Annotated in this window: 172 protein-coding genes (1 of these 172 cut by a window edge); 114 read left to right on the top strand and 58 right to left on the bottom strand. The window is 69.6% G+C overall.

Annotation, left to right across the window (positions count from 1 at the left end; translation table 11 throughout):
* The 4 genes from AMA02S_RS19965 to AMA02S_RS19980 form a co-directional block, all read left to right on the top strand.
* Positions 1-1,077: non-ribosomal peptide synthetase (locus tag AMA02S_RS19965; protein ID WP_157430736.1), on the top strand; the 1,077-nt coding region annotated here is incomplete at its 5' end.
* Positions 1,074-12,779 (top strand): non-ribosomal peptide synthetase, encoded by an 11,706-nt coding sequence (locus tag AMA02S_RS19970; protein ID WP_067460885.1) that lies wholly within the window; start codon positions 1,074-1,076, stop codon positions 12,777-12,779. The genes AMA02S_RS19965 and AMA02S_RS19970, both read left to right, overlap by 4 nt.
* A 28-nt stretch (positions 12,780-12,807) precedes the next feature.
* Positions 12,808-13,767 carry an ornithine carbamoyltransferase gene (locus AMA02S_RS19975; protein WP_067460886.1) on the top strand — a complete coding sequence of 320 codons (960 nt, stop codon included), beginning with the start codon at positions 12,808-12,810 and terminating at the stop codon, positions 13,765-13,767.
* Positions 13,764-15,248 carry an MFS transporter gene (locus AMA02S_RS19980; protein WP_157430737.1) on the top strand — a complete coding sequence of 495 codons (1,485 nt, stop codon included), beginning with the start codon at positions 13,764-13,766 and terminating at the stop codon, positions 15,246-15,248. The genes AMA02S_RS19975 and AMA02S_RS19980 overlap by 4 nt, the downstream gene beginning before the upstream one ends.
* On the opposite strand, the gene AMA02S_RS19985 is transcribed toward AMA02S_RS19980, so the two are convergent.
* The 3 genes from AMA02S_RS19985 to AMA02S_RS19995 form a co-directional block, all read right to left on the bottom strand.
* On the bottom strand, positions 15,232-17,013 hold the full coding sequence (locus tag AMA02S_RS19985; protein ID WP_067460888.1) for an AfsR/SARP family transcriptional regulator: 1,782 nt from the start codon (positions 17,011-17,013) through the stop codon (positions 15,232-15,234). The two genes, AMA02S_RS19980 and AMA02S_RS19985, sit on opposite strands and share 17 nt — an antisense overlap.
* Before the next feature lie 374 nt (positions 17,014-17,387).
* On the bottom strand, positions 17,388-18,047 hold the full coding sequence (locus AMA02S_RS19990) for a response regulator transcription factor (protein ID WP_067460889.1): 660 nt from the start codon (positions 18,045-18,047) through the stop codon (positions 17,388-17,390).
* On the bottom strand, positions 18,020-19,306 hold the full coding sequence (locus AMA02S_RS19995; RefSeq protein ID WP_067460890.1) for a sensor histidine kinase: 1,287 nt from the start codon (positions 19,304-19,306) through the stop codon (positions 18,020-18,022). Before AMA02S_RS19995 ends, AMA02S_RS19990 begins: the two co-directional genes overlap by 28 nt.
* A gap of 132 nt (positions 19,307-19,438) precedes the next feature.
* Between AMA02S_RS19995 and AMA02S_RS20000 the strand changes: the two genes are divergently transcribed.
* The 5 genes from AMA02S_RS20000 to AMA02S_RS20020 all read left to right on the top strand — a co-directional run bounded on the left by AMA02S_RS20000 (position 19,439) and on the right by AMA02S_RS20020 (position 25,687).
* On the top strand, positions 19,439-20,233 hold the full coding sequence (locus AMA02S_RS20000) for an ABC transporter ATP-binding protein (RefSeq protein ID WP_067460891.1): 795 nt from the start codon (positions 19,439-19,441) through the stop codon (positions 20,231-20,233).
* Entirely contained in the window at positions 20,227-22,725 is a 2,499-nt protein-coding gene (locus tag AMA02S_RS20005) for an ABC transporter permease (RefSeq protein WP_067460892.1), read from the top strand. Before AMA02S_RS20000 ends, AMA02S_RS20005 begins: the two co-directional genes overlap by 7 nt.
* Positions 22,726-22,787: 62 nt before the next feature.
* On the top strand, positions 22,788-23,732 hold the full coding sequence (locus AMA02S_RS20010) for a TauD/TfdA family dioxygenase (RefSeq protein ID WP_067460893.1): 945 nt from the start codon (positions 22,788-22,790) through the stop codon (positions 23,730-23,732).
* 18 nt (positions 23,733-23,750) lie between these two features.
* Complete coding sequence (locus AMA02S_RS20015) at positions 23,751-24,701, top strand: TauD/TfdA family dioxygenase (protein ID WP_067460894.1); 951 nt, start codon at positions 23,751-23,753, stop codon at positions 24,699-24,701.
* Positions 24,698-25,687 (top strand): asparaginase domain-containing protein, encoded by a 990-nt coding sequence (locus tag AMA02S_RS20020; protein ID WP_084265381.1) that lies wholly within the window; start codon positions 24,698-24,700, stop codon positions 25,685-25,687. Before AMA02S_RS20015 ends, AMA02S_RS20020 begins: the two co-directional genes overlap by 4 nt.
* Before the next feature lie 43 nt (positions 25,688-25,730).
* Here AMA02S_RS20020 and AMA02S_RS20025 read toward each other — a convergent pair whose 3' ends face one another.
* Together AMA02S_RS20025 and AMA02S_RS20030 are read right to left on the bottom strand one after the other, a co-directional pair.
* Positions 25,731-26,633 (bottom strand): hypothetical protein, encoded by a 903-nt coding sequence (locus AMA02S_RS20025; protein WP_218005055.1) that lies wholly within the window; start codon positions 26,631-26,633, stop codon positions 25,731-25,733.
* 337 nt (positions 26,634-26,970) lie between these two features.
* Complete coding sequence (locus tag AMA02S_RS20030; RefSeq protein WP_369688398.1) at positions 26,971-28,008, bottom strand: LacI family DNA-binding transcriptional regulator; 1,038 nt, start codon at positions 28,006-28,008, stop codon at positions 26,971-26,973.
* A gap of 214 nt (positions 28,009-28,222) precedes the next feature.
* Between AMA02S_RS20030 and AMA02S_RS20035 the strand changes: the two genes are divergently transcribed.
* The 6 genes from AMA02S_RS20035 to AMA02S_RS20060 all read left to right on the top strand — a co-directional run bounded on the left by AMA02S_RS20035 (position 28,223) and on the right by AMA02S_RS20060 (position 33,948).
* On the top strand, positions 28,223-29,206 hold the full coding sequence (locus AMA02S_RS20035; protein ID WP_067460896.1) for an ABC transporter substrate-binding protein: 984 nt from the start codon (positions 28,223-28,225) through the stop codon (positions 29,204-29,206).
* Positions 29,203-30,063 carry an ABC transporter permease gene (locus AMA02S_RS20040; protein ID WP_084265383.1) on the top strand — a complete coding sequence of 287 codons (861 nt, stop codon included), beginning with the start codon at positions 29,203-29,205 and terminating at the stop codon, positions 30,061-30,063. Before AMA02S_RS20035 ends, AMA02S_RS20040 begins: the two co-directional genes overlap by 4 nt.
* On the top strand, positions 30,060-30,854 hold the full coding sequence (locus AMA02S_RS20045; RefSeq protein WP_067460897.1) for an ABC transporter ATP-binding protein: 795 nt from the start codon (positions 30,060-30,062) through the stop codon (positions 30,852-30,854). Before AMA02S_RS20040 ends, AMA02S_RS20045 begins: the two co-directional genes overlap by 4 nt.
* The gene (locus tag AMA02S_RS20050; protein ID WP_067460898.1) at positions 30,851-31,666 is read left to right on the top strand and encodes an ABC transporter permease; all 816 of its coding nucleotides are present in this window, start codon (positions 30,851-30,853) and stop codon (positions 31,664-31,666) included. The genes AMA02S_RS20045 and AMA02S_RS20050 overlap by 4 nt, the downstream gene beginning before the upstream one ends.
* Entirely contained in the window at positions 31,663-32,676 is a 1,014-nt protein-coding gene (locus tag AMA02S_RS20055) for an amidohydrolase family protein (RefSeq protein WP_067460899.1), read from the top strand. Before AMA02S_RS20050 ends, AMA02S_RS20055 begins: the two co-directional genes overlap by 4 nt.
* Before the next feature lie 246 nt (positions 32,677-32,922).
* Positions 32,923-33,948, top strand: coding sequence for a LacI family DNA-binding transcriptional regulator (locus AMA02S_RS20060; RefSeq protein ID WP_067460900.1), 1,026 nt, complete (start codon positions 32,923-32,925; stop codon positions 33,946-33,948).
* A gap of 2 nt (positions 33,949-33,950) precedes the next feature.
* Here the strand turns inward: AMA02S_RS20060 and AMA02S_RS20065 are convergent, their stop codons facing one another.
* The 4 genes from AMA02S_RS20065 to AMA02S_RS20080 form a co-directional block, all read right to left on the bottom strand.
* Complete coding sequence (locus tag AMA02S_RS20065; protein WP_067460901.1) at positions 33,951-34,769, bottom strand: sugar phosphate isomerase/epimerase family protein; 819 nt, start codon at positions 34,767-34,769, stop codon at positions 33,951-33,953.
* Complete coding sequence (locus AMA02S_RS20070; RefSeq protein ID WP_067460902.1) at positions 34,766-35,941, bottom strand: dihydrodipicolinate synthase family protein; 1,176 nt, start codon at positions 35,939-35,941, stop codon at positions 34,766-34,768. Before AMA02S_RS20070 ends, AMA02S_RS20065 begins: the two co-directional genes overlap by 4 nt.
* Entirely contained in the window at positions 35,938-37,098 is a 1,161-nt protein-coding gene (locus AMA02S_RS20075; protein WP_067460903.1) for a Gfo/Idh/MocA family protein, read from the bottom strand. Before AMA02S_RS20075 ends, AMA02S_RS20070 begins: the two co-directional genes overlap by 4 nt.
* Before the next feature lie 62 nt (positions 37,099-37,160).
* Positions 37,161-38,180, bottom strand: coding sequence for an amidohydrolase family protein (locus AMA02S_RS20080; protein ID WP_084265384.1), 1,020 nt, complete (start codon positions 38,178-38,180; stop codon positions 37,161-37,163).
* A 47-nt stretch (positions 38,181-38,227) separates the two neighbouring features.
* Between AMA02S_RS20080 and AMA02S_RS20085 the strand changes: the two genes are divergently transcribed.
* The 5 genes from AMA02S_RS20085 to AMA02S_RS20105 are packed head-to-tail and all read left to right on the top strand — an operon-like array spanning position 38,228 to position 43,299.
* Positions 38,228-38,998 (top strand): SDR family NAD(P)-dependent oxidoreductase, encoded by a 771-nt coding sequence (locus AMA02S_RS20085; protein ID WP_067460905.1) that lies wholly within the window; start codon positions 38,228-38,230, stop codon positions 38,996-38,998.
* Positions 38,995-40,569, top strand: a complete 1,575-nt coding sequence (locus AMA02S_RS20090; protein WP_067460906.1) for an acyl CoA:acetate/3-ketoacid CoA transferase — start codon at positions 38,995-38,997, stop codon at positions 40,567-40,569. The genes AMA02S_RS20085 and AMA02S_RS20090 overlap by 4 nt, the downstream gene beginning before the upstream one ends.
* Complete coding sequence (locus tag AMA02S_RS20095; RefSeq protein WP_067460907.1) at positions 40,566-41,339, top strand: enoyl-CoA hydratase/isomerase family protein; 774 nt, start codon at positions 40,566-40,568, stop codon at positions 41,337-41,339. The genes AMA02S_RS20090 and AMA02S_RS20095 overlap by 4 nt, the downstream gene beginning before the upstream one ends.
* 23 nt (positions 41,340-41,362) lie before the next feature.
* Positions 41,363-42,211, top strand: coding sequence for a shikimate dehydrogenase family protein (locus tag AMA02S_RS20100; RefSeq protein WP_067460908.1), 849 nt, complete (start codon positions 41,363-41,365; stop codon positions 42,209-42,211).
* Positions 42,208-43,299, top strand: coding sequence for a glycerate kinase family protein (locus AMA02S_RS20105; protein WP_067460909.1), 1,092 nt, complete (start codon positions 42,208-42,210; stop codon positions 43,297-43,299). The genes AMA02S_RS20100 and AMA02S_RS20105 overlap by 4 nt, the downstream gene beginning before the upstream one ends.
* A gap of 180 nt (positions 43,300-43,479) precedes the next feature.
* Here AMA02S_RS20105 and AMA02S_RS20110 read toward each other — a convergent pair whose 3' ends face one another.
* Positions 43,480-44,175, bottom strand: coding sequence for an arsenate reductase/protein-tyrosine-phosphatase family protein (locus AMA02S_RS20110; protein ID WP_067460910.1), 696 nt, complete (start codon positions 44,173-44,175; stop codon positions 43,480-43,482).
* Positions 44,176-44,724: 549 nt separating this feature from the next.
* Between AMA02S_RS20110 and AMA02S_RS20115 the strand changes: the two genes are divergently transcribed.
* From AMA02S_RS20115 to AMA02S_RS41990, 6 genes are all read left to right on the top strand, one after another.
* On the top strand, positions 44,725-45,579 hold the full coding sequence (locus AMA02S_RS20115; RefSeq protein WP_157430738.1) for a hypothetical protein: 855 nt from the start codon (positions 44,725-44,727) through the stop codon (positions 45,577-45,579).
* A 44-nt stretch (positions 45,580-45,623) separates the two neighbouring features.
* Positions 45,624-46,664, top strand: coding sequence for a beta-propeller fold lactonase family protein (locus AMA02S_RS20120; protein ID WP_067460912.1), 1,041 nt, complete (start codon positions 45,624-45,626; stop codon positions 46,662-46,664).
* A gap of 227 nt (positions 46,665-46,891) precedes the next feature.
* The gene (locus AMA02S_RS20125) at positions 46,892-47,674 is read left to right on the top strand and encodes an arsenate reductase/protein-tyrosine-phosphatase family protein (RefSeq protein WP_067460913.1); all 783 of its coding nucleotides are present in this window, start codon (positions 46,892-46,894) and stop codon (positions 47,672-47,674) included.
* A 2-nt stretch (positions 47,675-47,676) separates the two neighbouring features.
* Positions 47,677-48,060: a VOC family protein gene (locus AMA02S_RS20130; RefSeq protein ID WP_067460914.1), complete on the top strand. Its 384-nt coding sequence runs from the start codon at positions 47,677-47,679 to the stop codon at positions 48,058-48,060.
* Positions 48,061-48,128: 68 nt separating this feature from the next.
* The gene (gene chrA / locus AMA02S_RS20135; protein ID WP_067460915.1) at positions 48,129-49,271 is read left to right on the top strand and encodes a chromate efflux transporter; all 1,143 of its coding nucleotides are present in this window, start codon (positions 48,129-48,131) and stop codon (positions 49,269-49,271) included.
* A gap of 70 nt (positions 49,272-49,341) precedes the next feature.
* Entirely contained in the window at positions 49,342-49,482 is a 141-nt protein-coding gene (locus AMA02S_RS41990) for a hypothetical protein (protein WP_157430739.1), read from the top strand.
* Positions 49,483-49,681: 199 nt separating this feature from the next.
* Here the strand turns inward: AMA02S_RS41990 and AMA02S_RS20140 are convergent, their stop codons facing one another.
* The 3 genes from AMA02S_RS20140 to AMA02S_RS20150 are packed head-to-tail and all read right to left on the bottom strand — an operon-like array spanning position 49,682 to position 52,088.
* On the bottom strand, positions 49,682-50,455 hold the full coding sequence (locus AMA02S_RS20140; protein WP_067460916.1) for an ABC transporter permease: 774 nt from the start codon (positions 50,453-50,455) through the stop codon (positions 49,682-49,684).
* Positions 50,452-51,399 carry an ATP-binding cassette domain-containing protein gene (locus AMA02S_RS20145; RefSeq protein WP_067460917.1) on the bottom strand — a complete coding sequence of 316 codons (948 nt, stop codon included), beginning with the start codon at positions 51,397-51,399 and terminating at the stop codon, positions 50,452-50,454. The genes AMA02S_RS20140 and AMA02S_RS20145 overlap by 4 nt, the downstream gene beginning before the upstream one ends.
* A 26-nt stretch (positions 51,400-51,425) precedes the next feature.
* Positions 51,426-52,088 (bottom strand): DUF4097 family beta strand repeat-containing protein, encoded by a 663-nt coding sequence (locus AMA02S_RS20150; protein WP_067461294.1) that lies wholly within the window; start codon positions 52,086-52,088, stop codon positions 51,426-51,428.
* A gap of 257 nt (positions 52,089-52,345) precedes the next feature.
* Between AMA02S_RS20150 and AMA02S_RS20155 the strand changes: the two genes are divergently transcribed.
* Positions 52,346-53,101 (top strand): GbsR/MarR family transcriptional regulator, encoded by a 756-nt coding sequence (locus AMA02S_RS20155; protein ID WP_067460918.1) that lies wholly within the window; start codon positions 52,346-52,348, stop codon positions 53,099-53,101.
* Between the two features lie 345 nt (positions 53,102-53,446).
* Here AMA02S_RS20155 and AMA02S_RS43585 read toward each other — a convergent pair whose 3' ends face one another.
* Positions 53,447-53,965, bottom strand: coding sequence for a GlsB/YeaQ/YmgE family stress response membrane protein (locus AMA02S_RS43585; RefSeq protein WP_218005057.1), 519 nt, complete (start codon positions 53,963-53,965; stop codon positions 53,447-53,449).
* Between the two features lie 238 nt (positions 53,966-54,203).
* On the opposite strand from AMA02S_RS43585, the gene AMA02S_RS20165 reads away from it, so the two are divergent.
* Positions 54,204-55,304, top strand: a complete 1,101-nt coding sequence (locus tag AMA02S_RS20165; RefSeq protein WP_084265387.1) for an acyl-CoA desaturase — start codon at positions 54,204-54,206, stop codon at positions 55,302-55,304.
* 662 nt (positions 55,305-55,966) lie between these two features.
* On the opposite strand, the gene AMA02S_RS20170 is transcribed toward AMA02S_RS20165, so the two are convergent.
* Positions 55,967-56,416 (bottom strand): hypothetical protein, encoded by a 450-nt coding sequence (locus AMA02S_RS20170; RefSeq protein WP_067460920.1) that lies wholly within the window; start codon positions 56,414-56,416, stop codon positions 55,967-55,969.
* A gap of 7 nt (positions 56,417-56,423) precedes the next feature.
* Positions 56,424-57,029, bottom strand: coding sequence for a hypothetical protein (locus AMA02S_RS20175; protein WP_067460921.1), 606 nt, complete (start codon positions 57,027-57,029; stop codon positions 56,424-56,426).
* 695 nt (positions 57,030-57,724) lie between these two features.
* On the opposite strand from AMA02S_RS20175, the gene AMA02S_RS20180 reads away from it, so the two are divergent.
* From AMA02S_RS20180 to AMA02S_RS20225, 10 genes are all read left to right on the top strand, one after another.
* The gene (locus AMA02S_RS20180; RefSeq protein ID WP_067460922.1) at positions 57,725-58,543 is read left to right on the top strand and encodes a serine/threonine-protein kinase; all 819 of its coding nucleotides are present in this window, start codon (positions 57,725-57,727) and stop codon (positions 58,541-58,543) included.
* A 174-nt stretch (positions 58,544-58,717) separates the two neighbouring features.
* Positions 58,718-61,939 (top strand): non-ribosomal peptide synthetase, encoded by a 3,222-nt coding sequence (locus AMA02S_RS20185; protein WP_067460923.1) that lies wholly within the window; start codon positions 58,718-58,720, stop codon positions 61,937-61,939.
* Positions 61,932-62,174, top strand: coding sequence for a phosphopantetheine-binding protein (locus tag AMA02S_RS20190; RefSeq protein ID WP_084265389.1), 243 nt, complete (start codon positions 61,932-61,934; stop codon positions 62,172-62,174). Before AMA02S_RS20185 ends, AMA02S_RS20190 begins: the two co-directional genes overlap by 8 nt.
* Positions 62,175-62,193: 19 nt before the next feature.
* Positions 62,194-62,445 carry an acyl carrier protein gene (locus AMA02S_RS20195; protein ID WP_067460925.1) on the top strand — a complete coding sequence of 84 codons (252 nt, stop codon included), beginning with the start codon at positions 62,194-62,196 and terminating at the stop codon, positions 62,443-62,445.
* The gene (locus AMA02S_RS20200) at positions 62,445-63,614 is read left to right on the top strand and encodes an acyl-CoA dehydrogenase family protein (protein ID WP_067460926.1); all 1,170 of its coding nucleotides are present in this window, start codon (positions 62,445-62,447) and stop codon (positions 63,612-63,614) included. Before AMA02S_RS20195 ends, AMA02S_RS20200 begins: the two co-directional genes overlap by 1 nt.
* Complete coding sequence (locus AMA02S_RS20205; RefSeq protein WP_067460927.1) at positions 63,611-64,360, top strand: thioesterase II family protein; 750 nt, start codon at positions 63,611-63,613, stop codon at positions 64,358-64,360. The genes AMA02S_RS20200 and AMA02S_RS20205 overlap by 4 nt, the downstream gene beginning before the upstream one ends.
* An 8-nt stretch (positions 64,361-64,368) precedes the next feature.
* Complete coding sequence (locus AMA02S_RS20210) at positions 64,369-65,811, top strand: amino acid adenylation domain-containing protein (RefSeq protein WP_067460928.1); 1,443 nt, start codon at positions 64,369-64,371, stop codon at positions 65,809-65,811.
* Between the two features lie 64 nt (positions 65,812-65,875).
* Complete coding sequence (locus tag AMA02S_RS20215) at positions 65,876-69,076, top strand: non-ribosomal peptide synthetase (protein ID WP_157430740.1); 3,201 nt, start codon at positions 65,876-65,878, stop codon at positions 69,074-69,076.
* A complete protein-coding gene (locus AMA02S_RS20220) occupies positions 69,060-69,245 on the top strand; it encodes an MbtH family protein (RefSeq protein WP_067460930.1) in 186 nt (61 codons plus the stop codon). Before AMA02S_RS20215 ends, AMA02S_RS20220 begins: the two co-directional genes overlap by 17 nt.
* Positions 69,242-78,046 carry a non-ribosomal peptide synthetase gene (locus AMA02S_RS20225; protein WP_067460931.1) on the top strand — a complete coding sequence of 2,935 codons (8,805 nt, stop codon included), beginning with the start codon at positions 69,242-69,244 and terminating at the stop codon, positions 78,044-78,046. Before AMA02S_RS20220 ends, AMA02S_RS20225 begins: the two co-directional genes overlap by 4 nt.
* A gap of 234 nt (positions 78,047-78,280) precedes the next feature.
* Here the strand turns inward: AMA02S_RS20225 and cmdF are convergent, their stop codons facing one another.
* Positions 78,281-79,861: a tyrosine 2,3-aminomutase gene (cmdF, locus tag AMA02S_RS20230; protein WP_169806861.1), complete on the bottom strand. Its 1,581-nt coding sequence runs from the start codon at positions 79,859-79,861 to the stop codon at positions 78,281-78,283.
* A gap of 162 nt (positions 79,862-80,023) precedes the next feature.
* Here cmdF and AMA02S_RS20235 point away from each other — a divergent pair, with 162 nt between their 5' ends.
* From AMA02S_RS20235 to AMA02S_RS20270, 8 genes are all read left to right on the top strand, one after another.
* Positions 80,024-81,295, top strand: coding sequence for an MFS transporter (locus AMA02S_RS20235; RefSeq protein ID WP_067460933.1), 1,272 nt, complete (start codon positions 80,024-80,026; stop codon positions 81,293-81,295).
* Positions 81,296-81,364: 69 nt separating this feature from the next.
* Entirely contained in the window at positions 81,365-82,336 is a 972-nt protein-coding gene (locus tag AMA02S_RS20240; protein WP_084265391.1) for a GHMP family kinase ATP-binding protein, read from the top strand.
* A complete protein-coding gene (locus AMA02S_RS20245; protein ID WP_218005058.1) occupies positions 82,311-83,372 on the top strand; it encodes a cysteine synthase family protein in 1,062 nt (353 codons plus the stop codon). Before AMA02S_RS20240 ends, AMA02S_RS20245 begins: the two co-directional genes overlap by 26 nt.
* Positions 83,369-84,592 carry an ATP-grasp domain-containing protein gene (locus AMA02S_RS20250; protein WP_067461295.1) on the top strand — a complete coding sequence of 408 codons (1,224 nt, stop codon included), beginning with the start codon at positions 83,369-83,371 and terminating at the stop codon, positions 84,590-84,592. Before AMA02S_RS20245 ends, AMA02S_RS20250 begins: the two co-directional genes overlap by 4 nt.
* The gene (locus AMA02S_RS20255; RefSeq protein WP_067460936.1) at positions 84,589-86,106 is read left to right on the top strand and encodes a lyase family protein; all 1,518 of its coding nucleotides are present in this window, start codon (positions 84,589-84,591) and stop codon (positions 86,104-86,106) included. Before AMA02S_RS20250 ends, AMA02S_RS20255 begins: the two co-directional genes overlap by 4 nt.
* Positions 86,093-87,142, top strand: a complete 1,050-nt coding sequence (locus AMA02S_RS20260; RefSeq protein WP_067460937.1) for a GntG family PLP-dependent aldolase — start codon at positions 86,093-86,095, stop codon at positions 87,140-87,142. The genes AMA02S_RS20255 and AMA02S_RS20260 overlap by 14 nt, the downstream gene beginning before the upstream one ends.
* Positions 87,143-87,150: 8 nt before the next feature.
* Positions 87,151-88,038 (top strand): cupin-like domain-containing protein, encoded by an 888-nt coding sequence (locus AMA02S_RS20265; RefSeq protein WP_067460938.1) that lies wholly within the window; start codon positions 87,151-87,153, stop codon positions 88,036-88,038.
* A 989-nt stretch (positions 88,039-89,027) separates the two neighbouring features.
* Positions 89,028-92,225, top strand: a complete 3,198-nt coding sequence (locus tag AMA02S_RS20270) for an AfsR/SARP family transcriptional regulator (protein WP_084265393.1) — start codon at positions 89,028-89,030, stop codon at positions 92,223-92,225.
* A gap of 40 nt (positions 92,226-92,265) precedes the next feature.
* On the opposite strand, the gene AMA02S_RS20275 is transcribed toward AMA02S_RS20270, so the two are convergent.
* From AMA02S_RS20275 to AMA02S_RS20290, 4 genes are all read right to left on the bottom strand, one after another.
* On the bottom strand, positions 92,266-92,742 hold the full coding sequence (locus tag AMA02S_RS20275; protein WP_067460940.1) for a hypothetical protein: 477 nt from the start codon (positions 92,740-92,742) through the stop codon (positions 92,266-92,268).
* Positions 92,743-93,056: 314 nt separating this feature from the next.
* The gene (locus tag AMA02S_RS20280; RefSeq protein WP_067461296.1) at positions 93,057-94,064 is read right to left on the bottom strand and encodes an SMP-30/gluconolactonase/LRE family protein; all 1,008 of its coding nucleotides are present in this window, start codon (positions 94,062-94,064) and stop codon (positions 93,057-93,059) included.
* 435 nt (positions 94,065-94,499) lie between these two features.
* Positions 94,500-94,922: a VOC family protein gene (locus tag AMA02S_RS20285; RefSeq protein WP_067460941.1), complete on the bottom strand. Its 423-nt coding sequence runs from the start codon at positions 94,920-94,922 to the stop codon at positions 94,500-94,502.
* A 137-nt stretch (positions 94,923-95,059) separates the two neighbouring features.
* Entirely contained in the window at positions 95,060-95,704 is a 645-nt protein-coding gene (locus AMA02S_RS20290) for a TMEM175 family protein (RefSeq protein ID WP_067460942.1), read from the bottom strand.
* Between the two features lie 283 nt (positions 95,705-95,987).
* Here AMA02S_RS20290 and AMA02S_RS20295 point away from each other — a divergent pair, with 283 nt between their 5' ends.
* Positions 95,988-97,184 carry a cytochrome P450 gene (locus AMA02S_RS20295; protein WP_067460943.1) on the top strand — a complete coding sequence of 399 codons (1,197 nt, stop codon included), beginning with the start codon at positions 95,988-95,990 and terminating at the stop codon, positions 97,182-97,184.
* Between the two features lie 192 nt (positions 97,185-97,376).
* Here AMA02S_RS20295 and AMA02S_RS20300 read toward each other — a convergent pair whose 3' ends face one another.
* Positions 97,377-98,228 (bottom strand): lytic polysaccharide monooxygenase auxiliary activity family 9 protein, encoded by an 852-nt coding sequence (locus AMA02S_RS20300; RefSeq protein ID WP_218005060.1) that lies wholly within the window; start codon positions 98,226-98,228, stop codon positions 97,377-97,379.
* A gap of 95 nt (positions 98,229-98,323) precedes the next feature.
* Here AMA02S_RS20300 and AMA02S_RS20305 point away from each other — a divergent pair, with 95 nt between their 5' ends.
* Both AMA02S_RS20305 and AMA02S_RS20310 read left to right on the top strand, forming a co-directional pair.
* The gene (locus AMA02S_RS20305; RefSeq protein ID WP_067460945.1) at positions 98,324-98,692 is read left to right on the top strand and encodes a cupin domain-containing protein; all 369 of its coding nucleotides are present in this window, start codon (positions 98,324-98,326) and stop codon (positions 98,690-98,692) included.
* 928 nt (positions 98,693-99,620) lie between these two features.
* A complete protein-coding gene (locus AMA02S_RS20310) occupies positions 99,621-100,250 on the top strand; it encodes a S1 family peptidase (protein ID WP_067460946.1) in 630 nt (209 codons plus the stop codon).
* 338 nt (positions 100,251-100,588) lie between these two features.
* On the opposite strand, the gene AMA02S_RS42000 is transcribed toward AMA02S_RS20310, so the two are convergent.
* Positions 100,589-100,762: a hypothetical protein gene (locus tag AMA02S_RS42000; protein ID WP_157430741.1), complete on the bottom strand. Its 174-nt coding sequence runs from the start codon at positions 100,760-100,762 to the stop codon at positions 100,589-100,591.
* A 594-nt stretch (positions 100,763-101,356) separates the two neighbouring features.
* Positions 101,357-102,013 (bottom strand): GntR family transcriptional regulator, encoded by a 657-nt coding sequence (locus tag AMA02S_RS20315; RefSeq protein ID WP_067460947.1) that lies wholly within the window; start codon positions 102,011-102,013, stop codon positions 101,357-101,359.
* A gap of 1,298 nt (positions 102,014-103,311) precedes the next feature.
* On the opposite strand from AMA02S_RS20315, the gene AMA02S_RS20320 reads away from it, so the two are divergent.
* The 3 genes from AMA02S_RS20320 to AMA02S_RS20330 are packed head-to-tail and all read left to right on the top strand — an operon-like array spanning position 103,312 to position 123,702.
* Positions 103,312-104,952: a phospholipase D family protein gene (locus AMA02S_RS20320; protein ID WP_169806862.1), complete on the top strand. Its 1,641-nt coding sequence runs from the start codon at positions 103,312-103,314 to the stop codon at positions 104,950-104,952.
* Positions 104,949-114,974, top strand: coding sequence for a hypothetical protein (locus tag AMA02S_RS20325; RefSeq protein WP_157430742.1), 10,026 nt, complete (start codon positions 104,949-104,951; stop codon positions 114,972-114,974). The genes AMA02S_RS20320 and AMA02S_RS20325 overlap by 4 nt, the downstream gene beginning before the upstream one ends.
* A 55-nt stretch (positions 114,975-115,029) precedes the next feature.
* A complete protein-coding gene (locus tag AMA02S_RS20330; protein WP_067460950.1) occupies positions 115,030-123,702 on the top strand; it encodes a LamG domain-containing protein in 8,673 nt (2,890 codons plus the stop codon).
* Between the two features lie 8 nt (positions 123,703-123,710).
* Here the strand turns inward: AMA02S_RS20330 and fdxA are convergent, their stop codons facing one another.
* Both fdxA and AMA02S_RS20340 read right to left on the bottom strand, forming a co-directional pair.
* Complete coding sequence (gene fdxA, locus AMA02S_RS20335) at positions 123,711-124,052, bottom strand: ferredoxin (RefSeq protein ID WP_067460951.1); 342 nt, start codon at positions 124,050-124,052, stop codon at positions 123,711-123,713.
* 32 nt (positions 124,053-124,084) lie between these two features.
* The gene (locus AMA02S_RS20340) at positions 124,085-125,077 is read right to left on the bottom strand and encodes an NAD(P)/FAD-dependent oxidoreductase (protein WP_067460952.1); all 993 of its coding nucleotides are present in this window, start codon (positions 125,075-125,077) and stop codon (positions 124,085-124,087) included.
* A gap of 262 nt (positions 125,078-125,339) precedes the next feature.
* Between AMA02S_RS20340 and AMA02S_RS20345 the strand changes: the two genes are divergently transcribed.
* The 23 genes from AMA02S_RS20345 to AMA02S_RS20450 all read left to right on the top strand — a co-directional run bounded on the left by AMA02S_RS20345 (position 125,340) and on the right by AMA02S_RS20450 (position 147,430).
* A complete protein-coding gene (locus tag AMA02S_RS20345) occupies positions 125,340-126,542 on the top strand; it encodes an aromatic ring-hydroxylating oxygenase subunit alpha (protein WP_067460953.1) in 1,203 nt (400 codons plus the stop codon).
* A gap of 13 nt (positions 126,543-126,555) precedes the next feature.
* Positions 126,556-127,500 (top strand): DODA-type extradiol aromatic ring-opening family dioxygenase, encoded by a 945-nt coding sequence (locus AMA02S_RS20350; protein WP_067460954.1) that lies wholly within the window; start codon positions 126,556-126,558, stop codon positions 127,498-127,500.
* Between the two features lie 5 nt (positions 127,501-127,505).
* Positions 127,506-128,420: an alpha/beta fold hydrolase gene (locus AMA02S_RS20355; RefSeq protein ID WP_218005061.1), complete on the top strand. Its 915-nt coding sequence runs from the start codon at positions 127,506-127,508 to the stop codon at positions 128,418-128,420.
* Between the two features lie 34 nt (positions 128,421-128,454).
* Positions 128,455-128,628, top strand: a complete 174-nt coding sequence (locus AMA02S_RS42005; RefSeq protein WP_157430743.1) for a hypothetical protein — start codon at positions 128,455-128,457, stop codon at positions 128,626-128,628.
* A gap of 11 nt (positions 128,629-128,639) precedes the next feature.
* Positions 128,640-129,530 (top strand): alpha/beta fold hydrolase, encoded by an 891-nt coding sequence (locus AMA02S_RS20360; RefSeq protein ID WP_067460955.1) that lies wholly within the window; start codon positions 128,640-128,642, stop codon positions 129,528-129,530.
* An 82-nt stretch (positions 129,531-129,612) separates the two neighbouring features.
* A complete protein-coding gene (locus AMA02S_RS20365; protein ID WP_067460956.1) occupies positions 129,613-130,926 on the top strand; it encodes a M20 family metallopeptidase in 1,314 nt (437 codons plus the stop codon).
* 7 nt (positions 130,927-130,933) lie between these two features.
* Positions 130,934-131,707, top strand: a complete 774-nt coding sequence (locus tag AMA02S_RS20370; protein WP_067461298.1) for an IclR family transcriptional regulator — start codon at positions 130,934-130,936, stop codon at positions 131,705-131,707.
* Between the two features lie 142 nt (positions 131,708-131,849).
* Positions 131,850-132,896 carry a LuxR C-terminal-related transcriptional regulator gene (locus AMA02S_RS20375; protein ID WP_067460957.1) on the top strand — a complete coding sequence of 349 codons (1,047 nt, stop codon included), beginning with the start codon at positions 131,850-131,852 and terminating at the stop codon, positions 132,894-132,896.
* Positions 132,897-132,973: 77 nt separating this feature from the next.
* Positions 132,974-133,372, top strand: a complete 399-nt coding sequence (locus tag AMA02S_RS20380; protein ID WP_067460958.1) for a YybH family protein — start codon at positions 132,974-132,976, stop codon at positions 133,370-133,372.
* Complete coding sequence (locus tag AMA02S_RS20385; RefSeq protein WP_157430744.1) at positions 133,369-134,865, top strand: aldehyde dehydrogenase family protein; 1,497 nt, start codon at positions 133,369-133,371, stop codon at positions 134,863-134,865. Before AMA02S_RS20380 ends, AMA02S_RS20385 begins: the two co-directional genes overlap by 4 nt.
* Before the next feature lie 28 nt (positions 134,866-134,893).
* Positions 134,894-136,102, top strand: coding sequence for an acyl-CoA dehydrogenase family protein (locus AMA02S_RS20390; protein WP_067460959.1), 1,209 nt, complete (start codon positions 134,894-134,896; stop codon positions 136,100-136,102).
* 16 nt (positions 136,103-136,118) lie between these two features.
* Positions 136,119-136,607 carry a flavin reductase family protein gene (locus AMA02S_RS20395; protein ID WP_067460960.1) on the top strand — a complete coding sequence of 163 codons (489 nt, stop codon included), beginning with the start codon at positions 136,119-136,121 and terminating at the stop codon, positions 136,605-136,607.
* A gap of 304 nt (positions 136,608-136,911) precedes the next feature.
* Positions 136,912-137,958: a MaoC family dehydratase gene (locus AMA02S_RS20400; RefSeq protein WP_157430745.1), complete on the top strand. Its 1,047-nt coding sequence runs from the start codon at positions 136,912-136,914 to the stop codon at positions 137,956-137,958.
* An 84-nt stretch (positions 137,959-138,042) separates the two neighbouring features.
* Positions 138,043-138,786, top strand: a complete 744-nt coding sequence (locus AMA02S_RS20405) for a GntR family transcriptional regulator (RefSeq protein WP_067460961.1) — start codon at positions 138,043-138,045, stop codon at positions 138,784-138,786.
* A 356-nt stretch (positions 138,787-139,142) separates the two neighbouring features.
* On the top strand, positions 139,143-140,117 hold the full coding sequence (locus AMA02S_RS20410) for an ABC transporter substrate-binding protein (RefSeq protein ID WP_084265398.1): 975 nt from the start codon (positions 139,143-139,145) through the stop codon (positions 140,115-140,117).
* Between the two features lie 75 nt (positions 140,118-140,192).
* On the top strand, positions 140,193-141,146 hold the full coding sequence (locus tag AMA02S_RS20415) for an LLM class flavin-dependent oxidoreductase (protein WP_067460963.1): 954 nt from the start codon (positions 140,193-140,195) through the stop codon (positions 141,144-141,146).
* Between the two features lie 52 nt (positions 141,147-141,198).
* Positions 141,199-142,023, top strand: coding sequence for an ABC transporter ATP-binding protein (locus AMA02S_RS20420; protein ID WP_067460964.1), 825 nt, complete (start codon positions 141,199-141,201; stop codon positions 142,021-142,023).
* Complete coding sequence (locus AMA02S_RS20425; RefSeq protein ID WP_067460965.1) at positions 142,020-142,814, top strand: ABC transporter permease; 795 nt, start codon at positions 142,020-142,022, stop codon at positions 142,812-142,814. Before AMA02S_RS20420 ends, AMA02S_RS20425 begins: the two co-directional genes overlap by 4 nt.
* Positions 142,811-143,650, top strand: a complete 840-nt coding sequence (locus AMA02S_RS20430; protein ID WP_067460966.1) for an ABC transporter permease — start codon at positions 142,811-142,813, stop codon at positions 143,648-143,650. Before AMA02S_RS20425 ends, AMA02S_RS20430 begins: the two co-directional genes overlap by 4 nt.
* Before the next feature lie 120 nt (positions 143,651-143,770).
* A complete protein-coding gene (locus tag AMA02S_RS20435) occupies positions 143,771-144,745 on the top strand; it encodes an NAD-dependent epimerase/dehydratase family protein (RefSeq protein WP_067460967.1) in 975 nt (324 codons plus the stop codon).
* On the top strand, positions 144,723-145,541 hold the full coding sequence (locus tag AMA02S_RS20440) for an alpha/beta fold hydrolase (protein ID WP_067460968.1): 819 nt from the start codon (positions 144,723-144,725) through the stop codon (positions 145,539-145,541). Before AMA02S_RS20435 ends, AMA02S_RS20440 begins: the two co-directional genes overlap by 23 nt.
* Positions 145,542-145,742: 201 nt before the next feature.
* Entirely contained in the window at positions 145,743-146,438 is a 696-nt protein-coding gene (locus AMA02S_RS20445) for a GntR family transcriptional regulator (protein WP_169806864.1), read from the top strand.
* A gap of 17 nt (positions 146,439-146,455) precedes the next feature.
* Positions 146,456-147,430 (top strand): asparaginase, encoded by a 975-nt coding sequence (locus tag AMA02S_RS20450; RefSeq protein WP_218005063.1) that lies wholly within the window; start codon positions 146,456-146,458, stop codon positions 147,428-147,430.
* On the opposite strand, the gene AMA02S_RS20455 is transcribed toward AMA02S_RS20450, so the two are convergent.
* Complete coding sequence (locus AMA02S_RS20455) at positions 147,427-148,365, bottom strand: LysR family transcriptional regulator (protein ID WP_067461301.1); 939 nt, start codon at positions 148,363-148,365, stop codon at positions 147,427-147,429. The genes AMA02S_RS20450 and AMA02S_RS20455 overlap by 4 nt on opposite strands.
* A 109-nt stretch (positions 148,366-148,474) precedes the next feature.
* Between AMA02S_RS20455 and AMA02S_RS20460 the strand changes: the two genes are divergently transcribed.
* Both AMA02S_RS20460 and AMA02S_RS20465 read left to right on the top strand, forming a co-directional pair.
* Positions 148,475-149,659 (top strand): CaiB/BaiF CoA transferase family protein, encoded by a 1,185-nt coding sequence (locus AMA02S_RS20460; protein WP_067460971.1) that lies wholly within the window; start codon positions 148,475-148,477, stop codon positions 149,657-149,659.
* A 17-nt stretch (positions 149,660-149,676) separates the two neighbouring features.
* On the top strand, positions 149,677-150,843 hold the full coding sequence (locus AMA02S_RS20465; protein WP_067460972.1) for an acyl-CoA dehydrogenase family protein: 1,167 nt from the start codon (positions 149,677-149,679) through the stop codon (positions 150,841-150,843).
* Positions 150,844-150,895: 52 nt separating this feature from the next.
* On the opposite strand, the gene AMA02S_RS43275 is transcribed toward AMA02S_RS20465, so the two are convergent.
* Positions 150,896-151,543: a hypothetical protein gene (locus AMA02S_RS43275; protein WP_067460973.1), complete on the bottom strand. Its 648-nt coding sequence runs from the start codon at positions 151,541-151,543 to the stop codon at positions 150,896-150,898.
* Positions 151,544-152,047: 504 nt separating this feature from the next.
* On the opposite strand from AMA02S_RS43275, the gene AMA02S_RS20475 reads away from it, so the two are divergent.
* Both AMA02S_RS20475 and AMA02S_RS20480 read left to right on the top strand, forming a co-directional pair.
* Positions 152,048-154,891 (top strand): AfsR/SARP family transcriptional regulator, encoded by a 2,844-nt coding sequence (locus tag AMA02S_RS20475; RefSeq protein WP_067460974.1) that lies wholly within the window; start codon positions 152,048-152,050, stop codon positions 154,889-154,891.
* Positions 154,892-155,665: 774 nt separating this feature from the next.
* Positions 155,666-157,120: an aldehyde dehydrogenase family protein gene (locus tag AMA02S_RS20480; RefSeq protein WP_169806865.1), complete on the top strand. Its 1,455-nt coding sequence runs from the start codon at positions 155,666-155,668 to the stop codon at positions 157,118-157,120.
* A 1-nt stretch (position 157,121) separates the two neighbouring features.
* On the opposite strand, the gene AMA02S_RS20485 is transcribed toward AMA02S_RS20480, so the two are convergent.
* The 9 genes from AMA02S_RS20485 to AMA02S_RS20520 all read right to left on the bottom strand — a co-directional run bounded on the left by AMA02S_RS20485 (position 157,122) and on the right by AMA02S_RS20520 (position 165,976).
* Complete coding sequence (locus tag AMA02S_RS20485) at positions 157,122-158,501, bottom strand: 3-oxoacid CoA-transferase (protein WP_218005064.1); 1,380 nt, start codon at positions 158,499-158,501, stop codon at positions 157,122-157,124.
* A complete protein-coding gene (locus tag AMA02S_RS42015; RefSeq protein WP_157430746.1) occupies positions 158,498-158,662 on the bottom strand; it encodes a hypothetical protein in 165 nt (54 codons plus the stop codon). Before AMA02S_RS42015 ends, AMA02S_RS20485 begins: the two co-directional genes overlap by 4 nt.
* 78 nt (positions 158,663-158,740) lie before the next feature.
* A complete protein-coding gene (locus AMA02S_RS20490; protein ID WP_067460975.1) occupies positions 158,741-161,125 on the bottom strand; it encodes a CoA transferase in 2,385 nt (794 codons plus the stop codon).
* A gap of 3 nt (positions 161,126-161,128) precedes the next feature.
* On the bottom strand, positions 161,129-162,022 hold the full coding sequence (locus tag AMA02S_RS20495; protein WP_067460976.1) for an amidohydrolase family protein: 894 nt from the start codon (positions 162,020-162,022) through the stop codon (positions 161,129-161,131).
* A 12-nt stretch (positions 162,023-162,034) separates the two neighbouring features.
* On the bottom strand, positions 162,035-162,805 hold the full coding sequence (locus tag AMA02S_RS20500) for a DUF4286 family protein (RefSeq protein WP_067460977.1): 771 nt from the start codon (positions 162,803-162,805) through the stop codon (positions 162,035-162,037).
* Positions 162,802-163,602, bottom strand: coding sequence for an enoyl-CoA hydratase/isomerase family protein (locus AMA02S_RS20505; protein WP_067460978.1), 801 nt, complete (start codon positions 163,600-163,602; stop codon positions 162,802-162,804). Before AMA02S_RS20505 ends, AMA02S_RS20500 begins: the two co-directional genes overlap by 4 nt.
* Positions 163,599-164,027, bottom strand: a complete 429-nt coding sequence (locus AMA02S_RS20510) for a Zn-ribbon domain-containing OB-fold protein (protein WP_067460979.1) — start codon at positions 164,025-164,027, stop codon at positions 163,599-163,601. The genes AMA02S_RS20505 and AMA02S_RS20510 overlap by 4 nt, the downstream gene beginning before the upstream one ends.
* A complete protein-coding gene (locus AMA02S_RS20515) occupies positions 164,024-165,175 on the bottom strand; it encodes a thiolase family protein (RefSeq protein WP_084265402.1) in 1,152 nt (383 codons plus the stop codon). The genes AMA02S_RS20510 and AMA02S_RS20515 overlap by 4 nt, the downstream gene beginning before the upstream one ends.
* A 117-nt stretch (positions 165,176-165,292) precedes the next feature.
* Positions 165,293-165,976, bottom strand: a complete 684-nt coding sequence (locus tag AMA02S_RS20520; protein WP_067460981.1) for a GntR family transcriptional regulator — start codon at positions 165,974-165,976, stop codon at positions 165,293-165,295.
* Between the two features lie 328 nt (positions 165,977-166,304).
* Between AMA02S_RS20520 and AMA02S_RS20525 the strand changes: the two genes are divergently transcribed.
* The 4 genes from AMA02S_RS20525 to AMA02S_RS20540 all read left to right on the top strand — a co-directional run bounded on the left by AMA02S_RS20525 (position 166,305) and on the right by AMA02S_RS20540 (position 171,708).
* Positions 166,305-167,849, top strand: a complete 1,545-nt coding sequence (locus AMA02S_RS20525) for an ABC transporter substrate-binding protein (protein WP_084265403.1) — start codon at positions 166,305-166,307, stop codon at positions 167,847-167,849.
* A gap of 173 nt (positions 167,850-168,022) precedes the next feature.
* A complete protein-coding gene (locus tag AMA02S_RS20530; RefSeq protein WP_084265404.1) occupies positions 168,023-169,027 on the top strand; it encodes an ABC transporter permease in 1,005 nt (334 codons plus the stop codon).
* A 21-nt stretch (positions 169,028-169,048) separates the two neighbouring features.
* Positions 169,049-169,924, top strand: coding sequence for an ABC transporter permease (locus tag AMA02S_RS20535; RefSeq protein WP_067460983.1), 876 nt, complete (start codon positions 169,049-169,051; stop codon positions 169,922-169,924).
* Complete coding sequence (locus AMA02S_RS20540; protein ID WP_067460984.1) at positions 169,921-171,708, top strand: ABC transporter ATP-binding protein; 1,788 nt, start codon at positions 169,921-169,923, stop codon at positions 171,706-171,708. Before AMA02S_RS20535 ends, AMA02S_RS20540 begins: the two co-directional genes overlap by 4 nt.
* 125 nt (positions 171,709-171,833) lie before the next feature.
* Here the strand turns inward: AMA02S_RS20540 and AMA02S_RS20545 are convergent, their stop codons facing one another.
* The 3 genes from AMA02S_RS20545 to AMA02S_RS20555 form a co-directional block, all read right to left on the bottom strand.
* Complete coding sequence (locus AMA02S_RS20545; protein WP_067460985.1) at positions 171,834-172,400, bottom strand: GNAT family N-acetyltransferase; 567 nt, start codon at positions 172,398-172,400, stop codon at positions 171,834-171,836.
* A gap of 421 nt (positions 172,401-172,821) precedes the next feature.
* Positions 172,822-173,472, bottom strand: a complete 651-nt coding sequence (locus tag AMA02S_RS20550) for a response regulator (protein WP_067460986.1) — start codon at positions 173,470-173,472, stop codon at positions 172,822-172,824.
* Entirely contained in the window at positions 173,469-174,539 is a 1,071-nt protein-coding gene (locus tag AMA02S_RS20555; protein ID WP_067460987.1) for a sensor histidine kinase, read from the bottom strand. Before AMA02S_RS20555 ends, AMA02S_RS20550 begins: the two co-directional genes overlap by 4 nt.
* Positions 174,540-174,670: 131 nt before the next feature.
* Between AMA02S_RS20555 and AMA02S_RS20560 the strand changes: the two genes are divergently transcribed.
* Together AMA02S_RS20560 and AMA02S_RS20565 are read left to right on the top strand one after the other, a co-directional pair.
* The gene (locus AMA02S_RS20560; protein ID WP_067460988.1) at positions 174,671-175,564 is read left to right on the top strand and encodes an ATP-binding cassette domain-containing protein; all 894 of its coding nucleotides are present in this window, start codon (positions 174,671-174,673) and stop codon (positions 175,562-175,564) included.
* Positions 175,561-176,337, top strand: coding sequence for an ABC-2 transporter permease (locus tag AMA02S_RS20565; RefSeq protein ID WP_067460989.1), 777 nt, complete (start codon positions 175,561-175,563; stop codon positions 176,335-176,337). Before AMA02S_RS20560 ends, AMA02S_RS20565 begins: the two co-directional genes overlap by 4 nt.
* 95 nt (positions 176,338-176,432) lie before the next feature.
* Here the strand turns inward: AMA02S_RS20565 and AMA02S_RS20570 are convergent, their stop codons facing one another.
* Genes AMA02S_RS20570 through AMA02S_RS20595 form a run of 6 tightly spaced genes read right to left on the bottom strand, consistent with a single transcriptional unit; the run spans position 176,433 to position 182,981 of the window.
* The gene (locus AMA02S_RS20570; RefSeq protein WP_067460990.1) at positions 176,433-177,317 is read right to left on the bottom strand and encodes a carbohydrate ABC transporter permease; all 885 of its coding nucleotides are present in this window, start codon (positions 177,315-177,317) and stop codon (positions 176,433-176,435) included.
* Complete coding sequence (locus AMA02S_RS20575; RefSeq protein WP_067460991.1) at positions 177,314-178,192, bottom strand: carbohydrate ABC transporter permease; 879 nt, start codon at positions 178,190-178,192, stop codon at positions 177,314-177,316. The genes AMA02S_RS20570 and AMA02S_RS20575 overlap by 4 nt, the downstream gene beginning before the upstream one ends.
* Positions 178,189-179,463: an ABC transporter substrate-binding protein gene (locus AMA02S_RS20580; RefSeq protein WP_067460992.1), complete on the bottom strand. Its 1,275-nt coding sequence runs from the start codon at positions 179,461-179,463 to the stop codon at positions 178,189-178,191. Before AMA02S_RS20580 ends, AMA02S_RS20575 begins: the two co-directional genes overlap by 4 nt.
* Positions 179,464-179,500: 37 nt before the next feature.
* Positions 179,501-180,559, bottom strand: a complete 1,059-nt coding sequence (locus tag AMA02S_RS20585; RefSeq protein ID WP_245667676.1) for an N-acetylglucosamine kinase — start codon at positions 180,557-180,559, stop codon at positions 179,501-179,503.
* Complete coding sequence (locus AMA02S_RS20590) at positions 180,556-181,800, bottom strand: 6-phospho-beta-glucosidase (RefSeq protein WP_067460994.1); 1,245 nt, start codon at positions 181,798-181,800, stop codon at positions 180,556-180,558. Before AMA02S_RS20590 ends, AMA02S_RS20585 begins: the two co-directional genes overlap by 4 nt.
* A complete protein-coding gene (locus AMA02S_RS20595) occupies positions 181,797-182,981 on the bottom strand; it encodes an ROK family protein (RefSeq protein ID WP_067460995.1) in 1,185 nt (394 codons plus the stop codon). Before AMA02S_RS20595 ends, AMA02S_RS20590 begins: the two co-directional genes overlap by 4 nt.
* A 98-nt stretch (positions 182,982-183,079) precedes the next feature.
* Here AMA02S_RS20595 and AMA02S_RS20600 point away from each other — a divergent pair, with 98 nt between their 5' ends.
* The 19 genes from AMA02S_RS20600 to AMA02S_RS20695 all read left to right on the top strand — a co-directional run bounded on the left by AMA02S_RS20600 (position 183,080) and on the right by AMA02S_RS20695 (position 206,699).
* Complete coding sequence (locus tag AMA02S_RS20600) at positions 183,080-185,380, top strand: hypothetical protein (protein WP_067460996.1); 2,301 nt, start codon at positions 183,080-183,082, stop codon at positions 185,378-185,380.
* A 307-nt stretch (positions 185,381-185,687) separates the two neighbouring features.
* Positions 185,688-186,530, top strand: coding sequence for a polysaccharide deacetylase family protein (locus tag AMA02S_RS20610; protein ID WP_245667677.1), 843 nt, complete (start codon positions 185,688-185,690; stop codon positions 186,528-186,530).
* 248 nt (positions 186,531-186,778) lie between these two features.
* A complete protein-coding gene (locus AMA02S_RS20615) occupies positions 186,779-187,981 on the top strand; it encodes an allantoate amidohydrolase (protein WP_067460999.1) in 1,203 nt (400 codons plus the stop codon).
* An 81-nt stretch (positions 187,982-188,062) separates the two neighbouring features.
* Positions 188,063-188,932: a VOC family protein gene (locus AMA02S_RS20620; protein WP_067461000.1), complete on the top strand. Its 870-nt coding sequence runs from the start codon at positions 188,063-188,065 to the stop codon at positions 188,930-188,932.
* 36 nt (positions 188,933-188,968) lie between these two features.
* Positions 188,969-190,108, top strand: coding sequence for an NAD(P)/FAD-dependent oxidoreductase (locus AMA02S_RS20625; RefSeq protein ID WP_084265406.1), 1,140 nt, complete (start codon positions 188,969-188,971; stop codon positions 190,106-190,108).
* Positions 190,109-190,203: 95 nt separating this feature from the next.
* Positions 190,204-191,430 (top strand): ABC transporter substrate-binding protein, encoded by a 1,227-nt coding sequence (locus AMA02S_RS20630; RefSeq protein WP_067461001.1) that lies wholly within the window; start codon positions 190,204-190,206, stop codon positions 191,428-191,430.
* An 83-nt stretch (positions 191,431-191,513) separates the two neighbouring features.
* On the top strand, positions 191,514-192,374 hold the full coding sequence (locus AMA02S_RS20635) for a branched-chain amino acid ABC transporter permease (protein ID WP_067461002.1): 861 nt from the start codon (positions 191,514-191,516) through the stop codon (positions 192,372-192,374).
* Positions 192,375-192,499: 125 nt separating this feature from the next.
* Complete coding sequence (locus AMA02S_RS20640; RefSeq protein ID WP_281181903.1) at positions 192,500-194,173, top strand: branched-chain amino acid ABC transporter ATP-binding protein/permease; 1,674 nt, start codon at positions 192,500-192,502, stop codon at positions 194,171-194,173.
* A 7-nt stretch (positions 194,174-194,180) separates the two neighbouring features.
* Positions 194,181-194,870, top strand: a complete 690-nt coding sequence (locus tag AMA02S_RS20645) for an ABC transporter ATP-binding protein (protein WP_067461004.1) — start codon at positions 194,181-194,183, stop codon at positions 194,868-194,870.
* Positions 194,871-194,957: 87 nt separating this feature from the next.
* Complete coding sequence (locus AMA02S_RS20650; RefSeq protein ID WP_067461005.1) at positions 194,958-195,473, top strand: aromatic-ring-hydroxylating dioxygenase subunit beta; 516 nt, start codon at positions 194,958-194,960, stop codon at positions 195,471-195,473.
* Between the two features lie 43 nt (positions 195,474-195,516).
* Complete coding sequence (locus AMA02S_RS20655; protein ID WP_084265408.1) at positions 195,517-196,818, top strand: aromatic ring-hydroxylating dioxygenase subunit alpha; 1,302 nt, start codon at positions 195,517-195,519, stop codon at positions 196,816-196,818.
* A complete protein-coding gene (locus AMA02S_RS20660; RefSeq protein ID WP_067461006.1) occupies positions 196,815-198,260 on the top strand; it encodes an antibiotic biosynthesis monooxygenase in 1,446 nt (481 codons plus the stop codon). Before AMA02S_RS20655 ends, AMA02S_RS20660 begins: the two co-directional genes overlap by 4 nt.
* A 62-nt stretch (positions 198,261-198,322) precedes the next feature.
* On the top strand, positions 198,323-199,258 hold the full coding sequence (locus tag AMA02S_RS20665) for an alpha/beta fold hydrolase (RefSeq protein WP_067461007.1): 936 nt from the start codon (positions 198,323-198,325) through the stop codon (positions 199,256-199,258).
* Positions 199,255-200,517, top strand: coding sequence for an aromatic ring-hydroxylating dioxygenase subunit alpha (locus AMA02S_RS20670; RefSeq protein WP_067461008.1), 1,263 nt, complete (start codon positions 199,255-199,257; stop codon positions 200,515-200,517). The genes AMA02S_RS20665 and AMA02S_RS20670 overlap by 4 nt, the downstream gene beginning before the upstream one ends.
* Positions 200,518-200,590: 73 nt before the next feature.
* Positions 200,591-201,715 carry an aminotransferase class I/II-fold pyridoxal phosphate-dependent enzyme gene (locus tag AMA02S_RS20675; protein ID WP_067461009.1) on the top strand — a complete coding sequence of 375 codons (1,125 nt, stop codon included), beginning with the start codon at positions 200,591-200,593 and terminating at the stop codon, positions 201,713-201,715.
* 13 nt (positions 201,716-201,728) lie between these two features.
* A complete protein-coding gene (locus tag AMA02S_RS20680) occupies positions 201,729-202,886 on the top strand; it encodes a M24 family metallopeptidase (protein ID WP_067461010.1) in 1,158 nt (385 codons plus the stop codon).
* Positions 202,883-204,352 (top strand): aldehyde dehydrogenase family protein, encoded by a 1,470-nt coding sequence (locus AMA02S_RS20685; protein WP_169806866.1) that lies wholly within the window; start codon positions 202,883-202,885, stop codon positions 204,350-204,352. Before AMA02S_RS20680 ends, AMA02S_RS20685 begins: the two co-directional genes overlap by 4 nt.
* A gap of 110 nt (positions 204,353-204,462) precedes the next feature.
* On the top strand, positions 204,463-205,035 hold the full coding sequence (locus AMA02S_RS20690) for an amino acid synthesis family protein (RefSeq protein ID WP_067461011.1): 573 nt from the start codon (positions 204,463-204,465) through the stop codon (positions 205,033-205,035).
* A complete protein-coding gene (locus tag AMA02S_RS20695; protein ID WP_067461012.1) occupies positions 205,032-206,699 on the top strand; it encodes a phytoene desaturase family protein in 1,668 nt (555 codons plus the stop codon). The genes AMA02S_RS20690 and AMA02S_RS20695 overlap by 4 nt, the downstream gene beginning before the upstream one ends.
* Positions 206,700-206,708: 9 nt before the next feature.
* On the opposite strand, the gene AMA02S_RS20700 is transcribed toward AMA02S_RS20695, so the two are convergent.
* Both AMA02S_RS20700 and AMA02S_RS20705 read right to left on the bottom strand, forming a co-directional pair.
* Positions 206,709-207,461 carry an IclR family transcriptional regulator gene (locus tag AMA02S_RS20700; protein WP_084265411.1) on the bottom strand — a complete coding sequence of 251 codons (753 nt, stop codon included), beginning with the start codon at positions 207,459-207,461 and terminating at the stop codon, positions 206,709-206,711.
* Between the two features lie 52 nt (positions 207,462-207,513).
* Complete coding sequence (locus AMA02S_RS20705; protein WP_067461014.1) at positions 207,514-207,846, bottom strand: non-heme iron oxygenase ferredoxin subunit; 333 nt, start codon at positions 207,844-207,846, stop codon at positions 207,514-207,516.
* Positions 207,847-207,919: 73 nt separating this feature from the next.
* Here AMA02S_RS20705 and AMA02S_RS20710 point away from each other — a divergent pair, with 73 nt between their 5' ends.
* Entirely contained in the window at positions 207,920-208,681 is a 762-nt protein-coding gene (locus AMA02S_RS20710; RefSeq protein ID WP_067461015.1) for an IclR family transcriptional regulator, read from the top strand.
* 223 nt (positions 208,682-208,904) lie between these two features.
* Here AMA02S_RS20710 and AMA02S_RS20715 read toward each other — a convergent pair whose 3' ends face one another.
* From AMA02S_RS20715 to AMA02S_RS20745, 7 genes are all read right to left on the bottom strand, one after another.
* Positions 208,905-209,843: an alpha/beta hydrolase gene (locus AMA02S_RS20715; RefSeq protein ID WP_169806867.1), complete on the bottom strand. Its 939-nt coding sequence runs from the start codon at positions 209,841-209,843 to the stop codon at positions 208,905-208,907.
* 177 nt (positions 209,844-210,020) lie between these two features.
* On the bottom strand, positions 210,021-210,905 hold the full coding sequence (locus AMA02S_RS20720) for an amidohydrolase family protein (RefSeq protein WP_067461017.1): 885 nt from the start codon (positions 210,903-210,905) through the stop codon (positions 210,021-210,023).
* Between the two features lie 8 nt (positions 210,906-210,913).
* Complete coding sequence (locus AMA02S_RS20725; RefSeq protein WP_067461018.1) at positions 210,914-211,861, bottom strand: 3-hydroxyacyl-CoA dehydrogenase NAD-binding domain-containing protein; 948 nt, start codon at positions 211,859-211,861, stop codon at positions 210,914-210,916.
* Positions 211,858-213,840, bottom strand: a complete 1,983-nt coding sequence (locus AMA02S_RS20730) for an acetoacetate--CoA ligase (RefSeq protein WP_067461019.1) — start codon at positions 213,838-213,840, stop codon at positions 211,858-211,860. The genes AMA02S_RS20725 and AMA02S_RS20730 overlap by 4 nt, the downstream gene beginning before the upstream one ends.
* Positions 213,837-214,601, bottom strand: a complete 765-nt coding sequence (locus tag AMA02S_RS20735; RefSeq protein ID WP_067461020.1) for a crotonase/enoyl-CoA hydratase family protein — start codon at positions 214,599-214,601, stop codon at positions 213,837-213,839. The genes AMA02S_RS20730 and AMA02S_RS20735 overlap by 4 nt, the downstream gene beginning before the upstream one ends.
* A 185-nt stretch (positions 214,602-214,786) precedes the next feature.
* Entirely contained in the window at positions 214,787-216,151 is a 1,365-nt protein-coding gene (locus tag AMA02S_RS20740; RefSeq protein ID WP_067461021.1) for a hypothetical protein, read from the bottom strand.
* A gap of 217 nt (positions 216,152-216,368) precedes the next feature.
* Positions 216,369-217,223, bottom strand: a complete 855-nt coding sequence (locus AMA02S_RS20745; RefSeq protein WP_245667679.1) for a PaaX family transcriptional regulator — start codon at positions 217,221-217,223, stop codon at positions 216,369-216,371.
* Between the two features lie 102 nt (positions 217,224-217,325).
* Between AMA02S_RS20745 and AMA02S_RS20750 the strand changes: the two genes are divergently transcribed.
* The 5 genes from AMA02S_RS20750 to AMA02S_RS20770 are packed head-to-tail and all read left to right on the top strand — an operon-like array spanning position 217,326 to position 221,803.
* Positions 217,326-218,513 carry an ABC transporter substrate-binding protein gene (locus AMA02S_RS20750; protein ID WP_067461022.1) on the top strand — a complete coding sequence of 396 codons (1,188 nt, stop codon included), beginning with the start codon at positions 217,326-217,328 and terminating at the stop codon, positions 218,511-218,513.
* Positions 218,510-219,277, top strand: a complete 768-nt coding sequence (locus AMA02S_RS20755) for an ABC transporter ATP-binding protein (RefSeq protein ID WP_067461309.1) — start codon at positions 218,510-218,512, stop codon at positions 219,275-219,277. The genes AMA02S_RS20750 and AMA02S_RS20755 overlap by 4 nt, the downstream gene beginning before the upstream one ends.
* The gene (locus AMA02S_RS20760; protein ID WP_245667681.1) at positions 219,274-219,960 is read left to right on the top strand and encodes an ABC transporter ATP-binding protein; all 687 of its coding nucleotides are present in this window, start codon (positions 219,274-219,276) and stop codon (positions 219,958-219,960) included. Before AMA02S_RS20755 ends, AMA02S_RS20760 begins: the two co-directional genes overlap by 4 nt.
* Positions 219,957-220,820 carry a branched-chain amino acid ABC transporter permease gene (locus tag AMA02S_RS20765; protein ID WP_067461023.1) on the top strand — a complete coding sequence of 288 codons (864 nt, stop codon included), beginning with the start codon at positions 219,957-219,959 and terminating at the stop codon, positions 220,818-220,820. Before AMA02S_RS20760 ends, AMA02S_RS20765 begins: the two co-directional genes overlap by 4 nt.
* The gene (locus AMA02S_RS20770) at positions 220,817-221,803 is read left to right on the top strand and encodes a branched-chain amino acid ABC transporter permease (protein ID WP_067461024.1); all 987 of its coding nucleotides are present in this window, start codon (positions 220,817-220,819) and stop codon (positions 221,801-221,803) included. The genes AMA02S_RS20765 and AMA02S_RS20770 overlap by 4 nt, the downstream gene beginning before the upstream one ends.
* 35 nt (positions 221,804-221,838) lie before the next feature.
* On the opposite strand, the gene AMA02S_RS20775 is transcribed toward AMA02S_RS20770, so the two are convergent.
* Entirely contained in the window at positions 221,839-222,243 is a 405-nt protein-coding gene (locus AMA02S_RS20775; RefSeq protein ID WP_084265415.1) for an ArsR/SmtB family transcription factor, read from the bottom strand.
* Positions 222,244-222,326: 83 nt separating this feature from the next.
* Here AMA02S_RS20775 and AMA02S_RS20780 point away from each other — a divergent pair, with 83 nt between their 5' ends.
* Complete coding sequence (locus AMA02S_RS20780; protein WP_067461025.1) at positions 222,327-222,824, top strand: ArsI/CadI family heavy metal resistance metalloenzyme; 498 nt, start codon at positions 222,327-222,329, stop codon at positions 222,822-222,824.
* Positions 222,825-223,014: 190 nt separating this feature from the next.
* On the top strand, positions 223,015-223,401 hold the full coding sequence (locus AMA02S_RS20785; protein ID WP_084265416.1) for an ArsR/SmtB family transcription factor: 387 nt from the start codon (positions 223,015-223,017) through the stop codon (positions 223,399-223,401).
* 25 nt (positions 223,402-223,426) lie between these two features.
* Here AMA02S_RS20785 and AMA02S_RS20790 read toward each other — a convergent pair whose 3' ends face one another.
* Positions 223,427-224,176 carry an SDR family oxidoreductase gene (locus tag AMA02S_RS20790; RefSeq protein WP_067461026.1) on the bottom strand — a complete coding sequence of 250 codons (750 nt, stop codon included), beginning with the start codon at positions 224,174-224,176 and terminating at the stop codon, positions 223,427-223,429.
* Between the two features lie 92 nt (positions 224,177-224,268).
* On the opposite strand from AMA02S_RS20790, the gene AMA02S_RS20795 reads away from it, so the two are divergent.
* Positions 224,269-224,604: an ArsR/SmtB family transcription factor gene (locus tag AMA02S_RS20795; RefSeq protein WP_067461027.1), complete on the top strand. Its 336-nt coding sequence runs from the start codon at positions 224,269-224,271 to the stop codon at positions 224,602-224,604.
* 5 nt (positions 224,605-224,609) lie between these two features.
* Here the strand turns inward: AMA02S_RS20795 and AMA02S_RS20800 are convergent, their stop codons facing one another.
* Entirely contained in the window at positions 224,610-226,058 is a 1,449-nt protein-coding gene (locus AMA02S_RS20800; protein ID WP_067461028.1) for an FAD-dependent oxidoreductase, read from the bottom strand.
* A gap of 172 nt (positions 226,059-226,230) precedes the next feature.
* On the opposite strand from AMA02S_RS20800, the gene AMA02S_RS20805 reads away from it, so the two are divergent.
* Positions 226,231-230,686 carry the 5' portion of a type I polyketide synthase gene (locus tag AMA02S_RS20805; protein ID WP_218005066.1) on the top strand. It continues 2,144 nt past the right edge of the window, so the window shows 4,456 of its 6,600 coding nt (coding positions 1-4,456); it begins with the start codon at positions 226,231-226,233; its stop codon lies beyond the right edge, outside the window.

The raw sequence follows: 230,686 nt of genomic DNA on the forward strand, positions 1-230,686 counted from the left end.
TTCAGCTTCATCAAGTTGACGCCGGGTCAGTTGGATGTCGTGGTGGAGCGGTTGGTGAATGTGGGTGGGTTGGCGGATGTGTTGTTGGTGGCGGGGGAGCCGTTTACGCGGCGGACGTTGGAGCGGGTGCGGGGGTTGGGGTTCACCGGTCCGGTGGTCAATGAGTATGGGCCGACCGAGGCGACCGTAGGCACCTGCACCTTCCCGGTCCCGCAGGATGCGGGCTGGGATGTGGTGCCGATCGGGCGCCCACTACCGAACATGACCATGTATGTGCTGGACGCGGGGATGCGTCCGGTTCCGGTCGGGGTGGTCGGTGAACTGTACGTCGGTGGTGTGGGTGTGGCGCGGGGGTATGCGGGCCGCCCGGAGTTGACCGCTGACAGGTTTGTGCCCGACCCGTTCGCGGGCCAGGGGGCGCGTCTGTATCGGACAGGTGATCTGGTGCGGCGCGCACCTGACGGGAACGTGGAGTTCGTCGGCCGGGTGGATGATCAGGTCAAGATCCGTGGGTACCGGGTGGAGCCGGGTGAGGTCCGTACGGTGCTGGTCGCGCATGAGGCGGTGCGGGATGCCGCGGTGGTGGCCGATGGTGAGCGGTTGGTGGGCTACTACGTCGCCGATGACGCTCTGGATGAGCTTGCCGAGTACTGCTCGAATCGGTTGCCGGAGTACATGGTGCCGGCTGTGTTCGTCCGGTTGGAGGAGATCCCGCTCAACGCCAACGGCAAACTCGACCGCTCCGCACTCCCCGACCCGGAGGCGGATCCGGCCGGACCCGAGTTCGTGAAGCCGCGCAACGTCGTCGAGGAGCGGGTCGCGGAGCTGTGGACGGAGCTGCTGGGCGTCCAGGTGGGCGTCGAGCACAACTTCTTCCAGATCGGCGGGAACTCGATCCTGGCCATCCGGCTGATCTCCGCCCTGCAGGGCGCCTTCGAGATCGAGCTGCGGGTCCGGACGATCTTCGAACGGCCGACCGTCGCAGGCCAGGCCGCGGCGATCGAGGAGCAGGTCAGGGCGGAGATCGACGCGCTGTCGGACGCCGCGCTGGCGGTGGACACTGAGGGAGAGGCATGAGCACGGGCGAGATCGTGACGTCAAACCCCGCGGAGCTTCGGGCGGAAATGCTGCGCAGGCGGCTCCAGGGGCGGGGGCAGGGCGGCGGCCGGCAGGCGATCGCACCGGCGGACCGTTCGGGGCGGCTGCCGCTGTCGTTCGGGCAGCAGCAGATGTGGTTCCTCAACCGCCTCGACCCGGACGGCACGGAGTACCTCGTCCCGATGGTGCTGCGGCTGCGCGGCCAACTGGACGTCGCCGCCTTCGCCCGAGCCTGGAACACTGTCGTCGGACGCCATGAGGTGTTGCGCACCCGCTACGCGATGGCCGGAGACGAGCCGGTCCAGGTGATCGATCCGGCCGCGGACAGGGAAGTGCCGCTGACCGACCTCGCCTCGGTTCCCGAGGACGAACGGTGGGGCAGGGCGTTCGCGCTGGCCGAGCGGGAGGCCGCCACCGGGTTCGACCTGGAGCACGAGTGGCCGGCCCGGGTCCGGCTGGTGCGGCTTGCCGGCGATGACCACCTGCTGGTCATGGCGTTCCACCACATCGCCTGCGACGCCTGGTCGACGGGACTGCTCGCCGACGAGCTGAGCGCGGCGTACCGGGCGTTCGCCGCGGGCCTGCAACCGTCGCTCGAACCGCTCCCCGTCCAGTACGCCGACTTCGCCGCGTGGGAGCGCGACCGAATGTCGGGGCAGACCCTGGAGCGGCACCTCGGGTACTGGCGGGACCGGCTGGCGGGCCTGAACCCGCTTGAGCCGCCGACCGACCGGCCGCGCTCGGCCGTCCGCGACCGCGCGGGTGCGCTGGTGACCTTCGACTTCCCCGCCGGGCTCGCCGAAGGCGTGCGCGACATGGCGGCGCGGCACGGCGTGACCCCGTTCGTGGTGCTGCTCACCGGCTTCCAGCTCCTGCTCGCCCGCTACACCGGGACCACGGACGTCGCCGTGGGCACGGCCGTGTCCGGACGCGAGCGGCCCGAGCTACAGCGCCTCATCGGCTACGGCATCAACAGCCTCGTGCTGCGGGCCCGCTGGGACGGCGACCCGACCTTCGCCGAACTGCTGGCACACGGCCGGACGATGACGCTGGACGCCTTCGACCACCAGGACGTCCCCTTCGCCCGCCTGGTCGATGAGTTGCAGCCGGACCGCGACCTGTCCCGCACGCCGCTGTTCCAGGTCGTGTTCGACCTGGTCGAGCCGCGGGCCGCGCTGTTCGACCTGCCGGGGATCGAGGTCACGGCGGTTGAGGCGACGGCCCGCACGGCCCGCTTCGACCTGACGCTCCAGATCGAGGCCGGAGCGGACGGCGGCATGAGCGGCCGCCTGGAGTACGCGACGGCCCTGTTCGACGCGGAGACCGCGCGGCGCCTGACCGGGCACCTGGTCCGGTTGCTGGAGAACGTCGTGGCCGACCCGGACGCGCGGGCCTCGACCGTCGACCTCCTGCCGGCCGCCGAGCGCGACGGGCTGCTCGCCGCCGGTGCGGGCCCGGAGCCGGCCGTCCCGCCGCGTCCCGTCCACCAGGTGATCGCCGGATGGGCGGCCCGGACCCCGGACGCCGTCGCCGTGACGACCCGGGAATCCGAGACGTCGTTCGCGGAACTGGACGCGCGGGCCGACCTGTTCGCGCGGCGGCTGCGCAGCCTCGGCGTCGGCACCGAGACACTGGTCGGGGTCCTGCTGGACCGCGGCCCGGACATGGTGGCCTGCCTGCTCGGGATCTGGCGGGCGGGCGGTGCCTACGTGCCGCTCGACCCGTCCTACCCGGCCGACCGGCTCGGCTACATCCTCGGTGACACCGGCGCCCGGCTGGTGGTGACCGAGACGCGGCACGAATCCCTCCTGGACGGCATCCACAGCGGTGACCGCCTGCTGGTGGACCGCGGTGGCCTGGACGACGCGGTGGACGAGGCTCCGGTTCTGCCCGCGACCGACCCCGACACCCTCGCCTACGTCATCTACACCTCCGGTTCGACCGGCCGTCCCAAGGGCGTGCTGGTCCCGCACCGGGGTCTGGCCGGTTACCTCGACTGGACGATCGGCGCGTACGCCTCGGCAGGTTCCGGTGGGGCGCCGCTGTTCTCCTCGATCGCCTTCGACCTGGGCGTCCCGGACCTCTACACGCCGCTCATGGTCGGGCAGCCCGTGCACCTGCTGCCGCAGGAGTTCGAGATCACCGAACTGGGTGAGCTGCTGACGGAGCGGGCGCCCTACTCGTTCGTCAAGGTCACCCCCGGCCACCTCGCGCTGCTCACCGAGCAACTGGACGCGGAGCGGCTGGCCGGCCTGGCTGGCCTGGCGATCGCGGCGGGCGACGCCTTCACCGCCCGGCTCGCCGACCGGTGGCGCGAGCTGGCGGGACCGGACGGTACCCGGCTCGCCGCCGAGTACGGCCCGACCGAGATCACGGTCGGCAACTCCGGGCTGGAGGTCACCGGCGGCACCCGGGCGGAGCTGGTCTCGATCGGCCACCCCATCCCGGCGACGACGATGTACGTGCTGGACGCGCTGATGCAGCCGGTGCCCGCCGGGGTCGTCGGCGAAATCTACATCGGCGGCGCCGGGGTCACCCGCGGCTACGTGAACCGTCCGGACCTGACCGCCGAACGCTACGTGCCCGACCCGTTCGGGCCGCCCGGCGCGCGGCTGTACCGCACCGGCGACCTCGGCCGCGCGACGGCGGCCGGTGACGTGGAGTTCGCCGGCCGGGTGGACGACCAGGTCAAGATCCGCGGCTACCGGATCGAGCCGGGCGAGATCCGCTCGGTGCTGGCCCGCCACCCCGGCCTGCGCGACGCGGTCGTCGTCGCCGACGACGACGGCGCCGAGGGCGGCGCCCGGCTGGTGGCCTACTGCGTGCCGGCCGTCGGCGACCTGCCGTCCCACGCAGACCTGGACGCGTACTGCGGCGCGGCGCTGCCGGACTACATGGTGCCCGCCGCCTACGTGCCGATCGGCGCGATCCCGCTGACCGCCAACGGGAAGGTGGACCGGGCGGCGCTGCCCGCTCCGGACCGCGCCGCGCTCGGGTCGGGACGGGAGTTCGTGGCCCCGCGCACCCCGGCCGAGGAGCGGGTCGCCGCGATCTGGGCCGGAGCGCTCGGCGTGGACGGCGTCGGCGTGCACGACGGCTTCTTCGACCTCGGCGGCGACTCCATCCGCGCGGTCGCGCTCGCCGGCGCGATGAAGGAGGCGGGCTTCGCCGTCACGGTCCGCGACATCTTCGACCACCGAACCGTCGCCGCGCTGTGCGAGGCCCTGGACCTGTCCGGGGACGCGACGGAGAGCACCGGACCGGTGGCCGGGGTCGCGCCGTTCGAGCAGATCTCCGACGCGGACCGGGCGGTGCTCCCGGACGGTGTCGTTGACGCCTATCCACTCTCGCGCGTCCAGCTCGGCATGATCGTCGAGATGCTGTCCGGTGACGGCACGAACAAGTACCACAACGTGACGTCGTTCCGGATCCGCGACGACGCACCGTTCGACATGGACGCCTTCCGGCGGGCGGTCGCGCTGGTCGTGGAGCGGCACGAGGTGCTGCGTACCTCCTTTGACCTGGAGTCCTATTCCGAGCCGCTCCAGCTCGTCCACGCCGGCGCGCAGATGCCGCTGGGCATGGCGGACCTGCGCGGCCGGGACGAGGAGGAGCAACGGCGGGCCCTGCACGACTACACCGCCCGGAACCGCGCCGAGCTGTTCGACCTCGGTGCCCCGCCGCTGCTGCGGCTGTTCGCCTACGTCTGCGACAACGATGTCTGGTGGCTGTCGACCACCGAGTGCCACCCGATCCTGGAGGGCTGGAGCCATCACACGCTGCTGATGGAGCTGATGGACGCCTACCGGCGGCTCCGGGACGGAGCCGAGCCCGAGCCGCTGGTCCACCCACCGGTCCGGTACGCGGACTTCATCGCCGCCGAGCAGGAGGCGCTCCGGTCGGACGAGGACCGCGCCTACTGGTCGGGGATCGTCCGCGACCACGCCAAGTTCGTCTGGCCACAGGGCTGGGGTGAGGGCCCGGACGCGGACCGCGAGGGATATGTCGTCCCGGTCATGTTCTACGACCTCGTGGACGACCTGCGCGCTCTCGCCAGCCAGACCCAGGTGTCACTCAAGAGCGTCCTGCTGTCGGCGCATCTGAAGGTCCTGAGCACGCTGACCGCCGAGGAGTCGTTCTTCACCGGTCTCGTCTGCAACGCGCGTCCGGAGGTCACCGGCGCCGACCGCGTGTACGGCATGTACCTCAACACGCTGCCGCTGGCCCACGAGCGCGGCGCCCGCACCTGGCGGGACCTGCTGCGGCAGGTGTTCGCCCGCGAGGTGGAGCTGTGGCCGCACCGCCGTTTCCCGATGCCGGAGATCCAGCGGATGAGCGGTGGTGACCGGCTCGTCGAGACCAGCTTCAGCTACCAGGATTTCCACCAGGTCGACACCGAGCTGATCGACTACCTCGCCAGCATCGACGAGAGCCCGACCGAGTTCGCCTTCGCCGTCTCCGCCCGCGTCGGCTACCTCATCCTGTCCTGCAACACCCCCAACCTCACTCGTGAGAACGCCGACCGTCTGGCCTCGATGTACCGGGCGGTGCTGGAGTCGATGGCCGCCGATCCGGAGGGTGATGCGCAGGCGGTCTACCTGCCTGAGGGTGAACGTGAGTTGGTGGTGTCGGGGTGGAATCGGACGTCGGCGGTGGTGCCGTCGGTGTCGGTGCGCGAGTTGTTCGAGCAGCAGGTGTGCCGGTCGCCTGCTGCGGAGGCGGTGGTGTGGGCTGGTGGTGCGCTGTCGTTCGCGGAGTTGGATGCCCGCGCGAACCGGTTCGCGCGTCATCTCCAGGCTCAGGGTGTGGGGCCGGAGTCGGCGGTGGGTGTGCAGTTGGATCGTGGCCCGGATCTGGTTGCGGTGTTGCTGGGTGTGTGGAAGGCGGGCGCCGCCTACGTCCCCATCGACCCCTCCTATCCCGTGGATCGGGTGGCGTCGATGCTGTCCGATGCCGGTGCGGGGTTGTCGGTCACGTCGGTGGACTGGGAGGCACTGCTCGGGCTGGATGATGGGCCGCTGGATGTGGCGGTGGATCCGGAGAGCCTGGCGTATGTGATCTTCACTTCGGGTTCGACGGGGCGTCCCAAGGGTGTGCAGGTGACCCACCGGGGCCTGGTCAACCACGTGCGGTGGGCGGCCGACGAGCTGGCCTCCCGCGGTACTGGTGGCGGGGCGCTGTTTTCTTCGGTGGCGTTTGATCTGCCGGTGCCCAACCTGTGGGCTCCGCTGATCTGCGGCCAGCCCGTACGAATCTTCCCGCAAGACCTCGATCTCGCTGACCTGGGCGCCGCGTTGGTCGAGGCCGGTCCGTTCAGCTTCATCAAGTTGACGCCGGGTCAGTTGGATGTCGTGGTGGAGCGGTTGGTGAATGTGGGTGGGTTGGCGGATGTGTTGTTGGTGGCGGGGGAGCCGTTTACGCGGCGGACGTTGGAGCGGGTGCGGGGGTTGGGGTTCACCGGTCCGGTGGTCAATGAGTATGGGCCGACCGAGGCGACCGTAGGCACCTGCACCTTCCCGGTCCCGCAGGATGCGGGCTGGGATGTGGTGCCGATCGGGCGCCCACTACCGAACATGACCATGTATGTGCTGGACGCGGGGATGCGTCCGGTTCCGGTCGGGGTGGTCGGTGAACTGTACGTCGGTGGTGTGGGTGTGGCGCGGGGGTATGCGGGCCGCCCGGAGTTGACCGCTGACAGGTTTGTGCCCGACCCGTTCGCGGGCCAGGGGGCGCGTCTGTATCGGACAGGTGATCTGGTGCGGCGCGCCGCCGACGGCAACGTGGAGTTCGTCGGCCGGGTGGATGATCAGGTCAAGATCCGTGGGTACCGGGTGGAGCCGGGTGAGGTCCGTACGGTGCTGGTGGGTCATGAGGCGGTGCGGGATGCCGCGGTGGTGGCCGATGGCGAGCGCCTGGTGGGCTACTACGTCGCCGAGCAGGATGTGCCGGGTCTGAGTGAGTTCTGTGGGCAGCGGTTGCCGGAGTACATGGTGCCGGCTGTGTTCGTCCGGTTGGAGCAGATCCCGCTCAACGCCAACGGCAAACTCGACCGCTCCGCACTCCCTGACTTCGACGGCACCGAGACCGACCGCTTCACCGTCCCGCGGACGGTGACCGAGGCGCAGATCGCCGAAGTCTGGGCCCAGGTGCTCGGTCTGGAGCGCGTTGGGGTCCACGACGGATTCTTCGATATCGGCGGCCATTCCATCAGGGCGGTCGCGCTCGTGGGTGCGCTACGCGCCGCCGGGTTCGACGTCGCGGTCCGGGACGTGTTCGAGTACCGCACCGTCGCCGCGCTGTCCGAGTTCCTCACCGGGCGCCCCGCGCGGCCGGAGGTGGAGCGCGCGGTCGCGCCGTTCGAGCAGATCTCCGCGGCGGACCGGGCGGCGCTCCCGGACGGCGTCGTGGACGCCTACCCGATGTCGCAGGTGCAGCTCGGAATGCTGGTCGAGATGCTGGCCGACAACGGCCTGCACGCCTATCACAACGTTTCCTCGTTCCGGATCCGCGACGACGCTCCGCTCTCGGAGGCGTCGTTCCGGCGAGCGGTGGCGGTCATGGCGGAACGCCACGAGATGCTGCGCACCTCGTTCGACCTGGACACCTTCTCGACGCCGATGCAGCTGGTGCACGCCTCCACCGAGATCGGTGTGTCCGCGCACGATCTGCGCGGGCTGGACACGCAGGCGGAACTCCGCGAGTTCGTGGCGGCGGAGCGGGCGAGGCTGTTCGAGCTGGACGAGTCCTCGCTGTTGCGGATGGCGGTTCACCAGGAGAGCGACGAAGCCTGGTGGCTGACGGTGACCGTGTGCCATGCGATCACCGAGGGCTGGAGCCACCGGTCGATGCTGATGGAACTGCTGGACGTCTACCGGCGGATCCGGGACGGAGCCGAGCCGGAACCGGCCGAGCCTCCGTCGGTGCGGTACGCCGACTTCATCGCGGCCGAGCGTCGTTCCATCGCGTCCGATGAGGATCGTGGCTACTGGCGCGGCATTCTCGACCGGCACGCACGGCTCACCCTGCCCGAGGCATGGGCGGGCGACACGGGCGCGCCCCGCGAGAAGTATCGCGCCGGTGTCCCGCTGCGCGAGCTGGAGACCGGGCTGCGCGGCCTCGCCGCCAGGTCGCGGACCTCCCTGAAGACCGTGCTGCTCGCGGCGCATCTGAAGGTCCTGAGCATGGTGACCGGCGAGGAGTCGTTCATCACCGGCCTGGTCTGCAGCGCGCGTCCGGAGGCGCTGGGGGCCGACCGCGTGTACGGCATGTACCTCAACACGCTGCCGTTCGCCCACGAGCGCGGCGCCCGCACCTGGCGGGAACTGGTGGAGCGGACCTTCGCCCGCGAGGTGGAGGTCTGGCCGCGGCGCCGTTTCCCGATGCCGGAGATCCAGCGGCTGGCCGGCGGTAAGCGGCTCGTCGATGTGCGCTTCAGTTACCAGGACTTCCACCAGGTCGACACCGAGGTCGTTGACGTCGAGTCGAGCCAGGGCGAGGGCGCCACGGAATTCGCGCTGGCGGTCGCCGCGGTCTCCGGGTATCTCGTGCTCACGACGGACACCCATGCGCTGAGCCGGGAGAACGCCGATCGTCTCGTGGCCATGTACCGGGCGGTGCTGGAGTCGATGGCCGCCGATCCGGAGGGTGATGCGCAGGCGGTTTACCTGCCTGAGGGTGAACGTGAGTTGGTGGTGTCGGGGTGGAATCGGACGTCGGCGGTGGTGCCGTCGGTGTCGGTGCGCGAGTTGTTCGAGCAGCAGGTGTGCCGGTCGCCTGCTGTGGAGGCGGTGGTGTGGGCTGGTGGTGCGCTGTCGTTCGCGGAGTTGGATGCCCGCGCGAACCGGTTCGCGCGTCATCTCCAGGCTCAGGGTGTGGGGCCGGAGTCGGCGGTGGGTGTGCAGTTGGATCGTGGCCCGGATCTGGTTGCGGTGTTGCTGGGTGTGTGGAAGGCGGGCGCCGCCTACGTCCCCATCGACCCCTCCTATCCCGTGGATCGGGTGGCGTCGATGCTGTCCGATGCCGGTGCGGGGTTGTCGGTCACGTCGGTGGACTGGGAGGCACTGCTCGGGCTGGATGATGGGCCGCTGGATGTGGCGGTGGATCCGGAGAGCCTGGCGTATGTGATCTTCACTTCGGGTTCGACGGGGCGTCCCAAGGGTGTGCAGGTGACCCACCGGGGCCTGGTCAACCACGTGCGGTGGGCGGCCGACGAGCTGGCCTCCCGCGGTACTGGTGGCGGGGCGCTGTTTTCTTCGGTGGCGTTCGACTTGCCGGTGCCCAACCTGTGGGCTCCGCTGATCTGCGGCCAGCCCGTACGAATCTTCCCGCAAGACCTCGATCTCGCTGACCTGGGCCCCGCGCTCGCCGAGGCGGGCCCGTTCAGCTTCATCAAACTCACTCCCGGGCATCTGCGGGTCCTGGCCCAGCAGCTGAACACCGAGCAGGCCGGGCGGCTGGCCGACGTCGTGCTGGTCGCGGGCGAGGCGTTCGCCGGGGAGGCGGCGGGTGACGCCGCGGAGATCCTCGGCCCCGGCCGCCTGATCAACGAGTACGGGCCGACCGAGGCGACCGTAGGCACCTGCACCTTCCCGATCAACGGACGCGGTGAGTGGGACGTGGTGCCGATCGGGTCGCCGCTGCCGAACATGACCATGTACGTGCTGGACGCGGGGATGCGCCCGGTTCCGGTCGGGGTGGTCGGTGAACTGTACGTCGGTGGTGTGGGGGTGGCGCGCGGGTATGCGGGCCGCCCGGAGCTGACCGCTGACCGGTTTGTTCCCGACCCCTTCGCAGAGCCAGGCGCGCGTCTCTACCGCACAGGTGACCTCGTGCGCCGCGCCGCAGACGGCAACGTCGAGTTCATCGGCCGAGTCGACGACCAGGTCAAGATCCGCGGCTACCGGGTGGAGCCGGGCGAGATCCGTACCGTGCTTGCCGGCCATGACGCGGTCCAGGACGTTGCGGTGACCACGTTCCGTCCCACTCCGGACAACACGCTCTTGGTGGCCTACTACGTCGCCGCCACCACCGTGGACGGGCTGACCGAGTACTGCTCGGAACGGCTGCCGGAGTACATGGTCCCGGCCGCCTTCGTCCGGCTGGAGGAGATCCCGCTCAACGCCAACGGCAAACTCGACCGCTCCGCGCTGCCCGACCCGGACCGGTCGGCGATGGCGGCCGGGCAGGCGTTCGTCGCGCCGCGCACCAAGACCGAGCGGATCCTCGCCGACATCTGGTCCCGGGTGCTGAACGTCGCGCAGGTCGGGGTGCACGACAAGTTCCTCGACCTCGGCGGGCACTCGATCCTCATGATCCAGGTCCTGGCGGCCGCCCGCCGAGCAGGGCTCACCGTGTCGGTGTGGCGGATGTACCAGCACGAGACGCTGGAGGATCTGGCCGCTGCCATCGACCAGGACGCCCCCGCGCAAGAGCCCATGCCAGACCCCGCGCCAGAGGTGCCGCTCACCCCGCTCCAGCGGATGCTGCTGGGCCGGTCGCCGGCCCAGGGGAGCGAGCACACCCACGAGGCGCACATCGCCATGGGCCACGCGGTCGACCCGGAAATCCTCGACCGGGCCCTGCGCGCGGTGGTGGGACACCACGACGCACTCCGGCTCCGCGTGAACGCCGAGGCGGGGACGGCGCGGGTGGCGCCCGTCGAGGAGGCCATGGGCCACGCCGCGCTGAGCGCCGAAGCCGACCGGGACCGGATCGTCCTGCGCGTCGATCCGGTGCTGGCCGACGAGACGTCCGTCGCGATCCTCGCGGCCGACCTGGAGAGCGCCGTCCGGGCGCTGTCCGCGGGGAAGGCGCCGGAGTTGCCCGCCGCGGAGTCCTTCGCGGAGTGGGCACGCCGGCTGGCCGGGCTCGCCGCGGACGAGGAGATCGAGGCCCAGGCCCACCTGTGGCTCAACCGGGCGCCGGCCGCGCCGCTTCCGCTGGGCGACGCCCGGACCGACGAGCGCGGCACGGTCGAGGTCGAACTGCCGCCCGACCTCACCGCCGCGCTGCCGGGCGACGGCGCGACGCAGGTCCTGTTGGCCGCGCTCGGGCTCGTGCTCACCCGGTGGACGGGCGGCGACCGGGTGCTGATCGACCTGGAGGACGATGGCCGGTCCGGCATCGGCCGCGCCGTGGGCCTCTTCGGGCATCGCCACCCGGTACAGCTCTGGCTGCCGTCGAAACGCGAACCCGCCTCAGTGCTCAGGTCCGTCCGGGGCCAGCTCGACGCCATCCCGGACCGGGGCATCGGCTACGGACTCCTCCGCCTCGATCCCGATGACGACGTCGCCGCGGAGCTGGCCGGACTGCCCGAACCTCAGGTCGGTCTGCGCCACGTCACCGGCGCCGGCCGGCCGGTGCACGGCGCCCCGCCGTCCAAGGGGGCCCGCCCCCGTCCACTGGAGGTCGACGCGTGCGTCCGCGCCGGGCGACTGCGGGTCCGGTGGACCTACCCGGCCGGCGACCTGGACGAGGTCGCGGTCACCCGGCTCGCCGTGGAGCACCTGACCAGGGTCGCCGAACTCGTCGAACGCCCGGCGGCCACCGCCCCGGCCCCGCGCCGGCGCGCCACCACCGAGCCGATACCCGGTCTGCTGACCACCATGAAGGACGAGCATGTGCCGGGCGTCAGCATCGCGGTCCTGCGCGACGGTGAACCTGCCGAACTGCACGCGCACGGCGTCCTGGCCATGGGCGGAACGGACCCGGTCACCCCGGACACACTCTTCCAGGCCGGCTCCATCAGCAAGCACGTGACCGCCCTCGGGGCGCTGACCCTGGTCGAACAGGGCCGGCTCGACCTCGACGAGGACGTCAACCGGTACCTGACGTCCTGGCAGGTTCCGGGCTCCGAGGACGGCGCACCGCCGCCCGTCATCACCGTGCGGCATCTACTGGGCAACACCTCGGGGCTGAGCCTCGCCCCCAACAAGGGTTACCGGCGCGACGAACCCGTCCCGTCGTTGCTCGACCTGCTGTGCGGGCGGCCGCCGGTGACCACGCCGCCGGTCCGCGCGGCGGGCACGCCCGGCGCCGTGTACCGCAAGGCCAACGTCAACTGGTCGGTGCTCCAGCAGGTGATGGAGGACGTCACCGGGCTGCCCTTCACGGAGCTGATGGACACGCTGGTACTCGGCCCGCTGGGAATGGACGCCAGCAGCTACCACCAGCGCTTCCCGGAGACCTCCGGCCGGTCCGTGGCGGTCGGGCACGCGCCCGACGGCTCGCCGATCGAGGGCGGCTGGCGGGTCCGGCTCGAAGTGGCGGCGGCCGGGCTGTGGACCACCGCCGAGGACCTGACCAAGATCGCCCGGGAGATCCGCCGGGCGCACCGCGGCGAGGAGTCCGTCCTGATCGGGACGGAGCGGGCCCACCAGATGCTGGTGCCGCACCCGGGCGCCTTCTACGGTCTCGGCTCCATCGTCGACGACACCGGCGCGGACCTGGAGTTCGGCCACGGCGGCGAGCCGATCGGCTACTGGAACATGTCGATCAGCCGCGTCGGCGGCGGCACCGGCTTCGTCGCGCTCACCAACGGTGAGTCCGGCGGTGCCGTCGTGCGTCTGCTGGTGGCCACGCTCGGCCGCCGGGACGGAGACTTCGGACGGGGCCGGCTGGCCGACGAATGGCGGGCGGGACACACCGCCGCGGCCCCCGCGGATCCCGCGGACCCGGCCTGACCGGCGACGAGCAGAGGAGACAACAGCCGTGCGACACCTCATCTCGATCAACGACCTGACCGATGCCGACCTGCGCTCGATCGTCTCGCGCGGAACCCGGTTCGCCGCCCGCGAGCACACCCCTGACCGCACCCTGGCGGACCAGGTGGTGGGGATCTACTTCCGCAAGACCTCGACCCGGACCCGCACCGCGTTCTCCAGCGGCGCGCTGCGCCTCGGCGCGCAGATCGTCACGTTCGGGCCGAACGACCTGCAGACCAACACCGGCGAGACGGTGCAGGACACCGGCCGGGTCTTCGCCCGGATGCTCGACATGCTGGTCGCCCGGACTTCCGGGGATCCGGCGGAGATGCGGGCCTGGGCACACGGGCAGGACCGGATGGCCGTCGTCAACGCGATGAGCGCCGACGAGCACCCGACCCAGGCACTCGCCGACCTGGTGACGCTGTCGCGCCGGTTCGGCCGGGTCGAGGGGCTGAGAGTGCTCTACGTGGGGGAGGGCAACAACACCGCGGCGTCGCTGGCGCTGGCGCTCAGCCGCTTCGAGGGCACCCGGCTGGAGCTGCGCACCCCGCCCGGCTACGGCCTGGCCGACGCGATCCGGGAGCGCGCCGTCCGGCAGGCCGCGAGCGCCGGCGCGACGGTCGCCGAGCACCACCACATGGACGATCTGCCCGGCGACTTCGACGCCGTCTACACCACCAGGTGGGAGACGACGGGGACGACCAAGCCTGACCCGGACTGGCGGACGCTCTTCGCCGCCTTCCGCGTCACCGCCGCGCTGTGGGAGGGCAGCCCCAAGGCCGTCTTCATGCACGACCTGCCCGCGCACCGGGGCGACGAGGTCACCGCCGAGGTCCTGGACGGGCCGATGAGCATCGCCTTCGACCAGGCCGAGAACAAGATGCACAGCGCGATGGCGGCGCTGGAGTGGTGCCGGCACGGTGTGATCGGCGCCGGCTCCGCAGGCGGTTCGTCCGGGCGATGAGCACCGTGCGGCGGCTCCCGGTGATCGCCGGCCCACCGGACGGATCGCACCCGCCGGACGTCCCGCCGCCCCCGCTCCGCCGCAATCGCGACTTCCTGCTGCTGTGGAGCGGGGCGGCGGCCTCGCTGCTCGGCACCCGGGTCAGCGCGATCACCTATCCGCTGCTGGTGGTGTTCCTGACCGGTTCGGGGACGGCGGCGGGGCTGGTCGGCTTCGCCGCGCTCCTGCCCAACCTCATCGTCCAGCTGCCGGCCGGCGCCCTGGTGGATCGCTGGAACCGCAAATGGCTGATGACCGCCTGCAACGGCGGCGCCGCGCTCGCGCTGGGGAGCGTGGCGCTCGCGCTGGCGTTCGGCCGGCTGTGGCTACCGCACCTGGTCGTCGCGGCCTTCGTCGAGTCGTCGCTGACCATCTTCTACAAGCAGGCCGAACGCGGTGCGGTGCGCAACCTCGTCCCCCCGTCCCAGCTCTCGACGGCGCTGGCGCAGAACGAGGCGCGCGGCCGGGCCGCCGGGCTGCTGGGACAGCCACTCGGAACCACGATCTACGGGCTCGCGCACTGGTGGCCGACGACCTTCACCGCCCTCAGCCACCTGTTCGGGCTGTGTGGGCTGCTGTTCATCAGGAAGGACCTCCAGCGCCCGGCCCAGCGGCGTCCCAAGGGGATCCTCGGACCGATCCGGCAGGGGCTCGCCTGGGTGTGGCACCAGCGGTTCCTGCGCACCGTGATGGTGGTCATCGCCGGCAGCAACCTGCTCTTCCAGGGCATCAGCCTCGCCCTCGCGTACCTGGTCGAGCACGACAAGGACCTGACCAAGACCGCCTTCGCGGTGATCCTGGTCGCTCGTGGCGTCGGCGGCGTGCTGGGCGCCGCCACCGGGCCGCTGTGGATGCGGATGCTGACCATGCGGTCCATCGTCATCTGGGGGAACATCACGTGGGCGGTGCTGCTGCCGCTGATCGCGGTGGTGCGCGACCCGGTGGCGCTCGGCGCGATCTTCATCGTGATCTCGGTCATCGCCGGCACGTTCAACGTGGTCGGCGGGGTCTATCTCGTCCGCACCACCCCGGACCGCATGCAGGGCCGCGCCGGCAGCGTCATGGACCTGCTCGGCTCCGGGCTCAGCGCCCTCGGCCCCCTGGTGACCGGGGTCGCGCTCGACACCTGGGGGGCGCGCCCGACGGTGCTCGGGCTGGGGGCGGCCATGGTCTGCCTTGCGCTCGCCACCGCGATCAGCCCGGCGATCCGGTCCGTGCCGCACAAGGTGGGCGACATCCCGCTCGTCGAGGACGAGGACGAGGTCGACGCGGCACCGTCCGACCCGCCCGCGGGAGACGGGGACCGGGGCGGCCGTCACCGGGGCGATGCCGAAGGGGCGTCGCCGCCCGTCGCACCGGCCGGTGGCGGCCGCGGTGGCGGCCGCCACCGCAAGCGCGCCGGTCGGCGTCCCCGCTGGCGGCGGCTCAGCAGGAGGCGGTGAGTGACTCCCCGTCGGCGTCGATGATGCCGTCGAGGGTGCGGCCGGTGGCCTTCTCGCGGGCGAACAGCCGGAACAGCTCGTGGAACCGGTAGCGGAAGGATCCCGTCTTCGCGCAGGTGGTCACCTGGAGCATGCGCGCGTCGAGGAGCGTTTCCAGGATCTCTTCGCTCGCGGTCTCGGAGAGCGAGAGCGCCCGCGAGGCCGTCGGCGCGGTGAAGTCCGGAACGTCGAGCAGGCCCAGCAGCGCGAAGGTGTCGCGTGCGTGCTGGTCGAGCTCCCGGTATCCGCTCTCGATCCGGGTCCGGACGTCGAGGGAGCCGTAGCGCAGTTCGTCGAGCCGGGAGGAGGACCATTCCAGCCGCCGGACCATGGCCTCCAGCGGCCAGTGGGGCTTGGTGCAGAGCCGTGTGCCGACGACGCGCAGCGCCAGCGGCAGCCCGCCGCACAGGGCGGCGATCCGCTGCGCGGCCGCCGGCTCCGCGGCGAGTCGCTCGTCACCCACGATCCTTGTCAGTAAGGCCAGGGAGCCCTCGTGATCAAGGCTCTCCAGCCGGACGGAGTGGGCGCCGACGCGGGATGCCACGTCCCGGCGGGCGGTGAACAGGGTCCGGCAGTCCTGACCGCTGGGCAGCAGCGGGCGCAGCCGCCGCTCGCTCTCCGCGTGGTCGAGCACGACGAGCACGCGGCGGTCGGCGGTCAAGGTGCGGTACAGCCGGACGCGCTCGCCGAACTCGGCGGGGATTTCCCGGTCGGTCATCCCGAGCGCGCGCAGGAACGACAGCACCACGGTCTCCGGGGTGAGCGGAGTGCCGTCGGCCGGTGCCAGGTCGGCGTACAGCTGACCGTCCGGGAAGTGGTCCTTGGCGGCGTGGGCGGCCCGCAGCGCGAGCGCGCTCTTGCCGACGCCCGGCATCCCGGAGATCTCGATCGCGGCCGGGGCCGCGGCGTGGCGTGCGGTCAGCGCCGTGACGACCTCGGACAGCTCGGTGCCGCGGCCGGCGAAGTCGATGACGTTGGGGGGCAGCAGCCGGGGCCGCAGCGTGTGCCGTTCCACGCCGTGCACCGGTTCGGCCCCCCGGACGCGGTCGAGTTCGGGGGCGTTGGCCAGGATGGCCAGGTAGGTGTCGGTCAGCGGCGCACCCGGATCGACACCGAGCTCCTCGGCCAGCAGCCGCCGGCCCGCGTCGAAGACCGTGAGCGCGTCGGCCTGCCGGCCGGCCCGGTACAGCGCGATCATGAGCTGCGCGCGCAGCCGCTCGCGCAGTGGATGCTCGGCGACCAGGCCGGTGAGCTCGGGAATCACCTGGAGCTGCTCCCCGAGCGCCAGCTGTGCCTCCATACGCTCCTCGATGGCGGTCATCCGAGCCTCCTCCAGCCGCGGCAGTTCAGCCTCGGCGAGGAATTCACTGACGTTGGAGAGGGCTGGGCCGCGCCAGAGAGAAAGTGCCTGCCGGAAGTGTTCGCTGGCGCTGCGGAATTGCCGGTTCTTCAGATCCAGCTGCCCGGCGCGGGCCAGTCGCTGGAACATTTCATGATCAAGTACGGCGCGCCCGATGCTCATCATGTAGCCCGGGGGTTTGCGCGCGATGCTGACCTCGTCACCCAGGTACTTGCGCAGCCGGGAGACATATGTGTAGATCTGCGAGCTCGCTGTGGCGGGTGGGTTCTCGCCCCACAGCAGCCTGCTGAGCCGGTCGTCCGGCAGGATGTGGTCACGCGACAGCAGTAGCGCGGCGAGAACTGTTTTCTGCTTGGCCCCGTCCAATGAAATGGGTACGCCGTTCAGGCGAGCCTCGATTGACCCTAGAATCAAGATTTCCATGACCTGGCTTTCCCCCGTTGTGCTTGAGCTGCTGGAGTCTATATATGTAACTTTCCTTCTTTGGCGAATATGAGCAATCCATCCCCGGCTTTTTCCTTGATTATGATTGCTCTTTAGGGCGGCAGATGTCAACCAAACAAGACAACCCGGAAAGCCTCGGGTCGGCCGGTGTTCTGATGGGCGGGGTCTGCTCCGTACAGCGGATATAGGCCACGTATAGAAGCCTCATGAACAATCACTTGACTGGAAATGTGGCGGCGTGTCAGCGGCGGCCACTGCGCCGCGAGGTCTCGTGGCCACATGTGGCCAACGGGTAGCTAGCGGCGCAGATAGGTGAGTACCGCCAGCACCCGGCGATGGTCCTCCTCGGTGCGCGGCAGTTCGAGCTTGGTGAGAATGTTCCCGATGTGCTTGGCCACCGCCGCCTCACTCACTGTCAGCGCCCGGGCGATCCCGGCGTTAGTGCGTCCCTCGGCCATCAGGGCCAGTACCTCCCGTTCGCGGCCGGTCAACGGGGCCAGCGGATCGTTCCGGCGGCGCAGCAGATGCCGGACGACCTCCGGGTCGACGACCGTGCCGCCGGCGGCCACCTGCTCCAGCGCGCCGCGGAACTCGTCGATGTCACCGACCCGGTCCTTCAGCAGATAGCCGACGCCCCGGCCGCCGACCGAGTCGAAGAGGTCGGCCGCGTAGGCGTGCTGGACATACTGGCTGAGCACCAGGACCGCAAGCCCGGGGTGGGTCGAACGCAGCTCCACCGCGGCGCGCAGCCCCTCGTCGGAGAACTCGGGCGGCATCCGCACGTCCGTCAGTACCAGGTCGGGTGTGTGCTCGTTGACCGCGGAGATCAGCTCCTCCGCGTCGCCGACGGCGACCACCACCTCGTGGCCGAACCTGGCGAGCAGGCCGACCAGCCCCTCGCGCAGCAGCACGCTGTCCTCGGCGACGACTAGGCGGAGCGGTCGATCGGGGCGCACGGTACCTCCAGCCGTATGAGGGTGGGCCCGCCGGGCGGGCTGGACAGGTCGAGCGTGCCGCCGACGACGGAGATCCGGTCGACCAGTCCGGCCAGCCCGGTGCCCCGTGCCGTCGCCGCGCCGCCGACCCCGTCGTCGCCGATCTCCACCCTGACGTGGTCGCCGTGCCGGACGGCCGTCACCCAGGCGCTGGTCGCGGCGCTGTGCTTGGCCACATTGGCCAGCGCCTCGCTGACCGCGAAGTAGAGCGCGCTCTCCACCGGCTCGGGGAGGCGTCCGGGCAGGTCGAGGTCGGTCTTGACCGGGACGGGGGAGCGGCCCGCCAGATCGTCGACCGCCACGGGCAGGCCCCGGTCGATGAGCAGTTTGGGATAGATGCCGTGGATCAGCTCACGCAGCTCGTCGAGGGCGAGCCTGGCCTCGGCGTGCGCCTTGGAGACCAGCTCGCCGGTCTCCTGCCCGCTGGTGGTGCGGGCGAGCCCCAAGGTCATGGTCAGGGCGACCAGGCGCTGCTGGGCGCCGTCGTGCAGGTCGCGCTCGATCCGGCGCCGCTCGGTCTCGAAGGCGTCGACGAGCCGCACCCGCGACCGGGTCAGCTCGTCGACCCGCTCGGTCAGCTCGGGTTCGCGTGGCGCCACCAGCAGCCGGGTGAGCGCGGCGCGCGCCGCGGCGACCACCGTCACCAGATACGCCCCCACCAGCAGGGCGACGGCACCGACCGGCAGCACGGCCCAGGCCTGCCAGGTGCTGGTGAGCGTCCAGGTCTTGAGCAGCCGCATCTCGCCGTCCGGATTGGCCACCGCCATGATCGCCGGGGCCGTCAGCAGCGCCGCCGGCACCGCCAGCCCGGTCACCAGGGCCGCCAGCTCCACCGGCCACAGCACGGCCGCCGACAGCATCGCGAACGCCAGGTCCCGCCAGGTGGCCTGCTCGCGGTAGCGGGTCCGCAACCAGGGCCAGAAGCCGGGACGCTCGGGGTCGCGATGCGGACTGGGCGCGGGCTCCAGATCGACCAGCCGCAGTCGGCGTCGCTCCGCCGCCGCGACCGGCAGGCCGCACAGGCCCAGCCCGAGAAGGAGCGGTATTCCCACGAGGAAGACGCCCGTCACGATCCCCACAGTGAGCGCCACGCTCAGGAGGACCAGTTCCAGTGCGCCGGCCAGTGTCCCGGTGAGCAGGTACACCGTCGCCCGCCACGGCCAGCCGGTGACCAGGAACCCCCGCCCGGTCAGCGCCTGCCATGCCGTGCGTGATTGCATGGCACGACCGTACTAGCCAGGCACGCCTGAACCCATGGCAGCAGTTCTACCGTCGAGGTAGTACCAGTGCTACCTCGAAGTCTCGCAGCAACGCCAGTGCGCTCACCGGCGTCGGGACGGTTGGCTGGCGATATGAACGGTAAGGGGACGAACAGCGCCGCAGAGGCGATACCGGAGACCGGCCCGGAGGTGTCCGAGGCGACGGTACGCCTGGCCGCTGTGACCAGGACATATGGGTCTGGTGACGGCAAGGTGACGGCGCTCGCCGGGGTGACGCTGGAGTTCACCGGCGGCACGTTCACCGCGATCATGGGCCCGTCCGGCTCGGGCAAGTCGACGCTGTTGCAGTGCGCCGCCGGGCTCGACCGGCCCGACGAGGGACGCGTCTTCGTGGCCGGCGTCGACCTGACCGACCTCGGCGAGACACGGCTGACGCTCATGCGCCGCGACCGGATCGGCTTCGTCTTCCAGTCGTTCAACCTGATGCCCTCCCTGACCGCCGAGCAGAACGTGGGGCTGCCGCTGCACCTGGCCGGCCGCCGCCCCAAGAAGAGCGAGATCACCGAGGTGCTCCAGGACGTGGGGCTCGCCGACCGGGCCCGGCACCGGCCGAGCCAGATGTCGGGCGGCCAGCAGCAGCGCGTCGCGATAGCGCGGGCGCTGGTGACCCGGCCCGCCGTGCTGTTCGCCGACGAGCCGACCGGAGCGCTGGACAGCTCCACCTCACGCGACGTGCTGACCATGCTGCGCAGCCTCGTCGACCAGCGCGGCCAGACGATCGTCATGGTGACGCACGACCCCATCGCCGCCTCCTACGCCGACCGCGTGGTCTTCCTCGCCGACGGCCGGCTGGTCGGCCAGATGGACCGGCCGACCGCCGAGGCCGTCGCGGCCCAGATGACCCACCTGGAGTCGGCGCCGTGCTGAGGATCGCGCTGCTGACGGTCCGCGCCCGCTGGATCGCGTTCGTCGGGTCGTTCATCGCCCTCAGCCTGGGCGTCGGCCTGGTGGCCACCATGGGGCTGGCCCTCGCGGCCGCCTTCGACACCAAGACGACGTCCGCGGCCGAAGAGGGATCGGTCCGGTACGGCGCCGCGCCCGCCGTGGTCCGCGCCCCCGGCAGCCTGAGCGTGCGGATCGGAGAGAAGACCAAGACCCGCGAGCTCGAAGCGCCGCGTGGGCTGGACCCCGCTGTCGTGGCGAAGGTCACCGCGCTCGGCGGCGCCGTCAAGGACCGTGTCTTCTACGCCCAGCCGGCCGTCACCGGCGGACCCCGGGTCACGATCGGCCGACCGTGGTCGGTGGCCCAGTACGCGCCGTACCGGCTGGTCGAGGGTAGAGCCCCCGCCGCGCCCGGCGAGGCAGCCTTCCCCGTGGGTGGGCCTCGTCCGGGCGCGGCGGTTCCCGTCCTCACCGCCGGCGGCCCGGTGACGTACCGGGTCGTCGGGGTGGTCGACCCGGGCGCGGCGGAACCGGCGGTGCTGTTCACCGATGCCGCGGCCGCCCGGCTCTCCCCGCGGATCGACGCCGTGATCAGCACGGCACCGCAGGCGCGACTGCGCGACGCCGTGGACGGCTCCGCCCAGGTGCTCACCGGCGACCAGGCCCGCACGGCCGGAGCCGGACTCGGCACCGGAGGCGGCGGCAAGGACACCGAGCAGGACACGCTGAACGGCACCAAGATCATGCTGGGCACGGCGGGCGGGATCTGCGGGTTCGTGGCCGTCTTCGTCGTCGCATCGACCTTCGCCCTGGCGGTCGCCCAGCGGCGCCGGGAACTGGCGTTGCTGCGCGCGGTGGGCGCGACGCCCCGGCAGGTGCGGCGGATGCTGTTCGCCGAGGCGTTCGTCGTCGGCGTGATCGCCGCGGCGATCGGCTGCGCCCTGGGGCCGGTCTGCGCCCCCGCACTCGGCGACTGGCTGGTCGACCGGGAGCTCGCACCCTCGTCCTACACCGTGCCGGTGACGCTGTGGCCACTGGCAGCGGCCTTCACGACGGGCCTCACGGTCTCGCTGCTCGGGGTCTGGGCGGCGTCGCGGCGGGCCGGCCGGATCCGCCCGGCCGAGGCGCTGCGCGACGCCGCGCTGGAAACCCGGGCCATGACCCTCGGTCGCTGGGTACTGGGAGCCGGCGGCACGGTGACGGGTCTGTGGATGCTGGCCTCGGTGCTCGGCGACCCCGGCGGCGCGACCAACCGCAAGCAGTACATCCCCGTGACGATGTTGTTGATCGCCGGTTTCGCGATGCTCGCCCCGGTCATCGTGCCGCCGCTGGCCCGGCTGGTCGCCTGGCCGCTCGGCCTGCTGCCGGGCGCGGGGGCGATGATCGTCCGGGAGAACGCGTTGACCGCCGCCCGCAGGACGGCCTCGACCGCCGCGCCGGTGCTGGTCACCGTCGGCCTGGCGTTCTCCCTGCTCGGCGCCACCGCCAGCATCGACGGTGCGAAGCAGGGCGAGCTGCGCGACCAGCACCGGGCCGATTTCATCGTGACCCCCGCCGGCACGCCCGGGCTCAACCAGGCCGTGGTCGACCGGGTCGCGGCCGTTCCCGGGGTGCAGACCGTGGTCCGGACGCCGACCGACCTGTTCGCCCTGGAGGACGGCGAGGCCGTGGTGAAGTACCCGGCGCAGGCGGTGACGCCGCAGGCGCTCGCCGATGTCGCCGATCTGCACGTGGTGTCGGGCGACCCGACCCGGCTGGCGGACGACTCGATCATCGTCTCGCAGGAATGGAACCGTGAACCCGGCGAGCGGATCGACGTGTGGCTGGCCGACGGCACCAAGACCTCGCTGGTGGTGGCCGCGGTGCTCAAGACGGGCACGGGCGACAACAGCGTGTTCGTCACCCCGCGCAACGCAGGTCCCGCCTTGCCGGAGTCGATCGATGTGAAACTGCGTGCCGGCACCGACGGCGCCGCCGCGCTGGCCGCCCTGCGAGCGGCCACCGACCGGCTCGGCGCGCAGCCCGTCGCCATCTCCGACTGGATCGGCACGGCCAAGGCCAAGAGCGGCCGGCAGAGTCGGCTCGGCATGTACGTGGTCCTCGGTGTCGCCCTGCTCTACTGCGCCATCGCGATCGCCAACACCCTGGTGATGGCCACCGCCGACCGGAGCCGGGACCAGGCCGTCCTGCGCCTGTCCGGCGCCACCCGCCGGCAGGTCCTCGGCGTGGTGGCGGCCGAGTCCCTGCTCGTGGTCGGCATCGGTGCGGTGCTCGCCGTGCTGGTGTCGGTCTTGAGCATGGGCGGGGTGGTGGCGGGGCTTCTCAGCCTGTCCGGACGCCTGACGGTCGAGGTCCCGTGGTCCCCGGTGGGCGGGGTGGTGGCCGCCTGCGTGGTCATCGCACTGCTGGCCTCGGTGCTGCCGGCCCGCGCGGCGATGCGGATGCGCGCCGTCGAGGCGCTGGGGACCCGCGAATGACCCTCGCGGCGACCTGTGTGCGCGTACAGAAACCGTATAGACCCCTCCAGCAGAGTAGGGGCATGGACGATGAGCACGGCTGGACGCCTTTGGAGATTCGGCCCGGCGATATCGGAGCCTCGGCGGACGTCGACGGACTCCTCGCATACCTGGCCGACCGGCAGCTGATCGGTGACCTCCTGGTCAAGGAGAAGGCACTGGTCTTCCGTGATTTCGGCGTCACCCGCGACCGGCTCGAACCGGTCATGGACGGCGTCCTGCCCAACCGGCTGGCCTATGTGCACGGGAACTCGCCGCGGACCAAGGTCGGGGACAACGTCTACACCTCCACCGAGTATCCCGCCGAGATGACGATCTCGATGCACAACGAACTCTCCTACTCCGCCCGGTGGCCGTCGCGGTTGATGTTCTTCTGCGAGGTCGCCGCCGAGAGCGGCGGCGCGACCCCGGTCGTGGACGGTACGCGGTGGCTCGGCGCGCTGGACGAGGAGGTGCGGGACGCCTTCGCGGACGGAGTCCGCTACACCCAGAACCTGCACGACGGCTTCGGGCTCGGCAAGAGCTGGCAGGACACCTTCGAGACCGACGACCGCGACCGCGTGGAGACCTACCTGGCGGACATGGGCGCCACCACGTGGGAGTGGCGCTCCGACGGGGGGCTGCGGGTGAGCCAGACCCGGCCCGCCACCCTCCGGCATCCGGTGACCGGCGACGAAGTCTGGTTCAACCAGGCCGACCAGTGGCATCCGGCCGCCCTGGGCGACAAGACCGCCGCGGCGCTGGCCGCCGCCGTGCCGGAAGAGGATCTGCCGCAGTCGGTGTCCTACGCCGACGGCGGCCCCATCCCCGCCGAGCACGTCGTCCAGGTCCGCGACCGCGGGCTGGACGCGGCGGTCGATGTCGACTGGGTCGCAGGTGACGTGCTGCTCATCGACAACGTGCTGGTGGGGCATGGCCGCCGCCCCTTCACCGGGAAGCGGCGGGTGCTGGTGGCGATGACCGACTGAACAACCGACGGAGGGAACATGACGAGTGCGGCGCAGGCGGGCCGTGTGCTACCCCGTGTCATCGAGCGTGTGGATGAGGGCACAGACCTGCGGGGCCTGCTGGAGCGTGATCGCGCGGAGATCCGGCGGTGGCTCGCCGACGACGGGGCCGTGCTCCTGCGCGGGTTCGACGTGGGCGGTGTCGACGGACTCGACCGCGTGGTCCGAACCGTGTCGGGCTCGCCGCCGCTGACCTACGCGGAGCGGTCGTCCCCGCGCAGCACGATCAAGGGCCGGGTCTACACCTCGACCGACTATCCGGCGGGCGAGGAGATCTTCCTGCACAACGAGAACTCCTATCAGTCGGTCTGGCCGCGGACGCTGTACTTCTACTGCATCGAGCCGCCCACCGGGCAGGGCGCGACGCCGCTGGCGGACATCCGCGAGGTGTACTCCCGCATCGACGCGTCGGTGCGGGAGGAGTTCGAGCGCCGCCGGTGGATGGTGGTCCGCAACTTCCATGAGGACTTCGGTACGTCCTGGCGCGACACGTTCGGCACGACCGACCGGGGCGCCGTGGCCGCCTACTGCCGAGAGCGCGACATCGAGGTCGAGTGGCGCGGCACGGACGCCCTGCGCACCCGGGCCAGGCGGGACGCGGTGCACGTCCATCCGGTGTCCGGTGAACGCGTGTGGTTCAACCACGCCACGTTCTTCCACATCACCACCCGGGACGTGGACGTGGCCGAGGGGCTGCTGGAGGTCTTCGGCGAGGACGAGCTGCCGTCCAACACCTACTACGGCGATGGCGGCCGCATCCCGGACGACGTCGTGGCGCACCTGCGTGACTGCTACCGCGCGTCCTCCGTGCGATACGACTGGCAGCGCGACGACGTGCTGGTGGTCGACAACATGCTGGCGGCGCATGGTCGTGAGCCGTTCACCGGTCCCCGCAAGATCGCGGTCGCGATGGCGGAGCCCTCCGCGTGACCGGTGCCAGACGAGTGGCCGTGGTCGGCGCTCGCGGCACCATCGCCGGCGTCGCGGAGACCAGGGTGAGCTTCCAGCGGTACGAGTCCGGGCGGCTGCGCGTCGCGGAGATGGTCGACGCGCTCCGCCCGGAGCTGGACGAGGTCGCCGAGGTGACGGCGGCCGACTTCGCGGGCGACCACCACACCGTTTCCGGCCTGTGCGCCCTCACCCACACGGTGGAGCGGGCGCTGACCACCGCCGACGCGGTCGTGGTGACGACCGGTACCAACGAGCTGGGAGAGCTGGCGTACTGGCTTGACCTGACGCTGGCACGTACCAAACCGGTGGTCGTCACCGGCTCCCTGCGCCCCTGGACGGTCATCGGCTCGGACGCCCCGGTGAACCTCTACAACGCGATATTCCTGGCGGCGAGCGGCCGAACCCGGTCCTTCGGCGTGGTCGTCATGCTGAACGACGAGATCCTCGCGGCCAGGGACGCGGTCAAGAGCGACACCCAGCGCACCCATGCCTTCCAGTCCGCGGAGCTGGGCCGGCTGGGCACGATCGACGGCACCAGGATCAGGCTCCAGCGCGTCCCCGCCACGAGGGAGCACTGGACGCCGTTCGAGATCCGTCCGGGGGAGATCTCCAAGGTGGAGATCGTGCCCGGCTATCTCGATGCCGGACCCGAGACCCTGCTGGCCGCCGCCGAGGCGGGAGCCGCCGGGATCGTCCTGTCCGGGCCGCTGTCCCCGGAACAGAAGCAGGCGGCCCGGACCTTGGCTCGCAAGGGCATCACCTTCGTGGCGGCCCCGCACACCCCGAGGGGGGCGACCTACCCCCAGGAAGAAGCGGTCATAGGAACCGACCTCCCCCCGCCCAAGGCGCGCATCCTCCTGATGCTCACGCTGACCCGCGCGCAGACCCCGGCCGAAGCCAAGCAGATCTTCACCGACGAGTCCCCCTCGACCGGTTCGATCGCGATGCTCGGGGAGGTCTCGTAGCTGCCGGCGCCAGGTGATGCCGGGGTGCGCGCGCCGGTGCGGATCAGGTGGTGCAGTGCTTGTCGGTGTCGCGGCGAACGGTCGCGCCGGTGAACTCCTCGACGATCGCGATGTTCGCCGGCGCGTAGTTCGTCGCGGTGATCTTGTCGGCGTCGGGGCTGCCGATCTTGCCGGTGTAGGGCGCGGACTTCTCCAGCCAGTAGGCCGTGCGCAGGAACTGGGTCAGGACGAGCTCGCGCAGCTTCGGCTCATTCTTGATCTTGGCCCAGTAGTCGGGGTGCTTGTCCTTGGCCACGCGCAGGTAGAGCAGCAGGTAGCGGAGGTTGGTGGCCGCGATGTCACGGGCGTTGCTGGCCCCGACTCCCTTGATGAACTCCTGCACCACGGTGACCGCGGGCAGCCCGGTCAGCCCGGCGTTGAGCTCCGCCAGCACGCCCTGCAGCAGGTAGGCGCCCTGCTGGGAGTCCCGCAGGTAGATGCCGTCCATGCTGTCGCTCAGCTTGTCGGTGATCAGCGGCAGGATCTCCTTGCGGGGGAATCCGCCCTGGAGGGGCACGTTGGTCGCCTGCTGCGAGGCGTTGATCCAGGACGCGGTGTACTCGTTCCACTTGGTCCGGGACGGATCCAGGTCCCACATGTGGGTCTCCTCGTGGATCGCCACCATCATCGACTCGGCGAATCCATCGAAGCTCTTGGTGTTCACGAACTGGGTCCAGTACTTGTCGTTCGCTTGCGCGATGGCCAGTTTCTCCCCGCTGGGCCATCGCCGCTTGTACATCTCCTGCAAGGTCGGCATCCAGTTCGAGGAGCTGAAGCGCCCCTTGAGATCGTTGATGTCGGCCGCCGGGGTCGAGGGCTCGCCATAACAGAAGGGCGCAGCCGCCCGGGCGACCTTGGCGGCCTGGCCGCTCGACAGGGGGGCGGCCGCGGCCACGGGGCCGGGCACCAGCGACAGGGCAACAGTGGCGGTCAACAGGGCCGAACGGCCGGTACGTTTCACGGGGGACCTCGCTTCGGCGGGAGCCGGGCGCGCCTGGTGCGACACGGCGCGACCAATGTCTGATTTTGGGATGGTAATTTGCTTCGATCCCTGCCGCGTTCGTCGAATTTTGTGAATACGGGTCGAATGGCCTCTGAAGCCGCAGCTCAGCGCGCTGCGCCTCGCAGTGGAAAACGCTGGAAAACCGATCTCACGCGAAGATCGCCTTCACCTACCCCGGCCCGAAGTTGAAAAATAAAGACCAGGAAACCGTCCGTGCGAAGTGGCCGTCTCGCCGCGGGGGTCAGCCGGACGTGCGAGCGGCGCGGCGCGCGGTGGTCTCGCGGGGGATGAGGCGGTGGCTCAGAGTGGTGGTCTCGGCGGCGCCGGTGGCGGCCTCCGGAGGGGTGTCGATGATGTGGCGGGCGGCCATCGCGCCCATCTCGTACAGCGGGAGGCTGACCGTGGTCAGACCGACGAACCGGGCAACTCGGAGATCGTCGATGCCGGCCACGGAGATCTCGTCGGGCACGTTGATGTGCGCCTGCCGTAGCGCGTTGAGCGCGCCGACGGCGGCCTCGTCGTTGGCCGCGATGATGGCGTCGGGCAGCGGTGGGCGCGCGATGAGCCGCATGGTCGCGGCGTGGCCGGCCTCGAAGTCGAATCCGCCGGGGAACAGGTGCGCGCCCTCGGTGAGGTCGGCGTTGCTCATGCAGGCGAGGAAGCCGTCCCGGCGCTGCCGGGTGGCGACCATGTCCTCCGGTCCCTCGATGAAGGCGATCCGGCGGTGGCCGAGTGAGATGAGGTAGTCGGTGATGTCGTACGCGGCGGCCTGGGGGTCGGCGGCGATGACGGGACACCCGATGGTGCGAGCGGTGAGCGACACGGCGTGGATGCCCTGCTCCTGCGCGTGGCGGACGGCCTTGGCGAGCTCAGGTTCCTGCGGGTCGTCCACGTAGCCGCTGCCTGCGAAGATGACCCCCGCCGCGCGGTAGTCGCGCATGGTCTGCACCCGTGTGATCTCCGTGGTGGTGCGGCGATCGACGTTGCACAGCATGGTGACGTAACCGGCGCGGCTGGCGATGTCGTCCACCCCGCGGGCGATGACCGAGAAGTACGGGTTGACGATGTCGCTCACGAGGATGCCCATGAGCCGGCTGCTGCGCGAGACCAGCGCCCGGGCCAGCGCGCTGGGCGAGTAGCCCAACTGTTCGGCGACCGCGATGACCTTGGCGCGGGTCTTGGCGGAGATGGGGTGGCTGGACCCCGTGAGGACGCGCGACGCGGTGGACACGGACACACCTGCCGCTTGAGCGACTTCAGCGAGTGAGCTCACGGCCACCTTCCAAGGAGAACGTTTTCCTAATCATGGCATGGGCCTGCGACGTCGGCAACGGATCCATGCAGCTTCCGGGCGTTCGGACCTGGGGTTGGCTCTTGACATCGATGTGGTACCGATCACTACTATGCGGCGGAAGGCATACGTTTGCCTAGCCGACTACCTCGTCTTTCGATACGAATCCGAGAGAGCCGGCGCGATCTCGAAGGAGGAGGCTGTGCACGCCGGGACTCATCTGAGACGACTCGCCGCGCTCGCGACCCTCGCCGCCCTGGCCGCGTGCGGTAGCGGAGGCGCGGCCGAGACCAACAAGAATGGAACGCTCTCATTCAAGGTGGCGGTCACTGAACCGGACATCACGACCGTGCCGATCCTCGCCGCGATCGACGACCTCCGCCGGCAGGGCCACAAGATCAAGGTGGTTGAGCTCGCGGAGCCCGAACTGTCCATCGAGGGGCTGGCGAAGGGGGAGTATGCGATCTCGGCCGAGGCGACCAGCGCCGCCCTGCTCGCGGTGGAACAGGACGCCCCGATAAAGATCATCGCCGATGCCATCGGAAACCAGTGGGCGATCTACGGCAAGTCCGGCATCTCTTCCTGTGATCAGCTGAACGGGAGCCCCTTCGGGATCTTCAGCGAGGGTGCGACCGCGACCGCGATGGTCAAGGAGTGGGTGAAGACCCACTGCGGCGCCGGCAAGCGGCCCAAGTACCTGACGATCGGAGGCTCCGACGTACGCGCCCAGGCGCTCGTCGCCGGCCGGATCGCCGCGACCGCGCTGGAGGTCTCCGACGTGGTCGCCCTGGAGGCCACCGGTGCCAGGTTCGCCAAGATCGCCGACTTCGCCGAGAGCCTGCCCGATCTCCGCCCGCAGACCGTGTACGCCAACACCGGTTTCATCACCGAGCACAAGAGCGTGACGCAGGCCCTGGTGAACTCGCTGGTACGCGAGCACGCGAAGATCAACAAGGATCCGCGGTACCTGGTGGCCTTGGCGGCCAAGTACCTGCCGGACGAGGACGGCGCCGCGATGGCGAAGGTCGCCCAGCGCTACACCGCCGCGCGGCTGTTCGACGCGGCGGCGCTGACGGAGAAGAACGTCCAGGGCACCATCGACTTCTTCGTCCGGGCAGGTGTGCTCAAGCGGGGTATGACCGCGAAGGACGCGGCGGACCTGACCTTCGTCGAGGCGGCCCGATGACCGCCGCGACGACGCACGGGTCGCCGCACCGCAAGCCGGGGGCGCGAACCGGTCCTCGCCCGGCACGGCGCCCCGGCCTGCTGCGGCGCATCGCCGACCACAGCCTGCCCTACCAACTGCTCACCTTCGCCGTCCTCGCGGCGGGCTGGGAACTCTACGTCCGGCAGCGGGGCGGCCTGCTCATCCCCAGCTTCACCGAGACCGTCGAGGCGACGGTCGAACTGCTCGGCAGCGCGGAGCTGTGGCGGGCCATGTACGTCAGCAACCAGGCGTTGGCCATCGGTTTCGGAATCACCGTCGTCGCCGGCGTGCCCGCGGGCATCATGCTCGGCCGGTTCCGCACGGTGGAGCGCCTGGCCGACGTCTACCTCAACATCCTGCTGGTCACCCCGATGGCGGCGATCATCCCGCTGCTGGTGATGTCGGTGGGCTTCGGGCTGACCGCGCGGGTCATCCTCGTCACGATCTTTTCGATCGTGATGGTGGTGGTGAACGCCCGCACCGGGGTCCGGCAGGTGGACCCGTCGCTCATCGAGATGGCCCGCTCGTTCGGGGCGGACGAGCGGCGCGTCTGGACGCGGGTCCTGCTGCCCGGCGCCCTGCCGGCGATCATGACGGGCATCAGGCTGGGCCTCGGGCGCGCGGTGACCGGCATGGTCATCGTCGAGCTGCTCATGGTCTCCGACGCGCTGGGCGGCCTGATCCTGGAGTACCGCGGCCTGTTCAAGGCGCCGCTCCTCTACGGCACCATCGTGATCATCCTGGCGGAGGCGCTGCTGCTGATCTCCGTCGCACGGTGGGCCGAACGCAAGCTGACCCGATGGGCGCAGACCACCACGGCAAGGAGCGTTCGATGATCGAGATACGAGGACTGTCCAAGACGTTCATCGGTCAGGACGGCGGCACCGTCGAGGCGCTGCACGAGGTTGACCTCGACGTCCACCGCAACGAGTTCCTGACCGTGCTCGGCCCCAGCGGCTGCGGTAAGACCACGCTGCTGAAGACCATCGCGGGGCTCATCCCCTGGGACGAGGGCGACATCAGGATCGAGGGCGCACCGGTGCGCGGGCCGGGCCCCGACCGAAGCATGGTCTTCCAGAACTTCGCGCTGCTCCCGTGGGCGACCGTGCTGGAGAACGTGGCCTTCGGGCTGCGGATGCGCGGCGTCGGCCGCGCCGAGCGTGAGGAGCGTTCCCGCGCATTGATCGACACGGTGGGGTTGGCGGGCTTTGAGAGCAAGCGGCCCGGTGAGTTGTCCGGCGGCATGCAGCAACGCGTCGGGCTCGCGCGCGCCCTCGCCGTCCGCCCGCAGGTGCTCCTCATGGACGAGCCCTTCGGCGCCGTGGACGAGCAGACCCGACGCCTGCTCCAGGAAGAGTTGCTGTCCATCTGGGAGGAGCATCGGCTGACCGTCGTGTTCATCACTCACAGCATGGAGGAGGCGGTGCTCCTCGGCGACCGCGTCGTCCTGATGAGCGCCCGTCCCGGACAGATCGCCGAGATCGTTCCGGTTCCGCTGGAACGGCCGCGCTCCGGCGACGTCGGCGCAGTGGAACGTTCCGGGCAATACGTCGAGATCACGGCCTACCTGTGGGACCGGCTGCGTGACATGCACGCCGAGCACCGTCCGGCCAAGGCGGCCGGATGAGCGCGCTCGCGCAGCACCGTGGCGCCGCCGCCCGAGCACGCAGGCGCCTGTCCTGGCGGCGGTTGCCGGCGGCTCCGGTCAGCCTGGCCGCCGCCGGGGCGATCTGGGAGTCGGTGGGGCATCTGGCGGGTGCGTCGTTCTTCCCCCCGTTGAGCACCGTACTGGCGCGGCTGGTCGACATGGCGTCCAGCGGGCTGATCTTCAGCAGTCTGCGCGACAGCCTTATCAACCTGGCCCTGGGATTCGCCCTCTCCCTGATCGGGGGTCTGGTCATCGGGGTGGCCATGGGTCGCTTCCGCAAGGTCGAGGCCGCCCTCGGCGTGTACGTGTACGCGTTGCTCACCGCGCCGTCGCTGGTCTTCGCGCCCATCTTCTTCTCGCTGCTGGGCGAGGGGCGCGGCTCGATCGTCGCCGTCGTCGTCATGTACGCGATGTTCGTCATGATCATCAACACGGCGTCGGCGATCCAGGGCGTACCGGCGCACCTGGTGGAGATGGCCCGCTCCTACGGTGCCGGCGAGGGCCGGGTGCTGCTGAGCGTCATGCTGCCCGCCGCGGCGCCCATGATCATGGCAGGTGTCCGGCTCGGTGTCGGACGCGCCGTCACCGGAATGATCAACGGCGAGATGTTCATCGCCGTCGTCGGTCTGGGCCGGGTCGTGACCCAGGCGGGCGGGCGATTCGATAGCGCGAGCGTCCTGGCGGTCCTCCTGGTGATCATCGCCGTGGCCCTCAGCGCGGTGGCCCTCGTGCAGGCCGTCGACCGGAGGATCACCCGCTGGATGCCGCGGACATCGCGAGGAGACCGATGAAGATCGATGCGTACAGCCACATCCTGCCCGGACCGTACTTCGAGCGGATGCGCGAGCTCGCCGACCCGGCGGCGTTCAAACGCTGGCTGGAGTTGCCCGCGCTGCACGACCTCGACGAGCGTCTGCGGATCATGGACGAGTTCGGCGATGGCTACCAACAGGTGCTCACGCTGTCCTCGCCGCCCATCGAGCTTCTCTGCGGCCCGGCAGAGTCGGCGGCGCTGGCGCGGCTCGCCAACGACTCCATGCGCGAGCTGTGTGAACGACGTCCCGACCGCTTTCCGGCCTTCGTCGCCTCCCTGCCGATGAACGACCCGGACGCCGCGCTTGCCGAGCTCGCGTTCGCCGTCGACGAACTCGGCGCCCGCGGTGTGCAGGTCTTCACCAACGTCAACGGCCGGCCGCTGGACGATCCGGCGTTCGCCGCCGTCTTCGCCGAGATGGCCGCACGGGATCTGCCCGTCTGGATGCATCCGGCCCGCACCGCGGCGTTCGCGGACTACGCCACCGAGGACACCTCCAGATTCGAGATCTGGTGGGCGCTGGGCTGGCCGTACGAGACCAGCGCCGCCATGGCCCGCCTGGTGTTCTCCGGCCTGTTCGAGCGGCATCCCGACCTCAAGATCATCACCCATCACATGGGCGCGATGATTCCGTACCTGGAGGGCCGGATCGGGCTCGGCTGGGGCGACCAGCTCGGCAGCCGGACCTCCGGCGATGACTACGAGCGCCTACGGCACGCGCCGCGCCGGCCGCTCGACCACTTCCGGCGCTTCTACGCCGACACCTCGCTGTCCGGCTCGGCCATCGGAACCCGGTGCGGCCTGGACTTCTTCGGTGTCGACCACGTCCTGTTCGGCACCGACTGCCCCTTCGACCCCGAGGGCGGGCCCCTGTACATCCGCGAGACCATCCGCGTCCTCGACGCTCTCGACATCGCGGACGCCGCGCGCGACCAGATCTACCACCGCAACATCCGGCGCCTGATGCGGCTCTCCGGCGGACGATGACGTCCGCGGCGGGTCGTCGTTCCGGGAGTGTCCCGGCGGCGACCCGGCGCGCCCCGGCGCGCAGCAGCTCCGATCGGCCGGCGGTTCGGTCTCGACCACGGATGTCCCCCCAGTAGCAAGCGCTTTCAGGTTCAATGGTCGGTAGCCCCCGGAAGGCGAGCGGACTCGGGTCGAGGGGGTGAGTTGTAAGCGCTTACGGTTTCCGCCACGATATGACGGACCGCACCGGGGGAGGAACCGACACCCATGGCCGACCACAGTCTGGTCCGTTTGCAGGACGTCGCCGCACACGCGGGCGTCTCCATCGCGACGGCGTCACGGATGCTGAGCGATCCGAGCTACGGCGGCCGGGCCGCGCTGCGCGAGCGGGTGCTCGCCTCCGCCGCCGAGCTGGGCTACCGGGCGAACCCGCATGCCCGCGCGCTCGCGACGGCGTCCTCGACCAGTGTCGGGCTCGTCGTGCACGACGTCCGCGACAGCTACTTCGCCCTGCTGAGCGGCGGCGTCATTTCGGTGGCCGAGCGTGAGGGCCTCCTGGTCAACATGGTCTGCACCTACCGTGATCCCGCCCGCGAGCTCGAGTACGTCAAACGGCTCATCGACCAGCGGGTCAGGGCCCTCGTCCTCGCCGGCAGCGCGTTCCGGGACACCGCACACGACGCCGCCATGCGCACCGAACTGCTGGCCTACCAGGAGTCCGGTGGATCGGTCGTTTCGGTGACACGCGGGCGCGACATCGGTCACCTCGTCCAGATCGACAACATCGGCGGCATGCGACGGCTGGCCGACGCGATGGTGGAGCTCGGGCACACCTCGTTCGGCGTGATCGCCGGCCCGCTGCGGCTGCTCACCGTGCGGGACCGTCTCCAGGGCCTCAGGCAGGGTCTGAAGAAGCACGGCATCGTCCTGCGCCGAGACGACGTCGTCTACACCGACCTGTCGCGCGAGGGCGGGCTGTCCGGCGCGCAGACGCTGATGAGCCGCCGGAACCCGCCGGGATGCCTCATGGCCGTGGCCGACGTCATGGCGCTCGGCGCGCTGTCGTGGCTGCGCTCGAACGGGATCTCCGTGCCGGAGGAGGTGTCGGTGACCGGGTTCGGCGGCCTGCCCGCGGCAGTCGACGCGGTGCCCAGGCTGACGACCGTGGAGGTCCCGCTCGAGCGGGTCGGTGAGACGGCGATGGACCTCGCCCTGCGCCCCCCGTCCCCCCGCCACACGGTGGAGGTCGAGGGGGCGCCGGTGCTGCGGGAGAGCGCCGCCGCGCCTCGGTGAGCTCAGCCCAGGACGTGCCGGGCGAAGCCCGCGACGACGCCCGCGAGGACCTCGTCGGGATCCCTCGCCCACACCTCCTCGTTGAAGATCTCCACCTCGATCGGTCCGGTGTAGCCGGCGGCGTCGACCGCACGGGTGATCGAGGGAATGTCGATGGCGCCGTCGCCCGGGAGCCCGCGGCCGAACGTCGGATGCGGCTGGGGCACCAGCCAGTCGCACACCTGGTAGCCGATGATCCGCTCGCCCGCGCGGGCCAGGGAGGGATGGAGGCCGGGATCCCACCACACGTTGTAGGTGTCCACGGCGAGCCCGACATGAGCGGGTTCGAACTGCTCGACGATGTCGAGGGACTGGCCGAGGGTCACCGTGACCGACCGCTCGGCGCACATCATGGGATGCAGCGGCTCGACGGCGAGCCGGACCCCGGCCGACGCCGCGTAGGGCACCAGACCGGCGATGCCCTCGGCCACGGCCGCACGTGCGCGTGGCAGGTCGAGGTCGTCGCGCACACCGCCGCTGACCAGGTAGAGCACATCCCCACCGATCGCGGCGGTCAGGTCGACGGCGCGGCGGTTGGCCGCGTGGTCGAGGCCGCCCCCGTCGGGGTTGCGGCCGGTGAAGAACCCTGCGCGGCAGACGCTGGACACCCGCACCCCGTGATCGCGCAGCAGCGTCGCCGCCCGGTCGGCGCCGTACTCCTCGACGGGCCCGGCCCAGGCTCCGAGCCAGCCGATCCCGTGGCGTGCGAGGCCGCGCACCGTCTCCTCCAAGGTCCAGTTCTTGACCGTGATCTGGTTGATGCCGAGCCGTTCGACGCTCACGCGGCGCTCCTTCCGTCGATTCCCGCGGTCGCGAGCACGGCGAGCATGCGCGCGGTCGCGAGATCGGTGTCCTCGATGAGGCCCGCCTGGTCCGCGAGGCGGAACAGGCGGGAGAGGTGGTTGACAGAGCGGGCGCCCTGATGCCCGCCCAGCATGATGAAGTGCGGTTGGAGACCGCGCAGGTAGGCGAGGAAGACGACACCGGTCTTGTAGTGGTACGTCGGAGTCTCGAAGATCGCTCTCGACAACGGCACGGTCGGCGCCAGTACGCGGGCGAAGCCGTCCTGCTCGCCCTCGTCGAGCAGTGCCAGTGCCTCGGCCGCCAGCGGCGCGATCGCGTCGAAGACGCCGAGCAGCGCGTCGCTGTGGCCGTGCCCGTCGCCCCTGATGAGCTCGGGATAGTTGAAGTCGTCCCCGGTGAACATCGTCGTGCCGGCCGGAAGCCGGCGGCGCAGGTCGACCTCCCGTCCGGCGTCGAGCAGGGAGATCTTGACGCCGTCGACCGCCCGCGCGTTCTCCGACATCAGCCGGACGACGGTGTCCGCGGCGGCGTCCAGGTCGCCGGTGCCCCAGTAGCCGGCCAGCCGCGGGTCGAACATGTCGCCGAGCCAGTGCAGGATCGCCGGCCGGGTCAGTGAGCCGAGCACGTTCGTGTAGACGGACAGATAGTCCTCGGCGGAGCGTGCGGCGCGGCAGAGCGCCCGGCTCGCCATCAGCACGACCTGGCCGCCGGCGTCCTCGATCCACCGGCATTGGCGGAGATAGGACCGCTCGATGTCCGCGAGGGGCGCCGGACGGTCGTCCGGGAGGTCGTCGGTGCCGGCCCCGCACGCGATGGCCGCGCCACGGCCCGCCGCCTCCCGGCACGACCGCTCGATCAGCTCCCGGACCCGGCCCGGTGGCAGCCCCATGCCGCGTTGCGCGGTGTCCATCGCCTCCGCGACGCCCAGGCCGAGGTCCCACAGGTGATGCCGGAAGCTCAGCGTCGCGTCCCAGTCGATGGCCGGATTCAGCGCGGGGTCGACCGTGCCCAGCGGATCTGCCACGACGTGTGCGGCCGCGTAGGCGCGGCGTGTCCGCGGTGTGTCGCGGCGGCTCGCGAGCTTCCGCGACGACCCCCGCACCGTGTACCTCTCCAGTCCGGTGCCGGAGGGCAGCAGGATCGAGGTCACGCCGACCCGATCGTCAGTTCGGGCACGTCGATCCAGCGACGCTCGCGCGATGAGCGCAGCGCGAGTTCGGCGAGCTGGACGCCCTTGGCCCCCTCAAGCAGGTCCCAGCCGAACGGCGCGTCCTCGACCACGTGCCGCAGGAACATCTCCCACTGGACGCGGAACGCGTTCTCGAACTCTTCGTTGTCGGGGACCTCCAGCCATCCCGCCCGGAAGTCGATCGGGTTGGGGATGTCGGGGTTCCACACCGGCATCGGGGTGTTGGCCCGGGACTGGGCCCGGCACTCGCGGAGCCCGGCGATCGCGCTGCCGTGCGTGCCGTCGAGCTGCCACTCGCCGATCTCGTCGCGGTAGGGCCGGGTGGCCCAGGACGTCGTGAACTGTGCGGTGACGCCGTTCTCCAGCTCGAACAGGCCGTAGGCGGCGTCTTCGGCCGTGGATTCGTAGGGTCTGTCGTCCTCGTCCCAGCGCTTCGGGATGTGGATCGCGCTGTGGCACAGGACCGACCTGATCGGCGAGACGACGTTGTCGATCAGGTAGCGCCAGTGCGGGTACATGTCCAGGACGAGGCCCCCGCCGTCCTCGCTGCGGTAGTTCCACGACGGGCGGTTGAGGTGCTGCCAGTCGCCCTCGAAGACCCAGTAGCCGAAGTTCAGCCGGAAGCTCAGCATCGTGCCGAAGAAGCCGCCGTCGATGAGCCGCTTGAGCTTGCGGATGCCCGGCAGGAACAGCTTGTCCTGAACGACGCCGTGCTTGACGCCGGCGTCCTGGGCGAGCCTGGCGAGTTCAAGGGCCTCATCGAGCGAGACGGCCGTCGGCTTCTCGCAGAAGACGTGCTTGCCCGCGGCGATGGCCGCGCGTATCGAAGCGGCCCGCATGTTGGTCGTCTGCGCGTCGAAGTAGATCGTGTCCTCGTCGTTCGCGAGGGCCTCGTCGAGGCTGGTCGTCCAGCGTTCGATGCCGTAGCGGCGGGCGAGGGCCTCCAGCTTGGCGGGGTTGCGCCCGACGAGGACGGGATCCACGACGAGCCGGCGGCCGTCCCGCAGCGTGAGCCCGCCCTGGTCGCGGATCGCCACGATCGACCGGTCGAGGTGCTGCCGCGTCCCCATGCGTCCCGTGACGCCGTTCATGATGACGCCGATCCGGACCTGATCCATGATGTGCCTCCTTGGATTTCTGTAAGCGCTTTCTATCCAGGCCGGATGACGACTGTCAAGAATCAGCAACCGAAGAGGGTGCGCGCGGTGCCGCCGAGCACGGCGCCGCGCTCGGCGCCGGTCAGGCCGGGAGCCGCCACCACTTTCGTGACCGCCTCCGGGTCCCCGGTGGAGAAGGGGAAGTCGCTGCCGAGCAGCACGTGATCGCTCCCCGCGAAGCCGACGAGCCAGGACAGCGCCGTCGCCGAATGGGTGAGCGAGTCGTAGTAGAGGCGCCGCAGCACCGAGCTCGGAAGCACGCGGTCATCGGTCCAGTCGGCGCGGAGCCGGGCGATCGCGTCGAGCCTGCCCGCCTGGTACGGCAGGAAGCCGCCACCGTGCACCACACACAGTCGCAGGTCGGGAAAGCGGTCGAAGACGCCTGCGAGGATCAGGGCGACGACGGCCGCCGTGGACTGCGCCGGGTTGTCCACCATGTCGTCGAGCCGGCCGCCGCGCAGGCCCGCCGGGGACATCGCCCGCCACGGGTGCAGCAGCACCGCCGCACCCGTATCGCTGGCGGCCTTCCAGAGCGGATCCCAGCCCTCGTCGTCCAGCCGCGGCCCGGCTCCTCCCACCGTGAGCTCGCCGCCCGCGAAGTCCTGGCGCGCCGCGGCGCGCCTGAGCCGGGCCGCCGCCGCGGCGGGGTCGCGCCGGTCGAGCAGCGTCAGGGCGAGGAGCCGGTCGGGCCGCACGGCCACCACCGCCGCCATCGTCTCGTCCAGGGCGTGCAGGAATCTCGCGGCCGCGGCCGGGGCGAGCTCGTCCGGGCTCAGCTCCGTCCACGGCGAGATGACCTGGACGTCCACGCCGGTCCGGTCCATCTCGGCGATGCGGGAGCGCACGTCGGTGAGGGCGGTGGGCACGGGCGGCGTCAGCCGCGCACCGAACCGGACGCGCCGGTCGCCGGTGAGCGAGGGCAGGGCCGGGTCGGATCCGCCGTGCGCCAGCTCGTCGAGCAGGGCCGCCGGGACGGCATGCGCGTGGACGTCGACGACGCGACCGGTGGGGCGGCCGGGCAAGGGTCTTGAAGTGGCCATCATGCTGTGAGATGGTATCGAAAATTGAAAGCGCTTACAGGAGATGGGTCATGCCGGATCGAAATGAAGCGGGTCCGCTCCAGGACCGGGTCGTGGCCGTCACCGGTGGCGGCCGAGGGCTGGGGCGGGCCGTGGTGCTGGCCGCTGCCGCCGCCGGAGCCGATGTGGCGATCGCCTACCGCGAGAGCGAGGCCGGGGCCAAGAGCGTCGCCGAGGAGGCCCGGTCCCTCGGCGTCGAGGCGGAGGTCCACCGCTGCGACGTGACCGAACGCGATCAAGTCTTCGCGTTCGTCGCGGCGGCGGAGCGGCGGTTCGGCCGGATCGACGGGCTCGTGAACAACGCGGGCGTCATGCCCGAGTCGCCGTTCCTGGAGACGACCGCGGGGGAGTGGGACCACGTCATCGCGACCGACCTGACCGCGGCCTTCCACGCCAGCCAGGCGGTGCTGCCCGGGATGCTGGAACGCGGTTCGGGAAGCATCGTCAACATCGCGTCCCGGCTCGGCCAGACCGGCTGGCCGGGCGTCGCGCACTACGCCAGCGCCAAGGCCGGGCTGATCGCGCTCGCCAAGTCGATCGCGCGCGAGTTCGGGCCACGGGGGGTCCGGGCGAACAGCGTCGCGCCCGGTGTGACCAACACCGACATGGGTCGCACCGTGATGCGGGGCGAGGTCGGCCGCAAACGGATGTCCGAGCTGCCGCTCGGCCGGTTCGGCGAGCCCGAGGAGGTCGCAGACTGCGTGGTCTTCCTCCTTTCGGACGCCTCCGCGCTGCTCATCGGTCAGACCCTCCACCCCAACAGCGGAGGACTGATGCCATGAGCCCGGTCATCGGGACCGTCCGGGACGCCCTCGCCCTCGTTCGCGACGGGGACGCCGTCTGGGTCGCCGGATCGGGCGCCGGGCACGGCGTTCCCCAGGCGTTCATCGACGCACTGGCGGCGCAGTTCGCCGACACCGGGCATCCGCGCGACCTGACCACCGTCAGGGTCGTCGGCATCGGCGACTTCGCCGACACCGGGTTCTCGCAGCTGGCTCTGCCGGGCCTCGCGCGCCGGACGGTCGGCAGCAACATCGGCAACGAGCCACGGCTCGGCGCTCTGGTCGCCGACGGCGCGCTGGAGGCGTACTCACTCCCGCAGGGCGTGCTCTCCGCGCTGTGCCGCGACATGGCGGCCGGACGGCCCGGGCACATCACGCACGTCGGCCTCGGCACCTACGTCGATCCGCGGCAGACGGGCGGCAGGCAGAACGCGCGCACCACCGAGGACGTCGTCGAGGTGGTCGAGCTGGCCGGACGGGAGTGGCTGTTCTATCACGCGCTCCCCATCGACGTGGCCGTCCTGCGGGCCACCACGGCGGACGAGGACGGCAACCTCACGTTCGAGCATGAGCCGATCCTGGGCGATTCGCTCGCGCTGGCGATGGCCGCGCACAACAACGGCGGCACGGTCGTCGTCCAGGCCGGGCGACTGGCCGCACGGGGGTCCCTGCGTCCGGCGGACGTCCGTGTTCCCGGCGCCCTCGTCGACCTCGTCTACGTGGACGCCGGGCAGCGCCAGACCTATGCGACGGCGTACTCCCCGTACTACTCCGGTGAGCTACGGGCGCCGGCGGCGGGCGCGGCCGTGTCGCCGCTGGACGTCCGCAAGGTCATCGCGAGGCGGTCGTTCCTGGAGTTCCGTCCCGGCGACATCTGCAACCTCGGCTTCGGCATCTCGCAGCAGATCGGCGCGATCGCCGCCGAGGAGGGCGTCGAGGAGAAGCTGACGCTCACCGTCGAGCAGGGCATCTTCGGCGGGGTGCCGGCCTTCGGCGGCGACGGCGGCGCGGGCCGCAACTACCAGGCGCGGCTGGAGCAGCCCTCGATGTTCGACTTCTACGACGGCGGCGGGCTGGACATCGCCAGCCTGTCGTTCGCGCAGGTCGACCGGTTCGGAAGCGTCAACGTGCACGCCTTCGACGAGCGCCCGCGCGGGCCCGGCGGGTTCATCAACATCAGCACCCGGACGAAGCGGCTGTGCTTCGTCGGCACGTTCACCGTCGGCGGGCTCCGGGTCGCTTTCGAGGACGGGGCGCTCACCATCCTCCAGGAGGGCCGGCACCGCAAGTTCGTCGGCGCGGTGACCGAGATCAGCTTCAACGGGCGGCTGGCAGCGGAGAAGGGCCAGTCCGTCAGGTACGTCACGGAGCGCGCGGTGTTCGAGCTGACCCCCGAGGGCCTACGGCTGATCGAGGTGGCGCCCGGAATCGACGTGGACAAGGACGTGCTGGCCCACATGGACGTCGAGCCCACCGTCGACGGCCCGCTGGCGCTCATGGACCCGCGGCTGTTCGCGGCCGGGCCGATGGGGCTGGCGGCGGCCTTCGCCGCGGAGGGAGCGGCGTCATGACAGAGCTCGTGCACCTGGTGCCGGGGGCGTGCACCGAGATCGTCCTGGACAACCCACCGATGAACGTGGTCTCCCGGGAGCTGACGCGACAGCTGCGCGCGGTGCTGCGCGCGGTTGCCGGCGATCCGGGCGTCCGGGCGGTCATCGTGTACGGGGCAGGCGGCAGGGCGTTCTGCGCCGGGTCCGACATCGCCGAGTTCCGCTCGCTGCACGGACGTGTCGCCGAGGACAAACTGCTCCTGGAGCGGCTGGTCTACGGGCAGCTCGCGAGGCTGGAGCCGCCCACCATCGCCGCCATCGAGGGCCACGCCCTCGGCGGTGGGCTCGAACTGGCCTTGTGCTGCGACCTCCGGATCGCGACCCGGCGCTCCAAACTCGGGATGCCCGAGCTGAAACTCGGCGCGACGCCCGGCAGCGGCGGGACACAGCGGCTGCCGCGGGTGGTCGGGCAGGCGCGCGCCAAGGAGATGATCCTGCTCGGCGAGCCGATCGACGCCGCGACGGCGCTCGCCATCGGGCTGGTCACCCGCGTGGTCGACGACGGGGAGGCGGTCGACGCCGCCCGCCGGATGGCGGAGGCACTCGCCTCGCGCGGCCCCGTCGCGATGCGCGTCGCGAAGAGGCTCCTCGACGCATCCGCGGAGACGGCCCTGGAGGGCGGACTGGCCCGGGAGCTCGAAGGCTCCGAGGCCGTCTTCGCCACCGACGACATCCTGGAGGGCGCGGAAGCCTTCCTCGAGAAACGACCGCCCCGGTTCAGCGGCCGCTGACCACATCGGCACAGGAGAAGAACATGCGCACAGTGGCCCTCTTCGGCCGCCCCCTCCAGCGGCGGCACTCCGTCGTCATGCACAACGCGGCGTTCGAGGCCGCGGGCGTCGACGCGCGGTACGAACTGCGCGAAGTCGACGAGGCCGGGCTGGCCGAGCAGATCGCCGAGGCCCGCCGCGGCCGGTGGATGGGCTTCCAGATCACCGCGCCGTACAAGCTGCTCGTGATGGACCTGCTCGACGAGATCGAGCCCGACGCCCGCCGCATCGGCGCGGTCAACAGCGTCGCCGCCGAGCCCGACGGCCGGCTGATCGGGTTCAACACCGACGCCCTGGGGTTCATGGCCGGTGTGACGGACTGCCTCGACGGGGGCGTCGAGGGTCGGTCGGTGGTCGTCGCGGGGTCGGGCGGCGTCGGCCACGCGGCCGTCTACGGCCTGGCCGCTGCGGGCGCGGGCCGCCTCACCGTCCTGGACCTCGACGTCGCCATGCCGCGGCGGCTCGCGGACGACCTCGGCGACGCCGCGACGATCGAGGCCCTCGCCCTCGATGACCCGCGGGTCCGCGATCGGCTGGCGGAGGCCGACCTGTTCGTCAACGCCACCTCCGTGGGCATGCTCTCACCGGGGCCGGTCGTCGACGTCGAGCTCATCGATCCGTCCGCGGCGGTGTTCGACGTCGTGTACACCCCGGCCGAGACCGAGCTGGTGCGCCGGGCCCGGGCCCGCGGGATGCGGGCCGCCAACGGTGACCGGATGCTCGTCGCGCAGGCGGCCGCCGCCTGGTGCCGCTGGACGGGTCTGCCTGATCCGGCCGAGACGATGCGGCGGGCTGTCGCCCCCCTGCTCGCGGAGGGCGGTCCGCAGCGGTGACGCGGGTGGTGTTGGCCCCCGACTCGTTCAAGTCGAGCCTTTCGGCGGCACGTGCCGCCGAGGCGATGGCCGAGGGGTTCCGGCGGGTACGGCCCGGCGCGATGCTCGAGTGCCGGCCCCAGGCCGACGGCGGGGAGGGCACCATCGACGCGGTGCGGGCCGCGCGTCCGGACGCGGTCGTCCGGACGACGACGGTGGTGCTGCCGGGCGGTCCGCACGAGGCGCGCTGGCTTCTGCTGGGTGACGGCACGGCGGTGGTCGAGCTCGCCGAATGCTGCGGGCTCCCGCTCGTCGGTACGGGCGACCCGGTGGGCGCCGACAGCGCACCGCTGGGGGTCGTGCTGCGCGCGGCCCGCGGGGCGCCCGCCCGCAGGATCATCCTCGGCCTCGGCGGGTCGGCCTCCACCGACGGCGGCGCCGGCTGCCTGCGCGAGCTCGGCGTCCGGCTGTCCGGTCCGGCCGGACGCGACGTCCCGCCCGGGGCCGCGGGGCTCGCGGTGGTCGCCGGGGCCGATGCCGCGGACCTGCTGGAACCTCCACCGGGCGGGCTGCTGGTCCTCTGCGACGTCGACGTGCCGTTGTTCGGCCCGCGGGGCGCGGCGACCGTCTTCGGCCCCCAGAAGGGCGCCGCCCCGGCGCTGGTACCGGTCCTCGATGACGCACTCCGCCGCTGGGCGAACGTGGTCGGCGGTGAACCGGAGGCTCCGGGCGCCGGCGCGGCGGGCGGGATCGGGTACGGCTTGTCGGCCTTCTGGCCGGCGACGATGGTGTCGGGCGCCGAGTACCTGAGCGAGCTGAGCGGGCTGCCGGACCGCGTGGCCGGTGCGGAGCTCGTCGTCACGGGGGAGGGGCGCCACGACGAGCAGTCCTACGCGGGCAAGGTCACGGGACACGTCGTCCGCCTCGCCGAGCGCCACGGCGTGCCGGCGGCCGTGATCGCCGGGAGCGTGACGGTCCGGCGGCCGGAGGTGAGGATGGTCGGTCTCGTCGCCCTGGCCGGGTCGGAGCGGGAGGCGATGCGGAGGCCGGCGCACTATCTGCGGCTCGCGGCGGCACGGCTCGCGGCCGGCCTGCCGCACGCCGGCTGAGGGCGTCCCGTGGTGTTCGATCTCGGTCAGCGGCGACGCGCCTCTTGCCGGAAGGGCCTCGGGCATGGGGGTGCAGGAGCGTCGATCGCGGCGTCTCACATGATCGCGGGAGACGGCCATCCCAACCGCTTGAGCGCTGTCGAGTTCCGTCCGCCCGGGCCGTCAATGAGCCGCGGACGGTCATCTCGCGGCGGGTTGGCTCGGTGGTGGGCTGGTGAGGGCGGCGAGCCAGTCGATGCGCTCGGCGAGTTCCTCGAAGACCTGCTCAAAGATCTCATCGGTGTCGACCGGGCCCGGGTCGGGCACCGACCAGTGGGTCCGCCGGGGTGCCGGACCCATCTCCCGGTAGGCGTTGTCGCACACGGCGACGACCAGGTCGGCGGAGGTCAGCACGTCATCGATGTGCGCGGTGCCGCGGCTCTGCAGCCGCAGGCCGTGTCGGCGGAGGGTGCTCACCGTGCGGGGATGAAGTCGTGGCGCGGGCTGGATGCCGGCGGAGGCGACCGGGATCGGGGAACGGTCCGCCCAGATCGCGGCGGCCAGCGGCGAGCGGGCCCCGTTGCGGGTGCAGACGAACACCACTCGTGACGCTGACAGCCTCATGACCGGATGCAGGGCCCGCAGCGCGGAGGGGATGAGCCGTACGAAGGTGCGCCGACGGTCCGCGTGCGAACGCGTCCGCCCGATGAGCCCCGCCGCCTGTAGCACTCCCAGATGGTGGGCCAGCAGATTCGACGGCAGGCCGAGCGTGCGGCCGAGTTCCCCGGGAGCCAGGTCGCCGACCATCAGTGCCTCGATCATCGCCAGCCGCGCCGGGTCGCCCAGCGCGTGATGCGCCGCCGCCCGCCCCCGCAGCGAGGATAGGTCAACTTCCATTGAGTCAATGCTTGCTGATGTGTTTTCATGCGTCAAGGCCGTCGTTCGACGGCCGGCCCCCCGCCCCCTGGAGGCCTCCATGCCCGAAGGCCCGCCCCGCCGTCGACGCGTTCTGCCCCGCGCGACCTCGCCACGCTGACCTCGCGGCGACGTCGCAGCCACACCCCGGGCCTGCCATCCAGCTGACGGATGGCTTCCCGCCGTTTTGACGACTCCCACCTCCCCGCGTCCTGAAGCCCGGGGAGACCCCGCGACCGGCGCGCCCCTGACCCGGCCCGCCGCCAGGGCCGCATTGGCGACGCGCCATTTCCCTCGGTCCCGCACATAATCTCGATTTGGGCCATGAGCGCCGGTCGCAGCGCCGAGAGATTTATTTTCTCTTGCCTAATAATAGGAGGTATTACGCGTCTTTTGGAATTGGCAGTCAAGCCTCTTTCTATTTGCGTCGCCCGCGTCTACGTTCCTCTCGTCCGAGCAAAACAACCACGATTGGCGGTGTTCGCGATGACTCATATCACGCGGACGGAATGGACGGGCAGGTGGGAGGCCATGATGCGAGCCCCGACCCTGACCAAGCTGTACTGGCTGCTGCGCATCGGGGTGGCCGTGGAGTACGTAGGGCACGGGTGGGCGGGGCTGAGCCGCTCGCGGGCCTGGCTGCCCTACTACGACCTGTTCGGCATCTCCGCCGACTTCGCCCTCGACCACATGTTCTACATCACCGGTGCCATCGACATCACCGTGGGACTTCTCGTCCTTGTGTGGCCGGCCCGGATCCTGCTGCTGCACGCCACCGTGTGGGGCGTCTTCACGGCGCTGCTGCGCCCCGCCGTCGGCGAGGGCTGGTGGGAGTTCCTGGAGCGGGGTGGCAACTACGGGATGCCCCTGGCCCTGCTGATCCTCGTCGGGCTCGGCGGCTGGTCGGTGCGCGGCTGGCTCCTGCGCGCCGACGCGCCGGCCTCCGTCTCCGACAGCGCCCTCATCGGCGCGCACTGGGCCGCCCGCGGCGGGCTGGCCCTGCTCCTCATCGGCCACGGCGGCTTCGGCGCCTTCGAGGACAAGCCCTACTGGTACAAATTCTTCGACTTCTTCGGTCTCACTCGCTCCACGGTCGAATCCGGCCATCTCATGGTGACGTTCGGGATCTTCGAGATCCTGCTCGGCCTGGCCGTCCTCGTCAAACCAGGACGGGCGCTGCTGCTCTTCGTGCTGGCCTGGAAACTGGGCACCGAACTGCTGCGGCCTCTCGTCGGGCAGGAATGGTTCCAATTCGTGGAACGCGATGGTGACTACGTCCTGCCGGTCGCTCTGATCCTCATGGCGGGACTCTACGCCCGCGCCCTGCATCAGCGCAGGGTGGCAACTCCCGAGGCACCTGCCCCCAGAGGCGCTCCCACCGGGTGACATCGCCGCCCACGCGCTCTCCCTTCCCGAAAGGATGCTGCCCAATGTCGGCCCGCTACCACACCCCGAGAATCCGTCTGTCCTCGCTCGCCCTCCTCACCGGCGCCGCGCTTCTCACGGCCGGCCCTCTGACCGTCCCGGAGGCCCACGCGGACAACCTCGCCCGGCACAGCGCTGAGGCGGCCCACCCGTCCCACAAGCCCGTCGTGCTGGCCACCATCCCCGTCGGCCTCAACCCCCGCGCGGTGGCGTTCGACCCCGACTATGAGACCGCCTACGTCGCCAACGCCGGCTCCAACACCGTCTCGGTCATCGACGTGGAGACCCGGAAAGCGACCGCCACCATCAACGTCGGCACGTTCCCCTACGGCGTCGCGTTCGTGCGCCATGGCGAGTTCGTCTACATCCCCAACCGCGATTCCGACAACCTGTCGGTCATCGACACCCACACCCAGAAGGTCATCAAGACCGTCACCGTGGGCGATGCCCCCCGCTGGGTCGCCGTCGCCCCGGACGGCCGCCACGCCTACGTCAGCAGCACCGGCTCAGGCGCCATCACCGTCATCGACACCGCCACCCACACCGTCACCGCCTCCATCCCCGTCGGCCTGTCCCCCCGCGGCATCGCCTTCACCCCCGACGGCCGCACCGCCTACTCCGCCAACTCCGACTCCGACAACGTCTCGGTCATCGACACCCGCACCCTGAAGGTCGCCGCGACCATCACCGTCGGCGACGAACCACGCGGCGCCCTGGTCACCCCCGACGGCCGCACCCTCTACATCTCCAACACCATCGCTGGAACGGTCTCGGTCATCGACACTCGCACCCGCACCGTCACCGACACCATCACCGTCGGCGCCAACCCCCGTGGTCTCAACCTCTACCGCGGCGGTCGCATCGCCTATGTCGCCAACTCCGGCTCCGACACCGTCAGCATCTTCGACACCCGCACCCACCGCATCCTCGGTGACGTCGCCGTCGGCGACGACCCCCGCTGGACCGCCTCCGGTCCCGACGGCGACTACCTCTACGTCACCAACACCGGCTCCCACACCGTCTCGGTCCTCACCTTGACCCGCTGACCCGATCCGGCCTTCCCTCCGGCCCCGAGGTCCGCGCGAATCGCGGGCCCCGGGGCCGCGGTGCCGGGTCTGGGTGCGGTTGCCTCGGGGCGCAGGCGTGCCTGCGGCAAGGCCGCCCCGCCAGGCGGAATAGCGGTCGCTCATCCCATCTGTGTTGTCTCGGCATGGTGGCGCTGAACGACGTCCGCCGTCCAGTCCATCAAATTGATTTGATGTATTCTGGCGACATGGTGCCCGCAAGGCCAACGGTCCCGGGGTTCGTGCACATGGCGGCCCACCCACTGCGGTGGCGGTTGCTGACCGCACTGGCCGCGAGCGACTACCGGGTGCGTGAGCTCGTCGCACTGCTCGGCCATCCGCAGAACCTGGTGTCCTACCACCTGCGGTTGCTGCGCCGAGGCGGGTTGGTCACCGCTCGTCGCAGCAGCTTCGACGGCCGCGACAGCTACTATCACCTCGATCTGGACCGCTGCGCACACGAGTTGACCGCCGCCGGTGTCGCGTTGCACCCGGCGCTGCGCCTGGAACCGGCCCCGCTCACGGCCCCACCAACGGTCATGGGCACCCAACCGCGGGCCTGGCCGCGTGTGCTGTTCGCGTGCACGGGCAACAGCGCCCGCTCACCGGTCGCCGAGGCCCTGCTGCGTCACCGCACGGGGGGCCGTGTGGAGGTGGCCAGCGCCGGAAGCCACCCCAGGCGGCGCCTCCATCCGGACGCCGTGCACGTGTTGCGTGAGGACTACGGAATCGACATCGCCGACCAGCGGCCGCGGCACCTGGACACGGTGGACCACGGCCGTTTCGATCACCTGATCAGCCTGTGCGACAAGGTCCGCGAGGTCCGCCCCGAGTTCCGTGCCGAGCCTCGGCCGGCCCACTGGAGCATCCCCGACCCGGCCGCCGACGATCAGGCGAGCCGTCCGGCCGTCAGACACATGGCGGCGCAGATCGACACCCGCGTCCGCTACCTGCTGCCCCTCCTCGTCCACGCCACCAACTCGGAGGTCTGACCATGAAGACAGCACCGCAGGAACTGGCCAGCGTCCGCTACATCGTTGACGACGTGGCCGCCGCCGTCGGCTTCTACACCACTCACCTGGGCTTCACCCTGCAAGCCCACCCCGCGCCCGCCTTCGCCGAGGTGGTCCGCGGTCCGCTGCGGCTGCTGCTGTCGGGCCCGGCAAGCTCCGGAGCACGGGCCACACCTCGCGACTTCAGCACGCCGGGCCGCAACCGCATCCACCTCATCATCGGCGACCTGGATGCCGAGATCGAGCGGCTGCGCGGCACCGGGCTGAGTTTCCGCGGCGATGTGGTCGCCGGCCCCGGCGGACGTCAGATCCTGCTCGCCGACCCCGCGGGCAACCTCATCGAGCTCTTCCAGCCCGTCCCGTGACGGCCGACGCGGACAACGAAGGGCAGCCTCGGCGCCCCGTATCCGCCGAGGCTGGTCAAGCCGAGCGGGTGGGCCTTGCGGAGATTGCCACGCAGTGGGGAAAGATCGGCTGCATCGGGTTCGGGGGGCCGCCGGCCCATGTGTCCCTGTTACGCCAGTTGTGCGTGCAGCAGCGCGGGTGGCTGTCCGCCGGCGAGTTCGAAGACGGCATCGCCGCCACCAACCTGCTGCCCGGCCCGGCCTCCACCCAACTGGCGATCTGGAGCGCGTGGCGGCTACGTGGCATCCCCGGCGCACTGGTCGGTGGCCTGTGCTTCATCCTGCCCGGCCTGGTCCTCATCCTCGGCCTCGCGGCGGTGTTCCTGGCCGAACATCCGCCCCGGTGGGTCGTGGGAGCCGCGGCCGGAGCCGCGGCGGCCGTGCCCGTCGTCGCCGTGCACGCCGCGGCCGGGCTGCTACCCGCCAGTTGGAGCAGGGCGGGGACGCGCCCCGCCGCCCGGATCCGGTGGACGGTGTACCTGCTGGCAGGCGGTGCCATCGCGGCGGTGACCGGCCCCTGGGTGGTCGTGGTCCTGCTGGGCTGCGGGCTGATCGAGATCACCACCGGTGCGCGCGGGCGCGAATCGCGGTGGCGGACGTTGCCGCTGCTGCTGGCCCCCGCGGCCGCGGCCACCGGCGGGCTCGGCGCGGTGGCCTGGGTGGCGGCCAAGGTCGGCGCTCTGTCGTACGGCGGCGGCTTCGTGATCATCCCGATGATGCAGCACGATGCCGTCCAGACCTACCACTGGATGAGCGACGCCCAGTTCTCCAGCGCCGTGGCCCTCGGGCAGATCACCCCCGGACCCGTCGTCCAGACCGTCGCGGTCGTCGGTTACGCCGCCGCGGGACTCGGCGGGGCTCTGCTGGCGGCCCTGGCCGCGTTCGCTCCCTCCTTCGCGTTCGTCCTGCTCGCCGGACCGTACTTCGACCGGCTCCGCACCGACCCCCGCGTTCACGCCTTCCTCACCGGCGCGAGCGCGGCCGCGATCGGCGCGATCGCCGGCTCTGCGATCCCCCTCACCCAGGCCCTGGCCCACCTGTGGCAGGCTGGCGTCCTAGCCCTGGCCGTCGTGTGGCTGCTGGTCCTGCGCCGCGGCATCGTGACCGCGCTTCTCGGAGCCGCGACACTCGGCGTCCTGGCCGCCTTCACCACAGCGGCCCTGCCCGGCTGATCACAGGTCGACACGCAGTGCGCCGGATTCATCTCGGCGCCGATCTACGCAGACCACCGGGGCCAGCGCCGTGTACCCACCCGACGCGACCCTCGGCGGCGACCTGCGCCGTGGTTTCCGGATCTTCCTGCGTTTCCCCGACGGCGGCCAGCTCGACCCCGCCTTCGCCCAGGCCAACGGATGTCGTATCCAGTACACGGCCCTGCAATGACCATGGCCGCGCAAATGATCGTCTTCTGGCATTCGGTGGACTGGCGTCACGTCCGGCCTCCCCGGGCCTCCCGGGGGCCCGAGCGCGTCGATGACCGACGGCGGCGCGAACATCGAGATCCCGCGGCCCGGGCTCACCCCGCCGGCTACGGCGTGATGCGCCCGGGCTTCGGGGGCCGCTCCGGTCGGGCCGTCCACGGTCAGGTCTTGTTGAAGGTGTTCTTGGCCCAGAGGTAGGAGACGACAGCGATGCCGGTGCACCAGGCAGTGGCGATGGCGGCGCTGTTGCCGATCGGGGTGCCGAGCAGGAGACCGCGGACGGTTTCCATGATCGGGGTGAAGGGCTGGTACTCGGCGAACCAGCGCAGCACCGACGGCATGGAGTCGGTGGGGACGAAGCCGCTGCCGAGGAAGGGCAGGAAGATCAGCGGCATCGGCGCGTTGCTGGCCGCCTCGGGGGTCGGGGACTTCATGCCGAGGGCGACCGCGAGCCAGGTGATGGCCACGACGAACAGGGTGATCAGGCCGGTGGCGGCCAGCCACTCGACGGGTGTCGCGTTGGGCCGGAACCCGAGGGCCAGGGCGATGCCGATGACCACGGCCATGCCGAGGAGCTGCTGGATGACGCTGCCGACGACGTGCCCGGTGAGGACCGAGCCGCGGGAGATCCGCATGGTGCGGAAGCGGGCGATGATGCCCTCGGTCATGTCGGTGGCGACCATGACGGCAGTCCCGGTCGCGGCGGTGGCGGCCGCCATGAGCAGGATGCCAGGGACGACGTAGTTGATGTAGGCGTCGCGGCCGCCACCGAGTCCGTTGCCGAGGGTACCGCCGAAGACGTAGACGAACAGGAGCAGGATGACCACGGGCGTGACGATCAGCTGCACGGTCATGGACGGGTAGCGGAGCAGGCGCTTGAGCTGGCGCCGGACCATGGTGGAGGAGTCGCGCGCGGCGAGGGCGAGGGCGCTCATCGAAGGGCCTCCTTGTGGCCGGTGAGGGTGAGGAAGACGTCGTCGAGGTCGGGGGTGTGCACCGACATCTCGTCGATCTCGATCGAGTGCTCGTCCAGGACGGCGAGCACCTGCCGGATCACCCGCACGCTGCCGTCGCTCGGCACCTGCAGGGTGAGCGCCTCGGGGTCGGGGGTGCCGACGCCGAGGGCCAGCCGGGCCGCGTCGAGACGGCTCGGATCGGCGAACTTCAGCAGGACATGGCCGCCGGGAATGAGCCGTTTGAGCTCCTCGGCGGTGCCTTCGGCGATCAGCCGCCCGCGGTCGAGGAGGGCGATCCGGTCGGCGAGCTCGTCGGCCTCCTCCAGGTACTGCGTGGTCAGGAAGATGGTGACGCCGTCCTTGACGAGGTCGCGGACGATGCCCCACATGGCGCGGCGGCTGCGCGGGTCGAGTCCGGTGGTGGGCTCGTCCAGGAAGATCAGGCGCGGGTCGCCGACCAGCGTCATCGCCAGATCGAGCCGGCGCCGCATGCCGCCGGAGTAGGTGCCGGCGGACTTGGCGGCCGCGTCGACCAGATCGAACTGCGCAAGCAGCTCTCTGGCCCTCTGCCTGCCCTCGCGCCTCGGCAGGTGCTTCAGGTCGGCCATGAGCAGCAGGTTCTCCTCGCCGGTCAGCAGCTTGTCGACCGCCGAGTACTGCCCGGTCACCCCGATCGCGCCGCGCACATCGTCGGCCTCACGGTTCACGTCGTATCCCGCGACGTGAACCTGGCCGGCGTCGGCGCGGATCAGCGTGGACAGGATCTGCACAGTGGTGGTCTTGCCGGCCCCGTTCGGACCGAGCAGGGAAAAGACCGTTCCTTGGGGGACGGCCAGGTCGATGCCGTCCAGGACGACCTTGTCGCCGCTCTTGTCGCGATAGGACTTGCGCAGCCCGCTCGCCGCGATGGCCAGGGTGGTCATGAGGGTGCTCCTTGGGAGGCCGCGAGTCAGAGGCTGCGGGCGGCGATGTCGCCGTATGAGGTGGTGGCGTGGATGTCGAGTTCGGCGGTGCCATCGTTCTTGAGGGCGTTGGTGATGCGGCCGAGGCCGGTGCCGGCGTCCAGGGAGGCCGAGACCCCGGCGGCGGCGGTGACCGAGATGTCGCCGGACCGGGTGCGGAGCACGACCTTGCCGCGCACGGCCTCGACGATCCGGATGTCGCCTCTCTGGGTGCTGATCTCCGCGGGGCCGTTGAGCCGGCCGACCTCCACGTCGCCGTCGACCGCGGTGAGGCGGACGCTCGCGGCCTCGTCCAGCTTGATCTGGCGGTACGCGCCCTCGAAGGCGACGTCGCCGAGGCGGCCGACGCTCCGCAACTCGGTGCTGGCCGCCTTTGCCTCAACCCGGGAACCGGCGGGCAGTCGGACCGTCACCTCGATGGATCCCGACGGCCCGACGTGCTGGTTCCTCACCGGAGTCGCGATCCGCAGGACGCCGTCGGCGTAGTCGACGGTGGTCTGCTCCGCCGCCTTCACATCGCGTCCCTTGGTGGCGTTCGCGGGCAGGACCTCGACCGCGGTGTCGGCGCGGTCGGCCGCGATGAACTGCACGCGCCCGGCGGGGACGTCCAGGACGGCGGAGATCGGGGCGGGGGTGTCGAACGTCTGCATCATGCTCTCCTCGCGCTGGCCACTCGTGTTTCGAACAAGCGAAACGCTACGTTGCTTTCTAGATTTGCACAACAAGATCTTTGCACAAGAACAGCGTTTATGCAGGTAGAAGTAGATCAATCGTTGCACTGGCTTCTCGTTTAACGCAACAAACGAAGATCGATCGTTGCAATATTATGAGGGTGAACGCTATGCTGAGGCAGCAGCCCAGACCGAGCAGCGCCAGGGAGCCCTGCGGGGCGTGAAAGGGGTCCGTGATGCCGGGAGGCAGGCTCACCCAGCAGGAACGCCAGCAGATCGCGGCGGGGCTGGCCGACGGCCTGGCCTTCGCCGAGATCGCCCGCCGCCTCGACCGTCCGACCTCCACGATCACGCGTGAGGTGACGCGGAACAGCGGCCCCACCGGCTACCGCGCCGACCTGGCCCACCGCGCCACCCAGCAGCGCACCCACCGGCGCCGGCAGGCCGCGCCCCGTGGCTCGCAGGCGCCCGCGCAGCCCGACGGACGCGACGCCGAGGCCGTGCGCGCCTACCAGGAGACCCTCACCACCGTCCTGATGACCTCGGGCCTGCCCAAGATGATGGCCCGGGTGCTGGCCTGCCTCTACACCACCGACACCGGCAGCCTCAGCGCCTCCGAACTCGCCCAGCGCCTCCAGGTCAGCCCGGCGTCCATCTCCAAAGCGATCACGTTCCTTGAGGGCCTGGCCCTCGTCCGCCGGGAACGCGACGAACGCCGCCGCGAGCGCTACGTCGTCGACGACGACCTGTGGTACCAGTCGATGATCCGCAGCGTCCGGGACAACGCCCGGGTCGTCGAGGTCGCACAGCAGGGCATCGGCGTCCTCGGCCCCGGCACCCCGGCCGCCACCCGCCTGGAGAACGTCGCCCGCTTCCTCGACTTCGTCAGCGAAGCACTCACCCGCGCCGCGGAACAGGCCCACGAGATCCTCTACACCACGACCGAAGCGACCTCAGACGCCACCACCGAGCCGAGTTCAGATCACGGATAGCAGCGCCGGGAGCCAGTGCCAGGTGACGGGTCGAAGGTCGACGGAGAGGTGGGACGGCGGCGCGGGAGACGCGGTAGTACATGCGGTCGGGCGGTGCGCCGATGTCGTCGCGATGATCACCGGCTATCTCCGCAGGGGCCGTTGAAGGTCCGGCCTTCCGGGACGTCCTCACCCCGAACCCGTTCGACGCCGGCCGAGCCCGCGTCAGAGGTCCCATCGAAGATCAGATGGGGAACAGGGAGTGCTGGGACTCGGTGACCGTGCTGGCCGCGACCTGGTCGGTGCCGCGCGCACTGGCGGGGTGGCGGGTCCCACTGTCGGGGAGACCCGCCACCCCTGGCCTTGTCACCTGCGGTTGGCCCAGCCGCCAGAACGCTGTCCTGAGCGCGGGCCGCCTCTGCGTCCGCCGCCGCGTGAGGTGATCAGGTGGAAGACGAGCAGAAGAAGCGCCGAGCCGGCGATGGCGGTGATCCAGGTGGAGAGGTTGAAGAACCCCTGAACGCCGTCGACGTTGAACAGTCGCGTCGCCAGGAAACCTCCCAGCAATGCTCCGGCGACGCCGATCAGCGTGGTGACGACCAATCCTCCGGCGTGCTTGCCGGGGATCAGGGCTTTGGCGATCGCCCCGGCCACCAGGCCGAGGATGATCCAGGCGATGATGCCCATGACCGAACTCCTAGACGAGCCTTCAATCGAATGGCTGCCAGGCGACGGTCTTCCGAACCGGTCAAGGCAGGGACCCGTCATGGTCCGCAGGAGCGCGGCCACCGGGCTCTCGAAAACGTTCTCCTTCAATGAACCTTGTCCGAGCGTGGAGGGAAACAGCCGTTCCTCGAAAAGGTCTTCACCACGATCGATGACCATGTGCGGGGATGCCGCCAGGGGAGAGCGCGTCCTGTTTGAAGGCAAATTCCCCTGCCGGTCGGGGGGCGTCTTCTGCACGGGACGGCGTGCGCCGTGCCGTGGTGGGGGTGAGGCGATCTGCTCTGGTGATGACCTCAGCGCGGATTGCCTGTGTCCCGAAACCGGCCGGTGGGCTTGTCTGAGAGATGGTCGGCCACTCCTGGACCAGTAATCGTTTCGCTTTTCAGATGAGGGCATTATGGGCACCAAACAGATCATCGCCTCCCGACCGGCGCGACGGGGGAACGGTCGCGACGGCCGCTATGACGGCACTGCCCCCTTCCCCCGTCCCGAGGGCGCCCCGGGGTCCAGGACGGGGGCCTCGCCTGTCCAGACGACGCTGACCGGGGCGATCGTGGTGGCGCCATTGGCCGGGCTGATTGCCGGGGTATGGCTGGCCTGGGGGAAGGCCATCACCCTCCCCGACGTCCTGCTCGCTCTGGTCCTGTACGCGGTGACGGGTCTGGGCGTCACGGTGGGATTCCACCGGCTGCTCACCCACCGCAGCTTCACCGCCCGCCGGTGGCTCCAGGTCACCCTGGCCGTCGCTGGGTCGATGAGCTTCCAGGGCAGCGTGATCGGCTGGGTCGCCACCCACCGCCGCCACCACGCCTTCACCGACCGTCCCGGTGACCCCCACTCCCCCTATCGATACGGGACCAGCCTGAGGGGGCAGCTTCGCGGCGTGGCGCATGCACACCTGGGCTGGATGTTCGGCAATGACCCGACTTCGATCTCGCGCTATGCCCCCGACCTGCGGGCGGACCGGGCGATCACGAACGTCGGACGGGCCTTTCCCGCGTTGTGCGCGCTGTCGCTGACACTGCCGTTCGCGGTCGGGTGGGCCCTCAGCGGTACCTGGCACGGAGGCGTCACCGCGTTTCTGTGGGCCGGGCTGATCCGGATCGCGCTGCTGCAACACATCACCTGGAGCGTCAACTCCCTGTGCCACGTGATCGGCGCGCGCCCGCACTCCACCCGCCGCCACGACCGCTCCACCGACCTGTGGCCGCTGGCGTTGCCCTCCCTCGGAGAGAGCTGGCACAACGGCCACCACTCCGATCCCACCTGCGCCCGGCACGGCCGCAGACCCGGCCAGCTCGACCTTTCCGCCGACCTGATCCGCGTCTTCGAACGCCTTGGATGGGCCACCGACGTCCACTGGCCCGACACCAGTCGCCGCGTCCGGAACATCCGCACGGACCGAACAGGACACGGCGCAGAGCAGGACCGGCCCGAACCCCACAGCGCGCCGTGTCCAGCGCCGGCCGCCACCGCTGCCGTCAGACCCGCCGGCTGATGGCGGGCACCTCCCGGGCGAACCGGGACTCTGCGGGCGGGGCGCTTCGGGGCGGCGCGTCGAGCCGACGCACTCCTGGGCCGGCCCATCACGGAGTCCACAGGGCGGGTGGGCACGTGACCCTGGCAGATGAGTACGGACTGCTGATCAAGGGACTCGCGGGCGGGATCGCCATCGCGCTGGCCCTTGTCCTTACCGTCATCGGCATCGTGGCGCTGGTCATGACGTGAACCGGTGCCGGTTACCGACGTGGCACTGGGGGATGAGAAGCCGTGGAGGAGACGTCTCCACGCGTCCGCAGGAAGGCCGGGATTACCTGCCGGCCAGGCTGGTGCGCGGTGCTTGCCGCCGCGGTCAGCGGAAGCCGGTGGCCCATCGGCGGTAGGTGTGGTTTGCCGGGCCGGGCTCGCGGGTCAGCGACCGTACCCGGGCTCCCGCCGCGATGAGCCGGCTCACGACCTGGCCGCCGACCTTGCCGGTCGATCCGGTGACCGAGAATCATCGACCCCTCCCCTTGTCCTCGCAGGCGGATCCGGTTCCAGCTGCCGTGGAGATGGTCAGCCATTCCCATGGGATCTGACGCGCCAGCCCGGCGTCGCCGGGCTGGCTGCGTACCGCCGGACTGGTGGTCTTCGACCGAGGACCGGTGCCCTCGCGGTGTACTAGAGGGCGAGGATCTGGTCGAGCATCTGGCGGTACTGGCGCATGCCGATCCTGAGCTGCTCGGTGTCGCCGTTGGCGATCCCCAGGTCGAGGACGCGTTTGCGTTCGTCGAGTGCCGTGGTCAGCGAACCGACGATCTCGTCGTTGAGAGCACCCGCCTGCCGGACGGCGTTACGGGGGTCATCGACGAACGCGGCCTGGATGTCGTGCCAGCGATCCTGGAGTTCCTTGGTACGGGGGCCCTCGAACATCGGCGCCAGCTCCTGGTGCCCGCCATCAGCCGGAGCACTCTGGCCGCCTGTGCCGTGCTTGCTCACGTCCCGCATGCCGGTGCTCTGCGGGCCCGGGCCCTGGACGCTGGTGGCCTGGTTTCCGATGGCCTGCTCGGTCGGCATCCCGGCGGGCTCACCGGCGGGGGTGCGCATCGTCTTCGAGCTGTGATCGGTCATGGTGGTGTCAGCCTTTCCTGGGGGTGTGGGGCAGGTCGGGGGCCGTCCTGCTCGGCTGGCCGCCGTTCTGCGGTCGCTCGCCGATGCTGTCGGCGAGCAGGTCGTCGAACAGCGTCCGGTAGTGGACCATGGCTTGGCGGAGATCCTCGGTGGAGGCCTCCTTGCGGGCCGCGCGGGCGCTGATGTCGTGGGCCCTGCGGTAGTGGTCGAGTGCGGGGGCGTGCTTGACGGACAGGTCGGCGACCCGCTGCTGGAACTCGCTGGTCTCGTAGCCGCGGTCGGCCATGACGCGCCGGACGAGTTGGTCGGCGTCGGACAGTGCGTCCTCGGGGGTGTCGACGAAACGGTCCTGCACCCGGGTCCACTCGGCGTGGTAGAAGTCGCGTGCCGCGGGGGCCAGCGGGCGGATCTCCATGTCCTCGACACGGTTCTGCCGGTCGTGCAGGTCTCGTTCGGCCGCACGCCAGTTTCCGCGATCTTTTACGGCACGGTCATATTCCGAGCCGAATTGCCCGCGCAGTTTGCCACGCCCCCGCATCGTCCGCATGATCAGTACCGTGACCACAATGATCACGATGACGATAACGGCGACTCCGATCAGAAAAAGAGTCATGCATCCAGACTGCCCGTGACAGACAACCTGAAACACTTCCTCGGATTATTTCCAAACTATTCTTGGTTGAGGGTCGAGGTGGTGAAGAGAATCAAGATAGTCGCTGCTTTTTCGATTCACTTCTGCTGTTCGCTGGCTGAAGTCAGAGCTGTGCCGAGGAATCCTGGGGGCATGTCCTCAAACGAGCCTGGCGGACAAGGGGGAGCCTCGATCATCCACAGAATGCGAGAATCGGGCTGTGGTGCTCGTCCCTCACCCAACGCCGATCGGATCAGGCGGGAAACAGCCGATCCCCGAAAGGGTCATCACCGCACCCGATGACCGGTGTTCGGTCTGGGAGATGGGCCGTTCTTCGATCCGCGGTTTCCGCGATGATCGGTATGCGGTCCACTGTTGTTGCGCTCATGTCGCCGGAACCCTGCGAGTCGCACACGCCGGTGGCGTTCGTAGAGGTGGTCATGATGCTGACATCGCCACGGCCGTGGCATTCGCCCACGACGCCGCGCCGAGCGCTGGCCGCACGCAGCCGGCCGAGGCGGCCTCCTCGCTCCTGGTGCCACCTGTCTGCTGATGGGGACGTGGGCTGCCCACATCGGATTCGCCGTCACGCGCCGGCAGACGTGGTCGGCTGCCGACGCCTCGGAACGACGCGGTGCCCGTCCGGAACGTCCGACACGGCAGGGAGTTAGGAAATCATGGAGCCGCTGCTTCCCGGCGACCCTCCGGAGCTCGGAGGTCTTCGGCTCCTCGGACGGCTGGGCGAGGGCGGTCAGGGCGTCGTCTATCTCGCCGAGACCGACGACGCGGAGCAGGTCGCCGTCAAGGTGATGCACCGTGGCCAGGACGAGCGGGCACGGGGCAGGTTCGTCCGCGAGGCGGCCACGGCCCAGCGCGTGGCGCGCTTCTGCACAGCCGCCGTCCTGGCCGCCGAGGTCGATGGCGAGCGGCCCTTCATCGTGTGCGAGTACATCGCCGGGCCGTCGCTGCGGAACCTGGTCCGCCGGAACGGCCCGCGCCGTGGCGCCGAGTTGGACCGGCTGGCGATCGGCACGGCCACCGCGCTCGCGGCCATCCATCATGCCGGCATCGTGCATCGTGACTTCAAGCCGGCCAACGTGCTGATCGGCCGCGACGGTCCACGGGTGATCGACTTCGGGATCGCGCGTGTACTGGACGCGAGCACGACCGCCACCAGCCAGGTGGTCGGCACGCCCGCCTACATGGCTCCCGAGCACTTCTTCGGCGAACGCGCCGGGCCCGCGGCGGACATGTTCGCCTGGGCCACCACGATGGTGTACGCGGCCAACGGCTCTCCCGCCTTCGGCGACGACACCATCCCGGCCGTGATGCGGCGGATCCTCAACGACGATCCCCAACTCGGCCGCCTGCCCGGGCGGCTGCGCGCACTGGCCGCCGCATGCCTGGCCAAGGAACCATCCCAGCGGCCCAACGCCCGTCAAGTCATGTGCGACCTGCCCGCCGTCGGCTCGCCGAGCGAGTACACGCCCGTGTGAGGAGCCGTCGGCACCATCAGCGCAACCTCCTCACCGAAGTGACGCCTGTGCGGCTTCGCCCTGCGCCTTTCGCCCGTCGCGAGGCCGGCCGGCGACCGATGGTGAGTCGATAGCGGCCCGATGGACCGCCCGCAGAGGGTGACGACAACGGCACATCGACAGAGGAGATGCGAAGTGCCCAGTCTGAACTCCCGCGGTCCACGGGTGCACCCGGCGCTGTCCGACGACGAGCGGCACCGCGTCGTGGTGGAGTGGAACGCGACTCGGGTTGATTTCGGCCCGATGCAAACGATCCCGGCCCTTGTCGAGGAGCGGGCGACAGCCGTTCCGGACGCGGTGGCCCTGGTGGACGAGTCGGAGGCGTTGTCGTACCGCGAGCTGGACCGCCGGGCGGATATCGTCGCGGCCCGGTTGCGGGCGCTCGGCGTCGGTACCGGCACGGTGGTCGGTGTCCTGCTGGGCCGGTCGGCGACGCTGGTGGTGGCCTGGCTCGGCGTACTCAAGGCGGGCGGCGTGTACCTGCCTTTGGACGCCGCATATCCGCTGCCCCGGCTCCGTTTCATGGTGGAGGACGCCGCAGTCCACCTGGTGCTGTCCGACGAGCGGACCGCCGACGTGGCAGAGCGGCTTCAGATCCGGGGTGAGCGGCTGGAGGCGCACCTGTGGACGTCGACCCCCGGACGGGTCGCGGCCCCGGCCGTGCGTTCCGAGCCCGAGGACGCCGCCTATGTGATCTACACCTCCGGTTCCACCGGGCAGCCCAAGGGCGTCGTCGTCGAGCACCGGAACATCGCCAACACCGTCCAGTGGCACGCGCGGACGATGGGTATCCGGCCCGGCGATCGGGTCGGCCAGACCGCCGCCGTCGGGTTCGACGTCGCGTCCTGGGAGATCTGGGGCAACCTCGTCGCCGGCGCGGAGCTGCACCTCGCGCCGGAGCGCCTCGGCCGGTCGCCGGAGGAGTTGTGCCGCTGGGTGGTCGCGCACAGGCTGGCGGCCGTTTGCCTGATCACGCCGGTGGCCGCGCTGGCCATCAGAACCGGGTGGTTGCAGGACTCCGCCTTGCGAATCCTGATGACCGGCGGCGAGAAGCTGCGCGTGTCGCCGCCGGCCGGCGCGTCCTACCGGCTGGTCAACCTGTACGGCCCCACGGAGACCGCCGTGGTGGCGACCTCCGCCGACGTCCCCGAGGGCTCGGACGGCGCGCCGCCGATCGGGCGGCCGATCGCGAATGTGACGGCCTATGTGCTCGATGCGGCGGGACAACCGGTGCCGGTCGGGGCCGAGGGCGAGCTGTATGTGGGCGGTGCCGGGGTGGCGCGCGGATACCTGGGCGCCCCCGGCCTGGAAGCAGAGCGTTTCGTGCCTGACCGGTTGGGAGCGGGCCAGCGGCTTTACCGCACCGGCGACCTGGTGCGCTGGCGGCCCGACGGCCAGTTGGAGTTCCTCGGACGAGCCGATCATCAGGTCAAGGTCAACGGTTTCCGGATCGAGTTGGGCGAGGTGGAGGCGCAGCTGTGTGCGCATCCGGCCGTGCACGATGCGGCCGTGACCGTCTGGGAGCCGGAGCCCGGCCGTCCCCGTCTCGTGGCCTACGTCTGCGGCACCGGCGAGCCGGCCGGCGCGGACCTGCGGCGCTGGCTCGGCGAGCGGCTGCCCGAGCACATGGTCCCCGCGTTGGTGCTTCCGCTGGCCGAGATGCCGCTGACGCCACATCAGAAGATCGACCGCAGTGCACTTCCGGATCCCGGCGTCCTGATGGAACCCGTGCCCCCTGGCGAGGGCTCCACACAGCCCGGAAACCTGAGCCAGGAGGAGGCCGTACTTGCCGCCGACTGGCGGGAGATCTGCGGGCTTGCGCCGCGCACCCGCGCCGACAGCCTGGCCCATCTGGGCGCGAGCTCACTCGATCTCGTCGCGCTGCGGGCACGGGTCTCGGCCCGTCGCGGGACCCCGATTCCTCCCGGCGGGCTGGCCCTGACCCAGTCGTTGAGCGACCAGGCTCGGGCGGTGGCGCGGCTGGCCGCCGACGGGGAACGGGCACACGGCGGCGCGCTGGACGGCCCGGGCAGCCTGACGCAGGAGGCCATCGTGTTCGTGGAGGAGCTGACCGGGAGCAGCCTGGAGTACCAGTACCAGATGGTCCTCGAAGGCCCGTCGGCTCCGGACGCCGGCCTGCTGGAGCAGGCGCTGGTCGCCGTGCTGGCCGGCCAGCCCGCGCTGAGCAGCCACTGGCGGCTGACCTCGCGGGGCCTGACCGGGACGCGCAGGAACCTGGCGGACGCGGTACGGCTGGTCCGGCACGAAGTGCGCTCGGCTGCGGTGAACGAGCTGGTCGAGGAGCTGGTGGCCGCGCCTCTCCGCTACGACGATTTTCCCCTGTTCGGCTGGGACCTGATCCAGCACGAGGGCGGGACCGTCCTGCTGCAGCGCGAGCACCATCTGGTGCACGACGGCTGGTCTGTGGGTGTGTTCTTGTCCCAACTCCAGGACGCCTACCGCGCCCTCGAACGGGGCACCGTCTGGCAGGCTCCGGACAGCTCTTACACCTACTTCGACTGGGCGAGGCAACAGCTAGAACAGGTACGTGGACCCCAAGGTGAGGAGGATCGGCGGTACTGGCGTGACCGGCTCGCCACGGTGTCCGGCGATGCCGTGACTCCGATTTCCCCGTCGCAGACGGCGGGGCCCGGATCGGACGTCCGACTTCAGCCGCTGGGCGGAGCGCGTTCGGCGTTGCTGGAGGAGACCGCCGCACGGCTCGGGGTGACACCGTTCGCGATGCTGCTGGCGGCGTTCCGGCAGACCTTCTTCGAGCACTGCGGCCGCGGCGAGATCATCGGGTCGAGCTTCGCCAACCGTGACGTGGAGACGCGGGACATCGTCGGCATGTTCGTGAACGTGCTGCCGATGATCAGGACGCCCGATCCCGCGGAGACCGCCGCCGAGGCCGTGCGGGCGGAGATGGCGGTGATCACCGAGGCGGCCGGGCACCAGCGGCTGCCCACGCCGGAGATCCTGAGGGTGACCGGCTCGGCGCCGGGCCTCGGGCGGGATCTGCTGTATCCGGTCCTCTTCAGCCAGCACGATTCGCCGCTTCCGCGGCTGCGGTTCGGCCAGTGGCGGCCGGTGGTCCGTGAGCTGGCGAACGGCCACTCCAAGAACGAGCTCAACGTCATCGTGATGAACCGCACCCTGCAGCACGCGCGGAGCACGGGACGCCGCCACGCGGGCGCCTACACGCTCCGGTGGGAACACGATCTCCTCGGTTACCCCGGCCCCCTGGTGTCGGGGTTGCAGCAGCGGCTCCTCGCGCTGCTGGACCACGTCCTGACCGATCCGCAGCAGCCGTGGCCGGCTGGTCGGCTGCCCGAGCAATCGAGTGCCAATGACTGAGCAGCACGTGATCGACAACGTCCGCAGGCGCTGGCTTGAGGTCCTGGACATCGAGCAGGTCGCCGACGGCGACGACTTCTTCCTCACCGGCGGGCACTCACTGCTCGCGGTACGCCTGACGGCGGCGTTGCGCGAAGACCTCGACGCGCGGATTCCGCTGTCGGCCATCTTCGAACTGCGCACGCTCAAGGGCTTCGCCGACCGGGTGGCCGACCTCGTCGGCCCGGCGGTCTAGCCGGGCGGAGGTGCGGTCCATGACAGAGGTGGTCGAGGCGGCCGAGTTCCGTTCCGCCGTCCGCGGGATGTGGGAGGCCGTCCTGAAGAAGCAGGTATCCGACAACGCCGACTTCTTCCTGCTCGGCGGCGACTCGCTGGCGGCGATGTCGGTCTCCTCCAGGCTGGAGGAGGTGTTCGGGATCAAGCCCAAGCTGCGGGTTCTGTTCGAACACCCGCGGTTCGGCGACTACGTGCACGCGATCTCGCAGGCGGCCCGGGAGGGGTCCTGATGAACGATTTCGTACCGACCACGGCTCCGGAGCGGATGGCGCAGGAACCCGAGGTGTCCAGGAAGATTCTGCGGCAGGTGCTCGGCTGGCTGGCGGAGAACGCGGCGGACCTCCCCGACGACGAGCAGCGGGAGATCGGCAGGCAGGCCGGGATCAGGTCGGGCCTGTACGCCGCGGAGTTCCCCGAGGCCGACGGCGGGTGGTCGCTCCCGGCGCGCATCGCGGTCGACCTGCGGGAGGAGGCGGCGGCGACCGGACGGCAGTACGGGTTCCGCATCCTGTCCGCCCACGACGGCCCGAGCTGGATCCTGCAGGACGCCACGCCCGGCCAGCGGGAGAGATGGCTGCGTCCCCTGATCGAGGGACGCTGGACCCGCTGCCTGGCCATGACCGAGGAGCAGGGCGGATCGGATCTGCGGGAGCTGCGCACGACGGCCACCCGGGACGGCGCGGGCTGGGTCCTGACCGGCCGCAAGTTCCTGATCACCAATGCCGCCCATGCCGACTTGGCCATCGTGCTGGCCAACGCGGTGGCCCCGGGGGCGTCGGGCCCCACGTTCTTCGTCTTCACCACCGACACTCCAGGTTGGAAGGTGGTGCGGCGACTGCCCGGGATGGACCACCGGTACGACCAGTACGAGGTCGAGCTGGACGCGGTGCGGGTCGGCGACGAGGCCGTCCTCGGCGGCGCGGCACAGATCGGCGGGGCCACCGGCATGGCCGGGGAGCGGCTCACCCACGGCCGGGTGTGCCTGGCCGCCCGCGCCGTGGGACTGGGCGGCTGGGCGTTGGGAGTGGCGCGCCGGCATGCCGCGAGGCGGACCGTCGGCGGGGTACGGCTGGCCGACAAGCAGTACATCAGGGAATTTCTCGTCAGGTCCGACGTCAAGCTCACCGCCGCCCGCGCACTGGTCCGGCAGGCGGCCGCCGACCTTGACCGGCACCGCCTCGCGATGAGGGAGGCGGCGATGGCCAAGCTGTGGGCCACCGAGTCCGCCTGCGAGGTCATCGACGACGCCATGCAGGTGCTCGGCGGCCGGGGCTGGCTCTCGGAATACGGCCTGGAGCAGGCCTACCGGGAGGCGCGGCTGTTCCGGATCGTCGACGGGACCTCCGAGGTGCTGAAGGAGACGATCTTCCACCTGCCGGGCGGGGAGGGCGGCTCATGACCGCGGAGTCCTCCACCGGCTGGCTGCACTCGGTCAGGGACGGCGGACCGCGGCTGGTCTTCTTCCCGCCCGCCGGCGCCAGCGCCTCCGCGGCGTGGGCGCTGGACGACGTGGTGCCCGAGGAGTGGGCCCTGCACGGCGTCCAGTATCCCGGCCGGGGGCCGCGGCTGCGTGAACCCCAGGCCGGGTCGATCAGGGAGCTGGCGCGGGCATGTCTGCCTCATCTCCGCGAGGCGGCCGAGCGGACCGTGCTCTTCGGCCACAGTTTCGGGGCGTTCGTGGCCTATGACGTCGCGCAGTTGCTGGAGCGGGAGGGGTGTCCGGCCGCCGGGCTGATGGTCGCCGGGATCGCGGCGCCGGGAACCTTCCTGACAACGCTGTCCGCGCAGGAGGCGACCGACACCGCCCTGGTCGCCGTGCTCCGGGGGGCGAGCGGCACCTCCGCCGAACTCGTCGCCGACGAGGAACTGATGGAACTGGTCCTGCCGGCCCTGCGGGCTGACCTCGCGCTCGGCGGCGACTACGCCGACGACCACGACCATCGGCTGTCCACGCCGATCGCCGGGCTGGGCGGCCGGCGGGATCCGGCGGTGGCGACCGAGGCACTGGGCACGTGGAGCGATCACACCGAACGCTGGCTGGGATGCGAGCTGACCGACGGTGATCATTTCTTCTACCTCCAGGACCGGTCGTTCCTCCCCGCCGTCCTGCGGCGCAACTGGCCGACCGTTCCGGCATCGGCCTGAGGGGACCCATGATGACGACCGACCTGCTGGAACGCCTGGCCCAGGTCGTGGCGCGGGCGCCGGATCAGCCGGCCGTCCGCGCCACGGGTGCCGTGCTCAGCTTCGCCGAACTCGACCGCCGCAGCCGGCGGCTGGCGTTCGCGCTGCGGGATCTGGGGATCGGCCCGGGGGACCGGGCCGGCGTCAGCCTGCCCAGGCGTCCCGAACTCGTGGTGGCGCTGCTCGCCGTCTGGCGCGCGGGCGCGTCCTACGTTCCCCTGGACCGCACCTATCCGGCGGACCGGCTCGCCTACATGGCCGTCGACTCCGGCATCAAAGCCCTCGTCTGCGACGACCCGGCCCCGCAATGGGCGGGCGATGTCCAGGTCCTCAGCCCGGACGCGGCCGTCACCGCGGCCCGCCCGGACGCGCACGGGCCGATGGCCTACGTCATCTACACCTCGGGGTCCACAGGCCGGCCGAAGGGCGTGGAGATTCCGCGAGCCAATGTCGAGTCGCTGGTCACGGCTCTGGAGCAGGCCGGCATCTATGACACCGCGCCCCGGGTGGTGGGCTGGAACGCCAGCGTGTCCTTCGACGCCTCCGTCCAGCAGTGGGTCCGCGTCTGCCGGGGCGACACCCTGGTCATGCTGGACGAGGGGCACCGGACCGATCCCGACGGGCTGCGCGTACTGCTCGACCAGTGCGGCGTGACCGACCTCGACCTCACGCCGACGCACTGGGAGATGCTCCGTGAACAGCTCCTCCCGCCGCCGCGGGACGGGCGGGTGCTGCGGCTGTTCCTGGGCGGTGAGCCCGTTTCCGAACGGGTCTGGCGGGAGTTGGCCGAGGCCGAGGGCATCGAGGCGCTGAACCTCTACGGCCCGACCGAATGCACCGTTGACACGACCGCGGCCTGGATCCGGGGCGCCGAGCCCCACCTCGGGCAGCCGCTGCCGGGAAGCCGGATCCACATCCTGGACCAGATGGGTCGGCCGGTGCCCCCCGGGACCACCGGTGAGCTCTACATCGCGGGTCCGCGCCTGGCCACCGGCTACCTCAACAGACCGGACCTCACCGCGACGCGCTTCGTGCCGGATGCTTCCGGCCGGCCAGGCGCGCGGATGTATCGCACGGGGGATCTGGTCCGCCGCACCCCGGCCGGCCTGCTGCGCTTCGTCGGAAGAGCGGACCGGCAGATCAAGTGGCGTGGTGTCCGCATGGAACCCGGCGAGATCGAGCACCGGCTCGCCGAGCATCCCGCCGTGATCCGGGCCGCGGTGGTGGTGCGGGGCGAGCGGCTGGTGGCCTTCGTCGTCGCCGACGCGGGCAAGGCGCCCGGCGCTGAGGAGCTGAGCCGCCACCTCACCGCGACGCTGCCCGAAGCCATGCTCCCGTCCAAATACGTTGCCGTCGACCGGCTACCGATGACGCCCGGCGGCAAGCTCGATCTTGCCGCCGTGGCGGGATGAGGTGGTGAAGGTGCATTCTCACCAGCCAACACGGTCTCTCCAGCCCGGGCTGCAGGTCCGGAGCGTGCCGGTGCCCCAGGCGCAGCATCGACTGTGGCTCGCCGACCAGCTCGCTCCGAGCGGGATCGCCTACTTGAGCAGCGTCTTTCTCCGGCTCCGCGGTCCACTGGACGTGGCCGCGCTCGACCGTGCGCTCACCGGGATCGTCACCAGGCACGAGGTGCTGCGGACGTCGGTGTCGGCACGCGAGGGCGAGGTGACGGGAATCCTGCGACCGCCCACCGTGTTCCGCCTCGCCGTCCGGCCGGTCGACCCGGCCGACCTGGAGGGGGCCGTCCGGACCGAGGCCGTCACCCCTCTCGACGTCACCGGCGGGCCGCCGTTTCGCGCGACCCTCATGCAACTGGCGCCCGACGACCACGTCTTGAGCCTGACCGTGCACCATCTGGCGTGCGACTGGGGCTCGATGGGGATTCTCTACCGGGAACTGAGTAGCGCGTACCGCTCGATCGCCGTGCCCCAGGCGGTCCGGCAGTACCGCGACATCGCGCTGCAGGAAGACGCCCGACTCGGCGGCGGCGAACTGGCGCTCCCGCTGGCCGAACGGCATGCCGCTCTCGCCGGACTCGGCCCGTTCGAGCTGCCCACCGATCTGCCGCGGCCGGCGGTCCGCGACGGTGCCGGCGAGCTGTGCCACGCCTTCGGAGTCGGACCCGAAACGGTCCGCCGGTTGACCGAGGTCGGCCGCGCGCACCACGCCACGCTCTATATGGTGCTCCTGGCCGCGTGCCAGACCCTGCTGTACCGCTACAGCGGCCGTGCCGACCTCGTCACCGGCACCTCGTCCTCCACCCGCCGGGGCTCGGAGAGCGAGTCTGTGATCGGGCCGTTCTTCAACATGCTGGCCATCCCGGGAGACCTCAGCGGGAACCCGTCCTTCGCCGAACTGGTGCGACGGGTTCGCGACCAGGCCCTGGACGCCTATGACGCGCGCTGGATACCGCTCGACACGCTCGCCACCGAGCTGAAGGTGGAGCGCGACCCGGCGCGCACCCCGCTGTTCCAGATCCTGGTGGACCTCACCACGCCGCTTGAGCCGCCCGAACTCCCCGGTCTGCAAGTGAGCGAGCTGCTGACGCCCGGGGCGGGCTCCAAATACGACCTGACCATCGAGTTCCGTCGAAGGGACGGCGGTCTCGGACTCTCCCTGGAGTGGGACACGGCGCTCTATGAGCGAGCGACCATCACGCGGCTGATCGCGCATCTGCGTGCCGTGCTGGAATCGGTCGCCGAAGACCCGTCGTTGCACCTGGACGACGTGCCGATGCTGAGTCCGGCGGAGACGCTCGAACTGCGAGCGCTCGCCGAACCCGAGGGCGGTCCGGTGGCGCCCCCTGCCGGCTGCCTGCACGAGCTGTTCACCGCGCAGGCGGCGCGGACCCCCGATGCGGTCGCGGTGCTCGACGGCGAGACCGTGTGGACCTACCGGGAACTCGACGAGCGCTCGACGGCCATCGCGAACGGCCTGGCCGTCCTCGGTGTGGGCGCGGACGCGCCGGTCGGCGTGCTGCTCGACCGGTCTGCGGGCCTGGTGGCCGCCGTGCTGGGCGTGCTGAAGGCCGGCGGCGCCTACCTGCCGATCGATCCGGAGAGCCCGCCCTACCGCAAGGCCGAACTGCTGGCCGCGGCGGGTGCGGGCGTCTGCGTGGTGCCACCCGGCGGCACCGAGCCGCGCATGGCCGGAACCCGTCTTGTGACCATCGAGGAACTGGCCGGCGCCGATGCCCCGGTGGCGAAGGCGACGGTGAGTCCAGATCACCTGTGCGCCGTCTACTTCACCTCCGGTTCCACCGGAGTGCCCAAGGGCGTGGCCTGCACCCACCGCGGCTGGGTCGGCCAGATGGAGAACATGCAGCGGTGCTACGGCCTGGCCCCTGGCGAATCGTTGCTGTTCAAGACCCCGTTGAGCTTCGACGACGTGGCGCGGGAGATCTTCTGGCCGCTGATGCTGGGCGGGAGGGTGGTCGTCCTGCCACCGGGGCTGCACCGCGATCCACGCGCGGTCCTGGCGGCCGCGATCGAGCACCGGGTGGTGTGGTTGCAGTTCGTGCCCGACATGCTCGCGCTGTTCCTGGACGCGGTCGCCCCCGGGGACCTCGACCGGCTGCGTCACCTGCGGCATGTGGTCTCCGACGGGGATCGGTTGCGGCCCGAGACCGTCCACAGATTCTTCGAGTCGTTGGGCTCCACACGGCCGGGGACCCCGGGCAGCCGGCTGCACAACCACTGGGGGACCACCGAGGTCTCCATCGACACCACCCATCACATCTGCACCAGGGCCGACGCCGAGGGAGAGGAAGCCGTTCGTCTCGGCCGCCCCATGGAACACAACTGTGTGTACGTCCTGGACGCCGCCTTCCAGCCGGTGCCGCTTGGGGCGATCGGGGAGCTGTTCATCGGCGGCGCCGGCCTCGCCCGGGGCTACCTGGGTGATCCAGGGCGTACGGCGCGCTCGTTCGTCCCGCATCCCTGGCGCCCCGGCGAGCGGCTCTACCGGACCGGGGACACCGGCCGGCTGCGGCCCGACGGCTCCCTGCAGTACCGCGGCCGCCGCGACCACCAGGTCAAGATCCGAGGCGTGCGCATCGAGTTGGGAGAGGTCGAGGCCGCCGTGCGCGGCTTCCCCGGCGTGACCGATGCCGTGGTGGCCACCTGGGAGCCGGTTGCCGGTGACCGTCGTCTGGTCGCCTACGCGACGCACGCCGACTGCGACAGCCCTTCGGTCCGTGACCGGCTGCGCGACTTCCTCACCGAAAGGCTGGCGCCGTCCGCGGTGCCGAACGCGATCGTGCTGCTCCCCGAGCTGCCCCGCAATCCCAGCGGCAAGATCGACCGGCGGTCGTTGCCGCGACCCGACCCGGACGCCGCTGCCGCCACCGAGTTCGAGGCGCCCGCGAGCGACACCGAAGAGGTGCTCGCCGAGATCTGGGCCGCCGTGCTGGCGGTCACCCGGCTCGGCGCCACCGACGACTTCTTCGCCGCCGGCGGCCATTCGCTGCTGGTGATCCGGGCGCTCAACCGGATGCGCGAGGCGTTCGACATCGACCTGCCGGTGCGTTTCCTGTTCGAGCACTCGACCGTGCGCAGCGCCGCCGCGCAGCTGGAGAAACTGATCATCGCCGAGATCGAGGCGATGAGCGATGAGCGGGCCAGAAGCCTCATCGCCGCGGAACCCGAGGAGGCCATCGATGTCCGAATCCGCTGACCGCAGGTACCAGGTCGTGGTCAACGACGAGGAGCAGTACTCGATCTGGCCGGTGGGCCGGTCCGTGCCCGCCGGCTGGTCGGCCGAGGGGACCGAGGGGACCGAGGACGAGTGCGCCACCCATATCGAGAGCGTCTGGACGGACATGACCCCGCGCAGCCTGCGATGAACGACCACGGCACCGGCGGGGCCGCCGCGCTCTCGGCCGAGAAGAGGATGCTGCTGCGGCGACGGCTGCGCGGCGGGGCCGCCCGCGGCATACCCCGCCGCCCCGAAGGCCCGGCGCCGCTGTCACCGATGCAGCGCAGCATGTGGGTCACCAGCCGGCTCCTGGATGACGATTTCGTCTACACCGTCCCCCGCGTGCTGCACATCTCGGGCTCCCTTGACGTCCCGGCGCTGCGGCTCGCCCTGGACGCGCTGGTCGAGCGGCACGAGATCCTGCGCACCACCTATCCGGGCCGCGTCTCGCCCGTCCAGCACATCGGACGGCCGGCTCCGGCGTCGTTGAGCGTCGTCGACGTACCGGACGAACAGGGCTGGGACGAGGCGATGCGGCTGGCCGCCGCCGAGATCGCTACGCCGCTCGACCTCGTCGCCGGTCCGGTGTTCCGGGCGCTTGTGCTCCGCCTTGGCGCAGACCAGCAGGTGCTGGTGCTGGCGACGCATCACATCGCCACCGACGACTGGTCCTGCACGTTGCTGCTGCGCGAGTTGGACGAGTTGTACGGGGCTTTCCGTGCGGCGCGGCAGCCTGAGCTCCCCGCGCTGCCGATCCAGTACGCCGACTACGCGCACTGGCAGGATCGGCGGTTGGCGGGGGATCGGCGCGAGCGGCAGTCGGCCTTCTGGCGCCGCGCGCTCGAGGCGACGCCGCACGTGCTGGAGCTACCGCTGGATCGCCCACGCCCGGCGGTGGAGTCCCACCACGGTGCCGCCACCCGGCGCGCGCTCCCGCCGCAGCTCAGCTCCGGGCTGCGAGCGCTCGCGGCCGACCAGGGGGTCACGACGTACACCGCGCTGCTGGCCTGCTTCGCGATCGTGCTGCGGCACTACTGCGGCCAGCGGCGCTTCGCGGTCGGGTCGTTGCTGTCGGGGCGGAACTCGGTCGAGACCGAGCACCTCATCGGCCTCTTCGCCAACGCCGTGGCGCTGCCGATGGACCTGTCGGACGAGCCGTCCTTCACCGACCTGCTCCGCCGGACCCACGAGTCGGTGCTGGGCGCCTTCGACCACCAGGACCTGACCATCGACGAGGTCGTCGCCGCGGTGCACGCCGACCGCTCTCCCGCGCGCAACCCCGTGTACCAGGTGGTCTATCAGTATCTGGAGGACAGCGAGCGTGTCGGGCGGCTGCCGCACCTTTCGGCCGTGCCCATCGCCCTCCCGGTGCGGACGGCCCCGGTCGACCTCATGCTCACCGCGTGGAACGGCACCGCGAGCATCGACGTGACCCTGACCTATGCCACCGACCTGTTCGTGCCCGCCACCGCGGAGCGTTTGCTCACCTACCTGGCCAACGTGGTGGAGCAGGTCGTCGCCTGGCCGGACTCCGCCGTCACCGCCGCGGACGTGATGGGGGAGGAAGGGCGGCGGATGGTCCGCCACCGGGCGCGCAGCGCGGGCGGGGCTACTCCTCATAACCCGGACACGGTAGTGAGCCTGTTCCGCGCCCAGGCCGCCGCCTCTCCCACGGCGACGGCGGTGAGTTGCCAGGGGCGGTCCTTGACCTACGCCGAGCTGGACGGGCTCACCGATCGGGTCGCGTCGAGCCTTCGGGCGGAGGGTGCCGGTCCGGGGGATGTCGTCGCGATCTCGCTGCCGCCCGGCGTCGAGATGGTGGCGGCCGTCCTCGGCGTGCTGAAGGCGGGCGCCGCCTACCTGGCGCTGGATCCCGCCTACCCGGAGACCCGCCGGTCGTTCATGCTGGCGGACGCGGACGCCCGGCTCATCGTCACCGACGGAGAGCTTGAGCCCGCCGGCACCGCGAGAACACTGCCTTACGTCGCCCTTGCGGCCGGACCGAGCCAGGCCAGGCCCACCCGACCCGCCGCACCGCTGCCGAGTGACCTGGCCTATCTCGTCTACACCTCGGGTTCGACCGGGCGCCCCAAGGGCGTGCAGGTCACACACGGTGCGGTGACCAACCTGCTGCGCGGGTTCCGCGGCCGGCTGAGATGCGGGCCGGGTGAGCGCTGGCTGCTGCTCTCGTCGCCGAGCTTCGACGGCTCCACCATCGAGATCTTCCTGCCCCTGGTCGGCGGCGGGCAGGTGGTGGTCGCTCCGCAGCACGTTCGGGACGACGGAGCCGCACTGAGCCGGTTGATCCGCGCCGAAGGCGTCACCCACGTGGAGGCCACCACATCGGGGTGGCGACTGCTGATCGCCGGCGGTCTCGACCAGCCGCTGACGACGGCCATCACGACCGGAGAGCCGATGCCGGCCGCGCTGGCGCAGCGGATCCGCGAGCTGTCCCTACGGCTGGTCAACGCCTACGGCCCCACCGAGATCACGGTTCTGGCGACCTGCGCCGACATGCTGGAGGGCGCCGACCCGAGCGTCATCGGGGAGCCCATTCCCCACGTCGACGTCCACGTGCTGGACGAGTGGCTCGAACCGGTCCCGCCAGGCGCGCCAGGCGAGCTCTACATCGGCGGTGCCGGCGTGACGCGGGGCTATCACCGGCGCCCCGGCCTCACCGCACGGCGCTACCTGCCCGATCCCTTCGGACCTCCCGGCTCCCGGCTCTACCGCACCGGCGACCGCGCCCGGCTCACCGCAGGCGGCACGCTGGTCCTGCTGGGCCGCATCGACGACCAGGTCAAGATCCGCGGCTACCGGGTGGAGCCGGGCGAGATCGAGGCCGCGCTGCTGGAGCATCCCGCCGTCGACCAGGCGGCCGTGCTGGCGGTGGCGGGGCGGGGCGGCGGCCGGCGGCTGGTGGCCTATACCGTCCCCGCCACCGTCAGCACGGCACCGCACACCGGGCAGGATCTGGAGCAGGCGCTTCGGCGGCACCTCGCCGAAGCCCTTCCCTCCTATCTGCAACCAAGCGGCCTGGTGGTGCTGGACCGGCTGCCCCTCACGCCGAGCGGGAAGATCGATCGAAGGGCGCTCCCGGCCGTCGCGAACCCGCACCCTGGGGGCGGTGCCCCGCGTACCGAGGCCGAGCGCGCGCTGGCCGACGTCTGGAGCGAGGTGCTGGGACGGCCCGCCGTCGGCGTGTCCGACGACTTCTTCGAGATCGGCGGGGACTCCGTACTGGCGATCCACGTCGCCGCGCGGGCCCGGGACGCGGGGTGGCCGCTCACACCGCGGGAGGTGCTCGGCCACCCGACGCTCGGCGATCTCGCGGCCCTCGCGGAACGGGCGGAACGAACGGAACCGCGAACCGGCGAGCCGACATCGGACGAGGCCGGCACCTACCCGCTGTCGCCGCTCCAGGCGGGCATGGTCTTCCACACCCTCTTCGAGCCGGAGAGCGCCGACTACCTCGTCCAGTTCGTCTTCTCGATCGACGGCGAGGTGGACGCGCCGACCCTGCGGCGGGCATGGGAGCACGTGGTTCAGCGGCACTCGATCCTGCGGACCACCTTCGCTTGGGAGGACGTGCCGCAGCCGGTGCAGACCGTCCATCGGCACGCGGGGGTCTCGCTGCGGGAACTCGACTGGCGGGACGTTCCGATCGGCGAGGTGCCCCAGCGGCTGGAAGAGCGGCTGGCCGCGGAACGCGCACACGGCGTGGATCTTGAGCGTACGCCGCCGCGGCGATTCGACCTCATCCGGCTCTCCGACGGCGGCCACCGGTTCGTCTGGCACGGCCACCACATCCTGCTCGACGGCTGGAGTGTGCGGCTCGTCCTCGACGAGGTGCGCGCCGTCTACCAGAGCCTGCGCGGCTCGGGCCGGCTCCCGGTGCTGCCCGAGCCCGTCCCGTTCTGGCAGTACATCGAGTGGTTGCAGAGTCGCGACCCGGCCCTGGCGGAGACGTACTGGCACGGAGTGCTGGGCGACGTCGCGGCTCCCACCCAGCTGGCGATCCTCGCCTCGCAGACCGGCCGGCAGGACGGTGACCAGCGGGTCAACGCCCTGTTCGGCAGTGTCTCCGCAGAGGTCACCGAGCGTCTCGGGGAACTGGCCCGCAGGCACCGGATCACGGTCGGCTCGGTGGTGCACGCCGCATGGGCGTTGCTGCTGAGCCGCTATGGCGGCGGGCCCGACGTGGTGCTGGGCTCGACGGTCACCGGACGGTCCGGCGGGCTGCCGGGGGTGGAGCGGATCGTCGGGATGCTGATCAACACGCTGCCGGTGCGGGTGCGGATGCCGGCCTCGGCCAGGGTCGTGGACTGGCTGCGGGACCTGCACCGGCAACTCGTGGAAATGCGCGACTTCGAGCATTGCCCGCTGGTCGACGTCCAGCGGCAGAGCATGGTGCCCGCCGGGCGACGGCTGTTCGAGACCATCCTCATGTTCGACGGGCTGACCCCCGCCGCGGACGGCGACGGCGAGCTCGCGTTCTCGCCGTTGACGACCTGGGAGCAGACCGGGTATCCGCTGGTCCTCAACGTGGGTCTCCCCGACGGCCTGCGCTTCCGGCTCGACTACCAGCCGGCCAGGGTCGAGCCGGCCATCGCTGAGCGCATGGTCGCGCATTTCCAGATGCTGCTGGAAGCGTTCGCCGCGGTGCGGGACGAACGCATCACCGATCTCCCGTCGCTCCCGCCGGACGAGCGCGCGGCGGTGATCGGTTCCTTCAACGACACCGCCGCCGCCTATCCCGCCGAACGATGCCTGCACGAACTCGTCGAAGACCAGGCGGACCGGACGCCCGCGGGGGTGGCCGTGCTCTCGGACGGGGAGGCGGTGACCTACCTGGACCTCGATGAGCGGGCGAACCGGCTTGCACACTACCTGCGCGACCTTGGGGCCGGGCCGGAGTCGCTGGTCGGAATCTGCGTCGAGCGCGGTGCGGAGATGGCGGTGGCGGTGTTGGCCGTGCTCAAGGCCGGCGCGGCGTATCTGCCGCTGGATCCGGAGTACCCGGCCGACCGGCTTGCCTTGATGTTGAACGACACCGACACCGTGCTCGTGCTCACCCAGGTGCCGCTGGTCGAGAAGCTCCGGGGGCATCGCGGCCGGAAGGTGTGCCTGGACGGCCCTGCGGACGCGGAGCGGATCGCCCGGTGCGCACCGGAACGGCCGCGGCGCGCGGGCACCCCGGAGAACCTGTCCTATGTGATCTACACCTCCGGATCCACCGGGTCGCCGAAGGGCACCCTGATCCGGCATCGCGGGATCGTGAACTACATCTGGTGGATGGCGGTGGACTTCCCGCTGACCCCCGGCGACAGGGTGCTGCAACTGGCCGCCCTGAGCTTCGACATCTCGGTGTACGAGATGTTCTGGCCATGGAGCAGGGGAGCGACCGTGGTGCTCGCCCGGCCGGACGGCTACCGGGATCCGCAGTACATCGTGGACACGATGGTGCGCGAGAAGATCACCGCGGCGCACCTGGTCCCCTCCATGCTCCGTGCCATGCTGCCGCTGGTCGCGGACGGCTCGTTGCCGCTGCGCTGGTTGTTCGCGAGCGCCGAGGCGCTGACGCTGGACGTCCTGCAGGAGTGGGAGCGGCGCAACCCGCGGACGGAGCTGCTGAACCTCTACGGCGCGACCGAGGTCTCGGTGGACTCGACGGTCTGGCACTGCGACGCCTCGGCCGGCGCGGTGTCGGTCGGCGGCCCCATCGCCAACACCCGCGTGTACGTCTTGGACGAGTGGGGCCGTCCGGTTCCGATCGGGGTCGCGGGCGAGGCGTATCTCGCGGGCGACAGCGTAGGGCGGGGCTACCACGAACGTCCGGGGCTCACGGCGCGGCGCTTCGTGCCCGACCCCTTCGGGACCCCGGGACGGCGCATGTACCGGACCGGCGACCTCGTCCGCTGGTCTCCCGATGGCCTGCTGGAGTTCTTGGGCCGGCTCGACCATCAGGTGAAGCTGCGCGGATTCCGGGTGGAACCGGGCGAGATCGAGGCCGCGCTCACCGCGCATCCGGGCCTTGCCCACGCCGTGGTGGTGCCCCGGGAGGAGCCGAGGGGCCGTAAGCTTCTGGTCGCCTACATCGTGCCCACGACGTCCGCGCCGACCACCTCCGACCTGCGCGCGCATCTGCAGTCACGGCTTCCCGACTACATGATCCCGGCGGCGTTCGTCGTCCTGGAATCGCTTCCGCTGAATCCGAACGGGAAGGTGGACCGGGCGGCCCTGCCGGCGCCCGAGGGCTCGCGCCCGGATCTGGAGACCGACTTCGTCGCCCCCCGGACCCCGCTGGAGAAGACCCTGGCGGACGTGTGGAGCGCCGTGCTGCGGCTGGAGAACGTCGGCGTCCACGACAACTTCTTCGCGCTGGGCGGTGACTCGATCCTGAGCATCCAGGTCATGGTCACCGCCAGGCGGGCGGGTCTGGCCCTGACGCCACGGCAGATGTTCGACGATCCCACCATCGCGGACCTGGCCGCCGTACTGGAGCGAGCGGAGGGCGGCACCGCGCCGCCCGCGGCCTTGGCGGCCGAACAGGGCGTCGTCACCGGGGATGTGCCGCTGACACCGATCCAGCACTGGTTCACCGGCCTGGACTGGCCGCACGACCACTACAACCAGTCGGTACGGCTGCGCTGGAACCAGCCGGTCGCCGAACAGCCGCTTCGCCTGGCCCTGGCCGCCCTGGTGGCCCACCACGACGCGCTGCGGCTACGGCTGCATCGCTCGCCCGACGGTACGTGGCACCAGCACATGGCCGGTGCCGACGGGGCCGACCCGCTGCGGGTGGTCGAGCTCGCCGGATCCGAGGACGACACTCTCCGGCGGGTCGCCGACGACCTGCACGCCAGCCTCGGTCTGCGGGCCGGCCCCCTGCTGCGTGCGCTGCTGGTCCGGCACGGCGGCGATCAGCCCGACGAGGTGGTCATCACCGTGCACCACACGGCGGTCGACACCGTGTCCTGGAACATCCTGCTCGACGACCTTTCCACCGCCTACCGGCAGGCCCTCGGCGGCGAGCCCGTCGCGCTTCCCGCCAAGACGACGTCCTTCAAACAATGGGCCCACCGGCTGCGGGAGTACGCGGTAAGCCCGGAGTTCGCCGCGGAGGCGGCGTACTGGCTGATGCCCCGCACCGCGCCGCGCGGCGTGCCGGTCGACCATCCCGGCGGCGCCAACACGCAGGATTCGGCCGTCACCCTCACCCGCGTCCTCGACGCGTCCGGCACCGAGTCCCTGCTGCGCGGAGCCCACGTCGCCTACCGCACCCAGGTCAACGACCTGCTGCTCACCGCCATGGTCCAGACCCTCGGATCGGGAATCGACATCGATCTCGAAGGCCACGGCCGCGAACCCCTCTTCGACGACCTGGATCTGAGCCGCACCGTGGGCTGGTTTACCAGCATCCATCCGGTCGCCGTCCACCTGCCGCAAGCCCAGGACCCCGCCCGCAGCATCAAGATCGTCAAAGGGCACCTGCGCGCCATCCCGCATCACGGCATCGGCTACGGCTTGGCCGCGTACCTGCGTTCCGACCTCGGCCCACCGCGCCCGGCGACGGTCAGCTTCACCTACCACGGACAGGTGCGCACCTCGTCGGAGACCGGCCTGTTCCGCCGGGCCGGGTCGGTGCCGGGCGCCGACCGCGCTCCGACGGGGATCCGGCCGCACCTGATCGAGGTCAACGCCGTCGTGGTGGACGGCGAGTTCCGGGTGAACTGGACGTACTCCACCAACCTGCACGATGGCGCGACCGTAGGGGCGTTCGCCGATGATTTCATCGACCGGCTGACTGCCGTGCTCGATCACTGCACGGCCGTGGGCGCCGAGCACGGTGCGCGGCCGGCGGCGGAGCGGGCGTTTCTCGACCGGGTCGCTCCCGGGCTCCCGTCGATCGGACTGCTGGCGCGAAGACACCACATTCCCGGCGTCAGCCTGGCCCTCGTCGCCGACGGGGAGGTGGTCGAGGCCTGGGGAGAGGGGGTCACCGCAGCGGACGGCGAGCCCGTGCGCGCGGACACCGTCTTCCAAGCGGGTTCGGCCAGCAAGCACGTCACGGCGATGGCCGTGCTGCGGCTCGCCCGCGACGGCCTCCTCGACCTGGACGACGACGTCAACCGCTATCTGCGCAGCTGGCGACTACCGCGGCTGGACCCGGACCGACCGGTGACGATGCGGCATCTGCTCTCCCACACGGCAGGGCTGAACGAGGGCGACTTCGGCGGGCTCGGCGCCCGCCTGCCCGATCGGCCGGTTCCCGCCGCGCTCGACGTGCTGGAGGGGCGTCCGCCCGCCGAGACCGAGCCGGTGCGCCCGCAGGAGCCCCCCGGCGAGCGGTTCGGCTATACCGGAAACGGCTTCGTGGTGGTCGAGCAGGTGCTGGAAGACCTGACCGGCCGGCCGTTTCCCGAACTCGTGCGCGAGCTGGTCTTCGCCCCGCTGGCCATGCACGACAGCGGATACGGCGCGCGATTCCTCCAGGACCGCGGCGCCGCGGTCGCCCGCGGGCACGACGCCGACGGCAGACCGGTCGACGGCGGCTGGCGGGTGTATCCGTCCGCGACCGGTGGGCTCTGGACGACCGCCGGTGACCTGGGCCGGGTCGCGGCTGAGATCCACCGGGCCCGGGCCGGCACGGGGCGGGTGCTCGACGGGTGGGCGGCCTCCGCGTTGCTGACCCGGCTGCCCGACGCGGCCTACGGACTGGGAACCGTGGTCCGCAACAGCGATGGGATCCAGTGGTACGGACACTCCGGTGAGACCCTCGGATACCGGACGCACTCGGCGTCCGGCCTGGAGCCGGGCGCCGGCCTCGTCATCATGGCCAACGGCGACCGGGGCAACGAGTTCATCATCGACCTGCTGGTCGAGATCGGCCTCGGGCTGCGCGTGTGGGTGGACCGGGGAATCGACTGGGGTCCGGCAGCCCGCTGACCGCATCCCCCCTCTGCTGACCGCCCCGGCTGCTCGCTGACCGCGCCGGGGCGGTCGCGCGTTCGTTCAACCGATCGTGCCGTCCGCTGCTCGTGCCGTCCGTTGCTCGCACGGCTGCTGTCCGGCAGGGGGCGCGCTGTCCGAAAGGGAATGCCGAACATGCTCGGCAGGGACGCGAAAGCCGGGCTCCGCGGGGAGCCCGGCTTCCGTGCGGCACCGCCGGCCGCGAGGCGCTCAGGACGAGGGCATCTGCGGCAGCAGGTCGTCCACCTCCCGTCCCGCGAGGACCCTGCGCACGCTCGCGAGGAAGTCGGCGGCAACCCCCTGGTCGTCGCGGTATCCGGGCGGCAACTCGGTGGCCAGCAGGTCCAGCAGCCCCCGCACGCCCGGGCTGAACCGGTCGAACCCCGCGAGGCCCGCCGCCTGGTAGCAGGCCGCGGTGAGGACGGAAAGGATCGTCTGGACGTTCTCCACGAGTTGCAGAGATTTGCGGGCGGCGATCAGGCCCATGCTCACCACGTCCTGGTTCTGGCCGTTGGACGGGATCGTCTTCACCGATGCCGGCGCGGCCAGATCGAGGTTCTCCGCCGCGATGCTGGTCGCCAGGTACTGCGACCCCTGGAGTCCGCTGAACAGGCCCTCGTCGCCGATGGCCAGGAAGGCGGGATAGGACACGTTCAGATGCGGGTCCAGCAGCCTGTTGAGCTGCCGTTCGGCCAGCACCCCGACCTCGGTGAGAGCGATGTTCAGAAAGTCGCTGACCATCGCCACGTACTGGCCGTGAAAATGGCCGCCGTGAAAGATGGTCTCCGGGGAATCGAAGATCAAGGGATTGTCGTTGCAGGAGTTCAGTTCCTCCTCCACGATTCCTTGGCAATAGTGGATGGCGTCCAGAACCGGCCCCAGGATCTGCGGGACGCAGCGGAGCGTGTAGGCGTTCTGCAGGTACTCCTCTACCTGCACCACCTCACCGTCGTCGCCGCGAGCCGCACTGATCATCTTCATGATCTCCGCGTGCTCACGGGTCAGCCCGCTGCCGGTCAGCAGCCGGCCGATCACCCGGGCGATCTCCGTCTGCCCGCGGTGGTTCTTCAGGACGTGGCCGTTCTCCGCGAAGGCGCTGGTCGAACCGCCCATCGCCTGGATGAAGGCCGCCGAGGTCCACATCGCCTGGCGGAGCAGCCGCTCGGCGCGCACCAGCGCCAGCGATGCGGCCCCGGTCATGGCGGAGGTGCCGTTGATCAGGGCCAGGCCGTGCTTGTAGCCGAGCCGTACCCGCTCCAGCCCTGCTTCGGCGAGGACGGAGGCGGCGTCGCGCACCTCGCCCCGGTAGCGGACCTGACCCGCACCGATCAGGGGGAGTGCCAGGTGGGAGAGCGGAGCGAGGTCGCCGCTCGCGCCGAGCGAGCCCTGCTGGGGCACGATGGGGTGGATGCCGCGATTGAGGAAGTCGGCCATCAGGCGCAACACGTCGGCATCGATGCCGGAGTAGCCCTTGATCAGGCAGTTCAGCCGGGACAGGAGCATGGCCCGGACCACGTCGTCGGAGAAGAGCGGGCCGCCGCCTGCCGCGTGCGTGCGGAGCAGGTTCTCCTGCAACTCCTCCCCGAACTTCGGAGGAATGCTCATATAGACCATCTCCCCGAAGCCGGTGGTCACACCATAGATCGGCTGTCCCTCCACGCCCCAGCTCTGGACCCGGTCGCAGGTCTTCTGCACCACCCCGAGCTGGACGTCGTCGAGTTGGACTTTCTCGCCGTCTATGGCGACGCGATGGACATCGTCGACTGTGAGACCTTCACCTCGAACGAGCACGGTGCCTCCTGACCGAAGATTCCACACCGGGAATGTGAGAACTCCTGCGTGCCTTCCCGATTCAGATCAGGATCCCAGCCGGTTCCATCGAAATCCTTTCCGTTCTATATTGCGGCGGCCGGACGTTGACGCGGTCGAATCCGAGGTGGACATACTTGCGATATGCGCCAAAAATTGGGATTGCTGGGCGACCGCGATTTCCGGCACTTCTTCCTCGCGGCCGCGGTCAGCCAGTTCGGCAGCCAGGTCAGCATGCTGGCGCTGCCGCTCGCGGCGGTGCTGGCGCTGCACGCGTCCCCCTTCGCCGTCGGCGTGCTGGCGGCGTGCGAGACGGCGGCCTTCCTCCTCGTGGGGCTGCCCGCGGGGGCGTGGGTGGACCGGATGCGCCGCCGGCAGGTGCTGGTCGTGTCCGACCTCGGCCGGATGGCGGTTCTCGGGTCGGTGCCGGCGGCGTGGGCGTTGGGCGTGCTGAGCATGCCGCAGCTCTACTCGGTGGCGCTGATCACCGGCGTGCTGACCGTCTTCTTCGACGTGGCCTCCCAGAGCTACCTGCCGCACCTGGTCGGGCGGGACGCGCTGCCGGAGGGCAACACGAAGCTGGAGGTGGTGCGCGGGGTCTCCCAGGTTTCCGGCCCGACCTTCGCGGGCCTTGCGGTGCAGGCGCTGACGGCTCCCGTGGCCGTGCTGGCGGACGCGGCGAGTTTCGCCCTGTCGGCCCTGTTCCTCCGCGGCATCCACAGGCCCGAGCAGCTGCCCGTCCGGGAACCGGGTGCCCGGCTCCGGACCGAGATCATGCAAGGTCTGCGGTTCGTCCTCGGCAACGCGGTGCTACGGCCCATCGCGATCTCCACGGCGACCTTCAACCTCTTCGCCGCGATCACCAACGTCATGCTCATCGTGCTGCTCAGCAGGGAGTTGCGCCAGAGCGCGGGAACCATCGGGCTCTTCTTCTCGGTGGCCTCGGCGGGGGGACTGGCCGGCGCGCTGGTCGCCACCCGGATATCGGCCAGGCTGGGACAGGGCCCGACCATCTGGCTGTCCCAGCTCGCGACGGGGCTGTTCGGCCTGGGGCTGCCGCTGGCCCAGGCCGGCTGGCCGCTCTGGGGGGCGGCGTTCGCCTTCTCCGCCTCCTGCGCCGCCATCGCCGTCTACAACATCACCCAGCTCAGCCTCCGACAGCGACTCACGCCCGACCCGCTCCTGGGCCGGATGAACGCCACCATGCGATGGATGGTGTGGGGAACCCTTCCGCTGGGCGGCCTGGCCGGCGGCGTTCTCGGTGCGTCGTTCAGCCCGAGGGCCGCGCTCTGGGTGGCGGCGGTCGGGGGCCTCTCCGCCTCCGCGCCCCTGATGCTCTCGCCGCTGCGGACCATGCGGCAGCACGCCGTGCCGGCCGGCCCGCGCCAGCGGCTCGCCCCGGAGATACCGGACTGATAGTGCCTCGATACCGCCGGTGCGAAGACTGACCAAGCGTCGAACGCCGCAGCGGAGGGACGGACAACCATGGTCAGACACGCACCGGTACTCGGGGTGTACGGCCCCGCCGCCTCGGACGGCGGGGCGCCGGTCCTGACTGGAACCGGCGCCGCCTCCAGCCACCACGGCGAGTTGCTCCAGGGTGTGTTCGAGCAGGACGGCCGGCTGCGCCGCGGCCTGGTCACCCTGCCGTGCTCGCTGTTCGGCAGCCGCGCCCGGATCCGGCTGTCGCGCGGGGGGCCGGAGCTGACCGTGTCACCGTCGTGGAAGACCAAGGCCCTGGCCGCCGCGCACGCGACGCTCGCCGTCGTCGGGCTGACCGGCTATGGCGGACGGCTGGAACTGGACGGGGACGTGCGGGTCGGCCTCGGCTTCGGCTCGTCCACCTGCGACGTCACCGCCACGATCTTCGCGGTGCTCGCGGCCGCCGGGCGTCACCTGCCGGCGGAGCGGGTGGCCAGGATCGCTGTGGACGTCGAGGCCGCGGCCGACCCGCTCATGTTCGACCGGATGCTGCTGTTCGGCCAGCGCGAGGGCGTGGTGATCGAGGACCTGCGCCGAACGATGATCCCCGTCGAGGTGCTCGGCTTCGCGTTCGCCGATGGGGGCCTGGAGACCCTGGCCTTCCAGCCCGCCCGCTACAGCGTCTGGGAGATCGAGTGCTTCCGGGCCATGCGGGGGTTGCTCCGCCGGGCGGTGGCCGAGGGCGACCGGGCCGCGCTCGGCCGCGTCGCCACCGCCAGCGCGGGGATCAACCAGCGCTTCCATCCGGTTCCTCGCTTCAACGACCTGCGGCGGCTCGTCGAGAAGAGCGCGGCGCTCGGCCTGCAGGTCGCCCACAGCGGGACGGTCGCCGGACTCCTGTTCGACCCCGACCATCCGCAGCTGGAGCGCCGCCTGGCCCTGGCCGCGCGGGGCCTCCGCGACCTGGGCTTTGCCGAGACCTGGCGCTACACCTCACGGAACGAAGGCCATGCCGGTGATGATGCCGCTTCGTGAACCGTTCACCGACGCCGTCGACGGGCAGGTACTGCCCAAGATCATCACGCTGGGGCCGGATATGTACGGCCTGGCGTTCCACCTGATGAAGCTGCTTCCCGCACGATTCATCGTGAGCCGGGCGATCGAGCGCGGTGAACTCGCGCCCGGCGCCACCGTCGCCGAGACCACCTCGGGCACCTTCGGGCTCGGGCTGGCGATGGAGTGCAGGGTGCGCGGCTACCCGCTGATCCTGGTGGGCGATCCCGTCATCGACGGGACGCTGCGCAACCGGCTGGAGGCGTTGGGTGCCCGGGTCAGCATCGTGCCGAGGTCCACGCTGCGCACCCAGGACGTCCAGCAGGCCAGGCTGGAACGGCTGGCGCGGATCCGGTCGCGGCTGCCCTCCTCCTTCGTCCCGCGTCAGTACGACAACCCCGACAATCCCGCGTCGTACGGGGTGGTCGCCGAGTTGCTGCTGGAGAGTCTCGGCATGGTCGACGCGCTGGTCTGTCCGGTCGGGTCGGGCGGCTCCTCCTGCGGCATCGGCTCGTTCCTGCGTGCCCTGTCTCCCGACCTGCAACTGGTCGGCGTGGACACCCCGGGGAGCATCCTGTTCGCCGCCCCCGAGGGTCCGCGGCCGCTGCGGGGCCTGGGCAGCGGGATCATCCCCCGGGTCCTGGACCATCGGCTCTTCGACGAGGTGCACTGGCTCCCCGCGGCGCAGGCGTTCGCCGCGACCCGCCGTCTTCACGCCGAGCACTGCCTTTTCATGGGGCCCACGAGCGGGGCGGCCTACCATGTCGCGCGCTGGTACGCCCGCTCCCACCCTGGCGCGCGGGTGGTCGTCGTCTTCCCGGACGAGGGCCACCGCTATGCCCGCACCGTCTACAACACCAGATGGCTGGACCGTCACCGGTTACTGACGCCACCGGTCGAAACACCCCGCACGGTCGCCCATCCGAGCGAGGTGCGCGGCGCGTGGACGCGGATCGCCTGGAACCGGCGCAGCCGGGACGAGGTCGCGGGATCCGCACCGCGGGGGGTGCCGGCATGAGCCGCCCGGCCCTGGTTCTGGTGGAGAGCAACACCACGGGCACCGGCCGGCTGTTCCCGGTGGCGGCTCGCGAGCTCGGCCTGCGCCCGGTGCTGCTTTCGGCCGACCCCGGGCGTTACGGATTCGGCGGCGAGGTCGAGGTGGTGCGGGCCGCGACGTCGTCGACGGCCGCCGTCGTGACCGCGTGCCGGCGGTTGGCGCCCGTCGCCGGAGTGGTCAGCAGTTCCGAGTACTACATCGGGACCGCCGCCGAGGCCGCCGCCGAACTCGGCCTCCCGGGCAACCCCGCCGCGGCCGTGCGGGCCGCGCGAGACAAGGGGGAGCAGCGCCGTACGCTGGCGGCGGGCGGCGTCTCGGTCCCCCGGTTCACGGTCGCGTCGACGCCCGCGGCCGCGGTGAAGGCCGCGATCGAACTGGGCGGACCGGTGGTGGTCAAGCCGGTCGCCGGCAGCGGCAGCGCCGGCGTGTTGCTGTGCGCCGACGCTGACGAGGTGGCCGGACACGCCACGACGCTGCTCGCGATGACGGGCAACGAGCGCGGCCTCCCGATGCCGGGCCGGATCCTCGTCGAGCGGTTCGTCAGCGGCCCGGAGTACTCCGTCGAGGTGTTCGACGGCCGGGCCGTGGGGGTGGTGCGCAAGCACCTGGGCCCGGCACCGACGTTCGTCGAGACCGGTCATGACTTCCCCGCCGAGCTGGAGCCGCGAACCCGGCGGCGCGTGGTGGCCACGGCGCTGACGGCGGTTTGGCTCCTCGGCCTGCGCCTGGGCCCGGCCCATGTGGAGGTACGGGTCGAGCGCGGTGAACCCGTCCTCATCGAGGTCAATCCGCGGCTCGCCGGTGGCTGGATACCGCGGCTGCTGCGCGAGGCCCTCGGCATCGATCTCGTCCGCGAGACGGTGCGGGTCTTCAGCGGCGGGCAGGCGATCCTCGCCCCCACCGCATGCGGTGCCGCTGCGATCAGATTCGTCCTCGTCCCGGGTGGCGGCATCCTGGCGGACCTGTCCGGCCTGGACGCGGCGCGGGAGGTGGACGGGATCCTCGACGTGCGCGCCTACCGGGAGCCGGGGGCCGAGCTGGTCCGGCACGGAGACTTCCGGGACCGCCTTGGCCATGTCCTCGCCGCCGCCCCGACGCTGTCGCGCGCCGCGGACGCCGCCGCCCGCTCCGTCCGCCTGATCCGCCCGGTCCTGCGAGCCGCCGAGGAGACCCCGGCATGAGCGTGAACGAAGCCGACACCGGGCGCCTGCGCACCGCCGCGTCCTCCCGGATCCGCTCGATGCTCCTGGAGAAGAAGACTCACGCACGTCCGGAATGGAAGGACGAACTCGCCCGGATCTCGCTGGTCGACCTCGCGCACGTGGTGATGCTGACCGAGCGCGGCGTCATCGACGCGGACGTGGCCGCGTCGCTGCTGGCCGCAGTGGTCGACCTCCGTCGGCAGTCCTTCGTCCCGCTCGAAGGACGGCCCACGCCGCGGGGTCTCTACCTGGCCTACGAAGGCCATCTCATCGAGCGTCTCGGCGACGGTGTCGGGGGAGTGCTGCACACCGGTCGATCCCGCAACGATCTCAACGCGACCTGCTTCCAGCTCGCGCTGCGCGAGCCGTTCATCCGGCTCGGCTCGGAGCTGGCCGCACTCGGCGTCGTCCTGCTGAACCGCGCCCGCCGCTACCGGGAGCTGCCGATGGCGGCCTACACCCATTTCCAGGGCGCGGTTCCGGTCACCTTCGGCCACTATCTCCTCGGGCTCGCCGCCGCCTTGGAACGCGACCTGGCGGCCCTGCTCCAGGCCGCCGCCGCCCTGGACCGCTGCCCGCTCGGCGCCGGCGCGGTCGGCGGCACCACCGTGCCGATCGACGCCGGGCGCACCGCGGACCTGCTCGGCTTCACCGGCCGGGTACGCAACTCCATCGACGCCGTGGCCAGCAGGGACGCCGCGCTGCGGCTGGTCTCGGCGGCCGCGGTCCTCGGCGTGACGCTGGATCGCGCGGCGCTGGACCTTCTGTTGTGGTCCAGCCGGGAGTACGGCTACGTGACGATCCCCGACGGCCTGGTGGGATCCAGCTCGATGATGCCGCAGAAGCGAAACCCTTTCGTGCTGGAACATGTGCAGGGCCGCTCGGCGATGGCCCTCGGCGCGTTCGTCACCGCGGCCGGGGCGATGCGCGGCACTCCCTTCACCAACTCCATCGCCGTCGGCACCGAGGCGGTCGGACCCATCATCCCCGCCCTGCTGGCCACCGCGGACGCGACGGAGATACTGCGGCTGGCCTACGCCGGGCTGCGGCCGAACCCGGCGGCGATGGCGACCGGTGCCGAAGCCGCGCTCACCGAGGCGACGGCGGTGGCCGAGCTGCTCGCGCTCGCGGGCACCCCGTTCCGGCGCTCGCATCACGAGGTCGGAGCCGGCGTGCGCGCGGTGCTGGAGGGAGACGCCGGGTCGCTGTGGGAGGCCGTGGCGCTCGGCACGCGGTTCCCGGACAAGACCCGAGCCGAACTGGAGCCGCGGGCCATCTGGCGCGCCGCCGAGTTCGGCGCCGGCCCCGGTCCGGCATCGTTCGACCGGGTCTTCCCCGAGCTGGTCGGTGACTGGATGCGCCATCGCGCGACGCTGGCCGAGCGCCGCGCCCGCTGGAGCGAAGCAGACCTGCGGCTCGCCGCCGCGGTGGACCGCCTGCAGGCCGCCGAGGGAGCGGCCACGACCAAGGAGGACGCGGATGTTCAGAGTTGAGCTGCGAAGTGACACCTTCACCCTGCCCACCGCAGAGATGCTCGACGCGATGACCACGGCCGAGCTGGGCGACGACGTCTACGGGGAGGACCCGACGGTCAACGCGCTGGAGCGCCGGGCGGCGCAGATGGTGGGGAAGGAGGCGGCGTGCTTCATGCCGAGCGGGACCATGAGCAACCTGGCGTCGATCATGGCGCACTGCCCGCGCGGTTCACAGGTGATCGTCGGCGCCGAGTCCGACATCTACGTCTACCAGGCGGGCGGCGCCTCGGTCTGCGGCGGCATCGTCTATCACCCGGTCGCGAACCGGCGCGACGGGACGATGGACTTGGAGGAGATCGAGGCGGCCTTTCCGGACGATCCGGACGATCCCCAGTTCGCCCTTCCGGCGCTGATCTGCTTGGAGAATCCGCAGAACCACTGCGGCGGCCGGGTCCTTCCGCTGGGCCACCTGAAGGCGATCCGCGCGCTGGCGACGCAGCGCGGGGTACCGGTCCATCTCGACGGGGCGCGGATCTTCAACGCCGCCCTCGCCTGCGGGGTGGCGGCGCCGGAGTTGGCGTCCTACGCCGACTCGATCCAGTTCTGCCTGTCCAAGGGGCTCGCCGCGCCCGCCGGGTCGGTGGTGGCCGGTAGCCGGCCGTTCGTCGCGGAGGTGCGCCGCATCCGCAAGATGCTGGGCGGCGGCATGCGCCAGGCGGGCGTCCTGGCCGCCGCCGGCCTGGTCGCCCTGGAGACCATGGTCGGCCGGCTCGCGGAGGACCACGCCAATGCCGTCCGGCTGGCCGAGGGGCTGGCCGATCTCGACGGCGTGCGGCTCGACCCGCGGCCGGTCGAGATGAACATGGTCTTCTTCCGGCCCCCCGACGCGGCAGCTTTCGTCGCCCGGTGCGGGGAGATGGGCGTGGGGGTCGCCGAACTCGGCCGCGGCCGGATCAGGTGCGTCACGCACGCCGGCATCAGTGCCGAGGATGTCGACCACGCTCTCACCGTATTCGCCAAGGCGCTCTCCGAGCCTGCCTCGAATCCCTCCTAGGAGTTCTCATGGCCACCCTCAGCCACGCTGCCGTCGACGTCCACGAAAACCTGGAACCCGCCGCCTTCTACCGGGACTATGTGAACGCCAAGCCGGTGCTGATGAAGAATGCGCTGGCGGGCTTGCCGGCCGCGACGCGGTGGTCGATCCCCTATCTCAGCGAGCTGGCTCCGGACCTGCCGGTACGGCTCAAGGTCGGCTATATCGCGCGGGGCGAGACGGTGACCACCACGCTGAAGGAGTACGGCCGGCTCGTCGACGACGTGGTGGCCAATCCGCCAAGCGGCGGCGAGCCGCCGCCGTACCTGCACGACCTTCCGCTCTTCTCCATGATCCCGGAGCTGCGCGCGGACATGGAGCCGTTTCCCACGGAGTATCTGCCGAGGTTCTTCCGCCGCCCATGGTGGGTCTTTCCGCAGTTCTTCGTCGGTCCGCCCGGTGCGACGACGACGCTGCACTTCGACACCTTGCAGACCCACAATTTCTTCTACCAACTCCACGGCAGCAAGCGGTTTCTCATCGTGCACCCGGAGGACCGGAAGTACTGCTACACCTACAACTGGCGGTGGTCGCATGTCGACGCCGAGAACCCTGACCTGTCGCGCCATCCGCTGTTTCAGCGGGCGCGGATCCAGACGTGCCTGGTCGAGGCCGGGGACGTGCTCTACATGCCGCCCGGTGCCCTCCACCATGTCCGCTCGCTGAGCCCGTCGATCTCCTTCAACATCGACTGGCACGATCGTCACAGTGCCCTACGCGGGCTGACAGCTGTACGGCACGGAATGCCGAGGCGCAACCTGTGGTACAACCTGCTGCTGGGATTCGGCGTGTACACCGGAGTACCGGTCAGGTACATCATGACCCCGCTCAGACCATATTTCACCTACATCTCCTGACCCTTACTCGCGCGGCTACCTGCCCCATGGGGTCACCGACCCTATGGGGCGCGGGCATCTCCCACCCCATGGTCGGCGCCAGCCTGCGCCGTACCTCGTCGTAGTCCCATCGGATGACTATCGCGACCCTATTGGGAACAGCTCGGGCGCGGATAACGAATCGACAGCATCGCATTGCACGATGTCGGCGAGTCAGTTAATCAGATGGACAGTGATGGGGGAGTGAGTAATGGCCTGTTCGGACAACGGCACACCCTGGACGTGATCCAGCACGTCCGCTGAAACCCCTCGTGCTCCGGCACGCCGGACCGCCGTCGTCCGTGATCACATTCACGGACGACGGCCCGGCGGCCGGACCGGAGGGCCCAACGGCTCCCGCGTCCCTGAGCCGCGCGGCGGGACTGCCGGGTCACCCGGACCATCCCCTCGCCGCCGGGCGTCTACCCGCACCATCCACGTCCGTCACACGAAACCTGCCGCGGCAAGAGAAATTTGAGATCAAGTGATCCAGCCCGCCTGCAGCGGCGAATAAGTGTCACTAGGCGACTTGCCTGAAGTTCCGCGCGTGGACGAGGGACGGACTACCGGTGTGGGAGAGCGCTGAAACGGGCCTCGCCGGAGGGTGGATCGAGGCTGCCCACAACGCCCGTCCGCCCGGCGCGGCCGCGGTGTGCCCACCACCGTTGCCTGACACCCTGGCCGGTGCGCTCGACCAGGCGCGCAGCCGCTTGGAGGGGATGCCACGCTGCCGCTCCCGAGGCCGGAGCGGCCTAGCCGGTGGCATCACCAGCGATATCGCGCCCACGGACGGCAACCGCTTCAACCGCGTGACCGGCCACACCCGGAGTGAAACCGGCCGGATCTACGCACAGTTTGCGAGCGGACCTCAGCCGCACAGGGATGCTGCGGAAGCGGGGGACGTGCCCTCCAGTGTTCTTCTCACCGAAGTGGTCCAGTTGCTTCATCTCCCTGAACGGCAAGGTTAGGAGATGTCACCGACAATGCTGCGCATACTCGGCCCCCTGGAACTCTCCTCTGACGGACGGCTGGTCGAACTCGGTGGGCCGCGCCAACGGATCGTGCTCTCCATGCTGGCGTTGAGCGCCAACAGGGTGACCTCGGTCGCACAACTCATCGATGCGGTCTGGGACACCGCGCCACCGGCGACGGCGCGCAGCCAGATTCACATCTGCATCTCCTCCCTGCGGAGGCTGTTCAACGACGCGGGAGCCAAGGACGCCATCCTGACCCGCCCGCCCGGCTATCTGCTGCGCATCGACGACCTCGACAAACTGCACTTCGAGGATCTGACGGCTCGGGGGCAGGCGCTGTTGGAGGCGGGGCAGACCCTGGAGGCCGCCGCGACCCTGCGATCCGGCCTTGAGCTCTGGCGCGGGCCCGCGCTGGCCGACATCCCCAGCGAGTTGCCCCGGCGCAGCGCCACGGCCCTGGACGACGCCCGATTCTCGGCCCAGCTCGGCTTCCTGCGCGCGCAGCTGTCGCTCGGCCGGCACGGAGAGATCATCGGTCAGCTGCGGGACCTGATCGCCGACCGGCCGCTGCACGAGGAACTGCACGGCCTGCTGATGCTCGCCCTTTACCGCTCCGCTCGCCAGGCCGACGCGCTGGCGGCATTCCAAGCCGTGCGTTCCGCGCTGGTGGGGGACATTGGCGTCGAACCGGGCCGCGAACTGCAAAGCCTCCAGCAGGCGATCCTCAACCAGGACCCCGCGCTGAACCTGGCCACCCGCAAGGCCGAGGCCATGGCCGCCCCGGGGCGGGATGTCGTGAACGGCCGTCCAGCACCGCTGCTCGCGCCGCCGATCATTCCCCGACAACTCCCGGCCAGCCTGGGTGATTTCACCGGCAGGGCACGCGAGATCGCGGAGATTCGCCAGGTGGTGGCGGGGCCACGCGGTTCGTCAGCTGCTCCGTACGCCGCTCGGATCGTCGCCGTCTCCGGAGCCGGAGGGATCGGCAAGACCGCCCTGGCGATACGGGCCGGACAGGAGCTGATCGAAGCGTTCCCCGACGGCCACCTGTACGCCGAACTGGGAATGCAGCACGGCAGCGGCACCTCGGAGGTGCTGGGCCGCTTTCTGCGTGCGCTGGGAGTCAGCGGGCCGGCCGTCCCGGACGACCTTCAGGACCGGCTGGAGCTCTACCGGAGCAAGGTGGCCGCCAAGCAGCTGCTCGTCATCCTGGACGACGTCAGCGCCGAGGCACAGGTGCTCCCGCTGCTGCCCGCCGGCCCGGGCTGCGCCGTCATCATGACCAGCCGAAGCCGGCTGAGCGGTCTTGCCGGGGCGCATTTGCTGGAGCTGGATCTTTTCCCTGAGGACAATGCCCTGGAACTGCTCTCCAGGATCGTCGGAGTGGAACGGGTGCAGGCCGAGTTGGGCGCCGCCACCGAGCTGACGAATCTGTGCGGCGGGTTGCCGCTGGCGCTGCGGATCGCCGGGGCGCGGCTGGCCTCCCGACCGCACTGGAAGATCTCGGAACTGGTCCGGCGCCTGAGCGACGAGGCGCGCCGGCTGGACGAGTTCGTGTACCACGGCCTGGAGCTGCGCTCCAGCATCGGGCTCACCTACGGGGCGCTGGACGAGCGGGTCCGGCGGCTCTTCCGGTTCATCGGGCTCGTACAGGCGGCCGACTTTCCCGGCTGGACCGCCGCGGCGCTTCTCGACACCGATCTGGGGGAGGCCGAGGAATGCCTTGAGGCCCTCGTGGACGCCAGACTGCTCGACGTGGTCGTCTGCCCGGACGAGCGCGGCGTGCACTACCGTTTCCATGACCTGATCAGGGCTTATGCCGTCGAGCAGTCGGCAACCGACTCCGCGGCCGAGCGGCTCGCCGCCCTCTCCCGGGTGATCGGTGGCTGGCTGACGCTCGCCGATGAGGCGCACCGCCTGCAGTACGGCGGCGACTACGCCATCTTGCACGGCAACGCCGCCCGCTGGTGGTCGACCGGGGTGGGCTCCGCCGACCTGATCGGCGATCCGGTCGATTGGTGGGAGAACGAGCGCAGGGCGCTGGTGGCCGCCATCCGGCAGACCGCCGCGCTCGGCTGGCACGACGCGTGCTGGGACCTCGCGCTCAGCGCGGTCACGCTTTTCGAGGCGAGGGGCTATTTCGACGACTGGCTGGCGACCAACCGACTCGCTCGCGATGTCTCCCGGCGCGCCGGAAATGACGTGGGCACCGCGGCCATGCTGTATTCACTGGGCGAGCTCTATCTGGCGCAAAAGCGTCTGGCGGAGGCCAAGACGTGCCTTGCCGAGGCGTACGAGCTGTTCGAGACGGCGGGTGAGCGGCATGGAGCGGCTCTGGTGCTGTGCGACTGGGCATCGGTCGACCGGCTGCAGAACAACACCGAGTCGATGTTCCCCAAGTTCGTCGAGGCACTGGAAATCTTCCATGCCGTCGGCGACCGGGTCGGTGAGGCCTATGTGCAGTGCAGCCTCGCGAAATACTGGATCGGCGAGGGTGAGTACTCGCTGGCCGAGGGGATGCTCAACGACGCCCTGGTGATCTGTAGGGAGGAGCGGTGCCGCCGGGTCGAGGCTCAGGCCCTGCACCGCCTCGCGGACGTCTATCTGGCGACCGACCGGATCGGGCTGGCCGCGCAGGTCCTGGATCTGGTCCTGCACCTGGTCCGCGGGATCGGTGATCGGATCGGCGAGACCTACGTGCGGTACAGCATGGGCGTCGTCCGCCACCGCGAGGGCGACCCGGACCGCGCCCAAGCCGCGCTGAGCCGGGCGCTGGAGTTGAGCAAGCAGGTCAGCGAGCCGATGGTCGAAGGACAAGCGCACTACACTCTCGCCGAGATGGCGCTGGCCGCGGGCGACACGATGGCGGCCAATGGCCACCTGGCGGTCGCGTGCCGTGCCTTCAGCGATCTCGGCTCGGTGACGTGGTACGCCAAGGCGCGGATCCTCAGCGCCGAGACTCTGCGTGCCCAGGGCGATGTCGGCGCGGCGATTCACGAGGTCGAAGAGGCCGAAAAGCTCCTTTCTGACAGCGATTCCCAGGAGGCGCGGCGCTACCTCGGCCAGATCGCCGCGCTGAAGTCCACTGTGCCCCGGATGCCGGTGGCCGCGCCGGGGCGGAGATGTGAGCCTGGCGCCTGCACACACTCGTCGCAAGCAGCCTCAGATCATGCGGCGGGGCATGGCCGCGCATAGAACAGGTAGGGCGATATACAGCACGCGCTCCTGGGCGTGGTCAGGCGTCGAAGCCCAGCGAAGCGACGAAGGTGAAGTTCGGTGATTTGTTCACCAGTCTGATAACGACGAAGTCGTTGTACAGCCCCGGTGGGACGTCGGTGTCCACCTGCACCCGCACGCTGACGCGGGCCGGCAGGGCCCTGTTCGCCAGATTGACCGCGATGTCCGCCCGGTTGTTGTCGGCACTCGTCAGCCGGGTGGTCGCCAGTATCACCTCGTTGAAGTGACCCGGCTGGCCCGGATCGGGCTCATAAAGGATAACTGTGATCAAATGCCCCGGGTAGGTGGCGAACGTCGCGACATGCTCGGTGACCACTTGCAGCGTTGTGCTATCCGGCCCTGCAGGATCGGTTTTCTGCAAGGTCAACGGGAGGTCCAGGGCGAGCCCGGAATAGCTCGCATCGCCGTACACTCCAGGTTCGTCTCCGAGGTGGATACGGCCCTGCCAGACCAGTTCCGGCTGGGTGCTGAGCATGTGCTTACCTCCCGTGCGCAGAGTCCAGACCAATTCGATCACTCATGGTATCGAGAAAGTTTGCGGCCTGTCATTATCCTGGTCGGACCCGTGATGTGCGACGATCTGACCACGGTGGTTCCCCGGTCAGCCCCATGGACGCAAGAAGCCGCCGATGGGGACCGACCGTAACGGATCTTCTCTAGTGGGAACTCTTACTCGGAAGCAGTAGCTTCGGTTCAACTGCGACAAATTCCCTAATGTGGCTACGCAGTGACCAACCAGGATCATTTGGTCAACGTGGTGGGGGGAGCAGACGAGGTGGTCGGGTGAAATCAGAAGCCGCGTACGGAGGCGATGGTGAATGGTAGCTGTGGAATGCCCGGCCCTGTGGGGCCACCCTTGTCGAATTGGGAGCGGACCACATATAGCCTGCCGTGCTTGCGCAGCAGGGTCGTCGGGGTCTGCAACGCTTGATCGGTGATCCGCCGGGTCATTCGAGCCGTCCGGCCGTCCAAGCCGATATGCCACCGGCTGATCGCATTGGCGTCCGTAATAGGGTGGGCCGTCCACAACGTGCCATTCTGCAGTTCCATGCCGTCGCCGGTAGCCATGTCTCCCCCGCGCAGGGCCACCTTGTCGATCCTGCCGGAGGGGAGACCGATGCGGTAAAGGTCTCCGCCGGTCATATCCACCGTCAGGAGGTAGCGTCCCGAGGTCTCGGCGACGATTCCGTTAAGGGTGATCGTGTCGGGCTCATGCGGTTCCACGACCTTGGTCAGGTCGAACGCGGGCGTGAGCGGCGCCGTGCCGCCTTGATCACGAGCCTTCGCAAGCTGCTCGGGCGTGACGCGGTAGACAACGGATCGCCGGCTGTCGGTGATGTAGGCGGTACCGTCCGGCGTGATGGCCATGTCGTTGACCAGACGCGCTGCTTGACCGGTAACGGTGAAGCGGGCCAGCAGGCGGCGGCTGGTGATGTCGTACACCGCGACCCCGGTGGGGCGGTCTATCACCCACAGCCGCCTGGCCCGGTCGACCTCCAGCCCGAGAGCCTGCGTGCGCCCGTCTGCGCGCGCTGGAAGAAACTCCTTGGCCACCCGTTGTCCTGGTGTGATCTTGAAGATCGTGCCGCCCTCGTACGCTCCGACATAGAGGTCGCCGGTGGACGGGTCGGCGGCGATTCCTTCGGGATAGACCCGGGCGCCGGGAAGCTCGTACGCCGTGGAGATCCGGACCCGCCCGTCCGCGGGAGACTCTGCCGCCTGTGCGGCGGAGCCGAGGAGCAGCGGTGCGGCGAGGGCCGCGACACCAAGGGAGTGTCGCCGAGCTGCGCGGTACATGATCACCTTCTCCGTGAGATGTCTTGGGCGCCGGCTTTGTCAGCAGGGCGTTTCGGTCGACGGTGAGCCGTGGGAGCAGGTGGGGCAGCGGATCGGCGAGCCGGGCGCGGGTGTGCGCGCCCGGGAGCAACGCGCCGAGGGCCTCGGTGTGAGCATCGGGCACGACGAACGTGGCCGGCTGAAGGGGCTGCCGCCCAGGCATGACGGCGACACTGCGAGCGCATTACCGCTCCCTCCGTCTCTCCGGACGCAATGCTAGACCTGTAGGGAAGCAAGAGATTCCCCTCAAGGCAGGCTGCGTAGGCGGGCGCCGGACGACGGTCAAACGCGTGCGCTGAGGCTGGGCCACGGCATCGACTGCGCTCGGTACCTGCGCCGTCCGGACCGCTTGCGTGACTGCGAGCCGGACGGCGCGGGCATTTCAGGTCGGTTGGATCAGCCGTTGTCAGGGGCGGTGACGTCCAGGACCCAGGTGACTCCGAACCGGTCGGTGAGCATGCCGTACAGCGGCGCCCACTGCGCAGGCTCCAGAGGCTGCGCGATGGTCGAGCCCTCGGCGAGCTTGTCCCACAGTGCGGTGATCTCCTCGGCGTGGTCACCGCGTACGGAGACGAAGAAGGGGTTCTCGCCCTGGTCCCAGGGCAGCTGCGAGGGCACGTCGTAGGCCATGACGTGGAAGCCGTTGTCTCCGGCCACCTCGCCCCACATCACCCAGTCCGCCTCGCTTTCGTTCTGCACGGCGCCGGCATCCTTGTAGGTGACTGCGGCAGTACGTCCACCGAAGACGGACTGGTAGAAGTCCAGCGCCTGGCGTGCGGTGCCCCGGAAGTTCAGATGGGTGGTGGTTGCGACGGACATGATGTGTTCCCTGCCTTGAGTGACGAAGACGCCGCTGGCCGCCAAAAGCCAAGCGGCGGTTGCCGTAACCGGGAGTGATGACTTCCCCGAACGGCTCGCTCGCCACCATGACAGGGGTGGAGGACGAGACATGTCCTCTACTTTCGAGCGGGAGTCCCGGACTCGATCGGCGTCCGATGGGAGAAGCGGCGCAGCCAGAACTTCTCGATGACCGACGACAAGAACAGCACCAGAAGTGTCCAGTAACTCAGCTGTGGGATGGCCAGGACGAGGATCAGGGCGGCGGCCAGTAGCGCGGTCACGGTGACCGAACCGGCCAGTTCCTCGGGGGTCACCGGATGACTCTTCGAGGCCACTTCCGTGTCGTTCCCTACGATCAGCATCAGGCCGAGCTGGAAGCCGGTGGCGAGCAGGATCGTGCTGATATAGAAGATGGGCGTGAATCGCTCGTTGCTGTAGACCCCGGCCATCTCGGTCGGGAACGGCAGCACGATGATGGTCAGCAGCCAGCCGAGGTTGCACACGATCAGCGGTCTGGAATAGGCCCGCACATGCTGGAAGATGCGGTGGTGCGCCAGCCACAGCCGCATGATCACCACAAAGCTCAACAGGAAGCTCCAGATCTCCGACTGATGCTTGGTGATCACCTCGACGGCGCTGTCGCCCGCCTCGGACGCTTCGGGCACCACATCCACCAGGGGCAGGACGAGCAGGGTGACGGCGATCGCGACGACGGCGTCGGTGAAAAGGACGAGCCGATCGGGTTCACGGGAAATGGCCACCGCATCAATCTAGCGAGACTCTGGTTACAGAAGGTAGTGGTGCGGGTGCCGGCACACCGCTGGCCCGGCACCACCATCTCCCGGGACATACCCGACGTTCTCCTTCGAGCCACAGGTGCCGCAGACCGCTCGACTGGAGACCGCGACATGCCGGGTGACTGAGACCTGTAGGAGAGGCTAGGCCGCTCTGACGGAACGGAACTGTTGCGCCGCGCAGTTCGGGGCATGTCGGTCTCGCACTCGGTCGCCCGCTCCCCTCAGAGGCACGAAGGCTGGAGTCGCCGTGCTTAAACCATTGCCATTCCCCTTCCCTGCCGACCACCCACTCTGCCCGTCCTCGCTGCTCGGCGCGGCGCGCAGGGGGCGGGCACCTGTCCATGTCCGGCTCGACCATGGTGATCCCGCCTGGCTCGTCACCCGCTACGAGGACGCTCGCCATGTTCTCAGTAGCCCTGCGTTTGGCCGCGATCGCCAGCGCGCCGGGATCCCGGCCGCACGCGTCGCCGGGCTGAGGTCCGTGGACCTGCCGTCCCATTCGCTGTTCTCGACTGACCCGCCCGATCACACACGGCTGCGCCGCTTCGTCTACCGCATGTTCACCCCACGCCGCGTGGAGGGGTTGCGCGACGGCGCCCACAAGATCGCGAACCGTCTCGTCGACTCCATGATCGGTGAAGGTCCGCCTGCCGACCTGGTCGCCGGTTTCGGGCTTGCGCTGCCGGTCGAGGTCATCTGCGACCTGCTCGGCGTCCCGCTCGCCGACCGGCCGCTCTTCAGTGTCTGGGCCGACGGCCTGCTCCGCATGGACCTGCCCGCCGAGCGGGTGATCACATGCATGGAGGAGTTGAACGCCTACATGGCCGGCCTGGCCGCCGAGCGGGCGGATGAACCGGCCGACGACCTCATCAGCGCACTGGTGCGCGAGCGCGTCGAGGGCGACAGACTGACCGGCGACGAGCTGATCAGCATGCTCCGCTCGCTCCTGGTCGCCGGGCACGAGACCACCGCATCGCAGATCTCGAACTTCGTGTTCCTGCTGTTGAGGGGTGGCGACTACGCGAGGCTGACCACCGACCCCGGGCTGATCCCCACAGCGGTGGAGGAACTCCTGCGGTACGTGCCCCTGATCACGCAGGGGTCGATGACGCGCTTCGTCCTGGAGGAGGTTGAACTCGGCGGGGTGCGGCTGCGTCCCGGAGAGCAGGTCATCGTCGAGCTTTCGGCCGCGAATCGCGATGCGAATGCGTTCACCGATCCGGACGCCCTGGACCTCAGGCGCGAGGACAACCCGCACGTCGCCTTCGGGCACGGCCTGCACCGCTGCGTCGGCGCGGCGCTGGCGCGGATGGAACTCCAGGTCGCGCTGACCACGCTCGCCGCACGCCTGCCCGGCCTGCGGCTCGCCGTCCCGCCAGACGACGTCTCGTGGCACGCCGACCGCCTGGTACGCCATCCGAAGGCGCTTCCGGTCACCTGGTGACGACACCGTGCGACGAACGGCGGCCCAGGGCAAAGAGGGAGCGGGACGATCGCACTGCGCATCCCGCGACCACGCCGGGCATTCGGTGGGCTGTTCGAGGTGCCTAGATCTTCCGGACAACTCCTGGACCAGACTGGACAGCGTCCCGGCGACAAAGCCGGTGTTCGTGCCAACACGTTTCCGTACGAGGGCTCACGGTTCCCGGCGGGCGCGCATCCGGCGGATCACCGCGACGGCGCCGCCGGTCGCGAGGAGCAGCGCCAGCCCGGCGATGCCGCCTGCCATGAGGGGCAGCCCGGTCTTCTCGGCGGGCTTCGCGACCGACGTATTGGCGACAGGGGTCGCCGAGGTGCCCGGCGGCCGCGTGGCTGGTGCGGCGCCGTCCTCGGTGCGCACGGGTGCGGGACGGCGTTCCGCCGGGCGTCCGCGGCCGGCGAACGTGACGTCGGCGCAGGAGTAGTAGGTGTCGGGCGTGTCCGAGGTCTGCCAGATCGTGTAGATCAGGTGCCGTCCGGTCTTGCCGCGCGGAAGCCGGCCGGAGAAGACGTACGCTCCGTTCCGGCGCGGCGGGTCCCTCACCTGGAGGAACGGCTCGGCTTCCAGGCCCGACCAGGTGAGCGGTTGGGTGGGACGGTAGCCGTCGCGGGTGACGTACATCCGGAAGCTGCCCCGGTGCGGGATCGACACCCGGTAGCGGAAGGTGTGCGAGCCGGTGGCGGTCAGCCGTGTCGCGGGCCAGTCCGCACGCGGCAGGTCCAGCCCGCGGAACCGCTCGATGCCCGCACTGCACAGCCGGCCGTCTGGGATCATCTGGCGGTCGCGGCCACGTACGTCCGGGACGCGCAGTTCGTCCCACTCGGCCAGTGCCGCGCCGCTGACTCGTCCCGCAGCACGGCAGGCGGCGCTTGCCCGGACGGCGCCCCGCCCCGGTTCACAGCCGATCGCGCGGCTCGCCGGGTTCTCGAGTGCCCCGTGCGCCCTGGCCGGGGTGGCCGGGACGGCCGCCCCGAGCAGGATTCCAAGCGCGGCCACGGCGGCCGGCACGCGAGCACCCACTCCAAGCCCCTCTCAAACCGGAAACTCTCTGGAGTACGGCCCCGCTGCCACACAGAGTTCACGGCCCGTGAGAGGAGCGCCACATGAGCATGGCCCTCGTGTGGAACCCGGGCGACGGCAAGCCGTTCCGGTACTACAACAGCGTGATGGACCAGGTCGTGGAGAGCGCCGAGACGGACGGCGTGGTCAGCGTCCTACGTCTCACGATGCGCCCTGAGGACGCGCCACCCCTGCACACGCGCAGCCGAGAGGACGCAAGCTGGGTGGTCCTCTCCGGTCGCGTCCGGTTCTGGGTGGGCTCAGACGTGCTGGACGAGTGCGACGTACATGACGCCGAAGCCGGCGCGCCCACGTCTTCGGACCCCGGTTCGTTCCCCACAACTTCGAGCAGTTTCGGATATCACGCTCTGCTGTCATTGCAATGCGAAACTGAGCCGTCCCGGGTTTGGTGAAGTGCGCTCGGAGAACGGCTTTTCGCCAGCTGATCAACGAAGTCCTCAACGTCGACGGCGTAGACGTGCGTTTGAGGGCCGGCACCCCTGTTCATGCTCTTCGCAACGTGATCGCAGGCATGCCGAGCGTGTACGTCCGGCGGCGTCCGAACCCGTCGCAGAGCCGTTCACCTGGCGATGAGTCGGCCCTGAGTGGCGCCCGATACTCACAATCAGTGACGCTCTAGGCGCTAAGCGAGAATTTATGCAGGCCCTTCCCTTGTCTGTTGTCCGCTCGGGCCCATCGATCGCACTGGTCTTCGCCTGGTATTTGATAGCGATCAACCGCACATCTTGGCAGTTTTACCCCTTGTAGCGAACATCGTCCATTCTGCACAATTCCGGGAACCGTCATCCTGGGCCGACCCCCCACCCCGCCACCCCAGGAGTTCCCGTGAGACCCATACCCCTGATCATGCTCCTGAGCGGTACGGCCGTCCTTGTCGCCACGGCCCCCGTCATGATCGCCCAGGCGCCCGACTCCGCCTCCACCCCGGCGGCCCAGGCTCCTGGCCCCGAGCCCGACCCTCTTCCTGAGTACGCGGACGCCCCGGAAAGCGACTCCGCGCACGAATCCAGGCGTGACCGTATGACCGTCCGCGCTCCCGTTGCCGACCCGTCCCGCGCCGCCGGCCGGTCGCGTGCGACGGCCCCTCGCCGCGCGGCCGCTCCCGCCCCCGGATCCGCGACGCCGCCCGCAGCCGCGCCCGCGCCCTCCTACAGCTTGACGCCCAGACCCGCCCCCGCGACGAGCCCCAACCCTGTAGCGAGCCCCAACCCTGTAGCGAGCCCCAACCCCGTGGCGAGCCCTAACCCCGTGGCGAGCCCCAACCCTGTAGCGAGTCCTAACCCGGTGGCGAGTCCTGACCCGGTGGCGAGCCCTCACCCTGTGACGAGTCAGGACCCCGACCCCGGGACGGACGAGCCCCCTGCTCCCATCGCCGCCCCGAGCCGCGAGGGTGGAGAGCCGATCTTTGCGCGCGGCGGCGTCCGCTGCACCCTGGGCTTCAACGTGCGCAGGTCCGACACCTACTACTTCCTCACCACGGGCGCCTGCGCCAGAGTGGGTCTGAAGATCTACGCCGATCCGGCGCTGACCGTCGAACTCGGCACTGTCGTCGCGGTCACCAATACCGCCACTGGCCTCGTCCGCTATGTCAAGCCCCACGTGGAGAGGCCCGGCAGTGTGCGGACGCTCACGGGATCCGTGGACGTCACCGCGGCGCGCAGACCGGAAGTCAGCCGGCGGATCTGCCGCACCAGCCGCGTCACCGGCATGAGGTGCGGCACTGTGACGGCGCGTGACCAGGATGTGCGCTTCGGAGAAGGGGCGATAGGCGGCCTGGTGAGGACGTCCATTTGCGCCAAGCCCGGCGAGCCCCTGGGGACGCCCTACTTCTCCGGCACCTTCGCGCTCGGCTTGCGAATCGGCGCCGACGGAAGTTGCGCCGGCGGCGGATCGTCCCTCGTGCAGCCGGTCGACGAAGTCCTCAGCGCTTTCGGCGTCAAAATCTACTGAACCTCCGCCGTCGTCATGTTGTGCCAGCGACGCCGGCGGTGGTTCCGCACCTGGTACAGCGGCCATGGCTGGAGGAGACGTGGCTGGGGTGACGGTGACCACGAGCAGTGCGGACCACGATGCCCGCCCTGGAGGTGGGCCTGTGTCGATCGAAGTGCTTGCCGGACGCAAGGGCGTCCAGCCGGTGGAGTCTCGCCCCGCCACGCCACGTCCTGCCAACGATTGGTGGATTGCGGCAAGCTGTGTGGCGCGTGGCCTGCCCCTGGCGACTCTTGACCTCAAGGACTGCGAGCACTACTCCGGACGCCAAGACCCAACCCGGTGAGATGGGCGTTTAGCTAGTCTCGCCCCAAACCGAGGGCTGTGCCGTCGCTGTTGGTAACGACGGAGTTGTGGCCGATGGCGGTGCCGTCCGACGCGAGTACGGCGGGGTCGTGGCTGGTGGCGGTGCCGTACTCGATCGCCGTGCTGAACGCGGCGAGCACGGCCAGCAGCATGCCTAGGGTGAGCAATCGTATTCTGCGCTGCCTGCGACTTCTTCCTGACCGGGGACCGGTGGTCAGCGTACTCGGCGGCATCATCACCGCGGAAACGCGCATCCTCATCGGGACTCTCCTCTGTCCGACGTGTGAACCGTCCGCTACTACATAGGCGTGTGGGTTACACCCCGCCGGTGTCGGGCTGAGGCGATCTTGAGCTTGTGTCGCGGCGTTGTGAACGCCAACGGTGGGCGGAGAGCCTTCCCATTGTCCCGGTATTGCTCCTGCCCTGGCACCGTGACCTCGTCGCGCGCAATAGACCGAGCGGCGCCGTCAGAGCACAGGTCGGTCCGCCCGTGCCGGGTGGGCGATCCAAGTGGGGACGGTGTGAGAGATCCTGGCCCCTGCTGGGCTGCTCCCGCACACGTGATCACCGCTGGGAGCGCCTGCTCGATAGAGACGGCGTCGCTCAGCGGCTGCACGTGCTGGTGTTCGCGGCCCAGGCGCAATCGCAGTAGCGCTCCGATTATCCTCGGGCTCGATCAGTCACCACAAGCGAAGTAGCCGTCACAATCTGTCGTTGTAGTAGTAGTGGTGTGGTCCCAGTGAGGGCCCTCTCCGGGAGTATCAGTGGAGAGCGTCAGCGGTGGGGTGCTTGTGAGCACAGGCAAAGCGCTCGATCTCGGCGGCGTCGGCCTTCTTGGAGATGAGGGCGAGGATGTGCGAGTGCTCGACCACGGAACGATGGGCGCTGCTGGAGACGTAGGTGAAGGTCGAGCGGCGCATGTGATCCAGGAGAGTCCACTGTTCTTCGAGTAGGGAGCGCAGGCGTGCGTCCGGGCAGTGCCGGTAGATGGAGAAGTGGAACTCGCGGTTCAGTGCGGTGAAGGCCGTGGGGTCGAACTCCACCAGCGCCTCCACCATACGGTCGTTGATCTCGCGGGACGCGGAGATCTCCGCGGCCGTCATGTGCGGCGCGGACGCGGCGGTGGCGTAGCCCTCAAGGCGGGCCAGTATCTGCAGCGTGTGCTCCGCCTGCTCGGCGTCGAAGACCGCGACACGGGCGCCGACGTTGCGCACGACCTTGACCAGCCCGTCGGACTCCAGCCGGCGCACCGCCTCGCGCAGCGGGATCGTGCTGACCCCGATCTCTCGGGCGAGTTCCTTGGCGACCAGCCGGTACCCAGGTACGTACGTGCCGTCCAGGATGCGCGACCGCAGTAGCCCGTAGCAGAACTCGGCCTTGCTCTCTTTGTGCGGGCCCGGCCCCTTCGCGGTACTCACCGGGTTCTCCTCGTCTCCGCCTCAAGGCCCGGTCGCATCGTCGATCGCCGCTTCAACACGGCCAGGACGGCGCCACGAGTCGACGTCCTGACTACCCGGTTCGAGGTGTCTCCGTCATGGACGACGAAGACGGGAGGGATCGTCATGTCGCGCAGGTGCCCATGAACGGGCGTCGGATCCCCGGCGCGGAGCACGAGGCGCGGTGCGAGATCGTTTCACGCGCGCCCGACGTCGGTGGCGCTCCCGCTCCGCCGGGACTGATGTGCTCGCCCAGAGCTCTGGACGGTGCGTCCTCAGGGAGGACGCCTGGGGACGCGAACCTGAAGATCATACACATCTCCCTAGATGATTTCACATACGATTTCCAATATTACTCGATGGTCGTGAGCCTACTCCGTCTCCCCTCCGGCCGGATGGACCGTTCGAACCCAAACGATATGACCGTTCGAACCCAAACGATTTTGGCGCTGTACCTGCTCGTTTGGGTCTTGCGTGAACTCTGGACACGGTCAACCAGATACGATTAACTACACAAAATCGGATATGATTTTAGGTGGGAGTCGTTTGTGTCCTAACGGCATCGGAGTGACGCCGCCTCGTCCCGTGCTCTACCGCTCGGAGGCTCGGTTCCGTGCCCCGGGCTGGGCTTGCCGCGGGATCATGGTCGTGGACGGTGGGCCGCGGTGAGATCACGCCGATTGGCGCCGGCTCACGGCGTTGCTCGGCTGATCGGCCGCCGGTAGTGGGCGCGGTCATCGTCGTGGCTCCGCCGTGTGGAGGCCGGCACGGAACGCTCTGCCGCGAGTTCCTGGATCGGACCCTGATCGTCGGTGAACGGCACCTGGCCCTGATGCTGAGCGAGTCCAGTCTGGTCACTGTTACAGCAATATCGTGGTAGATACGAGAGTGTCGGCATTTTATCGATGCTGGCTTTGTGTGCGACTGCCCTCACGGTAACGGGGATTTCCTGTGCCCACGACGGATGATCTCGCATGCGATGCGCCTGTAACCCCGGGTGTGCAGTTCTCCTTGGTCGTTGAACGTGCTGCCGGAGATCTTGCTACCTCCCCCCAGTGCGACATACCCCCACATATGGGACGTTGTGTCAGGACTTAGTTCAAAGTCGTGAATATTGGGTGATTTGCCAGCCGCAGTCTACTCATGGTGACCGGATCGGGCCGAACAGTTGTCACCCGTGGCCTCTCGTGGAAAAATCAGGCTATCGCTCGTTTGCTGTTTCTGCTAGCAGAGTGCTGAATTCTGTCGTGTAGTGACATATGGCTTCGGGGGCCTATCTGGTGGCTGATATCGATGCTCTGAAAAAGAAATACTTTGTTCAGCCCGACGATACAGATCCCCCTTCAGAGCCGTTACCAGCCACCTTCGCCGGCTGCCGGGTCACCCCGCTGATCGACGGCGCCGCCTACTTCGCCGACCTCGCCGCGCAGATCGCAGCCCTGGGGCAGGGGACGGCGAGCGAGAACAGCGGCCAGTTCCTCTATATCGCCGGCTGGTGGCTTCATCTGATGGGCGGCAAGGTCAACCCCGCCCCCAGCTCGCAGGGCGCCTCGACCGGGCCTTCGATCGGGCTGGAGAAGCCGTTCTCGCTCGACGGTCCCGGAGCCCCGAATCACCTGGTCGACCTGCTGAAGGCCAAAGCGGGGGCCGGAGTCGATGTCCGCGTCCTGGGCTGGATTTCGTTTTCCGTCATGGCTGACTATTTCGTTCTGACGCCGGCGATCCAGTCGGGGGCGGCCAGTATTCGCGATGTCAACGTCGGCACCATGGCCTCGATCCGCGAGTTGCGCAAGGCGCCCGGTCTTGCGGACAGGACGTGCCTGAACATCATCTCGCACTCCGCGGGCGCGGTGCATACCAAGATGGTGCTCGTCGGTAGTGGCGGCAGCGCCATCGGCTACACCGGAGGGCTTGATCTGGTAGGCGACCGTCACGGCGCCCAACCGCACCCCGCCTCGCAATGGCACGACGTGCAGGCGAAGGTCGAGGGCCCGGCGGTGCAGGCGATGTACGACCTCTATCGGAGCATGTGGAATGAGGTCAAGGCGCGAAAGGTCAGGTCTTTTCGCTACGCCGACGAGAAGATCGCCAGCCACACAGCCACCACGCCCGCCGTGCCGGCGCGCACCCTGCCGACCACGCCGGTAGGCAAACATCATGTTCAGTCGCTGCGCACCGTGCCGCGTTTCAACTACACGACCTTCAACATCCTGCCCGAGAACGAGAAGATCTCCTTCGCTCCCAGTGGTCTGTTCGAGGTGCGCTCCGCCTGGTTCAACGCCGTCCTCACCGCTGAGCGGTATGTCTACATCGAGGACCAGGGATTCTGGTCGGTAGAAGTGATGATCTGGCTGAACCACGCCCTCAAGGCTCGCGACGATCTCAAGGTGATCCTGGTGACCGGGATCACCGACCCGAACGATCCGCACTTCCCTCCGTACGCCAACGTCGCGCTGTACAGGGGTCTGCTCCACGATTTGAACGATCAGCAGCGCAAACGGGTGCGGGCGTTCAGCCGCAACCTGATCGTGCACACCAAGAGCACGATCGTCGACGACCACTGGGCGATCATCGGCTCGGCCAATGCCTTCCGGCGCAGTCTCTACAGCGACATCGAGCACGCGGTGGGACTGCTCGACGAGGACGACGTGCTGGTGCAGCAGTACCGGGTGCGGCTCTGGAGCGACCACTTCGGCCTGCTCGGCTCGGCCGACCAGCAGAAGATCGCTGACATCGACAAGGCACTCAACGTCTGGGACGGCACCTGGGGCGCACCGGGCAGCGGGGTCAGCCTGCCGCCGACCCTCACCCCCATTCCGCTCCCCACCACGGAGACGGTCCTCAGTAGCCGGGATCAGGACAAATACGACCGTTACGCCGACGTCGACTCGCGCGAGGCGTGGGGGGGTTGCCTGCCATGAGCACGATGTTCGTGACCCTCAACGAGTTTCTCGGCAGCAAATGGCCGGCCTTCCTGCCCAAGCCACCCGACCCCGCCGTGCTCGACCATGTCTGGATCGAGCCGCCGCAGACCACCGCCAAGCCCGGCGAGGTCAATCTCACCACCCGCCTGCTCTTCGAGCAGGAACTCGTGCTGGGGCTGCCCGGTCTTGACGCGGTGAGCCTGGTGCTGGCCCCCACCAGCGGCGACGGAGCGTCCGCCGAGCTGGGCCTTGAGATCGACGTGCTGCCGCAGACGGTGCTGCGGGTGACCGACGCACCCGTCGCGCTGCGCTTCGGTCCGAAGCTGTTGCGTCCTATGCGCAAAGTGACGAGCGGCGGTGACGCAGGCTACGAGCCCGACCCCGGGCGCCCCTTCGTCCAGCTCGCGGTGCCAAAGCTCAGCGTGAGGGCCAGCAAGGACGGCATCGGCTTCGATGCGCCTTTCACCGCTCAGCTGCCCTATCCAGTGCTGATCGGCGACACCGGGGTGGTGATCGACGGCGCCGCGGTCAGCTTCCACCGCGCGGGCGGCAAAGCGTGCCTGGTGCTGCAGTGGAGGGAGGGCGGCCTCAACGGCCTACTCGGCCGGCTCATCCCCAACCTGGGCGACCGTAGCCCGGCAGGCGACCAGCAGGTCACCCTGCGCCTGATCATCGGCGACGGCCTCGAAGAGCTACGCCTCGACTGGCAGGCGGCCGCCCCAGGCGCCGCTTTCGCGCTCCCCGGCCTCAGCGTGGCCGTGCCGGCCTCCAGCCGCTTCTCCTTGTTGCTGATGCGCCAGGGCGCGAGCCTCGGCCGCGCCGCCTTCGTCGTCACCCTGACGGGGGCCGACCCGGTGACGGCGGGCAGCACTTTCGCCTGGGGCCGCGACGGGGACCGCGAGCTGCACAACGACGAGCCGCCCCAACCGCCCGGCAAGCCACTCTTCAGCGTCACGCTCAAACCGACGGGCGGGCCGCGCAGTCTGGTGCTGCTCGACGTCACGCTCGGCGCTCCGAAGCTGCCCGGCTTCTTCCGTGAGCTCAGCACGCCGCTCACCCCGCTCAAGCTTGACGATCCAGCCGCCCTCTGCACGCCCGTGACCTTCGACCCGGTGGATCTCCAGGAGGGCTGGAGCGCCCAGCTGAGCGTCAACATCGACGCGGCCGGCGGAGCGTTCACCCTGCCATTCCTCAAACAGGGCCAGGGGCAGGACGCACAGTTCCTACAGCTCTATACACCTACGCCGCTCACCGGGCTGCCGATCACTCTGCCGCAGGGAGAGGTCAGCTTCGACATCGGGGTACGGCTGCGCGTACTGAGTCTGAGCTTCGACCTGCTGTGCCGCCTGACGTTCAACCTCAGCACCTTCGCCCTCAAGGTCGACCACGACCAGGGGATCGAGCTGCGCACCTCGGAGGCCGAGCGCGAGTTCCCCGACCTGTTCGGGCTGCGCTGGCGCTTCAAGGGCAAGGAGCTGGGCGACAAGACCTTTCACTACTTCACCATCGCCACGAAGGGCTACCACTACCAGATCCAGCAGCCAGAAGGGGCTGTGCTGGAGCTCGACTTCACGCGGGCCAGCGAGGAGCCGATCACCTTCAGCGTGCGGGACTTCGCCCTCACGCCCAAGGGCGTCAACCTCGCCGCGACCGTCACCGACCGGCCGGCCCGGCTCAACGGCCTGCGCACGCGCTTCCGCTTCACCGACAGCGGCTTCGTGATCCGCGAGAACCGCATCGCCGACTTCACCATCGCGGGTTCGGGGCCGCTGCCGCCCGACCTCGTGGGCGACGCCACGGCCGACATCGCCCTACAGTTCGCCCAGCGTGAAGGCGGCAACCTGACCCTGGTGCAGGGCGCCGCGAACCTGCGCGGCGTCAAGCTGCTCGACTGCAAGGGCACGCGCTTCCAGTTCTCAGTCGACGCACTGGGCCTGCGATTCGTCGACGACGGCGCCTTCCACCTCTACTTCACCGTCACAGGCTCCGCCCAGTTCGTCCTGGCCCCTGGCGATGACGCCGATGGGCCGCTGGCTCTGCTCGGCAAGACCCGTATCGACCTCGTCCAATGCCCGCTCACCGGCGACGCCCGGGTGATCGGCAAGCATGTGAAGTTCCTGATCGAGCTCCCCAAGCCCAAGTCGTTCAACTTCCTCGGCTGCTTCGAGATGGAGCTGCGCGCCATCGGCTTCGTGCCGCAGTGCGAGTTCTTCGGCGGCGACGGAGCCATGCAGGTGACCGGCCAGCTCAAGTTCGCCCAGGGCCCAGGCGACACGCCGGACTCGCGGCCCGACTACCACGAGCTGTTCATCGGCCTGCCGCTGCCGGGTGAGTTCCTGCCGCGCATCCACTTCACGCGCCTGGCGGTGAACCTGGCCATCGGCGCCGCCTTCCGGCTCATCGGTGCGGTCGACTTCGTCGACGAGCCCGACCAGACCGGGCTGATCGGCGAGGGGCTGGTCGAGATCCAGGGCCTGCCCGCCATCGCGGCCAGCTTCGGCTTCCTGCGCGTGCGCCGCGGCGCCGGCTCGCCATGGCTGCGTGCGTGGTTCCTGTACCTGGAGATTCGCCAGGTCAGCTTCATGATCCCGGTCATCCAGATCTACCTGCGCGAAATCGGCATGGGCTTCGGCTACCGCTTCACCATCGCCGCCATCAAGGCCGCCGACGCCGAGAACGATGTCAGAAAGCTGCTCAAGACCCTGCAAGAACTGTCACGCACGCAGGGGGATCTGTCCAAGCGCGACCGCTGGGCGGTGGACCTGGAGGAGGCCGGCCAGGACCCACGCTGGACGATCGTGCTGCGGGCGATGATCTCGCAGACCTCGGCCTCGCCCTCGCCCCTGCGCTACGAGGCCCTCGCCGAGGCCGACATCGCCTGCGTCTTCCTCGTCGACGCGATCATCGCCTTCCGCAGCGACCTGACGTTCTTCATGTCGGTGCGCGGCTGGTTCAACACCAACTACGCCGACTACGTCAACAACACGGACGGCGCCCGCGAGAACCCCATCCTGAGCGGCTTCGTGCTGCTCTCGCCGCGCCAGAAACGTTTCCTGGCCCACATCTACAAGCCCGAGGGCGGCAAACCGGGCAACCATCCGCCGCTGCCCGACTTCGTCCGCGACGCGATCGCCGACAGCCGCTTCTCGGCCACGCTGCTGATCGAGCCTGGCCTGTTCCACTACGAGCTTGGTTGGCCCAACATGCTGCGTTGGCACACCAAGCTCGGTCCACTGGCCGTGGAGATCGAAGGCGGATTCATCTTCCGCGTCTCGACCACGGAGATGGTGCTCGGGACGAGTTTCCTGGCCCGCGGCAGGCTTGAGCTGAGCGCCGGTGTGGACCTCGGGCTGGTCGGCATGCGGATCAGCGCGACCGCGCGGGTGGCCTTCGGAGCGCGCTACATCGGCGTGATCGACTTCCGCGACCCCACGAACAACTCGGCCGTCTACGGCGCGATCGGGCTGGAGGTGCAGGTCGCCTTCGCCATCGAGTTCTGGATCAAGATCCCGCTGGTCTTCACCACCATCAAGCTCTCGTTCAGCTTCAGCCTGGAGATCACGTTCAGCGCCGGTCTCGAGATCGGCGTCAAGGGGCTGAGCGTGCCCGGCGTCCGCGGCGTCGGCACCGTCGGCGTCTCATGCTGCGGCCACAGCCTCCAGGCCAATGTCAAGGTGGCGTTTGAAGAGAAGAACGTGCAGGCCGCCCTCGACCGGACCAAGGAGTTCCTGTCGCTGGGGCTGGAGGCCACCGAGGTCGAGCCGGTGCCGGGCACCGAGGGCGCGCTGGGCGCCGCGCCGGCCTTCGCGCGCCGGCTGACCCCGCCCCGCCCGGCCCTGCCCCCGCGCGCCGTCGCGCCCCTGCTCGGCGAGGCGGCGTCGGCCCGGACCGACGGCGAGGTGTTCCATGTACCCGGCTACGTCGTCTTCGTACTGCGCGACTCGCCGAGCTGGGACACCGAGCACAAGATCTACTTCGTGCTGCTGCCGCAGGGGGAACGGCTGCACCGGGATGCGCAGGGCCAACTCGAACTCGACGAGGAAGGCTTCCCGGTGGCGGAGCCCGAGCTGGGCTTCTTGCCGCCGCCCCCCGCCGAGGGCACCACGCCAGGGAAGGACTTCGCCCTGCGTGTGCCGAAGCCGGCGGCCGGCGAGAGCTACACACTCCTGCACTTTGAGCCCCTGCCCAATCTGCGTTTGGTCGATGTGAGCGGCGCGGTCGCCGCCGGCCAGCCGATCACCTGGGGAGTGAACTGGGCCGCGCGGCTCTACGCCGACGGTTCCGCCGAGCGCCGCGTCGTGAACCAGACCACGGGGAAACCAGGTGCCCCCGCGCCTTTGAACGACGGGCTCAGCCTGGCACAACACCTCGCCAACGCCTTCAAACAGCACTACTCCGGCGGGGAAGAGGGCGGCCGCCCGGTCGGCGACCCCGGCGCACTGCCCGGCTACCGTCCCCCGGTCAGCGACCCGCGAGTGCAGAACCCCTCCGACAGCTCTTTCGAAGCGGCTGTGCGCGGAGCCTTCGAGCAGTTCGGCGGGTCGCCCTTCCTCAAGCACGACCCCCAGGAGCTCTACGAGCAACTGCTGGAGTCGGCCTTCAGCCCGCGCACGACGATCTACGCCGCCGACGGCGCCGCCCAGGAGGACGGCGATCCCGGCGCTGTCAGCGAGGCCCAGGCCAACCAGCAGGCCCACCAGCTGCGGGGCGTGATCATCCACGACATCATCTCCGATCTCCGCGCATTCCACGCCGAGAGCAGCCAGACCGCGCGCGACAAGCTGGTCGCCGGCTCACTGGCCTTCCAGATGGGGCTGGTGTTCGCGGTGAGAACCGCCGACAACCGCCGTCCCGCCTGGCTCGATCAGGTGGCGACGGGCCTGGACGCCCAGCCGTCGATCAGCCAGCGCGAGCGACCCGAGGCGACCGAGCCCGGCCCGACGAGCGAGGGCGTGCGCACCTTCAACGTCGCCCAGACCCAGTTCAACCTGTTCCCACCCCAGTTCGAGCAGGTGCGACAGCACAGCGACGCGAGCACGATCGCCCTCACCTGGGAGCTGAGCTGGCGGCGTCAGGCCATGCCGGGGACGAGCCGGGCCCAGAACATCCCCGACCATCACCTGGCCCATTACCTCGTGCGCAGGCGCGCCCTCGACGGTGACGAGGCCGAACGCACCACCACGGTGAAGCCGGTCACGGTGCTGCACCGCCACACGACCGACGTCGCCGGGGCCGAAGGGGCGGACCAGGCCACGCCGACCGACACCCTCTCGCTGCTCCAGCCGCGCTTCCAGGTGGTCGACCACTTTCCCGACACGGCGAGCGACCGCGCCGCCCTGCCGCGCGAGGGCCGCAGCTATGTCTACACGATCACCCCTGTCGACTTCGCCGGGAGCTCCGGGCGCCCACTGACCCTGATCGCGACGCGCTACCCGAACACCCCTCCCGTGGTGCCGGTGGACGGCGATCTCACGGTGAGCTACAGCATCGCCCCGTCCGACCTCGAACCGGCGGGAAGCGCGGCGACCCCCCAGGTGATGTCGCCCCGCCAGGTCTACGTCGAGTGGAGCGAGCCGGCCGTCCAGAACGGCCCCACGGTACCGATCCGCACCTACCGGCTGATCTTCCGTCGCGAGAGCACCGTGCCGATCGGCTCCTACGGCCTGGACAGCACGACGCAGCGCGGGCGCACCACCGGCCTGCCGACGTCGAACGCCCGCCCGCTGCCCACCGACGTCAAGATCGACCTTGAGCACGTCTTCGGGCCGCCCGGTGCGCGCGGGGCGGTGATCCCGGTCGCCACTCTGCGCGAACGGGGCGTGCTGCCCGACGGCGCGTGGCGTCCCGAGGCGTGGCGGGTCTTCTTCCAGACGATCTCTGACCGTGATGTGCCCTCGGCCCTGGCGCCGGTGCAGCTCATGCTCGCCGCCGAAGCGGTGGCCGCGCCGCCCGCGTCCCCCGCGCCGACCGACCACATCGAGCACTCGGGCGCACCGCGTGAGGAACGCCGCCCGGCCGAGCTGGAGTGGCTGCCGCGCCCGACCGGTTTCGCCGTCGTGCGGCCCGAGGACGAACGGGCGGAGCCGGGCGTGGCCCACGCGCCGATGCCGCTCCAGAGCATCGAGCAATCCGACGCGGAGACGGCCGGCCCGGCCCCGTTCATCTTCACCGGCGCCATCGGCACGATCGTCGGGTTCCGGCCGCATCCCCTGGGTATCCGGGCGATCCGCTTCCGCTGGAACCAGGGGCCGAGCGGCGATGCCGCCTACCCTCTCGAACTGAACGCCGGCTACCGGTTGTACGAGTTGAACATCGACGCGGCCACCACTGACACCTTCGCCAGCCCTGCCCGGCTCGCCGAGGAACTGCGGCTACTGCAAGAGGTCCAGATGCTCCCGGCCGACGACCTGCCGCTCGTGCCCGGCGACACGTTGAACATCAGCCAGTGGGAAGCCTGGTATCCCGGCGCCGTCCAGCGTCGCCGCCGGCCCGACCCGTCCGCCCAGGGTGTCCAGGACGAGCGCGGGCCCTGGTACTCCTGGCAGGACTCTTACCTGGAGTGGCCAGAGTGGAAGGGTGTCACCCAGCCCGGCGGGAAGCGTGGGACCGCGCTGCACCCGCTGCTCGAACGCCTGGTGGAGCGGCTGCGCGGGATGCGCCCCGGCAGCAGCACCGACCCACAGGGGCGGGTATCGGCGGGCTACGCCGCTGCCGTGCAGGTCAGCCCGCCGACGTTGCCCAACAACCTGGCCGACTTCCTCGCCAGCTGTCCGCCTGGCGTGGACCGCTATGGCTGGGGTGCGCTCCAACGCCTCGGACTGGCGGTGACCTTCAGCCTCCACGACCCTGTCACGGGCGCCCTGCGCGGCCCGAAGCTACTTGCTCTGCTCCAGGGACTATTCGCGCAGCTCGGGCAGGACGAGGTCACCCCCGACCCCGACCCCGACGCCGCGGCCTTCGCCGCCTTCCGCCGTCACCTCCACGTCGAACTGCTGTTTCAACCGGGGCGCGGCGTCCAGCTCGGCGAGCGGTCGGCCGAGGGCGACGACCTGCTGGCCCTGGTCCAGATCAGCCTGCGGCCCATCGTGCGGCAGCGGCAGCGCTACCACGCCGTCACCATCAGCGGGCGCTCGAACGCCGATGTCGACGTCCGCTTCACGCTCACCGCGCCTTGCAGCCTGGTCGACCAGCCCGACAGCGGGACGGGCCAGCTGGAGCTTGAGCCGCAGCAAGCTCCGATCACCCGCACGATCAGGCTGCCGCTCAACGGCGAGGCGGCCCTGCTGCTGCGCGGAGCGACTCTTCCCGCGACGATCGAGGTGCGTCCGTCGGCCAGGCTGAGCGTGGATCCCCAGCCGTTCGACGCGGCGGTCGCGCCCCTGCTGAACTACGACCCGGCCCGCAAGCTGCTCAGTGCCAGCACCATGCTCAGCGCCGACCAGATCAAGCTGCTGCGTCCCTCCGTCGCCCCGGCAGACCTCCAGGCCGTGGAGAACCTGGCCGGAACGGTGCGGAGCGAGGACTTCGGCCCGACCGACGAGCGCACCCACCACTTCACCGTCGCGACCGACGCGCTGGCCAAGCTGTTCGCGGCCGCGGCCGACAGCCCGCCCGAGCACGTCCAATGGCTGCGGCTCAAGTACTACCTGGAGACGCTGAACAGTAACGACCCCAAGGTGCCGGACACCAGCAGGGTCACCCTCCCTACCGGCGAGGCCGAGATCGCCCAGGCACTGCCTGACGTGCTGGCCTGGACGGCACGCTTCTTCGACGCCAGTGGCGCGGTGTACGTGGGGCAGGGCGGGCTGGCCGAGACGGGCGCCGGGCCCTGGGTGGCCACGGCCTACCCCCGCGCGGGATCGCCCGCGGTGGCCACGCCCGACGCAGGCGGGCGCCTGACCTACACCCAGCTGCTTGAGGACCGCTGGGCACACACGCTGCGCTACTACTTCCAGCCCTACGGCCGCTACGACCTGCTCTGGCAGAGCCTGCGCCGCTCGCCCACGCTCTTCCCCGGCCGCGCCGCCGCCGAGACCGACACCCCGGTCGTGGAGGTGGACCCGGCCGCGGGCGGGCTCGACGTCGTGATCGAGCGTACGCAGGCGGTCGACGCTCCGCTCATCCTCAGCTCGCGCCGGCTCGACGAGGCGGCCACGCCGGCTCACCCGCCGGCGCCCGGCGCGATCTGGGAGGTGATCGTCGCCCAGCATCACGAGCAGTCCTTGGCCGAGCACAACCAGACCCTTGCCCGCCAGCTCGCCTTCCGCCAGCTCGCCTTCAGCCTGCTGCGTCGCTTCGGGTACACGAGCTGGTACCACTGGGTGCGTGGCTTCGCGCGGGACCACCAGCGCGAGCTGCCCGTGCGCCTCGTCGAGGGCGAGTACCCACCCGTCCCGGACGGCCTGCCGAACCGGCCGGACCATCTCATCCTCGACGGCACGGCCGATCAGGACGAGCTGCGAGGGCTTGACCTCCCCGAGCGTGTCGGCGACTTCTCGCAGGGCGTCCTCGCCCTCCAGTGGCGGGCCTTGCCGTTCTATTACGAACATCGTCTGCTGGTGATCGCCCAGACCGACAGCACCGTCTCGCAGATCAACAGCGTGACCCAGCGCGACCTGACCTACCGCTCGCCCGTGCCGCACGCCACCGTGAGCGGCACGGACATCGTGTGGCGCCGGCTGCCGCCCTTCCCCGCCGAGATCCCCGCCGATGCCCAGCTCCAGCAGGACACCCGCGTACGCACCGTTACCATCCCGCTGCGCCCGCTCTGGGACAGCCTGCCCAATGACGCCCAGCTGCGCTGGCCCGGCGAGAAGCCCGACCCGGCGACCGGCGAGGCGACGGCGCGCAAGCTCAGCGCCCTGCCCGACCCCGAGGTGGTCTACCAGATCGTCGAGCTGTTCAGCGGCAACATCGAGGTGCAGGCCGAGTGCTTCTTCGACCCGGTCGCCACGAAGTTCGCCCATCGCCAGCTCGGCAAGCGCTTCCTGGTGGCGCAGACCGCGCTGAGGCCCCCGACGGGCGCTCTCGACGCCTTCCCGCTGACGGTCGATCTGGTCCAGGTGAGCGAGGAGCAACTGGGCACCGGCTACTCCACGGCGAACCTGCCGCTCGACACGCGCAACCGGGTGGCCATCGACGAGCACGGGCGGCTGTTGCTCGCCGGGGTGATGACGAGGGGCGACCGCGACGCCCTGGTCGGGCTGGTGAACGGAACGGACGCAGCGAAGATCCGGCAGCTGTTCGAGAGCTGGTATGCCACCGAGCCGGTGAGCGCCCCCGCCGAGGACCTGCCCAGCCGACTGGAAGCGCTGATCGACTTCCTGCCCACGCAGACCTTGGCCCTGGTCTGGGAGGGTCCCTCGGACGCCGCCGCGGGAGACCTGCAGCGGCTTCCCGGCGACAGCGCCTTCACCGGGGCGATCGCGCAGATCATCGCCCAGGCCGCGGGCGCGGCTCCGGACGCCGGTACCCGCGTGGAGATCCCCGTCGGGCCTGAGCAGATCCCTGACGAACTCCAGGACAAGGTCGAACTCGCACGCAACGCACCGGGCACGCAGTACACCCACATCGGCTGGAGCGGCGCGATGAGCAGTGCGGACGCCGCCGCTCTGCGGCGCTGGGCCCGATTCCCCGAGTTCGCCCAGGCCGTGGAGAAGCTGATCGTCGCAGTGCGCGACGCCAGTGCGAGCGACGCGCCGACGTCTTCGGTCACGGTCCCCTTCCTCGTCGCGGTACGCCCCACCCAGGCAGGGCTGAGCGGCACCCTCGCCGAGAAGCTGCTGCTCGGCGCCGTACTGATGCGCTACCACGGCATGATGCGAGCGGACGATCCGGCCGCGCTGCTGCCGTCCTACCCCGGGCGGCCCGACCAGCTCGCTCTCCGGCGCCTCCACCGCGCGAGCCAGGGCAGCGGAATGCGCGGGCGATCCCTGGTGATCCGTGCCCGCCGCGGCAGCGCCACCCCGAGCGAGCCGCAACCGATCGAGCCGCAACCGATCGAGCCGGCGGACGTGTAGGCGGAACGGCCTTTGACGGCGGCCCCCGAGGCCATGAGCGGATCAGGAGCAGCAGATGGCCAAACTCCCCGAGCTGCCGAAGCTGAGAATCGCGGGCCCCTTCTGGGCAGCCGAGGCCGAGGTGATCCGGCTGGCCGATCCAGCCACCAACCTCGCGTTTCGCACCCTGTTCGTGGACACGACGCCGCGCCAGGCGGCCGGCGAGGACAACGTGCTACTGCCGGGCACCCTGCTGGCACTGGTCTACGTCACCAGCGTCACGATCAGCCCGACCAACGGCAGTGCGCCGCAGTACGTGTGGAAGCGCAGCGGCAACAAGCCCGACGGCAAGCTCTCGCCCCAGGCGATCCGAACCGCGATCACCGCAGGCACTGCCAGCTTGCTGCTGCTACAGGCTCCGGCCGACGGCTGGCCCAAGGGCCCGATCGGCAAGCTGCCCACCTTCACCTGCCTTGGCGGCGAGATCATCCTCGATCCGATGACCGCCCAGAGCAGCGCCACTCAAAAGCTGTACACCGCGCTGGGGATCGAGCCGGCGCCGATCACACAGCGCACCGGCTCCGCCCGCCTGCTCGGCGCCCTCGCCGTCCACGCCGGCGGCCTCTCGGCCTTCGGCCGGATCCGCTTGCTCTGGGACAGCGCGCCGGTCGCAGCCGTGTTCCAGCTCGCCCGCGTCGTCCCCGACCCCGAGCCCACGGCGGGGGCGGGGGTGCGCGGTTTCCGGATGACGATCGAGGTTGAGCGGCTGACGGAGAGCGAGCGAGCAGCGATCATCGACTCCTGGCGGCGCCTCAACCGCTTCCTCAACCCGAACAACCCGCTGAATGGCCTGGTCGAGCCGCAGCCCGTGCCGGAGTGGGCCACCCTGGAGCTCGCCAACCCCCTCGCCGTCCCACGCCTCTTCTGGGAGATCGCGCCCTGGCAGGAGCAGCCCGGCACCCGCCCGATCAGCTTTGCGGGTGACGAGTTCAGCGTGCTGCTCAGCGACCGCCAGCCCTACGACCCGGCCGCCCAGCCGGACACGCTCGCCCGGATCACGCCCGCCGGCGCGCGCCTGGCCGCCGACGGCACGAAACTGCGGGTGGAGCTGAAGGCCGGGCGACAGCCCGCCGGTTCCACCGGCACGCTCGGCTACCAGGCCGGCCGCGACAACGCAGGCTGGAACGAGCGGATCACCCTCGCCGCCACCACGCTCGCCTTCGACCCGAACGAGGCCGCGCGCCGGCTCCGCGCCACCTTGCAGGTGCCCGAACCGTCCTGGAGCAGGCCGGCACAAGGCGACCCCCAGCCCATCACCCCGGCCGTGCTGTGGGGATTCACGCCGCTGGACGACGGCTGGGCCCAGCTCCCGCTGCCCAACCTGTCCGAGCAGATCTACCTCGACTCGGGCGTGGCCCGGGAGGAGCCCGACCCGGCGCCCGACAACCTGCTGCGCGGCGCCGTCAGCTACGGCAACGACGACCCGGGCGAGCGCGGCCAGGTTCCCGGCGAGCAGCCCTGGAGCCTCACCCTCGCCGCGGCCCAGCGCATGACCGCCACCTGGGTGCTCGGCCCGAGCGGCCCGGAGTACCGGCTCCAGTCGGCCGAGCTTGCGCTGGACGCGCCCGAGGTGGCGCTCAACGGCCTGTTCTGGCTGAGCACCGAAGCACCCACCGTGGCCGACGCCCTGCCCGGCTTCGACGACTGGATCGGCGGCCTGGCGACCCTACCTCTGCGCACCGTCACCGGACGCGAGCTGTTCGCGCCCCTCGTGCGGCTCGCCTTCGAGACGATCAGCTTCGCGTGGCGAAGCAAGCCCGTCCCCTCGGCCGACCTCGGCGCCTGGGCCTTCCAGTACGGCATCGACCCGGCGCTGCTGCGTGCCCTGGTGGACCGTCGCGTCCTGCCGTCCGACACCATCGGCGCCGCCCGGCCTCTCGTCTGGCGTCGCCACCCGGCTCTGCCGATGGTGCAGGCCCTCGCGCTCACCCAGAGCCTCAGCCCGCCCAACGTGCCGACCGCCAGCCGGCAGCTCGTACCGTTCGAGCTACCCGTGACTCGCCAGGACGGTATGGACCTGCCGGCCGGTTGGCGCTTCCTGGCGGCGGGTGCCGCGGGCTGGCCGCGCCACGGCGGCGGTCTCCTGCCCGCCCGCGAATGGCTCGGTACGGACGAGGCGAAGCTGTACGACCTCCCGCTGACGGCGCTCTCACTGCCCGGCCTGGTGCTCGACCCGCGCCCCGACGGCGAACCGCCGCAGAGCGACTCCGTGCTCGGCCTGCCCATTCAGTACCGCTACGACCTGCCCTACACGGACGAGGTCCACGCTCTGGCCCAGCTTCCCAAGATCCCCAAAGACCCCCGCGAAAGCTCGCCGCTGCCCGACACGGCCCGGCCCGAACCACCGCGTCCGCTCACCCGCGCGGACTACGCCGCCCACTGGCGGCGCCTCGCTGAACGTGCCAGCCTCGCCGCAGCCGACAGCGTGGCCGCCTTCGCCCGCCAGGACGGCCAGACCGTGCTCCGCCACCTGGCCTCGATTCACACCTGGCCGGTCCGCGCCACGCTCGTCCTTGACAGCTATCCCGGTCAGCTTCGCCTGGACAATGCCGACCCTGCCCCAAGCGCCCCTCTGACGCTGACGCGCGAGGCGGCCCTCTCCGGAATCGACGGTGACTTCGCCGACGGGGCGGGCGGCCTGCGTCGCCTGCCTGCGGACGCGCCGGCGGACTCGGCCCAGTACGAGTTGACGGCCGGAAGCATGGCCACCGGCCTCGTCGGCGACGCCGGCTACGCCGACCAGCGCGGCCTGGTGCGCGGCGCGAGCCTGCCCGCGTCCCACCTGATCAGGACCCCGCTGAGCCACCCCACTGCGGGCGATGTGCAGCTCACCACCACCCGCCTGCCGCTCACCCTCGGCCACGGCACGGAGACCTGGCAGCTCTGGTTCCGCGACCTGCCGGCTCAGGGCTCCACCTTCAGCAAGGCCTCCGCTCGCTCGCCCAAGGCCGTCGAGCTCGATCTCGACAGCAACGACCCCGAGGCGCGCAGCAGCGACTACGAGCATCGCACCGGGTACGAGTGGCGCCTGCGCCCGCAGGGTGATGATCCTGACGGGCCCCCGCCCGGCCTCGACCTGTTCGGCCTGCACTTCTTCCCGCTGGTGCTCGACCGCGTGGTCTTCGCCGGCGATGGCGTGGCCACGGTCGAGGTGATCGGGCGGCTGCAACTCCCGGTGGCCGGCTCCGACGACGAGCAGACCGATCTGACCAACTGCGTGCGGCTGACCTTCTCCGGCGGCGGCACCGAGCTGACCCTCAGCGCCGTCAGCCTCGACGGCGGCACGCTGGAGTGGCCGCTGGCCGTCTCCGCCGGTGAAGCCGGCGACGCGCCGCGGCTGCGTGTCGGCGGCATCGCGCTGGCACCCGGTGCCGCCGGGCTGACCGTCGGGCAGGTGCGGTTGCATTTCCACCTGTTCCAGGTGGAGTGGGCGGTCGGCCTGCCGCCGATCAGCTTCCCCGACCCCGCGACGCCGCCCTTCACCCTGCCCGGCGCGACCAGCCCTGATCCGATCGTGCCGCAGCGGGTCGCCCTCGGCCTCGATCTGGCAGGTGGCAAGCACACCCTGAACCTCACCCTCGCCGTGCGGATCGGCAGGCCGCCGACAGGTCTGCAGGCTCTGTACCGTTTCGACGAGGGTGGCGGCACCATCGTCCACGACTCCTCCGGCGTCGGTGAGCCGCTGCATCTGAGCGCGGCCACGTCCCCAGGCATGAGCTGGAGCACGAACGGCCTGACCCTCACCAAACCCACGCTCATACGCTCGGGCGCCCCCGCCACGAAGCTGAACGCCGCGGCGAAGGCGAGCAACGAGATCAGTATCGAGGCATGGGTGAAGCCCGTCGCAGGCCTGCTGACGAGCGGGCAGTTCGACATCCTCACCGTCTCGTCCGACGCAGGGCACCGGAACGTGACCCTCCAGCAGCGCAAGGGGCTGCTCGATTCGTCCTTCGCGGACGTGTGGCTGCGCACCACCAGCACCAACGATGAGGGCGCCCCTGACCTGGCCACCCCGGCCGGCTCGCTCAGCGGCTCTCTGACCCACCTGGCCTACACGCGCTCCGCCGACGGCCGAGCGCGGATCTACGTCAACGGGCAGCTCAAGGCCGAGCACAACGTGGGCGGGAGCCTGGCCGCCTGGAGCGACCAGTTCGAACTGGCCCTCGGCGACGAGATGACGGGCGACCGGGCCTGGCTGGGCACCTACCGCATGGTCGCCCTCTACAACCGTGCCCTTACCACCGAGGAGGTGTTGGCGCGCTTCAGTTCGGGTCCGGCGACGGCGCCCCCCGCGACCAGAGGGGAGGCTCTCGCGGCCGCGCTGACCTTCAACCTGATGGCGCAGGGAGCGGATCGTTTCACGCTCGACGCCGCGAACCTCTTCGGCGACCTCACCCTCGCCGTCACACTGCCCGACGGCTCGCCCGCGGCCCTGGCCGACGACACGACGCTGCAGTTCAGCTGGAACGGCTACAGTGCCCCGCAGCCCGAGGGCCTCCAGCTGCTACCGGGCATGCGCCTGGCCGACGCCCGGACGCCCGGCCTGGGCGAGCGTGCCGCCCCGGGATTCGCGACGGTGACGTTCCGCGCCACCGCCCAGCCAGACGGTCTGCCGAAGCTGCCCCTGACCGGCGCCTTCGTGGAGGCCCTGCTCGTAGCCCACTGGGGGCGCTCGCTGCACGACGCTGGTCCGAGCCGAAGCGCCGGTGCGGCGGAGCTGTACGGCTCCTCAGCCGGCGACCTCATGGTCGGCTACACCTCGCGCCTGCGGGGCTCGGACTGGCAGGAGAGCTTCCTGCTCAACGGGATGCTGACCGCGACGAATCTGGTCTCCTGGCCGCGGCAGCTCAACTACGACGCGGGCACCGCACGCATCACTCTACCGGCGGCCCGCGTCGCCGGGGCCCCACCCCTGACCCATCTGCGCCACACGATCAGGGTGCTGCTGAACCAGCACGAGCTGCCCGGCTCCGTCCTGACCGGTGCCGAGGGCCCGCTGCTGTTCACCTTCGCCCAGGGCCAGAGCTGGCAGCCCCTGGCCCTGGTCGAGCACCAGCTCGTCGAGGTGACGCCGGCGGCCGACGGGAGCGGCGGGACCCTCGGCAAGGAGGCCCGCTGGACGGCCGTGCAGGAGGTGCGCCTGCTCACCCCCCGGCGCGCCGCGCAGTTCCTGCGAGCCATGGCCGCCCTGGAGACCACCGACCCCGTCGAGGGTGTCAGCCCGCTCGGCAACGTGAGTGCCGGCTACCTGGGCGCCGGCCTGTCGGCCCTGCTGGCCGATTCGGGTGCGGCGCTCGACGCGCTGCCTCGGGACACACTGCTCGTCGAGGCGAGCGCCCACCACCTGATCAGGCTCATGGCCGTCGCCGAGAGTACGGCCACCACGCTTCAGTTCCTCCCGACCGGCAGCCAGGGCGCCCTGCTCAGCAGCCCGGCGGACTACGCGCCCAGCGACCCGACCGACCCGCGCTGGCTGTTGCTGAGCATGCCCTTCCTGGGCCGGCTGCAGGACACGGCCCGTGACCTGGCCCAGCCGGCCGCCGGGCAGCCCAGCCCGCTGCAAGTAGATCCGCTGTTGCTCATCGCCCGGCTCCGCGCCGCCGCCCCCACCACCGCCCTGCCCGCTCTGGTTCTCTCCCTCTGCGGCTGGGCCGACAGCGCCCCCCTGGCCGTCACCTTCGCCGGCCTGGACACCGTGGTCGGCCGCAGCTTCGCCCGGCTCGACCCGTTGGCCCTGGAGGAAAGCTGGTTCCGGGCTCAGAATCCGCCCCCCGAGCCGCAGGATGAGCTGCTGCAAAGCGTCCTCGCGGCCCTCCCTGAGACGCCGGCTCGGCTCAGCCGTCCGGTCGCCCTGCGCCAAGCCTTCGACCCGCGCCGCCGCTTCTACCCGCCCCAGCAAGACGACCAGCCGGCGCCGGCCGAACCCTCGCCCTACGCCGACCCTGTCTGGCGCGAGGACGGGCTGCTGCTGACCCAGGCCGTGAGCACCCTGGCGCCGACCAACAAGCCGCCCTACGGCTGGACGCTCGCCGCCGCGCTCATGGCGAGCAGCGGGTTGCTCAGCCAGCCTCCCGCCGACGGCCACGACCTTCGCCGCTATCCCGCGGCAACCCTCATCCCCGCGCCCCTGGCACTCGATGGGGCCGACAACCCGCGCCCACTGAGCATCGTGGTCAGCCCGTACCTGGGACTCCAGTGGCGGCCGGCCCCAACGGTGCCTGAGGGCGGTCCTTCGCCGCTGCAACCCCGGCTGCTGCTGGCTGAGCTGCTCTGCCTCGCACCCAGCACCGTGCGCCTACAGCCCGTCGCGAACCGCATGTGGAGCGTGCAGCCTGACACCCCCGAGCTGGCCGATGAGAGCCAACTGCGCGCCCAAGCCCAGGGCTGGGCCGTCCAGTCCCAGCGCCTCCTGGCGCCGGAGTCGCCGATCGCGGTGCTGCGCTACCGGATCATCAGCGACAACACCCGTCCAGACAGCATGGGGGAGGCAGCCCTGACCACGGGCTACGCGTTCGCCCTGGTCCGGGTGACGACGGCGTCACCACTGGCAAAGCGGCTGTTCCGCATCCGCCCGGAACTCGCTGCTCTGCGCTACCGCGAGGGTCAGTGCACTATCGCGGCGATCCCCGCGAGCCCCCACGACTTCGAACTCGCGCCGCCACAGACGGCCGGGGTACAGCCGTTCTACCTCACACAGCGCCCCGTGCGCGGGGACCTGCCCGCGTGGCCCTGGGGTCTCAGCGCGCTGCGCGTCAGTGTGCACTACACCAAGGGGCAGCAGGGCGTCGTCGGCCTGGCAACCCCCGGTGCGGAGGGCCAGACGCTCTGGTGGCAGACCGTCCAACGTACGGTGCAGTTCCGCTCGGCGCTGCACACCGACCGGCCGACCGGTGGCCTGCCACGGCGGTTCCGTGCGCCAGCCGTCCGCAGCCTGCTCCCGGCACCGCCCGACCCGCCACTGCCCGCGCTGACCGGGCCGGTGTTCGATCAGCCCGACCTCCCCAAGCCGGACGACGAGCAGCCGGGGATTCCCGAAGGGCTGGCCCTGGAGCGCTGGCAGCCGGTCCTGCCCGGCGGGTTGCACTACCTGGTGAGCGGTGCACGTGCCGGTGTGTTCGTCACGTTGCGCAACCACGTCCTGCGTCAGAGCGGCATCACCCTGACCGGAGAGCGCCCGCGCCCGGACGGCCTGGCCATGCTTTCCGGCGGCCTCCCGGTAGAGCACCGAGCCCCGCGCCCGGTACCGCTGCCGGCCAACGTTGATGGCCGGCAGGACGTCGCGCTGCGCACCTGGGCGAGCCATTTCGACCCCGAGAAGCTGGCTCTGGTCACGTCATCCCCGGCCGACGAGGCCTTCCGCGCCGGCTTCGACGACCCACCGGAGAATCCGACCTACCGGCAGAGCGCCCAGCGTCTGCGGCTGCAACTGGCCGCTGTCGAACGTTACACGCTGGACGTGGGCTGGGACGGAGTCCTGACCTTCGTCTACCGGATCGACGGCAGCATCACACTGCTCGGCGGGCAGCAGCCGGAGACGCCGGAGACCGGCATCCGCGACTGGGTTCTGGGGCTGGAACTCGTAGGCGCCGGGCGGGTCACAGCGCTCCAGGACATCACGCCCCCGACGCTGGTGCTCACACCGGCCCTGCGGGCCCAGCTCGGTGCGGTCGGCGTGCCCCTGCCGGGGCCGGAGGTCGACACTGTCGAGACGGCGAAGCTCGCGATCTGCCAGTTCGGGCTTCCCAGCGACGCGAAGCCCCGCGCCGACCGGGCCCGCGAGCTGATCGCCGGCATGCCGCCCGGCGCGACGATTCATGCTCGCGTCAAAGCGCAGTTCGCCCCCCACCAGCGCGGAGCGGAGCCGTATCACGACGGCTACAGCCATGTGTTGCAATTCCCGCTCCGCGTGGCCGACCCGAGCGCACCGTACCTGCCCCTCGTCCCGCGCTTCGTCCATTTTGAGGATCCTGAGTACAACCGGCGGCTTGCCTCACCTTCCGCCCACGCCAGCGTCTCGGTGCAGTTCCCCCAGCAGCAGGCAGGCGGCACAAGCCCGCAGCGCGCCATCACCCTCTCCGCTGAGCGCCGGGAGTGTAACCCGGACGGCACGTTGGCCTTGCGCTTCGACTGGGACGAACCGCCCCCGGGCAACCCGAAGGTCACGCTGACGCTCCAGAGGATCGATCTGGATCAGACCCCACGCGACCTGGCGAACCCGAATGCTGCTGCGGGCGGGCCACAAGGACTCGACCCGGGGAAGCTCCATGAGCTCTCGTTGACGGCGATCCAGAATCTGAACAGCCCCTTCACCCCTGGCGAGCGGCTGCGGCTCGTCCTGCACGTCGAATCGGGCCCGGTGAAGCCGGCCGTGGTGCAGTTGGACATCACCATCGTCGAGGCTCCGGTGATCCCCACGACGGAAGCGGCGTACGCGCTGCTGCGCAGGCAAGCGGTCGGCGACCGCACGTACGTCGAGTGTCCGCGTTTCGCCTGGGGCCCGGAAGCGCAACGGGTCGAGCTCGTGAACCCGGCCGACCTGCGCACGGAGGTGGTGCGCCGGCGCGCGGTGTTCCGGTTCACCGACTCGACCCGCCCCGACCGCCAGGACGTCTACGCCATCCAGAAGATCAGTCAGACCGGATCAACCCACATTCCGCTGAATACCGAACCGCACGTCAAGCCCCACTGAGCACGTCCTCAGGAGGGGTGGTCCGCGACCAGCGGGGTGTCGACGCCGATCACGCCGTACGCCTGGGCGCCGCCCGGGTTCCCCACGGGCTCCGCGCGTCCCGGCAGCGTCGCTTCGAAGAAGGTGCGCGAGTCATCGAGGTGCACCCTCAGTTCCGGGTCCTTGCGAGCTTTCCGGTCGACGAAGATGGCGCTGACCGGGCACTCGACCTCACAGGCTCCGCAATCGATGCACTCGTCGGGATTGATGTAGCTCTTGCGGTCGCCCTCGTAGATGCAGTCGACGGGGCACACGTCGACACAGGAACGATCCAGGACGTCGATGCAGTCCGAGCCGATGACGTAGCTCATGCTGATCCTCTCGTGAAGGGGCGGTTCGGGACTCAGACACCGTCGGTCGAGTGGCCCGGGAACAGGGTGAGGTCAGGGTCGAGATCGACCGCGACGTGGTTCATCGCGGTCGCCACCTCGCCGAAGCCGACCGACATGAGCTTGACCTTGCCGTCGTAGCCGGTCAGGTCCCCGGCCGCGTACACGCGAGGAAGGTTGGTGCGCATGCTCCGGTCGACCGTCACGGATCTGCCCTTGAGCTCCAGGCCCCAGTCGCGAAGCGGCCCGAGGTCGCTGATGAATCCGAGCGCCGCGATCACGTGATCGGCCGCGACGACGGTCTCGTCGCCGTTCCTGCCGCGAAGGGTGACCTTGGCGAGGGTTCCGGACTCCAGGTCACCGTCGAGGCGGACGACCTCGGTATCGACATGGATGGAGGTCGAACCGGCGCGGACCCTCGCGAGAGTGGCCGCGTGTCCTCGGAACGCCGCCCGCCGATGGACGAGGGTGACGCTGCGGGCGATCGAGCCGAGCGCGTCCGCCCAGTCCAGCGCGGAATCGCCGCCCCCGACGATGACGACGTCACGGTCGGTGTGAACGGCGGGGTCGACCACGAAGTAGGACAGGGCGGTGCCGGCCCATTCGTCACCGCAGGGCAGCGGACGAGGGGTGGGCGTCCCGATGCCGGCCGTGAGCACGACGGCGCGCGCCCGGACGACGGTGCCGTCGTCCAGAGTGACGACGGGCTCGCCGTCGGAGTGCGTGAGGCGGACTGCCTGCCGACCGAGGAGGTAGGTCGGGTCGAACGCCGCCGCCTGAGCCTCCAGCGCGCTCACGAAGTCGCGACCCCGGATCGCGGGGATCGCGGCGACATCGCGGATCTCCTTCTCCGGGTACAGCGCCGTGACCTGGCCTCCGAGCGCAGGGAGTACGTCGACCACCACCGTGGACAGGCCCCGGAATCCCGCGTAGTAGGCGCCGTACAGCCCGGTCGGGCCCGCCCCGACGATCAGAACGTCGGTGCTGATGGATGGCGGTGCGGCCATGACCTGCCTCCAGTTGGGGGACGTGGTTCCTTCGCCGGAATGTAGGAAATCCGTGGCCACTTGGCGCCCCGGGCGGACCGCTGAGCGAACCCGGAGCCGATTTCGGCTGAGGGAAGATCCGGACCCGGTTCGCCAGGCGAACCACGCGCCTTGCCGAGGGGTTTCGACCGGTGGTGTTCTCCGTGGCCTGGGAAGTCGCCACGCGACGGCAGCCCTCCGAGATCACGCGTGATGCCGCGCCAGTAGGAACGTGGAGCAGACCATGACCGAGACAGCGAACCCGAAGGCGCCGGCGAGGGCGGCCAGGCTGCCCGGGCGGCAGGACTGGTCGAGTTGGCCGCACTACCAGGCGGCCGGCGCGGGGTTCCGCGGCTACTGGTACCCGGTCTGCTTCCCGGACCAGGTCGGAGAGAAGCCCCGCAGAGTGCGCCTGCTCGGCGAGGACCTATTCCTGATCCGCGACAGCGGCAGGATCTTCGGGATGAAGGACCGGTGCCCGCATCGCGGCGTACCGCTGAGCCACGGCAACAAGCAGTTTCCCGGCACGGTCTCCTGCGTCTACCACGGGTGGACCTTCCAGCTCGAAAGCGGCGACCTCGTCGCCGCGATCACCGATGGTCCGGAGTCGCCGATCTGCGGGAAGGTCACGCAGCCCACCTATGACGTCGCGGAGCGGCTCGGCATGGTGTGGGTGTACATCGGAGACGGTGAGGAGCCGCACCCGATCGACGAGCAGCTCCCGGAGGAGCTCGTCGGCAACGCGGCCGTTCTCGGGCAGCGCATACAGCCGCGCCAGGGCAACTGGCGGTTCGCCTGCGAGAACGGTTACGACGAGGGCCACGCCAAGTACCTGCACCGGGCGGCACTGTGGCGGCTGTTCAAACCCATGCCGGTGTGGAACACGACGAAGATCGTCAAGCGGGGTCGCTGGATCTATCGCGTCCAGGAGAAGCAGTTCTGGGAGGCGGAGTTCCCAGGTCTCGGCCGCTGGTCCGGTCGGGCCTGGTACAAGGCGAAACCTTCGAAGGAGACGGGGAACATCGGCAACACCTCCTCGCACCGCGAGGTCAACCCGGTGATCGCCGCCCAGGAGTTCCCCGGCTTCGCGTCCGTCAGCATGCCCGGCGTGCTGCGCATCGCCTACCCGACCTTCATCCACTACGAGTTCTACGTGCCGGTGGACGAGGACAACCACCTCTACGTCGGAGTCATGGCCGACTTCCACAAGGGCCTGAAGACTCTGCCCTTCTACGCCAAGTACCTCGGCGCCGTCCGCTGGCTGTTCCACGGCCAGTTCTCCGGCCAGGACAAGTGGATGGTCGAGATGACCGACGCGCCGCCGGAGAAGCTCTACCGTCCCGACGACTCGCTGCTGCAATGGCGCAAGCTCGCCGAGGACATGACGGAGGACCGGCTCGATCGGCTGCGCGAGCAGGGCCTCGACCCGGTCGACCCGACGGTCTGAGGGGACGGGACTGATGGCTTCCATCGTGCTCGGGGTCGGTGCCTCGCACTCGACGCTGATGAACACCCATGCGGACGAGGTCGTCCACACCGAGCGTGCGGAGGCGTTCCGCGCCGGCCTCGCCAACGCGCGCGCCCGGATCGCCGAGGCCCGGCCGGATGTCGTCGTCCTGGTCGGCTCCAACCACTTCCGCGGCTTCTGGCTGGACCTCATCCCGTCGTTCACGCTCGGGGTCGGCGGGGTCATCGCGGCAGGCGACGGCGGCACGCCCAAGGGACCGCAGCGCACCGATCCCGAATTCGCCCGGGTGCTGGCCGCCGAGCTCGTCGAGGCCGGCACCGAGGTGGCGATCTCCGCCAGGCTCACGATCGATCATGGCCAGTCGCACGCCATCCAATGGCTGCTCGACGGCATCGACGTGCCCGTCGTGCCGCTGGTGGTGAACGTGTTCGCCGCCCCGCTGCCCACGATGAGCCGCTGCGTGGAACTCGGCGCGAACCTCGCGGCCGCGATCGCCCGGATGCCGGGAGACGGGCGCGTCGCCGTCGTCTCCTCGGGTGGCCTGTCGCACCAGCTGCCCTGGCCGTCGGACTGGACCCACCCCGAGGGTGCGGACGAGGAGTTCCTGGTCGAGGCGTGGCTCAACGGCCGTGGCCAGTGGAACCGGTACGACCGGCGGCGCCGCGAGATCATCGTGGCCGCCCAACCAACGATCTTCACCGGGTTCGACGAGGAGTTTCTCGGCAACCTCGAGAGCGGCAACCTGCGTGAGTACGCGCAGCTCAGCTCCGGTGAGATCGAGGCCCGCGCCGGCAACGGCGGACAGGAGCTCCGCACCTGGATGGTGATGGCGTCCGCGCTCGGGTTCGGCGCCGGCGAGACGCTGGTCTACGCGCCGATGCCCGAGTGGCTCACCGGAATGGCCGCGGCCGTCATCGAACCTGCCGAAACCCCCTGAGCACGATGAGACAACGAGAAGAGGCGAATGTGGGCGTGACCGGCGAGCAGCTCACCTCTCCCGCGGCCGGCCCGATGCCCGAGGGCAGATACGCCGACGCCGACGGTGTGAGCTACCACTACGTCGATCTTGGGCAGGGGCCGGACACGATCTTCCTGCACGGCGGTGGCCCCGGATGCACGGGCTGGAGCGACTTCGGACCGGTCGCGCCGCTGTTCGCGCGTGACCGGCGCTGCCTGATCGTCGACATCCTCCAGTACGGCAGGTCCGAGAAATGCCGGATCAGCGGACCGATGTGGAGTTTCCACACCGCGAAGACGGTCGCGCTCATGGACGCGCTCGGCGTGGCGAAGGCCGACTTCATCTGCAACTCGTGGGGCGGAACGATCGCGCTCTGCCTCGCGGCGAACCATCCGGAGCGGGTGCGTTCGCTGGTGATCACCGGGAGCATGCCGGTCTTCTACGGCCCGCTCGCCCCGCTTCCCGAGAACGGTCACCGGGGCCGCAACGCCCGCGACGTCTACTACGGCGGCGAGGGCCCGACCCGGGAGAAGATGCGGTCCCTGATCACCCGGCTCGAATGGTACGACGCGGACCGGCTCCCCGACGAGACGCTGGAGACACGGTGGCGGCAGAGCCTCGACCCCGCGGAGCGCGAGCTTGCCGCGATGTCCGACTCGCCGCGGGGGGACTGGCAGGACCTGACCGAGGAGCTGGGCCGCATCGAGGCGCCCGCGCTGTTCATGTGGGGCCGCGAGGACGCCTTCCTGACCCCCGACTACCCGATGATGCTCGCGCGCATGGTGAAGAACGGAAACCTGCACGTCATGGACCACGCCTCCCATCACCTCCAGGAGGAGCGTCCCGTCGCCTACCACGCGATCGTGGACGGATTCCTGCACTCCGTCGATCACCCGTGAGCCCGTGACGTCCGCCACGCGAAAGAGAAGGCACATGAAGAAGATCTTCGGCCTCGGATCAGTCGTTCTCGTCCTCACCGGGCTCGCGCTCGCGAGCCGGCGCCTGGCGAGCTACCAGGCCCTGCTCCCCAGAGTCACCGACCGCATCAACACCCGGGTGACGCGCATCAACCAGCACAGACCGCCGCTGCCCGTCCACGACGTCTAGGGAGCACAGACATGAGCAACGACCTGGCCCGCACCATCTGGACCGAGCTGGCCGACCTGAACTTCAGCCTGTCGACCGTCGACGCGGCCGGCATTCCGACCCGGTCCCTGCGCAGCGGCGACGGCGATGAGGCTGTGATCTTCCTGCACGGGACCTCGGGACACCTGGAGGCGTTCGTCCGGAACCTCCGCGCCCACGCCGAGCGGTACAGCTGCCACGCGATCGACATGCTCGGTCACGGGTACACGGGCAAGCCCGGCCACCCGTACGAGATCCCGCGTTACCGAGATCACCTGTTGGCCTACATGGACGCCGTCGGCATCGACAAGGCCCACATCGTCGGTGAGTCCCTCGGCGGCTGGGTCGGCGGGCGGGCCGCCATCGACGACCCCGATCGCATCGCGTCGCTGCAACTGCTGTGCGCGGGGGGAACGGTCGCCAATCCCGAGGTGATGGAGCGGATCCGGACGAGCACCCGACGCGCGGTCGAGACCGACGACACCGAGCTGACCCGCCACCGGATGCGGCTGCTGATGGCGGACCCGGTCAACGCGACCGAGGAGCTGGTCACCGTGCGGCACGAGATCTACCACCGCCCGGACTTCATCGCGAACATCGACAACCTGCTGTGCCTTCAGCACCTCGAGACGCGGCTGCGGAACATCCTGAAGCCGGAGGATCTGGCACGGATCATCGCCCCGACCCTCATCGTCTGGGGTCGTGACAACCCGTTCGGAGACGTTCCGGAGGCAACTGCCATGCACAACGTGATCCCCGGTTCCGAACTGGTCCTCTTCGACGACTGCGGCCACTGGCCGCAGCACGAGCAGGCCGACAAGTACAACGAGCTGAGCCTGGGTTTCCTGGAAAAACACCCGGTGACCTGCGCTGCAGGGGAGTGATCGTTTCCTGACCGGGAAGGAAGGGGTACACCGTGGCGGCCGTCGGAATGGCGCTACCGAGTGCGGGAACGGAAGGGTCGCGATGACGTCGCCTGTCGATGCGGCCGTCGCGCGGGTGATGCGTCAGGTCACCGGCGAGGACCTGCTCGCCGCCATCACCGGCATCGTCGACATCGCGAGTCCCACCGGGGCGGAGGGCGAGCTCGCGTCCTGGATCGCCGCCCGCCTTTCCCGCGAGGGGGTCGAGTCGCACGTCCAGTGGATCGACGAGCTCCAGGCCAACGCCGTCGCCGTCCTGCGCGGCTCCGGGGGCGGCGCGTCGACCCTGCTCTATGCGCCCTTGGACACGTTCACGACGGGTGATCCCACCTGGGATGTCCCCGGGGCCGCCCGCCGGATGCGACCCGACATGCTGGCACGGGCGGTGGTCCGTGGCGACCTCGTCCAGGGACTGGGCGCGGGCAACCCGAAGGGACACGCGGCCTGCGTCCTCGTCGCCTTCGAAGCGCTGGCGGCCTCAGGCGCCGAGCTGGCCGGAGACGTGGTCGCCGGGTTCGGCGCGGGCGGCATGCCCACGTTCGCGATCGAGGGCATCGGAACCCCGGGACGCGCCAACACCGGGCACGGCATCGGTGCCGGCTTCCTGGCCGAGCGCGGGTTCACCACCGACCACGCCGTGATCGCCAAACCGGGCTGGACCGTCTCCCACGAAGAGGTCGGACTGGTCTGGCTCGACATCATCGTGCCCGGCGAGCACACCTACGTCGGGAGCCGGCACCGGATGCCGTACCGCAATGCCGTCGCGCTCAGCGGAACCGTCGCGAACCGGCTGGAGGACTGGTTCGAGAAGTACGCCGTCCGGCACGAGCACGGCACCATGCGTCCACAGGGCGTGGTGTCGTCCGTTGCCGGCGGGCTCGGCCACCTGGCCGCCTCGACCCCCGCGGCGGTGCGGCTGCGGGTCGATGTGCGGTTGACGACCCAGCAGACTCCGGCGACCGTGACGCGAGAGGTCCGCGCGTTCGTGACCGCGATGGGACAGGAACTCGGAGCCGACCTGCGGGTCGAGCAGATCGCCGCCATCCCCGCGTCGCGCACCGATCCGGACTCGCCGGTCGTCCGCGCCGCAGTCGAGGCATGGGAGGGCGTGGCAGGCGTCCGGCATGAGCCGATCAGGGAGAACAGCGGTGCCACCGACGCCAACATCCTCCGTATGCGCGGCATCCCGACCGCTCGTGTCGGAATGCCGAAGGTCCCCGAGGGGCCGGCCGGTGAGAGCGTCGACTTCACCCTCGGTATGAACCTGGTGGACGTCCGGGAGGCGCGTCGGCTGGTCGAGATCCTGGTCCGAACGGTCCTGCTGCTGGACGGCCATGGCATGGGGAAGGCGGGCTGACGTGCCGATGGTCCAACCGCGACGCTACGGCGAGGGGCAGGGAGAGGGCGCGAACAGCGTGCTCGGCAAGACACGGCTGATCCTGGAGGCCTTCCAGATCGACGACGTCGCCCTGTCGCTCTCCGAGCTCTCCCGTCAGACGGGCATCTCGAAGGCCTCGGTCTACCGGCTTGCCCAAGAACTGCTCGAATGGGGCATGCTCGAACGATCGGGACAGGAGTACCGGCTCGGGATGCGGGCCTTCGAGCTCGGCAGCCGTGTGCCCCGCTTCAGGGTGCTCCGCGACGCGGTCCGTCCGCTCATGGAGGACCTCCACTTCAGCGTGAAGGAGACCGTGCATCTCGCTGTGCTCGACGGACTCGACGTCCTCTACCTGGAGAAGGTGACCGGAGCCCGCCAGGCCACCAGGCCTTCACGGATCGCCGGCCGGATGCCCCTGCACTGCACCGCCACCGGGAAGGTCCTGCTGGCCTACAGCCCGCCGTTCCTGCTCGAAGAGCTCGTGGACCGGGGGCTGGAGCGCCTGACGCCTGCGACGATCGTGATGCCGGGAATTCTGGCCAAGCAACTGCGTGGGGTCCGGGCGCAGGGGTACGCGGTCGAGCAGGAGGAGACCACCCCGGGGTTCACCTCGGTCGCGGTGCCCCTGTTCGGGAGCAGCGGCATGATGCTGGCCGCGCTCTCGCTCACCGCACCCACCTTCCGGGCGGACACCGCGGCGTTCGCCGCGGCGCTCACCGCGGTCACGCGCAAGGTCACCGCGAGCTACCAGATCAACTGATGGAGAGGACACGCGAGCGCCGGACCGGTCATGTGGCGCCTCGCGCCGCAGGCGTTCCCGCCGTCGAGGTCCGGGACCCGATCGACCATGAATTGGCCGCGCGACCTGGCACAATGGTATGTCGATAGCGCATACTCGCTGGATGGGCGACGACATCGATGTCGGCGACGCGATGGTCGCCGACGAAGAGCGTTTGAGTTCCGGGCTGGCAATGCTCGTCACCGCCAGAGGGCTGGACGAATTGCAGGATCGCTACTTCGACTGGGTCGCGGGTCATGTGCCGTCATTCGCCTACGGCGTCTACCTGTTCGATCCGCGGACGGGCGAGCCCCGGGCGTCGTCGGTACGCGGCCTCAGCCGGTTCTACGCGCATCGTTACGAGCGCTTTGGCAGGGCGGTCGACCCGGTGCTGCGCGCGGCGGTGGCGGCGCGGCGGGCCTGGGACGATTCCCTGGTGGCGCCGGCCGACCAGTGGCGGCGGGCCCCCATCGTCCAAGATCTGTTCCGGCACTACGACATGGCGCACGTGATGTGCGCGCCCCTGGTCAGCGGCGGGGAGATCGTCGGCACCGTCAATTTCGCCCGCAACGGTGGCGAGCCCGCCTTCGACCAGGGCGATCGGCGCAGGGCGACCGTCGCGGCGATGATGTTCCAGGCCGCGGTCGCCGCGGCGGATCTGGTGACGGCGATCGATGCCGAGCGGGCGGCCTGGTGGGGCGCGCTTGAGGCGAGCGGCCAGGCGATCGTCGTCACCGACCTGGAGCGGGCCGAGCGCCACGCGAACCGGCCCGCGCGTGCGTTGCTCGACGCCGCGGACGACGCGTGGTCCGTCCTCGACGCGGCGATCGACTGCGGCGACACGACCCGGCGGCTGACGGTGCGGTCCGCCGGGCAGGGCGCGGCGACCGAGGTCAGCGTGACATCGGCGCCCCTTCCCGAGCGACCCTCGGTGATCGTGTCGATCCTGTCGGCCGAGTCGTCCACACCGGCGATGCCCCCCGCGCTGCGCCGTCTCCTCACGGCCCGGGAGGCGGCCATCGCGGAACTCGTCGCCGCGGGCCGGCGCGACCACGAGATAGCCGGACGCCTGCACATCAGCCCGAACACCGTCAAGCACCACCTGAAGTCGATCTACTCGAAGCTCAATGTGCATTCCCGGGTGGAGCTGGCGGGTTTGTTTCTGCGCTGATCCCATCTTCGGGTGACCCGGCGCATTCCCGTGAACGGGTGATGTGCGGGGAAGAAACGATTTGTAGCGTTTCGGCCATGGGATCACACAACAGTGTCACGGAACTCAACGATCTGTTCGTCGAGGCGATGAACGCCGGTGATCTGGACGCCGCGTTGTCATGCTGGGACGAGCACACGGTGTTCCAGACGGGACCGGGTACGCCGCCGGCGCGTGGTACGGCTCAGCTGCGCGCGGCACTGGTGGAATTCCTCGAACTCAAGCCCCATCTGAAGATCGAGGAACTGCACCGGGTCGAGGCCGACGACATCGTTCTGGTCGCACTCCGCTGGGAGCTGTCCGGGACCGGCGCCGACGGCGAACCGGTCGAGATGAGCGCGATCGACAGCAACGTCTTCCGTCGCCGGCCGGACGGCACGTGGCGCATCGTGATCGACAACCCGTTCCACTCCGTCCACCTCGGAATCGACTCGTGACCGAGGTTGCGACCGGCCGCCCCACCATCGACGAGCCCTTGCCGGCGATCGTCGGCGGCGAGCGGCGGCCGGTGCCGGCGGTGCTCCCGGCGGTCGAACCGGCGACCGGCCGGACGTGGGCGTACGTCGCCGACTGCGACGCCGCGGTCGTGGGCGAGGCGGTCGCGGCGGCGGCCACGGCGTTCGAGACATGGCGGACGACCTCCCTCGCGCAGCGACAGACCCTGCTGTGGGCGATAGCCGACCGGCTGACGGCGACGGCGCGGGACTGGCCGGCATTGCTCGCCACAGAGAACGGGCGGGCGATCCGTGAGGCGGAGCTGATCGACGTGCCGACCGCGGCGGAGATCTTCCGCTACTTCGCCGGGATGGCGAGGAGCGTCCACGGCGAGACGATCCAGGGTGCGCCGGAGTCATCGCACGTCTACACCACCCGGCGCCCCCTCGGCGTCATCGCCGCGATCGTGCCGTGGAACTCGCCGCTCATCTCGGTCGCCCACAAACTGGCGCCGGCTCTCGCGGCGGGCAACACGGTCGTGGTCAAACCGTCGGAGCTGGCGTCGGTGAGCACCGTCCGCTTCGTCGAGGCGATCGCGGACCTGCTGCCACCGGGTGTCGTCAACGTGGTCACCGGCCTGGGCGCGAGCGCGGGCGACGCGCTGGTCACCGACCCGCGCATCGCCAAGATCAGCTTTACCGGCGGTACGGCCAGCGCGCGGACGATCCTGAGCCGGGCGGGCACCCGGCTGACCCCCGCGCTCATGGAGCTCGGAGGCAAGGGCTCGCTCGTCGTGGGGCCGGACGCCGATCTCGACACGCTGACCGAGGACGTGCTGACCGGGATCTTCGCCGCCAACGGTGAGGTCTGCTTCGCCGCGTCCCGCGTCCTCGCCCACGCCGACGTGCACGACGAGCTGCTGGAGCGCGTCACGGCACGCGCCGACCGGATCCGTGTCGGTGACCCGCTCGACCCGTCGACTCAGGTCGGCCCGCTCATCAGCATCGCGCATCGGGATCGTGTCGCGGGGGCGGTCGACAAGGCCGTCGGCGAGGGCGCCACCGTGCTCGCGGGGCACCTCGTCCCGGATCTGGGTGGTGACCTCGGTGAAGGAGCCTTCTACCGGCCGACGGTCCTGGCCGACCCGGACGGGAGGACGAGCGCCTCGTGCGAGGAGTTCTTCGGCCCGGTCCTCACGGTCGAGCGCTGGTCGGACGAGGACGAGGTCGTGGCCCGTGCGAACGCGGTGGCCTACGGGCTCGCCAGCGGCGTGTGGACGACCGACCTGGCACGGGCGCACCGCATCGCCGGGCGCCTTGAGGCGGGCATGGTCTGGGTGAACACCTGGTTCGCCACACCTCTCGGCCAACCCCAGGGCGGCGTGAAGGCCAGCGGCTTCGGGCGCGAGGGCGCCGCGGAAACGATCTCCGAGTACCAGGCCACGAAGGTCGTCAACGTCAGTCTCGACACCGCGCGTCCCCCGATGTGGGACTGACGCGCCACACGAACATCGTGGAGGAACCATGGATTTCCGGCTGGACGAACAGAGTCAGCAAATGGCGGAGGTCGGAAAACGGCTCGCGGGCGAACTGGCGCGAAGCTCGGCCGCTGCGGACGAACAGCGCGCGATCCCGGCGGAAAGCTTCGCCGCCCTGCGCTCGGCGGGGCTGTACGGTGCAGGACTGTCCACCGATCTGGGTGGGCTCGGCGTGCGGTCCACCGCGTGGCTGGCGACCGTCGAGCAACTCGCCCAGGGCGACGCCTCGACGGCGCTCGGATTCAACATGCACTACGTGGCCACACGCATCGCGGCGGAGCTGCCGTCGTTCGACCCCGAGGTCAAGAAGCACGTGGCCTCGCTGGTGATCAACGACGGCGCGCTGATCTCGGCGCCGCTGTCCGAGCCGTCCTCGTCGAGCCTGCTGCCGGGGTCGTTCCTGCCGACGGTGACGGCCGCCCGCACCGCCGACGGCGGCCTGCGCGTCAACGGGACCAAGATGTACGCATCGATCTGGGAGGCGAGCGACTACGCCTTCATGTTCGCCCGGCCCGACTGGAGCGACGATCCGACGTCGGTCATCGCGTTCCTGCTCCCGGTCGCGCAACCGGAACACATCGTCGTCGACGACGTCTGGGACACGCTCGGGATGCGGGCGACGCGCAGCAACCGGGTGAGCATCACCGACGCGCACGTCCCCGCGGATCTCGTTCTGGGGCCGATCGACGACTTCGTCACCAACTGGATCGTCGCGCAGGCGGCCGTCAGCTGGGGCGGCTACACCGGCTGCTATCTCGGGCTCGCCGAAGCGATGGTGACCTGGCTGGCCGAGAACCTCGGCACCCGGATGGCGAAGGGATACGCCCAGCCGATGGGCTACCACCCGACGATCAGTTCGGCGGTCGGGCGCGTCGCGACGCAGGTCGAAGCCGCCCGGCTGATGATGTACCAGGCCGCGTGGAAGGCGGACACGGCCGGCTCGGGTCTCGGCACCTGCCACGCCTATCTTCAGGCGAAGCTGATGCTGGCGGACGCGATCGGGCGGGTCATCGAGCTCGGCACCACCGCGGGCGGCCTCAACGCCCTGATGCGCCCCAAGGGATACGAGCGCATGCTGCGCGACGTGACGACCGCGGCGATCATGCCGCCGAACGCGTACGCCTGCGCCGAGATGGCCGGACTGATGACGATGGGGCTGGACCCGGGTCAGGCCCCCTCACTGGCCACGGCCTGAAGGCCAGGTGGTCGAAATGGAGGAGGTCACCGAGGACGTCGCCGCGCTCCGGCGGACCTTCGGGTGTTTCCCGTCGGGAGTGACGGCGGTCTGCGCCCTCGTCGACGGGACGCCGACCGGTATGGCGGCGAGTTCGTTCACCGCGGTGTCGCTGGCCCCGCCCCTGGTGTCGATATGCGTCCAGAACACCTCGGAGACCTGGCCGAAGCTGCGGCACGCGCCGCGGTTCGGGCTGAGCGTGCTCGCCGAGAACCACAACGAGGCCTGCATACGCCTGTCCCGCAAGGAAGGCGACCGCTTCAACGGGGTCGACTGGGAGGCACGGCCGGGCGGTGGGGTGTTCGTCCTCGACGCCACCGCCTGGCTGGACTGCCGCCTCCATGACGAGATTCCGGCCGGCGATCATGTGATCGTGCTGCTGGAGGTCCAGGGCCTGCTCGCCAGGCCGGAAACCCCTCCGCTGGTCTTCCACACCAGCCGGTTCCGGCGGCTGGCGCCGGTCTGAGGAGGAGCGGGTGGGTGAGGCGACGGCAACGCTTCACAATCGCGTCCTGTTGACCCAGGGACGCACGTGGCACGGGCACCGGTGGAGATTCCAGCGCCCGTGCCACGGCTCTTCCCGCCCGCGCGGGTCCGCCCGCGGTCGCTGTGATCCAGCCCTCGATTTGTACTGCCATATCGATGAAGTTGATAACATTTAGGAACTAGGAACCTGTGGTGACTGCTGAACGCAGAGCGGTTTTGGCATCACATTATTCTTCTTGCCGGCATGGCTTCGAGGGCCCGCCGGCCTGAGCCGGAGGTGACCGATGTCGCCGGACGCCGTGGCGCGCCGCGGGGAGGGCCTGGTGAGCGTCCGCGTGGAAACGGTCGACGGTCCCTACTTCGAGGACCTTCACCATGGGCAGCGCTTCGGGAACAGCCCCGCCCGGACCCTCACCGAGGGGTTGGCCGCCGCCCACCAGGCCGTCGTCGGGTGCCGGTCACCGCTTGTGCTGGATCACGGGCTGTCCCGGCGGGTGCTCGGCGGCGAGGGTGTCCTGGCCGCTCCGAACCTCGTCTGGGACGTCGCCATCGGCCAGTCGACGACGGCGACGCACACGGTCGTGGCGAACCTCTTCTACCGGGGGGTGGTCTTCCGGCGGGCTCCACGGCTGGGCGACACCCTGCGCACGGTCACCGAGGTCGTCGGTCTCCGGCAGAACTCCCGCCGCCCGGGACGGCCCGCGACCGGCCTGGCCGCGTTGCGGATCAGCACGGTCGACCAGGACGACCGCCCGATCCTGGACTTCTGGCGTTGTGCCATGCTGCCGCTGCGGGATCAGGCCGTCGAGACCGGGCACGCCGACGATCTGTCCGTGATCGGCGCCGATCCCGGGCGGGACGAGATGGCCGCGGTCGCGTCCGGATGGGACCTCGCCTCCTACCGGGACGCGCTGCCCGGCCGTCACTTCGCCGGTCTCGCACAGGGCGACGTCTTCACGGTGACCGGCGGAGACGTCGTGTCCTCAGCACCCGAACTGGCCCGGCTCACGCTGAACGTCGCCAAGGTGCATCACGACGCCACCGCCGGTGATCAGGGCCGGCTGGTCTACGGCGGTCACACCATCGGCATCGCCCTGCACCAGGCGGTCCGGGCACTGCCGGAACTCGTCACCGTCGTCGGCTGGCATGGCTGCGACCACCTCGGCCCGGTCCGCGAGGGGGACACGCTGACCAGTACCGTCGAGGTCGAGCGGACCGAGCCGCTCGCGCGTGGCGGGTTGGTTCACCTGCGCTCGCTCGTCCGGTCGGTTCGCGCCGGTGCCACACCGGCCGACGTTCTGGACTGGCGGCTCGTCGCCCTGTTCGCCTGATGGGGACGAGCCGGTCGCCGGGGACCGGAGATCGAGGACGCGCGGCATAATCGCCGACCGGGGCGAGGAGACCAGAGGTGAGCGATGGGCGCGCAGCGTAGGGAGAGCGGCTACCGCGCGCTGGCCCGGGAGATACGCGAGCAGATCCTGCAAGGGCACTACGCGGACGGGCGGCGGCTCCCGACGGAGGCGGAGCTGTCCGAGCGGCACCGGGTGAGCCGGCAGACGGTCCGGCGGGCGTTCCAGGATCTCGTGGCCGAGGGCATGGTCTACCGCGTGCCCGGCCGGGGGACCTTCGCCGCCCCTCGGAGCAACGGTTACCTGCGCCAGTTCGGATCGATCGACGACCTGATGGGCCTGTCGGTCGACACGCGGATGCAGATCACGACGCCGCTGCGCCGCCGGATCGACGTGGACGCCGCCGGCCGGCTGAGGTTGCCCGACGACCTGGTCTACCGCGTCGACTTCCGGCGGGTTCACGACGGGACGCCGTTCTGTCTCACCACCGTCACATTGCCCGCCGATGTCGGCCTCCTGCTGGCGCCGGTCACCGAACTCGCCACGCCCGGGGCGACCAGTGAGCTGACGATCATCGGGCTGCTCGACGGCAGGCTGGAAGCGCCGATCGCCGAGGCGGAGCAGAGCGTCACGGTCGCGCTCGCCGACACGGAGGCTGCGGCGCAACTGGGCTGTGCCCCCGGGCATCGGCTGCTGCGGATCGATCGCCTGTACCTGGACACCACGGGTACCCCGGTCGAACTGGCGGTCAGCCGTTTCCTGCCCGAGTTGCATTCCTATCGCACCAGACTGCGCCGCAGCACGAGATAACGGCCGGCCGGGTTCGGGCCTTCCGGCTGGGCCGATGAGGGGCCGTGAGCCGCTGGGCTTCGGCTCGCCGCCAAGCTCCGGCGGCGGTCGGATGCCGGCCTGTTGGCGTCCTGGTTCGATGGAACCGCAGATCAGACCCTGTGCCGCTATCACGGGCGCTCCGTTTCGCCCGGCGTCCGGCCGTCCCTTGAAGATTCCATGGCCCTACATTGACGGCCAGATGTTGCATGTGACAACATCCGCCAGACGTGAGCGGCGCCACATCCACGTCAGTGGGGCCTCAGTGGCAGTCAGAGGAGCGAGCTTGCGCAGGCCCGGCCACGGGTCGGCATCGCGCCGCGGAAAGCGAGGGGTTCATGAGGGTACGGGCACGCGTTCTCGGCTCGGTGCTGATCGGAGCGTCACTCGTCCTCGCCGGTTGTGGCGGGGGCGACTCGGAGGGCGGGAGCAAGACGGCGAAGATCACCGTCGCGACCCAGCCGGACTTCTTCGGGGTGCCGCTGTACTTCGCGGTGCAGAAGGGCTTCCTGAAGAAGCAGGGGCTGGACGCCAAACTCCAGAAGTACCCGACCGGCGTGGAGGGCACGGAGGCCGTGGCGACCGGCCAGGCGGACTTCACCACGGTGGCGGGGTTCCCCGTCGTCAGCCTGGCGGCGCAGAAGGCCCAGGTGAAGGTCATCGGCCACAACGCGACCTCCTCGCAGTGGTGGGGGTTCGTCACCGACGGCAGCATCAGCAAGCCGTCCGACCTCGAAGGCAAGACCGTCGGGTTCCAGTCCAACTCCACCGCCAACTACTGGTTCGACAGGTTCGTGGAGTACCACAAGCTGGATCGTTCCAAGATCAAGATCATGGACGCGAAGTTCGCGCAGCTCGTCCCCGCCTTCGCACAGCGCAAGGCCAACGCGATCATCCACTTCGAGCCCAACGTCTCCAAGGCCGTGGCCAGCGTCAGCGGCGCCAAGGTGACCTGGTGGGGCGGCGACGACGGCCTGCTGCCGTTCTACGGGTACGTGGCGGCGGGACCGAAGGTCTACAAGGACAAGGAAACGGCTCTGCGCGTCCTGCGCGGACTGCGCGAGACGGCCGCCTACATGAAGAGCAACCCGGCGGAGGTCGTCACGTTCGTCAAGGAACTGACCGGGATGTCGGACGACGGACAGGTCCAGAAGATCCTGGCCCAGATCGACTTCAGCCTCTCGTTCGATCCCAAGAGCATCGACCAGATCCAGGCGATCGCCGACTACCAGCTACAGCACAAGAACATCAAGGCCCGCGTGGACGCCAAGAGCCTCGTCGAAGCGACCTGGGTGCAGGAAGCCGGCCAGTAACGCCTGCACGGCGGGCGGAAACCGGCCCGCCCGCCGTGCAGGACATCACCACTCAGCCAGGAAGGGGAACGGCCCGTGGACATCGGGATCTCACATCTGCCGGCGTCGCCTTCCCGGGCGCTGCGCCTGGCGCAGATCGCCGAGAGCACCGGCATCGGGCGATTCGGGGTCGCCGACTCGTCCCACCTGTTCGGCGCCATGTACCCCACCGTGCAACTGATCCTGTCCAAGACATCACGGATCAAGGTGGGGCCGTTCGTCACCAATCCCGTCACCCGTCACCCGTCCGTGCACGCGGCGGACATCGCCGCGCTCGCGACGCTCCACGCCCCCGGCCGGCTGGCGGTCGTGATGGGCACCGGCGACTCGGCGGTGCACAGCGTCGGGTTGCGTCCGGCCCCGGCCGAGCAAGTGCGTCTCGCGCTGGAAACGATCCGCGGCGTGGTCCCGGACGCGGTGACGCTGGAGCTGGCGGCGAGCGGACCGAAGGCCGCCTCGATGATCGCCCCCGGCATCGACGGTCTGGTACTGGGAGGCGGCTTGTCCGCGTCCTGGACGCGGCATCTCATCGCCGCGGCCGGCAGCCGTCCGGACGGGCCGGTGGGCGCGCGGGTCTTCCTGATCGGCCACCTGGTGGAACGCGAGGATCAGGTGCCGTGGGCACGCGAGGCCGTGCGCGCCTCGGTCCTGGCGGTGGCCCGGCACGCCATCGGCGGCGGCATGGCCGCCCGGGACGTGCCGGTCCGGCTGCGTCCAGGTCTAGAGCAGGCATTCGCCCGCTACGACTTCGCGGCGCACGCCAAGGCGGGCGGCGTCAACGAGCGACTGCTGGACGACTACGCAGAAGAAGAGGCGTACCTGTTCGAGCGCTTCGCAGCGGTGGGCACCGCGGGCAGCGTCGCCGAGCGCCTCCGGGCGTTCCAGCGGGAGAGCGGGATCGACGGCGTGGTGCTGAGCACCACCGTGCCCGACCCCGACTCGCACGTCGCCCTCGCGGGGGAACGACTGACCGCCGCGCTGGGCCCATGAGCGCGGACACCCCGACGACCCCAAACAACACTTCTGACGGGAGAGGTCGCACATGACTCAACCGATCACGGGCTCGCACGCGCGTTCGTCCGATGAGGCGTTCGTCGTCATCGACGACGTCTCCTTCGCCTATCCCGGCAGTCCTCAGCCGATCCTGCGGGATGTCAGCCTGACGCTGCGGCGCGGGGAGTTCTTCGTCCTGCTCGGCCCCAGCGGATGCGGCAAGACCACGATCCTCAACCAGGTCGCGGGATTCGAGCGGCCCACCACGGGCTCGATCAGCATGGACGGTAAGCCGGTCGCCGGCCCTGGACCCGACCGCGCCGTCATCTTCCAGGGAGACGACTCCCTGCTGGGCTGGCTCAACGTCCGGCACAACGTCGAGTTCGGGTTGCGGGCCCTGCGCACTCCCGCCACCGAGCGGGCCCAGCGTGTGCAGCGCGCACTCGAAATGGTCGAGTTGGACCGGCAGCAGGGCAAGTTCCCGCATGAGCTGTCGGGCGGGATGAAGCAGCGCGTCCAGATCGCGCGCGCCCTGGTGGTCGACGCGCCCGTCCTGTTGATGGACGAGCCGTTCGGCGCGCTGGACGCGCAGACCCGGACCACCCTTCAAGACGCACTGGCCGGGCTCTGGGAGCAATCCCAGCGGACCGTTCTGTTCATCACGCACGACATTTCCGAGGCGCTCATCCTTGGCGACCGGATCGGCGTGATGACCTCCGGACCGGCTGCGCGGCTCCAAACGGTGATGGACAACCCGCTGCCGCGGCCGCGCGCACGCGGCACCGCGGAATTCGCGGAACTGTACCGAGAGATAGAGGAAGCGGTCACCGCCGCGAAGTCTCGTCCATCGGTCGCCGCCCAGGAGCCCAGGTGAACCGGGTCGGGGTGAGTTCTGGACACTGGCGCTGGCAGCGGCCCGCCCTGAACATCCTCGCGGTGCTGGTGGCCGTGCTCGCCTGGCACGGTGCGGCGTTGTGGAAGGACAACCTGCTGGTCTTTCCCACCCCGCTGACCTGCCTGTCGGCGCTGGGTGACGTGCTGTCCGATGCCGAGCAGCGCGGACAACTGCTCATCACGCTGAGGCGGGTGATCATCGGGTTCGCGATGGGCAGCGCCCTGGGGATCGCGGTCGGCAGCCTGATCGGCAGCGTCCGGAGTATCGCGGTGACACTCGAACCGGTCGTCCATTTCCTCCGGTCGGTGACCCCGGTCGCCTGGATCATCCCCGCCACCATCTGGCTGGGTGTGGGGGAGGGCTCGCTGCGATTCATCGTGGTCTACGCGACGGTCTTCCCGGTGACGATCAACACCTTGATGGGCCTGTCCCAGGTACCGGCCAACAAGGTGCGGATGGCGCGCACGTTCGGCGCCTCCCGGCTGCGCATCTACCGGTCGATCATCGTGCCGGGCGCCGTGCCGTACATCGTCACCGGAATGCGCCTGTCACTGGGCTACTCGTTCATGAGCGTCGTCGCGGCGGAGATGGTGGCGGGCAAGGACGGCATCGGATACCTGATCTACCATTCGCGCATCTTCTTCGACACCCCGACGATGTTCGCCGGGATCCTGCTGCTCGGAGCTTCCGGGCTGCTGTTCGACAAGGTGTTCAGCGTCGCCACCCACCGCGGCCTCGCCCGCTTCTACGCCGGGCAGGTGAACCAGTGAGCACGACCTCACGCGCCCAGACCAACCGTGTCGCCGCGAACCGGGCGAAGCGTGATGCCGCGAGGCGAGCGAGGCGGCGCGGGGTTCCCGTGGCCGTCGCCGGCATCTGCGTACTCCTCATCGGGTGGGAGGTGCTCTCCCGCGCCTACGGCAAGCCGCTGCTGTTCCCCGGACCAGCGGACACCGGCTCCGCTCTGATCGACGGTCTGACCAGCGGAGACATCGGGACCGCAGCGGCCTCCAGCGTGCTGCGCGTGCTGACCGGTCTGCTCGTCGGTTCCCTGGCCGGAGTCCTGCTCGGCCTGTTGTCGGGGTCCAGCAGGGTGATCGAGGCGTTGCTCGAACCGTTCATCAACGTGTTCCGGTTCATCCCACCGCTGGCCTGGTTCGCTCCGGCCCTGCTGTGGCTGGGGTCGGGGGAGACGTCCAAGATCGCGCTGATCGTCTACACCTCGGTGTTCGTCGTCGCCGTGAACACGGCCGCCGGTGTCAAGGCGGTGCCGCGGAACATGATCCGGATGGCGCGCACGTACGGAGCGAGCCCGATCAGGCTGTTCTTCGTCGTCCGGCTGCCCGCCAGCCTTCCCTACATCTTCTCCGGTGTGCGCATCGCGATGGGCAACGCCTTCATGACGGTGGTCACCGCGGAGATGCTCGGCGCCTCGTCCGGCCTCGGTGTCCTGATCACCGAGGGGACCGCCAACACCGACGTCCGCGGGGTCTTCGCCGCGCTGATCGTCCTCGGCACGCTGGGGCTGTGCGCCGACCGTGCGTTCGTCCACCTGCTGCGACGGTACGGCGGCCGGTTCTCGGCCCGGACCCTCGGGGGGCCGTGACGGGAGCGGCGACGGCACGAGCAGACAACGCAAACGATCGAGGGACACAGGAGAAGCCATGAGTACAGACCGCCGGTCGGCGCCGTCACCCGCCGTCACGCGGGCGGGGGGTCTGGTCCGATGACGACACTGGTCACGGGTGCGTCCGGTTTCGTCGGCAGGTACGTGGTAGGTGAGCTGCTCTCCGCCGGAGCCGACGTCGTCGCTCTGGACCACGCCCCCGCCTCCGGGCTGCCGCCGTCCCCCCGGCTGACCGCCGTCCAGGGCGATGTCCGGGACCTCAGGCAGTTGACGCGCATCGCGCACGAGCACGGGGTCGACCGGATCATCCACCTGGCTTCGCTGCTGGCCCCGGCGTCGCAGCAGGACCCGTACCACGCGCTCGAAGTGAACGTCATCGGGACCCAGAACCTGATGGAGGTCGCGCTGGTCCAGGGCGTCACCCACCTCACCTGGGCGAGCTCGATGGCGGTGTTCGGCCACCAGACACAGGCCGACGGCGGCGCCGAGGAGTTCACCGAGGCCAGCCGTCACTGCCCCGACAACGTCTACGGCGTCACCAAGTCCTACGCCGAGGGAATCTCGCTCGCCTACCGCGAACGGTACGGCCTCACCACCGTCGGGCTGCGGATCGGCCTGGTGTACGGGCAGGGCAAGGAACGCGGCGAAGGGCTGTTCACCGAGCATCTTTTCGACCGGCCCGCGCGCGACCGGGATTCCGTCGTGCCGTTCGGAGACGACGTGTTCTCCTGGCAGTACGTTCGCGATGTCGCCAAGGCATTCATCCTGGTCAACGGCCGCGATGAGACTGATCAGGGCATTTACAACCTGCCCGGCACGGTGGCGAGCATGCAGGACGCCGTGGGCCTGGTCCGGGAACTGCGTCCCCGCGTGTCCATTCGCTCCGAACCCGGCCGTTTGGGTTTCCCCCACCGGTTCAGCGTGAGCGCTTTCGAAAAGCTCGCCGGGGACGAATACCGCCTGACCCCGCTACGCGACGCTTTCGCGGAGACGCTGGACCGGCTGCGCCAGGACAGCGGCGCCGTCGACACGACGAGTACGGGAGGTGAGCGTGGGAACGCTCGAACTGAGTGACGGGTCCGTGGTCTGGTACGAGCGCCGGGGAACCGGCCCGACGATCCTGGACATTCACGGGAGCGGTTTCGGGCACCGGAACTTCGCGATGCTGACGCCGCTTCTCGTCGACTCCTTCGACGTGATCGACCTGGACCTGCCCGGCTACGGGCAGAGCGTCGCGAAGGGCCGGCTGGGCGTGGCCGAGTGGGCCGGCTACATCGCCGAGTTCATCGAGCGACTGATCGGCGGTCCCGTCCACGTGCACGGCACCTCGATGGGGGCCCTGGTCGCCACCACCCTCGCCGCGGACCATCCCGAGGTCCTGAAGGACCTCATCCTGTCCTGCTGCCTGTTCCGCTACGACAACGCCGCCCGGCACATGCGGCACACTTGGAAGCGCGGCGCGATGGACAGCGGTATGGTCCAGGTCGCCGACCAGACAGCCGCGGCCGGGTTCTCTCGCGGCTTCTACGATCGCCCGGATGCCACGGAGGTCCTGGACCGGCTGCGAACCGCGATGGGCTCCAATGACCCGAAGTCGTTCGTCGCGGGCACGGAGAGCCTGGAGGCGATGGACCTGTCGGACCTGCTACCCCGGCTGCCCCGAACCCTGCTGCTCGGAGGCGACGAAGACCAGATGACACCGCCCGCCCCGGCGGGAAGCGGTGTCGGCTTCGATACGGCTACGACAATCATCCCGGACGCGGAACTCCACATTCTGGAGAACTGCGGTCACTATCTGGTCCTGGAGCAGCCGGAACGTGCCGCCGAGGTCATCAAGCAGTTCGTCCTCCACCCCGGTCATTCCCGATGAGCAGCCTCGACCGACGAGCCGGGGCGCCGTGGACGCGCAGGCCCCTTCGTCCGCCCCTTCGTCCGCCACGCTCGCCGTCCGCGGATGTGGCATATCTGCCATGATCCGCGACAGCCGTACGTCCATCAGGAGGAGAAGAGAATGACCAGCGAGCCGTCATCACGGGCGAAGGCCCGATCGTCTCGCGCCATCAGGTTGGACTTGCCGAGTGACACCGCGAGCCAATCGCAGGTCACCGACACGGTGGAGCAGCGCATCGCCCAGGAACTGCGCCGCTTGATCGCCGAGGGCGATCTCGCTCCCGGAGCCCATCTGCCGCTGCGCCAGCTCGCGGCGCACTTCGGGGTCAGCATCACTCCGGTCCGGGTGGCGCTGATCGAGCTGGCCGCGGCGGGACTGGTGGTCAGCCGTCCACATACCGGCATGCGTGTCGCGCCGATGTCCCTGGAGGAATTCGAGGAGGTCTGGACGACCAGGGTGAGCCTGGAGTGGTGGCTCACGCGCAGGGCGGTCGAGCAGATCGAGGACCGGGACATCGAGCACCTGCGCGGTGCGTTGGAGAAGATCCAGCACGCCGCGCGGAGCCAGGCGGAATGGCCGGAGTACGTCGGGCACAGCTGGAACTACCGCCGTTACCTCTACTCGCTCGCCAATCGGCCGCAGATGTTGAACAGCCTGGACACGATGTACGTGCGATCGGCCAGGTACAGCCGGCTCATGCTCGTCGACGGCGAGCGGATCCACCGGGCGGCCGCCTCGATGGAAGAGGTGCACGCCGCCGTGGAACGGCGCGATGCCACCGCGGCGCAGCAGGTGCTACGACGCGGAATGGAATGGACGATGGAGGCCGCACTCAAGCAGTTCGTCAGCGATCTGCCCGCCACGCCGCAATGGTGAGGGACGAGCCCCCTCGGGTGGCGGTGTTCTCCCTCGGCGGCACGATCGCGTCCACGAACACGCCGGGGGTGGACGGTGGCGGGGTCACGCCGCGGCTCGCCGCGAAGGAGTTGCTGGCCGGCGTCCCCGGGCTGCCCGACTCCGCCGAGCTGGAGGCGGTGACGTTCCGGCAGACCGCGTCCGGGGACCTCACCTTCGACGATCTCACCGCCCTCGCGGCGGAGATCGAGACGCGGTTCGAGGCCGGGGCGGCGGGCGTCGTGGTCGTCCAGGGGACCGACACCATCGAGGAGACCTCCTTCGCCCTCGACCTGCTCATCGACGCGCCGAACCCGGTCGTGGTGACCGGGGCCATGCGCAACCCGACCCTGGCGAGCCCGGACGGACCGGCGAATCTGCGCGCCGCCGTCCAGGTCGCCGCATCGCCCGAGGCCCGCGGGCTCGGCTCGCTGGTGGTGCTCAACGACGAGATCCACGCGGCGCGGTTCGTCAGCAAGACCCACACCTCCAGCCCCGCGGCCTTCCGCTCCATGACGGCCGGGCCGATCGGATGGCTGGTCGAGGGACGGCCCAGGATCGTGCTGCGGACCACGCCACTGCCCGGCATTCCCGTGCCCACCGGGCCCATACCGCCGGTGGCGCTGCTGACGATGTGCCTTGGCGAGGACGAACGCCTCATCGAGCAGGTCAGCGCCCTGGGGTACGCCGGGCTCGTCGTCGAGTCCTTCGGCGGCGGCCACGTCTCCGCGCGTACCGTCTCCGCCCTGGAGCGGCTTGCCGCGACGATGCCGGTGGTGCTCGCCTCGCGGACCGGCGGCGGCGACATGCTCCAGGCGACCTACGGCTTCCCCGGCTCCGAACGCGATCTCATCGCCCGCGGGCTGATTCCGGCGGGATACCTCGACGGTCTGAAGGCCCGCATCCTGCTCAGCCTGCTGCTCGGAAACGGCACTGGCATCGAGCAGGTACGAGCGGCATACGCCGGTGTCTAGGAGCCGCCGTCGTCCGGCTGCGCCGAGGGCCATCGCCCCAGGCGGAGGGCCGAACGAATCTGGCGGGCCAGTTCTTTGACGACGATGTCGGCAGCGGGTGCTCTGCGTCCTGTCCGGGGTGTGCCGAGCACGATGGAGCGCCACATCGTGGGTTCGCGCAGTGGCGCCGCGCTCAAGGAGCCGTTGGCGACGTCCTCGGCGATGCCGACGCCGGGCAGGATCGTCCAGCCGTGGCCGCTGCGCACGAGCTGTTTCTGCACGTGCATGGAGTTGGTCTGCACGACGATGTTCAGCGCCGTCTCGGCCTGCGCGGCGGCCGCGTCGATCAGCGCCCGCAATCCGTGGCCGGACGCGGGCATCACCACAGGATGCAACGCGACCTGCTCGAAGGGGACCGGCTCGGCGGCCCGGAGCCCGGCCGACGCCGGCGCGACCGCCCACAGCTTCTCGCGCACCAGCGGCTTGACGTTCAGCGACGGGGTGTCGGCGAGGTCGTACAGCAGGGACAGATCCAGATCGCCGTCGTCCAGCCACTGCTGCAGATGCCCGGAGTACGCGGTGAGCACGCGCAGCTCGATGCCCGGGTGGTCTCGGGCGATGGCGGACACGAGCGGTTCGGCCAGCAGGTCGCTGGCACTGTCGAGCAGCCCGACGGTCACGATGCCGGTCACCACGCCCGGCGTCGGCTGGATCTCCGCTCGGGCCCGTTCGAGTTCGTTCAGGGCGCGCCTGGCACGCTCCAGCAGGAGCACGCCGGCGTCGGTGAGCCGCATGCCCTGCCGGGTCCGCTCGAACAGCGCGACACCCAGGTCCTGTTCCAGCGCGCGGATCTGCCGCGTGACGGCCGGCTGGACCAGGTGCAGCAGCTCCGCCGCGCGGGTCACGCTCCCGACTTCGGCTACCGTCACCAGCGCTTTGAGCTGCTTGACGTCCACGGGCCCACCATTCGCGCTCGGCATGAAAACATCAGGAATCATTATTTTACTCGAATCAACATAACCAACGATGATGGGTCTCCCCGACCGGATATCTGGAGGTCGCCGTATGACCGAACGTCCGCTCTCCGACATCACCGTCGTGAGTCTTGAACAGGCGGTGGCGGCGCCGTTCGCCACCCGCCAGCTCGCGGACCTCGGCGCACGCGTGATCAAAGTGGAGCGGCCCGGGGGAGGGGATTTCGCACGCCGGTACGACACGACGGTGCACGGCCAGTCGAGCTACTTCGTCTGGCTCAACCGGTCGAAGGAGTCGCTGACCCTGGACGTGAAGTCCCCGCGCGGCCGTGAGGTCCTGGGGGAACTGCTCGCCGGAGCCGATGTGTTCGTGCAGAACCTGGCTCCGGGCGCCGCGGCCCGCTTGGGGGTGGACTCCGCATCCTTGACCGCCCGGTACCCGTCGTTGATCCCGTGCACCATCTCCGGTTACGGCACGTCCGGTCCCTGGGCGGACCGGAAGGCATACGACCTGCTCGTCCAGTGCCAGACCGGCCTGGTCTCGCTGACGGGCACCGCCGAAGCGACCGCACGCGTCGGGGTGTCGGTCGCCGACATCGCCGCGGGCATGTACGCCTACTCCGGGATTCTCACCGCGCTGTACACCCGGGCGACCACCGGTTCGGCACGCGCCGTGGAGGTCTCGCTGTTCGAAGCTCTGGGGGAATGGATGAGCCAGCCCGCCTATTACACGCGGTACGGGGGCACGCCGCCGCCGCGAATCGGTACGCAGCACGCCACCATCGCGCCGTACGGCGCCTACACCGCGGCCGACGGCGGGGATGTGCTGTTCTCCGTCCAGAACGAACGGGAGTGGGTCGCTCTCTGCGAGCGATTCCTTGAGCGTCCGGAACTGGTGGACGACCCGCGGTTCGCCACCGGAGCCGCTCGGGTGACCCATCGGGAAGAGCTCAACGCGATCATCGTCGAACGGTTCCGGCAAGCCGGCAGCGGCGAAATCATGGAAGCACTGGACGGCGCGGGAATCGCCAATTCCGGAGTGAACGACGTCCGTGAGTTCGTCGCCCACCCGGTGCTCGCCGAGCGCGACCGTTGGCACGACGTGGGCATTCCCGGTGCCGTGGTGGAAGCACTCCTACCGCCGGCGGACCTGGCCGGAATCTCCCCGCGGATGGACCCGGTGCCCGCGGCCGGTGAGCACACCGAACAGATCCTGGCCGAACTGGGGCGCTCCGCGGCACAGATCGATGACCTGCGCGCCGACGGCGTGATCTGACAGAGCTGGGAGGAACAATGAGCACCCTGGACATCCTTTCTTCTGACGAGCGGTTCGTCGTCGATACCGTGCGCGACTTTGTGGACAATGAAGTCAAGCCGATCGCTCAGGAGTTGGAGCACGCCAACATCTACCCCGAAACGCTGATCGAGCAGATGAAGCAGCTCGGGATTTACGGCCTGGCGATTCCCGAAGAATATGGTGGCAACGCCGTCTCCATGCCCTGCTACGTCCTGGTCACCGAGGAACTCGCGCGTGGCTGGATGAGCCTGGCCGGCGCGATGGGTGGTCACACCGTGGTGGCCAAGCTGCTGCTGGATTTCGGTACGGAGGAGCAAAAGCGCCATTACCTACCGAGAATGGCCACCGGCGAGGTACGGGCCACCATGGCCCTGACCGAACCGGGTGGCGGTTCCGACCTTCAGGCGATGCTGACCACCGCGCGCAAGAGTGCGGGGGGGTACCTCGTCAACGGGGTGAAGACCTGGATCAGCAATTCCAGGCGCTCCCAGTTGATCGCGTTGCTGTGTAAGACGGCCACCGATGTCACACCCGCGCACAAGGGCATCTCGATCCTCCTCGTCGAGCACGGGCCTGGCCTCACCGTCTCCCGCGACCTGCCCAAGCTCGGCTACAAAGGCGTGGAGAGCTGCGAACTGGCCTTCGACGACTACCGGGCACCCATCGATGCTGTGCTCGGCGGGGTCGAGGGCAAGGGATTCACCCAAATGATGAAGGGCCTGGAGATGGGCAGGCTCCAGGTCGCCGCCCGCGCGCTCGGTGTGGGCCGCGCGGCGTTCGAGGACTCCCTCGCCTACGCCCAGGAACGCGAGTCGTTCGGCAAGCCGATCTGGCGACACCAGGCGATCGGCAACTACCTTGCCGACATGGCCACCTCGCTGACCGCGGCACGCCAGCTCACGCTCTACGCCGCCCGGGAGGGCGAAGCGGGCCGGCGGGTGGACATGGAAGCGGGCATGGCCAAGCTGTTCGCCTCCGAGACCGCGATGGAGATCGCCCTGAACGCCGTCCGCATCCACGGCGGATACGGCTACTCGACCGAATTCGATATCGAGCGGTACTTCCGCGACGCGCCGCTGATGATCGTCGGTGAGGGCACCAACGAGATTCAACGCAACGTCATCGCAAGCCAACTCGTCACCCGAGGCGGACTCGACGTGTGACCCATGCCGCGCTCACAACGGCGAAGCGGCGTCACCGTCACGGCACCGACCGTCAGGCGAGTTCCTTGTAGAGCAGCTTGGTGAGGCCGTTGGGGTCGGTGATGATCCAGCTTTTGGTGACCGTGCCGGTGTCCCATGCCTGCATGGCTTCCAGGCGGATGGTGGTGGGCTCGTCGATCTCGATGAAGACGCGGCCGGTGGCGGTGGTGCCGTAGTCGCGGCTCCTGCCGGGTGGACGGTTGGTGCTGGTGACGACGAGCAGGTTGCTTTCCGGGACCGGGGTGCCGGTGGTGGTGTTGAACAGTCGGGAGATGATCCGGGCGTGGGTGAACTGGTTCCGGGCGGTCATGAACTGGCCGCGGACCTGCTGGGTCACCTCGTACACGCCTGGTTTGGTCAAGGTGACCGTGGCGTTGGTGACGGGAGTCCATTGGCGGCTGGTACTTGTCGACAAGGCGGTCGTGTCGGCGGTCGCTGTGCCATGGCCGAGTGGCGCGGCGGCCCTTCCGGATGGGGCCTGCTTGCCGGCGGCGGGTTCGGCGGGGCCGGTCAGGGTGGCCAGCAGCGCGGCGATGACGGGCAGGAGGGCCAGCCCGCACAGGAGGGCCACCCCCTCGGGCGCGGATGTGTCGCCGCGCTTCAGCAGGTGCTGGCGGGTGAGGGCGGCGCGGTTGGGAGCGTGACTGTCGTGGACGCTCATGGCGCTGTCAGACCGCGGCTCGTTCGTGGAATGGAGGGTGCGTGGGGGAGAGCTGGTTGGGCCTATCCATGCGAGTAGCTTGCTGGGCGCCGTCCATGTCTGGTCCATGTCTGGTCCATAGCGGGTCGGCATATCGATGATCGACGTCAGCGATGATGTCCAGGGGCGAGCAAACATTGCGCGACAAAATGCGTCTTCAAAATGATGGACTCACCCACAACCAGGTCTCTATTTGTTATTCGACGCGGAGATCAATTTCACTCAGCTGAGTTCGTCGGCTCACGGAGAGTTGTGAGGCGAGCCAGATCCTGAGAGGTCATGCCGAGACCCAGTGTCACGAGATGACGCCGGCCCGGTATCGGATGGCGAAACCCTGCCGCGCCTGTGACGAACACGTTCATTGACCTGTTGTGACACATATCTGTCACAGTATTGTGTTTGAGGTCAGTGTCGACTTGGGTGGCGATCAACCTTGCCTGCCAAGATACCGAGGGTTGATGCCGTATGGCCGGAGAATTCAAGATCTTGGGCCCGTTGGAGGTCTGGACCGGCGGGGAGCAGTTGCGCTTGAGCGGGGCCGGTCAGCAGAAGGTGCTGGCCGCGTTGTTACTGTCGGCAGGTCACCTGGTGCCGCTGAGCCGTTTGGTGGATGTGGTCTGGCCGCAAGAGCCGCCCGCTACCGCGGAGAAGCGCGTCCGCAATCTGGTTTCCGAACTACGGAGACTGCTCGCCGACGGGGGCTTGGCCGGTCCGGTGGCGGCGGGTGCCGGGTACCGGCTGGACGTCGGAGAGGACGAACTCGACGCTGCCATGTTCGACAGCCGGGTGCGGCGGGCCCGCCGGCATGTCGCCGGTGGGGAACCGGCGGAGGCGGTGGCCGAGTTCCGCGCGGCCCTGAACCTGTGGCGGGGGCCGGTGCTGGCGGGGTTGGAATGCCCGGCGCTGCAGCCGCAGGTGACCAGTTGGGAGGAGAGACGAACGGCGGCGCTGGAGGAGGGCATTGACCTGGAACTGGAGCTGGGTCGGCACCACAGCGTGATCAGCGAGCTGACCGAGCAGGTGGCCGCGCACCCGCTGCGGGAACGGCTGGCCGGGCAGCTGATGCTGGCCTTGCACCGAGCCGGACGGCGGGCCGAAGCGCTGCGGGTCTTCCACGACACCCGCGGCGCGCTGGCGGAGGAACTGGGCCTGGACCCCGGTGACCAGCTACAGCGACTTCACCAGCAGATCCTGGCCAGTGACCCTGGCCTGGCGGCGCCGCCTTCGCAAGCACCGCCTTCGCAAGCGCCGCCCGCCGAGCGGCGCAGGCCCGTTCACCAACTGCCGCACGACCTCGCCGACTTCACCGGCCGCGCCACCGAACTGAACCGGCTCGTCTCAAGCCTGCCGGACAAGGGGGAGGCGGCCACCGCCGTAGTGATCAATTCGATCGACGGGATGGCCGGGATCGGCAAGACCGCCTTGGCGGTGCACGCCGCACACCGGCTGGCCGACCGCTACCCCGATGCGCAACTGTTCATCGACCTGCACGCGCACGCCGCCGGAGACCAACTCGGCACCGCGGCCGCGGCCCTGGACACGCTCCTGCGCGCGGTGGGAGTGCCGGGGGAGCGGATCCCCGACAAGTTGCACCAACGGGCCGGGCTATGGCGGGCCGAAGTGGCAGATCTCAAGGCCTTGATCGTGCTGGACAACGCCGCCAGCGCCGAACAGGTAAGGCCGCTGCTGCCCGGCCATCCCGACAGCCTGGTGCTGATCACTAGCCGCCGTCGGCTCACCGACCTGGACGCCGCCTGCACGCTGTCCCTGGAGGTGCTGCCGTCCGCCGACGCGGTCGCGCTGTTCACCCGTGTCGCCGACGATGCGCGCGCCATCACCGAGCCGCAGGCCGTGCAGGAGGTGGTGCGGTTGTGCGGCCTGTTGCCGTTGGCGGTCCGCATCGCCGCCGCCCGACTGCGCACCCGCCCCACCTGGACCCTCGCCCACCTGGCCGAACGCTTGGGCGACCAGCAGCGGCGGCTGGGTGAGCTGGCCACCGGGGACCGCAGCGTGGCTGCCGCGTTCGCGCTCTCCTACCGGCACCTCACTCCGGTCCAGCAGCGGCTGTTCCGGCTGCTGAGCCTGCACCCGGGTACCGATTTCGACGCCCACAGCGCGGCCCGGGTCGCCGACATCACATTTCAGGAGGCCGAACAGATCCTGGAGGGCCTCCTCGACATACACCTCTTGCAACAACGCACCGTTGGTCGGTACCGCTTCCACGATCTGCTGCACACCTATGCCGCGGATCTCACCCGTGAAGAGGACACCGAGGCCGACCGGCGCGCCGCCCTGGACCGCATCCTCGACCACTACCTCGCTTGCGTCCGAAACATCTACCGGCTGCAACGGAACGGCTGCAAGCTCGCCGACGCATTGGCGGCCACCGAGTCGGCAGGGGCCCCGTTCACCGACCCGGCCGAGGGACAGGCCTGGGTGCTGAACGAGCTCGACGGCATTCTGGGAACCGTCCGCAGGGCTGCCGCGGACCCCGGCGCGTCGATCTCCGCCGCCGCTGACCTGCTGCTCGCCCTCGACCCCCTGGGCGACGTGGCGTTCCTGTGGCCGCAGCTCAACGGCCCCGCGGCCGAGATCGCCGACGCTGCCCAAGCCCGCGGTGACCTTCCCGCGGAAGCCCGGGCGCGGTACATGCTCGGCGGCGGGCTCTGGCAGGTCGACCGACCGGAGGACGGCGAAGCGCAGATCCGCCGCGGTATCCAGGCGGCCCACGACTGCCGGGACGAGGCGATCCTGGACCGACTGCTCAACGTGTCCGCTCTGCTCGCCGCCGCCCAGCACAATCATGCGGTGGCGCTCGAAACTTTCCAGGAAAGCTTGACGGTCAGTGAGCGCTCCGGCGACTGGTGGTCGCAGCTGGAGGTGATCAACAACATCTCCGCCCTCTACATCGTCTATATCGGGCGCCCCCAGGAGGCACTGCCGTGGCTGGAGCGCGGGCTGGCGCTGGCCGACGAGGTCGGAGGACAGCCCTATGTCTGGCAGTACCTGATGATCAACCGTGGCCGGGCGAAGCGGGCCCTCGGCCGTGTGGACGAGGCGGTCGAGGACTTCCGAGCCGCACTCACCGCCAGCCGCGCACTCGCCGTCCCCAACCAGGAGGCGATGGCCCTTCAGGAACTGATGGAGACGACCCGCCGGCTCGGGCGGCTGAAGGAGGCCCTCGAACATGCCGAGGCCAGCCTGGCGATCTGGCGGCGGCTCGGCCAGGAGGCCAGGCAGGCCGAGGTCCAGGCCGTCCAGGAGACGATCCACGCAGAGCTGGACGGATCCTGTCCATTGGCGACGTGAGAAAAAGGCCGGCCGCACCCTCGTGACGCACGGATAAGCGACAAAGGGAAACAGGTCATCGACGCACCATGCTGAGAAAGCCTCGGTCATCTCTGGCCCTTCGTCGAAATCGGCTTCCCGGTGGGCGCGTATAGGTTCGTCCGGCGAGGATGTGAAGGTCTTTGTTGATCACAGTGACCTTCTCTAAGGCAGGAGGAAAGCTGCCTCCACAGGGGCGATTCAAAAGAGCAACCCGACTGTTTCCTGCCTTTGATGGATTGCCGAAGCAATATTAGAGACTCACTCCTCCGGAGCATTCTCCGCCACGGAAGGCAAGCTCGCTCAGATCAACGGGCGCGCTCGCCGAAACGCGAGGTCGACTCGATATCCCCGCCACCCGTGGAATCGCTGGCGGCGACACTTCGTGCACAACCGGAACCAACGTGCATGGGGAAGGATGGCGGCCAACGCGGACTGCCGGAACGGGCACGCACGCGAGCATCATCCAAACCGCTCTTCGATGACCTGGGCGAACTCGTGACCAGATCCCTGCGTCGTCCGGGCTCGCGCGGATCGGCCGCATCGCCGTTCCGGGTGCGAGCAGGTCGTCGTCTTCCGCGTCGCCGGTCTGGTGGGCGGTCTCCCGGCACTGCCTCCGCGTGCCGCACGCCCTGACTCCGTTGGGTGACGCCGTCATCGCGGCGTTCCGTCGACCACCGATCCGGCACATGCATTCTCCCTCTATTCTCGCGGCCGAAGAATTGATAAGATAAAGGCACCTAGGAAGGGGTCATCGTGACATTTACCGTGCCTTCGGCTGCCGACTACTGCGCATCCTGGATTGACGGATCGTGGTGTGAAAGCGACACGCAGTACCCGGCCATCAACCCCGCCACGGGTCGGCCATTCGCCAATTTGGCGGCGGCATCGACGCATGACGTGGATGCCGCCGTCGCCAGCGCCGAAACCGCCTTTCGCAGTACCCGCGACACGCGACCCGCCACCCGCGCCGCATGGTGTCGCTCAGCCGCCCAGGCGCTGCTCGCCTCGCACGAGGAACTCGCCGAGGTGCTCTCCACCGAACACGGCAAGCCGATTGCCGAGGCCCGCGGCGAAATCCTGTTCGCAGTTCGTGGGCTGGAGATGGCCGCGGAGTCCGTTCTCGCCCTGAACGGGGAGATGCCCCCTGTGCAGGACACGAACAAGCGGGCGATCGTGCGTCGCGAGGGACTGGGCGTGTGGGCGGTCATCACCCCCTGGAACTTCCCGGTGAACATTCCGGTCGAGTATCTCGGCCCGGCCCTCGCGTCCGGCAACGCCGTGGTCTGGAAGCCGGCCCCCACAACGGCCGTCGTGGCGGCGAAATTCCGGGAGATCCTCCTCGCGGCAGATTTTCCGCAGGAGTTGCTGCAGTTGGTGATCACAAACGATGTCGCGGTCGCCAGCCACCTGGTGACGCATCCGGGGATTGTCGCGGTCGGCTTCACCGGTGGCAGCGGGACCGGTCAATCCATCGCCCAATCGGCCTGGGACAAGAAACTTCTGCTTGAGCTGGGTGGAAACTCGCCCATCGTGGTCCTCGGTGATGCCGACCTCGAGATCGCCGCCGCGGCGATCTCGAACGCGGCGTTCTGGAACGCCGGCCAGGTGTGCAGTGCCGCCGGCAAGGTCCTGGTGGCGGCGTCCTGTGCGGACGAGCTCACCCGGCTGCTCGCGAAACGAGCCGCGGACACGGTGGTGGGGTCCCCGCTGGATCCCAAGGTCACCATGGGTCCGGTCCACCTGGAGTCCAGCATCGCTCGCTACGACCGGCTGATCGAGGACGCCAAGGAGCGTGGCGCGGACATCGTGACGGGGGGCGAGCGGATCCAGGACCAGGACGGCTTCTTCTTCCCGCCCACGGTCATCACCTCCGTCGGTCGTGACGCCGCGCTCTTCACCGAGGAGACCTTCGGCCCGGTCGCCTCGCTGTCGGTCTTCGACGATGAGGAGGACATGGTCGCGGCCGCGAACGCCGGCGACTTCGGGCTCGTCGGTTCGTTGTTCACGACCAACCTCTCCAAGGCCTTCCAGATGGGCGAGCGCATCGACTGTGGGCTGGTGGTGGTCAACGACTCCTCCAACTACTGGGAGTTCAGCCTTCCCTTCGGTGGCGCGGCCGGACGTCGGTCTGGTCGGGGCCGACTTGGCGGCCACTGGGTCATCGACGAGTTCAGCCAGATCAAGACCCTCGCGATCGACGTCCGCTGACCTACTCGGAGGGCAGGGCCACGTCCAGCTCGGTCAGGGCCGCGACCTCCTCGAAGCCGAAGCCGGGGGCGACAGTGTCGAGCCGGAACTGCGCCCCCTGCCAGCGGAAGACGCCGAGGTCGGTCACGACGATGTCGACGAGCCCGCGCCCGGTCAGCGGGTAGTCGGCCCGCTCGACGAGCTTGGGCCGGCCTTGGGCGTCGCACTGGGTCATGAGCACGATCACGGTGCTGCCGCCTGCGACGAGGTCCATCGCCCCGCCGATCCCGCCGCCGACCATGCCGGGGGCGCTCCAGTTCGCGAGGTTCGCCTGACCGTCCACCTGGAACGCCCCGAGGACGACGGCGTCGACCCGGCCACCGCGGATCATCTCGAAGGACGTGACGCTGTCGAAGAACGAGGAACCGTCGTGCAACGTCACGTACTGCCCGCCGGCGTTGTACACGGCAGGGTCGAACTCCTCCTGCGCGGCCACCTGCCCGTACCCGAGGACACCGTTCTCCGAGTGGAGCACGATGTCGCGACCCTCGACGTAGTTCGAGATCAACGTGGGGATCCCGAGACCGAGATTCACGTAGCCGGGCTCGGGGAGCAGGGACGCGGCGATCTCGGCCATCTGGTCCCTGGTCCATGCCCGCTTGCCGTTGTACTCCCGAGCGCTGCTCCCGGTGCGGCCCGCGCGCCGGGTGGGGAACTCGATCGGCACCTCGACCGTCGCGGTGACCACCCGATCGACGAAGATGCCGGGGAGCCCGACCTCCTCGGGGTCGATCACGCCGTCGACGATCTCGTCGACCTCGGCGATCGCCACCCGGGCGCCCTTGGCGAAACTGGGCATGAAGTTGCGGCCGACGCCCCGGAACTGCAGGTTCCCGAAGCGATCCGCCCGTTCGGCGCGGATGAGCGCGTAGTCGACCTTGAGCCCGTGCTCAAGGACATGCTCGACACCGTCGATGACGCGGGTCTCCTTGCCCTCGGCGATCGCCGTGCCCACTCCGGTGCGGGTGAAGAACGCGCCGATCCCGGCGCCGCCGGCGCGGAGCCGCTCGACCAGGGTGCCCTGGGGAACCAGCTCGACGTCGATACGGCCGGCCGAGATCTGCTCCTCGGCCGCGGACGTCCCTTCGCCCGCCCGCGCGGAGAACGACACGATCAACCTGTTGACCTGGCAGTTCTCGATCAGGGTGTTGGAGCGGTACGGGCCGCTGCCGAGGGAGTTGGCGACGATGCAGAGCTCCTTCGCGCCCTGCTGCCGCAACGCCACCGTGAGGCTTGATGGAAAGCTGTGGACCATCCCGAAGCCGGCGATGGCCACGCTCGCCCCGTCGGGGACGTCGGCGACGGCGGCCTCGGGGGAGGGATAGATCTTGTTGATCGTCATGGCATTCCCTTCAACTCGTCTCTGTCACGGGCCCGCGAGGCGGAACCGGGGACGTCCTCGACGGGAGGGGCCACGATGTTCGTGATCATCCGGGGGCCCTCGGCGTCGCCGATCACTTCGGGGGCGGCCTTGACCCGGTTGCCCGGTGTCCTCCTGGCCATGCTGGCCGTGCAGACCACGCCGTGCCCCGCCGCGCCCGCAGCATCTCGATGAGCCTGGTCACGCCCGCCCGTCGATTCTCATAACGCCTCCTTGCTGCCGGTGAAGTCCGGGTCCGGCAGCACTGCCTCCTGGTCCTGCCCCAGGGTCGGCGCCGGAGCCGGGTCCGGCGGAACGTAGCCACGCATCGTGAGCGGGAACCCCTTGCGGCGAGAGTCGCGGTCGCCCAGGAAGACCCGTCGCTCACGGAACCGTGGTTCACGCCTGCGTTCGGCCGCCGAGAGCACCGGCGCGTTGGCCACTCCCGCCTCGGTCAGGGCAAGGACGCATTCCGCCCGGGAACGGGCGCGGGTCCATGCCCCGATCAGCTCGTCCACGAGAGCCTCGTGCTCCCGCCACCACTCCTCGGATCTCCCGGTCAGCTCCTCGGGTGCGACGAGCCTGGCCAGCGCGTCCCGTTCGGCCTGGCGGTGGCACGCGACCGCGACCCATTGGCCGTCACCCGCGCAGGGGTAGACGTCGTGCGGGGTGCCGCCGGGACGCCGGTTACCGGTGGGCGCGGGGAGCACGCCCGTCGCGGTGTGCTCGGCGATCCGGTCGGCGAGGGTCCAGCTGATGAGCTCGCGCTGCGAGACGTCCAGATGGACGCCGCGGACGCCGCGCTCCAGGCAGTAGGCGACGAGGCCAGCGCCGAAGAGGGATGCCGCCTGGTCGGGGTAGTTGACCGCGGCGGACGACCACATCGGCCCGCCGCCCGGGTATCCCGTCACGGAGGCCAGCCCCGACAGGAGGTCGAGCGTCGACCCGTACGATCTGCGGCCGGCCTCGGGGCCGTCCTGTCCCTGGCTGGACAGGGACAGGTAGACAAGCCGTGGGTTGACCGCGCGCAGGGTCTCGAAGTCGGCCCCGAGCCGCCTGGTCACGCCGACGGTGAAGTTCTCGATCACGACGTCCGCCTGGGCGGCGAGCCGGTGCAGCTGCTCGCGACCGGCCTCGGTCTTGAGCTCCAGCACCACACCCAGCTTGCCCGCGTTGTTGGACTCGAACATGGGGGAGACGCCCCGACCGTCCGGGGCCTGGCCCGCCACCGGCCATTGCCGGAACGGGTCCGGATGGCTCGCCGACTCGACCTTGATCACCGTGGCCCCGTAGTCGGCGAGAAGCCGTCCGGTGGCCGCGCCCGCCGTGATCGTCCCGAGGTCCAGCACGGTCACGCCCGCGAGCGGCGCGTCCCCTCCGGTCCGGGGGGTGCGGGGGATCGTCCTGTTACGGGAGACCGAAGCGGCCGTGCGTCCGGTCGACGTCGACGGTTCCGGTGCCGGCGCCTGCCGCCTGGTGTGCTCCCACGCCTGCGCCGCGGCCGGGTCGTCGGCACCGAGCGCCGGCGGCGGTCCGGAGCGCCAGGGCAGCCCCACGGCACGGACCGGAGGCCCGACGGGCGCGACCGTTCTCCCGCCCTGCCGCGGTCCGCGGAAGAAGCCGCGCGCCTCGTACTGCGGGTCGTCGTGCAGGTCGCCCAGGTCGGCGCTGAAGCCGGCAGCAAGTCCCAGGGACTGCGCCCGCTCGTAGATCGTCCGCTTGGGCAGACGTGCCGCCCACCGCTCGATCACCGGCCACCACTGCTCCGGATCGGGGAGCGACGCCGGTGCGGACTCGCTGACGAGCCCGATCAGCAGATCCCACTGCTCGGGTTGGAAGATGACGCCGACCCAGCCGTCGGCCGCGCGGACGATCCGCCACTGCCCCGCGGCGGCGCCCGTGCGCGTCGGCGCGGTGGCGGCGACGGTGGCCTCGATGTCGCTCTTCCAGTCGATGTACGCCGCGACGTCGCACAGGGCGACATCGACGACGTCCCCCTGCGCGACGTGCGCGCGGCGACGGAGCGCGAGCATCGCGCCGAAGAAGCCCGCGAAGGCGGCGGCATGCGCCGTCTGTTCCCCGCCGAGGGTCAACGGGGAACGGTCCGGCTCGCCGATCATCGAGGCGAGGCCGCCGTAGCACTCGGCGAGCAGGCTGTCGCCGGGGTGGTCCGAGCGCGGGTCGTCCAGGCCCGCTGCCGTCATGCTCACGGCGACGAGGCTCGGCCACGTGCCGCGGATCTCCGGCGCGCTCAGGCCGACGGTCCGTGCCCGGGTGGGGCCGAGGTCGGTGAGCAGGACGTCGGCGCTGTCCAGCAGGCGGGTCAGTGTCGTCCGGCCGTCCGTCGTGTCCAGATCGACGACCACACTGCGCTTGTCCGCGTCGAGGCTGGAGAAGGCGAAACCGACGCCGTGCTCGTCCAGGGGCTCCCGCGTCCTCAGCGCATTCCCGCCGGGTGGCTCGCACAGGATCACGTCGTGTCCCAGCCCGGCCAGAAGCCGGCCACAGACCTTCGCGGCCACGCCGCTGGAGAGCTCGACGACCCGCAGTGCCGTATCCGGGTCGAGCCACCCGCTACCGTCCCGCTCCTCGCCTGGTCGTGTCATCGGCTAGCGCGCCACCTCGGTGGCGCCCGGCCCGGTGCGCTCCCACTCCCAGCCGCCCTCGGGACGGGGCCAGTTCAGCACCGTGGCCGCCGTCCGGCCGAGCATCCAGACCTTGTCCTCCTCGGTGAGGAAGTCGAGCGTGTACCGCACGTGGTCGAGGTTCTCCCGCCAGGTCGCCCCGCGCACCCGCGTCGTGTCCGAGGCCCACATGAGCCGCTGTGGCCCGTACGCGTCGTAGACACGGCGCAGTGTCGGGGTCAGCGACGGATAGGGGTACGGCTCGGCCGTGTAGTCGGGGATCGCGGAGTACTTCATGTAGACGTTCGGGTACTTCACGAGCGGGAAGATGTCGTCGATGTGGGCCCAGAGGTCCTGGGTCAGCGGGTCACCGATGATCAGGCCCATATGGTCGACGATCAGCCGGAGGTCGGGGTGCCGCTCGGCGATCGCGGCGACCTTGCGGACCTCGGGTCCGTAGATCAGCAGCATCAGGGGGATACCGAGCCGTTCCGCGGCCGCCCAGAACCACGGGAACGTGTCGACGTCGATCCAGTCGCGTCCGCGGAAATCCGGGTAGCTCATCCGGATGCCGCGCATCCAGGGGTCGTCGAACCAGTGCTCGATGCGCTCCCGATCCGGATCCCAGAGGTCGAACCTGCCCATCACGCCGAACCGGCCGGGATGCTGCGCGGCCCAGGCGAGCTGCGGCGAGTTGTCGTTCCCCGCCCAGATGGCCGGGACGATCGCCACGGCGTCGATGCCGAGTTCGTCCATCCGGGGCAGGATCTGCTTCGGCGTGGACTCCGGGGACCCGCTGTAGCTCTCGCCGATGTCCGGCCAGGGCCTGTCTGGTGTGTTGGCCAGGAACATGTGGATCTGGGTGTCGAGAATGAACACGCCTCCCCCTCCTCAAGGTTGCCGAACGGTCGCTTCCGTCGGCGACGTCGCCCGTGGAATGGCCGAAATGTGCCGGTACCAGAGCCGCCACGGCGTCGTCTTCCTGGGCCACGAGGCGGGGCCCGGGGTCCAGTCGCTCGTGTTGACCAACGTGCGCAGCGTCGCGTGGACCTGCTCGTCGGTGGCGTCCGCCTGCTCGTAGACGACGAGGAAGCGCGGGCAGCCGGGTTCCGCATGCTCCAGTTCGTGCCACAACCTGTACCTGGTCCCCCGGCTGAAATTGCCGATGGCCATGACCTCGGGCATGTGGACGTTGGTGTAGAACTCGTCGAACGCCTCCAGCTCGTCGCCGACGTCCGCGGGCGGCTCGATCCCGATGATGTAGATCGCGCCGGGGGTGCCCGTCGAGGGTGAGGTCTCCGCGACCTTCTCGTAGACCACCCGCCAGCGATGGGTGAGCAACTCCGGCCAGAGCGGCGCGTCGTTGGTGTAGCTGGGACGGGTGCCCGCGGGGGCGGTCGTTCCAGCGAGGTACGCGGTGGCCGCCTGCTCGCTCTCGACCTCGTAGGCCGCCAGGTACGCCCCGCCGAAGTCACCCCGCGGGTCCGGCACCTGAAGGGCGTAGCGGTGCGCGGCCAGGAACCCCGGATACCTCGCGAGGACCTCGGGAATGTGCGTCTCGTCGTAGAACCGGTTGAACCGCGCGACGTCCGCCGGGTCCGAGCTGCCGAAGTCGAGAGCGATCCAGTACAGGAAGCTGCTGGAGAAGGGTGCCGCTGTCATTGCCCTCCGTCCTTGCCCACGGCCCGGCGGTAGGTCGCCGCACCGTCGGAGAGGACATCGCTTCGGGCCTGGATCTGGGCGCGGAGGTCCTCGCCGTACCGCAGTGCCGTCGTCCAGTCCGAGATGTGCTGGGGGATCTCGTGCAGCGCCCGCTTCGACCAATCGAGGCTGACCGGGTCGAACCGCGCGAGATCACGGGCGAGCTCGACGGCGGCGTCGGCGAGCTCGGCCAACGGGACCGCCTCGTTGACGAGTCCCCACTCGGCGGCGGTGGTGCCGCTGATGCGCTTGGTGGTCAGCACCATCCAGGCCGCCCGCTTCGGCGAGAGGCGCAACTGGGTCGACGGCCCGGCGAGCCCGGGGTACAGGCCGAACCCGAGCTCGGGCATGCCGAGCCGGGCCTCGTGCGCCGCGATGGCGAGGTCGGAGGAGTTGACCAGCGTGACGCCCCCGCCGAGAGCGAACCCGTTGACGGCCGCGATGACGATCGCGGGATGGCGCCGGATCTTCTCCTGGACCGCGTGCCAGCTCGTCCGCCTGCCCTCCACCGTGTCGTCGGCTTTGGTGCCCTCCTCGCCCGCCTCCTTGAGGTCGACTCCGGAGCAGAAGGCGGTGCCGGCACCGGTCAGGATGATGACCCTGGCCGTCCCGTGGCACGCGTCCAGGGCGTCCAGCAGCGCCGACCTCGCGGCACGGCTCATCGCGTTGCGCTTCTCCGGCCGGTTGAGGGTGATCCGTGCGACGCCGTCGCCGAGGTCCTCGTGCAGGACGAGCCGCTCGCTCGCGTGCGCGCTCATGCCGCGGCCTCCGGGCGCTCGACGGCGAACTTGAGGATCGTCCGCTCGCTGAAGCCGGGCTGGAACACGGCCCGGACGGGCAGGTCGAAGGCGAGCTCGTCCGGCGTCTCCACGAGCGTGCTGATGACGGCCGGTCCCTCGTCCAGCTTGACGTAGGCCACCAGGTACGGCCTGACCTCGTCGAAGGCGGTGAAGTACTTCTGGTGCATCCTGATCCAGGACCACAGCCGCCCCTTGCCGCTGACCGCGCGCCAGCTGAAGGAGCCGGAAAGGCAGCGCGGACACACCTCGCTGTCGGGGAAGCGGTATTCGCCGCACGAGTCGCAGCACTGCAGCCGCAGCTCGTTCTCGGCCAGGCCGTCCCAGTACGGCCGGTTCGCCGGGGTGATCTCCGGCAGCAGTTGCTCGTAACTCTCGACGCTCATCGTGTGGCCGCCTCGTCATTGGTGAGGATGTGCGAGGTGACGATCGGCGACGCGCACATGTACTGCACCGTCGCGCATCCGGGCACCTGTCTGGCACCGGCCTCGCCGCGCAGCTGGCGCACCGATTCGACATGGTGCGCCCAGCCCTGCATGTAGCTCTCGCTGGTGTGCCCGCCCGCCGTGTTCAGCGGACGCGGCCCATCGTGACGGATCTTCTTCTCGTCCACCCAACGCCACCCTTCGCCGCGCGGCGCGTGGTTGAAGCCCTCCAGGGTGAAGAGGATGGTGGGCGTGAAGTTGTCGTAGATCTGCAAGCAGTCGACCTCCTCCGGCGCGATGCCGGTCTGCCGGTAGAGTCGGCTCGCCACGTCCTGGCAGGCGGAGAAGAAGAAGTCCTCCGCCGTGTAGTAGTTGGTGACGTGCGCCATGCCCGCCGTCGCGGCGACGCGCACCGGCGGCTTGCGAAGCGACCTCGCGCGCTCCATCGAGGTGACGATGAAGGCGACGGCACCGTCGTTGATGAGGCAGTAGTCGAGCAGCCGGAGCGGCTCGGCGATGAACCGGGACCCCAGGTAGTCCTCGCGGGTGAACTCTTCCTGTAGGACGGCGACCGGGTTGAGCGCGGCATGCCGGCGGTTGTTGATCGCCAGCGGCGCCAGCGCGTCCTCACCCGCCCCGTACATGCCCCGGTATCGCTGGTACATCATGGCGACGTACGCGCCCGGCGAGGTCATGCCGTACATCTCGTCATAGGCGACCGTCGGGCCGCCGCCCTCGCCGCCGTACCGCATCCTCGCCGACCGCCCGTTGTTGCCGTAGACGCACGCGACCACGTCGGCCGTGCCGCTCGCGATCAGCGCGACGGCCTCCTGGAGGGCGACCCCGCTCATGCGTCCCGTCCCCTCAAGATCGTGGACGAAACGGGGGTGCTGGAGGCCGATCACGGTGGCCAGCCGGTCGTACCCCACGCGGGAGCAGAGCAGGCCGTCGATCTCGTTCTTGTCGATCCCGCAGTCCTCGATCGCCTCCCGGAGCGCGCCGGCCGCCAGTGCGTAGGCGTCCCGGGGCCGATCCGTGGCGGCATAGAGCGCGCGGAAGTCCGACTGCCCTACTCCCACAATCGCGATATCAGCTGGCTCGTGCTGCATGCGTCTCTCCGGTCGGTTGGCCATGGCTCGCCCGTCTGAATCGGGCACGACTTTCTCGGGGTACGCCGCTGCTCGGTCAGGCCGAGGACGCGGCGGACCGACATCCGCCCAGAGCGGTCATGCTCCAGAGGCTCGTTCTTCTTCCAGCTTCGCGATGGCGGTGAGCGCCGCTTCCTTCGCGGCCTCCACGTGCAGCCGGGCGAGTTGGGCGGCGCGGTCGGCCGCCCGGTCCGTGATCGCGGCGACGAGGTCGCGATACTCCTGGTCGGACCTCTCCCGGCGTCCGGGAACGCTGAGCGACAGCCGACGCAGCGCGTGGATGCGGGCGTGCAGCGGTGCGAGGGTGGACTCCAGCAGGGCGTTTCTCGCCCCCGCCAGCAACAGCTCGTCGAAGTGGTAGATCGCGGTGAGCTGGTCGTCGTCGCTCTTGCCCGGTCGTGTGAGCTTGACCAGTTCCAGGACCTCGGCGTCCGTGGCGCGCTGGACGAAGAGCGACGCCGCTTCGGACTCCAGTGCCGCGCGCACCTCGTAGACCTGCCGGACGTCATCACTGCCGAGCACCGCGACCCGCACGCCCCGCTTGTTCGACGTCTCGACGAGGCCCAGTGCCTGGAGATGGCGGACCGCCTCGCGAATCGAGGTTCGGCTCACGCCGGTGAGCTCCATGAGCTCACGCTCGGTGAGCCGGCGCCCTGGCAACAGCGTGCCTTCGAGGATGGCCTCCCGAACTCTGCGCACCACTAGCTGCGGGACCGTCTCCGCAGGGCGGTCGATCCGCAGGTCCGGTCCGGTCTCTGGCATGCCATCTCCTCACACTTTGTATGACGTAATATAGTCGTACGTCATCACAGGGTCAACTTCCACCAGGTGTATCGGCCCGGTGGTTGTGCGCCCTAACCGCCGGTCAGCAGCGACAACGCCGTCCTCTCGGCAGACCTGCTCCGCAATCCGGCGTTGACGCGGCATAGTATGTCTGATTTAGTACGTCATACAAAGTCCCACTCGGTCGGACAGGATGACCTTCTGTTCGCGCACGTTTGCGGAGCACGGCAGCCAAGGACACCGACCGATCTCGTTCCGGGCAAGAGCTCCCATCGCACCCGCACCAGCGTCTTTCTAAGGAGGAAGGATGTTGAGTCGAATTGTCGGCAAGGGGCAGAGGAGACATCCCCGGATGCTCGCGCCCATGGTGGTCTCCGCCATGGCCGTCAGCCTCGCGGCCGCATGCTCTTCGGGCTCGTCGGAGGGACAGGGGGGTGCGTCCGGGGGAATGCTTCGCGTCGGCGTGGTCGCCAGCACGATCTCCACCATCGACGCCTACTCCAACCTGCGATCACAAGACTTCTACGTACGCAACGCCACGATGTTCGAGCCGCTCGCCCACCGGACGAAGGACGGCGGCTTCCAGTGGGCACTCGCCACCGGCATCACCCACAACAAGGCCAACACCGAGTGGACCGTCAAGCTCCGTCCGAACGTCAAGTTCCACGATGGGAGCGCGTTCGGCGCGGACGATGTCATCGCGGTCTTCAAGCGGGTCCTCGACAAGAAGAACGCGCTCATCGAGCGCAACTACATTGACTTCATCGATCCCAAGGGCATCGAGAAGGTCGATGACCTGACGGTGCGGTTCACGCTGCCCAAACCGTACGGGCCGTTCGAGTTCGCCGTGTCCAACAGCAATATCATCTTCTACAAGAAGGACTCCAAGCCCGAGCAGGCGATGGGGACGGGTCCGTTCAGCCTCGTCTCCTTCACCGCCGGGCGCGAGACGGTCGTCAAGAGGAACGACAACTACTGGGGAACGAAGCCCAAGATCGACAGGGTCAAGCTCATCAGCTTCAAGACCGCGGAGGCGTCCACCAACGCGCTGATCGGCGGCCAGATCGACGCGAGCTCCAACATCCTCCAGACCTCGCTTCCGACGATCGAGAAGACGCCGGGCCTGAAGGTCATGAAGAGCGACGTGAACCTGAAGGTCAGCATCGGCATGCGCGCCGACACCCCGCCCTTCAACGACGTGCGCGTCCGCCAGGCGATGCGACTGATCATCAACCGCAAGCTCGCGCTCTCCAACGCCTTCGACGGCCTCGGGGAACTGGCCAATGATCACTCCGGCTTCGACCGCTGCAAACCGGACGTCCCCCAGCGGGACCAGGACCTTCCCCAGGCCAAGAAGCTGCTCGCGGACGCGGGGAAGTCGAACCTCACCATCGACCTGGAGACCGGCGCGAACAAGCCCGGCATGCTCCAGCTGGTCCAGATCCTGGCCGAGGACGCCAAGAAGATCGGCGTCACCATCAAGGTGCAGAAGATGGAGCTGGGCGCCTACCTCGAGAAGTGGGGCAAGCGGACGTTCTACACCGGGTACGACACACGGCCCTACCTGGAGGGCGTACCCGAAATGATCAGTAAGGACGATGTGCTCAACCACCAGCACTGGCACGACCCGGAGTTCGAAGCGCTGGCCAAGGACCTTTACGCCACCTCCGACGTGCAGGAACAATGCGAGATCCAGAAGAAGATGAAGAAGATCGAATATGAGCGGGGCGCGAGCATCCTCACCGCGACGAATCCCACGGTGAGCGTGTTCTCCTCGAAGGTGCACGGCCTCGTTCCGGAATTCCCCTCGGGAAACCTGTACGACTTCACCAAGGTCTCCATCGACCACTGAGCAGGTAGGGCGGTGTCACGCGGACCGGAGTTGCCCTCCTCGGAGCAGGACCCGACGAGGGGGCATCTCCGCGTTCCGTCAGCACGCAGTCGTGGCTAGGGGGTGTCTGTTCATGGCGTTCCGACACCCCCTGGCCCGAACGACGACCCGACACGTTGAACGGGATTGTTGCAATGGCTACTGAGACGATCGACAAGGCGGTCGAGGTCGCCCCGACCCCGCGCCACTCCCGACGAGCCGCCCTTGCGTGGCCTATCGGCCGACGTGCGCTGACGGGCGTGGTGACCTTGTGGTTCATCTCCGTCATCGTCTTCGTGGCGACGCAGGCGATGCCCGGCGACGTCGCGCACATCATCCTCGGACCCAGCGCGTCCACCGAGCAGGTGGCCCAGCTGAACCAGAACCTGGGTCTCGACCAACCGCTGCTCAGCCAGTACTGGGACTGGCTGAGGAACGTCCTCACCGGCAACATGGGCAACTCGCTGGTCAGTGGTCAGCCCGTGTCCGAGCTCCTCTCCGAACGAATCTTCAACTCCGCGACGCTGACCGTGATCGCGATGATCTTCATCCTCCCGCTGTCCCTGGTGATCGGCCTGCTCGCGGCCGTCCTGCGCGACAAGCTGTTCGACCGGGCCTACCTCGGCACCTCGCTCGTCGTGACGGCGACCCCCGACTTCGTCATCGGCAGCCTCGTGATCGCCCTGTTCGGCACCGTCGTCTTCAAGGTCCTTCCCCCGGTCTCGCTGATCCCTCCGGGTGACGCGCCCTGGGAGCACCCGCGGCAGCTCGTGATGCCGCTCGCCGTCATGGTGCTCGTCGGAGTCACCTACCTCTCGCGCCTCGTGCGCGTCTCCTTCATCGACGTGCTGGAGAGCGAGTACGTGCAACTCGCGATCATCAAGGGTCTGTCGATGCGACGGATCCTGTTCCTGCACGCATTGCCGAACGCGCTCGCGCCCAGCATCCCGGCGGCGAGCATCATGGCCGCCTACACCATCGCGGGCTCGGTCGTGATCGAGTACTTGTTCGCCTATCCCGGCATCGGCTCGGCGCTCGTGGACGCCGTCGCCGGCCATGACCTGCCGATGATCCAGGCCATCATCATGCTCATGGCGGTCGCGTTCTTCTGCTTCAACCAACTCGCCGACGTGCTCGGAACCCTGAACAAGTCCCGCTAACAGACGAAGGAGCGTGCGGCCATGATCCGAACGCGACCCAGGGAGCAAGGGGTCCAGGCTCCGCCCAGGAATCTCACCCGCCGTGTCCTGACCTCCCGTCGGACCCGGCTCGGGCTGATCATGATGCTGACCATGATCCTCTTCGCGGTCGTCGGCCCCTTCCTCGCGCCCCACTCGCCGACGGCGGTCATCGCGAAGCCGTACGCATCGCCCGGCGACGGCCTGCTGCTCGGCGCCGACTCGCTGGGCAGGGACATCGTCTCGCGCGTCCTCAGCGGTGGAGCCAACCTGACCTGGATGGCCATCGTCGCCACCTTCGGGGGCGTGACGCTCGGCACCACCATCGGGTTGATCGCGGCCTTCGCCGGCGGGGTCGTCGACACGCTCCTCATGCGGATCGTCGACGTGCTGCTGACCTTCCCGACGATCATCATGGCGATCCTCTTCATCTCCATGGTCGGGCCGAGCCGGGTGATCCTGGTGATCCTGGTGGCGATCGGTCTCACCCCTGGCATGGCGCGCGTGATGCGCGGCGCGGCGCGTCCGGTGATCAGACGGGAGCACATCATGTGGGCGCGGACGGTCGGGCTCTCGTCCCGCCACATCCTCTTGCGTGGGGTCCTGCCGAGTGTGACGTCCCCGCTCATGGTGGAGATCGGGCTCAGGCTCATGTGGTCGGTCGTCGGCCTCGCCTCACTGAGCTTCCTCGGCTTCGGCGTCCAGCCCCCCGCCTCCGACTGGGGGCTCATGGTCAGCGAGAACAAGGACGGCCTCGCCATCCAGCCACTTGCCGTCTTCATTCCCGCCGTCTGCGTCGCCCTGTTCACGATCGGGGGCAATCTCTTCGCCGAGGGCGCCGCCCGCGTGATCGGGCGCACCGAAGGGGCTCGTTCATGAACGCCGTCGACGTCACCGGACTCACCGTCACCCTCGACGACGGCAGTGTGATCGCCAACGATGTGTCCTTCGGCCTGGAGAGCGGCCAGGTCATGGGGCTTGTCGGCGAATCCGGCTCGGGAAAGAGCACGGTCGCGCTCGCACTGCTCGGCTTTGCCAAGGCCGGTGCGAACATCACCGGCGGCAAGGTCGTGGTGGGCGGTGTCGACCTGCTCGCGCTCCCACCGAACGAGTTGCGCGAGGCGCGCAAGAAGCTCATCGGCTTCGTGCCCCAGGACCCCGCGACGGCGCTCAACCCGGCGTTGCGGATCGGCGCCCAGCTGACCGAGGGGATGCTCGGTACCAAGAAGGAGAACCTGCCGAAGATCCGCCGGGTCCTCGAAACCGTCGGCCTGCCCTCGGACAACGCCTTCCTGCGACGTCATCCCCAGGAGCTCTCGGGTGGCCAGCAACAGCGCGTGGCGATCGCCATGGCCGTGGGGAAGGGGCCGAAACTGATCGTCTTCGACGAGCCCACGACCGGTCTGGACGTCTCCACCCAGGCACGAGTCCTGGAGATGGTCGCCCGTCTGTGCGCGGACAACGGCATGGCCGCCGTCTTCGTCTCGCACGACCTCGCGGTCGTCGGCGCCGTCGGCGACCTGGTGACCGTGATGTACGCCGGGCAGATCCTGGAGACCGGATCGCGCGAGGAGGTCCTGCACTCCGCCGCACACCCCTACTCCATCGCGCTGCTGGAGTCGGTCCCGTCGACGCGTCAGCGGTTGCCGCTCGTCTCCATCCCCGGCCGGGCGCCGGCGGCGGGAGCCGAGTTCGATGGTTGCGTGTTCGCGGACCGCTGCGCGTTCGTCGAGGACCGTTGCCGCGACTCCGCACCCCCGCTGGTCGCCACGTCCACGGGCAGCGCGGCACGCTGCGTCCGTGTCGAGCACGTCCTGCGGAACCAGAATTGCCTGGTCAAGGAGCCTCTGCACCGTGTCGAGAGCAGGGAGGAAGACGGCGCGTCCGTCCTCAGCGTCCGGAACCTGAACGCCTCCTACGACCGGACCCAGGTCCTGTTCGACGTCTCCTTCAACGTCGCTCCCGGCGAGTGTCTGGGCGTTGTGGGCGAGTCGGGCAGCGGCAAGACGACCATGTCCCGCTGCCTGATCGGGCTTCACGAGGACCAGTCCGGCAGCTTCGAGATGGCCGGGAAGCCGCTTCCGCCGCGGTTGCGGGACCGGAGCAAGACGGTCAAACAGCAAATGCAGTACGTCTTCCAGAATCCCTACGGTTCGCTGAACCCCCGCGAGACCGTCGCGACCGCGGTGATGGTACCGCTCAAGCACTTCTACGGAGAGCGGGGCAAGGCAGCCCGCGGCAAGGCCCAGGAGGCCCTGGAACGCGTGGAGATCCCGTGGCGGCTCGCGGACCGCTACCCTGCCGAGTTGTCGGGCGGTCAGCGTCAGCGGGTGGCCATCGCTCGCGCTCTTGCCTGCAACCCCTCGCTGCTGATCTGCGACGAGGTCACCTCGGGTCTCGACGTCTCCGTCCAGGCCTCCGTCGTCGAACTGCTCCGGACGCTACAGGACGACGGGCTGAGCATGATCTTCATCACCCACAACCTCGCCGTCGTGCGCAGTATCGGTGACCGTGTCGTCGTCCTGAGCCAGGGGCGCGTCGTCGAGTCGGGAGCGGTCGAGTCGGTGCTCACCGCACCGCAGCATCCCTACACCCAGGGGCTCCTCGCCGACACGCTGGAGGTCGACCGTCCCGACACCGAGACGAGCGATCTCCCCGGATGAGACCGACCTCCCACGGGTGCTCCGACCCGTGGGAGGACCGTCGCATCTGGCTGACCGCCTCCAGTCGGGGCCAGCCAGATCACCGCGAAGCCAGAGCTAGGCGATCTCCGATCGCCTAGCTCTGGCTAGTTCCGATGGCATGCTCGATCCTGCCGCGCGTGGGGAACTTCGGGAAGGGCGCTCCGGGCCTGTGGGTCGAACACGGCCGGATGTTGGAAAAGGGCACCGGACCAGCGGTTCTCCAGCTCGACGGTGCGCAGATGAGACCAGCCGGCACCGCGGTAGAAATCATGCAACCGGTAGTTGGTGCGCCACGCGTCGAGCCTGATCCACCGTGCGCCCTGGCGGGCGGCCAAGTCGATCGTCCAGCGAAGAAGCAGTTCGCCCAGCCCCTGACCGGCGTGTTCGCGGGCCGTGGCCAGTTTGGCCACGTAGCGCGCTGGTTCTGCGAGTTCTTCAGGAGTCCAGAAGTCGGCGGGCCCGTCGGTGGAGACGGTGACGGTCGCAATCGCGGATCCGTCCTGGTGGACCAGGTACATCTCGCCGCGTTCGATGATCGGCGCGACCCGCTCGGCGGCGAACCCGGAGGCCCACTGGTTGATGCCACGGGAGGTCAACCATTCCGCCACGCCGTTCAGCAACGCCAGTACCTCGGCCAGGTCGTCGGCGGTGGCCAGATCGATGGTCCTCACGCGCCCTGCCCGAAGATCGAGCCCGCGCGGTCACCCGGCAAGGTCGTGATGCTCACCCGCACCGGCCGGCCGGTGGTGCACCGGTCGATCCGCAGGTCCGGTCCGGTCTCTGGCATGCCCTCTCCTTCACACTTTGTATGACGTAATATAGTCATACGCTACTGTCGGGGGTCAACCTATAGCTGACCTCACGGTTGCTGTGCGCCTCTATCGCCGGTCAGCAGCGACGACGCCACCCTCTCGGCAGCTCTGGGCTTCCTTCCGATGGTGACGCGCCGTGGTATGTCTGATTTCGTACGTCATACAAACAAGCGGTCGGCACGGCAGTCAGCACCTGCAACGAGCAGCGCCAGGCGCCGGCGGACGCTGCGTCACGATGTGCAGGCCCGGGTGACCATTCCCTGTCCCGAATGTCTTCTGATCAGCGGGGGACGAAGCCCGCCCGGTAGGCGATGATCACAAGCTGAACGCGGTCGCGGGCGCCGAGCTTGGCCAGCAGATGGCTGATGTGGGTCTTGACGGTGCCGGCGCCGATACCCAGCCGCACCGCGATCTCGGCGTTCGACAGACCTGCGGTGACCAGGAGCAGGACCTGGCGTTCGCGGCCGGTGAGCGAGGCGGGCAGCGCCGGCGGGGCGGCGGCGGGTTCGGGACGGGCGCAGAACTCCTTGATCAGGCGGCGGGTGACGGTCGGCGCAAGGAGCGCCTCGCCCGCCGCGACCACGCGGATCGCGGCGAGCAGGTCGGCGGGCGGTGCGTCCTTGAGCAGGAAGCCGGACGCGCCGCCGCGCAGCGCCGCGTAGACGTACTCGTCCAGGTCGAACGTGGTCAGGATCAGAACCCGGGCCGTGCCGGCGGAGGTGATGAGCCGGGTGGCGTGCAGGCCGTCCATGCCGGGCATCCGGATGTCCATCAGCACCACGTCGGGCCGCTGGGTGCGGGCCGCTTCGACGGCGGCGGCGCCGTCCCCGGCCTCGCCCACGACGGTGAGGTCGGGAGCGGTGCCGACGATGCCGCGAAGCCCGGCGCGCAGCAGCGCCTGGTCGTCGGCGACCACGACCCGGACGTTCACGCGGCCGGTTCGGCGATGGGCAGCCGGGCGACGACCTGGAAGCCGCCGCCGGGAATCGGAGCGGCCCGCAGGGTGCCGCCGAACAGGCGGGCACGCTCGTTCATCCCGAGCAGCCCATGGCCGGGCCTGGGCGAAGCCGGGCAGCCCCGCCCGGCATCGGTGACCTCGACGACCAGCGCGTCGTCGCGATAGTCCAGGACGACGCGGGCCGTTGACGCGCCCGCGTGCTTGACCACGTTCGTCACCGCCTCCTGGACGATCCGGTAGACCGACAGCTCCGCTCCGGCGGGCAGTGGTCGAGCGGTCCCGCGGGTGCGCAGGTCGACCTGGACTCCGGCGCGGGCCGTTCGGTCGATCAGCGCGTCCAGATCGGCCAGACCCGGCGCGGGTTCGAGGCCGGGCTCGTCGTCGGTCCGCAGCACGCCGAGCAGGCGCCGCATCTCGGTGAGGGTGCCGCGGCCGGTCGCCTGGATGGCCTCCAGGGCGTCGCGCGCCTCGCCGGGACGCTCGTCGATCACCAGTGCGCCGAACCCGGCCTGCACGGTGATCACGCTCATCCCGTGCGCGACGACGTCGTGCAGTTCGCGGGCGATCCGCAGCCGCTCCTCGGCGACGCCTCGCTTGGCCCGCTCCGCCATGAGCCGCTCGGTGTGCCCACGGTGCAGCCGGGCCCCGTACGCCACCGCCCACACCGCGGCGAACACCACGGTGAACAGTGCCGCCCCGCCCCGTCCACCCAGCGCCCACACGCAGGCCAGCGCAACGGCGAGCCCGGTCCACGCGGTGCGGGGACGGCAGCGGTACCCGAGCGGGAACAGGACGTAGGCCATGGACAGGAACCCCAGCACGATCGCCCGGGGCGCCGCCGCCCAGACCACCGCCAAACAGGCCAGTGACACCGCCAGGGACGGCACCGGGCGGCGCCATCCCAGCGCGATCGGGGTGGCGGCGAGCGGCGCCGCGACGGCCGTCGCCGGGCCCCCGCCCTCGTTGATCAGCATCATCGTGGCCAGGCACCCGTAGCCGACGGCGGCGAGCCGGATCGGCCACGTCCAGAGGCGCTGCATGCCGCCAGCGTAGGGAGGCGAGTGCCCCGCGCGCATCGGCCGGCCGGCCTATGCCGCACGGCAGAGCGAGCCGCCGAGGTGCGTTCCGCAGAGGGACGCGACCGGCCGCGTCACCGAGGATCGTCGATCGCATGATCGCAGTCCACGAACTCGTCAAACGGTACGGCCGCGCCACCGTCGTCGACCACCTGTCTTTCGAGGTGCTCCCCGGCAGGGTCACCGGCTTCGTCGGCCCCAACGGCGCGGGCAAGTCCACCACCATCCGCATGATCCTCGGCCTGGACACTCCTACCGGCGGCCGCGCGCTGATCGGCGACAGCGCCTACCGTTCCCTCGCCCGCCCGCTGGAGACCGCCGGCGCGCTGCTGGACGCCGCCGCCATCCACGGCGGCCGCAACGCTCGCGCCCACCTGATGTGGATGGCGGCCGCGGGACGGCTGCCCCGCCGCCGCGTCGACGACGTCCTCGAACAGACCGGCCTCACCGCCGTCGCCCACAAGAGGGTGCGGACGTTCTCGCTCGGCATGCGGCAGCGCCTCGGCGTCGCCGCGGCGCTGCTGGGCGACCCCCCGTGCCTGCTGTTCGACGAGCCGGTCAACGGACTGGACCCCGAAGGCGTCCGCTGGATCCGCACGTTGATGCGGGACCAGGCCGCGCAGGGGCGCACCGTGCTGGTCTCCAGCCATCTGATGAGCGAGATGGCCCTGACCGCCGATCACCTGATCGTCATCGGCCGGGGACGCCTGATCGCCGACCTGCCCGCACGCGACCTGGTCACCGCCGACGTGCTCGTGCGCGCCGACCGGGCCGAGGAACTCGCCGGCCTGCTACGTGCCGGCGGCGCCACGGTCCGGCCCGAACCGGGCGGCGGGCTGGCCGTCACCGGCGCGACCCCCGAGGAGATCGGCCGGACGGCGGGCGCCGCCGGCATCGCGGTCTACGAGCTGAGCCGGCGCGAGACCTCCCTGGAAGACGCCTACCTCGACGTCACCGACGCCGCCGTCGAATACCGGGCCGAGCGATGACCGGCGCGCTGCACGCCGAGTGGATCAAGCTGCGCAGCGTCCGCTCCACCTACGTGATCCTGGCCGTCACCCTCGGCCTCGGCCTGGGCGTGGGGCTCATGGGCGTCTCCTCCACGGCCGCGCATTGGGCCACCCTCCCGGCGGCGGACAAGGCCGCGTTCGATCCTGTCGGCGCCTGCTTCGAGGGCTTTCAGTACGCCCAACTCGCCCTCGTCGTCCTCGGCATCCTGGTCATCGGCCCCGAGTACGGCACGGGCCAGATCCGCGTGACCTTCACCGCGGTGCCGAGACGCCGGACGGTGTTCCTGGCCAAGGCCGTCGTCCTCGGAGCGTTCGCCTCGGTCGTGAGCCTGGTGAGCGTGTTCGGCACCTTCGCGCTCTGCCAGGTCGTGCTCTCCGGGAAGGACCTGAACGTCGGCCTCGGGGAACCCCGCGTGTTGCGCGCGGTCGTCTGCGCGGGCCTCTACATGGCGGTGGTCACGATGGTCGGGTTCGGCCTCGGCGCGTTCCTGCGGCACACCAGCGCCGCGCTCGCGGCGGCCTTCGGCCTGGTGTTCCTGGCATGGCCGGCCGCCCGCGCCGTGGAGGGCATCTCCAACCTGCCGAATCACCTCGTCCTGGTGAACGCCGCCGAGGCGCTGGCGACCGTCCACGATCCCGCGGGCCCGCACGCCACCCGCGTCCCGTCCTTCGGAACGGCTCTCCTCGACCTGATCCTCTACCTGGTCGTCTTCCTCGGCCTCGGCGCCTGGCGCCTCACCCGCGACCCCTGAGCCTTGTGGGCCAAATCCATGCGGTGCCGGACGAACGGCGGGTTCTCGGTGCTGGTGGAGCCGGTGCTGGTGGAGCCCGGCGTCTGCGGTGAGTCTCATTTGAGGCTTCCGGCGGTGACGCCGCCGACCACCCAGCGGTTGAACACCACGTAGATCACGATCATCGGCAGTGTGATGATGGAGAGGGCGGAGAAGAGGAGTCCGTAGTCGGTGGCGTGCCGTCCGGTGAAGGCCAGCAGGCCGGTCGGGATCGTCTTCAGCGCGTCATCCTGAATGTAGAGCAGGGCGAGGAGGAACTCGTTCCAGCTGGCGAGCGCGGAGAAGATCGCCACGGTGGCCAGGCCCGGCTTCAGGAGCGGGACCACGATCATCAGGAAGACGCGCAGGTCACCGGCGCCGTCGACGCGGGCGGCCTCGAAGAGTTCGGCCGGCAGCGCGTCCAGGTAGACCTTGAGCAGGTACGTCGCCAGCGGCAGGCCCATCGCGGTGTAGGGCACGATGAGCGCCCAGCGGGTGTCGGTGAGGCCGAGGTCGGTGAACATCGTGTTCTGCGCGATGAAGTACGACTGCAAAGGGAGCAGGAGTCCCAGAGCCAGCAGGGCCATGAAGGCGCCGCGACCGCGGAACTGGAATCTGCTGAACGCGTAGGCCGCGGCGGATCCCAGCACCAGAATCGCCAGCACCGAGGTCGCGGTGACGACGAGGCTGTTGAGCATGTACTGGCCGAGTCCGCCGACCTGCCAGGCGGTCTTCCACTGTCCGAAGTCGATGCCGTCCGGGGGCGCGAACGGGTGGGAGAAGATGTCGGAGTTCGATTTGAAGCCGGACAGCGTCATCCAGATCATCGGGAGGAAGAAGATCAGGGCGAGCAGCCCGAAGCCGATGCCGAAGAGTGAGCGGGAGATCCGCCGGGCCCGGACGGCGGGGGCGGCGGCAACCGCCGTGCCGCGCGTCCGGGTCCTCGCCAGGGTTCCGTTCATGCCGCCGTCCTCTCGCTCCGGGCACGCAGGCGCATGAAGACCAGACCCGCGAGCACGACCAGCGCGGTCATCACCACGGCCATTGCGGACCCGTAGCCGACCTCACCGTCGGTGAAGGCGACGCGGGTGAGGTACGTCGTCGGGATCTCGGTCGCGTTGTACGGGCCGCCGTTGGTGAGGACGTAGAACAGGTCGAAGCTCTGAAATCCTCCGGTCACGCACAACAGCAGGCACGCCTCGACGGCCCTGCGGATCACCGGGACCTTCACCTGAAAGAAGATCCGCAGTTCTCCGGCGCCGTCCAGCCGGGCCGCCTCGATCACCTCGCCGGGGACCTGCCGCAGCGCGGCGTAGAAGATCGCCATGTAGAAGCCCGCGTACACCCAGCCGGAGACGACGCAGACCGCGGCCAGGGCGGTGCCGCTCTCGCCCAGCCACACGTGCCGCAGGCCGTCCAGCCCGACGGCTCCGAGGGTGGCGTTGGCCAGGCCGAAGTCGCCGTTGTAGACGAAGGACCACAGCACCGCGACGACCACCATCGGCAGCATCACGGGTGCGAAGAGGGCCACCCGGAACCAGGTCGACTCGCCGCGCCGCGCCGCGAGCACACCCGCGAGGGCGAGGCCCACCAGGACTTCCAGGACGATCGTGGCCGCGATGTAGATGGCGACGTGCGTGAAGGAGTCCATGAAGACCGTGTCGTGGAAGGCGCGGGCGTAGTTGTCGAAGCCGACGAACTCCATGGGCCCGAAACCGGACCATTCGGTCAAGCTGAACGCGCCGGTGGCGATCATCGGGCCCAGCACGGCGAAGCCGAAGACGAGCAGGGCGGGCCCGGCGAACAGGTAGGGCGTCGCGCGGTGGTTCGGCTTCACGAGGTGCCCGCCTTGCGCGCGGCGGCGGCGAGCGCGTCCTCCGGCTTGTTCTTCCCGCCGAGGACGAGGGAGACCGCCCGGTAGAACGCTTCCGCGCGCTTGAGTTCGTAGCCGGTGTCCGGGGGCAGGACGAGCGTCTTGGCGTCGGAGAGCAGGTCGTTGAGGCGGGTCGTGCGCGGGTCGACGGGAGGACCGCCGGGGGCGGGCTTGGCCTGCGGGACCGTTCCAGATTTGGTGAACGCGGTCACGTTGGCGCCGGAGTTGGCCAGCGCGAGGAAGTCGGCGGCCTCCTTGATCTTCTTGCTCTTCGCGTTGATCACGTAGCCGGTGGCGACGCCGATGACGCTGTTCTGGTCGCCCGAGCCGGACACGGACGGGAGGTTGACGTAGTCGATCTCCAGCTTGGGGGCCTCCTCGATCGCGGCGGTCACCAGCCACGAGCCGATCGGGTGCATGGCCGCCTTCCCCTGGAGGAACATCTGGTCGCCCTCGGTGTCGTTGAGCGCGCTGGCCGTCTCGTTGAGGCACTTGTGCTCGCGCAGCTGCGCCACGTGCCCGAGCGCGTCGCTCCAGCCGGGGCTGTCGAAGCCCGCCTTCCCCGAGAGGACCTGGGCGTACGAGGACTCGCCCGCCACCCGGGAGACCAGGTGTGCGATCCAGTTGCCGACGGGCCACAGGTCCTTGTTGCCGGCGGCGATGGGGGTGATCCCCTTGGACCTCAGGGCGTCGCAGGCCGCGAGCAGCTCGTCCCAGGTCTTCGGGGGCGCCACCCCGGCGCCGGACATGACCTTGGTGTTGTACCAGAGCACGTTGGTGACGTCGGACGCGAACGGCACCATGACGGTCTTTCCGTCGACCTTCATCAGGTTGTAGGCGGAGTCGCCGATCAGTCCCTTGAGAGGGCCGTCATTGACGTAGGAGCCGACGTCGGCGGCGAAACCGTCCTTGACGCGGGTGGCGAGCCGGTCGCCGGCCCACTCGAAGTAGATGTCGGGGGACTTCCGGCCGTTGAGCAGGCTCGGCAGGCCGACGCTCTGGTACAGGTCGTCGTCCTGGAAGTTGAGCTGCACCTTCATGCCGGGATGTGCCTTCTCGTACTGCTTGGCGATGTCGTTCCAGACCCGGATTTGCGCCTCGCCCGGCGAGACCATGGCGATCCGCAGGACGTCGTCGCCCGCGCCCTGGCCGCCGCCGTTCCCGCATGCCGCGAACATCATCATGGTGGAGGCGGCACCGGCCAGGAGACCGATCGTCCTCTTCAGTCGGTTCATGAGGACTCCTTTCGCATACCCAGTAAAGAGTCTTTATCTAGTCTAGGCAAGAGTCTTTACTAAATTTCCCGACGACCTCCACCACCGGGCGCCGCACTTCCGGCCGCAACGACCGGGAGAACGCGGCTCTAAGTCGTTCCTCCGTCACCTGGCCACCGAGTCCGAGCTCGTCAAGGCCGTGAAGGGCGGAGCCGACGATCGGCGGAGCGGTCAGGATACGCAGGTCGACTTCGGCCCCCGAGGCGCGGAACCGCGCTTCGACGCGGTCCAGCAGAAGCGGATGGGACGCGGTGAGCACCCCACCGCCCAGCACCACCGGTACGGGCGTCCGGTCGAAGGTGAGCCGGTCCAGCGCCGCGAGGGCCATTCCGGCCACCTCGTCCCCGAGACGTTCCACGAGGGACCTCGCCACCCTGTCGCCGCCGTCGGCGACCTCGAACAACAGGGGCACCAGCTCGTGCAGCCGTTCGCCGGACAGCTCACCCAGGTGGAAGGCGATGCACACGGCGGTGACGTCGGGCAGGGCGAAGTGTGCGGCGACGGCTTCCCGCAGTTCGGTACGGGGGCCCCGTCCGTCCTCGTCGCGCACCGCACACCAGAGCACCTCCTCGCCGAGGAACTCCCCGCCGCCCCAGTCGCCCGACCGACGTCCTAGCGCGAGGTAGCGGACGGTCCGTCCGCCGGGGGAGCGGGCGACACAGTTCATGCCGGCCCCGCACACGACCGCGGCCCCGTACGGAACCTCGGATCCAGCGCGCAGGACCGCGAACGTGTCGTTGTCGACCGTCACGTCCGGCGCCCACCCCTGGGCCGTGATCGCCTTCGTCAGGATCTCGCGCTCTTCCGGCAGGTCGCAGTTGGCGAGGAGGGCCGTGACATGGTCGGCGACCGGACCCCCTCCGGACTCGGAGGCGGCGGCGCGGACGAGGTCCGCCAGGCCCCCGATCGCTCTGCCCCACCCTTGGCTGTGGGGTTCGAAGCCACCGCCGCGCACCCAGGCGAGCACATCACCGGTGGCCGCCACCAGGGCCACGTCCGTCTTGCTGTTGCCGGCGTCGACGGCGAGCACCGCGGGTCGTTGAGCCTGCCGGTTCACGCGACCCACGGCAGGTGCTCGCGGTTGGCGGCCAGCAACCGGTCCGTCAGGTCACGGGCCAGGTCGTACTGTCCGACCAGCGGATGGGCCAGCAGCGCCGCCTCCACCCGTGTCCTCCCCCCATGCAGGGCCGCCGCCAGCGCGAGTTCCTCGTACGCGGTGACATGCGCGATCAGCCCCGCGAACAGCGGCTCGACCTGACGCACCGGCACCGGCACCGGACCCGTCCCGTTGATCGTCGCCGGAACCTCGATCACCGCCGACTCCGGCAGGAACGGCAACGTGACGCCGTTGCGCACGTTCACCACCTGGCGGTCGCCGCGGTCTTCGAGCAGCGATGTCAGCAGCTCGACAGCGGCCGTCGAGTAGTACGCGCCGCCGCGCTCCTCCAGCAGCGCCGGCTTCTCCACCAGTTCGGGGTCGGCGTACATCGTGAGCAGCCGCTCCTCGATCGACAGCACCTGCTCCGCCCGGCGCGGCCCGCGGCGCTGCTCGTCCACGACCCGGTCGTGCGCGTAGTAGTAGCGCAGGTAGTAGGACGGGACGACACCGAGCGCGCGCATCAGGTCAAGGGACAGCTCGGTCTCGTCGACCAGGTCCCGTCCGTCGCCCGCCAGCAGCGACGGCAGGACGTCCTCGCCGTCCACCCATGCGGCGCGTTCCCACGACAGGTGGTTGAGTCCGACATGCTCCAGCGACAGTTCGGCGGGGTCACAGCCGTGGAGCCGGGCGAACAGCCGCTGGAAGCCCATCGCCACGTTGCACAGGCCCACCGCGCGGTGACCGGCGTCCAAAAGCGCGCGGGTGACGATGCCGACCGGGTTGGTGAAGTCGATGATCCACGCCTCGGGCGCCAGCGCACGCGCCCGGTCGGCGATCCGCAGGACGGCCGGGACGGTGCGCAGCGCCTTGGCCAGGCCGCCCGCGCCGGTCGTCTCCTGCCCCACGCAACCGCACTCCAGCGGCCAGGTCTCGTCGCCGAGCCGGGCTCGCTGGCCGCCGACGCGGAGCTGGAGCAGCACCGCCGCCGCGCCCTCGACGGCGTCGTCGAGGCCGGTGGTCCAGCGCACCCGGCCGGGGTGACCGGCTCGCGCGAACATCCGCCGCGCGAGGCCCCCGACGAGGTCGAGCCGGTCGGCGGCGGGGTCCATGAGGACGAGTTCGCCGACCGGCAGCCGGGTCAGGCCGTCCACCAGTTCGGGAGTGTAGGTGGACCCCCCGCCGATCACTGCGATCTTCATGAGCGGCCCGCCGTGACGTCCGAGATGCACCGCTCCGCGTAGCGCTGGCGTGCCAGCCGGGACCCCATGGCCATGGCCCCGACCAGGACGGGCGCGTCGCCGAGGCTGGAGACGGCCACTCGCGGCGGATGGCGGAGCAGGACCCTCAGCTCGGCCTCGATCCGTGGCAGGATCTGCGTGCAGGCGAGGCCGACCCCGCCGCCGAGGACGACCAGCTCGACGTCGGTCACCCGGACGATCTCGGCGATCCGGACGGCCGTCCGCCGCGCCTGCTCGACCAGGATCCGGGCGGCGAGCGGATCGCCGGCGCGGTCCGCGGCGAAGATCGCTTCGGCGGTGACGCGACCGGGCCGGGCCGCCGCCAGTGCCGATCCGGGCTTCGCCCGGTCGGCGATCCACTCGGCGGCCCAGGTCAGCAGGGCGTCCGCCGAGGGGCTGTCCGGCGCGACCCCCGCGCCCGGCGCGGGATTGTCCACCTCGCCGGCCGCGCCTCTGCTCCCACGGTGCGGACGGCCGCCGAGGATGAGCCCGGCCCCGACCCCGGTGCCGATCGACAGGAAGACGAAGTCGTCGACCTCCTTGCCGGCCCCGGACGCGTGCTCGCCGATGGCGGCCAGGTTGATGTCGTTCTCCACCTCGGTCGCGACGCCGAGCACCGCGCCGAGCTCCGTCCTGATCGCCATGCCCTCCAGCGCGGCACGGTTGCTTTCCCTGATCACGCCCTCCTCGGGGTCGACCACGCCGGGTACGCCCGCCACGGCCAGTTCGAGCGGCGGGCCGTCCCTGGTCAGGCGGTCGCGGACGGCGTGGGCGCCGGCCAGGACCACATCGGGCGCGGGTCCGTCGATCCGCTCGTCGTAGCGGGCGACGACGGCGCCGCTCAGGTCGGAGACGGCGCCCCGGACGAACCGGGTCCCGATGTCGAGGGCGAGGACGTGCGCGAGCGTGTCCAGCGGCTCGAAGTAGACCGCGCCATAGTGCGTCTCGCCCGCCGGAGGCTCGGTCTCTTGGACGAGCCCGGCGGCGAGCAGCAGGTCGAGTGCGTTGGCGACGGTCGGCTTGGTCATGCCGGTCCGGCGGCTCACCTCGGCCCGGGAGAGCGGCGGGTCGGCGCGGATGGCGTCGAGGACCACCGAGGCGTTGATCTCGCGCATGGTCGTGAGCGTCGCGTGCTGGGCCATGCCGAAGATTCTAGTAAAGAGTCTTGCCTCAATGCAATAAAGACTCTTTACTATGCTTGCCAGCCTGTTCGCCCACCCCCGCAACCTGGAGGAAGCCCATGGCACGCACCAAGAGGCTCCTGCTTGCCACCGCGCTCGCCGTCACACTCGGACCGGCCACGACCGGGACCAGTCCCGCGGGCGCGGACACCATCGTCGCCCCGTTCCTGCTCCAGGTCGGCAGCACGATGCCCGGCCTACCCGGCAAAGCGGTCGCGCTCGCCGCGGGCCCGGGCGGAACGATCGCCGCCGCGCACACCAGCGGCGTCGCCGTCTGGGACTCCGGCCACTGGACGGCGGTGTCGGGCGATGCCGCCTACAAGGTCGCCTGGCACGGCGACGCCCTGGTCGCGATCACGGCGAAGGGCCTGCTCACCGCGCGGCGCGACACCGGGCGCTGGCAGACGACCACCGACCGGCTGCCCAGCCATGCGGACGCCACCGCGCTGCTCGCCGGTGGGCCCGACGTGGTGATCGTCCAGGGCGAGAAGCTCTACCGGCATAAGTCCGGCCGGGACTGGGACCGCGAGAAGCTGCCGGGCACGGCCGTCGCCCTGGCCCGCGCCAAGTCTGGCAAGCTCGCCCTCGCCACCACCGCCGGCCTCTTCGAGCAGGAGGGCCGCGACTGGAATCCCGTGGCGACCGGCGCGTGGGCGCCGACCGCGATCACCCACCTCACCTACGACAGCAAGGACCGGCTCTGGATCGCCGGGGCGCAGGGCATCGGCGTCCGCGACGGTAAGTGGAAGCTCTACGATCCGTCGAGCGGCCTCCCGCTCCTCGGATTCACCGCCCTCGCGCCGGGCGCGGACGGCGACGTCTGGCTCGGCACGGCCCGCGGGGCGATCCGCTTCGACGGCGAGCACTGGGAGTACCGTCAGGGGCGCCGCTGGCTGCCCGACGACGCGGTCTCCGCCATCGCCGTGGACGGCAAGGCCAACGCCTACGTCGGCACGGCGTCCGCGGTCGGCCTCATCGAGGCGCGCCGCACGACCCTGGCGGAAAAGGCCGACGCCTACGAGCAGGCCATCGACGCCAGGCACAAGCGGACCCCGTACGGGTTCGTCGAGGGCGCCGATCTGGTGACGCCGGGCGACCTCAGCAAGTTCACGCAGAGCGACAGCGACAACGACGGTCTCTGGACCGGGATGTACGGCGCCGCCGAGACGTTCAGGTTCGCCGCGTCCAAGGACCCGCGCGCGCGGGAGAACGCCCGCAAGGTGTTCGAGGCGCTGAAGTTCCTCGGCGACGTCACCCAGGGGGGCTCGCATCCGGCCCCGCCCGGCTTCTTCGCCCGCACCGTCCGCAGCACCGCCGACGGCGACCCCAACGTGAAGGACAGCCCGGAGCGCGACAAGGAGAAGCAGAAGGGCGACGCCTACTGGAAGATCTCGCCCAAGCGGTGGCCCACGAGCGCCGACGGCAAGTGGTACTGGAAGAGCGACACCAGCTCCGACGAGATGGTCGGGCACTACTTCTTCAACGCGCTCTACTACGACCTGGTCGCCAAGGACAAGGAGGAGAAGAACGAGGTCGCGGCCGTCATCCTCCGGACCACCGACCACCTCCTCAAGAACGACCTGTCCTTCGTCGACCATGACGGAAAGCCCACCCGCTGGGGTTTCTTCAACCCGCGCGAGCTGAACGGCAACCCGTGGCGGCGCGAGGAGCGCGGTCTCAACAGCCAGACCATGCTCACGTTCCTGACGATCGCCGACCACGTGTCCGACGACGGCAAATACGCGGCGGCCAAGAAGAAGCTCATCGACGAGCAGGGCTACGGCAACAACACCCTGGCGCCCAAGGTGACACCCGGAGTCGGCGGCGGCAACCAGTCCGACGACGAGATGGCGTTCATGAACTACTACCACCTGCTCAAGTACGAGGGCGATGCCGCGCTCAAGCGCTCGTGGGCGCGCTCGCTCTACGACTACTGGCAGCTGGAACAGTACGAACTGAACCCGTTCTTCAACTTCATCGCCGCGGTCCACCTCAAGGGCGCGACCTGGACCGACGCGTACGGGCCCTTCGATCTCGACCCGACCGGACCGTGGCTGGCGCAGTCGGTCGACACGCTCAAGCGCTTCCCGCTCAACCTGATCAACTGGAAGCAGACCAACAGCGGGCGGCTCGACGTCGTCAACCTCAGCCAGCACGTCCGGCCCGACGCCGACCCGGCGAGGCTCGGCATGCTGCGAAGCGGGACGGTGCTTCCCGTGGACGAGCGAGTGGTCAGCCACTGGAACCACGATCCGTACAAGCTCGACCAGGGCAGCGCGGGCGGCACCGAGGACGACGGCGCGTCCTACCTCCTGCCCTACTGGATGGGCCGCTACCACGAGTTCATCAGCGAGAAATAGCCGTCCGGGGCGGGCGTCCAAGGTGTTTCCCAGGACGTCCGCCCCGCCGATCGCCAATGGGAAGCGCTCGCCTCGACCTTGCCGGTCAACATGACGAGGCTCGACAGGTCCTGGCCACAGCTCCCGGCCACCGCTCCCGGCCGATCATCGGGCGGGACGCTGACAGAGAGCGCTCTACGTCCCTAGCCATGGTGATGGTGGACGAGGGAAAGGAGGAACTCGTCGATGATCGACCGGGTCGCTACCGGATGTTCTCCACTTATGGCCCAATGCCGCACATCATCTGAAAGATCGATAACGTACCTTTGTGGCGGAGTTGGAGGCGAGCGGGCCGACCCGCCGCAAGGCACTGTGGCTTATGGGCGGAATCGGACTGGTCGTCCTCGCCGCCGACGATGTGGCCCTTCGCCGCCCGCCGCCGCACAGCGCTGGTCGAGGCCCGGGAACCCCCGCACTGTTGGCCCCGAAGCCGCCCAGCCCGTCCCCGTCACCCAAGCCGGTCCCGGTCGTGCGGCCCGCGCCGTGGACGTCGGCGCCCCTGACCGCGACCGTCCACCCACTGCGGCATCTGACGGAGATCGCCCCTGCGCCGCCGCCTGCCGCGCTCGCGCTCACCATCGACGACGGTCCACACCCGGAATGGACCCCGCAGATCCTTGACCTGCTGGCCGAGCACCAGGTCAAGGCGTCGTTCTTCATGATTTCGGAGATGGCACGCGAGTACTCCGGGCTGGCCCGCCGGGTCGCCGACGCCGGTCACCAGGTGAGCAACCACAGCCGTACCCACCCGCTGCCGTTCGACGGCCTGTCGCCCAAGAAGCTGCGTACCGAGATCGTCGACGCGCAGAAGGAGATCGCCGACATCACCGGAGTGCTACCCGCGCTGTTCCGCGCGCCCGGCGGTGGCTGGTCCAAACGCGCCCACACCCTCATGCGCGAGCACGGCATGCTGCCGGTGGACTGGTCCATCGACCCGTCCGACTGGCAGAGGCCGGGCGCCCGCTCCATCCGCCGTTCCATGCTGCAGGGCAAGGCCGGCGACATCATCTTGTGCCACGACGGCGGCGGAGACCGCTCCCAGACCGTCACCGCGCTGCGCACCGTCGTCCCAAAACTGAAGAAACGCGGTCTGACCTTCACGGCCCTGTGATCCAGCGCGGGCTGCGTGCGGATCTTCCGCCAGAACCGCTGCTTTCCTCGCACCGGTTGACCGGTCGCAAGGATGTAGCGCACTCGGGGTGCACGTTTCGCTGAACGCCGACGACCTCCTGGGATCTGGCGGAGAGCCCAGCGAGCCGGGGTGTCTCGTTCTTCGATACGAGCTGCTGGCCAACCGCTGCCGACCTGGCAAAAGTTGGGTCGTCGGTATCTCCGGCAAGTGCCTGAAGCGAGGATCCCATGGAGTTCGAGTCCACCTGGGCGGAGCTGTCGACTGTCGGCAAGGTCCGTGCCGGCGATGGTGTGACTCGCCTCTTCGGATCCTCACCGGAAAGAGAACTCGTCAACTGGTTCAGGGGTGAGTGCGCGAGCCGTGGACTGGACACCGTCACTGATCCGTTCGGCAACATGATCGGGTGGTTCGGTGGCCGTCCTCGCGGGCGAGAAGGCGTCCTGACCGCTTCGCATTTTGACTCGGTTCCTCAGGGTGGGGCGTTCGACGGAGCCCTCGGCGTCGTGTCGGGCCTCGCCGCGCTCGACCGCATCCGCGATGCGGGCGCAGCGGTTGAGCGCCCGATCGGCGTCGGGGTCTTCGTCGAGGAGGAGGGGAGCAGATTCGGCCAGGCGTGCCTTGGCTCCCGTCTGGCGACCTCAGCACTGTCCTGGTCGGCGGCCCGTGAGTTGAGGGACGCCGAAGGAGTCGCACTGGCGGAGGTCGCCGAGGGCGGTGAGAGCGCGCTGCTGGAAGGCGTGGCATGCGCCGTGGAACTGCATATCGAGCAAGGGCGCCAGCTCGATGCGCTGGGAGCCCAGGTCGGTATCGTCGACCGTATCTGGCCGCATGGCAGGTTCAGGTTCGAGTTCCTCGGTGAGGGCAATCACGCCGGCAGTACGCCGGTGGATCAGAGGCGGGATCCCGTCCTGCCCTATGCCAAGGCGGTACTCGCGGCTCGCGAACTCGCCAGCGCCCCGAACCTGCGAGCCACATTCGGAAGGGTGCTCGTCCACCCCAACAGCACGAACTCGATTCCGCGCTCCGTCGTCGCGTGGCTCGACGCTCGCGCGGACGGGCAGGCGGAACTGGATCTCCTCGTCGCAGACATCATCCGTGCGGCGGAGCTGGCCGCCACCGAAGGCTCGGTCGACCTGACGATCGCCGTCGAGAGCATGTCGGCGGAGTCCAGGTTCGATCGCAGGCTGGCCGAGCGCTCGGTGACACATCGTCGGTCTGTCACGGTGTCCAGCTGCGCCGGACACGACGCCGGTGTCCTGGCCGATGCCGGCATCCCCGCCACCATGCTTCTGGTGCGCAACCCGACGGGCCTATCGCACGCTCCCTCCGAGCACGCGTCGATGCCCGACTGTCTCGCGGGTATCGACGCGCTCGCAAGTCTCCTCCGCGGACTGGCGAGCACGTCGGACCTGGCACTCGATACCCCGTAACCAGCGGAAACCATCTGGCAACTCTTGACGACGACCACGCTTGGCATCATTCTGGGACAGTGTCCCATTTTGGAGGGAACCATGGAGATCCGACCCCGACCCACGGTCGGGACCGGCCTCGGCAGCGGTCTTCGGCTCGTCTACGTCGGGATCACCACGAAGGTGCTCCCGCAGTGGGCGGCGTTCGGTGACGTCCTCGGTGCTGAGGTTCGTCGGCTCGGCGACGCCACGGTGCTGATGCGCATCGACGAGCGCACCTTCTCGCTCTGGGTGGAGACGGGTGACGTCGAGGGTCTCGGGTTCGTCGGATTCGAGGTCGACACCGATTCGCGTTTCGACGAGATCCTCGAACGGGTCAAGAGGGCAGGGATTCCTTGCGAGGAGTCCACGGACCTGGCCCTGATCCGGGAATGTGCCAGGCTCGCCACCTTCGTCGACCCCGCCGGGGTCCGGCAGGAGTTGGTTCTGCGGCACAAGGTGCTCTCGCAGCCGTTCGTTTCACCCCATGGCAGCAATTTCGTCACTGGAGAGTTCGGCATCGGGCACCTGGTTTTCGGGTCGCCGGCGGACCTGAGTTCCTTCTATCGGGACGTGCTCGGCTTCGGTTTCACCGACAGCGTGGACCTTCAAGGTCGGATCATCACCTTCCTGCACTGCAACCAGCGGCACCACACCGTCGCCGTGTCGCAGGGGGAAGGCGACCTCCACTTCAACCACTTCATGTTGCAGCTTGGCACGCTCGACCAGTTGGGCCGGTTGTTGGATCGTGCGAAGGCCGCCGGGATGGACGCCTCACCCCTCGGCCGGCACACGAACGATCGAGTCATCTCGTTCTATTGCCCGACACCGTCCGGCTTCGGAGTGGAGTTGGGATCTGGTGGACGGAGCATCACCGGCGACTGGAAGCCGCAGTACTACAGCGAGAGCAGCGAGTGGGGCCATGGCCACTGAGCAGGCTTCGAGCAGAGCGAGAAGGCGGGGGACGCCGTGTCTCGGATAGTGATCGTCGGTGCCTCGCTGGCGGGATACTCGGTTGCCGAGAGCCTCCGCAAGCTCGGATCCGAGGCGGACATCGTCCTCATCGGCGACGAGCCCGAGACGCCCTACGACCGTCCACCGTTGTCGAAAGGCTTCCTTCTGGGAACCGTCGAGGAGGCGGACACGCGCCTTGGCGATATCGCTTCCCTCGGCGTCGAGTTGAGCCTGGGCTCTACTGCCACGGCACTTGACGTCTCCGCCCGCAGGGTTCAGACCGCTAACGGCGAGACTTTCGAGGCCGACCAGATCGTCATCGCGACCGGTGCGCGGGCCGTCCTTCCGGCGACGTTCGATCGAGACCTCGTGCACACGCTCCGGACGCTCGAAGACGCCAGGGTGCTGCGGGCCTCTCTCGCGCGAGCGCGGTCGGTGCTCGTCGTGGGAGCCGGTGTCCTTGGATGTGAGGTGGCGGCCACGGCTCGGCAACTCGGGCGTCAGGTACTGCTGGTCGACCGGATGGATGGGCCGATGCGGGCCGTCCTGGCCCCCCGATTCTCCGCCGCCGTCCGTGACCTGCACGTTGGTCATGGTGTTGACTTCCGCGGCGGGACCGTCGTGACCGATCTCCGGCGTGAACGCGGCGCACTGAAGGCTGGTCTGAGCGACGGTCAGTGGTGGCGAGGAGACCTCGCCGTGGTCGCGGTCGGATCCCGGCCGTGCGTGGACTGGCTCGCCGGCTCGGATCTGCACGTGGACGACGGTGTCGTCTGTGACTGGTCCGGCCGGACCGCGGCGACCGGGATCTACGCTGTCGGTGACGTCGCCCGGTGGGCGGGCCGGCGTAGCGAGCACTGGACGGCGGCGACCCAGCAGGCCGCGGTCGTCGCGGCGAGGATCTGTGGTCTCGCCCCGGAACGCCGGACACTTTCCCTTCCCTATGTCTGGTCCGATCAATACGACACCAAAATTCAAATCCTTGGTGATGCCCTGACCGACGACGGAGCCGCGAAAGTCGAGATCGTGGCCGGGGAGGTCGGCGACGCGAACTTCTGTGCGCACATCATCCGGAATGGAGGTGGGCCCGGCCTCGTGGCATTCAAGCAGATCCGAAGCTTTGCGCAGATGCGGTCGAAGCTCGCGGTCGCCTGATGCGAGGCTGACGCCCGCGGGCCGGGAATCAGCGGCCCGACTATCACGATTTAGCGGGACACCGTCCCTTGTGACGGAACAGGAAGGTTCGGAAGATGAGAAAACTGTCGGCGGTCGCCATGACCCTATGTCTCACCGCCTCGATGCTTGCCGGATGTGGCGCTCAGAACGAGGGGAACAACGGCGCGCGTGCGGGTGACTGCGGGATCAAGTTCGGCGGTGTGGTGGAGCAGACCGGCAGCCTTCAAGTTTATGGGGCTCCGGCGACCCTGGCGATGAACCTTCTCACCGAGGACGTCAAAGCGGAGGGGGGAGTCAAGGTGGGGGGCCGGAGCTGTAGTTTCGATACCTCCCTGGTCGACTACCGCAGCGATCCCGCCGCGGTATTGAGCTCCGCTCAGCAGATAGCCGAGAAAGGCGTGATCGCGGCACTCGGGCCGGCCATCAACGGGGCGGTCGCCCGCAAGGTCTGGACCGAGGGACCCAACAAGATCGTCACCATCGTGACCGATGGTGAGACCGCAGCCGATATCGCCGCCGGGGAGAAGTTCCCGCTGTCGTTCCTGCCGTTCCCGCCGGGCGCAGTCTCCTATGCGGCATCGGTCCGGCGAATGGTCGCCGCCAACCCTGGGATCAAGCGCGTCACCATCATCGCGCCCGACAACGACAACGACAACGGAAAGGTCTTCGAGCAGGTCTCCGCCAAACTGGGCCTGGAGGTGTCCAAAGTCGTCTTCCCCGCCAAGACGACGGACTTCTCCGCATTCCTGGTACAGGTGCAGAAGACCCGTCCCGACCTCCTGATCGGCCTGAACAACACCGAGCAGGTGAAGTCGATCTTCCGTCAGGCCCTGCAGATGGGCGTCGCGCGGTACTACCTGGCCGAGCACATCACCGCGGACGACGCCGCAAGGCTCCAGAAGGGCACCGACGCGGTCATCGGCGTCGCCACCAACGCACCGTCGTCGTCCACGATCGCGCCGATCCCGGCCTACGACGCCAAGGCGCTGTTCGGCGACAAACAGCCCGGATTCCTTCAGGACGTGACGGTCGAGATCTACTACATGGGCCGGGTATTGCTCGCGGCGATCAGCAAGGCCGGAACCGTCGACGACGCAAAGCGGATCGCCGACGCGGTGGAAGGGCAGAGCTGGAAGGGTCCGTTCGGCACATGCACCGTGAAGGAGGCGATCCTGACCTGCGAGACGAACCTCTTCACGGTCGGGCGGGACGGTATCACCGCCTACCGCTTCCCCGACGCCGAGAGCAACGAACCCCTGGCGGTCTATGGCTGCAAGAACGGTTCCTGCACCGAGAAATGAGCGGGTGACCGGAGCTGCCCGTTCGTCTGGGGCGGCATGGCCACCCGAACGGTGATCTCCTCCGAGCCCAGAGGACGACTTCCATGGACACCACGATTCAACTGACCGTCACCGGTCTTTCGACAGGCTCGATCTACCTGCTGGTCGGTGTAGGACTGACGCTCATCTACGGTGTCGCCCGCGTGACCGATTTCGCGATCGGCCAGTACTTCGTCCTCGGGGGCTATGCGGCCCTGGCGATGACCGGCATCGGCGTCCCCTTCCTCCTCACCATCCCCATCGCAGGTGCCGTCGTGGGCGCCATGGCCATGTCGATCAACACGGTCGTCCTGCGCGGGGAGGCCGCCACGGACGCCGCCGCGTTCCTGCTGACACTCGGCATCGCGATCGTGCTTCGGCAGGTCATCGTGCTCACCTACGGGCCGGACCAGCAGTCCGTGGAGTCGGACTGGATGACTCAGGTGATCACCCTCGGAGACGTGCGCTTCACCCTCGCCCGCCTCGTGATCCTCGTTCTGGCCATCGCCGGTGCGATGACCCTGTTCCTCCTCTTGGGCCGGACCCGGCTCGGACGGCTGATGCGCGCGACCTCAGAGAATCCGGACGTCGCTCGGCTGCTGGGCGTCAATTCCACGTGGGTGGCCCGCTTCTCCTACTTCCAAGGGACGTCGCTGGCGGCGATAGCCGGTGCCTCGGTCTCCGTCCTGTTCCCGTTCACGCCCTTCACCGGAAACGACATCCTCATGAAAGGCTTGGCCGTCGCCCTCGCCGGTGGGCTCGGCAACATTCGGGGTGCTCTGATCTTCGCCCCCGTCCTCGGCCTCCTGGAGAGCTACACGGCGGGTTCGGGCCTGTCAGAGTGGCAAGGAGGATTCTCGATTCTCCTCCTGATCGCGGTCCTGGCGTGGCGACCACATGGTCTCCTGGTGAGGAGCGCCCGGTGAAGAGCCCACGCGTCCTCGTCCCCTTCTCCCCGCACCAGCTCTGGCCTGCCTTCGCGACCTTCGTCTTCCTGGCGCTCATCCTCCCGGCGAATCCCTTCCAGAGCCCCTGGGTCGCGAGCCTCTCCGTGCTCTCGATCGGCACATACGCGTCGGTGTTCGGCATCCTGGCCGTCTCGACCGGCACGTTCATCAGGTTGACCGGATTGATCTCGGTCGCGCAGGCCGGCATGTGGGCGATCGGGGCGTACGCGGGAACCATCGCGTCGAACAACGGTGCCGGCTTCTGGGGGGCCGTCCTCATCGCCATGATCGTCGCGCTGGCGGTCTCACTACCGGTCGGAGTGGTGGCCCTGAGGTCCAGCGGGCTCGCGTTCCTCGTCGTCACCCTGGCAATCAGCGGACTGGTGGTGCTCGTCCTGGAGAATGCGAAGGAGCTGACCGGTGGTACCTCCGGCCTCCTGGTCAAGGACAACTCGGTCGGCCTCGTCGGGATCGACCTCAGCGATCCGCTACGGCGCTACTACCTGCACCTGGGCCTGCTTCTTCTCACCGTCGCGATCCTCGCGGCCGTCGTGCACTCTCGATTCGGCCGGACCCTCGTGGCGATCAGGGACAACACCGCGCTGGCACGCTCGGTGGGCACCGCGGTGCTCTGGCGCCGACTCGCGCTCTTCGGTCTCTCTTCAGCGCTCGTCGCTCCCGCTGGTGTGATGATGGCCTACCAGCAGAGCGTCGTCACGCCGAACAACTTCGACACATTCTCATTTCTCGAAGTCTTCCTCATGGTCATCCTGGGTGGAACGGGCGCGGTGCTCGGGCCCCTGTGGGGGGCCTGGATCCTTCTGTTCATGCAGCCGTGGCTGGCCGGCACGCAGCTGTCAGATCCGAACTACCGCACCCTGATCTACGGACTCCTTCTCATCCTCCTGGTCCGGTTGATGCCCGGCGGGCTCGGCGGTGCGGCCATCTCTCTCAAGCGGAGGCTTCGGTCCCGTCGAGAGCCGGCCGTACCACAGGCGGCCGGCGAGGAGAATCGGGCCGCGCCGACCCGAAAGTGGGTGGAGCGGCCTGAGAACCGCGGGGATCCCCTGCTCATCGTGGACGGTCTCACCAAGAACTTCGGTGGATATCGGGCGCTCGACGGTGTCAAGCTGGATGTGCGTCAAGGTGAGATCCACGGTCTCATCGGCCCGAACGGGTCCGGTAAGACCACGACGCTGAACTGCATCAGCGGGGCCCTCCAGCCCGATCGCGGTAGTGTCACGCTGCTCGGCCGGTCGATCGACCGACTGAATCTGGACTTCACCGCTCGGCTTGGCCTGATCCGCACCTACCAGCAAGCCGAGGTCTTCGCCAGTTTCACCGTGGCGGAGTGTCTGGACTTCGGCTCGGACGCCGGCGAGCGGTCGGGACGCCCGCGCCTGTTCACCGCAAGGGAGTTGCTCGAACTCGCACATCTCGAGCGCATCGCCGGCAAGCGGGTCGGTAGCCTCCCGCACGGCCATCGTCGTCTGCTCGGTGTCGCGGTCGCCATCGCGGCGCGCCCCACGGTTCTTCTGATGGACGAACCGGCGGCCGGACTCTCCGCGGTCGAACTGACGGCGTTGACCGAACTCATCATGTCCATCCGCAGTGCGGGTGCATCGGTACTCATCGTCGAGCACGACATGAAGTTCCTTCTCCCCATGTGCGACTGGGTCACGGTGCTTCACAACGGCGTCAACCTGGCCGGCGGACGTGCCACTGAGATATCGGAGAACGAACAGGTGATCGAGGCTTACCTGGGATCGAGGAGGTGAACGGGTCATGGCCTTCCTGGAGTTGAAGAACGTTTCAGCCGACATTCTCGGATCGCGAATCCTCAACGGTGTCAGCATGACCGTCGACTCGGGGGAGGCGGTCGCGGTGGTCGGCGCCAATGGCGCCGGCAAGACCACCCTGCTCCGCACGATTTCCGGCCTCGTGCGGGTTTCCAGGGGAGACATCCGGATCGACGGGCGAAGCACCGCGCGGATGCCGGCCCATCGGATCTCCCGGCTGGGCGTCGGGCACGTTCCGGAGGGACGGCAGGTCTTCGCGGCCCTCACGGTTCTTGAGAACCTGCAGGTGGGGGCTCGTGATAGCGCCCAGGTCGACCAGGTCCTTGAGCTCTTCCCGATGCTCGCGGGCAAGCGTGACGCGAGCGGCGGGAGCCTCTCCGGCGGCCAACAGCAGATGCTGGCCCTTGCCAGGGCTCTCGTGCCGCGTCCACGCCTTCTGCTGATGGATGAGCCCAGCCTGGGGATCGCACCGGCGGCAATGGAGGAGATCATCGCCGTGATCAAGCAGACGCAGGCGGCCCTGGACTACGCCATGGTGCTGGTCGAGCAGACCTCCTGGGTGGCGCTGGAGCTCGTGGAGCGCGTCTGCGTGATGCAGCGCGGATCTCTCGTCGCAGAAGGTCCGGCCGCCGAGATTCTTACCCACGACAATCTCATCTCCGCCTACTTCACCTGACCGTTTCCCGTGTGGATGGAGGCCACGGAAGGTGCTTACGAGAAATGCTTGGGACAGTGTCCCGTATAATGGGACGAGGAGTGCGTCATGACATTCCCACTCGCGGCGAATCGCGACCTCACCTACGAGGTGGAGCAGTTCTTCTACCGCGAATCCCAGATGCTCGACGACCGGCGTTTCCGCGATTGGCTCGCGCTCACGACGCCCGACATCGACTACAGAATGCCGACGCAGTACGACGTGGGCCCGCGCGAGCAGGCGCGCCTGCCCATGACGCTGCACCATCTGGAGGAGGACAGGGAGAGCCTGGAGCGTCGCATCATCCGGCTGCTCAGCGGACGCGCGTGGACGGACGAACCCTTCATGCACGTCCGGCGGCTGCTCTCCAACATCGTGGTGGTCGCGGCGGACGAAGACGAGGTTCACACCCGTTGCTGCTTCACCGTCTACCGCTCGAAGCCGACGACCGGCCCTGAGACGTTCGTGGGCAGACGTGACGACGTCCTCGTGCACGGTGGCGATCTCGGCTTTCTGGTCCGCAAACGCGTGATCACGCTCGACCAGAGCGTCGTGCACTACGGGACGATCCCCGAATTGCTCTGAAAGGACATCATCATGGCGACATCGAGAAGCGCGGAGTGAGTAGATGACCGACGGAGGAACAGCGCGAGTGTGGGACTGGGGCGAGCTGGTCGATGTCGAGCGTGGTCTGATCGATCGTCGGGTGTTCTGTGATGAGGGCATCTATCGGTTGGAGTTGGAGCGGGTTTTCGCTCGGTCGTGGTTGTTTCTTGGTCATGAGTCGCAGGTGCGGCGGCCGGGGGATTTCGTGTCGACGTATATGGCGGAGGATCCGGTCGTTCTGGTGCGGTCGAGGGATGGTGGTCTGCGGGCTTTCTTGAATTCGTGTCGGCATCGGGGTGTGCGGGTGTGCCGGTATGACTTCGGGTCGGCGAGGTATTTTACGTGTCCTTATCACGGGTGGGTGTATGGGGCTGATGATGGGGCGTTGGTTGATGCGCCGCATTTCGGGGGGGATCTGGAGAGGTCGGAGTGGGGTTTGGTCGTGGTGCCGAACGTGGTCTCGTACAAGGGGCTGGTGTTCGGGAACTGGGATCCGGGTGCGGAGCCGTTGGAGGTGTATTTGGGGGGTATGCGCTGGTATTTGGATGCGTTGGTGGATCGGATTCCGGGTGGTACCGAGGTGGTGCCGGGTGTTCATCGGTGGCGGATTCCGGCGAACTGGAAGTTCGGTGCGGAGCAGTTCGCCGCCGACATGTATCACGCGGCGTTCACCCACAGCTCGGTGGCCAGACAACCCCTTCCCGGTGACGCCGCTCCGCCGAACCCGCCCCAGCCGCCGGCCGAAGCGGGCGGACGTCAAGCCCTCGATCCGCACGGCCATGGCATGGGCTTCTACACCGACTACGGGGCCAGCTTCACCGGAGCCAATCCCACTCAGTTGCGTCAGTACGTCCTCGACGTCGCGGAGAAGATGCGAACCCACCTGTCCGACGCGCAGGCGAGGGGGCCGATCACCGGGCACGGGACCATTTTCCCGAACTTCTCCTGGCTCGCCGGCGTCAGCACCATCCGCGTCTGGCACCCGCGAGGTCCCGGCGAGATGGAGATGCACTCCTGGATTCTCGTGGACGCCGACTCCGCCGAAGAGATCAAGACGATGACCAGGCGGGCGAAGTCCGAGACCTTCGCGCCGGCCGGCACGTTCGAGCAGGACGACGCCGAGAACTGGGCCGACATGCAGCAGGTCTACCGCGGCCACATGGCCCGCCGGACCGCCTCGAACTACCGGCTCCGCCTCGTCGACGAGGTCCCCGACGACCCGGACTACCCCGGCACCAGCGACGTCGTCAGCGACACCGCCGCCCGCTCGTTCTACCGCCGCTACGCCGAACTGATGTCCGCAGAGGAGAACACCCCATCATGAAGTCCCCGACCACGCCGGTCGTGCCCGTCGACCGTCTCAAGACCTTCAATGTCGTCGTCCCTGATCTCCGCGCCCACGCGGAGCACTACGCCCGGATACTGGACATGGTGCAGTGGACCGTTGACACGGTGCACGGTGTGCGGTCCGGAGACGGCGGAACCTACTCGGCCCGTCGTGCGGTGGCGACGGCACCCTGGGGCGGTGCGGTCGCTCTCATCGAGCCGATGGACGGCGACGGCCCCTACACCGCGTTCGGGAAACACTTCGGAATCGGCGTGCACTCCCTGATCGCGGAACTGGTCGACCCGGCCGGTTTCGAGCCGGCCTCCAGCTGGCTGGCCCAGAAGGGCGTCGGTCATGTGGCGGTCGAATCCCGAGACGGTGGCGAGGTCCACTACTTCGACACCCGTGACGATCTCGGCGGCTACCACCTGGGAATCTTCGTTCCGACCGGAGCGGACGCGGCGAAGGCGGAACGCTGGGACCTGTCCAGCGCCGCCGACCGGCCGGGCGACGTCCAGCCGCTGAACATCCCGCACATGCATCACTTCGGCGTCGTCGTCGAGTCCGGCTTCCGCACCACCGCGAAGTACGCCGAGCTCTGGGGACTCACCGAGTGGGTCTACGCGGACTACCGGCCCGAGTACGGATCGCTGGACGACCCCGAATACCGCGGAGAGCCGGAGGCGCACGGCTTTTTCTGCGGGTTCGGGTTCGATTTCCACAACTTCGGGTTCGAGATCATTCAGCCGACGCGTGGCGTCAGCGACTACGGACGGCTCTTCCTGGAGAAGGGCCCGGCCGTGCACCACCTCAACCTGGTGGTCGTCGACGACGTGGCGGCCTTCCAGAAGACGGCGTCCTGGCTGGAGACGAAGGGTGTCGGCATCATTCAGTACAGCCGGATGAACGCCGGAGCTGCCGTCTACTACTACCTCGACACACGCGCGCTTCTCGGGTGGGTCATCGAGGCGTACGGAGTGCTCAAGCCCACCGCCGGCCCTCCCAAGCCGTATCTCGGCGTCGCCTATTCGCATCCGGCCCTCGCTGAAGTGCGTTCCGGGACCGTGCGGGACGAAAGCAACGTTCGCGTCCTGGTCCAGATGCGTGCGGCCGAAGGCAAGGCCGAGGAGTTCCGCGCCGGTTTCGACCCGGCCGCTTCGCTCGCCGAGGACGGCTGCCTGCAGTACGAGCTGTTCCAGAGCACGTCCGACCCGCATCATTTCGCCCTCGTCGAGCTATGGGGCGACCCGGATCTCTACGACGCCCACTGGGCGGCCGAAGCCGAACGGTGGAAGCGGCGCGCCGAGTCCGACGACGGCCGGCCGGATCTGATGGCTCCATCCTCGGAGTCGCCGACCGGTCAGATCGGCACCGAGTTCTACACCCGGCAGCGTTACGAGGTCTCCGGCCAGGGATGGATCCCGGTCCGCGAGGGCTGACCGGAACCGCCGAACCGCCGGAGCGGCACATCGCCGGGCCCGAAGCCCAAAAGGAGCAAAGAATGTACAGGCTGCAACTGGACACCCTTCCCGACGAGCCCACCGAAAATCGCAGCATCGCGGTGGAACTGCTCGGCGCCCAGACCCGCTTCGTTCAAGGCGCCAGATGGAAGCACCGGATCATCGAGTGTGGTGAAGGCGATGCCCTGGTCCTCATCCACGGCGTCGGAGGATCAGCGGAGAGCTGGGCACGGAACGTCCGCCGCCTCGCCGAGCACTTCCATGTCATCGCCGTGGACGCCCTTTACCACGGACTCTCTGACAAGAAGCCGTGGTCCGCGGAGCTGGAACCCGAACTGCAAGCGGATGCGGTCGCCGACCTGCTCGACGCACTCGGCGTCGAATGGGCGCACCTTGAGGGCGAGTCGATGGGAGGCGGCATCGCCTTCGAGTTCGCGAAGAAGTATCCCGCACGCTGCGGCGGCGTCATTCTCAACGTCCCTTACATCGCCCGCTCGGCCCTCGAATCCGATGCCTCCCGGTCACCGAACAACGAGCTGATGCGGCTGTCCCGGGAAGCGATCAAGAACCCGTCGCGGGAGACGATGCGCCGGCGGCTGAACTGGCTCGTCAAGGAGCCGGACCGGATGACCGAGGAGATGCTCGACCTGCGCGCGGAACTCTATTCGCGCCCCGGTCTGCGGGAGGCCATGGCCCTGATGCACCACCTCGACGTGTCGCGTCCGCCGTCCGACGTATGGCAGGAGGAGGACTTCGCGACCTTCGTGCCAGATGTCCTTGTGTTGTGGTCCTCCCACAACCCGGGCAAGGGAGCGGGCTTCGGTGAGTGGCTGGCCGGCCTCTTCCCGGACGCCGGCTTCTACGTCGTCGAAGACGCGGCCCATTGGCCGCAATGGGAGAGACCCGCCGAGCACGACACGGTCGTCGTGAAGTTCCTCAGCGGCTCGACCAGGCCCTCGGAACGAGGCGCACGGTGAACGCGTCCGTGACCCCCGGCTGGGACTGGGGCGAGTTGGTCGATGTCGAGCGTGGTCTGATCGATCGTCGGGTGTTCTGTGATGAGGGCATCTATCGGTTGGAGTTGGAGCGGGTTTTCGCTCGGTCGTGGTTGTTTCTTGGTCATGAGTCGCAGGTGCGGCGGCCGGGGGATTTCGTGTCGACGTATATGGCGGAGGATCCGGTCGTTCTGGTGCGGTCGAGGGATGGTGGTCTGCGGGCTTTCTTGAATTCGTGTCGGCATCGGGGTGTGCGGGTGTGCCGGTATGACTTCGGGTCGGCGAGGTATTTTACGTGTCCTTATCACGGGTGGGTGTATGGGGCTGATGATGGGGCGTTGGTTGATGCGCCGCATTTCGGGGGGGATCTGGAGAGGTCGGAGTGGGGTTTGGTCGTGGTGCCGAATGTGGTCTCGTACAAGGGGCTGGTGTTCGGGAACTGGGATCCGGGTGCGGAGCCGTTGGAGGTGTATTTGGGGGGTATGCGCTGGTATTTGGATGCGTTGGTGGATCGGATTCCGGGTGGTACCGAGGTGGTGCCGGGTGTTCATCGGTGGCGGATTCCGGCGAACTGGAAGTTCGGTGCGGAGCAGTTCGCCGCCGACATGTATCACGCGGCGTTCACCCACAGCTCGGTGGCCAGACAACCCCTTCCCGGTGACCAGGCACAGGGGCCGGCCTCCGGCCGGCAGGCGACGGACCGGCACGGCCATGGCATGGGCTTCTACACCGACTACGGCGAGGGGTTCAACGCCTCTTCGGAAACGAGGGTTCGCCGGCATCTCGCACGTGTCGTCGAGAAGGCTCGTGACCACCTTTCCGACGCGCAGGCGAAGGGGCCGATCACCGGGCACGGGACCATCTTCCCGAACTTCTCCTGGCTCGCCGGCGTCAGCACCATCCGCGTCTGGCACCCGCGGGGCCCCGGAGCCATGGAAATGCACTCCTACACCCTTGTCGATTCCGACACTCCCGAGGACGTGAAGGCCAGGTTCGCCAGGTCGCTCTCCGAGGCGTTCGCGCCGGCCGGCACGTTCGAGCAGGACGACGCCGAGAACTGGGCCGACATGCAGCAGGTCTACCGCGGCCACATGGCCCGCCGGACCGCCTCGAACTACCAGCTTCGCCTGTTCGACACGGTTACTGACGACGACCCGGACTACCCCGGCACCAGCGACGTCGTCAGTGACACCGCCGCCCGCTCGTTCTACCGCCGTTACGCGGAGCTGATGTCGACATGACCGGCGCGCCGCTCGCAGGCGAGAGGGCCGATCAGGCTCACCCGCCCGACCGGCGAGTTCACGGGGAGCGCACGTGAGCGAGCTTCACTACGACCTCATGGATCTATCGGTCGGCGCACCGGCCATCCGCACGCCCCGGTCAGCGTCGGATGCGGCGATCAGCGCCATCCTTGCCGGGCACACCACGTACACCCCCAGGCGGGGGATTCCCGAGCTCCTTGCGGCGATCCGCTTCAAGTTCGATCGAGTCAACGGCGTCGCCTTCACCGAGGACGAGATCTTCGTCGGAGCGGGTGCGAAGCATGTCCTGTTCTGCCTGCTCAGCGCGATCCTCAAACCGGGCGACGAGGTGGTGGTGCCGAGTCCCCACTACGTCGGGTACCCCGGTCTCGTCCGGCGGGCCGGTGGTGTCCCCGTCTTCGTCGACGTCCGGGCCGAGCCCGACCAGGTGCTCGGCGTCGCCGCCTTGGCGAAGGTGCTCGGGCCGCGGACCAGAGCCGTCATACTCAACACCCCGTCCAACCCCACCGGTGCGGTCATCCCCGCGGCCAGGCTGCGGGAGCTCGGTACCTGCGTTCGTGCTCACAGCGACGCCTACATCATCAGTGACGAACTGTACGAGACCTTCGTCTACGAGGGCGAACACACCTCGATCGCCTCGATGTCGGAGTTCGCGGCCGCCACCATCGTGGTCAACGGTGTGTCCAAGACCTACGGGATGACGGGCTGGCGGATCGGGTACGCAGGCGGTCCGGCCGACGTCATCCAGCACGCCGTCACCATCCAGGCGGAGCTGAGCAACTGTCCTTCCTCGATCGGACAGTGGGCGGGGTGGGGCGCCATCACCGATCCCGAGGCGAGCACCGAGACGGTCGCCGTCCAGCGCGCGAGACGTGACCGGGCGGTCGCGGCGTTGCAGGGCCTTCCCGGCGTCGACGTGTCTCCTCCGAGCGGGGGCATCTACCTGTTCGCCGACCTGACGCACGTGGGACGTGACCCGGGCGATCCGCGGGCTCCGCTACCGCCCGGCGAGTTCGTCGACTTCGCCGAAGCCGTCCACGGAGTCCGGCTGGGAGCCGGCGCGAAGTTCGGAGCACCACATCACGCACGCCTCACCTTCGCCATAGACGACGACGTCCTGGACGAGGGCCTGACCCGAATCAGTGAAGCGGTCGCCGAGGTCTACCGCAAACCCTGAAAGGACGCCGCAAGTGGCCGTCAAGCTTTTCTTCTCGCCCACGGAATACATGCAGCGCATCAATGCCCTGAAAGCCGATGCGGCAGCGCGGGGCGTGGACGCGGTACTGGTCACCGGACCGGAGAACATCACCTACCTGACCGGATACCAGACACCCGGCTACCACATCTTCCAGTGCCTGATCGTGCCGGTCGCGGGCGAGGTGAGCTTCGTCGTCCGCAACAACGAGACGACGAACATCCCGTCGATCGACGGGATCGGCCGGGCCTTCCCGATCGGGGTCGCGAACCTCAGCGATCCGGCGCCGGTGCTCGTCGAGGCGATCAGGACCCTGGGGCTCGCCGGCGCCGCACTCGGCTACGACGGCCGAAGCCTCTTCTTCCCACCGGCGGTGTACACCACGGTTCGGGTGGACCTTCCGGGCGTCCGCTTCTCCGATGTGGCGGGAATCGTCGAGGCACGCCGTATGAGGAAGTCCCACGCGGAGATCGAACTGATCCGACAGGGCGTCGCGATGGCCGAGGACGCGCTGCGCGCGGGCGTCGCCGCGCTCGCCGGCGCCGCCACGGACAGCGATGTCGCGGCCGCCGTCCTCGCGTCGCTGAGTGAGGCGGGCAGCGAGTACACGGGGTCACCGGCGTACATCGTTCCGGGGGTGCACGCGCTGCAAACACACACCACCCATGCCCGCCGTCCCATCGTCGACGGTGAGCCGTTGCGCATGGAGATCTGCGCGTCGGTCGGCCGGTACCACGGCGCGGTGACGAGGACCGCCGTCCGGGGGCCGGTCAGCGGAGCCGTCGCCGACGCCATGGCCGTCGCCGCGGCCGCCTGCGACGCGATGATCGATGCCGCCGTGCCCGGCACGCCTTTGGGCGAGGTCGACCGGGCCGGCAGGTCGATCGTCGAGGACGCCTACGACGCGGAGTACTGGCCCAACCGCGGGGCCTACAGCATGGGCATCTCGTACCCACCCGGTCTCGGTGAAGGCGACGTGCTCGACATCCGTCCGGGCGACACCCGCGTCACGGAGGAGGGCATGGTCTTCCACCTGCTTCCGAACCTGCGAGTACCCGGCGTCGGCTCGATCGGCTGCACCGAGACCTTCGCGGTCACAGCGGCCGGCGGCGTCACGATGAGCACGCTTCCGCGGGTGGTGCTCCAGCCTTGACGGCGGCATCGCTGGAGCCTGCCCAGGTCCAGTGCCTCATCGGCGGGCACTGGATCGGGCGGCCGTCAGCCGAACGGTTCAGTCCGATCGACGGCTCGCCGGTCTCCGTGGTCGCCACGGCGACGACCGCCCAGGTCGAAGCGGCCGTGGACGCGGCGGAGACCGCCTTCCGGACGTGGCGCGGGACGGGCAGCACCGACCGGGCCCGGATCCTCTACCGCGCCGCCGCCCTCGTCGGCTCGCGGAGAGCCGAACTCGCCGGCCTGGTGACCACCGAGATCGGAAAGACCACCGCTGACGCGCGCGCGGAGGTCGACCGGACCGTCGACCTCCTGCTGTACTTCGCTGGACGCGGCGCTGCCGACGACGGCGCCGTCCTCGCGGGAACGTCCGGAGGGGAGGCCCACACGCGCCGTCGTCCCCTCGGCCCGGTCGCGCTGATCACGCCCTGGAACTTCCCGCTGGCGATACCCGCCTGGAAGCTGGGCCCCGCCCTGGTCGCTGGGAACACCGTCGTCCTCAAGCCATCGGAGTACGCGTCCGCCGGCGCCGCGGCGCTGGTGCGATGCCTCCTGGACGCGGGTCTGCCAGCGGGGGTGCTGAACATGGTTCCCGGAGCGGCCGCTACCGGCTCCGCCCTGGTGCGCGACCGGCGGATTAGGGCCATCAGCTTCACCGGTTCGACCGTAGTGGGCGCCAGCATCGCCGAGGCCGCCAACCCGCTCACGCAGCGGATCCAGTTGGAGTTGGGCGGCAACAACCCGCTCGTCGTCCTCGACGACGCCGACCCGGATCACGCGGCCGGGCTCGCGGTCACGGGTGGCTTCGCCCAGACCGGACAGATCTGCACCTCCACAAGCCGACTGATCTGTACTCCCGGGATCGTGGACGCCGTCGTGGACGCCACCTGCGCGAAGGCTCGGGCGCTACGAATCGGGGATCCCCGCGAGGCGACCACCGACATCGGTCCTCTCGCGACTGCGCACCAGATCCAGAGCAATGGTGACCTGCTCGACGCAGCGGTTCGGGCCGGCGGAAGGATCCGGTTGGGCGGCCGTTTCGAGGGCAACCGTTTCGGCCCCACCGTGCTCACCGAGATCACTCCGGATAATCCGCTGGCCCAGCGCGAGGTCTTCGGACCGCTGGTGGGGGTCATGGTCGCCCAGGATCTGGAGGAGGCCATCTGCCTCGTGAACCACGCGAACTTCGGCCTGGTGGCGGCGATCGCGACCGAATCGGGAGGCGCTGCGGCGCATTTCATCGAGCACGCGGAAGTGGGCACGGTGAAGGTCAACGAGCCCACCATCGGGAATCGGCCCAATGTTCCTTTCGGCGGCGTCAAAGCATCCTCGAACAGCCTGTTCAAGGAGCAGGGAGCACGAGCAACGGACTTCTTCACCGTCGAGAAATCTGTCTACACGTCCTGGTCCCCGCCACGGCGTAGGCCGTCGACGGCGATCAGATGACCATGGCGGTCTGCCACACCGACGTTCGCGACCCCCGTCAGAACCGTGAGGTCCCGGCCCTTGCCCGGTACTTCTCCACCACCGCTCAACCTTGAATTGGAGTACTACAGATGGTCAAGCCCAAGATCCGCAAGCAGGAACTCGTCATCGACAGAATCTGGCACGACGGCGGCGAAGCCCGGCCGCAGCCGATCACCCGCGTGATAGCGGCCGCGGTGACGGAGAATCCCTTCGCCGGCGGATACGTGGACGACATCGCATGGTTCATGGACGAACTCGAGCCGCTCGCCCAGAGCCTTGTCGACGAACTGATGGAATTCATGACCGGCCGGACCCTCCCGATCGAGTCATTCGGCAAGGCGGCCATGTGCGGGGAGGACGGCGAGGACGAGCACGCCGCCATGTGGCACGCGCCTGCCGGCGCCGTCCTGCGCAGGGAAATTCCCGGCGTAAAGGCGGGCGTCCCGGGCCTGCACACGGTCGGCCACCAGGGCGAGCGCCTGGATCTGCCCCTGGGGTGCATCTTCGGCCGGAACGTGCGCAGCCACTACGACTCGATGGGCCTGGTCATCTCGGACGCGCCGCGCAGGAACGAACTCCTGCTCGCCGTGGGGGTCTCGACCGGGGGCCGCGCGCGTTCGCGTCTCGGCGGCGTCACGGTCGAAGAGGCGCTGTCAGCATGACGGTCCCCGCCCCGCACACGTCGCGGGCGCGTCCGTTGCGAACGAGGTATGACGCCCTGGTCGTCGGCGGGGGCCACAACGGGCTCGTCGCCGCGTTCTATCTTGCGCGCAGCGGTCTGAAGGTCGCCGTCCTGGAGGCCCGCGACCGCGTCGGAGGAGTGTCCGCTCCGATCGAGGTCTTTCCGGGTTACCGCGGCGCGATCACCAACACCCCGAGTGGCTTGTCGCCCAAGGTCGCGCGTGAGATGGATCTGGCATCGTTCGGACTCCGCTACTCGCGGCCGGACCCGACCATGATCTTCCCCTTCGATGACGGACGCGCCTTCCGCGGATGGCGAGACCCCGAGCGCACGAGGCAGGAGCTGGCCGCCTTCTCAAGAAAAGACGCGGTCACGTATTTCGAAATCATAGAGTTCTTCACCCGCGTGGCCGACAAACTCGATGTCTCGGTACTGGAAGAACCGCCGTCGTTGCAATCTTTGATCTCGCGACTCCTGACGCCGGAGGACGAGGCGGATTTCGCGACCGTCATGTTCGGTAGCGTCCGCGAGTTCCTCGACGCGCGGCTCGAATCCGACGAGGTCAAGGCCCTGCTGGCCTCGCTCGCGATGTCTGCTGGCAATATGGGGCCTGCCACGCCCGGATCCCCCTTCGGATTGCTGCGCCGTCCGCTGAACACCTCACGGCGCGCCGGTCAGGAAGGGGACGTGTCCCGCAAGTACGTGCACGGCGGTTCGACGGGGCTTCCCTTCGGCGGAATGGGCTCGGTCGTCGAGGCGATGGCCGCGGCCGCCATCGCCGCCGGAGCGGAACTGGTCACCGAAGCCAAGGTGAACCGGCTACTGACGAGGGACGGCCAGATCCGCGGGGCGGTGCTCGTCGACGGAACGGAGATTCACGCGGGGCTCGTCCTGTCCAGCCTCGTCCCAAGGACCACCCTCCTCGACCTTCTCCCGGCCGACGCCGTGCCGGAGGACCTGGCGAGCGCGCTGGAGGGAAAGAAGTTCAAGGGCGGCGCGTTCAAGCTCTTCCTGGCCTTGGACGGGATCCCGGAGATGGCCGCCGCGCCGCACGATGAGGTCGAGACCTACGCGTCGTGCCAGTTCCGCTACTCACCGTCGATGGACTATCTCGATCGAGCCTATGACGACTTTCGCTACGGGCGTTTTTCGGCTCGGCCCAAGATGCTCGGACTGACACCGACGATCGTCGATCCCACGTTGGCTCCGCCGGGCAAGCACATGATGAGTGTGAGCGTTTGGTTCGCCCCCTACACCCTCTCCGACGGAGACTGGGAGGTGCGGAAACACGAGTTCGGGCGTGTGTGCGTGGACACGATGAGGAGCTTCGTCCCGAACATCGAGGCCATCATCACCGACATGAGAGCATTCAGCCCACGTGATCTGGAGCAGGAGTTCGGTTTGCTTGAGGGCCACCAGCAGCACGGCGACATGACGCCAGGTGGCATGTTCGGCTTCCGCCCGCATCCGTCCATCGCGCGCTACCGCACTCCTGTCCGGGGCCTGTACCTCTGCGGGTCGGGAACCTGGCCGGGGGGAACCGTGACCGCGCTTCCGGGACACAACGCCGCCATGACGGTGCTGAGTGACCTGAGTGCCGAGCGAAGCAACGCGGACAAGGTGGAACTCGAGAGCGGGACATGACCGAGCTCGTCAGTGAATGCGGGGACCGAGGATGGAGGTGAGCGGCGACACATGCTCGAGCACACGTCCCGCGAGCAGTTCGGCGTCCGCGAGATCGAGGCGGTCGGCGGGTCCCGTCACGCTGACGGCCGCCACCACCTTCCCCTCGCGATTGCGCAAGGGGACGGCGACGCAGCGAACCCCCTCTTCGCATTCCTCGTCGTCGGTCGCCCAGCCCTGATGGGCCACCTGCTTGAGTTCGGCGCGGATGGCGTCGGGATCGGTGACCGTGTTCGGCGTCAACCGAGGAGGCGGTTCAGCCAGAAACGCCTCAAGCTCCTCGGGCGGGGCGGCTGCGAGGAGGACCTTGCCGAGGGCGCGAGGGTAAAGGTCACGGCGCGCACCGACATGGGTTCCCGCCCGCACGCTTCGATGGGGCTCTGACTTGGCCACGTAGACCAGGGACCGCCCCGATCGCACTGCGAGATGGACGGTCTCATTGATCTCTTCTCGAAGACTCAGGAGATTGTCCCAAGCGCGCCACTCAAAATTGCCCGAGGCGAAGACGCGGGTGCCGAGCTCGAAGATTCGTGTCCCCAAGGAGTATCGCTCGGTTTCTTCGTCCTGCGACAAATATCCGGCGGCCGCCAACTCGCTGACGATGCGCTGGACGGTGCTCTTGCTCATATCAAGCCGTCGAGAAATCTCTCGCACGCCGATCGCGGCGGGCTCGCCCTGCGCATACAGGTCGAGAACCCGGATGGCGTTTCCCAGTGCGCCCATCGCCCCGATCTCTCATCGTCCAAATGCATGAATGTTACACGACACGGCGCCCTCAGGCCGTCCGCGGCGACGACGGAATCTCCACATACACCCCGCCATCGATCACCTTGGTCCGGTAGGTCTTCGCCGGAACGGTGATCGGCCCGGCGGTCGGCTCGCCGGTCGTCACGTCGACGCAGCCACCATGGAAGGGACACACGACCCAGGTCCCATCCAGCTCACCCTCGGACATCGACGCTCTGCCGTGTGTGCAGGTGTCCTCGATCGCCCAGAAGGCGTCGCCGACACGGAAGACGCCGATCGGCCCGTCGTCGGACCCGAAGCCCATGGCCTGACCGTCCACCAACTCATCAACATTGCACACATGCTTCAGTATATGGGACACTGTCCCATTATAGGCCAGAACCGGGCCCGGGTTAAGCGTCCAGGCCGGCCTCCGCCAGCCGGAGGAGGTGCGAATGAACGCCTCAGGCGCCGAGTCGCCCACAGTCCTGTCCAAGGTCATGCTGATCTTGTGGTCGTTCCAGCTCGACGACTCGGCCGTGCCCCTCGCGGAGCTGGTCCGGCGGACCGGGCTGCACAAGGCGACCGTCCACCGGCTGGCGGGGGAGATGGTGGCCAACGGCCTTCTGGAGCGTGCCGCTCATGGATACCGACTGAACGGCGCCCTGTTCGAGCTCTCGATGAGGGGTTCGCTTGAGCGTTCCCTCATCGAGTGGAGCGGGCCCTACCTTCACGAACTCCTGGAGCGGACGCACGAGACCGTCCACCTTGGCATCCTGAGAGACCTCGAAGTCGTCTACCTCATCAAGATCGGTGGTCGCGGCCCGGCGGCGGCACCCTCGCGGATCGGCGGGCGGATGCCGCTGCACTGTACGGCGATAGGCAAGGCGCTCCTCGCTCACGGAACCCCGGGCCTCCTCGCGCAGGTGTGCGCGAAGCCACTGGAACGCCGCACCCCCCGCACGATCGTGGCACCGGGCATCCTCCGCGGTCAGCTGCGACGCGTGGTCGAGACGGGAATCGCGTACGAGAACGAGGAGTCCTCCGTCGGACTGGTGTGCGTTGCCGCGCCCATCCTCAGCAACCGGCGCGCCGTGGCCGCCATCAGCGTCGCCGGACCTTCGTATAGGTTCCGCCCGGAACAACACATCTCAACCGTCCGCCGGGTGGCGACGGAGCTGAGCACGATCGTCAGCGCGGCGATCGATCGACAATGAGCCGAGGATTCTGGCCGCGGTCGGCGACCACCCTGCGACGACCCCTCTGACGGGGTCAGATGGTGCCTGACGTGCGCCGACGGTGCCGCCGCCAGGATTGTCTCGCTAGCGGCGGCACCGGCGTTGTCCTACCTATCGGGGCGGCGTCAGGTGCCTTCTCGGCGATGGCGGGCTGTACGGTCGCACGCCGTCGAAATGTGCGAGGCAGGCACCTCAACGAGAATCAGCCGTGGTCGCGTGGCTGAGCGCCGCCTGTGCCGAGAGCGGTGTTGAGGAATCCGATGATGTGATCCCAGGTTGGATTCGGGCTGCCGTTGCTGACGGTCTCCTTGCAGTTGTTGACCGTGTACCCGGTCTGCTGACCGAATCGGGACGGGTTCATGACGTCGTTCATGCTGTGGTTGGCGCCGGGTACGGAGATGAACTGGGTTTCCCGGCAGGATGCTTTGAGGGCCTGGTACAGCATTACCGACTGTTCGTGGTTGACGAGGGTGTCGCCCTGACCGTGCAGGAGCAGGAGCGGTGGGTCGGCCTTGTCGATGTGGGTGATGGGGCTGGCCTGGGCGGCCTTTTCCTTGCATACCGTCAGCGCGCAACCGAGCAGCTTTTCCTGCGGAGTATCGCCCCCGCCGCCGCCCAGTTTGTTCAGGTCGCTGATGCCGTAGAAGGCGACGCCGGCCTGGACGTTGCTGGGTTGGCCTGTGGTGCCGATGTCGCCTTCCAAGGATTCCTCACCACCGGTGAGGGTGGCCATTTGAGTGGTCCAGCCGCCGGAGGAGTCGCCCATGTAGGCGAACCGTTTCGGGTCCAGCCGGTACTTGGCGGCGTTCGCCCGCAGGAAGCGGATCGCGGCCTTGAAGTCGTGTACCTGGGCGGGGAATTGCGCCTGGGAGCTGGACCGGATGCTGACCCCGGCCACGGCGTACCCCTTGGCGTTGAAGAGGCTGGCGAAGCTGTCGGCGCGCGACTTGCCGTCGTCGCGCTGCCATGCCGACCCGGCGGTCCAGATCACCAGCGGGCGGGCCTCACCGCCGGCCGGCAGGTAGAGGTCGAGCAGGTGACCCTTGCTGTTGGCGGGTTGCGCCGGGGCGTAGGCCACATCCTTGACCACCTCGGGCAGGCGGGTGTCCACGGCCGAGGCGGGCGCCGCACCGGCCACCATGCCGAGCAACGCCGCTGCGGCGGCGACTGCTACACCGGTTCGTGAATTCATTGCATCTCCTCTGGGTAAAGCGTGATGCATGGTCGTGGTTAGGGCGCATCCTTGGCGAGATGCGCGAATTTCGAGATTCCTTTCTTTGGATAGGAGCGGGGGAGAGCCAGCGGCGCCACCCCGCGGTCAAGGGAGCCGGGGGGAATCGTTCAGGTTGAGGATGTGGCGGGCGTTCTCCTTCAGGATGAGGGGGCGGGTGTCGGGCTTGATGGTTTCGAGGTGGGCGAAGTCGGTGAGCCAGCGGTCGGGTGTGATGAGGGGGTAGTCGGAGCCGAACAGGACTTTGTGTTTGAGGTACGTGGAGGCGGCTTTGACGAGCTGGGGTGGGAAGTACTTCGGGGACCAGCCCGACAGGTCGATGTAGACGTTGGCTTTGTGGGTGGCGATGGAGATGGCTTCGTCCTGCCAGGGCACCGAGGGGTGGGCCAAGACGATGGTGAGGCCGGGGAAGTCGGCGGCGACGTCGTCGAGCAGCATCGGGTTCGATCGGCGGAGCTTGATGCCGCGTCCGCCGGGCAGGCCGGCGCCGATGCCGGTCTGGCCGGTGTGGAAGAGCGCGGGGACGCCCAGGTTCTGGATGGTGTCGTAGAGCGGGTAGTGCCGCTCGTCCTCGGGGTTGAAGTCCTGGAGGCTGGGGTGGAATTTGAAGCCGCGGGCGCCGTGGTCGGTGACCAGGCGGCGGGCGCGGTCGGCGGCGGTGGGGTCGTGCGGGTCGACCGAGCCGAACGGGATGAGCACGTCGGCATGGTGGGCGGCGGCGGCGGCGATGTCTTCGCTGGACAGCGCGGGGCGGTCGAGCGCGTGTGCGGCGTCGACGGTGAACACCACCGCGCCGATGCGGCGCCGGCGGTAGTAGTCGGCGATGTGCTCCAGCGTGGGTGTGCGGTTCTCGCCGGATGTGAAGTAGCGGGCCGAGGCGTCCATCAGTTCGCTGTCGAGGGCGAGGTTGCCGTGGGTGTCCTGTTCGACGTGGACGTGGAAGTCGATGGCCCGCAGGGCATCGGGGTCCATGGGCGGCCTCACAGGGTGGTGGTGTCGGCTTTGGCCGCGATGAGCCGGGTGAGCAGTGCGTCGCGGTCGTTGAGCAGGGTGGTCTGGTCGGTCTCGGCCAGCGTCGCCTGGACGCCGGCGACGACGTCGCGCACCAGGTCGGGTGTCAGGTGGGGGTCGCCCAGGTCGTCCCACCAGTCCTGCATCGGTGGGCCGAGATGGTCGAGTGTGTGGGCGATTCCGCCCGGGCCACCGGACAGGTGCTGGGTGAGGAAGGGGCCGAGCAGTGCCCAGCGCAGTCCGGGCCCGTGGGCGATGGCGGTGTCGATGTCGGCCACGGACGCGGCGCCGGTGTCGACGAGGGAGTACGCCTCGCGCCACAGCGCCGCTTGGAGCCGGTTGGCGATGTGCCCGGGTTGTTCGCGGCGCACGCGGATGGGCCGTCGGCCGAGCGCGGTGTAGAACGACAGCGCCGTTCGAATCGTGGCTTCGTCGGTGCGTTCGCCCGGGACGACCTCAACGAGCGGGATCAGGTGCGGTGGGTTGAAGGGGTGCCCGACCAGGACGCGTTCGGGGTGGTGCGGGCAGTGTTCTTGGAGATGGGAGGGCAGCAGGCCGGACGAGCTGCTGGCCAGAACGGCGGTGGGTCTGGCGGCCTGGTCGAGCGCGGCGAGGATCTCGGCTTTTGCCTCGATCCGTTCCGGGCCGTTCTCTTGGATGAAGTCGGCCTCCCGCACGGCGTCGGCCGGGTCGGTGACGAACGTGAACCGCTGGCGCAGGAATGCTGCTTGGTCCGGTGTCTCGCGGAGGTCGTCGTGTGCGTCGCTCCGGGTCTCGTTGTGGGAATCGAGCCAGGCACGGATCCGCTCTTCGGCGTCGGGCGCGGGGTCGGCGGCCACGACATCGTGGCCGTGGGTCAGGAAGAGCAGTATCCAGCTCGCGCCGATCGCGCCGGTGCCGATGACCGCGATCTTCATGAGGTCGGCTCGGCGGGGTGGGTGCGGCGCCGGCGCGCGTAGTCGGCGATGGCGGCCAGGGCGTCGGGGTCGGTCAGTGCGTCGGAGCTGGCGACCTGGTCGGCGGACGCGCCGAGCAGGATGTGTTTCACCGGGACCTCCAGCTTCTTGCCGGTCCGTGTCCGGGGGACGGCGGGGATCGCGACGATGGCGTCGGGGACGTGCCGCGGGGACAGCGCGTCCCGCAGGTCCTGGGTGATCCTGCGGCGCAGGGCGTCGTCGAGTCCTTGTGGGGCGGCCACGAACAGCAGCAGTTCGCCGTTGCCGCCGTCGGGATCCTCCAGGTGGACGATCAGGCTGTCCTCGATACCGGGGATGTTCTCGACGACGGCGTAGAACTCGGCCGTCCCCAGCCGCACCCCGCCCCGGTTCAGAGTGGCGTCGGATCGTCCGGCGACGACGCAGTGGCCTTCGGGGGCGAAGCGCACCCAGTCGCCGTGCCGCCACACGCCCGGGTAGTGCTGGAAGTAGGCGGCCCGGTAGCGGGAGCCGTCCGGGTCGTCCCAGAACCCGACGGGCATGGACGGCATGGGCTCGGTGATGACCAGCTCGCCCAGTTCGTGGACGATCGCCTCGCCCTGCGGATCGTAGGCGCGCGCGGCGACGCCCAGGCACGGACCGGAGATCGCCCCGGCACGCACCGGCTGCATGGGGCCGCCCTGGAGCAGGCCGCTGCACACGTCGGTGCCGCCGCTGCCGACGTTGAGTAGGACCTGGTCACCGAACTGCCGCGCCACCCAGCGGAAACCCTCTGCGGGAAGCGGGCTTCCCGCGACGCCCAGTTGTCGCAGCGCGGACAGATCGAACTCGCCGGCCGGTCGCACGCCCTGTTTCCGGCAGGCCATGACGTAGCCGGGGCTGACGCCCACCAGGGTGGCGCCGGTCTCGGCGGCCAGCCGCCACTGCGCGGTCAGGTCGGGGTACAGCGGGTTCCCGTCGATCATCACGATCGAGGCGCGCAGCAGCAGCGCCGACACCTGGGCGTTCCACAGCATCCAGGCGGTGGTACTGAACCACAGCATCCGGTCGCCGGGGCGCAGGTCCCAGCTCAGCGCGTGGTTCTTGAGGTGCTCGATCAGGATGCCGCCGTGGCAATGCACGATCGCCTTGGGCCGTCCGGTCGTGCCGGAGGAGAACAGTACGAACAGCGGATGGTCGAACGGGACGGGCTCAAAGCCCGGGTCCGCGGGCCCGGCGAGCAGGTCGTCCCAGCCGAGCGCGCCGGGCGTCGCGTCCCCGGAGCCGTCGCGGTAGGGGACGTGGACGGTGTGCCTCAGCGTCGGCAGCGCGGCGCGGATCTCGGCGACCTGCGCGCGCCGGTCGATGTCGCGGTCGCCGTAGCGGTACCCGGCGACGGTGAGCAGGACGGTGGGTTCGAGTTGGGCGAAGCGGTCGACGACGGCGCGCGGGCCGAACTCGGGGGCGCAGCCGGCCCAGATCGCGCCGAGGCTCGCGGTGGCCAGGAACGCCACGAGCGTCTCGGGGATGTTGGGCAGGTAGGCCACGACCCGATCACCTCGGCGCACGCCCAGCCGCCGCAGACTCGCCCGGGCCCTTGCGACCTGGTCGCCCAGCTCACCGAAGGTCAGCTCGATGCGCGGACGGGTCTGGGAGTACGCGGCGACCGCTGTGCGGTCCCGGTCTTCCGGCAGGCCGACGGCGTGCTCGGCGTAGTTGAGGGTCGCGCCGGGGAACCACTCGGCACCGGGCATCGCGCGCCGGCCCAGTACGGCCCGGGGCGGGGTGTGGGCGCGGACCCCGAAGTACGACCAGATGGACGACCAGAACCCGTCCAGGTCGCCGACCGACCACCGCCACAGCGCGTCGTAGTCGCCGAAGACCAGGTCCCGTTCGTCCTCCAGCCAGCGCAGGTAGCCGCCGAGGCGGGTATCGGACAGCTTCACCAGGTCCGGGACGCTGAGGATCTCGTCCTGGGTCATCGCGTCACCTTCGCCGCTCGGTGTTCCAGGAACGCCCGCATCCGAGCCTTGGCCTCGTCGCTGCCCGCCGCGACGGCGGCCATCAGCGACTCCATGAGGTAGCCGGTGGTGGGGGCGGCCTCGGCGATGCCCGGCAAGGCTCGCAGTACCGCGAAGTTGGTCAGGGGAGCGTTGGCGGCGATGCGTTCGGCCAGTTCCAGTCCCTTGTGCAGGCCTTGGTCCTCACCCACCAGATAGTGGGAGATGCCGATCGCCAAGCCCTGCTCGGCGTCGTAGACCCGGCCGGTCAGCATCATGTCCGTCACCCGGTGCACCCCGATCAGCCGGGGCACGCGCACCGAGCCGCCGCCGCCGACGAACAGTCCGCGCTGCCCCTCGGGCAGCGCATAGAACGCCGTCGGCTCGGCCACCCGGATGTGCGCGGCCGCCGCCAGTTCCAGCCCGCCGCCGACGACCGCTCCCTTGAGCACGGCCACCACCGGTACCGGGCCCTGCTCGATCCGATCCAGTACCCGATGCCACATCAGCGAGTGCTCCAGCGCCTCCTCGATCGGGCGGTCGGCCAGCTCGGCCAGATCCAGCCCGGCCGAGAAGTGATCGCCGTCCGCCGCAAGCACGATCACGCGGACGCCAGGCGGCGGCGCGGCGAAGAACTCCTCCACCGCCAGCAGCGTCGCGTCGTCGAGGGCGTTGCGCTTGGCCTCTCGGCAGATCCTCAGGACCGCCACGTCACCGTGATCGTCCACCCTTGTCGTCGTCAATCGATCCTCCGATGGTCTCCGAGAGCAATATCCGGCAGAACAATAACTACAGTCAAGAAAGTGACGAATATTGCATCCTGAGTCCCTGGAGGTTGTCGCAGGCGTCCGGGACGCCTCCGGCATGAACGCGGAGCGGCAGCGCCGGCGGGGGGAGGTGTCCGTGGACCGCCGGCGTGGAGCATGGCCTATCTGTGGACGGGCTGTGTGATCAGGGGATCCGGCGTGTGGTGCACGAACGCCGAGCCGTCGCTGCCGAGGCGGGCGGCGGCCCGGTTCAGACTCTCCGGTGTCGCCACCGCCCCCCACCGCCCGTTCACCGTGCGGGCATGGATCGCCTCGACGGCGGCCAGGGTCTCGGCGACGGTGAACCGGCAGTGGCCGGCGCGGTCGACGTACGCCTGGCGCAGCAGTGATGCGCGGCCGGCCTGGGCGACGCGGCGGGCGTAGACGGTCTCGTGCCCGGTCGCGGCGAGGTTGTCGGAGGTGGTGTGCAGGTTCAGGCTGGGCACGCTCAAACGTCCGTTCGGCACTGAGGTGTTCAGCATGGTGGCCAGCGCCGTGGGTTCGGCGTGGATCGAGGCGGTCCGGGTGAGCCGTTCGAGGTCGGCGTCCAGGTCCAGGTTCGCCTGCCGGTACAGGGCCCGGACCTGGGGACGGGCGGTGGAGCGGCGAAGCAGTTCGGCGTAGTCGACACCGGCGGTCCACGCGCTGTTGCCGCCGACCGCCGACTCGATCCAGTACCGCCCGCCCATCACGAACCCGAGCGTGTTGCCGGCGGTCAGCCACTTGTACTGCTGCAGTTCGCGTCCCGGGTAGTCGGTGCGCGCGGGCGCGTCCTCTCCGGGAAACCAGGACGGCAGATTCAGCAGGGCGGACGCCAGCGCGATCCGCGCCCGGCCGTCCGTGGTGCGCTGGGCCTCGGTCACCAGTTCGGTCAGCCGAGCTCCGGACGTGTTGGCCTCGTCGGGGTTGGTGAACCCGGTGAGCTTGACCTGCCGGCCGGGTGCCAGCAATTGGGTCAGGGCGTGCTCGCCGTTGAGCTGGTAGTTGTTCAGGTCGGCGGCACCGCCGACCATGGAGCAGGTGGTCAGAGCGCCGTCGACGGCTCGGGTCTCGGCGATCCGGGCGCTGACCAGACCGCCCATGGACTGGCCGAAGGCGATCGTGTACCGCGGGTGGGCGACGCGCTCGCCGAAGTCCTCCGCGGCGCCCAGAGTCGAGCCGACGGCGGTGTTCATCGCCCACAGCGACCCGGGGGCGTAGGACGATCCGACCAGCGCGTAGCCGCGCCCGAGCAGCGCCTTACCGATCCCGGGATCGGGGGCGTCGACAGGCAGCAAGGGCCCGAAGCCATGGCTGTAGAGCAGCAGCGTGCCGTTCCAGTTCTCCGGGACGTCGGCGACCCAACTGGAGCCGTCGGGCCGGGTACCGGTGAAGTGGCCGGACGGAGCCGCGGCCGCGGCCACCGGCGCCGGGGACGTGAGGACACTCACCGTGGCCAGTGCCGTGAGGGTCGCGAGTCCGGGCGCCCGACGCCTGGTGCTTCTCATGAGGGCTCCTCGTCAGATACGCGGGGGTGAGAGACGCCGCAATATTCGGCAGAAATTTTGCGAAAGTCAACAATCTGCCTAGTTTTCGCCCCGGTCTGTCAGTGCCTCCCCGCTCGGGCACCGGCTCATGGACGTGTCCAAAACCGCGGAAGAGCCCCGGAAGGCATGCCGCGGCCGACCGTTCCGTACCGCTTCCGGCCTCAATGCGGCGGGCGGCTCAGCGGAGCTCGGCCAGCTCCAAGCTGCGGTCGGCGAGGTCACGTGCCCTTGCCTGGTAGCGGTCGCGCAGCGTGTACAGCCGTTCCTGGGCGCGGATCGCGGGCCAGCCGTACGGCAGGTGGCGTAGCGGGATGCGCGGGTCCGCCCGGACCAGGTCGAGCCACTCGGTGGTCACGAGCAGGTAGCGGGCCAGGTCGTCGGGGGCTTCGGGGGCCGGCTCGGGGTGGTCCCAGCGGTCCAGCCAGGCCCGGTATCCGGCGGCGATCGCGTCCAGGTCGAAGGCGTCCCGGATCATGCTCGCTTCGTCGGTGGGCGGCAGGACGGGCCCGGCGAACACCCGGACGTGCGCGTCCAGGCCGAGGTCGGCGGTCACCTCGGCGACGTCCACCCGGGCGGGCGAGATCCACAGCCCGTTGCCGACCGGGCCGAACCCGGCCCAGGCCAGCCGGGAGCGCAGCTCGTGCCGGCGGCTCTGCCAGGACTCGGGCAGCGAGAACGCCAGGACCGTCCAACCACCGTCCCAGTCGTCGTTGACCACACCGCGCTCCCAGACCCGCTCCTCGCCGTCGGCAAGAACGCGGCGGGACCGCTCGGTCAGCCCGAAGAACACGCGGCGGCCGTCCCGGTGCCGGGTCAGCAGGCCGCGCGCCACCATCCGGCTCAGCGTGGAGCGGACCGCGTGCTCGCCGACCCCGAGCCGGCCCAGCACCTCGATGAAGCTCCCGGAGAACACCGCCACATCGCGTCCGAGCACGTAGTTGCCCAGGAACGTCAACATCAGCGACTGCGGGCGGGCCCTGGGGACCTCGATCTCGGCGGTTCCGGACGCGGTCTCGGGCACGGCTTCGGGCACGGCCAGATCTTCTCACAGAGCAAAGTTCGTCAGATTCTTGACGGTGATTACAGATCAGCCTAAGTTCACGGTACCTTCCGCGATCGCACCCGGAGTCGTCCGATGCGCAAGATCCTTCCTGCCCTGACCGCCGCGGCGCTGCTCACCGCGACGGCGGCCTGCGGCGGCTCCGCCGACGGCGGCGCCACCATCAAGATCGGTTTCATCGAGTCGCTGAGCGGCAACTACGCCCCCCTGGGCGGCGAGGCCAAAAAGACGGTCGACCTGGCGGTCGAGCAGATCAACGCCCAAGGCGGCATCGGCGGCAAACGGATCGAGCTGATCACCCTCGACGACAAGACACTGCCCGACCAGGGCGTGCTGCACTACAACAAACTCCGCTCGCGCAAGGTCACCGCGATCATCGGCTCGACGTTCTCCAACGTCGGCCTGGCCGTCGAGCCGCTCGCCGAACGCGACAGGATCCCGTACGTGTCGCTGGCGCCCGCCGACAAGCAGGTCGACCCGATCCGCAAGTACACCTTCGTCGTCCCGGCACTGTCCTCGCAGTACGCCGAGGCGATGCTCCAGTACTTCCAGGTACACAAGATCACCAAAGTGGCGATGGCCTACGACACCAAGAGCGCCTACGCGCTGGCCGGACGCGACGGCATGACCAAACGCGCCGCCGCCTACGGCGTGAGCATCGTCAAGCAGGAGCCGTTCGAGACGACCGCCGGCGACTTCAGCCCGATCTTCGCGCACGTGCGCGGCAGCGGCGCCCAGGCACTCGCGGTGTGGGCCAGCGGCGCGCCCGGCGTCACCCTGGCCAAGCAGTACCCCACCTCGGGGCTGAAGCTGCCACTGTTCATGACCGGTTCCCAGTCCAGCAAGCTGTGGCTGCAACCGGTCGGCGCCGCCGCCGAGGGCGTCTACGTGCAAAGCGCCGTCGGTGTCGTCGGCGACACCCTGCCCGGCGGCAGACTCAAGAACGCCGTGACCGAGATGTCCGGACCGTTCCGGCAGAAGTACGGCTACCAGCCGCCGCAGTTCGCGATGGACGGCTACTCCGGTGTCAAACTGCTCGCCGCCGCCGTCCAGAAGGCCGGCGGCACCGACCGGGACAAGATCCGCGACGCGCTGGAGTCGCTGACGCTGGTCACCCCCACCGGCCGGTACTCCTACAGCGCCACCGACCACTCCGGCCTCAAGCCCACCGACATCTCGATGAACCGGGTCAAGGACGGCGCGCTCGTGCCGACCCCGTGGTCGGCCGCCCGGCTCACCGCGGCCGCCGAGGCGATCGGATGACGCCGCTGCTGGAGGTCGAGGGCCTCGGCCGGGCGTTCGGCGGCGTGTACGCGCTCCGCGACGTCAGCCTCGCCGTCACCCGGGGCCAGACCCGCGCGGTGATTGGCCCGAACGGCGCGGGCAAGTCCACCCTGTTCAACCTGATCAGCGGGCATCTGCGGCCCGACCACGGTCAGGTCCGCTACGGCGGGCGGCGCATCGACCGGCTCAGTCCAGGCAAGCGCGCTCGCCTCGGTATCGCGACCGTGTTCCAGGGCGCCCGGCTGTTCGCGGGGATGACCGCGCTGGAGAACGTCATGGTCGGCGCGCACGCCCGGACCCGGCACGGGTTCGCGTCCGCCGCGGTGCGCCTGCCGGCGCACCGGCGCGAAGAGGCCCAGATCAGGGCCGACGCGCTCGCCGCGCTGGCCCGGGTCGGCCTGCACGACTGGGCGCACCGCCCCGCCGAGGCGCTCCCGCTCGGGCAGCAACGCTCGCTCCAGGTGGCGCGGGCGCTGTGCGCCCGGCCGACTCTGCTGCTGCTGGACGAGCCCGCCTCGGGACTGCGCGCCGCCGAACGCCGGGCGCTGGCGCAACTGGTGGAGAGCCTGGGCGCCGAGGGCCTGACGATCATGCTGGTCGAGCACGACGTCGCGTTGGTCACCCGGCTGGCCGACCAGGTCAGCGTCCTCGACCTCGGCGCGCAGATCGCAGCCGGGACGCCCACCCAGATCCGCCGGGACGAGAACGTCATCGCCGCCTACCTCGGGCCGGGGCACACGTGAACCCGGGCGACCCGCTGATCGACGTGCGCGCTTTGACCGTCCGGTACGGTACCGCGACCGCCGTGGACGAGGTCTCGCTCACCGTGCAGCCGGGCGAGATGGTGGCGCTGATCGGGCCGAACGGCGCGGGCAAATCCTCGCTGGTCAATGCGATCATGGGCATTCTGCGACCGGCCGGCGGCCGCGCCGCCCTCGGTGGCCAGGCGGCCCTGGTCCCCGAGGGCCGCCATGTGTTTCCCGACCTGTCGGTCGAGGACAACCTGGCCCTGGGCGCGTGGCGTAGCCGCCGCGACAGGCGTTCTCGCGACACCGCCTGGGTCTACCAACTGCTTCCCGGGCTGGTCCGGGTCCGTGACCAGCGTGCCGGCAGCCTGTCGGGCGGCCAGCAGCAGATGGTCGCCTTCGGACGAGCCCTGATGGCACGCCCCGACGCGCTGGTCGTCGACGAGCTCTCGCTCGGGCTGGCCCCGCTGGTCACCGCCGATCTCACCGCGCACCTGACCGCCCTCAACGCCGAACAGGGAACGGCGGTCCTGCTGATCGAACAGAACGCTCGCCTGGCCCTGGGAATGTGCACCCGCGGCTACGTCATGGAAGCGGGCCGCATCCGCCTCCACGGCACCGCCGCCGAACTCCGTGACAGCGCCGAGGTCGCCGACGCCTACCTGGGAGCCGGGTCATGAGCGCGTTCGCGCAGTACCTGATCTCCGGCCTCGCGATCGGGTGCGGCTTCGCGCTGCTGGCCAGCGGGCTGGTGACGATCAACCGCGTCACCCATGTCGTCAACTTCGCGCAGGGCATGTTCGCGGTCGTGGCCGGCATGACCGCCGGTTCCCTGCTGTCGGCCGGGGTGCCGCACGGCCTCGCCGAGGCGGCGGCCGTCCTGATGGCCGGGCTGGTGGGCCTGCTCGTCGGGCTGGTGACCCTCACCAGACCCGGCCTGGGCGCGCAGTCGTCGTTGATCGTGACACTGGGAATCGGGTTCGTGGCCTATGCCGTCGAGACGATCATCTGGGGTGACGACCCGCGCTCCTTCCCCGGCCTGCCCGGCGCGGTCAGGATCGGCGACGCGTTCGTGCAGAAGCAGTCGTTCCTGGTGATCGGGGCGACCGCGATGGTCTTCGGGCTGCTGATGCCGTTCTTCACCCGCACCTACCTGGGCAAAGCGCTGACCGCCTGCGCATCCGACGCCTACGCGGCTCGGGCCGCCGGGATCGACGTGACCCGGATGGGGCTGCTGGCGTTCGCGATCGGCGGCGTCCTCGGCGGCATCGCCGGGGTACTGCTGACCCCGTTGATGCCGGTGTCCTACAACAGCGACGTCCTGCTGATCACCAATGGGTTCGCCGCCGCAGTCTTCGGCGCGTTGACCCGTCCCGGATTGGCCCTGGGCGGCGCACTGGCCCTGGGCGTCGCCGAAGCCATGGTCGCCGGATACGGAGAGGCGTCCTACCAGACCGTCGTCGCACTGGCACTGATGCTCGCGATCATGATCTGGCAGGCCACCCACCGTTCCGCGCTCCAGCACGAGGGAGCACGATGACCCTGTCCACACTGGTCCTGGCGTTGCTGGCGGGTTCGGTGGCCGTCGGGCTGTCCCTGCTCATGGGCTACGCCGGACAGGTCTCGCTCGGCCAGGCGTCGTTCTACATGATCGGCGCCTACACCGCCGCGCTGATCGCCACCCATTCCCTGCCGACCTGGCTGGGCCTGCTGGCCGCGCCAGCCGCGGCGGCGGTCGCGGCGGCGCTGCTCGCCGTCCCGCTGCTGCGGCTGCGCGGCCACCAACTGGCCTTCGCCACACTGGCCGTCCAGCTGATCCTGCTGAACCTGGCCGGGCAGCAGGACTGGACGGGAGGTGACATCGGTCTCCAGGCCATCCCCCTCCTCACCATCGGCGGATACGAGTTCACCGGAGACGGCCCGTACGCGTGCCTGGCACTGACCGCGCTGATCATCGTCGTGCTCACCAGCCGCAACATCATCGCCTCCCGCCCCGGCCGGGGACTGCGCGCACTCGCCACCAGCGAGGTCGCCGCCGCCTCATCCGGTGTCCCGGTGGCCGCCTACAAGGCGGCGGTGTTCAGCCTCTCGGCCGCCTTCGCCGGACTCGCCGGCGGCATCTACGCCTTCTACATCGGCTACGTCTCACCCAGCTCGTTCCCCATACTGCTGTCGATCGAGTACATCGTCATGGTCGCCGTCGGCGGCACCGGCAGCATCTGGGGCGCGATAGCCGGGGCAGCCGCCGTCACCGTGCTGCTGCAGATGCTCAACGACCTCGGAGCGCGCGAAGGCATGCCGGCCACGGCACCCACTGTGCTGTCCTACGGCCTCTTCGGAACACTGCTCATCACAAGCATGCTGTTCGCCCCCCGCGGTCTCGTACCCACCGCCCTCGGCCTGTGGAAACGCCGCGCCAACGACGCCGACCCACCCCCTCCGACACCCGAACAGACCCCAGAGAAAGAGTCCTCAACGCAGTCAGGGACTACTGATGGCCGGCATCGCGAGAGGAGGCTCTGACGCTGGCCGCCGCATCGCACGTGTCGATCGCGGTGTCAGGCCGAGGTCGTGATGGCGGAGCGGGAGCCGAGGATCGCCGACAGTTGCTCCAGCGTGCTCGGGTTGATCCAGTAGTAGATCCAGGTCCCGCGCCGTTCGGAGTCGATGAGCCCGGCCTGCCGGAGCACCTTGAGGTGGTGGCTGATGGTGGGAGCGGTGAGGTCGAACGCCGCCGTCAGGTCGCAGACGCACGCCTCGCCGCCCTCATGGCAGGCGATCAGCGACAGCAGGCGTAGTCGAACGGGATCGGCGATGGCCTTGAACAGTGGTGCCAGTTCGGCGGCCTCGCCGGTGGACAGCGGCTCGCACGCCAGCGGCGCGCAGCACGCATCCGCGGCCGGGCCGGTCCGCAGGCCGATCTCGGTAACGACGGACGGGATCACCGAGGCTTGCTTTGACATGCTTCTAATTTGACATTTATCTAGGCTAAGCGCAAGCTCGGACCGTACTCTGGTTAGACAAGCATCAAAGCAGGAGGTGTCTCATGCCGCGTGTCCAGCTCGCATTGCGTGTCCCGGACCTCGAAGCCTCGATCGGCTTCTACACCAGGCTGTTCGGCGTCGAGCCGGCCAAGCTCCGTCCGGGCTACGCCAACTTCGCCATCGCCGAGCCGCCGCTGAAGCTGGTACTGATCGAGGGGGAGGGCGCGGAGCCCACACGCCTGGATCACCTCGGGATCGAGGTCGAGGACTCCGGGCAGGTCTCCGATGCGACCCAGCGCCTGGAGGAGTCCGGCCTGGTGACCCTGGAGGAGAACGACACCTCCTGCTGTTACGCCCTGCAGGACAAGGTCTGGGTCACCGCCCCCGGCGACGAGCCCTGGGAGGTGTACGTGGTCAAGGGTGACGCCGACACCCTGGCAAAGGTCGACGACTCAGCCTGCTGCGCGCCTTCGCGGGATGCGGAACGGGGCGACGCCCAGCCGCAGGAGATCGCAGATCCAGCCCCGGCAGGGGCGGCAACGGGTCGTGGCTGCTGCTGACGGTCATGCCTCGCGGGCCCTTCTCCAGGACGTCTCCTGGGGGAGGGCCCGGCGGTCATTGATCGGACCTACCGATCCAGCAAGATCACCGCTGAACGTGTCGGAACCGTATCGTTGACGGGGCGATACGGGGGGCGGCGAGTCTGGTATCGCGCGTGTTCGGGGGCAGGCGAAACCAGGGGGCCTGGCGATGGTTGACGGGGTGATCGGTTCGGCGGCCGGTGTCGTGGTCGCGACTCGGGGGTCGGCCGTGGTGGACGACGGTCCGACGATCGTGCGACTGGGCACACGAACTCAGGAGTTCCTCACGGCCCTGGCGGGGGAGTCGCGCCAGCAGTTGCTGGTCGTCTTCGCCGGCGCCGAGGAACTGGCCGTGCAAGCCGTGGCCGAACGGCTGGGCGTCGCCCAGTCGACCGCGTCCCAGCAGCTGGCCCAGCTGCGCCGCGGTGGACTACTGGCCTCCCGCAAGGAAGGCAAGCAGGTCCTCTATCGCGTCGACACTGCCGCTGTGGAGCGAGCTCTCAGCGAACTGCAGACCTATCTTGGTTCCTGCTGCCCTCCCAAAGGTTCGTCCTGACGGTACGACACGCGGCGCCCGGTCATCAGGGTGTCCGGTGGACCTTGTGTTGGGCTGCCTGCGCCCGGGGGCGGACGACGAGCAGATCTACATTGACGTGGGAGGGACGGGTCACCGCCCAGGTGACGGTTTCCGCGATGTCCTCGGCCAGCAGCGGTGCGTCGATCCCGGCGTAGACGGCGTCGGCCGCGGAGATGTCACCGCGGTAACGGTTGAGGGAGAACTCCTCGGTGTGGACCATGCCCGGTGCGATCTCGACGACCCGGATGGGCAGGCCGCAGACTTCCAGGCGCAGGGCGCCGGCCAAGGCGTGCTCGCCGTGCTTTGCGGCACTGTAGCCTCCTCCTCCCTCGTAGCAGGTGAAGGAGGCGGTGGACGACACGATCACGACGGTCCCGTCACCGCTGCCGATCAGCAGGGGAAGCAGGGCCTGGGTGACCTGGAGCGTCCCCAGGACGTTGACCTCGTACATGCGGCGCCAGTCCCCTGGATCGGCGGTGGCCACGGGCTCCGTGCCGAAGGCCCCGCCCGCGTTGTTGACCAGGACGTCGCAGCGGTCCAGGCCGGCCGCGAGGTCCGTGACCTCCTGCCGGTCGGTGACATCGGCCACATGGACCGAGGCCGAACCGCCGCCGTCGCGAATGCCGCGGGCCACGTCCTCGAGACGGTTCTGGCGGCGTGCCACGAGGGCCACGTGAAAGCCAGAACCGGCCAGGGCATGGGCGGTCGCGGCCCCGATACCGCTGCCGGCGCCGGTGACCACCGCTGTGCGCATCGACTCTCCTGAAGGTCGAGGGACTCTCCGTCTTCCATGCTTAACGGAAGGGAAGGTTCACAATGGGAACGATCTGATGTCAATATGAGGCAATGAGAGCACTCAGGGAGGCCGAGCCTTGCTGCGCCCCCCTCACCCGGCAGGAGCTGACGCCGGGCGAGGCCGAGCGGGTGGCGGCGATGTTCAAGGCGCTGGGCGATCCGGTGCGCCTCAGGCTCTTCTCCCGGATCGCCTCCCATCCGGACGGCGAGACCTGCGTGTGCGAGATCTCCGATGTGGGGGTCTCTCAGGCGACCGTCAGCCATCACCTCAAGAAGCTGCGCGAGGTGGGGCTCCTCGTGGGCGAACGGCGCGGCACGTGGGTGTACTACCGAGTCGCGCCGTCAGTGCTCGCCGCGCTCTCCTGCCTGCTCGACCAGAAGGTGTGAGGATTTCAGCACGAGTTCGTCCCAGGCACGTCGAAGCGGTCGGCGGCGTAGGCGGCCAGTTGCAGCGCGACCGATTCGTCCACGCCCAGCTCGGCCGCCGCGGCCATGACGGCGGCGGCCGCGCTCGGTGAGCGTCCCAGATGCCGTGCCGTGGCGTGCAGAAGGCTCGTGTGGAGTTCGGGGCTGATGCCCATGCGCTGTGCGAGGGCCTCCGCGCCGGCGACTGCGGAGCACACACCCGTTTCCGGCAGGACCAGCTCGACGGACGCGGCGGCCTCCAGATCGCCCGCGAGCGAGGCGACGATGGAGCGGACCTGCTCGTATCCGGTGGCCATCAGGAACGTCGGGGCGCGGCCGTAGCTCTTCATGCCCACGATGAAGTAGCCGGGCTCGGGCTGGGCGAGCTCGCGGTAGCCGTGCGGGCGGACGGTGCCGCAGGCGTGGTCGTTGGGATCGATGAGCGGAGCCACCGGCCGGGGCGCGGACAGGATCGGGTCGAGGTCCAGCCGCAGCTCCGACGCGATCGAGTGGTCGGGCCGGTAACCGGTGGCCGCGACCACCTGGTCGCAGAGCAGCGACTGGCCGGGCCGCGAGAACAGCTCGACGCCGTCGTCCCGGAGCTCGACCGTGTGCGTCCGGAAATTCGGCACCAGTGTCACGCGGCCGCTGTCGATGAGCATGTGCAGCCCGGATCCGAGCAGCCCGCGGGCGGGTAGCTCGTCATCGGACTCCCCGCCGAAGGCGCGGGTCGGATCGGCCGCCCGGATGGCCCAGGTGATCCTGGTCTCCGGCTCGGCCTTCGCCAGGTCGGCGAGCGCCAGCAACGTCGTCGCCGCCGAGTGTCCGGCGCCGACGACGACGGTGTGCCGCCCGGCGAACCGGTCACGTTCGGTGCCCAGCACGTCCGGCATGGCGTTGAAGATCCTGCTCGCGGCCGCTGCCTCGCCGCGGGCGGGGAGTCCGTTCGCGCCCAGCATGTTGGGTGTTCTCCAGGTGCCGGAGGCGTCGATGACCGCTTGAGCCAGAACCTCCTCACCGTCCGCCAGCCGGACTACGAACGGCACCTTTTCGCGGCCTACCGTGCGCATTCGGTCGACGTCCAGGCGGCTGATCGCCTCGACCGTCGTGCCGTAGCGGATGTACGGAGCGATCACAGGAGACTCCGCCAGCGGAAGCAGGTACCGCTTCAGGAGATCTGTTCCGGTCGGAAGCTCGTCCGCGTCCGGTTCCGGCCAGCCTTCGGCGCCGAGCAGACGTCTCGCCGCCCCATCGACGTTGTACTGCCAGGGGCTGAACAGCTGGACGTGCCCCCACTCCCGGACAGAGTTCCCGGCCGTGTCTCCCGCTTCGAGCAGGAGGAACGGCAGTCGTCGATCAGCCAGATGCGCCGCGGCCGCCAGGCCCACCGGCCCGGCGCCGACGACGATCACGGGTGGTTCGGGTTCGTGTGCCATGGCAGTCAGTATATTGACAAACATCGAATCAAAATAGCCTTGCCGCAGCGAGTGTCCGTCTGTCACCATCATATATCGATATCGATCGAAACAGTCGCAATGTGTGATGACCACAACTGTGATCAACCCCGCTCCACCTTGCTGCTCCCTGCACCGTAGGAGAGGCATGATCATGCCTGTCGGTACCCTCCGTACCGCATTGGCCGAGCCCGTCGCGATCATCGGAATGGCTGGTCGGTTCGCCGGCGCGCCAGATGTCGGTTCGTTGTGGCGGCTGCTCAACGACGGCACCGATGCCATTGAAGAGATCCCTTCCGACCGCTACGACATCGACGCCGTCTTCGACCCGGCACCGCGCACCCCAGGACGCACCGTGAGCAGATGGGGCGGCCTGATCGAGGACGTCAAAGGATTCGACGCCGAGTTCTTCGGCATCGCGCCCCGTGAGGCCGAGCGCATGGATCCCCAGCAGAGACTCCTGCTGGAGGTCGCGCACGAGGCGATCGAAGACGCCGGCCAGCGCCTGGACGCGCTAGCGGGAAGCGACACCGGAGTCTTCGTCGGACAACTCGGCGGCGACTACTGGCACATGCAATACCGCCATCCCGAACGGCTCGATCTGTACGCGATGACGGGCGCCGCGTCCCGCGCGATCACGTCCGGACGCGTGTCGTTCGCCTTCGACCTCCGCGGTCCCAGCGTCACCGTGGACACGGCGTGCTCCTCATCGCTGGTCGCCGTCCACCAGGCGATGCAGGCCCTGCGCCTGGGTGAATGCGGCCTCGCCATCGCGGCGGGTGTGAACGTGGTGCTGCTCCCGGAGGAGGGGGTGGTCTACTCCGGGGCGGGCATGCTCGCAAAAGACGGGCGCTGCAAGTTCGGCGACGCCTCTGGCGACGGGTTCGTCCGGAGCGACGGCGTCGGCGTGGTCATCCTCAAGCGTCTCGACCAGGCACTGGCCGACGGTGACCAGATCAGGGCGGTGCTGCGCGGCTCGGCGGTCGGCAACGACGGACGCAGCAGCGGCTACATGGTGACGCCCGGCGTCGAGGGTCAGCGCGATGTGATCCAGCGGGCCTTCCGGGACGCCGACATCGATCCGGCGGAGGCCGACTACGTCGAGGCGCACGGGACGGGAACGTCGGTCGGGGACCCGGTCGAACTGGCCGCCCTCGCCGAGGTACTCGGTGCCGGAAGGCCGGCCGACCGGCCATGCCTGGCCGGATCCATCAAGACCAACCTCGGCCATACCGAGGCGGCGGCGGGCGTCGCGTCGCTCATCAAGACGGTGCTCTGCCTGGAGAAGGGGGTCATCCCGCCAAGCCTGCACCTGCGGGACCCCAATCCGGCCGTCGCGTGGGATGAACTGCCGTTACGCATCGTCACCGAGCGCACGCCGATGCCCGAACGGGGACGCCCCGCCATCGCCGGCATCAGCAGCTTCGGGTTCAGCGGCACCAATGCCCATGTCGTGCTCACGGCCCCGCCCGTCCCGCAGGCGGCAGTGCCCGCCGATGACCGGACCGAGCTGCTGGTGCTGTCGGCCACCAGTCCCGAAGCGCTGGAGACCCTCGCGCTCCGCGCCGCCGATGACCTGACCTCCGGACCGGGGCGGGGACGGTCGCTGCGCGACGTCTGCCATTCCCTGGCGACGCGGCGATCACGCTTCGAGAGCCGTCTCGCCGTGCCGGTCTCCTCGCACGAACAGGCCGCGAACGCGCTGCGCGCCTTCGCGGAGGGCGATGACGAACCCGGCCTGTCGAGCACCGACTACGCCGATCCCGAAGTGCGGCCACGTGTCGCTTTCGTCTTCCCCGGCCAAGGGTCGCAGTGGGCGGGCATGGGCCGGGAGCTCATGGCCACCGAGCCCGTGTTCGCCGACACGATCGCCGCGTGCTCGCAGGCCATCCAGCGAGAAGCCGGGTGGTCCCTGGAGGAGCTGCTGCGCAGCGGAGACGAGGACCAGTTCACGGCCACCCCGATCGTCCAGCCCGCGCTGTGGGCGATGGAGATCGCTCTCGCCGCTCTCTGGCAATCCTGGGGAGTGGAACCCGACGTCGTCATCGGACACAGCATGGGCGAGTCCGCGGCCGCCTACGTCGCGGGAGCGCTCGACCTCGCTGACGCGGCCGCCGTCATCTGCCGGCGCAGTCGTCTCGCCGACCGGCTCGCCGGGCAGGGCCTCATGGCCTGGGCCGCGCTGTCGGGGGCCGAGGCAGCGGCGGCCATCGCCGGGCATGAGCAGTCCGTGGCCGTGGCCGCGTGCAACAGCGTCCGATCCACCGTGATCTCCGGTGCGGCCGACACGGTCAGGACGATCCTGGACGAACTCGACACGCGTGAGGTCTTCAACCGGGTCGTCCGGGTCGACTTCGCCTCGCACTGCCCGCAGGTGGACGCCATCCGCGAACCCCTGCTCCAGGAACTCGCGGACCTCGCCCCTCGCGCCGGGACCGTGCCGCTGCACTCCACCCTCCTCAACGAGGAGATCGACGGGTCGGGCATGGACGCCGAGTACTGGGTCCGCAACATCCGCGAGCCCGTCGACTTCGTCGGTGCCGTCCAGGCCCAGCTTGAGCATGGCGACACTGTTTTCGTCGAGCTCAGCCCCCACCCGCTTCTGATCAACTCCATCAGGGAGACGGCCAGGGCCCTCGGCGCCGACACGACCGCCGTGGGATCGCTGCGCCGCGACGAACCGGAGCGGGAGAACCTGCTCGCCGCGGTGGGCGCGCTCCACGTCGCCGCCGGGCCGGTCGACTTCGCCGCGCTCACCCCGGGCGGACGGTTCGTCCCGGTGCCGCATCACCCGTGGCGGCACACCGCTCACTGGCTTCCTACGGACGCGGAGCCCGCACGACCACCCGCTCCGCCGGTGCACCCGCTGCTGCCGACCAGCAGTGTCGCGGTCACCGCGGACGGAACCCATGTCTGGGAGGGGCCGTTCGACCTGCGTCGCAATGCCTACCTCCTGGACCACCGGGTCCAGAGCACCGTCATCCTCCCCGGCACCGCGCATGTCGAGCTGATGCTCGCGGCCGCCCGTTCGGTGCTCGGCGACGCCTCGGCCGGGCTCGCCGACGTCCGCTTCGACCGTGCCCTGTTCCTCGACGAGGAAGGGCCCGAGCAGATCGTCCAGGTGAGCGCCCGACCGGAACAGGACGGCACGCTGACCTGCCGGGTGTCCAGCCGAAGTGTGGACGAGGACTCCTGGACCGTGCACAGCCAAGCCGTCGCGAAGGGCATGGACGCCCCCGGCGACCGAACGCCCGAGCCGTTCGACCTGATCAAGGAGCGCTGCGATCGCCACCACGGCCGTCCGGACTTCTACGCCTGGCACGCCGAGCGGGGAAACCAGTGGGAAGGCGCCTTCCAGGGAGTCGCCGAGGTGTGGCGGACCGACGGTGAGGCACTGGCGCGCCTGGAATGCCCTGCGGATCTGCACGGCGACCTCGGCGCCTACGAGTTCCATCCCGCGATGCTCGACGCCTGCGGCCATTCGCTCGTCGCCGCCAGACCCGACGTCGCCGCCGGCCAGGACCAGGTGTTCGTCCTCGGCGGCATCGACGAGGTGCGCGTCTATGGCAAGCCCACCGAGATCGTGCACAGTCACGCCCGGCTCGTCCCCTCCGGTGACGGCGCATCCTTCGGCGGGCATGTGAAGGTCTTCGACCGCGACGGTCTTCTTGTGGCGGAGCTGCGTGGTGCCCGCCTCCAATACCTCCTCGGAAAGGCACCCGAACCCGTGCGTGAGACCGGCTCCACCGCTGCTGAGACCGGCCCCTACCAGGACTGGTTGTACGACCTGGAGTTCGTCGAAACGGCCACGCCGCCCGCGCCGGTCGCCGATCCGGGAACCTGGCTGGTGTTCACCGACAGCGGCGCCACCGGACGGCGCCTCATCAGGAGACTGCGGGACCAGGGTGCCCACCCTGTCGCCGTCACCATCGCGGCCCGCTTCCGCGCCGCCGGGCCGGATCGCTTCGGGATCGATCCCGATCGTCCCGAGGACTTCCGCGAGCTCCTGGCGGAGCTGTCGGAACGCGGCCCGGTGCGGGGCATCGTCCACCTGTGGTCCCTGGACGCCACCGCCTCGGCGGAGCCGGCACGCAAAGAGATCGACCGGGCGGAGCTACTGACCTGCCGGTCGGTGGTCCATCTCGTCCAGGCTCTCGACGCGCACCCGCTGCCCGGCGGGCCACGCCTGTGGCTGGTCACCCAGGACAGCCAGAAGGTGCTCCCGGACGACGAGACGAGAGGCGTGTTCCAAGCACCCCTGTGGGGGCTCGGACGCACCGCCGCGGCGGAGGACCCGACGCTCCGAACGGTGCTCGCCGACATCGACCGTGACCCGTCGAGTGTCCAGGCGCTGGTCACCGGCATGCTGTCCGACTCACCGGAGGACCAGCTCGCGCTGCGCGGTGGGCACCGGTACGCCGCCCGCCTGACCCGGCACAGGACCCGGGGACGGCAGACCGCCCGGCACATCACCATGGACCGCCCGGGCGTCATCGACGACCTGGCCGAGCAGCCGCTCCGCCACGCACGCCCGGGGCCTGGAGAGGTTCTCATCGAGGTCTCGCACGCCGCACTGAACTACCGCGACGTCCTGACCGCCGTGGGGATGT

Origin of the sequence: Actinomadura macra NBRC 14102, assembly GCF_001552215.1 — a bacterium.
GTDB classification, from domain to species: Bacteria; Actinomycetota; Actinomycetes; order Streptosporangiales; family Streptosporangiaceae; genus Spirillospora; species Spirillospora macra.

Coding starts and splice junctions, on each gene's coding strand:
- AMA02S_RS20190 (WP_084265389.1), top strand. CDS start 61,932: ATGACTGAGCAGCACGTGATCGACAACGTCCGCAGGCGCTGGCTTGAG.
- AMA02S_RS20210 (WP_067460928.1), top strand. CDS start 64,369: ATGATGACGACCGACCTGCTGGAACGCCTGGCCCAGGTCGTGGCGCGG.
- AMA02S_RS20260 (WP_067460937.1), top strand. CDS start 86,093: ATGTTCAGAGTTGAGCTGCGAAGTGACACCTTCACCCTGCCCACCGCA.
- AMA02S_RS20715 (WP_169806867.1), bottom strand. CDS start 209,843: ATGGTGGCCGGTGCGGCGCCCGCCTCGGCCGTGGACACCCGCCTGCCC.
- AMA02S_RS19995 (WP_067460890.1), bottom strand. CDS start 19,306: ATGCAATCACGCACGGCATGGCAGGCGCTGACCGGGCGGGGGTTCCTG.
- AMA02S_RS20285 (WP_067460941.1), bottom strand. CDS start 94,922: ATGTCCGTCGCAACCACCACCCATCTGAACTTCCGGGGCACCGCACGC.
- AMA02S_RS20540 (WP_067460984.1), top strand. CDS start 169,921: ATGAACGCCGTCGACGTCACCGGACTCACCGTCACCCTCGACGACGGC.
- AMA02S_RS20305 (WP_067460945.1), top strand. CDS start 98,324: ATGAGCATGGCCCTCGTGTGGAACCCGGGCGACGGCAAGCCGTTCCGG.
- AMA02S_RS20365 (WP_067460956.1), top strand. CDS start 129,613: ATGACGTCGCCTGTCGATGCGGCCGTCGCGCGGGTGATGCGTCAGGTC.
- AMA02S_RS20620 (WP_067461000.1), top strand. CDS start 188,063: ATGGAGATCCGACCCCGACCCACGGTCGGGACCGGCCTCGGCAGCGGT.
- AMA02S_RS20420 (WP_067460964.1), top strand. CDS start 141,199: ATGACTCAACCGATCACGGGCTCGCACGCGCGTTCGTCCGATGAGGCG.
- AMA02S_RS20240 (WP_084265391.1), top strand. CDS start 81,365: ATGGTCAGACACGCACCGGTACTCGGGGTGTACGGCCCCGCCGCCTCG.
- AMA02S_RS20150 (WP_067461294.1), bottom strand. CDS start 52,088: ATGCAGACGTTCGACACCCCCGCCCCGATCTCCGCCGTCCTGGACGTC.
- AMA02S_RS20560 (WP_067460988.1), top strand. CDS start 174,671: ATGATCGCAGTCCACGAACTCGTCAAACGGTACGGCCGCGCCACCGTC.
- AMA02S_RS20730 (WP_067461019.1), bottom strand. CDS start 213,840: ATGACCCAGGACGAGATCCTCAGCGTCCCGGACCTGGTGAAGCTGTCC.
- AMA02S_RS20120 (WP_067460912.1), top strand. CDS start 45,624: ATGTCGGCCCGCTACCACACCCCGAGAATCCGTCTGTCCTCGCTCGCC.
- AMA02S_RS20795 (WP_067461027.1), top strand. CDS start 224,269: ATGAGAGCACTCAGGGAGGCCGAGCCTTGCTGCGCCCCCCTCACCCGG.
- AMA02S_RS20360 (WP_067460955.1), top strand. CDS start 128,640: ATGAGCAACGACCTGGCCCGCACCATCTGGACCGAGCTGGCCGACCTG.
- AMA02S_RS20000 (WP_067460891.1), top strand. CDS start 19,439: ATGAACGGTAAGGGGACGAACAGCGCCGCAGAGGCGATACCGGAGACC.
- AMA02S_RS20265 (WP_067460938.1), top strand. CDS start 87,151: ATGGCCACCCTCAGCCACGCTGCCGTCGACGTCCACGAAAACCTGGAA.
- AMA02S_RS20555 (WP_067460987.1), bottom strand. CDS start 174,539: ATGCAGCGCCTCTGGACGTGGCCGATCCGGCTCGCCGCCGTCGGCTAC.
- AMA02S_RS20790 (WP_067461026.1), bottom strand. CDS start 224,176: ATGCGCACAGCGGTGGTCACCGGCGCCGGCAGCGGTATCGGGGCCGCG.
- AMA02S_RS20515 (WP_084265402.1), bottom strand. CDS start 165,175: ATGCAGCACGAGCCAGCTGATATCGCGATTGTGGGAGTAGGGCAGTCG.
- AMA02S_RS20800 (WP_067461028.1), bottom strand. CDS start 226,058: ATGGCACACGAACCCGAACCACCCGTGATCGTCGTCGGCGCCGGGCCG.
- AMA02S_RS20710 (WP_067461015.1), top strand. CDS start 207,920: ATGAACGCCTCAGGCGCCGAGTCGCCCACAGTCCTGTCCAAGGTCATG.
- AMA02S_RS20485 (WP_218005064.1), bottom strand. CDS start 158,501: ATGACGATCAACAAGATCTATCCCTCCCCCGAGGCCGCCGTCGCCGAC.
- AMA02S_RS20700 (WP_084265411.1), bottom strand. CDS start 207,461: ATGGGCGCACTGGGAAACGCCATCCGGGTTCTCGACCTGTATGCGCAG.
- AMA02S_RS20085 (WP_067460905.1), top strand. CDS start 38,228: ATGCCGGATCGAAATGAAGCGGGTCCGCTCCAGGACCGGGTCGTGGCC.
- AMA02S_RS20535 (WP_067460983.1), top strand. CDS start 169,049: ATGATCCGAACGCGACCCAGGGAGCAAGGGGTCCAGGCTCCGCCCAGG.
- AMA02S_RS20330 (WP_067460950.1), top strand. CDS start 115,030: ATGGCCAAACTCCCCGAGCTGCCGAAGCTGAGAATCGCGGGCCCCTTC.
- AMA02S_RS20170 (WP_067460920.1), bottom strand. CDS start 56,416: ATGACCGATCACAGCTCGAAGACGATGCGCACCCCCGCCGGTGAGCCC.
- AMA02S_RS20250 (WP_067461295.1), top strand. CDS start 83,369: ATGAGCCGCCCGGCCCTGGTTCTGGTGGAGAGCAACACCACGGGCACC.
- AMA02S_RS20125 (WP_067460913.1), top strand. CDS start 46,892: ATGGTGCCCGCAAGGCCAACGGTCCCGGGGTTCGTGCACATGGCGGCC.
- AMA02S_RS20390 (WP_067460959.1), top strand. CDS start 134,894: ATGGATTTCCGGCTGGACGAACAGAGTCAGCAAATGGCGGAGGTCGGA.
- AMA02S_RS20175 (WP_067460921.1), bottom strand. CDS start 57,029: ATGACTCTTTTTCTGATCGGAGTCGCCGTTATCGTCATCGTGATCATT.
- AMA02S_RS20045 (WP_067460897.1), top strand. CDS start 30,060: ATGATCGAGATACGAGGACTGTCCAAGACGTTCATCGGTCAGGACGGC.
- AMA02S_RS20615 (WP_067460999.1), top strand. CDS start 186,779: ATGGAGTTCGAGTCCACCTGGGCGGAGCTGTCGACTGTCGGCAAGGTC.
- AMA02S_RS20600 (WP_067460996.1), top strand. CDS start 183,080: ATGGCACGCACCAAGAGGCTCCTGCTTGCCACCGCGCTCGCCGTCACA.
- AMA02S_RS20525 (WP_084265403.1), top strand. CDS start 166,305: ATGTTGAGTCGAATTGTCGGCAAGGGGCAGAGGAGACATCCCCGGATG.
- AMA02S_RS20660 (WP_067461006.1), top strand. CDS start 196,815: ATGAAGTCCCCGACCACGCCGGTCGTGCCCGTCGACCGTCTCAAGACC.
- AMA02S_RS20165 (WP_084265387.1), top strand. CDS start 54,204: ATGGGCACCAAACAGATCATCGCCTCCCGACCGGCGCGACGGGGGAAC.
- AMA02S_RS20100 (WP_067460908.1), top strand. CDS start 41,363: ATGCGCACAGTGGCCCTCTTCGGCCGCCCCCTCCAGCGGCGGCACTCC.
- AMA02S_RS20780 (WP_067461025.1), top strand. CDS start 222,327: ATGCCGCGTGTCCAGCTCGCATTGCGTGTCCCGGACCTCGAAGCCTCG.
- AMA02S_RS20500 (WP_067460977.1), bottom strand. CDS start 162,805: ATGACAGCGGCACCCTTCTCCAGCAGCTTCCTGTACTGGATCGCTCTC.
- AMA02S_RS20155 (WP_067460918.1), top strand. CDS start 52,346: ATGCCGGGAGGCAGGCTCACCCAGCAGGAACGCCAGCAGATCGCGGCG.
- AMA02S_RS20015 (WP_067460894.1), top strand. CDS start 23,751: ATGACGAGTGCGGCGCAGGCGGGCCGTGTGCTACCCCGTGTCATCGAG.
- AMA02S_RS20570 (WP_067460990.1), bottom strand. CDS start 177,317: ATGAACGGAACCCTGGCGAGGACCCGGACGCGCGGCACGGCGGTTGCC.
- AMA02S_RS20060 (WP_067460900.1), top strand. CDS start 32,923: ATGGCCGACCACAGTCTGGTCCGTTTGCAGGACGTCGCCGCACACGCG.
- AMA02S_RS20220 (WP_067460930.1), top strand. CDS start 69,060: ATGTCCGAATCCGCTGACCGCAGGTACCAGGTCGTGGTCAACGACGAG.
- AMA02S_RS20110 (WP_067460910.1), bottom strand. CDS start 44,175: ATGGAAGTTGACCTATCCTCGCTGCGGGGGCGGGCGGCGGCGCATCAC.
- AMA02S_RS20635 (WP_067461002.1), top strand. CDS start 191,514: ATGGACACCACGATTCAACTGACCGTCACCGGTCTTTCGACAGGCTCG.
- AMA02S_RS20650 (WP_067461005.1), top strand. CDS start 194,958: ATGACATTCCCACTCGCGGCGAATCGCGACCTCACCTACGAGGTGGAG.
- AMA02S_RS20090 (WP_067460906.1), top strand. CDS start 38,995: ATGAGCCCGGTCATCGGGACCGTCCGGGACGCCCTCGCCCTCGTTCGC.
- AMA02S_RS20665 (WP_067461007.1), top strand. CDS start 198,323: ATGTACAGGCTGCAACTGGACACCCTTCCCGACGAGCCCACCGAAAAT.
- AMA02S_RS20510 (WP_067460979.1), bottom strand. CDS start 164,027: ATGAGCGTCGAGAGTTACGAGCAACTGCTGCCGGAGATCACCCCGGCG.
- AMA02S_RS20770 (WP_067461024.1), top strand. CDS start 220,817: ATGACCCTGTCCACACTGGTCCTGGCGTTGCTGGCGGGTTCGGTGGCC.
- AMA02S_RS20590 (WP_067460994.1), bottom strand. CDS start 181,800: ATGAAGATCGCAGTGATCGGCGGGGGGTCCACCTACACTCCCGAACTG.
- AMA02S_RS20460 (WP_067460971.1), top strand. CDS start 148,475: ATGACCGAACGTCCGCTCTCCGACATCACCGTCGTGAGTCTTGAACAG.
- AMA02S_RS20775 (WP_084265415.1), bottom strand. CDS start 222,243: ATGTCAAAGCAAGCCTCGGTGATCCCGTCCGTCGTTACCGAGATCGGC.
- fdxA (WP_067460951.1), bottom strand. CDS start 124,052: ATGAGCTACGTCATCGGCTCGGACTGCATCGACGTCCTGGATCGTTCC.
- AMA02S_RS19970 (WP_067460885.1), top strand. CDS start 1,074: ATGAGCACGGGCGAGATCGTGACGTCAAACCCCGCGGAGCTTCGGGCG.
- AMA02S_RS20595 (WP_067460995.1), bottom strand. CDS start 182,981: ATGGCCCAGCACGCGACGCTCACGACCATGCGCGAGATCAACGCCTCG.
- AMA02S_RS43585 (WP_218005057.1), bottom strand. CDS start 53,965: ATGGTCATCGATCGTGGTGAAGACCTTTTCGAGGAACGGCTGTTTCCC.
- AMA02S_RS20130 (WP_067460914.1), top strand. CDS start 47,677: ATGAAGACAGCACCGCAGGAACTGGCCAGCGTCCGCTACATCGTTGAC.
- AMA02S_RS20010 (WP_067460893.1), top strand. CDS start 22,788: ATGGACGATGAGCACGGCTGGACGCCTTTGGAGATTCGGCCCGGCGAT.
- AMA02S_RS20405 (WP_067460961.1), top strand. CDS start 138,043: ATGGGCGCGCAGCGTAGGGAGAGCGGCTACCGCGCGCTGGCCCGGGAG.
- AMA02S_RS19980 (WP_157430737.1), top strand. CDS start 13,764: ATGAGCACCGTGCGGCGGCTCCCGGTGATCGCCGGCCCACCGGACGGA.
- AMA02S_RS20400 (WP_157430745.1), top strand. CDS start 136,912: ATGTCGCCGGACGCCGTGGCGCGCCGCGGGGAGGGCCTGGTGAGCGTC.
- AMA02S_RS20235 (WP_067460933.1), top strand. CDS start 80,024: ATGCGCCAAAAATTGGGATTGCTGGGCGACCGCGATTTCCGGCACTTC.
- AMA02S_RS20225 (WP_067460931.1), top strand. CDS start 69,242: ATGAACGACCACGGCACCGGCGGGGCCGCCGCGCTCTCGGCCGAGAAG.
- AMA02S_RS20095 (WP_067460907.1), top strand. CDS start 40,566: ATGACAGAGCTCGTGCACCTGGTGCCGGGGGCGTGCACCGAGATCGTC.
- AMA02S_RS20395 (WP_067460960.1), top strand. CDS start 136,119: ATGGAGGAGGTCACCGAGGACGTCGCCGCGCTCCGGCGGACCTTCGGG.
- AMA02S_RS42005 (WP_157430743.1), top strand. CDS start 128,455: ATGAAGAAGATCTTCGGCCTCGGATCAGTCGTTCTCGTCCTCACCGGG.
- AMA02S_RS20690 (WP_067461011.1), top strand. CDS start 204,463: ATGGTCAAGCCCAAGATCCGCAAGCAGGAACTCGTCATCGACAGAATC.
- AMA02S_RS20755 (WP_067461309.1), top strand. CDS start 218,510: ATGACGCCGCTGCTGGAGGTCGAGGGCCTCGGCCGGGCGTTCGGCGGC.
- AMA02S_RS20350 (WP_067460954.1), top strand. CDS start 126,556: ATGGCTTCCATCGTGCTCGGGGTCGGTGCCTCGCACTCGACGCTGATG.
- AMA02S_RS42015 (WP_157430746.1), bottom strand. CDS start 158,662: ATGGCCAGGAGGACACCGGGCAACCGGGTCAAGGCCGCCCCCGAAGTG.
- AMA02S_RS20520 (WP_067460981.1), bottom strand. CDS start 165,976: ATGCCAGAGACCGGACCGGACCTGCGGATCGACCGCCCTGCGGAGACG.
- AMA02S_RS20580 (WP_067460992.1), bottom strand. CDS start 179,463: ATGAACCGACTGAAGAGGACGATCGGTCTCCTGGCCGGTGCCGCCTCC.
- AMA02S_RS20785 (WP_084265416.1), top strand. CDS start 223,015: ATGGTTGACGGGGTGATCGGTTCGGCGGCCGGTGTCGTGGTCGCGACT.
- AMA02S_RS20740 (WP_067461021.1), bottom strand. CDS start 216,151: ATGAGAAGCACCAGGCGTCGGGCGCCCGGACTCGCGACCCTCACGGCA.
- AMA02S_RS20075 (WP_067460903.1), bottom strand. CDS start 37,098: ATGGATCAGGTCCGGATCGGCGTCATCATGAACGGCGTCACGGGACGC.
- AMA02S_RS20255 (WP_067460936.1), top strand. CDS start 84,589: ATGAGCGTGAACGAAGCCGACACCGGGCGCCTGCGCACCGCCGCGTCC.
- AMA02S_RS20375 (WP_067460957.1), top strand. CDS start 131,850: ATGGGCGACGACATCGATGTCGGCGACGCGATGGTCGCCGACGAAGAG.
- AMA02S_RS20080 (WP_084265384.1), bottom strand. CDS start 38,180: ATGATGGCCACTTCAAGACCCTTGCCCGGCCGCCCCACCGGTCGCGTC.
- AMA02S_RS20695 (WP_067461012.1), top strand. CDS start 205,032: ATGACGGTCCCCGCCCCGCACACGTCGCGGGCGCGTCCGTTGCGAACG.
- AMA02S_RS43275 (WP_067460973.1), bottom strand. CDS start 151,543: ATGAGCGTCCACGACAGTCACGCTCCCAACCGCGCCGCCCTCACCCGC.
- AMA02S_RS20055 (WP_067460899.1), top strand. CDS start 31,663: ATGAAGATCGATGCGTACAGCCACATCCTGCCCGGACCGTACTTCGAG.
- AMA02S_RS20655 (WP_084265408.1), top strand. CDS start 195,517: ATGACCGACGGAGGAACAGCGCGAGTGTGGGACTGGGGCGAGCTGGTC.
- AMA02S_RS20195 (WP_067460925.1), top strand. CDS start 62,194: ATGACAGAGGTGGTCGAGGCGGCCGAGTTCCGTTCCGCCGTCCGCGGG.
- AMA02S_RS20050 (WP_067460898.1), top strand. CDS start 30,851: ATGAGCGCGCTCGCGCAGCACCGTGGCGCCGCCGCCCGAGCACGCAGG.
- AMA02S_RS20630 (WP_067461001.1), top strand. CDS start 190,204: ATGAGAAAACTGTCGGCGGTCGCCATGACCCTATGTCTCACCGCCTCG.
- AMA02S_RS20115 (WP_157430738.1), top strand. CDS start 44,725: ATGATGCGAGCCCCGACCCTGACCAAGCTGTACTGGCTGCTGCGCATC.
- AMA02S_RS20205 (WP_067460927.1), top strand. CDS start 63,611: ATGACCGCGGAGTCCTCCACCGGCTGGCTGCACTCGGTCAGGGACGGC.
- AMA02S_RS20275 (WP_067460940.1), bottom strand. CDS start 92,742: ATGCTCAGCACCCAGCCGGAACTGGTCTGGCAGGGCCGTATCCACCTC.
- AMA02S_RS20280 (WP_067461296.1), bottom strand. CDS start 94,064: ATGTACCGCGCAGCTCGGCGACACTCCCTTGGTGTCGCGGCCCTCGCC.
- AMA02S_RS20750 (WP_067461022.1), top strand. CDS start 217,326: ATGCGCAAGATCCTTCCTGCCCTGACCGCCGCGGCGCTGCTCACCGCG.
- AMA02S_RS20270 (WP_084265393.1), top strand. CDS start 89,028: ATGTCACCGACAATGCTGCGCATACTCGGCCCCCTGGAACTCTCCTCT.
- AMA02S_RS20040 (WP_084265383.1), top strand. CDS start 29,203: ATGACCGCCGCGACGACGCACGGGTCGCCGCACCGCAAGCCGGGGGCG.
- AMA02S_RS20340 (WP_067460952.1), bottom strand. CDS start 125,077: ATGGCCGCACCGCCATCCATCAGCACCGACGTTCTGATCGTCGGGGCG.
- AMA02S_RS20490 (WP_067460975.1), bottom strand. CDS start 161,125: ATGACACGACCAGGCGAGGAGCGGGACGGTAGCGGGTGGCTCGACCCG.
- AMA02S_RS20345 (WP_067460953.1), top strand. CDS start 125,340: ATGACCGAGACAGCGAACCCGAAGGCGCCGGCGAGGGCGGCCAGGCTG.
- AMA02S_RS20505 (WP_067460978.1), bottom strand. CDS start 163,602: ATGAGCGCGCACGCGAGCGAGCGGCTCGTCCTGCACGAGGACCTCGGC.
- AMA02S_RS20180 (WP_067460922.1), top strand. CDS start 57,725: ATGGAGCCGCTGCTTCCCGGCGACCCTCCGGAGCTCGGAGGTCTTCGG.
- AMA02S_RS20720 (WP_067461017.1), bottom strand. CDS start 210,905: ATGGACCCCGATGCCCTGCGGGCCATCGACTTCCACGTCCACGTCGAA.
- AMA02S_RS20530 (WP_084265404.1), top strand. CDS start 168,023: ATGGCTACTGAGACGATCGACAAGGCGGTCGAGGTCGCCCCGACCCCG.
- AMA02S_RS20370 (WP_067461298.1), top strand. CDS start 130,934: ATGGTCCAACCGCGACGCTACGGCGAGGGGCAGGGAGAGGGCGCGAAC.
- AMA02S_RS20435 (WP_067460967.1), top strand. CDS start 143,771: ATGACGACACTGGTCACGGGTGCGTCCGGTTTCGTCGGCAGGTACGTG.
- AMA02S_RS20145 (WP_067460917.1), bottom strand. CDS start 51,399: ATGACCACCCTGGCCATCGCGGCGAGCGGGCTGCGCAAGTCCTATCGC.
- AMA02S_RS20380 (WP_067460958.1), top strand. CDS start 132,974: ATGGGATCACACAACAGTGTCACGGAACTCAACGATCTGTTCGTCGAG.
- AMA02S_RS20325 (WP_157430742.1), top strand. CDS start 104,949: ATGAGCACGATGTTCGTGACCCTCAACGAGTTTCTCGGCAGCAAATGG.
- AMA02S_RS20725 (WP_067461018.1), bottom strand. CDS start 211,861: ATGAAGATCGCGGTCATCGGCACCGGCGCGATCGGCGCGAGCTGGATA.
- AMA02S_RS20355 (WP_218005061.1), top strand. CDS start 127,506: ATGAGACAACGAGAAGAGGCGAATGTGGGCGTGACCGGCGAGCAGCTC.
- AMA02S_RS20140 (WP_067460916.1), bottom strand. CDS start 50,455: ATGAGCGCCCTCGCCCTCGCCGCGCGCGACTCCTCCACCATGGTCCGG.
- AMA02S_RS20245 (WP_218005058.1), top strand. CDS start 82,311: ATGCCGGTGATGATGCCGCTTCGTGAACCGTTCACCGACGCCGTCGAC.
- AMA02S_RS20200 (WP_067460926.1), top strand. CDS start 62,445: ATGAACGATTTCGTACCGACCACGGCTCCGGAGCGGATGGCGCAGGAA.
- AMA02S_RS20465 (WP_067460972.1), top strand. CDS start 149,677: ATGAGCACCCTGGACATCCTTTCTTCTGACGAGCGGTTCGTCGTCGAT.
- AMA02S_RS20475 (WP_067460974.1), top strand. CDS start 152,048: ATGGCCGGAGAATTCAAGATCTTGGGCCCGTTGGAGGTCTGGACCGGC.
- AMA02S_RS20410 (WP_084265398.1), top strand. CDS start 139,143: ATGAGGGTACGGGCACGCGTTCTCGGCTCGGTGCTGATCGGAGCGTCA.
- AMA02S_RS20645 (WP_067461004.1), top strand. CDS start 194,181: ATGGCCTTCCTGGAGTTGAAGAACGTTTCAGCCGACATTCTCGGATCG.
- AMA02S_RS20765 (WP_067461023.1), top strand. CDS start 219,957: ATGAGCGCGTTCGCGCAGTACCTGATCTCCGGCCTCGCGATCGGGTGC.
- AMA02S_RS20565 (WP_067460989.1), top strand. CDS start 175,561: ATGACCGGCGCGCTGCACGCCGAGTGGATCAAGCTGCGCAGCGTCCGC.